Here is a 230,686-nt window from a genome sequence, read left to right as displayed (position 1 = left end):
GCTCACTGCGGAGGGCAAGCTGCCGATGCCGGAGACCACGCACTATCCGCTTGCCGACGCCGCCACCGCGATTCGGATGATGAGCGGCGCCCAGCACACCGGGAAGCTGATCCTGGACATTCCGCGTTCGGGGCAGAGCACCGTTGTGGTGCCGCCGGAGCAGGTTCCGGTGTTCCGCACCGACGGTTCCTACATCGTCACCGGCGGCTTGGGTGGCTTGGGTTTGTTCCTCGCCGAGAAGATGGCCTCGGGCGGTGCCGGTCGGATCGTGCTGTCGTCGCGTTCCCAGCCGGATGAGAAGACGCAGGAGACCATCGACATGATCCGCTCGATGGGCTCTGACGTGGTGGTGGAGTGCGGCGATATCGCCGAACCGGCGACGGCGGAGCGCTTGGTGTCGGTGGCGACGGACACGGGTCTTCCGCTGCGGGGCGTGCTGCACGCAGCCGCGGTGATCGAGGACGCCACCCTGGCCAACATCACCGACGAGCTGGTCGAAAGAGACTGGGCGCCAAAGGTGTACGGTGCCTGGAATCTGCACACCGCCACCGCCGACCAGCCGTTGGACTGGTTCTGTGCATTCTCCTCGGCGGCCGCACTGGTGGGCTCCCCGGGACAGGGCGCGTACGCGGCGGCCAACAGCTGGCTGGACGCTTTCACGTTGTGGCGGCGGGCTCGAGGTCTTCCGGCCACCGCGATCGCGTGGGGCGCCTGGGGCCAGATCGGGGCAGGCACGGCGCTGGCCGAGGGAATGGGTACGGCGATCACGCCCGACGAGGGTGCGTACGCGTTCGAAACGCTGTTGCGCCACGAGCGCGCCTACACCGGGTATGCGCCGATCACCGACGCGCCGTGGTTGGCGGCGTTCGCTGCGCAGAGCCCGTTCGCCGAGGCGTTCCGCGACACCGGCCAAAAAGGTTCGGGCACAAGCAAACTGCGCGCTGAGCTGGACGAGCTGCCTCTCGACGAGTGGCCGACCCGGCTGCGGCGTTTGATCTCCGATCAGGTGAGCCTGATCCTGCGTCGCAGCATCGACCCGGACCGTCCGCTCGCGGAGTACGGGATGGACTCACTGGGCGCGCTGGAGCTACGTACCCGCATCGAGACCGAGACGGGCGTGCGCATCAGTGCCACCGACATGTCGACGACGATTCGGGACTTGGCGGGGCAACTGTGCGAGAAGCTTGCGCCCGCGAAAACCGGGTGAGCAGATGCGGATTCTCGCCTGCGGCGAGATAACCGCCTGCTCAGTCCTTGGCCAGGCAGTACATGCGGTACGGGGTTTGGCCGGTCTTGAAGCCTTCGTAGATCTTGCGGTGCATTGAGTGGCTGATGGGGCGGACAAGCTTCGGCAGCCGCTTGTCGACGTCGTCCTGCGCCTGCTGCCAGTTTCGTTCCATGGCGCGCGCGACCTCGGTGCTGATATCTCGTTGCGAGACGATCCGCAGCGGCGCGGCCGCCAGGTCGGCCTCCCAAGTGGGAAGGCCTACGGGTCCGCGGGCATCGGTGTAGAGCAGGTGCCCACCGGGTTTCAGCACGCGGGCCACCTCGGCGAGAAAACGAGGGAAGTCGGGATAGTGCTGTGAGGATTCGATGTTGATGACCGCGTCGAACGATTCGTCGGGGAACGGCAGGTTCTGGGCGTCGCCCTGGACGAAGTCGAGGCCCTCGATTTGATGTTTCCGCCGACAGAACTCGATGCCGGCCGGATTCAGGTCGAGGCCCGTGTACGAGGCCGGGTGCAGGGTTCGCATGATGAACGAGGCGCCTCCCCCGTGGCCGCAACCGACCTCCAGCACCCGCTTGCCAGAGATGTCGACCTGCGTTGCCGTGGCGTAGTACATCTGGATCGCGTACCGGTTGCGCTCGTCGGCAGGATCGAGCGGCAGATTTATGGGCGGGTCTTCTTCGTACCCGTAGTTGATGAACAAGATGTCGTCTCCGGCGTACCGGCGGGTGACGATGGGATAGATGTACTTCTGGGTGCGGGTCATGCCCTTCTGAATCAATGTCACCGCCTTTTCCCGGAACTTTCCGGTCGATCGGCCAGCAACACGTGCATTTGCTGTCATACACGGGAGTATGGCAGGAGGAAACGATGGTTCGGTTAGTTTTGAACGTAATTTTTTGTACTACCGGCCATTCTTGGCGCCATTGGTTGGCAGGGCCTGTGTGGCTGTGTTCTCAACGGGGTGAACCGTGGCGATGGCCGACTGGTTTGCGAATGACACCCCCTGGTTCGGGTAGGTGTCGCAGCGGCTGCGTCGGCTCTCTGGCTCAACCTTCAGCAAAGGTCACTCACCACAGGGCGAGCGTTGACCTCTGCCTATTGCGAGGGGCGCACCTAAGCTAGTCCGTGCAGGGTACGACTCAATTGAGGCCGCAACAAGTGTTGTTGCCGCCTTTATGCCGCTCATGCCGCACACATGGCGCAGCCACACAGTGCTGATCGGTGTTACAGGTGTTCTAGCTGTGCCTTTGTACCAATTGGTCGAACAGCGTCTTTCATCGCGGCAGCGCTAAACGAACCCAACGACAGCACCCGCACCGGCTTGTGCGGTTCTGCGGGCGCCAATACGCTGCTCCAGCCCCGCGCTCACCATCTCCACGAACCGCCGCCGCTCCAGGCCGGGAACCGCCTGCCCGCCCCAAAACAGCAAAAGGGTTCCTCGGACACGGTAGGGTGCTAAACATGTGGGGTTCCGTGCTGGGGTTCGCATGCCTTGCCGCGCTCAATCCAGTACGACTCGGCCTGGTGCTCCTGATGATTTCTCGCCCGCGTCCTGTGCAGAACCTGCTCGCCTACTGGCTGGGCAGCATGACGGTCTGCCTGTTCGACTCGCTTGTACCACTGATGTTGCTGCATTTCATGCCGACATTTCGCTCGTTTGAGCAGTATTTGTCGAGTCCCGCTAAGGGCTCGATTGTGCCCCACATTCAGATCGGCCTGGGATCTGTGACGCTGGTGATCACCGCGCTGCTCATCGTGCGTTTCCTTGCCGCTCAGCGCACAACCGTACCGGCACATGCAGCCAACATTTCTACCCTGACTCTGGAATCGCACCGGCAGATTCCGATCCTGCGGATTCTTGGCCGCCCGCAAGACGAGACGCTGGACGGGGCATCTGCTATGCGGCGGTTGCTCGGCCGCGCCCGCAACGCCTGGGAGAACGGCTCTCTGTGGATTGCGTTCTTCATCGGCTTTTGGACCATGCCGTTGGACGGCACTCTCTTTGTCGTTGCGTTGATCGCCTCCTCCGGAGTTGCGATAGGCACACAGGTCGCCGGCGCAATCGCATTCGCTCTTGTGATGTATGCGGTTGCCGAACTGATCCTCGTCGGATACCTGATCGCACCGGTAAGAACAGAAGCAGTACTGCGCCGAGTACACGACTGGGTGCTGGCGAACCGTAGCCGCATTGTTCTTGGTATCTGCCTATTGGTCGGAGTGTCCCTAGTGCTTCAAGGCATCAGCAAGCTTTGACCACCGAAGCGTGAGTGCCGCTCCGGCAGCAGCCCGCTAGTACGCAAGACCCGACCCACCTATCGAGCGCCAATGCCTTCGCCCTTGTGGGTTGAGCTCGATCGCTAGGCCTCTAATGCGCGTTTGAGTTGTTCCCCGTACATCGTCAGCGTTGTGGGGCTGAGCAACTCGTAATGTGTGCAGTCGACAGAGTATGTCGTGATCTCGTCGGCAACATGCCGCCGCCACCTGTGCAGATGGGCACGCATCGCGAGTCTGGCTCGCAGCTCTGGGAACCTCGCACTCACCCTAGGGATGCGCGATGCGGAAAAGATCACGATGTCACCGTCGAACCGAGGCGGTCTGTGCCTGAGCAGATAGCGTTGATTCGCTTTCAGGTTGTTGACCATGAACTCCACCAAGTGACGGGGCGGAAGTGCGGATTCGAGTGCTGCCTGCTCCGAGAGTAGTTGCTGTGCTTTCTCGTAAGTGAGAGGTCGGACATCCTTCGGGATCGCGATGCCGTTACTTCGCAAGATGTGTTCCAGAATTCGACTCTGATCAACGGCTTGGTTCCCTGCCATGATCCGTTTGCCCGTGAAAGACGGGTCGAGCAGAACCAGACGTTCGACCGTGCATCCCCGGCGTTGCAGCTCAACGGCAAGTGCGTGCGCCACCACACCTCCGAACGACCACCCAAGAAGCTTGTATGCGGGCGAAGGGTGCACCGCTCGTAGCCTGTCCGCGTAGCGAGCCGCCATGGCGTTGATTGATCGTGGGTCAGCTTCGCCGTCACGATTGACCTGGTTGATCCCGATAATCGGGCAATTCAGATAACGCCCTAATGACGCATATGACCAGCTGAGCCCGAGACCGTCATGGATACAGCACAACGGAACACCCGTTCCGTCCTGAAAAAGCTCGACAGGAGCAATTGCCAGCGTGTTCTGGTCCCTGTTGAGCTGTTGGCTCAAGCCTCTAACGGACGGCGCTTCAAACAGGGTGCGGACGGCGACGTGGGCGCCGAGGGTTTTGTTGATTGCGGCGATCAAGCGCATGGCCGACAGTGAGTTTCCGCCGAGGTCGAAGAACGAGTCATCCACCCCGACGCGTTCGACACCGAGCACTTGGGCGTAGAGCTCGACCAGGATTTCCTCGGTGGGCGTGCTCGGGGCGCGGTAGGCGCTGGCGCCATCGTGGTATTCCGGGGCGGGCAACGCCCGCTTGTCGAGTTTGCCGTTGAGGGTCAGCGGCAGCTTCTCCAAGACGACGACCGCCGCGGGCACCATGTAGGCCGGCAGCCGCTCGCCCAACTGGGCGCGCACCGCGGCGGGATCTGCGGTGCCGGTGATGTAGCCGACCAGCCGCTTGTCGCCCGGGTGGTCTTCGCGCGCGACGACGACGGCTTGCTCCACTCCGTCGGCCTCGGCCAGGGCGGCCTGCACGTCGCCGAGCTCGATGCGATAGCCGCGAATCTTGACCTGCTCGTCGACGCGGCCCAAATACTGCAGCTGCCCATCAGCACCCCAGCGCACCAGATCCCCGGTCCGATACATCCGTTGGCCGGGCGCCCCGAACGGGCACGCCACAAACCGTCCCGCGGTCAACCCGGCACGGCGCACATAACCCACACCCACACCGTGCCCGGCCACATACAACTCACCCACCACACCCGTCGGCACCGGATGCAACCACTGATCCAGCACGAACAACGCCGCCTGCGGCACGGGCGCACCGATCGGCACCACACCAGACCCCGGCGAAAGCGGCGCACTCATCGCCGCATACACCGTGGCCTCCGTCGGGCCGTAAGCGTTGATCATCACCCGCCCGTCGGCCGCCCAGCGATCCACCAACTCGACGGGGCACGCCTCCCCGGCCACCACCAACGCCGTGGACTCCAAGCCCTCCGCCGAGAGCACCCCGACGGCCGAGGGAGTCTCACTGAGCACATCGACGCGTTCGCGAATCAGCAAGGCGCGGAACTCTTCCGGCGAGGCGGCCACCTCCTCGGGCACCACCACAAGCCGCCCGCCACCGAGCAACGCACCGAAGATGTCCCACACCGACACGTCGAAGGCCAACGAATGCCACTGCGTCCACACCCCATCACGCGGCAACCGCGAAGCCACCGACTCCACAAACCGCGTGGCGTTGTGATGAGTGATCGCCACACCCTTGGGCACTCCGGTGGTGCCGGAGGTGTAGATGATGTAGGCGATGTCATCGGCGACCGGACCCGCCAGTGCCGTGCCCGGATAGCTCTCGATGCGCGGATCGTCCACATCGACGACCACCACATCGCCATCAACCCGTTGCGCCAAATCAGCGGTGGTGATGACAGCGACCGGGCCGGCATCGGCGACTATCACCGCGATGCGCGCCTGGGGCACCGCCGAGTCGATCGGCAGATACGCCGCCCCGGTCTTGAGCACCGCCATAATCGACACCACCGCCTGCGCCGAGCGCGGCAACAACAGCGCCACAGATTTTCCGGGCCGCGCACCCAATTCAACGAGCGTGTGCGCCAAGCGATTCGACGCCTCATCCAACTCGCGATACGTCAGCGACCGGTCGCCACACGTGACCGCGGTCGCGTCGCCGACGCGGGCGACCTGAGCCGCGAACAACTCGGTGATCGTCGCCGCGGCCGGCGCCGGCCGGGTCAGAACCGCCCGGTTACCTAACTCATCCAGCCGGGCATATTCCTGCTCATCGAGCACATCGATCGTCGACAACCGCCGCGCCGGATCAGCGGTGATCGCCGCCAACACCCGCCGCAGTCGCTCGATCAACGCCTCGATGCTGGCCGCGTCGAACACGTCGGTGCGGAACTCCACCGACCCACCGATGCCCGCGGGCTCACCCGTAGCTCTCCAGCGCTCACCGAGGGAGAACCCCAAATCCATTCTCGCGGCACGGGTTTGCACCGGCAGCTGGCTTACCTGCACATCGCCCAATGCCAAGTCAGGCACCGCCGCGTTGCCCTGACCGGTGAAGTTCTGCCAGGCCAACAACACCTGGATCAGTGGGTGATGACTCAGGGATCGTGTCGGGTTGAGCCGCTCGACGAGTACTTCGAACGGCACGTCCTGGTGCTCGTAGGCGGCCAGGCTGCGCTGGCGTACCTGCTCGAGCACATGCGCGACGGTGGGGTCACCGTCGACCTCGACGCGCAGCACGAGGGTGTTGACGAAGAAGCCGACCAGATCGTCCAGCGCGGGATCGCGGCGCCCGGCAATCGAAAAGCCAACGGCTACATCGGAAGTGGCGCAGATCTTGGACAGCAGGACCACCAACGCCGCCTGCACCACCATGAAGGTGGTGGCATTGTGTTCGCGGGCCACCTCGGCGACCTGCTGCTGCAATTCGGCCGGCCAGTCCACCGCCACGCTGGCCCCGCGGTAATCGGCGACCGCCGGATACGGCCGGTCGGTAGGCAGTGCCAGCCGTTCCGGCAAGTTGACCAACGCGTCCTGCCAGAAGGCCAACTGCGCGTTGATGCGGCTGTCGGGATCGTCGAGATCGCCGAGCTGGGCCCGCTGCCACAACGTGAAATCGATGTACTGCACCGGCAACGGCGTCCACTGCGGTGCCCTTCCTTCGTGGCGGGCCAGGTATGCCTGTCCCAAGTCGTTGACCAGCGGGGTGATCGACCAGCCGTCGGCGGCGATGTGGTGCACCACCGCCACCAGCACATAGTCTTCGTCGGCAAGACGGAAAAGCGCTGCCCGCAAAGGGGTTTCGGTCCCGAGGTCGAACGTGTAGCGGACCTGCTGGCCGATGGCGTCCTCGAGCTGCTGGGCCGGCCAACCGACCGCATCGATGATCCGCCAACCGAAATCGGCCTGCTCGGCGGGCAGGACCACCTGCTGGGGCACACCGTCGGAGGCGACGAACACGGTGCGCAGCGTCTCGTGGCGGGCCACCACATCGGCCAGCGCCGCACCCAACGCCTCGACATCGAGCGCGCCGCGCAGCTGCAGCGCGACCGCCATGTTGTAGACCGGCGATGGGCCCTGCAACTGATCGAGAAACCACAACCGGTTCTGTGCGAATGACAACGGCACCACCGCCGGGCGCTGCACCGCCGTCAACGGCGCGAGCCCACCGGCGGATTGCGTGATACGCGGGGCCAACTCGGCGATGGTGGGCGCCTCGAACAATGCTCGCACCGACACGTCGGCGTCGAATGCGTTGTTGATCGCGGCGACCACCCGCATGGCCAGCAGCGAGTTGCCACCCAACTCGAAGAAGGAGTCGTCAACCCCGACCCGTTCGACACCGAGCACCTGGGCGTAGATGCCGGCCAGCATCTCCTCGGTGAGATTGCTCGGTGCACGGTAGAGGCCGCTCTGATACTCCGGTGCCGGCAACGCCCGCTTGTCGAGTTTGCCGTTGACGGTCAACGGCAGCGCCTCGAGCACCACGATCGCCGCGGGCACCATGTAGGCCGGCAGCCGCTCGCCCAGCTGGGCGCGCACCGCGGCGGGATCTGCGGTGCCGGTGATGTAGCCGACGAGGCGCTTGTCGCCGGGGCGGTCCTCGCGGGCGACGACCGCGGCCTGCTCCACCCCGTCGAGGCTTGCCAGCACGGCTTGCACATCGCCCAGTTCGATGCGATAGCCGCGGATCTTGACCTGCTCGTCAGCGCGGCCCAGATACTGCAACTGCCCGTCGGCACCCCAGCGCACCAAATCCCCGGTCCGATACATCCGCTGCCCGGACCCACCGAACGGGCACGCCACAAACCGCGATGCGGTCAACCCGGCACGGCGCACATAGCCGCTGGCCACGCCGTGGCCGGCCACATACAGCTCGCCGACCGTGCCGGTCGGTACCGGGCGCAACCAGCTGTCGAGCACAAAGAAGGCCGCTCCGGGTGCCGGCGTGCCGATCGGCACCACCGCGGTTCCCGGGCTCAGCGGCGCGCTGAACGACGTGTACCACGTCTCGGTGGGACCGTAGGCGTTGAGCATCAACCGCCCGGGCGCCCAGCGATCCACCAGCTCGGGCGGGCACGCCTCCCCGGCCACCACCAACGCCACCGACTCCAACCCCTGCGGCGACAGCGCCGCCGCAGCCGACGGTGTTTGGTTGAGCACCGTGACCTGCTCGCTCACCAACAGCGCGTGGAAGTCCTCGGGTGAGGCGGCCACTGCTTCGGGCACCACCACCAGCCGCCCACCGCCGAGCAGCGCGTTGAAGATCTCCCACACCGAAACGTCGAACGCCAAGGAATGCCACTGCGACCACACCCCATCACGCGGCAGCCCGACGTCCACCGACTCCAGCAGATGCGTCACGTTGCGGTGGGTCAGCGCCACACCCTTGGGTGTGCCGGTGGTGCCCGAGGTGTAGATCAGGTAGGCCAGATCATCGGCGGCCGGGGCCGGCAACGCGGTGCTCGGCTGAGTCTGGATGGCTGGATCCTCGACATCGACGATCGCCACGTCACCGCGGAGGCCGTCGAGCCCCGCCGCTACAGCGGCGGTGCTCACCACCGCGACCGGCTTGGCGTCGCCGAGGATCACCGCGATGCGCGCCTCGGGCACTGCCGGGTCGATCGGCAGATAGGCAGCCCCGGTTTTGAGCACCGCCAGAATTGACACGATGGCCTGCGCGGAGCGCGGCATCAGCAGCGCCACGCCCTGGCCCGGGCGGGCGCCGTAGCTGATGAGCTTGTGCGCCAACCGGTTCGAGGCTTCGTCGAGTTGGGCGTAGGTGAGTGATTGGCCTTGGTCGGTGACGGCGGTGGCGTGCGGGGCGCGGGTCACCTGCGCTGCGAAAAGCGTTGGGATGGAAGGGGTTTGGGGTGCGGGCCGGGTCAGTACCGCCCGGTTGCCGAGCTCGTGGAGGCGGGCCTGGTCGGCGGGGTCGAGCATATCGATGGTCGACAGCGGCTGGCCCGGGTCGGCGGTCATCGCCGCCAGCAGGTGCTGCAGGCGTGTCATCAGCGCCGCGACGGCGGGCTCATCGAAGACGTCTTTGTCGTATTCGAGGCGCAGCCCCAGCTCGCGGCCGGGCACCGCGACCACCGACAGCGGGTAGTGGGTGGATTCATGGTTGCTGATGTCGGTGACGGTCAGCCCGGCCGCCCCCGACAGCGCTTCGGTGTCGATCGGGTAGTTCTCGTAGACGAACAGCGTGTCGAACAGCTGGTCGACTCCGGTGAGGCGGTGGATGTCGTGCAGCGCCAGATGCTGATGTTCCAGCGTCTGGTGGTGCGCGGTCTTGAGCTGGTCGAGCAGATCGACGGTGCTGGTGTGCACACCGATGAGGGCGCGCACCGGCACGGTGTTGATCAACAACCCCACCATGGAGTCCGCGCCGGCCAACTCCGGTGGGCGCCCCGACACCGTGAGCCCGAACGCGATGTCGTGCTGGCCGGTCAGCGACGACAGCAGCAGCGCCCACGCGGCCTGCAGCACGGTGTTCGCGGTGGTGTGCTGGCTGCGCGCCAACTCCCCGACCGCAGCGGTGATGTCCTCGGGGATGGCGAACGTTTGTACGCCCCGCTCACCCACGGCCAACCGATCCCCGGGGGCCACCAGGGTCGGGGTGTCGAACCCGGCCAGCACCTGCGCCCATGCCGCACGCGCGGCATCCAGGTCACGCTCGGCCAGCCAGGTGACGAACCGCCGATACGGCACCGGCGCACCCAGCGGTTGCTCGTAGTAACTGGCGAAGATCTCCGCCAGCAGGATCGGCATCGACCAGCCGTCCATCACGATGTGGTGCACGGTCAGCACGAACCGGTGCCGATCGGCGCCGGTGCGCACCAAGGCGGCACGAAACGCCGGCGGATGGGCCAGATCGCACACCGCGACCCGCTCGGCGGCCACCAGCTGGCTGGTCTGCTGCTCGACATCGGGCGCCTCGGCCACATCGACGTAGCGCCATGCCGGCACCGGATCAGCGGGGATGATCTGCACCGGCTGCTCGAAGCGCTCGCAGAACCGCGCCGCCAGGTTCGGATGGCGCCCCACCACGACCTGCACTGCTTGGCGCAGCCGATCGGCATCCAACGGACCGGCCACCGTGAAATCGAGCTGCAACGTGTACAGGTCGGCCACCTCACCACCGGCCGCGGCGGTGCTGGCGTGAAACAGCAACCCCTGCTGCAGCGGGGTCAACGGCAAAATGTCGGCGATGCGGTACTGCTCGGCCAGCTCGTCGATCTGCCGCTGAGAAAGCCGAGCCGGCGCAATATCGGAAGGGGTCAACCCGCCGCCGCCGTGGCGCACGTGCGCGCAGATCCCGCGCAGCGCCTCAAACCACAACTCGCTCAACCGGCTGACCTGCGCCTCGCTGAGCACCGCAGGCGCCCACGTCCAAGTCGCGTTGAGGGTGGGGCCCGCTTCGGTGTCCACCGTGGCCGCATTGAGCTCCAGGGTGTGCGCCAACGGCATCGGCACCGCGGCCACCGCACCCGTCGCCGCCAACGCGTCCTGGCTGATCAACCACAAGTCCCCGGACAATTCCGCACCGGCGGCGCCCATCCGGCCCAGATAGTTGAACCCGACCGTCGGATCGGCCCCACCCAACTCGACCTCGCGGTTGAGGTAACGCAACAGCCCGTAGGTCAGCCCGTCGGGCAACCCACGCAGCTGCTCCTTGGCGTCTTTGACCACCGCACCCAACGCGGCGTCCCCGCCCACCACATGACTCCACGACACCCCGCCCGCACGCAGCGCCACCGGATACTTCGTGGTGAACCAACCCACCGTGCGCGACAGGTCCACGTCGTCGAACAATTCCTCGGCGCGGCCGTGGCCCTCCACGTCGATACCCACCGCCGCGCTGCCGGTGCCGAAGAACTCCGCCAACGCCAACCCGAACGCGATCAACAACACATCGTTGACCCCGGCGTGAAACGCCGCCGGCACCTCACCCAGCACCATCCGCGTCGTCTCAGCGTCCAGCGACACCGCCAACGACCCCGCGCTGGCATAGGTGTCGCGGTCGGCCACCACGGGCGCCACCACCGGCGCGGTGGCCGCAACCTGCCGCCACGCCTCGGCCTGCGCCACCACCTTCGGGTCATCGGCATACTCGGCCAAAAGCCTCGACCAGCGGGCAAACGAGGTACCCACCGCCGGCAACGCGATCGGCTGGCCACTGTGGTGCTGCGCCCACGCAATGTTCAAGTCTTCCAACAGGATTCGCCACGACACCCCGTCGACCGCCAGGTGATGAACCATCACCACCAACTGACGCACCGAAGCCACCCACAACGCGCTGAGCATCACCCCCGCTGCCGGGTTCAACCGCTGTCGCGTCGCCACCAACGCCTCATCTGAGATCACGTCCACGGTCTGCACGCACCCAGCCGCATCCACCGATCCCACCGGCGGCACCGACAGCGCCCACCCGCCGGCACCGTCGTCATCGACCCGCAGCCGCAGCGTGGCATGCCGATCCACCAACGCCTGCAACACCACCACCACGTCGGCTTCACCGACCCCGGCCGGGGCCTGCAGCACCACCGTCTGATTGAACTGATCGACCGGACCCTGCACCGTCTGCAACCAGCGAATGATCGGCGTCGCCAGCACCGCGCCGGTGCCCTCATCGGCCACCCCCGCCGCATCCGCGGTGCGCACCACCCGCGCCAGCTTGGCCACCGTCTGCTCGACGAACACATCCCGCGGCTTGCACACCACACCGGCCGCCCGCGCCCGCGACACCACCTGCATCGACAAGATGCTGTCGCCGCCCAACTCGAAAAACGAGTCGTCCACCCCGACCCGCTCCAACCCCAACACCTCGGCGAAGATGCGGGCCAACAACTCCTCGGTGGGCGTGCCCGGTGCCCGATACGCCCCACCGCCATCCACATACTCCGGCGCCGGCAACGCCCGCGTGTCGAGCTTGTTGTTGGCCGTCAACGGCAGCGACTCCAACACCACCACCGCCGCCGGCACCATATAGGTGGGCAGCCGCTCCGCCAGCTGCGCGCGCAGCGCCACCGCATCGACCGCCCCGCTGACCGTCTCGGTGACATAACCCACCAGACGCTTATCGCCCGGGCGGTCCTCCCGGGCGATCACCACTGCCTGCTTGACCCCGTCCAACGCCCCCAGCGCCGACTGCACCTCGCCCAGCTCGATGCGATACCCGCGGATCTTGACCTGCTCATCGGTGCGGCCCAGATACTGCAACTGCCCGTCACTACCCCACCGCACCCGATCCCCGGTGCGATACATCCGCGCCCCCGCACCGCCGAACGGGCACGCCACAAACCGCGACGCCGTCAACCCGGAGCGGCCCACATAACCGTTGGCCACCCCCGCACCGGCCACATACAACTCGCCGGCCACCCCCGCCGGCGCCGGCCGCAGCCACTTGTCCAGCACGAACAACGCCGCCTGCGGCACCGGCGAACCAATCGGCGGCGCGCCCGAACCCGGCCTCAGCGGCGCACTGATCGACACACACATCGTCGTCTCGGTCGGGCCGTAGGCGTTGACCATCACCCGGCCAGCCGCCCACGCATCCACCACCTCCGGCGGACAGGCCTCACCAGCCATCACCAACGCCACCGACTCCAAACCCTGCGGGTCCAAAGCTGAGACCGCCGACGGCGTCTGCGTCAACACGCTGACCTGCTCGGCCACCAGCACATCGTGGAAATCCTCCGGCGAGGCGGCCACCACCTCGGACACCACCACCAGCCGCCCACCACGCAGCAACGCCCCGAAGATCTCCCACACCGACACGTCGAAGGCCAACGAATGACACAACGCCCACACACCCGGCCTGGGCAGACCCGCGTCCAGCGACGCCAACAACTGCGTGACGTTGTGATGCGTCACCGCCACACCCTTGGGCACACCCGTCGTGCCCGACGTATAGATCAGATACGCCACATCATCAGGCGCCGCCAACGCCAACCCCGACACCGGCTCGGCATCGATGCGCGGGTCCTGCGCATCGATCACCGCAACTCCGAACCCATCCAGGCGCTGCGCCAACTCCGCGGTGCTGATCACCGCCACCGGAGCGGCATCACCCAACATGAACTCGATACGCGCATCCGGCACCACCGGATCGATCGGCACATACGCCGCCCCGGTCTTGAGCACCGCCAAAATCGACACCACCGCCCGCGCCGACCGCGACATCAACAACGCCACAGACCGACCAGGCCCAGCACCGCGACTGGCCAATAGATGCGCCAACCGGTTCGACGCCTCATCCAACTCGCGATACGTCAACGACACACCCCCGCCGCTGACCGCCACCGCCTCCGGGGCACGCGCCACCCACTCGGCGAACACCTCCGGAATCGACCGCGCCGGCGGCCCCGGACGAGTCAACACCGCACGATTAGCCCACTCATCCAGGCTCGCGTGCTCACCCTCATCCAGCAGATCAATCGACAACAAACGCCGCGAGGCGCCAGAAGTCATGAATTTCCCCCCAAGTCGGCGGTCATCGCCACCAGTACTCGTCGCAGCCGCTCGATCAGCGCTTCGACGGTTTCCTCTTCGAACACGTCAGTATCGAATTCGACCCGCAAAATCAATTCGCGGCCCGGGACGGCTTGCACCGTCAACGGGTAGTGGTTGTACTCCTGCGGCGTGATCTCGGTGACCGCCAGGTCCTCGGCACTCAACTGGGCACCGCTGTCGATCGGGTAGTTCTCGTACACGAAGGCGGTGTCGAAAAGTTGGTCGTGGCCGGCGATGCGATGGATTTCATGCAGCGCCAGATGCTGGTGCTCCAGCGTCTCCAGGTGGGCGGTCTGCAGCTGTTGGAGGAGGTCGCCGATGGTGGTGGACGCGGTGATCGTTGCGCGCACCGGAACGGTGTTGATCAGCAGCCCCACCATGGATTCGGAGCCTGGCAATTCCGGCGGCCGGCCCGACACTGTGGTGCCGAACACCACGTCGTTGTTTCCGGTCAGCCACATCAGCAGCTGGGCCCATGCGCCGTGCAGCACAGTGCTGACGGTGGTGTGTTCCGAGCGCGCCAGCTCGCCGATGGCGCGCGTGGTCTCCTCCGGCATCTGCAGAGACTTCACGCCGCGCCGCCCGAGGCCCATGCGGTTGGGCGGCGCCACAAGAGTGGGCGTGTCGAAGCCGGCAAGCACCTTGCGCCAGGCGGCGCGGGCGGCGTCGAGATCGCGTTCGGCCAGCCAGGTGACGAAGCTGCGGTACGACGGCGGCGCGGCTAGCCGCTGGCCCCAATAGCTGGCGAAGATCTCCTGCAGCAGGATCGGCATCGACCAGCCGTCCATGACGATGTGGTGGTTCGTCAGCACCAGGCGGTGGCGGTCGGGCGCGGTGCGGATCAAAGCGGCGCGGAAGGCCGGCGGGTCGGCGAGGTCGCAGACTGCGGCGCGTTCGTCGGCGCACAGCTGCTGCACCTGCCTGTCGACGCCGGTGCTGTCGAGCTGCACGTACTTCCACGGCACGACGGTTTCGGCGGGCAGGACCTGCACCGGCTCGTCGAACTGGTCGCAGAACCGGGCCGCCAGGTTCGGGTGGCGGTTCACCACGGTGTTCACGGCCTCGCGCAACCGGTCGGCGTCGATCGGACCGGTCACGGTGATGCTCAGCTGCACCGCGTAGAGGTCGTCATCGCTGCCGTGTGCGGTGCTGGCGTGGAAGAGCAGGCCCTGCTGCAGCGGGGTCAGCGGAAGGATGTCGGCGACGCGCTCCTGGGCCTGCAACTCGTCGATCTGCTGCTGGGTCAGGCGAGCCGGCGCGATGTCGGACGGCGTGAGGCCGCCGCCGCCTTGTTGGACGTGCGCGCAGATGCCGGTCAGCGCGTCGAGCCACAACTGGCTGAGCCGGTCGACCTGGGTCTGATCCAGCGCCGACGGTGCCCACGTCCATGCGGCGCGCAGGCTGGGGCCGGCGTCGGTGTCGACCGTTCCGGCGTTGAGTTCGACGGTGTGCGCCAAGGGCATCGGCAGCGCCGACGCAGCTGCGGTTTCCGACATTCCGTCCTGGCTCATCAGCCAGAGCTCACCGGACATCTCGGCGCCGCCGGCGCCCAGCCGGCCCAGATAGTTGAACCCGATAGCCGGATCGGAGCCGGGCAGGTCGACGTCGGCGTTGAGGTAGCGCAGCAGGCCGTGGGTGAGCCCATCCGGCAGCGCACGCAGCTGCTCTTTGGCGTTCTTGATCGCTGCACCCAGCGCCGCGTCGCCGGCGAGCACCTGCTCCCAGGACACGCCCCCGACCGTCAGCGCCACCGGGTACTTGGTGGTGAACCAGCCCACGGTGCGCGACAGGTCGACGTCGCCGAACAGTTCCTCGACGCGGCCGTGGCCTTCGACATCGATGGCGATCGGCGCGGCGCCGGTGCCCATGAACTCCGAGAGCGCCAACCCGAAGGCGATCAACAGGATGTCGTTGACCCCGGCGTGGAACGCGGCCGGCACTTCACCGAGCAGGCGCCGCGTCGTCTCGGGGTCCACCGACACCGACATCGAGCCTGCGGTGGCGTAGGTGTCCTTGTCCGGCTGCACGGCCGGCAACACCGCGGGCGTGGCCGTGACCTGCCGCCAGGCGTCGGCCTGCGCCGCCACCTTCGCGGAATGCGCATATTCGGCCAGCAGCGCCGACCAGCGGGCGAACGACGTGCCCGGCGCCGGCAGTTCGATCGGTCGACCGCTGTGGTGCTGGGCCCACGCAATGTTCAAGTCTTCCAACAGAATTCGCCACGACACCCCGTCCACGGCAAGGTGGTGGACGATTAGCACCAGCTGGCTGGTGTCCGTCACCCACAACGCGCTGACCATCGCGCCCGCGGCCAGGCTCAGCCGCTCACGGGCCGCCACCAGCGCCTCGTCCGTCAGGGTGTCGACCACCTGCACGCAACCGTGCGCGTCGACGGATCCGGCGTCGGGCACGGTCAGTGACCAACCGCCGTCGCCGTCGTCGTCCACGCGCAGCCGCAGCATCGCGTGCCGGTCCAGCAGAGCCTGCAACAGCACCACCGCATCGTCGGCGGTCGCCCCGGCCGGGGCCTGCACTACGACGGTCTGGTTGAACTGGTCGACGGGACCGCCGACGCTGTGCAGCCAGCGCATGATCGGGGTGGCAATCACCCGGCCGGTGCCCTCGTCGACCACACCGGGACCGTCGGCCACCCCGACGACGCGGGCCAGCTTCGCCACGGTCTGTTCGACGAACACGTCGCGCGGACGGCAGGTCAGACCGGCGGCCCGGGCCCGGGCCGCAACCTGCATGGACAGGATGCTGTCGCCGCCGAGTTCGAAGAACGAGTCGTCGACGCCGACGCGCTCGAGGCCGAGGACTTCGGCGTAGATGCCGGCCAGGATCTCTTCGACCGCGCTCGCCGGCGCCCGATAGCCGTCGACGTCCTGGTATTCCGGTGGCGGCAGCGCGCGGGTGTCGAGTTTGCCGTTGACGGTCAGCGGCAGCGCCTCGAGCACTACCACCGCGGCGGGCACCATGTATTCGGGCAGCCGCCCGCCCAGCTCGGCGCGCACCTTGACCGGGTCAGCGCTGCCGGTGATGTAGCCGACCAGGCGCTTGTCACCGGGGCGGTCCTCACGCGCGATCACCACCGCCTGATCCACGCCGTCCACACCGGCCAGCGCCGCCTGGATCTCACCGAGCTCGATGCGATAGCCGCGGATCTTGACCTGCTCATCGGCGCGACCCAGATACTGCAACTGCCCGTCAGCACCCCAGCGCACCAAATCCCCGGTGCGATACATCCGCTGGCCGGGCGCCCCGAACGGGCACGCCACAAACCGCGCCGCACTGAGCCCCGGCCGGCCCACATAGCCGTACGCCAACGCCGCCCCGGCCACATACAACTCACCGACCACACCAGCCGGCACCGCACGCAACCACCCATCAAGGACGAAAAACCCCAGATGCGCCAGCGGCACCCCGATCGGGCTGACGCTCACCTCGACGTCAGCCTCGACGATCTCGCGCAACGACGCATGCACCGTCGTCTCAGTGATGCCGTACATGTTGATCATCCGCGGCAACCCCGGATGACGCTCCAGCCACGACCGCATCCGCGCCGGCTCCAACGCCTCACCGCCAAACACCACCGTCTGCAACTTGAGCTGCTGGCCCAACTCGGGCTGCAACCCATCAGCGCTTTGCAACGCATAAAACGCCGACGGGGTCTGACTGAGCACACTGACCTGCTCAGCCACCAACAACGCGTGGAACTCCTCCGGTGAACGCGCCACCGAATCGGGCACCATCACCAGCCGCCCGCCACCCAGCAGCGCCCCCCAGATCTCCCACACCGAAAAATCGAACGCCAGCGAATGGAACTGGGTGAACACCTGCCCGTCGAGTTCAAGGCTTTCGTCCAACGTCTCCAACAACACCGCCACATTGCGATGCGCAATCGCCACACCCTTCGGCGTCCCGGTCGTGCCCGAGGTGTAGATGATGTAGGCGATGTCATCAGCGGCCGGCACCGCCAACGCAGTGGCCGGCTGAGCGTGAATGGCTGGATCGTCGATGTCGATCACCGCCACACCCGCACCCTCGAACCGCTCCGCCAACCCCGCCGTCGTCACCGCCGCCACCGGCGCCGCATCACCCAACATGAACTGCATCCGCGCCACCGGATGCGCAGGATCCATCGGCAAATACGCCGCCCCGGTCTTGAGCACCGCCAAAATCGACACGATCGCCTCAATCGAGCGCGGGAACAACACCGCCACCCGCTGCCCCGGTCCGGCACCATAACCAATCAGCAAGTGCGCCAACCGATTCGACGCCTCATCCAACTCGCCATAGGTCAACGACCGACCCTCACACGTCACCGCCACGGCCTCGGGTGCTCGCGCGGCTTGCACGGCGAACAGCGCCGGAATCGACGCGAACGCAGCCTCAGGCTCACTCAGCACCGCCCGGTTGCCGGCCTCGTCGAGGCGGGCGTGTTCACGCTCGTCGAGCACATCGACCGACGAGAGCCGTCGCGACGGATCGGTCGTCATCGCGACCAACACCCGCCGCAGCCGCTCGACCAGCGACTCGACGCTGGCGGCGTCGAACACCTCGGTGTCGAACTCCACGCGCAACGTCAGTTCCCGGCCCGGCACCGCTTGCACGGTCAGCGGGTAGTGGTTGTATTCGCGGCTGGCGAACTCCGCGATCGCCAACCCGTCGACGCCCAGCGGCACACCGGTGTCGATGGGATAGTTCTCGACCACGAACAGCGTGTCGAACAACTGGTCGTGTCCAGTGATGCGATGGATTTCGTGCAGCGCCAGATGCTCGTGTTCCAGTGTGTGATTGTGGGCGCGCTGAAGCTGGTCGAGCAGCTGGGCGCTGGTGGTGGTGGCGCTGAGCGTCGCCCGCACCGGCACGGTGTTGATCAGCAGACCGACCATGGAGTCCGCGCCGGGCAGCTCGACCGGCCGTCCTGACACCACGGCGCCGAAGGCCACGTCGTGCTGGCCGGTCAGCCACATCAGCAGCTGCGCCCACGCCGCTTGCAGCACCGTGTTGACGGTGGTGTGCTGCGAGCGCGCCAGCTCGCCGAGGGCCTGCGTGGTCGCTTCGGACACCTGGAGCGATTCGACGCCGCGTTTGCCCAGCCCGAGCCGATCCGCGGGACCCACCAGCGTGGGGGTGTCGAACCCGGCGAGCACGTCGGCCCAGGCGGCGCGGGCGGCATCCAGGTCACGATCGGCCAGCCAGCTCACATAGCTGCGGTACGGCGCCGCGGCGGGCAGCCGCTGCCCGTAGTAGCCGGCGAAGATCTCCCTCAGCAGGATGGGCAGCGACCAGCCGTCGAGCACGATGTGGTGGCTGGTCAGCACGAACCGGTGCCGATCGTCGGCGGTGCGGATCAGCGCCGTCCGGAAGACCGGCGGGTCCCCCAGGTTGCAGACCGCGGCGCGTTCGGCTGCGCACAGTTGCTCGATCTGCCCGTCGAGGTCTGCCGAATCGCCGTCGAGCTCGACATACCGGAACGCCGGCACGGGAGCGGCCGGGATGACCTGAACCGGCTGGTCGAACTGATCGCAGAACTGCGCCGCGAGGTTCGGGTGACGGTTGACCACCAGGTCCACTGCTTCGCGGAGTCGGTCGGCCTCGAGAGGACCGGTGACCGTGATGCTCAGCTGCAGGGCATAGACGTCGTCGTCGTTGCCTTCGGCGGCGCTGGCGTGGAAGAGCAGGCCCTGCTGCATCGGGGTGAGCGGCAGGATGTCGGCGACGCGCTGCCGGCCCTGCAGTTCGTCGATCTGCTGCTGGGTCAGGCGAGCCGGGAGGATGTCGGACGGGGTGAGGCCGCCTCCCCCGCGTTCGACGTGCGCGCTGATGCCGGCCAGGGCGTCGAACCACAACTGGCCGAGACGCCGGACCTGCGCGTCGTCGAGAGCTGACGGCGCCCACGTCCAGCTGGCCTCGAGATGCGGGCCGGTGTCGGTGTCGACGGTGCCCGCGTTGAGTTCCAGGGTGTGCGCCAGCGGTATCGGCACGGCGGCCGCCGCGGCGGTCAGCGATCCGGCGTCCTGGCTGGGCCGCCACAGATCTTCGGATGCTTGCGACGCGGCCGCACCCAACCGCCCGAGGTAGTTGAACCCGATGGTCGGATCCGGATGGGCCAACTCGACGTCGGCGTTCAGGTAGCGCAGCAGCCCATAAGTCAATCCGTCGGGCAGCGCGCGCAGTTGCTCCTTGGCGTGCTTGACCGCGGCACCCAGCGGGGCGTCGCCGGCCACCACGTGACCCCAGGAAAGGCCGCTCGGCGCCAGCGCGACCGGATATTTGGTGGTGAACCACCCGACGGTGCGGGACAGGTCGACGTCGCCGAACTGCTCCTCCGCGCGGCCGTGGCCCTCGACGTCGATGCCTATCGGCGCGGCGCCACTGCCCAGGAATTCCGACAATGCCAGCCCGAACGCGATCAGCAGGATGTCGTTCACCCCGGTGTGGAACGCGGCCGGCACCTCACCGAGCAGGCGTCGCGTGGTGTCGGCGTCGAGCCTCATCGACAGTGACCCGGCGGTGGCGTAGGTATCGACTTGGGGCTGCACCGTCGGCAACACGGCCGGCGTCGAGGCGACCTGGCGCCAGGCGTCAGCCTGCGCCACCACGTCGGCGGCATGAGCGCGCTCGGCCAGTAGCGCCGACCAGCGGGCGAACGACGTTCCGGGCGCGGGCAGTGCGATCGGCTGGCCGCTGTGATGCTGAGCCCACCCAATGTTGAGGTCTTCCAACAGAATTCGCCACGAAACGCCGTCGACGGCCAGGTGGTGCACGATCAGAGCCAGCTGGCCGGAGTCGGTAGCCCACAGCGCGCTGAGCATGGTCCCGGCGGACGGGTTCAGCCTTGCGCGGGCCGCTGTCACGGCGTCCTCGGACAGCACGTCGACGACCTGTAGGCATTCGCGTGCGTCGACACTGCCGGGTTCGGGCACGATCGGCGCCCAGCCGCCCGCGCCGTCGTCGTCGACCCGCAGTCGCAGCGCGGCGTGCCGGTCCAGCAGCGCCTGCAACAGCACCACGACGTCGTCCTCGGTCGCCCCGGTCGGCGCCTGCACCACGACGGTCTGGTTGAACTGGTCGACCGCGCCGTCGACGCTGTGCAGCCAGCGCATGATCGGGGTGGCCACCACGGGGCCGGTGCCCTCGTCCACCACACCGGACGCGCCGTCGGCCACGCCGACCACCTGGGCCAGCCGCGCCACGGTCTGCTCGACGAAGATGTCGCGTGGGCGGCAGGTCAGGCCGGCTGCCCGCGCCCGGGCCACCACCTGCATCGACAAGATGCTGTCGCCGCCAAGCTCGAAGAACGAGTCGTCGACGCCCACCCGCTCCAGGCCCAGCACCTGCGCGTAGATTCCGGCAAGGACCTCTTCGACCGCGCTGGACGGGGCGCGATACTCGCCTCCGGCATCTTGGTATTCCGGCGCGGGCAGAGCGCGCGTGTCGAGTTTGTTGTTCGGCGTCAGCGGCAGCGCGTCGAGCACCACCACCGCCGCGGGGACCATGTAGACCGGGAGGCGCTCGCTGAGTTCGCGCCGTACCGCGACCGGGTCCGCGGTTCCGGTGATGTAGCCGACGAGGCGCTTGTCGCCGGGGCGGTCTTCGCGGGCGATGACCGCCGCGTGCTCCACGCCGTCCAGCGCGGCCAGGGCCGCCTGCACCTCGCCGAGCTCGATGCGGTAGCCGCGGATCTTGACCTGCTCGTCGGCGCGGCCCAGGTACTGCAGCTGCCCGTCGGCACCCCAGCGGACCAGGTCACCGGTGCGGTACATCCGTGCCCCGGGTCCGCCGAACGGGCAGGCCACGAACCGCGCCGCGGTCAACCCGGCGCGACGGACATAGCCGACGCCCACGCCGCGCCCGGCGACGTATAACTCGCCGACCACGCCGGCCGGGACCGGCCGCAGCCACTGGTCCAGCACGAACAACGCAGCGCCGGTGACCGGCGAGCCGATCGGCACGGCCGCGCCCGGGCTCAGCGGCGCGCTGATGGCCACGCACATCGTGGTCTCGGTGGGGCCGTAGGCGTTGATCATCACCCGGCCCGGCGCCCAGCGGTCCACCACCTCGGCGGGGCACGCCTCACCGACCACCACCAAGGCCGCCGACTCCAGCCCTTCGGGCTCCAACATCCCGACCGCAGAGGGGGTTTGGGTCAGCACGCTCACCTGCTCGGTGACCAGCACGTCGTGGAAGTCCTCGGGCGAGCCGGCGACGACTTCGGGGACGACGACCAGCCGACCGCCGCGCAGCAGCGCGCCGAAGATCTCCCACACCGACACGTCGAAGGCCAGCGAATGGCACAGCGGCCACACGCCGTCACGCGGCAGACCCGCGTCCAGCGATTCGAGCAGCTGCGTGGCGTTGTGGTGGGTGATCGCCACGCCTTTGGGCACACCGGTGGTGCCCGAGGTGTAGATCAGGTAGGCGATGTCGTCGGGCGCCGGCGCCGGCAGCGCGGTGCTGGGTTGCGCGGCGATCCGCGGGTCGTCGAAATCGATGACGAGCAGTCCGGAGCCGTCGAGGCGCTCCGCCAGCGAAGCAGTGGTAACGGCGGCGACGGGCGCCGCGTCGGCCAGCATGAACTCGACGCGGGCATCGGGATGGGCGGGATCGATCGGCAGGTAGGCCGCGCCGGCCTTGAGCACCGCGAGGATCGACACGACGGCCTGCGCCGATCGCGGCATGAGAAGCGCCACGCACTGGCCCGGGCCGGCACCGTGCTCGACCAGCAGATGCGCCAGCCGGTTGGCGGCTTCGTCGAGCTCGCGGTAGGTGGTCGAGCGGCCCTCGAAGCTGATCGCGACAGCCTCTGGGTGGCGTGCCACATGTTCGGCAAACAGCTCGGGAATGGACACCGGCGTCGCGGGCTGGGTCAGCACAGCGCGGTTGCCCATCTCGTCGAGGCCGGCGTGTTCGCCCGCGTCGAGGAGGTCGATCGACGACAGCCGCTGCGTCGGGTCGGCGGTCATGGCCGTCAGCACCCGCTGAAGCCGGTCGACCAACGACTCGATGCTGGCGGCGTCGAACACGTCGGTGCGGAACTCGACCGCGCCGCCGATGCCTGCCGGCTCCCCGGCCTCGGTCCAGCGCTCGCCGAGTGAGAACGCCAGGTCCATGCGGGCGGTGTGAGTGTCCACCGGCAGCTGGCTGACGTCGACGTCGCCCAGCGAAAGGCCGGAGATCAGGTCATTGCCCTGTCCGGCGAAGTTCTGCCACGCCAACAACACCTGCACCAGCGGGTGATGGCTCAGGGATCGTGTCGGGTTGAGCCGCTCGACGAGCACCTCGAACGGCACGTCTTGATGCTCGAAGGCGGCCAGGCTGCGCTGGCGCACGTGTTCCAGCAGCTCGGCGACGGTTGGGTCGCCGGCGACCTCGACGCGCAGGACCAGGGTGTTGACGAAGAACCCGATCAGGTCGTCCAGCGCCGGATCGCGGCGCCCGGCGATCGGGAAGCCCATGGCCACATCGGAGCTCGCGCTGATCTTCGAGAGCAGCACGGCCAACGCGGCTTGCATCACCATGAAGCTGGTGGCGTTGTGCTGACGGGCCACCTCGGTGACGCGGTGCTGCAGTTGCGCCGGCCACTCCACCGCCACGCTGGCGCCGCGGTAGTCGGCCACGGCGGGGTACGGCCGATCCGTGGGCAGCTGCAGCCGTTCCGGCAGTCCGGCGAGGGTCTGCTGCCAGTAGGCCAACTGCGCGGCGATGCGGCTGTCGCCGTCGTCGAGATCGCCGAGTTGGGCACGCTGCCACAGCGTGTAGTCCACGTACTGCACCGGCAACGGCACCCAGTCCGGGGCCCGGCCGTGCTGACGCGCTTGGTAAGCCCGCGCCAGGTCAGCGACCAGCGGGGTGATCGACCAGCCGTCGGCGGCGATGTGGTGCACCACGCCCACCAGCACGTGCTCGTCATCGCTGGTCTTGAAAAGCGTTGTGCGCAAAGGGATTTCGCTGGTGAGCTCGAACGTGTAGCCGGCGGCCTTCTCGATGGCCTGATCTAGCTGTGCTGCCGACCAACCGGTGGCGTCGACGACGTCCCATCCGAACACGGCTTGCTCAGCGGGCACCACGTGCTGATGCGGGATCCCGTCAGACGCCGGAAACACGGTCCGCAGGCTCTCGTGACGGGCCACCACGTCGGCCAGCGCTGCGTGCAGCGCATCGGCATCCAGCGTGCCGCGCAACTGCAGTGCGACCGCCATGTTGTAGATCGGCGACGGTCCCTGCAGCTGATCGACGAACCACAACCGGTTCTGCGCGAACGACAACGGCACCACCGCCGGCCGCTCGACGGCCACCAGCGGCTCGAGCCCGTCGGCTTCCTCGCCGATCCGCGGCGCCAACTGCGCCACGGTGGGCGCCTCGAACAGGGCGCGCACCGCGACGTGGGCGTCGAGCGCTTTGTTGACCGCCGCCACCAGGCGCATCGCCGAAATGCTGTCGCCGCCGAGGTCGAAGAACGAGTCGTCGACGCCGACCCGCTCCAGGCCGAGCACCTGTGCGTAGATGCCGGCCAGGATTTCCTCGGTCGGCGTGCTCGGCGCGCGGTACGAATCGCCGTCGCGGTATTCCGGCGCGGGCAGCGCGCGCTTGTCGAGCTTGCCGTTGGCGGTCAGGGGCAGCGTGTCCAGCACCACTACCGCAGCGGGCACCATGTAGGCCGGCAGCCGCTCCGCCAGCGCCGCACGGGCAGCGGACGGGTCCACCGCGCCCGGCACCGACTCGGTGACATAGCCCACCAGTCGCTTGTCGCCCGGGCGGTCCTCGCGCGCGATGACCGCCGCCTGCTGCACGCCGTCGAGTGCCACCAGCGCGGCCTGGATCTCGCCGAGTTCCACGCGGTAGCCGCGGACCTTCACCTGCTCGTCGGCGCGGCCGAGGTACTGCAGCTGGCCGTCGGGGCCCCACCGCACCAGGTCGCCGGTGCGGTACATCCGCTCGCCGGGCTCGCCGAAGGGGCAGGCCATGAAGCGCGAGGCGGTCAGTCCGGGCCGCCGGATGTAGCCGCACGTCACGCCACGTCCGGCCACGTACAGTTCACCGACCACGCGGGGCGGGACCGGCCGCAGCCATTCGTCGAGCACGAACAACGCGGCGCCGGACACCGGCGAGCCGATCGGGACGGCCGACCCGGGTGACAGCGGCGCGCTGATCGCGACGCACACCGTGGTCTCCGTCGGGCCGTAGCCGTTGATCATCAGACGGCCGGGCGCCCATCGGTCCACCACCTCGGCGGGGCACGCCTCACCGGCCACCACCAGCGCCACGGATTCCAGCCCTTCCGGTGACAGCGCCCCGACCGCGGACGGGGTCTGCGTCAGCACGGTGACGTGCTCATTGATCAGCACGTCGTGGAAGTCTTGAGGTGAGCGCGCCACCGGTTCGGGGACCACCACCAGACGGCCACCGCCGATCAGCGCACCCCAGATCTCCCACACCGAGAAGTCGAACGCCAGCGAGTGGTACTGCGTCCACACCTGTCCCGGCGTCAAGCCCATGTCCGCGTGCAGCGACTTGAACAGTTCGGCCGCGTTGCGGTGGGCGACCGCCACGCCCTTGGGCACACCGGTGGTGCCGGACGTGTAGATGATGTAGGCGATGTTCTCGGGCGCCGGGGCAGGCAGGCCGGTAGCGGGGTAAGCCCCGATGCTCGGATCGTCGACGTCGACGACGAACAGGTTGCGGCCCTGCAGTCGCTCGGCGAAATTCGCGGTGGTGACGGCAGCGACGGGCGCGGCGTCCGCAAGCACGAACTCCATCCGCGCGGCCGGCAGCGCGGGATCGATGGGCAGATATGCCGCTCCGGTCTTGAGCACCGCGAGGATCGAGACGATCGCGGCAGCAGACCGTGGGAAGAGAACCGCCACGGAATCGCCCGGCCCGACGCCCCGGTCGACCAGCAGATGCGCCAGCCGATTGGCGGCCTCGTCGAGCTCACGGTAGGTCATCGAGTGACCTTGGAAGGTGATCGCCGTCGCCTCCGGCGAGCGCGCCACGTGCTCGGCGAACAACTCGGGTATCGACACCGGCGTAACTGGCTGGCCCAGCACCGCCCGGTTGCCCATCTGGTCGAGGGCAGCTAGCTCGTCGGCGTCGACGAGATCGATCGACGAGAGCCGCTGCGCCGGGTCGGCGGTCATGGCCGCCAGCACCCGCTGCAACCGCTCGATCAGCGCTTGGATGGTTCCGGTGTCGAAGACGTCGGTGCGGAACTCCACCGATCCGCCGATTCCAGCGGGCTCTCCCGCCTCGGTCCAGCGCTCCCCGAGCGAGAACGCCAGATCCATGCGGGCGGTGTGCGTTTCCACCGGCATCTGGGCGACCTCGACATCACCCAGGGACAGGCCAGAAACCAGGTCGCTGCCCTGCCCCGCGAAGTTCTGCCACGCCAACAGCACCTGCACCAGGGGGTGGTGGCTGCGGGACCGAACGGGATTGAGTCGCTCGACCAGCACCTCGAACGGCACGTCCTGATGCTCGAAGGCGGCCAGGCTGCGCTGGCGCACCTGCTCCAGCAACTCGGCGACCGTGAGATTCCCGGTGAGGTCGACGCGCAGGACCAGGGTGTTGACGAAGAACCCGATCAGATCGTCAAGCGCAGGATCGCGGCGCCCGGCGATCGGGAAGCCGACCGCCACATCCCTGCTGGCGCTGATCTTGGCCAGCAGCACCGCCAACGCGGCCTGCAGCACCATGAAGGCGGTCGCGTTGTGCTGACGAGCCACCTCGTTGACCCGCTGCTGCAGCTGCGCCGGCCACTCCACCGCCACGCTGGCGCCGCGGTAGTCGGCCACGGCGGGGTACGGCCGGTCAGTGGGCAATTCGAGCCGCTCAGGCAGTCCGGCCAGAGCCTGTTCCCAGTACGCCAGCTGCGAAGCGATACGGCTCTCGCTGTCGTCCAGGTCACCGAACTGCTCGCGTTGCCACAGCGTGTAGTCGACATACTGCACCGGCAACGGCGCCCACGCAGGCGCTTTGCCCTGCTGGCGGGCCTGGTACGCCTGGGCCAGATCAGCGACGAGCGGAGTGATCGACCAGCCGTCGGCGGCGATGTGGTGCACTACCCCCACCAGCACGTATTCGTCCGCCGTCCGCTTGAAAAGCGTTGCGCGCAAAGGAATTTCGTTCGCAAGCGCGAAGGTGTAGCTGCCTGCCTCCTGAATGGCCTCTTCGAGTCGGCTTGCCGACCACTCGGTGGCATCCACCACCTGCCAGCCGAATTCGGCTTGCTCAGCCGGCACGATCACCTGCTGGGGCACCCCGTCGGACGCCACGAACAGGGTGCGCAGGCTTTCGTGACGGGCCACCACGTCGGCCAGCGCGGCTTTCAGCGCGTCGACGTCGAGCGTGCCGCGCAGTTGCAGCGCGACACCCATGTTGTAGATCGGCGACGGCCCTTGCAGTTGGTCGAGGAACCACAACCGGTTCTGCGCGAACGACAGCGGCACCACCGCCGGCCGCTCGACGGGTCTCAGCGGGTCGAGCCCGTCGGCATCTTCGCCGATCCGCGGCGCCAACTGCGCCACCGTCGGCGCCTCGAACAGGGTGCGGACTGCGAGCGAGGTATTCAGGGCTTTATTGACGGCTGCGACCACTCGCATCGCCGAGATGCTGTCGCCGCCGAGGTCGAAGAAGGAGTCGTCGACGCCGACGCGCTCGAGGCCCAGGACGTTGGCGTAGATGGCGGCCAGGATTTCTTCGGTGGGGGTGGACGGGGCGCGGTAGCGCTGGGCGTCGTGGTAGTCCGGTGCCGGCAGCGCGCGGGTGTCGAGTTTGCCGTTGACGGTCAACGGCAGCTTGTCCAACACCACCACGGCGGCGGGCACTTCGTAGGCCGGCAACCGCTCGGCCAACTGGGCGCGGATGTGGGCGGGATCGGCGCTGCCGGTGATGTAGCCGACCAGCCGCTTGTCACCGGGACGGTCCTCACGCGCGATCACCGCCGCCTGAGCCACCCCCTCCAAGCCGGCCAACACGGCCTGGATCTCGCCCAGCTCGATGCGATGCCCGCGAATCTTGACCTGCTCATCCGCGCGCCCCAGGTAACGCAACTGCCCATCGGCACCCCAGCGCACCAAATCCCCGGTGCGATACATCCGCTGCCCGGGCGCCCCGAACGGGCACGCCACAAACCGCGACGCCGAGAGCCCCGGCCGGCCCACATAGCCGTAGGTCACCCCATGCCCGGCCACATACAACTCACCGACCACACCCGGGGCCACCGGCGCCAACCACTGATCCAGCACGAACAACGCCGCCGAGGCCACCGGCGACCCGATCGGCGGCTCCCCCGACCCCGCCTTCAGCGCAGCGCTGAGCATCACCACCATCGTCGTCTCAGTCGGCCCGTAGGCGTTGATCATCACCCGCCCCGGCGCCCACCGATCCACCACATCCGGCGGGCACGCCTCCCCGGCCACCACCAACGCCGCCCCGTCCAAACCCTGCTCAGACAGCGCCCCCACCGCCGAGGGCGTCTGAGTCAACATCCCCACACCCTCGGCCACCAACACCGCATGCAACTCCTGCGGCGAGCGCACCACCTCATCGGGCACCACCACCAGCCGCCCGCCATGCACCAGCGCCCCGAAGGTCTCCCACACCGAGGTGTCAAACCCATACGAATGACACTGCGACCACACCGCGGTCACCGGCACATACCGTCGAAGTTGCTCCAACAACTGCACAACATGGCGATGCGCCACCGCCACCCCCTTGGGCGTACCGGTGGTGCCCGACGTGTAGATCACATACGCCACATCATCGCCACCCGGCACCGCCAACGCGGTACCCGGATAACCGTCGATGCGCGGATCCTCGACATCGACCACCACCCCAACCCCCCGCAGCCGCCCCGCCAGCTGCGCAGTACTCACCGCAACCACCGGCGCCGCATCGGCAACCATGAACCCGATACGCGCATCCGGATGCGCCGGATCAATCGGCAAATACGCGGCACCCGTCTTGAGCACCGCCAACACCGACACCACCATCTCGATCGAGCGCGGCACCAACAACGCCACACACCGACCCGGGCCCGCACCCAGCTCAACCAGCAAATGCGCCAATCGGTTCGACGCCTCATCGAGCTCGCGATACGTCAACGACCGGCCGCCACACCTGACCGCGGTCGCCTCACCAACACGGGCGACCTGCGCGGCGAACATCTCCGGAATCGACACCCAGCCACGCTGCGGGGCACTCAACGCCGCCGCGTTGCCCCACTGCTCCAGCACCACCCGCTCACCAGTGTCAAGCACATCGACCCGCGACACCCGCCGCGCCGGGTCTGCGGTGATCGCCGCCAACACCCGCCGCAACCGGCCCACCAACGCCTCGATGCTGGCCGCATCAAACACATCGGTGCGAAACTCCACCACCCCACCGATGCCGACGAGCTCACCCGCGGCATCCCAGCGCTCACCCAGCGAGAACGCCAAATCCATTCGGGCCGTGCGGGTTTGCACCGGCATTTCGCTGACTTGGACCTCACCCAGCGTCAGCCCGGCAGCCGGATCGCCGTTGTCGTGCCCGGCGAAGTTCTGCCACGCCAACAGCACCTGTACCAGCGGGTGATGGGTTTGCGAGCGCACCGGGTTGAGCCGCTCGACGAGCACCTCGAACGGCACGTCCTGGTGCTCGAACGCCGCTAGGCTGCGTTGGCGCACCTGATCGACCAACTCGCCCACCGTGGGATCGCCGGCCACATTCACCCGTAACACCAATGTGTTGACGAAAAACCCGACCAAATCATCGAGTGCGGGGTCACGCCGACCGGCGATCGGAAACCCAAGGGCCACATCAGAACTCGCAGCGATCTTGGCCAACAACAACGCCAACGCCGCCTGCACGACCATAAAGCTGGTCGCGTTGTGCGCGTGGGCCACCTCACGCACCCGCTGCGCCAACTCTGCCGGCCAGTCCACCACCACGCTGGCCCCGCAATAATCGGCGACCGCCGGATACGGGCGATCGGTGGGCAACGCCAACCAGTCGGGCAGTCCGGCCAACGCCTGCTGCCAATAGGCCAGCTGCGCGTTGATGCGGCTGTCCGGATCGTCGAGCTCACCCAACTGCGCCCGCTGCCACAACGTGAAATCCACGTACTGCACCGGCAACGGCGCCCACCCCGGCGCGCGGCCCTCACGGCGCGCCAGATAAGCCTCACCCAAATCCCTGACCAACGGAGTGATCGACCAGCCGTCGGCGGCGATGTGGTGCACCACCCCCACCAACACGTGCTCGTCATCGCCGAGCTGGAAAAGCGTTGCCCGCAAAGGAATTTCGGCAGCAAGATCGAACGTGTAACCGCTCGCCTGCCCGACGGCATCCTCGAGCTGGTCCGCCGACCACGCCGTCGCATCGACCAACTCCCAGCCGAACTCGGCCTGTTCGGCCGGCACCACCACCTGCTGGGGCACCCCGTCGGACGCGACGAACACTGTGCGCAAACTCTCGTGGCGCGCCACCACATCACCCAGCGCGGCCTTCAGGGCTGCAGCATCAAGCGGGCCCCGCAGCTGCAACGCGACGGCCATGTTGTAGATCGCTGACGGTCCCTGCAGTTGATCGAGGAACCACAACCGGTTCTGCGCAAACGACAACGGAATCACGGCCGGCCGCTCGACGGCGACCAACGGCTCCAGTCCGCCGTCGTCCTCACCCACACGCAATGCGAGCTGCGCGACCGTGGGCGACTCGAACAACGCACGCACGGAGACGTGGGTGTCGAGGGCCTTGTTGATGGCGGCGACCAGACGCATGGCCAAAAGCGAATCGCCGCCGAGGTCGAAGAAGGAGTCGTCAGCCCCGACCCTCTCCACACCGAGCACTTGGGCATAGACGCCGGCCAGGATTTCTTCGGTAGCGGTCGCCGGGGCGCGGTAGGAATCGACGTCGAGGTATTCCGGTGCGGGCAACGCCCGCTTGTCGAGTTTGCCGTTCGGCGTCAGCGGCAGCCTGTCCACCACGACCACTGCAGAGGGCACTTCATAGGCCGGCAGCCGCTCGGCCAGCGCGGTGCGCGCCTTGACCGGATCAGCGGTGCCGGTGATGTAGCCGACCAGCCGCTTGTCACCGGGACGGTCCTCCCGGGCGATGACCGCGGCCTGCTCCACCCCGTCCACAGCGGCCAACGCCGCCTGAATCTCACCCAACTCGATACGGTGCCCGCGGATCTTGACCTGCTCGTCGACCCGGCCCAAATACTGCAACTGCCCGTCGGCACCCCAGCGCACCAAATCCCCGGTGCGATACATCCGTTGGCCTGGCCCACCGAACGGACACGCCACAAACCGCGACGCCGAGAGCCCCGACCGGCCCACATAGCCCACACCGACGCCGTAACCGGCCACATACAACTCGCCGACCACACCCGCCGGCACCGCACGCAACCACGAATCCAGCACGAACAACGCCGACCCCGGCAACGGCACCCCAATCGGCACCACCCTCGAACCGGGCGACAGCGGCGCACTGACCGCCACCCACATCGTGGTCTCCGTCGGGCCGTACTCGTTGATCATCACCCGACCCGGCGCCCACCGATCCACCAAATCCGGCGGGCAGGCCTCACCACCGACCAGCAACGCGTGCACCGACTCCAACCCCTGCGGCGACAGCATTCCCGCCGCCGACGGCGTCTGGCTGAGCACGCTGACCTTCTCCCGGATCAGCAACGCCCGCAGATCCTCCGGTGAGCGCGCCACCGACTCGGGCACCACCGCCAACTGCCCGCCACGCAGCAGCGCACCGAAGATCTCCCAGCCCGAAATGTCAAAGCTGTAGGAATGCCACTGCGACCACACCTGCCCCGCACCCGCCGGGAGACCCGCCGCATCCATCGACCCCACCAACTGGGTCACGTTGTCATGAGTGATCGCCACGCCCTTCGGCGTGCCGGTGGTCCCCGAGGTGTAAATCACATACGCCAGGTCATCAGCAGCCGGCACCGGCAGCGCCGTGCTCGGATAGCCCTCGATGCGCGCATCGGCCACATCGATCACCAACAGATCCCGGCCCTGCAACCGCCCCGCCAGCCCCGCAGTGCTCACCGCCGCGATCGGCGCCGCATCAGCGAGCATGAACTCGATGCGCGCATCCGGATGCGTCGGATCAATCGGCAGATACGCCGCACCGCTCTTGAGCACCGCCAACATCGACACGATCGCCTCAGCCGACCGGTTGAACAACAACGCCACCGTCCGACCCGGCCCGGCACCGAGCTCAACGAGCATGTGCGCCAACCGATTGGACGCCTCATCCAACTCCCGATAGGACAACGCCCGACCCTCGAACGTCACCGCCACCGCATCCGGCGCAGCGGCCACCCGAGCCGCGAACACCTCCGGAATCGACACCATCGCCGGCGCAGGCCCCGACAACACCGCCCGATTACCCAACTCATCAAGCCGCGCGCACTCGGCCTCATCGAGCACAGCCACCGTCGACAACCGCCGCGACGGATCAGCCGCCATCGCCACCAGCAGCTGTTCCAACCGTCGGGCGAGTTCGGCGGGCTCGAAGTTCGCGAAGGGCTGGGCGGCGCCCTCTGTGCTGAGGAACAGGTCGTCGCCCGAGTTGGCGAAGATGAATCCGAAGGCGCCGACCGGCCCGGGATTGGTGTAGGACGCGGTCGCCGTCGCGCCACCGAACGGGAATGTGAGGGCCGGCGGGAGGAAGTTGACGCTTACCCTGTCGGCCCGCTGCCGCGACCCGGACCTGCGCTCGAGAGCGTGTACCGGAAATCGCTGGTGCTGAACCGCTTCGCGGATCCGGGCGTCGACGTGCTTGCAGAAGTCTGCGACCGCGGACTCGGGTGAGGCGTTGAGCACCAATGGCACTACGCCGGCGACCATCCCGGGAAGCGTCCGCACCTCCGGACGCACACGCCTGTTCACCGGGAAGTCGAGCACGACCTCCGAACCTTCAACGCTCCAGCCGTGTACCAGCAGTGCGCACGCTGCGGTGATAACGGACGAGCGCGGCACGTTCCACGCTCGAGACAGATCGTCGACTCGGCGCAGCACCGCGGGGTCCAGGCGCACCGGCGGAGAAAGCCACGACGGATCTCGGTCGTCCTCTGCCGGAGGTAACTGGTAGTCCGAACCCGTTCCCGACGGAAGGTTCTGGCTCCAGTACGCCTGGTCGTCGAGATAGTCCTTGGACGCTTCGTACTCTGCTTCGAGATCGACCAATTCCTGCAGTGAGCCGAAAATAGACGGCGGAATGGCGGCGCCGGAAACAACTGCTGAATAAACCGATGCAATTCGCTGGCCCACCAGGCCGAGACCGAACCCATCAATGATGATGTGGTGGCAGCAGGCGAACAGATAGAATTCGTCGACCCGGGTCTGGAACAACGCGAATTTGAAGAGTGGCCCACTGAATGGCAGCGGTGTGCGTTGAATCGCCTCGGCGATTTGGTGAGCTTCTCCCACTGGATCGGTCGAATCGCGCAGATCGTGATACGCGAGTTCGACGTCCGGGTTGTCGATGACCTTTTGGACGACCTGGCCATCCTGTTCGAAGAAGGCGGCTCTGCCGGGTTCCACCTCTCGAACGACGCGGCGGATCGCCCACTCGAGGGAGTCACGCTGCACCAGCCCCTCAATCCGCACGAACAGGCCGAGCTGCCACTCCGTGCCGGAATCACCGGTTTCCTGCGCCAGCCAAATGTCGAGCTGGCCGCGCGTCAGTGGCAGCGCGCGGTCATCATGTTCCATGCGGCCCCCCAAACCACGGGACAAAAATCAAGAACCCGAACCCTTGGCGAGCCTGTCGCGAAGGCTCTTCGGGCGGATATCCGGCCAGTTCTGTTCGATGTACTCCAGGCAGGCGGCGCGGTCAGCCTCCCCATAGACCACCCGCCAGCCGGCTGGAACGTCGGCGAACGTCGGCCAGAGACTGTGTTGCTCTTCGTCGTTGACCAAGACGTAGAAAGTGCCGTTGTCGTCGTCAAACGGATTGATGCTCATCGTTCTCCAGACCGTCTAGTCGACATAGGTGGAATCCCCCAAACAATACTGAAGCCAAACAGGGTCAGCACCCTGTTTCGGCAAACTTCTTGAACTTGCACATGTCATCCCAGGTCGACACACGGGCGACGCTGGGGTTCCCCCTCAACGTGATCGAAAGTACGGCATCTAGCTGCACGAGCGTTCGGCGCCGCGGACTTCCGCCGGCTTTCGCCGGCTACCGCTGTTTAGCGCCAAACGCTCGTCAAATCATAGTGCTCAGCACATCATAGCGGTATCCGCGTCGCGCCCACCCGACCCCGCAGTGGGTCGCGGCCGTGTCGCTCGTCGAGGGTCCGCAGCGGCTGCGGTTCGCCGATGTCACGGTGTGCGGAGGCGCCACAGCTCCGCGCCCTACGGCTCTACGTAGGCGCTTCAGCAAAGCGACTTTTACGCTCAGCGTGGTTCGAAGCGGCCAAGTCCGAGCCAGCACAGTTGAATTCGCCAGCTGGCGGCGCACAATCAGTCCCCGGCGGACGCGACAACCCTCAAAACCTGGCACTGGCTAGTTCGCTGGGACGCTTGCGGCGGGCTGCGAACCTGGTCGGTCACCCACTGCTCTGCGTAGAGCGTACCGGCAGCGGCACGTTGAAAATGGGGTTTCCCCACCGACGCTCCCACTCCAACGCCCCACAACCTCGCGCCGGCGTCGGATCTCGCTGCGGCAAGACCGGCTCTGAGAAGCAATCGGCTCGGTATTCAAGCCGGCGTTGCCGGTGGTGCGCAGAAGCTCGCACAGATAACGCGTAGAATTCGGCACTCTTTTGAGCCAAGTAAAGCGTCCTGAGAAATGCTCCGATTGTGCGTCGGTATTCGATGAGAATGTCAGGCTGACGAGGGCGCCTGGTATGGCGTGCCGGGTGTGGCGTAGCGCGCCACCGCAATGTTCTCGAAAAATAGAACCGCCCCGCAGTCGGCCAGAGAATATGGCTAATTCACCGTTGCTTAGGGCGACCTGCGCGCACGACGCGTCGCATGTTGATGACGGCCGCCGAAAGCGTGACGGCCCCAGCAAAAACCCCACACGTACCCCGTGCAGTCGCCCGAGGCCATGTGGGGTTCTAGCCGAGAGTGCCCTGCCGGGCGCCCGCTCAGTAGTTGTTGCAGGTGTTGAAGACCTGCTGAAGCATCGGAATGATCGGTCGATTAGCCGGTGCGTTCATCATGTTCTCGGCCATCTTCTGCCGCTCATCCGGCGGTGCGGCCAGGAACTGGCGCAATCCCGACTGCAGCCGCGGCGACGAATTGAAGTACGCGGCAGCCGACTTGTCCTGAGCGTTGAGCGCAGCCACCCACTGACCGTAGGTGCATGTCGTGTTCACGACGGGGCCCAGGTCGGGGTCTGCTGACGCCACACCCGCACCAGCGGTGAACGCCAACGCCAGACCACTGACTCCGATAGCAAGTTTGCTCAAAGAACGTTTGATCATAGGTGATCCCTCCCTCTAGCTGATGACATTGACTCTAGTCGCTGTCTCTAAACCTCACGCCCCGATAGCCCACACCAGCCAGAACGCAACCGGTGCCGTGGATTGCGGCGCCAATGAGTCCATCGCCGCGCGGTGCTCAGGCGTTACACCGACCAGCGAACGGGTCTGCGCTGGGCCGACTTTCGCGTCTCCCACGCGATTTGCCGCTGCGCCTACCGATGTCAGACCGACGGCCTCGGAATCCGGTCGGTGACTGCGTCGTCGTCGTCGCGGCCTTCGTTCTTCAGCAGCAAAGACCGCACCAGCGGACGGGGTCCTTCCGACCTGAGCAGTGCACTGGCGGGACGTTGACGCACTCGCTGCGGCCACCAGAACCAGCGACCCAGCATGGCAGCAATGGACGGCGTCATGAACGAGCGCACGATCAACGTGTCGAACAACAGGCCCAATCCGATCGTGGTGCCGATCTGACCGATGATCCGCAAGTCGCTGACGGCCATCGAAGCCATGGTCGCGGCGAACACCAGGCCTGCCGAAGTGACGACCTTGCCGGTGCCTCCCATAGCGCGGATGATGCCGGTGTTGATGCCGGCGCCTATCTCCTCTTTCATGCGCGACACCAACAGCAGGTTGTAGTCGGAGCCGACCGCCAACAGGATGATCACCGACATCGCGAGGACCATCCAGTGCAGGTTGACACCTAAGATGTACTGCCACAGCAGCACTGAGAGGCCGAACGACGCACCCAGCGACAGCGCTACCGTTCCCACGATCACCAGCGCCGCGATGAAGCCTCGCGTGATGATCAACATGATGATGAAGACGAGGCAGAGCGCGGCAATAGCGGCGATCAACAGGTCGTAGGTAGAACCGTCTTGCCAGTCTTTCGCGGTGGCGGTAGTGCCGGCCAAGAAGACCTTGGCGTCGACGAGAGGTGTGCCCTTGAGTGCTTCCTCGGCCGCCGTTTGCAGCTGGTTGATGCGCTTGATGCCCTCAGGAGTCGCGGGGTCGCCGCTGTGAGAAATGATGAAGCGCGCTGATTTGCCATCCGGCGACAAAAACGACTTCATCGCACGCTGGAAGTCGGGATTCTGGAAGACCTCCGGCGGCAGATAGAACGAGTCGTCGTTCTTCGAAGCGTCGAACGCCTGCCCCATGGCGGCGGTGTCTTTGCTTGTTTCGTCCATTTCGGCGAACGTGCTCGACATCGTGCTGTGCATGGTCAGTACCGACATCCGCATGGATTCCAAAGTCGGGATCATCTCCGCGATGACCGGAAGCACCTGGGGCATCAGTGTGTCGAGGTCGTCCATGCTCTTGACAAGGTCTTGCAGCTTGTCGGTCAGGATGTCGATGCCGTCGATCGAATCGAAAATCGCTCTCAGCGACCAACAGATCGGGATGTCGTAGCAGTGCTGTTCCCAGTAGAAGTAATTGCGAATGGGCCGCCAGAAGTCGTCGAAATCGGCGATGTGATCGCGTAGTTCTACCGTCACATCTTGCAGATCATGAGTGGTTTCGACCATTCGATGAGTAGTACTGACCAACTGTTGAAGGATGGCGTATTGCTCGCGCATGATCTTGATCTGCTTGGCCAGATCGTCGGCCTGCTTGGTCATATCCTCGATACGTTTTCGCTGGAACTGCATGGCCTGTTGCTGGCCGGCGTTCTGCACGCTCAGCAAGAACGGGATCGAGGTGTGCTCGATAGGCGTGCCTTCCGGCCTTGTGATGCCCTGGACGCGAGAAATACCGTGCACCCGGAAAAGAGCCTTCGCCACCTTGTTCAGCACCAAGAAATCCGAGGGATTCCGTAGGTCGTGGTTGGCCTCGATCATCACAATGTCCGGCATCATGCGGGCCTGCGAGAAGTGCCGTTCCGCGGCGGCATAACCGAGATTCGCGGGGATATCGGCGGGTATGTAGAGCCGGTCGTTGTAGCTGGTCTTGTAGCCGGGCAAGGCAATGAGGCCGATCAAGGCGACTGCCAACGAAGCGGCCAGAATGGGCGCCGGCCAGCGAACGATGGCCGTGCCGACCCCACGCCAGCGGCGAACCCGCATCTTGCGCTTCGGATCCAGTAGTCCTGCAGCGCTGCCCAGCGCAATGCCTGCGGGCACGAGCGTTACCGCCACCGCGACGGCAACAAGCATTCCGATTGCGCACGGGACACCCATGGTCTGGAAGTAGGACAGCCGGGTGAAGCTCAGGCAGAAGATCGCCCCCGCGATGGTCAAGCCGGAAGCCAGCACGACGGGCGCGACGCCGCGATACGTGCTGTAGTACGCCGTTTCCCGGTCTTCGCCGGCTTGGCGTGCCTCTTGATAACGACCGAAGAAGAAGATTCCGTAGTCCGTCCCCGCCGCGATCGCGAGGAAGACCAGCATATTGACGGCAAAAGTGGACAGCACGAAAACGTCGTTATGCCCGAGAAATGCCACCACACCTCTGGCCGCCGCCAATTCGACGCCGACCATGACGAGCAGCAGGACAACGGTGAGGACGGAGCGGTACACAAGAAGCAGCATCGTGAAGATGATCACGACGGTCACCAGCGTGATTTTCAGAATGGATCTGTTGCCGCTGTGCTGCATATCGGAGACCAGCGGTGACGGGCCGGTGACAAACACGTTGATGCCGGGCGGCGGCGGCGTGCGGTTGACGATATTGCGGATACCGGCCACTGATTCTTCACCCGACGGCGTGCCTTGGTTGCCGACCAGATTCAGCTGCACATAGGCAGCCTTGCCGTCGGGACTTTGCACACTGGACGAGGTGAGCCGGTCGCCCCACAAATCCTGCACGTGTTGTACATGCTTGGTGTCGGCTCTGAGCTGCTGGACCAATCCGTCGTAATAGTGGTGGGCATCGTCGCCGAGTGGCTGCTGGCCCTCCAGCACGATCATCGCGAAGCTATCCGAGTCGGATTCTTTGAAATCTTGGCCGATTCGTGTCATGGCCCGAACCGAGGGCGCATCCGCAGGCATCAGCGACACCGAATGCTGTTCGCCGACCCGCTCGAGCGCCGGAATCGCGGATTTCCAATGCCAGCCGACCGAAGCCAATGTGGTGAACAACGTCACCGCTATCCAGAACAGGACAATGGGTAGCGAGAATCGCCGAATTATCCGCGCGACGAGGGGCGGCCGATTGCGTGGGGTGCTCATGCGGCCTTCGCTAGTCCCTCAGCAACAGGGCACGCACCAAAGGACGAGGACCGACCGGCCGAAGCATTGTGCTTGCGGGACGAGGCCGCACCCGCTGCGGCCACCAGAACCAGCGCCCCAGCAGTGCAGCGATCGACGGCGTCATGAATGCACGCACGATCAGGGTGTCGAACAACAATCCCATACCGATGGTGGTGCCCACTTGACTGATGCTGAGGAGGTCGCTGACCACCATGGACCCCATGGTGAACGCGAACACCAGACCCGCGGCCGTCACCACCTTGCCGGTACCTGCCATCGCCCGGACGATGCCGGTATTCAGGCCGGCGTGTAACTCCTCTTTCATTCGGGACACGAGCAGCAGGTTGTAGTCCGATCCCACCGCCAACAGCAGGATCACCGACATCGCGAGCACGACCCAGTGGATTTGAATTCCCAGAAGGTACTGCCAGACGAGCACAGACAACCCGAACGACGCGCCCAGCGATAGCGCCACAGTTCCCACGATGATCAGCGCGGCGACAAAGCTGCGGGTCACGATCATCATGATGATGAAGATGAGGCACAGAGCAGCGATGCCGGCGATCATCAAGTCGTAGCGGGAGCCGTCCACCAAGTCCTTGACCATCGCCGACGTGCCGGCGAGGTAGATCTTGGAGTCCTCCAGCGGAGTGCCCTTCAGCGCCTCTTCGGCGGCGGTCTTGATCGGGTCGACCCTCGAAATGCCCTCAGGGGTCGCCGGATCGCCCCGCTGCGTGATGAGCATGCGCGCTGCCTTGCCGTCCGGCGACAAAAAGACTTTGAGGATGCGCTGAAAGTCCTTGTTGTTCAATACATCCGGCGGCAGATAGAACGAGTCGTCGTTGTTGGCGGCGTCGAAGGCCTTGCCCATCGCCGTCGCGTCCTTCGTCGACTCGTCCATCTGGTCGAAGATCCCGGACATGGTGCTGTGCATCGTCAGGATCATGGTCCGCGAGCTCTGCATGATGTCGATCATCGGCGGGAACTGGGCGAGCATCTGAGGCAGCAGCCTGTCGAGTTCATCCAGGTTCTTGACGAGATCCTGCATTTTGTCGTTGATCTCGTCGACACCGTCGATCGAGTCGAAGATTGCCTTCAGCGACCAGCAGATGGGGATGTCGTAGCAGTGCTGTTCCCAATAGAAGTAATTGCGGATCGGCCGCCAGAAGTCGTCGAAGTCGGCAATGTGGTCGCGCAATTCCCCGGTGATTTCCTGCAGCTCGTGGGTCTGGCCCACCATCCGGTGCGTCGTGTCGTTCATCTGCTGCATCAAGGAATACATGCGCTGCATGACGCTGATGGTCGTCGACATCTCGTCGGCCTGCTTGAGCAGATCCTTCATGCGGCTCTTCTGGAACGGCAGATTCAACCGCTGGCTGGCCTGAGAAATGCTGAGCATGAACGGAATCGACGTGTGCGCGATCGGTGTGCCCTCCGGGCGGGTGATCGCCTGCACACTCGAAATACCCGGGACCGCGAAGACCGCCTTGGCTAATTTGTTCAGCACCAAGAAGTCGGTCGGATTCCGCATGTCGTGATCGCTCTCGATCAGCAAGATGTCCGGCGTCGACATCCGCGACTGCGGGAAATGACGCGCGGCTGCGGCAAGCCCGAGGTTGGCCGGGATGTCTTTCGGGATGAACTTCTGATCGCTGTAGCTCGGGTTGTATCCCGGCAGCGTCAACAGACCGATCAGCGCGACTGCCATCGTCGCTGCGAAAATAGGTCCCGGCCAGCGGACGATCGCCGTGCCGATGCGCCGCCATCCCCTGGTTTTGATCAGCCGCTTGGGGTCGAAGAGCCCGAAGCGGCTGCCCGCAGCCATGACTGCCGGAATCAACGTCAGAGCCACCGCAACCGCGACGAGCATGCCCACAGCGCCCGGCACACCCAGCGGCTGGAAATAAGGCAGGCGAGTGAAGCTGAGGCAGAAGATGGCTCCAGCGATGGTTAAACCAGAAGCGAGAACAACTTTCGCGACGCCACTGTAGGCGGTGTAGTAGGCGGTCTCCCGATCCTCACCGGCTTGCCGAGCCTCCTGATAGCGGCCGGCGAAGAAGATCCCATAGTCGGTTCCGGCCGCGATCCCGATGGACACCAAGAGATTGACGACGTATGTGGTGAGACCGACGATCTCGTGGTCGCCGAGGAAGGCGACTATTCCTCGGGCTACTTGAAGCTGAATGCCCACCATCAGCAGGAGCACGATCACCGAAAGGAATGACCGGAAGACGATGAGCAGCATGATGAAGATGACCGCGAACGTGACGGCCGTGATGAGAACGACAGTCCTGTTGCCGCTCTTGCCCATATCGGCCACCACGGGGGCGGGGCCGGTGACATAGGCCTTGAGGCCGGCCGGCGGCGGCGTGCTGTCGACGACGTGGCGGACGAATTCGACGGAATCGTTGCCCAGTGCCGAGCCCAAATTGCCGGCGAGGTTCAACTGGACGTAGGCCGCTTTACCGTCGGCACTTTGTGCCGCGCCTGCGGTGAGCGGATCCCCCCAGAAATCCTGGATGTGCTGCACGTGTTTCGGGTCGTCGCGCAGCTGACGAATCAAGTTGTTGTAGTACTGATGTGCTTCGTCGCCCAGCGGTTGGTCGCTTTCGAGAACCAGCACCGCGACGCTCTGCGAATTCGACTCCTGGAAGTCCTCGCCCATGCGCTTCATCGCCTTGTACGACGGCGCGTCTGAAGGACTCAGCGATACCGAATGCTCGCGTTCGACCTGCTCCAGAGGCGGGACGCCGACCGTCACGACGACGGCCACGCCCAGCCAGGCCAAGATGATCAGCAGCGAAAGCCGGTGGATGTTGCGCGCGAAGAACGGCCGCCGGATGGGCTCCGTGTTTCGATCTCTCATGCGGACTTCAACAGGCAGAAGGTGAGGGCGTTCACGTCGTTTGAGATCCTCTCGGCTTTGACCTCGCCGTCGACGACGATGCGGCAGCCGATGCTGTCGCTGTCGCCCTGGGCCACGAGACTTCCAGCCGCTGACGCTTTAGTGATCTCGAACTGCAACGACCATGGCAGAGGCACTCCCTGGATGTGTTGGGGTTCAGCCTCGGCGTCGAAGTAGCTGATGTCGGCCACCGTTCCCGGGGCGCCGAAAACCTCATACGTCAGCTTTTTGGGGTTGAACGGTTTGGTGTCGTTGATCTTGGTGTCTGCGTACGACGGGCGCTTCTCAGAGCCGAAGATTCCGTGCAGCCGGGACACCGTAAATCCGCCGGCGGCGATCACCACCAGCGCCAGCAGCGGAATCCACAGCCGCCTCAGTACCCGGAAAATCGTGACTCCCCTCCGCCCGTTCCAGCCACCCGGTGCAAAATCAGCCGCTCAACCATTTGTCACTCGCGTCGGCCGCGACAGCCGACGGCCGCACATGGTATGCGCTGGGCGTCGCCGGCTAGCCGTGCGGCGGCACCTCAGACCTGCGGCGCCTCGGGAGCGCAACCCGATCTTGAACAGTAAACCATGCCGCTTACCTCCATATTGGGCCGTTCCCAACGTGATATGGGATCGCAATACGCACCGCGTGCGTACAGGCACGGTACGGATCGGCGGCATCACCCGCAAATCACACGATGCTGTGGCTCGGGTGGCGGAAAAGTGTACAGTCCGGCCCCCCAGCCGGAACGAGATGACGCGGCAACTAATTCATGACAAACATGAACAAGCAGGTGAGAGGACGCGATGACGGCAGGGGCGGGGTTGCCGTGCGCAGCGCGCCACCATCACCGGTCACCGTGGAGGTGGTGGTCGGTTCGGGCGTGGGCGAGCGCATCCAGCGAACAGCTCCCGGCACACCCTCAGTGACGACGGCGTGGAACCGGCCGAATCCTGTTGCGACACCTGCCGATCACCTCTCGACGGCCCCCTGAAACCCGACCACGGCACTGGTTGGTTAACCGGCGTTTGCCGATCTTGATGCACCGCTTAGCTTCGATGGCTAGAGTCGATGCGGTCAGCTAGAGGGAGGGAGTTCCGAATGATCAAGCGTTCGCTGACTGGACTGGCTATCGGGGTGGGCAGTCTGGCAATCGCGCTCACCGGCGCGGCAGGGACCGCGTCCGCGGACCCGGATTTGGGTCCGGTGGTCAACACGACGTGCACGTATCCGCAATGGGTAGCGGCACTCAACGCGCAGGATGCCACTGCGGCTGCGTACTTCAACTCGTCGCGCAAGCTGCAGTCGGGTCTGCGGCAATTCCTGGCCGCGCCGCCGGATCAACGCCAGAAGATGGCTGAGAACATGATGAACGCGCCGGCGAACCGGCCGTACATCGGCATGCTGCAGCAGGTCTTCAATACCTGCAACAACTACTGAGCGACTCGCGCGAAGGCCTGGACCGACTGGCCACGAGAAAATCGGTCCAGGCCTTCAGCCGTTGACGAGGCGTCTAGCCCGCGACCGATTCCGACGGCTCGGTGTACGGCGCACCAAAATGTGGCACGGAGTGCGCACCGTGGCGGCGCGCAGCTTCTGCACCACGGCGCAGCACATTTCCCAGCGCCGCGAACGTCGCCTGGTCGAAAACCATGGGGGTAAGCAGCCGGTTGTGCACGAAACCAAACGACATCCCCGTGCTGGGATCTGCCCAGCCGATCGACCCACCGAGCCCGGCATGCCCGAAGCCCGGCAGCACACCGGGGATCGGCACGGAGTGGTAGCCCAGGTGCCAAGCGAGCGGCACAACGATGTTGAGATCGGGCCGCAGGCTCGGCCGGCCAGCCAGGCCGCGCACCACATCTGCTGACAGATAACGCATTCCGTCGATCCGTCCGCAGTTGGCGATCGCGCCGTACATCTTCGCCAGCCCCCGCGCGGTCGCTACCCCGTTGACAGAAGGGATTTCGCCGTCGAGGAATGGAATATCGCCCTGCACAAAGGATTTCGCGCCGGGGAAGTACATCGCCCCAAAGCCGCCGGAGAACCACAATGCGGCGTACTTGGGTGCGATCAAATTGAACAGTGGGTTGGCGCGCGTGCTCTGTGGCGCGAGGATCTGCGCAGTCCGGGTCGGCGAATGTGCGGGCGGCCGACCCAAATGCAACCCGTCGATGTTGAGGGGGCGGGCTACTTCGGACCGAATGAGTTCGCGCATGCCGACGCCGGTGACCGCGCGCGCCAGCCCGGAAACCAGCCAGCCGTAAGTGATTGCGTGATAGGCAGGATGGCCCAGGAGACGCGTCACATGCGCGGCCGCCATCCGTGCTTCCATCGCGACGTGGTCCAGCAGCTCGGTCTTGTTGACTCCGTTGAGGTGCGACAGACCGGCGCGGTGACCCATCAGGTCACGGACCGTGATCGCGTGCTTGCCGTTCACCCCGAATTCGGGCCAGTACGCCGCCACCGGCACGTCGTAGCTGAGCAGTCCCCTGTCGACGAGCCGGTGGATCACGGTCGCGGCCACGCCTTTGGTGGCCGAGAACACCATCGCACCGGTGTCGGCGGTCCACCGCTGCTTTCCGCGCCGGTCGGAGTACCCCGTCCATACGTCGACCACCGGTCGGCCGTCGAGATACACCGCCAGCGCGCCGCCACCGAACCGGCGGCCCGGAAACAGCTTCGAGAACAACCGGATCGCACACGCGAAGTGGGGATCGGCGGCGCCCTGCACCCCGTGGGGCAAGCCACTGTCGATCAGATGCAGCTGAGGGCGCGTCACAGGCCTAATAATGACCCTTTAGCTGCCCAAACAAACCCATTGTTATGGTTCCGTTAACCTACGGCTGCGAGGCGGTGTCCAGGATGCGCTGCGCACCCAGCGCGGCCGTCAACTCGCCGTCGCGGACCTGCCGCTCGACGTCGCCGCGAATGTCTTTCACCGCCGGGTTCGACAGCACTCTGTCCAGCACCGCGTCGCGCACCATCGACCACATCCAATCCACTTGCTGCTGGCGGCGTTTCGCCTCGAACTCGCCGGCCTCGGTCAGCACGTCGCGGTGTCGCAGCACCGTGTCCCACAGCTCGTGAAGACCGGTACCCTCCAGCGCGCTCATGGTCAGCACCGGTGGCCGCCACAGGGTGTCGCGCGGGTAGATCAACCGGATCGCCATCGTCAGTTCGCGAGCGGCCGCCTTCGCTTCGGTGGCATGCTCGCCGTCGGCCTTGTTCACCACCACGATGTCGGCGAGTTCCAGCACGCCTTTCTTGATGCCCTGCAGCTGATCTCCGGTGCGCGCCAGCGTCAGGAACACGAAGCAGTCCACCATGTTGGCCACCGCGACTTCGGACTGCCCGACGCCGACGGTTTCCACCAGGATCACGTCGAAACCGGCGGCCTCCAACAGCACGATGGTTTCGCGGGTGGCTTTCGCGACGCCGCCCAGCGTTCCCGACGTCGGCGACGGACGCACGTAAGCATCGGGATGCACTGCGAGGCGGGCCATCCGGGTCTTGTCGCCGAGGATCGAGCCTCCGGTGCGCGTCGACGACGGGTCGACCGCGAGCACGGCGACGCGGTGGCCTTGCTCGATCAGCATCATGCCGAGCGCTTCGATCGCCGTCGACTTGCCCACGCCCGGTACCCCGGTGATGCCGACGTGTAGCGCGCTTCCGGCGTGCGGTAACAGCGTCAGCAGCAATTGCTGGGCTTGCTCGCGGTGGTCGGGCCGCGTCGACTCGACAAGCGTGATCGCCCGGGACAGCTCGGTGCGGTCGCCGGCGCGGATCGCCTCGGCGAGCCGATCGGTCGTTTCGGCCATCAGTCCAGGCTGTAGCCGAGCCGCTCGGCGAGCTTGCGCAGCAGCCCGATCGCGGCGTCGGAGATCACGGTTCCCGGCGGGAATATCGCGGTCGCCCCGGCGGCATAGAGTGCGTCGAAATCGTCGGGCGGAATCACTCCGCCCACCACGATCATGATGTCGGGCCGGCCGACGTCGGCGAGCGCGTCGCGCAGCGCCGGAACCAATGTCAGGTGTCCGGCGGCCAGCGACGACACACCGATCACATGGACGTCGTTGTCTGCGGCCTGCCGCGCCACCTCCTCGGGCGTGGAGAACAACGAGCCGACATCCACGTCGAACCCGATGTCCGCGAACGCCGTTGCGATCACCTTCTGCCCGCGGTCGTGGCCGTCCTGGCCCATCTTGGCGACCAGGATGCGCGGTCGGCGGCCGTCGGCTTCGGCGAATTTCTCGACGAGCTCGGTGGCGGACGAAATAGCGGTCCCCTTTCCGATCTCGTCGCGGTAGACGCCCGAAATCGTACGAATCTCGGCCTGGTGGCGGCCATACACCTTCTCGAGCGCGTCGGAGATCTCGCCGACGGTGGCCTTGGCCCGGGCGGCGTTGATGGACAACTCCAGCAGATTGCCATCGTTTTCGGCGGCGGCCCGCGTCAACTCCGCGAGTGCGGCCTCGACGCGATCCTGGTCCCGCTCGGCGCGCAGCTGTTGCAGCTTGGCCAACTGCTCGGCGCGCACCTTGGTGTTGTCCACCTTGAGCACCTCGATCGCCGGATCTTCGTCGACCCGATACTTGTTCACGCCGATCACCGGCTGCTGCCCGGAGTCGATGCGGGCCTGCGTGCGGGCAGCGGCCTCCTCGATCCGCAGCTTGGGAATGCCGTCGCTGATCGCTTGGGCCATGCCGCCGTGCTCAGCCACCTCGCGCAGGTGCGCACGCGCCTGCTGCGCCAGTTGGTGGGTGAGCCACTCCACGAAATACGAACCGCCCCAAGGGTCTATCGGCCGCGTCGTCCCGGATTCCTGCTGCAGCAGCAGCTGAGTATTGCGTGCGATACGCGCGGAGAAATCGGTGGGCAGGGCCAGCGCTTCGTCGAGGGCGTTGGTGTGCAAGGACTGCGTGTGCCCCTGCGTAGCGGCCATCGCCTCGATGCAGGTGCGCGCGACGTTGTTGAACGGATCCTGCGCGGTCAACGACCAGCCGGAGGTTTGCGAATGTGTGCGCAGCGAAAGCGATTTCGGGTTCTTGGGATTGAACTCGGAGACCAGCTCGCTCCAGAGCAGCCGGCCGGCGCGCAGCTTGGCCACTTCCATGAAGAAGTTCATGCCGATGCCCCAGAAGAACGACAGCCGCGGCGCGAACTGGTCGATGTGGAGTCCGGCGTCCAGCCCTGCCTTGATGTACTCGACCCCGTCGGCCAGTGTGTACGCGAGCTCGAGATCGGCGGTGGCTCCGGCTTCTTGGATGTGGTAACCCGAAATCGAGATCGAGTTGAACTTCGGCATCTTCGCGCTGGTGTAGGCGAAGATGTCGGAGATGATCCGCATCGACGGCTTCGGCGGGTAGATGTAGGTGTTGCGGACCATGAACTCTTTGAGGATGTCGTTCTGGATGGTCCCGGCCAGCTTCTCCGGCGGCACCCCCTGCTCCTCGGCGGCCACCACGTAGAGCGCGAGAATCGGCAGCACGGCACCGTTCATGGTCATCGACACCGACACCGAAGCCAAGTCGATCCCGTCGAACAGCTGCCGCATGTCGAGGATGGAATCGATTGCGACACCGGCCATCCCGACATCGCCCTGCACCCGGGGGTGGTCGGAGTCGTAGCCGCGGTGGGTGGCCAGGTCGAAGGCGACCGACAGACCTTTCTGCCCGGCAGCCAGGTTGCGCCGGTAGAACGCGTTCGATTCCGCTGCGGTGGAGAACCCCGCATACTGGCGGATAGTCCACGGCTGGTTGACGTACATGGTCGGATACGGCCCCCGCAGGTACGGCGCTTCACCGGGAAAGCTGTTGAGCGGATAGCCTTCCGCGGATGCGGCGGCCCGGTCGGCGGCGGTGTAGACCGGTTTGATGACGATGCCTTCCGGCGTGTGCCAATGCAATTGGTCCGGGCTGTACCCGTGTGCGCTGGCCGCGGCGGCGACGTGTGCGGCCACGTCGGCTGCGGTCGGCGGAGTCGCCACCTCGTCGCCGTGCAGCGGGATGTCGGCGAAGCTGGCGATTACGGAGACGTCTGAAGTAGTCATCGGTCCTCACGCCCCCAATCGGCTGAGCAGGTTCGACAGGGCATCGACCGCATCGATCGTCGCGGTCAGATATGCGTCGGGCTGATGGGCCTGGTCCACATCCGCGACGGCCTTTTGCGGACCGGCCAGATAAACGGTCGTGATCCCGGCCGCGTGCGCCGCCTCCACCGCGCCGGCCACCTCGGAGCCGTACCGCTTGTCGGTGCCGCAGATGATCGCGATGTCAGGGCGGCCAGCCTGCTCGACGGCCGAGGGAATCGTGGCAGCATCCAGCGGGCCCGGGTTGACGGCCTCGATTCCGCCGGACGCCAACAGGTTGGTGGCGAAGGTGGCGCGGACGTTGTGTTCGGCCAGCGGCCCGAGCGGCAGCAACAGCACGCGCGGCCGGTGTCCTGTGCGCTGGAGATAAGCATCCGATCGGTCCCGCAACGCCTCGAAATCGGCGGCGTACCGGTGCAGTCCGGTGTCGGTGATTGCCCCGGCCTGCGGCAGCGGCGCCTCGGCAAGGTTGGGGTACTCGTTGACCCCGGTGATTTTGGCGCGTCGGTGCGCGACGTCGTCGGTGCGCTTTTTACGCAGCCGGTCGAGCTCGTCTGCGACGAAGTCGCGAGCTTCGGTGAAGCCGCCGCGCGCCTCGATCGCCTGGAAGTGGTCCCACGCCTGTTGCGCCAGTGCTTCAGTGAGGTCTTCGACGTACCAGGAGCCGCCCGCCGGATCGAGCACGCGTCCGATGTTGGATTCTTCGAGCAGCAACAGCTGGGTGTTGCGTGCGATGCGCCGCGAGAAGCCGGGACTCATCCCCGGCGCGCCGCCCGGGATCGCGACGTCGAACGGATGCACCAATACCGTGTCGGCGCCGCCGATTCCGGCCGCGAACGCCGCAACGGTGGTGCGCAGCATGTTCACCCAGGGGTCGCGCTGAGTCATCATCGGCAGCGAAGTGACGGCGTGCATGGTCGCCGCGCCGGCGCCCGGGGCGCCGACGACTTCGGCCACGCGAGCCCAAAGTTGGCGTGCTGCACGGAATTTCGCGATCGTCATGAACTGGTCGTCGTCCGCGGCGAACCGGAAGCTGATTTGGCGTAGAGCATGTGCGGCGGTGACCGACGACAGTGACCTCAGGTACGCCACGCCGGCGGCGATGCCGGCGCCCAGCTCCCACGACGCGCTGGCGCCGAGGTTGTGAAACGCAGGACCGTCGACCGTGACCGTCCGCACCGCTCCCCGATAGCCGCCCGCTCGAGAGGCGACCGCGACCACGTCGTCGAGGCTCGGCGCCGCGCGCCCACTCAGCGGCGCGGTCAGCGGGTCGGCACCCAGGTCGACCGACAGCATCGCGTACTTGTCCTCGTCCAGTTGCTCAGCCATCGCGAGCACCGCCTCGGCGGCACTGACAAAGTCGGCACCGGCGTCGAGCACGATTGGCACCAACTCGAGGAACACACCCTCCACAGCGTCGCCGAGCGAGCCCGGTGCGATGGCGCCGTCACCGACGCGCAGCACCAGCGCGCTGACCCCTTCGGTCAGCGACAGCAGCACCGCACCGTTGAGGTCGCTGACGCCGGTCTCCCCCGGCGGCGGGAAGGTCTCGGCGACCTTCCAGCCGGTGTTGACGTCACGCAGCGCGTCGGCGCCGCGAACGAACGGCCAGCGCCCCGGCAACGGATGCTCGGAGCGGGCGTCGAGCGCGGTGTAGAGCGCCCGGATGGAAAAGCCTTCGTACGTGGGCGTGTCGAGCAGGCGTTCCGGCTCGGGGGGCAGATCGGACTTGTGGGTTTTCGCCAGCACGTCGGCCACTGCCGAGCGCCAACGCTGACGAGCCTGCTCTACTTCGGAGGGGTCGACGCTGGCTTCGATAGACACGTGTTCAGGCTAAGCCAGCATCAACGACGTGTTCACCAAGGGGCCGTACTCTCGGTAGCCATGAAGATCGGCGGAGCGCTGCGTGACCTGCGCAGACTCAACTCCGCCATGGTCGCCGCGGCTCAGCAGGTGCCCCGCCGGCGCATCGTCGCGATGGCGGCCGCCGTTGTGATCTTGGTCGCACTGTGGTTCTTCACCCCGATGCCGACGGCCGTGCAGGTGCGCGACTGGGCGACCTCGGCCGGTGCCTGGGTTCCACTGGTGTTCTTCGCCACCCACGTGCTCGTCACGGTCTTGCCGTTTCCCCGAACCGCTTTCACGCTCGCAGCGGGTCTGCTGTTCGGCACCGCGCTGGGAGTCACCTTGGCGGTGCTGGCCAGCACCGCCAGCGCGGTGATCGCGTTGATTGTGGTGCGGGCGACGGGCTGGCGACTGGACCGCTTGGTCAGCCATCCGGCGATAGAGACTGTCGACGCGCGGCTGCGCGGCCGAGGCTGGCCGGTGGTGTTCTCGCTGCGGTTGATTCCCGCCGTTCCGTTCTCGGTGATCAACTACGCCGCGGGCATGTCGGCGGTGCGACTGCTGCCGTACACGCTGGCGACGCTGATCGGACTGATGCCCGGGACGCTCGCGATCGTCGTGCTGGGCGATGCCGTCACCGGGCGGGTCAACCCGGTGCTCGCCGTCGTGTCGGTGGTGACCGCGTGCGTCGGCATCGCCGGGCTGGCATACGAGGTGCGGGCACATCGGCGCAGAGCCGTCGACTCAGCCGCCTAGGGTCGGTCGGGACCTTTCACCGTCATCGCCGCGAACGTCACCAGGAACGTGGCCGCCGGAATCGCGTTGTAGAAGCGGTCGCGGGCGCGCACGTGCGCGCCGACGGCGAGGACGAAGTACAGCGTCAGCATCGCGGTGGTGAGCCTGGCGAGCCACGGAAACCGCAACACCGATGCCAGCCCAATCGCCGACGCAGCCTTCGCGACAGGCAGGACCCAGCGGATGCCTTCCGGAACGCCGAGCTGATCGAGGAGCTTCGCAATCGGCGGCAGCGGGATTGCGCACGCTACGGCGTCGCCGGCCTGGAACGCGGCGAGTGCGACGTAGGTCTTGGTCGAGGTGAGCGTGCTCATCAGCTGGTCAGCGACGGTGGAGTAGTGGGTCCGGCCACCGGTTTGCGCGCGTCGGCCTCGGCTGCGGCCACCGCCTGCGCGATCGCCGGGTCGGTTTCGGTGTTGAACCAGTCGGCGACTTCGGCCGAATCGTCATCGGGCGCGGCATGTTTGGCGTCGTCGTCCGGAGAGGGCTGATACCGGAACACCCCATCCTCGCCCGGCGCTCCCAGCAGTTTGGTGAATCCCTGTAGCGCAGATCCGAAGTCGCTGGGCACAATCCACACCTTGTTCGCCTCGCCCTTGGCCATCTGCGGCAGCGTCTGCAGGTACTGGTAGGCCAGCAGCTCGGGAGTGGGCCGGCCGGACTTGATCGCTGCGAACACCTTCTCGATCGCCTTGGCCTGGCCCTGAGCTTGCAGGTACTGTGCCGCGCGCTCGCCTTGCGCCCGCAACATCCGGGACTGCCGGTCAGCCTCGGCCGCGAGGATCGCCGCCTGCTTGGCCCCTTCGGCTGCCAGGATCTGCGCCTGCTTCTGTCCCTCCGCCTGCTTGATCGACGACTCGCGCACACCTTCGGCGTTGAGGATCATCGCGCGCTTCTCGCGGTCGGCGCGCATCTGCTTTTCCATCGAGTCCTGGATCGACGGCGGCGGGTCGATGCTGCGCAACTCGACGCGTGCGACTCGCAGTCCCCACCGGCCGGTGGCCTCGTCGAGCACCCCACGCAGCTGCGCGTTGATCTGGTCGCGCGACGTCAGCGTCTGCTCCAGCGTCATGCCGCCGACCACGTTGCGCAACGTGGTGGTGGTGAGCTGCTCGACGCCGACGATGTAGTTGCTGATCTGGTACACCGCAGCCTGCGGATTGGTCACCTGGAAGTAGACGACAGTGTCGATGTTGACGGTCAAGTTGTCTTCGGTGATCACCGGCTGCGGCGGAAAAGAGACCACGCGCTCGCGCAGGTCCACTCGCGCGCGGATCCGGTCGATGAACGGCAGCAGCAGCGTCAGCTGACCGGACACGGTCTTGCTGTAACGGCCCAGCCGTTCGATCACCGCGGCCTCAGCCTGCGGTATCAGCGCAACGGATTTCGCGACGATGATGATCGCCAGGATCACCAGCACGCCCAGCAGCACCAGCCCGGCGACGGCACCTTCCATGAGGGTTCCTTCCTGCTATTCCAGGTCTAGTCGATCTTGGAGACGACCGCGGTGGCTCCGTCGATGTGTACGACGGTCACGTGGTCACCCGGTTCGTAGACGTCGCTCTCGTTGAGCGGCCGGGCGGTCCACACCTGGCCGTCGAGCTTGACCTGACCCTCGTGCCGCGCCACGCGGTCGAGGACGAGGGCGCTTTTGCCCTCCAGCTCCTTCATGGGCTCCGGCAGCCCCTTGCCGGTGCTGAGGTGTCGGCGCAATGCGGGCCGGACACCGACGAGCAGCAGAACCGACACCACAAGGAACACGACGCCGTCGGCCCAGACCGGCCAGTCGAACACCGCACTGGCTCCTGCCGCCGCGAGCGCACCGCCGCCGAGCATCAACAAGAACAGATCGCCGGTCAAAGCCTCCGCGCCCGCCAGCGCCAGCGCGACGATCAGCCAGATCAGCGCCACAGGCATGACGCCAGCCTAACGCGAAACCAGCCCGCTCCGCGGCGAACTATTACACTCGGCGGTCATGTGGTGCCCGAGTGTCTCGCTGTCGGTGTGGGCCAATGCCTGGCTCGCCGGCTCGGCTGCGCCAGACGACGTTCTGGATGCGTTAAGCCTTTGGGCGCCAAGGCATTTGGTCGCTGCGTACGATTCGGTCACCGCCGGGCACACCGGGTTGCCGTGGCCGGATGTGGACGATGCCAGCGTGGTCACGTTGTTGCAGACGCTGCGCACGACCGCGCGTCGGACCGGCCCCTCCGAGGGGTCCATCCGCGTCGTGCTTCCCGTGCCCGGAGACGTGCGCGGGCTGACCGCCGGAACACAATTCCAGCGCGACGCGCTGGCCGCCGGGGAGGCCATCGTGGTGGCGGGCGAACCTGGCAGCGCCATCGGGCTCGTTCCGGAATTCGACTACGGCGACGACGGTTACGAGGCCGGTGACGACTGCCCGCGGGCTGTGCTGTGGACGGTCTACTGCCTGTCGGAGGTGCCGCCGGCGGAGCATCCAGATCTCGGCGAAGCCGAATACGCATTGCGTAACGCGGTGCGCTCGGCTGCCGAAGCGTTCGGCGCGATCCGGCCGGGTTACGCGGTCGCCGACCCCCGCGGCATGGTCGAGCAGCTGCTGGAATCCGCGCATGCGCACCGCGTGCCCGACGGCACGCCCTCGCGTGCGCTGCGTGTGCTGGAGAACGCCGCACGTGTCGATGCGATCCTTGCGGTGAGCTCCGAGGCGCAGATCGTCAGCGACGTGTTCACGCCGCTGTCTGCGGTGGTGCGGTCCGCGCGGTTGGCTGCGGTCAACGCGATCCTGCACTCGGCCTGGCGCCGCTGACCTCCCCTGCCTTCTTTCCGCGAGGGTGCGTGTCTGCGCACCGACACGCGGGGGGAACGCGGACAACTGCGCACGCTCGCCGAGCCGGAGGCCCGGGTCACGACGCTCACCCTTCACCGGTCAGGTGCACGCAGCGGTACAAGGAGCGCCGTTCACCGAAAATCCTTGCACCGCAGGCATATCGACGGCCGGCACGCGAGCTGGCTCTCGGCCACGGCGTAGCTCGTCGATCAAATCCACGGCGAGGCGGGCGAATCGGCGATCCGCATTCGGCGTGGTCGCGCGGGCGAATGCGATACCCAATGACTGGGCCTGCTCGCGTAATTCGTGGTCTAGGTCCCACACCACTTCGATGTGGTCGGCGACGAAACCGATCGGGCACACGATCACCGCCGCGGTGCCACGGGCAGCCAGTGCGCTCACATGGTCGGCAATATCGGGTTCCAGCCACGGCACCTGCGGCGGCCCGGAGCGTGATTGCCACACCTGGTCGTAGTCGTCGTATCCGGCGGCGGCTGCTACCAGTGCAGACGCATGTGCGACTTGACGTGCATACAGGTTCTCTCCGCATTTGTCTTGCGCCGCAAGGGGAATCGAATGCGCAGTGAACACCAGCCGCGCGCCGGCCGGCACAGTCTGCGCAGCGGCAGCGATTCCGTCGGCGAACATCTCCACCAGAAGCGGGTGGTCGTAGTAGTGGCGCAGCTTCACCAGTTCCGGGGCGTCGGCGCCGACGACGGCGCGTGCCCGCGCAATGTCCTCGAGATACTGCCGGCAGCTGGAGTACCCGCCCCAGGCAGACGTCGCGAACACCGCAGCGCGCCGCACGCCGTCGTCGCGCATCCTGGCGACGGTGTCCTCCACGAACGGCTGCCAGTTTCGGTTACCGAAATACACCGGCAGCCGCTCGCCGCGGTCGGCGAGCTCTGCGCGGATCTGCTCGATCAGCGCACGGTTGATCCCGTTGATCGGCGACACTCCACCGAAATGCAGGTAGTGCTGGACGACGGCGTCGAGCCGCTCGGGCGGCACACCACGGCCGCGGGTGACGTTCTCCAAGAACGGGCGCACCTGCTCCGGCCCTTCCGGGCCGCCGAACGACAGCAGAAGCAGAGCGTCGAAGTCGTTGTGGCTCAACTCAAAGCAACTGCGTGCTGGCGCCGCCGTCGGCGTAGATGACCGTCCCGGTGGTCGCGGGCAGCCAGTCGGACAGCACCGCGCACACCGTCTTGGCCACGGGCGTCGGGTCTTTCATGTCCCAGCCGATCGGGGCACGCTGGTCCCAGCCTTCTTCGAGCAGCTGCATCTGGGCACCGGCCTCTTCGCCGAGTGCACCACCGACGATCGCACTCATCGCCAACGTCCGAATTGGCCCTGCCGCAACGAGATTGGACCGTACGCCGTGCGGGCCGGCTTCGCGTGCGACGAAGCGGTTGACCGACTCAAGCGCGCTCTTGGCGACGGTCATCCAGTTGTAGGCGGGCATCGCCCGGCTGGGGTCGAAGTCCATGCCGACGATGGACCCGCCGTGATTCATGATCGGCAGCAGTGCTTTGGCAAGCGAGGCATACGAATACGCCGAGATGTGAATGCCTTTGGCGACGTCTTCGAACGGCGCGTCGAAGAACGGGTTGATGCCCATCCCGGATTGCGGCATGAAACCGATCGAGTGGACCACCCCGTCGAGCTTGTTGCCCGCGCCGATCACCTCAGTGACCCGGTCGGCGAGCGTGTCGAGGTGCTCGTTGTTCTGCACGTCGAGCTCCAGCAGCGGCGGCTTCTGAGGCAGCCGATCGAGGATGCGCTCGATGAGCCGCAACCGATCGAAGCCGGTGCACACCAGCTCGGCGCCGGCTTCCTGCGCCACCTTCGCAATGTGGAAGGCGATCGACGAGTCAGTGATGATCCCGGTGACCAGGATCCGTTTGCCTTCGAGCAGCGTCATATCCGTCCTCTCAGTGGCCCATGCCCATGCCGCCGTCGACCGGGATCACCGCGCCGGCGATGTAGCTGGCATCTTCGGACGCCAGGAAGCTGACCACGCCCGCCACCTCCTCGGCCGTGCCGACACGCTTGGCCGGGATGAAATCGAGCGCGCCCTGCTGAATCCGCTCATCGAGCGCTCGGGTCATCTCGGTGTCGATGTATCCCGGGGCGACGACATTCGCGGTGACGTTGGCTTTCGACAGCTCACGGGAGATCGACCGGGCCATCCCGATCAGGCCGGCCTTGGACGCCGCATAGTTGGCCTGGTTGCCGATGCCCCAAGTGCCCGAGACCGAGCCCATGAAGATCATCCGCCCGAACCGCTTGCGCTGCATGCTGCGCGAGGCCCGCTGGGCCACCCGAAACGCCCCGGTCAGATTGGCGTCGATCACCTTCTGGAACTTCTCGACCGTCATCCGCATGAGAAATGCATCCGCGGCGATGCCGGCGTTCGCGACGAGCACCTCGACGGCGCCCTGATGCTCTTCGACCTCTTTGAAGGCGCGGTCGACGGCGTCGTTGTCGGTGACGTCACATTCGACGGCGAACAGGTCCTCGTCGGGCACACCAGAGCCGCGGTGGGTGACGGCGACCTTGTGCCCGTCGGCGGCGAGCCGCCGCGCGACAGCCAACCCGATACCCCGGTTTCCGCCGGTCACCAGCACCGAGCGGGACACGAACGGCGGGCGCCCGCCGGTAGCAGCGGCCTCGTTGTCGGCAACAGCAGTGTCCGTCATGCCCGTCAACTTAACGTGTCGGCCGCTTCAGCCCGAAATCGCCGGTGCAAAGACGCCGAGACGGTAACTGCCGCGGGAAAGTTCGGGTGCGGGCCTCGCGGAATACCGTTTCGGCTCGCAGCGCGGGCGCGTGGCGAACGCACGTGGCGAGCGGGGCCGCTCAGGTGGGCAGCCGACGGTTGATCAGCAGAGCCGCGACCGCAGCACAGGCCAGAACCAGCGAGCCGAGCCGCAGCCACCCGGTGCTGGCGTCACCCTTGATGGTTTCGTAGCCGATCTGCTGCTGCAGCGTCGAGTACACGTTCTTCAGCTCCGACAGGCTGCCCGCGTTGTACGACTCGCCGCCGGACAATTCGGCGATCTTGCGCAGCGTCTCGTCGTCGACGGGCACGGGCTGGCGCTGGTCGTTGATCTCGACGTAGCCGTACGGGGTGCCGAACGAAATCGTGGAGATAGGCACACCCTGGTCCTTGGCTGTGCGGGCCGCGGTGTAGGCGCCTTTCGGGTTGTCCGGGTTGGACGGCACCGTTTCCTTGCCGTCGGACAGCAGCACGATCCGCGCCGGCGGTGGCGTGTCCCCGCCACCGATCACCGCGCCGACGGTGGCGATCGCTTGCAGCGCGGTGAAGATGCCTTCACCCGTGGCGGTGCGGTCGGCGAGCTGCAGCTTGTCGATCGCGCGTTTGGTGGAGTCGCGGTTGGTTGTCGGTGACACCAGCACCGTCGCGGTGCCGGCATAGGCGATCAGCCCGAGGTTGATGCCGGGGGTCAGCTCGTCGGCGAACTGCTTGGCGGCGTCCTGTGCGGCGGCCAGTCGACTGGGCGGAACGTCGGTGGCCCGCATGGACTGTGACACGTCGATCACCAGCATCACCACTGCGCGGTTGCGGGGGATGCGCACATCCTGGGTGGGTCCGGCCATCGCGATCGTGAACAGCAGCAGCGACGTGACCAACAGGATCGCCGGTAGGTGCCGCCACCGGTTAGGACGTTGGGGCGCAACACTTTCCAGGAGCTCCATGTTCGCGAAACGCAACACCCGGCGTTTGCGGGCCAACTGCGCCACGACGTAGAGCGCCACCAGCGCAACGACGACGAGCAGGAACAGAAACCACCACTTGTGCTCGAATCCGCTCAGCGTCATCGGACCTAGCAGCGGAACGTTCATGCGGATCCGCTTCTGGTCAATGCGCAGCGTGTCATTACACCGATGTCAGTACGCAGTGTCATTTCAGGTCTGTCATTTCAGCTGTGTCATTTCAGTCGTGTGGTTCGGTCGCGCTACGACCGTCCCGCCAGGGCACCCTTGCGCCGATTGGTGACGAACCGCACCACGTCGGCAATCCAGTCGCGGTCCGTGCGCAGCGACAGCAACGGCGCGCCGCAGCGGCGCAGCGTGCGGGCCACTTCGGCGCGGTGCGCCGCTGCGGCTTTCTCGAAGTCCTCGCGCAGCTTGGCGTCGATGGTGAATTCCCGTACCACGCCGGTTTCGGCATCCTGCAAGACCACGTCGCCGACGTCGGGCAGTTCGACGTCGCGGGGGTCGAGCACCTCGATGCCCAGCACTTCGTGGCGGCCGGCGATTGCGCGCAGCGGACGCATCCAGTTGATCGGCCCGAGGAAGTCGCTGATGATCACCGCCATCCCCCGGCGCCGTTCGGGGCGGCGCAGGTCGTCGATGGCGCCGGCGAGGTCGCCGCGCACCCCGACCGGGGCCTGCGGTGAGGTGGCGATCGCCCGCAGCAGTGTCTGCTCGTGCATCCGGCCCGAAAGCGCTGGCACCCGAATGATGTTCTGCCCGTTGGCAATCAGCGCGCCGAGCCGGTTACCGCCCCCGCTGTTGAGGAATGCGATCGCCGCGGCGGCGGCCACGGCCAGGTCACGCTTCTCGCATCCGGTGGTGCCGAAGTCCAAGCTGGCCGACATGTCGACGACCAGCCAGGTTTCCAGCTCGCGGTCGGCGATCATCTCGCGCACATGGGGCTGGGTGGTGCGGGCGGTCACCGACCAGTCCATCCGGCGTACGTCGTCGCCGGGCTGGTAGAGGCGCGACTCGCCCGGCTCGCTGCCAGGTCCCGGGATCAGGCCGAGGTGATCTCCGTGCAGCACGCCGTCGAGCTTTCGCCTAACGGTGAGCTCCAATTTGCGCAGCGCCGCCGACAGCTCGGGGTCACGAATCTGCCCGCGCTGCAAGGACGGCAGGTCGACGGTCCGACCGGCGGACGGACTCACCGACCGCTAGCCGCTGCCGCCGCGGCCGGCACCACCGGGTGCACTGAATGTCCTTGCTGCGGAACAGCATTCACCTGCGGCAGAGCGACCGTTTGCAGGATCCGGGTGATCACCGTCTCCGGGGAGATCTCGTCGGCAAGGGCGTCGTAGGTGAGCACCAGCCGGTGACGCAGCACGTCGGGAATGATCTCGATGACGTCTTGCGGGATCACGTAGTCGCGGCCACGCACCAACGCCAGCGCGCGGGCGCCGGCGATGATCCCCAGCGACGCGCGCGGCGAGGCACCATAGGCGATCCAGGCCTTGGCGTCGGGCATGCCGAACTGATCCGGGCGCCGGGTGGCGGTGACGACGCGCACGACGTAGTCGACGAGCGCGTGATGGACGAACGTGTTCGCCGCGACGTCCTGCAACCGCAGCAGATCACCAGGCGCCAGGATCTGCTTGGGCTCCGGCGGCTTGACGCCCATCCGGTAGATGATCTCGCGCTCTTCCTCGGGCGACGGGTAGTCGATGTTGATCTTGAACAGGAAGCGGTCCCGCTGCGCCTCGGGCAGCGCGTACACGCCTTCCTGCTCGATCGGGTTCTGGGTAGCCATGACCAGAAACGGGTTGGGCATGGGGAACGTCTTGCCGCCGATCGAGATCTTCCGCTCGGCCATCACCTCCAGCAGCGCGGACTGAACCTTGGCCGGGGCGCGGTTGATCTCGTCGGCCAGCAGGAAGTTCGCGACCACTGGGCCGAGCTCGATGTCGAACTCCTCCTTGCCCTGCCGGTAGATGCGGGTGCCGACGATGTCCGTGGGCACCAGGTCGGGAGTGAACTGAATACGGGCGAAGGTGCCGCCGACCACCCGGGCGAACGTCTCCACGGCCAGCGTCTTGGCGACGCCCGGCACACCTTCGAGCAACACGTGGCCTTTGGCCAGCAGGCCCACCAGCATCCGCTCGACGAGCTGGTCTTGGCCGACGATGATTCGCTTGACTTCGTAGACGGCCCGCTCCAGGGTGTGCACCTCCGAGGACAGCCCGCCGTTGCGCTCGGGCGGCGGTCCGCCGGCGGGAGGGGTCTGCGCACCCGGGTAGCCCGGTCCCGACGCACCCGGCCCGGAAAAGCTCCCGGCGCCCTGCGGCGGCCCACCTGGTGACGTCATCAAGATCCTCCCGAGCTGTCGATAGACCGATGTCCTCGTCAACTATTCCAGGCGTGCCGACATCCGTCGACGTAGGTTGCCTGCCAACCGGCTGGGTGTGTCAGCTCAGCTCTCGATGATTCGGGTGACAAACGGCGTCATGCCCGCTGTGCGCACCGGGCTGATCGTCACCTTGCCAGCCACCGATGACGCTTCGAGCATCTGGCCGTTGCCGAGGTACATCGTCACGTGCTGCGCACCGCCGGGCCCGTAGAAGATCAAATCACCACGCTTGGCCTGTGACGGCGGAATGTGCCGCCCGGCGTTGTACTGGTCCCCGGAGAATCGTGGAATCAACACGCCCACTCCCGCGAACGCGTAGCGCATCAGCCCGGAGCAGTCGAACCCGACGGTGCCCGCGCCGTCGTCGACCCCGGCGCTGGGTCCGGTGAGGCTGCCGCCACCCCACGAGTACGGCACTCCGATCTGCGAGCCGGCGCGCCTGATCACGTACTCGACAGCCTGCGGCCCGTACACGCGCCCGGATGGCGAGGTGGCGGCGGTCGGGTTGTTGGGCAGCAGTCCCAGGCTGCCGAGGAATTTGCGGCCGAGGTCCATGGTCGTCTGCGCGGCCTGGGCGCTGGCCTGCAGTGACGCGTTGGCGATCGCGACCGGGTCACCGGGTGCTCCGGCGCTGATTGCCTGCGGCAGCGTCGGATCCCAGGCGTCAGGTTCGGCGGCCGCCGGTGCTGCGAACGCAATCAGCAAGGGCGCCAGGATGACGCCGACGATCCGCAGCCGTCGTGTTGGACGCAAGAACTCTTCCCTCCTGGTCAGTATTCGATGTAGCGGACCACGTACGGCGTCATGCCGCTGGTGCGCACGGGCGAGACCTTGACCGGCACGCCGCTTTGCTGGGCTTCGAGCATCTGGCCGTTGCCCAGGTAGATGGTCACGTGCTGGCTGCCGCCCGGGCCGTAGAAGATGACGTCGCCGCGGCGCATCTGAGCCGCGGGGATCTTGCGGCCCATGTCGTATTGGGCGCCGGAGTAATGCGGCAATTTGATACCGACGCCGGCGAACGAGTACAAGACCAGTCCCGAGCAGTCGAAGCCTGTGATGTTCTCGTCGCCGTCGATGCCGGGGCTGGGTCCGGCCGCATTGCCTCCGCCCCACGAGTACGGCACCCCGATCTGCGACATGCCGCGGCGGATCACGTACTCGGAGGCCTGCTGGCCGTAGACCCGCGGAATTCGCCCATTGGTGATGCCGGGATCGGGCTGATTGGGCTTGATGATGCCCATCTTGATCAGGAAGTTCCGCCCTAGATTCGCCGTGACCTGCGACGACGTAGCCGAGATGCCGAGCACCGCGTTGATGATCGCGATCGGATCACCGCTGACGAACGCGCTCGGGATTGCGGGCAGCGTCGGATCCCACGCCGTTGCGTCCCAGTTACGCGTATTCGCTTGCGGCGCAGGGGCATTCGAGCCCGGCGCGTCCCAGCGATCCCTTGGGCCGGTTGGCGGCGCCGGGCCGGGAGCGGCCTGCGGAGGTTGCGGGGTCCGGCCGGCCGACGTTGACCACACGGCCCGGGCCGCGTCGAGCTTGGCCTGGGCGGCGTTGCGCTCGGCGGCCAGCTTGTCGACTTCGGCCTTCTGGGCGCCGAACTGCTTCTGCGCGTCGGTCAGCGCGGCCACTGCGTCGTCCTGGGCGCGCTTCGCGTCAGCAGCAGCCTGATCCGCCTTCTGCTGGGCCGCCCTTGCCGCCGATTCCTTGTTCACCTGCTCAGTGCGGGCACGCTGCAAATCGGTGAGGGTCTGCTTGGCGCTGATCGCGAGCGCCTCCCCCGCCGACGCGGTCGCGATGAAGTCCTCGGGGTTGGTCGCCGAGAAATACGACGACGACGGGCCGTTTACGTAAGCCGCGGCGGCGAACGTGTCGAAGCGCTGTTGGGCGGCCGCGATCGCGGTGTTCGCGTCCTCTATTGCGCGCTGGCTGCCCGCCACGTCGGCCTTCGCTGCGTCAGCCCGCTCGCGGGCGGTCTGCACATCGACGATCGCCTTGTTCACCGCCTCTTGGCGGCTCTGCACTGCCGCGCCGATGTCCTGAAGCTTCTGATTTGCGTCGGCCACCGCTGCGATCAGCGATGCCATTTCGTTGGGCGCAGCCGGGGCGGGATCCGCGGCCGCCAGCCCCGGAGTGGACACCAACAGCCCGACGACCACTGCTGTCGCGCATACCGAGTGGCGGATGCATGTCATGCGACTTCGGTCTCCTATGTCCGTGCCTCTTCGCGCAAGCGCTCGTCAGTGCCGAGTCGACACTCGAATCACTTCAATAACAGAAGTGGACATAGGAACCGTACGTCACATTTGACACTGAAGAAACTTTGGTCACAAACTACAAACTTGTAATTGAGAATGCTGTGACCAATTAGTTATCCGGGCAGCGGCCACTGCGGCCGACATTCGTCGAAAGCGCAGGTCAGCCGGTGGGCTCCGACGGCACCTCGGCACGCTGCGCTGCGCGCCTGCTACGCACCTGCAGTACCCGGGTGAGCACGGTCGCAACCGTCACCACGACCATCAGAACAATGGTCAGGGCAGTCCAGGAAAAGGTCGGCGTCTGCAGCTGGCTGACGAAATTCTTTGCGGCCTGTACCGGGTTTCCGGCTGTTTTGGCGACGTCTTGACCGGCTTCCAACGTCACCCGGTCATAGGTGGTGCTATACGTGCCGGCCCACCCCGGACTGATGACGAGGACCGTCGATCCGGGATAGGCATGGCCGACTTCGGTGGCAATGTCGCGAAGCGGAGTGTCGATCGGCGGGTTTTTCGGCACCCAGACGACTTTGAGGTCGATGCCCTTTTGCTTGGCATCGGTGACCACCTGGCGCAGGCCGGCGACGTCGACGTCCTTGGGCGCACTGACACCGTCGTCGCGGACATCGACCAGGACCTGGCTCAGGCACTCGCCGGGTGGTGTCGCCGGGGACGCTCCGACGGTCGCGCACACCTCTACCGGGATATAGAGAGGAATCTGCGGCATCGTCACGGTGATGACCGTACCGCGAGCGCTCGAGCGCTTGCGCGAAGAGCGGCCGACACCGATGAGCGCTTGCGCGAAGAGCGGAAGACACCGATGAGCGCTTGCGCGAAGAGCGACTTCCAAAGTGGGTACACCCTGCGGGTGCGGATTCGCCCGGGCGCACGGAAAATCGGCCCGCCGCCCCGGTGAAACAGGACAAGCGTACTGCTAGGATCGCAGGTGCCGGCGACAACAGCCCGCCGCCGGCCGACAACTTAACTGGGAGTGAATGTGAGCAGCGCAGAATCGGCCAACTCGTTTGATGCCCGCGACACCCTGAAGGTCGGCGACAAGAGTTACGACATCTATCGTCTTGACGCCGTCAAAGGAACCGAGAAACTCCCCTACAGCTTGAAGGTGTTGGCCGAGAACCTGCTTCGCAACGAAGACGGGTCGAACATCACCAAGGAGCACATCGAGGCCATCGCGAATTGGGATCCCAAGGCCGAGCCCAGCGTCGAGATCCAGTACACCCCCGCCCGGGTGATCATGCAGGACTTCACCGGCGTCCCGTGCATCGTCGACCTGGCAACCATGCGTGAGGCCATCGGCGAGTTGGGCGGTGATCCCGACAAGGTCAATCCGCTCGCGCCGGCCGATCTGGTCATCGACCACTCCGTGATCGCCGACCTCTTCGGGCGCGAAGACGCGTTCGAGCGCAACGTCGAGCTGGAATACGAGCGCAACGGCGAGCGCTACCAGTTCTTGCGTTGGGGCCAGGGCGCTTTCAGCGACTTCAAGGTGGTGCCGCCGGGCACCGGCATCGTGCACCAGGTCAACATCGAGTACCTGGCCCGGGTGGTGATGGAACGCGACGGCGTCGCCTATCCCGATACCTGCGTGGGCACCGACTCGCACACCACCATGGTCAACGGACTCGGCGTGCTGGGCTGGGGCGTCGGCGGCATCGAGGCCGAGGCCGCAATGCTGGGCCAGCCCGTGTCGATGCTGATTCCGCGGGTGGTTGGTTTCAAGCTGACCGGCGAAATCAAGCCCGGGGTCACCGCCACCGACGTCGTGCTCACCGTCACCCAGATGCTGCGCGAGCACGGCGTCGTGGGCAAGTTCGTCGAGTTCTACGGCGAGGGCGTGGCGGAAGTGCCGCTGGCCAACCGCGCCACCCTGGGCAACATGAGCCCCGAATTCGGTTCCACCGCAGCCATTTTCCCGGTCGACCAGGTGACCATCGACTACCTGAAGTTCACCGGGCGCAGCGACGAGCAGTGCGAGCTGGTCGAGGCGTACATGAAGGAACAGGGCATGTGGCACGAGCCCGACAAGGAGCCGGAGTTCTCCGAATACCTGGAGCTCGACCTCGCGTCGGTGGAGCCGTCGATCGCCGGGCCGAAGCGCCCCCAGGACCGGATCCCGCTGTCCAACGCAAAAGCCGCCTTCCGGCGCGACATCAAGAACTACGTCGGCGACGACCCCGAAAAGAAGGAGTACAGCAAGGTCGACGAGGCCGTCGACGAGACGTTCCCGGCCAGCGATCCGGCCGCGATCTGCTACTCGGACGACGGCGAGGCAGACCTTCGCTCGGCGGCCAACAAGTCGGAGGGTCGACCGTCCAACCCGGTCAAGGTGAACTCCGAGGACCGCGGCGAATTCATCCTCGACCACGGCGCGGTGGTGATCGCAGCGATCACCTCCTGCACAAACACCTCCAACCCCGAGGTGATGCTGGGCGCCGCCTTGCTGGCCAAGAACGCAGTGGACAAGGGCCTGACCTCCAAGCCGTGGGTGAAGACGTCACTGGCCCCCGGCTCGCAGGTGGTCACCGACTACTACGAAAAGGCCGGGCTGACACCGTATTTGGAGAAGTTGGGCTTCTACCTGGTGGGCTACGGCTGTACCACGTGCATCGGCAACTCGGGGCCGCTGCCCGACGAGGTCTCGCAGGCCGTCAACGACAACGACCTGGCGGTCACCGCGGTGCTGTCCGGCAACCGCAACTTCGAGGGCCGTATCAATCCCGACGTCAAGATGAATTACCTGGCGTCTCCCCCGCTGGTCATCGCCTACGCGCTCGCCGGCACCATGGATTTCGACTTCGAGAACGACTCGCTGGGCCTGGACAAGGACGGCAACGACGTGTTCTTGCGCGACATCTGGCCGGCGCGCGAGGACATCTACGCCGCCATCAACGATTCCATCAATCAGGAGATGTTCACCAAGAACTACGCGGACGTGTTCAAGGGCGACGAGCGGTGGCGCAACCTGCCGACGCCCGAAGGAAAGACGTTCGAGTGGGACCCGGAGTCGACGTATGTGCGCAAGCCGCCGTACTTCGACGGTATGCCGGCCGATCCGGAACCGGTCAGCGACATCAAGGGTGCGCGGGTGCTCGCGCTTCTCGGAGATTCGGTGACGACCGATCACATCTCGCCGGCCGGCAGCATCAAACCCGGCACCCCGGCGGCTCAGTACCTCGACGAGCACGGCGTGGAGAAGAAGGACTACAACTCCTACGGTTCGCGGCGCGGCAACCACGAGGTGATGATTCGCGGGACGTTCGCCAATATCCGGCTGCGCAATCTTCTGCTCGACGACGTGTCGGGCGGCTACACGCGCGACTTCACCAAGGGTGGCGAGCAGGCGTTCATCTACGATGCGGCGCAACACTATGCGGAGCAAGGCATTCCGCTGGTGGTGCTCGGCGGTAAGGAGTATGGGTCGGGGTCGTCGCGCGACTGGGCGGCCAAGGGCACGCGGCTGCTGGGCGTGCGCGCGGTGATCGCCGAGTCCTTCGAACGCATCCACCGCTCGAACTTGATCGGCATGGGCGTGATCCCGTTGCAGTTCCCCGAGGGCAAGTCGGCGAAGGATCTGGGTCTTGACGGCACCGAGACCTACGACATCACCGGGATCGAGGAACTCAACGACGGCAAGACGCCGAAGACCGTGCATGTCAAGGCATCCAAGGAAGGCGGCGACGACGTCGAATTCGACGCGGTGGTGCGCATCGACACGCCTGGTGAGGCCGACTACTACCGCAACGGCGGCATCCTGCAGTACGTCCTGCGCAGCATGCTGAGGTCCTGACCGGCCGCCACATGCCCCGAGTCAGCGAGGAGCACTTGGCGGCTCGTCGACGTCAGATCCTTGACGGTGCTCGACGTTGCTTCGCCCAATACGGCTATGACCGGGCGACCGTGCGTCGGCTCGAAGAGACGATCGGGATGTCGCGGGGGGCGATCTTCCATCACTTCAGGGACAAGGACGCGTTGTTCTTCGAACTGGCCCGCGAGGACGCCGAGCGGATGGCCGACGTCGCCTCACGCGAGGGCCTGATCCAGGTGATGCGCGACATGCTGGCCGCACCGGAGCAATTCGATTGGCTGGCAACGCGTTTGGAGATCGCCCGCAAGCTGCGCAACGATCCTGCGTTTCACCGCGGCTGGATGCAGCGGTCCGCGGAACTGTCGGCGGCTACGTCGGCGCGGCTACGTCGGCAGCGCAAAGCGGGGCGCCTGCGCGACGACGTACCCGGCGATGTGCTGCAGTGCTATCTGGATCTGGTGCTCGACGGACTTGTGGCGCGGCTGGCGTCAGGCGAGGATCCCAAACGGCTCTCCGCGGTCCTCGATCTCGTCGAGGAGTCAGTGCGCAGCCGCTAGCTGACGCGTCTGCGGGTGTGGTTTGGGCCGCCGCGCCCGCGCATCGTGGTGCCCGATTCACGCAGCATGCTGTGAATGGAACCGTATGAGCGGCCAGTCGATGCGACCAGCTTCCTGATGCTCGCCCCGTGTTCGTATTCGTTGCGAAGCTCGTGTAGCAACTCCATGCGTTGCTTGTCCGGCTTTCTCATCGCCATCTCCCCGCTGTGAAAGCATCCGCAGTTTGCAGGGTAGGGGCAACGACGCGGCGATGGAGGCGATTGACCGAAATCGGTTGGTGTTTCAGGCCAGCTCGATGAGATCGCGGTAGTCCTCCGACCAGAAGTCTTCAGTGCCGTCAGGCAGCAGCACCACCCGCTGCGGGTCGAGTGCCTCCGCGGCGCCGGGATCGTGGGTGACCAGAACCACCGCGCCGACGTAGCTGCGCAGCGCGTCGAGCACTTGCTCGCGCGAGGCAGGGTCCAGGTTGTTGGTGGGCTCGTCGAGCAAGAGCACGTTCGCGGTCGAGGCCACCAGCCCGGCCAGCGCAAGCCGCGTCTTCTCGCCACCGGACAGCGTGCCCGCGAGTTGTTCCAGCTGCGGGCCGCTGAACATGAACGCGCCCAACAGACCTCGCAGCTCCTGGTCGCCGGAGTCAGGTGCTGCGTGCCGGATGTTCTCCCACACCGTCGCTCCGTTGTCGAGCGTGTCGTGCTCTTGCGCGAAATATCCTATCTTGCAGCCGTGTCCGGGTTCGACGACGCCGGTGTCGGGGGTTTCGACGCCGGCCAGAAGCCGCAGCAGTGTGGTCTTGCCAGCGCCGTTGAGCCCGAGCACGACGACGCGCGAGCCGCGGTCGATCGCCAGGTCGACGCCGCTGAACACCTCCAGCGAGCCGTACGTCTTGGTCAGGCCCGTGGCTGTCAGCGGTGTCCGGCCGCACGGTGCGGGCGTCGGGAACTTGATGCGCGCCACCTTGTCGGCGATGCGTTCCTCGTCCAGGCCGGCCATCATCCGGTCGGCGCGACGCAGCATGTTCTGTGCGGCAACAGCTTTCGTGGCTTTGGCGCCGAGCTTCGCAGCTTGTGCCCGCAGGGCTGTCGCCTTTCGTTCGGCGTTGGCGCGTTCCCGGCGGCGGCGTTGCTCGTCGGTGGCCCGGGCGTCGAGGTACTTCTGCCAGCCCATGTTGTACACGTCGACCTCGCCGCGGACCGCGTCGAGGAACCAGACTTTGTTGACGACGTCGGCGAGCAGCTCGACGTTGTGGCTGATCACCACCAGACCGCCGCTGTGGTTCTGCAGGAAGTCGCGCAGCCAGCCAACCGAGTCGGCGTCGAGGTGGTTGGTGGGCTCGTCGAGCAGCAGCGTGGTGTCCGCGCCGGCACCGGTGTCGGAGGCGGCGAACAGAATACGGGCGAGCTCGACGCGGCGACGCTGTCCGCCGGACAGGGTGCGAAGTGGCTGCATCAGAACGCGATCGGGCAGGCCGAGGCTGGCGCAGATCCGTGCAGCCTCGCTTTCGGCGACGTATCCGCCGAGCGCGGCGAACCGCTCCTCGAGTTGCCCGTAGCGGCGGATGGCTTTGTCGCGTTCGGTTTCGTCGACAACCTCCGCCATGACGGCCTGCTGCTTTTCGAGCTCGGTCATGAGCGTGTCGAGGCCGCGGGCCGACAATACCCGGTCGCGGGCGACGACGTTGAGGTTGCCTTCCTTCGGATCTTGTGGCAGATAGCCGATCTCGCCTTTGCGTTGGATGGTGCCGGCGTAGGGCTCCGCCTCTCCGGCGAGGATCCGCATGGTGGTGGTCTTGCCGGCACCGTTGCGGCCGACCAGGCCGATGCGGTCGCCGGGCTGCACCCGCAGCGCCGAACCCGCCGCGGACAGCAAGATCCGCGCGCCGGCGCGGACCTCAAGGTCCGTTGCGGTGATCATGGCCGATGTCCCTTACTTGTCGTCGGTGAAGACCGGTGCGCGTTTTTCGGCACGCGCGGCGACGGCCTCTTCGAAGTTGGAAGTGAGCAGACGCACGAACAGCTGCCCGAGGCCTTCGGCCTGCATGTGTCCCTCCAGGGTACTGGCGTCAAGTCCAGTCCACAGCGTGCGCTTGGTCAACTCGATTCCGGGCCGGGAGAACGCGGCGATCCGATCGGCGATCTGATAGCACGTTTCGAGCAGTTCGTCGCCGGGCACGGTACGCGACACCAGACCGATGCGTTCGGCTTCGTCGGCGTGGATATCGCGGCCCGTCAGCATGACCTCGAAGGCGCGCGACGATCCGATCGCACGTGGCAGCAGGTAGCTCAAGCCCAGTTCGCTGGCGGTCAGGCCGTTGTTGATGCCGGCGGCCCTGAAATAGGCGGCTGTCGAGGCGATGCGGATGTCGGCGGCCAGGGCAAGGCACAGTCCCCCGCCGATCGCGGCACCGTTGACCGCGGCGATGACGGGTTGGTGCATGCGCCGCAGGCCGAGGATGACGTCGTCGAGAATCTCCATCGAGCGAAGCGCATAGGTGGGCCGGGTGAGGCCGGCGACGTTGGGCACGGATCCGGCGGACTTGTGGTCGGCGCCCGAGGAGAAGCCGCGGCCGGCGCCGGTGAGCACGACCACACGCACGTCGTTGTCGTAGGTAATGTCCTCGATCACCGCGCTGAGCGGAACCATCACGTCGAACGCCATGGAATTCATGCGCTCGGGCCGGTTCAGTGTGACGAGCGCGACGTGCGGGCGCGGACGGTCGACCAGGACGAAGTCGTTGTTCACGGATTGCACGCTATCGCGTGCGGGCGGTCAGACCTGTTCGCCGTCGTCTTGTGCGCGCTGTGCGGCGAGCGCGGCCTCCACGTCGAGCGCCTCAACCTTCTGGACCAGTTCCTCGAGCATGGCCGGGCTCAGCGCACCGGCCTGGTTGAACACCAGCGTGCCTTTCTTGAAGGCCATGAGCGTGGGAATGGCGCGGATTTGCGCCTGCGTTGCGAGTTCTTGTTCGGCTTCCGTGTCGACTTTCGCGTACACGATGTTCGGGTGCTTTTCGGACGACGCCTCGAACGTGGGCGCGAATTGCTTGCACGGGCCACACCACGACGCCCAGAAGTCGAGCAGCACGATCTCGTTGCTGTTGATCGTTTCGTTGAATTCTGCGGCGGTGAGGTTTCTGGTTGCCATGGTCAGCCCAACGTCCTCAGTTCGAGATATGTTCCGAAGTCACGCGACGCCGCTGACCAGCAAGCCGCAGAGCAAGACGACCACCCATGCCGCGAGGATCACCGGAATCACCCATTGTGAGGCGTCGCGGCTTTTCGGTTGCAGTTGCTGGGCTATCGCCGGCACAGCCATGATTTGCGCTCCTTCATTTCGTGGCTAACGGTTCGGGTAGCCACGTCGGGAATTCGGCAAACGTCGGTACCACAGGTAGAGCTCAGGACAGCGGCTCCGTCTTCATGGCCGCAGTGCTTTCGGATCACCTCGACGCAGCGCGGCCGTTGCCTCGTCGGTGGTGCCGATCATCAGCTCCATCAGCACCACATCGGGAACGATAATTCGCTCGTCCGCGCGTATTCGGTCGGCCAGCCAGCAGCTGGCGCGCGAGTTCGTGGTGTTGAGGTAATCGTTTTAGACGGACGTGTCGACGATCATCTACCGGTCAGCACCGGGATGGTTTCCTTCGGACGAGAACGACTCGATCTCATCGTTCGTGTAGTCAAACCCGCTACCCCGTCGCGCAAGAGCCTCGTCCAGACCCAGTGGCTCACCCACGAGCCTGCGCAACACGAGATCGACTGCGCTCTTTTGCTATCCAGCGGGTATATCCGCTGCGCGAGGTGTACACCACATGGACACGGCAGCAACCGGTTTCCGCCGTAGAGGAGGTTGGCGCGCGATTAGTTCGAGTGCGTGGAACTGACGTGCGATACGCGCTTCGCACTGCATTAAGTCGAGGAGGGCATGCCTGCATCGACTGGCCTCGCTTGGCTGCCTGCGCCGCGATGGCGTCGCAGACGTCCACGCGGATCTGCAGGGCAACGGTCATCGGGCCGCGCCGCCGGGGTAATCGATGTGCGCCTCAGACGGTGAAGCCCAAGGCGCGCAATTGTTCTCGGCCCTCGTCGGTGATCTTGTCCGGGCCCCACGGCGGGTTCCACACCCAGTTGATCTTGATCTCGTTGACCAGCCCTGCGCCGACGAGCGCTGTGCGCGACTGATCCTCGATGACATCGGTCAGCGGACACGCCGCGGAGGTCAGCGTCATGTCGATCAGCGCCACGGTGCCCTGTTCGCCGCGCTCGACGTTCAACCCGTAGACCAGCCCCAAATCGACGACGTTGATGCCCAGCTCAGGGTCGACGACGTCGTGCATCGCCTCTTCCACGTCGGCCAGCAGTTCGTCATCCGGCAATTGAGCGGCCGTTTCGCTCATCGTCCACCTCCACACGTTCGCTGGCCTGCGCCAGCGCTGCATCTGATGCGCTCGGCTGTGCGAGCGCGTCGTTTTCCGCGCTGGCTTGGGCCAGCGCATCTTTGAACGCCATCCACCCGAGCAGCGCGCACTTCACGCGTGCCGGATACTTCGCCACTCCGGCGAAGGCGATGCCGTCTCCGATCACGTCTTCGTCGCCCTCAACAGTCCCCCGCGACGACACCATCTCAGTGAACGCACCCACGATGTCGAGTGCCCGGTCGACGCTTCGGCCAATCACCTGGTCGGTGAGCACCGACGTTGCCGCCTGGCTGATCGAGCAGCCCAGCGCCTCATACGAAACATCCGCGACCCGGTCGCCCTCCAGCGCCACTCGCAGCGTGACCTCGTCCCCGCACGTCGGGTTCACGTGGTACACCTCGGCGTCGAACGGCTCCCGCAGCCCCCGATTATGCGGGTGCTTGTAGTGATCGAGGATCACTTCCTGGTAAATCTGCTCCAGCCGCACCTCACGCCCCGCCGAAGAAGTTCACCGCCCGACGGACGCCAGCCACGAGCCGGTCCACCTCGTCGAGCGTGTTGTACACCGCGAACGACGCACGCGCCGTCGCCGCGATCCCGAACCGGCGATGCAGCGGCCAGGCGCAGTGATGCCCGACCCGCACAGCCACGCCGTCGTCGTCGAGCACCTGCCCGACGTCGTGGGCGTGCACGCCGTCGACGACGAAAGACACAGGCGAGCCGCGATTCTCGAGCGACGTCGGACCGATGATCCGGACTCCGTCGATAGCCGACAGTCCCTTCAGCGCGGCGGCGACGAGTTCGCGTTCGTGCGCCTCCACGTTGTCCATGCCGATGGCCCGCAAATATCTTGCAGCCGCGGCCAATCCGACCACTTGCGAGGTCATCGGCGTGCCAGCCTCGAAACGCTGCGGGGCCGGCGCGTAGGTGGTGGCCTCCATCGTCACGGTTTCGATCATCGACCCGCCGGTGATGAACGGCGGCATCGCGTTCAGCAGCTCACGGCGGCCGTACAACACGCCGAGCCCGTTGGGGCCCAACATTTTGTGGCCGGAGAACGCCGCATAATCGACGCCGAGCTCATGGAAGTCGACCGGCTGGTGCGGTACCGACTGGCAGGCGTCCAGCACCGTCAACGCCCCGACATCCCGAGCCCGTGAGACCAACTCGGCAACAGGCGCCAACGCACCGGTCACGTTCGAATGATGGCTGAAGGTGACCACCTTCACGCGTTCGTCGAGTGCGAACGAATCGAGGTCGATCCGGCCGTCGTCCGTGACGCCGTACCAACGCAGCGTCGCACCTGTGCGAAGCGCCAGCTCCTGCCACGGGACCAGATTGGCGTGGTGCTCGAGCTCCGTGGTGACGATCACGTCGCCAGGTCCGACGGCATTGTCGAATCGCTTGTCGCCCAACACGTATGCGACGAGGTTCAGCGCTTCGGTGGCGTTCTTGGTGAACACAATCTCGTCGGCATCGGCGCCGACGAACGCCGCGATGTCTGCGCGGCCCTGTTCGTAGGCGTCGGTGGCCTCTTCCATCAACTGATGAGCACCGCGGTGTACGGCCCCATTCGACGTCGTCAGAAAGTCGCGTTCGGCGTCGAGCACCTGCACCGGCCGCTGCGACGTCGCGCCGGAATCGAGGTACGCCAACTGCTTTCCGCCGCGCATCACCCGCTTGAGGATGGGGAAATCGGCCCTGATCGCGTCGACATCCAACGACGTCGCCATGGTTATGCCCCCGTGGCGGCTTTCTCGGTGAACCGGATGTAGCCGTTGGCGTCCAGCTCGTCGGCCAGTTCCGGGCCGCCGGACTCGATGATGCGCCCGCCGACGAACACGTGCACGAACTGCGGCTGGATGTACCGCAGGATTCGGGTGTAGTGGGTGATCAGCAGGATCCCGCCGTGGGTTTTCTCCGCGTAGCGGTTGACGCCTTCGCTGACCACCCGCAGCGCGTCGACGTCCAAACCGGAATCGGTCTCGTCGAGGATCGCAATCTTCGGTTTGAGCAGGTCGAGCTGCAGGATCTCGTGACGCTTCTTCTCGCCGCCCGAAAAGCCTTCGTTGACACTGCGTTCGGAGAACGACGGGTCGATGTCGAGGTCGGCCATCGCGGCCTTGACCTCTTTGACCCAGTGCCGCAGCTTCGGCGCCTCGCCCCTGACAGCGGTCGCGGCGGTGCGCAGGAAGTTCGACATCGACACGCCCGGCACCTCGACGGGGTACTGCATCGCCAGGAAGAGCCCTGCGCGAGCGCGCTCGTCGACGGTCATCGCCAGTACGTCCTCGCCGTCGAGCGTGATCGACCCGGACGTCACCTTGTACTTGGGGTGGCCGGCGATCGCATACGACAGCGTCGATTTTCCGGACCCGTTAGGGCCCATCAGCGCATGCGTTTCGCCCGACTTCACGGTCAGGTCGACGCCTTTGAGGATGGGGATTTCCTCGTTCTCATTGGGGGTGACGCTGACGTGCAGATCCTTGATCTCGAGTGTGGTCATTGCGAGGCTCTCGATTCCGTGATCGCTAGTTCTTTTTCGATGGCTTCCGTGAGTCGCTCACGCACTGCACGCACGGCGATCTTGTTGATGATCTCGTTGAAGAAACCGCGGACGATGAGCCGGCGCGCTTGGTCCTCCGGGATGCCGCGCGCCTGCAGGTAGAACATCTGCTCGTCGTCGAATCGTCCTGTGGCACTTGCGTGCCCGGCACCGAGAATCTCGCCGGTCTCGATCTCGAGGTTGGGCACCGAGTCGGCGCGAGCACCGTCGGTCAGAATCAGATTGCGGTTGGTCTCGAACGTGTCAGTGCCTGTGGCGTTGGCGCGGATCAATACGTCGCCCACCCAGACGGTGTGGGCGTCCGGCTTGTGCGAGTGCGGATCGCCTTGGAGCGCACCCTTGTACAGCACATCGGAGCGGCAGTTCGGCTGAGCGTGGTCGACGAGCAGTCGCGACTCGAAATGCTGGCCGTCGTCGGCGAAATACGTGCCGAGCAATTGCGCGTTGCCGCCCGGTGCGCCGAAACGCACGTTCACAGTGGTGCGCACGACGTCGCCGCCGAGTGTCACATTGACGTGCCCGAGCACGGCGTCTTTGCCCAGCCGTGCGTGATGGGCGCTGACATGCACCATGTCGTCGGCCCAGTCGGCGATCCAGATCACGCCGAGCGCGGCCGAGTCGCCGACGATGATCTCGACGTTGTCGGCGTAGGTTCCGCTGCCCCGCAGGTCGACGACGACGATGGCGCGGGCGAGTTCCTCGACGCGGATCTGCAAGTGCCCGTAGGCCACCGCATCTTCGCCTGGTCCCGTGATGACGACCTCGATCGGCGTGGCCACCTCGGTGTCGCGCGCGACGGTGAGGATGGTTGCCTCGTCGAATGACGAAAACGCTTGCGCCGCCACACGATCCGCGGGCACACCGCCCTGTCCGAGGCGTTCGTCGCCGCGCCTGACGCGCTCGACGGTCACACCTGGCTGCTCGCTGACATCGACGGTGGCGGCGCCGGTGGCGGGTGCCGATCCGTCGTGCACGCCCCTGAGCCGCTTCAGCGGTGTGAACCGCCAGATCTCGTCGCGGCCGCTGGGCACCTCGAACAAGTCGACGTCGAAGGAGGTGAAGACCTCGCCTTTGTTGGCGGCAGTGAGGGCCGAACCCTCTACCGCCTCTGTCAGGTTCGTCATCTAGCCGACCGCACCTTCCATCTGCAGCTCGATCAGCCGGTTGAGCTCCAGCGCGTACTCCATGGGCAGCTCCTTGGCGATCGGCTCGACGAAGCCGCGCACCACCATCGCCATCGCCTCGTCCTCGGTCAGGCCGCGGCTCATCAGATAGAACAGCTGATCTTCGCTGACCTTCGAGACGGTGGCCTCATGACCCATCGTGACGTCGTCCTCGCGGATGTCGACGTACGGGTAGGTGTCGCTGCGGCTGACCGTATCGACAAGCAACGCATCGCATTTCACGCTTGACTTGCTGCCGTGCGCGCCCTTGTTGACCTGAACCAGGCCACGGTAGGACGCGCGGCCGCCGCCGCGAGCCACCGACTTGGACACGATGTTGCTCGACGTGTTCGGCGCCAGGTGAAGCATTTTCGCGCCGGTGTCCTGGTGCTGGCCTTCGCCGGCGAAAGCCACTGACAGCACTTCGCCCTTGGCATGCTCGCCGGTCATCCAGACCGCCGGGTACTTCATCGTCACCTTGGAGCCGATGTTGCCGTCGATCCACTCCATCGTCGCACCCGCTTCAGCGCGGGCACGCTTGGTGACCAGGTTGTAGACATTATTCGACCAGTTTTGAATGGTCGTATAACGAACGCGCGCATGCGGTTTGACGATGATCTCGACAACAGCGGAGTGAAGCGAATCCGACTTGTAGATCGGTGCCGTGCAGTTATGCACTGCGAACCCGTAAGCGAGGTAGCTGTCCGGTGCCGCGACATCGAGATTGAACACCGGCTCATGGGCCTCACGGACGGACCGCTTCTTGATCGGAACGAGGAAGTAATCACCGCAGTCCCGCGCCTGTTTCGGGCCGTGGCCATCTTCGGTCCACTGGACCTGATAAATGTCCTTGCGCATGATGTTCCGACCTTGAATGACGCCTGGCCCACCCGGTCGACGCAACTCCACAGTGGCGTAGTGGCCGAGACGAGCAAGGATCGATTGCAGTTGGAACGCCCAAATCCGGGACGTTGTGTGTACGCGCTTCCATTCCGCGCCACCACGCTTGGTAATGTTGCCGTCGCCGTTGACATAGGCGTCGACGAGCTCGCGCAGGAAGATCTCGTCCTGACGCATCAGCAGATCCGACAGTTTCTTGTTCGCAGATCCGACGCCGACGTTGTCCCGCATCGCCGCGTAGCCGGCCTTCGTGTAGACGGTGACGCGCGCGGAGTGCTTGTGTTCCTCAACCAGAACGGAGCCAGCCGTCTCGTAGAGCGATTTGCATGCCTGCCGCACTTCCTCGACGTAGTCGAACTCGTCGCTGTGGAACGAGAAGATCAGCGACTCGCAGCCGTTGGTGAGAGTGGCGTGTCCCTCCGCCAGGTAGTAACCGGCCAGCCGTGCGAACTCCAGAGGCAGCACCGTCTTGTGCGGCACAGGCTTCGGCTTCGGATAGACCAAGAAGTCACCTTCTGCCACGTCCTTGGCCGCGATCCACCGCGGCTCGGCGCACGCCAACTTCTTCGAGTCGACTTCCGGCTTCCAACCGTTACGCGGCTGACGTTTGACCAGAACCTCACTGCGCGGGACAGCAAGCACCGGATGCTCGGCCGTCACCTCGAAAGCATTCGCAGGCGACATGGGGGTGAACTTGAACAGCTCGCCGTTGAGATCGCGCATCTGCACCGCGGTCACACGATGAGCCCGACCGTCGTGGCCGAGAACGTAATCGCCGACCTTGATCTCTTCGATCTTCCGAAGATCACCGTCGGCCGTCGTGATGAGTTCGCCAGCCGGCAGGCATCCCTCCACATAGTGCACATAGGCACCCTCGTCGGCGATGATCAACGTCCGCTCGAACTGGCCCATGTTCTCGGTGTTGATCCGGAAGTAGGCCTGCAACGGGATGTCAACGTGCACGCCTGGCGGCACGTAGATGAACGACCCGCCGGACCACACTGCGGTGTTCAGAGCGGAGAACTTGTTGTCCCCGGCCGGAATCACGGTGCCGAAGTACTGCTTGAAGATGTCCTCGTGTTCCTTCAGACCCGTGTCGGTGTCGAGGAAGATGACGCCTTGCGCCTCGAGGTCTTCGCGGATCTGGTGGTAAACCACCTCCGAGTTGTGCACCACGAGGCCTTCGGCGACGAAGTTGTGCGGACCGTCGACCTCGATGTCGTACACCGGCTCAACCGCGTAGGGCTCGATCGACGTGACCCGCTCGAAACCGAGCCAGTCGTTGCAGTGCGCGCGGATCGTGGTGCCGTGCGCGCTGTTCGAGGAGTGGAAGTAGGCGCGTCGCCCGAAGCGGTCAGTTCGCTTGATGTTTCGGCACCCAAGGCGTTCGAAGTCGCCGGAAATGCCAAGCCGCCAGGCAGTCTGCATGCGCTCCGGAGCATGGCGGTATGGCTGCGTGAACGACCACGGCCCGCTTGCCCTCAACCCGGAGAGTTCGGCCAACTCCCGCGCTTGACGGATCAACGGCTCGTTGGCACACGTCAGTGAGATCGATCCGCTCTTATCGGGGCCGACGAACCCGTCGGCGTCGACCCAGCCACCAAGGAATGCGAGTCGCTGATCGACCGGCAGCCCGTACACCCAATCCGGAACGTGCTTGGTCAATGACAGGCCGGCAAAACCGATCTCAGTGATCCACTCCGTCAGCGCCTTCGAGTTCACGACAACGCGATATTCGTCGGCCTCGATGCACCGCAGACCAAACTGATCCTTGATCACGCGAGCCAGTTCAGCGCGCAACTCGACATCCGTAGCGGGAATCGCGAACTGGACCCGGTACGTCTTCGACGAAAGATGCAGGTTGCCGTCGCCGATGTAGAGGCCGAGCAGCCACATGAGATCGACATTGCTGGCGGCCGGAGTTGTGAGTCCCGCAACGGTGGGAAGCGCCGCCTCGACGCCGAATTCCGGAAGCTGCCGCGGCACCGCAATGAAGTCGCCCGGCTTGCACTCGCCCACCGTGACCCAACGCCGGTGATACCGAGCTCGCTGACGCCCCGGCTTACGCTCGTCGCGCAGCACCAGGATCGGGTGGTTGTCCGTGGCACGGACGCTGCGACGGGTGGTCTTGACTTCGTACGTCTGACGGGTGTCTGTCTGCGCTGCCGCTTTGACCGGCGCGACCACGAAGCGCTCAGCCGCTTCGTCGTAGGCGAAAACCCGGTCGCCGTAAGCGATCTCCTTGATCGGAACCTCGCCGCGGTTGGCTGTCCACACCAGCGTCTCGCCTGCCAAGCATTCGTACTGAGCCGCTACACCGGCGATCAGTCGCTGCTTTTCCGCCTCCGGAATGCCCAGCCTGTCGTAGGTGTTGCGGATGTCCTCTGGCAGATCGTCCCAAGAGGCCGCTTGCTTTTCGGTGGAGCGCACGAAGTACTTGATGTTGTCGAAGTCGATGCCCTCGAGGTTGGACCCCCACGTCGGCATCGGCTTGCGCTGGAAGATCCGCAGGGCCTTCAGCCGCTGCTGCAGCATCCATTCCGGCTCGTTCTTCTTGGCCGAGATGTCGCGCACCACGTCTTCGTCCAGCCCACGCCTGGCGCTGGCACCTGCGACGTCGGTGTCCACCCAGCCGTAGCCGTACCGGCTCAGCGAGGCGATGGCCTCCTCCTGGCTGAGCGGTTCGCCCACCTTGTGGGACGAGGTGTCCGGCGTCGCGGTCATATCGAAGCTCCTTCGAGGGTTGTGCGGCTTCGGCGCGGGCTGGCTCCCGCAGCGTCATTCAGTGGTACGTGAGTGGTGCAGGCGCAGTCGCCGTTGACGATCGTGGCGAGCCTTTGGACGTGCCTGCCGAGGATCTCCGCGAACGCGTCGCGCTCGGCCTGGCACAGCTCCGGAAACTCTTCGGCGACATGGGAGACGGGGCAGTGGTGCTGACAGATCTGGATGCCTTCGACCGCGCCGCGCACCCGCGTCGTGGTGGTCGCGTACCCGGCCTCGGTCAACGCCGCGGCGACGCGCTCCGCAGTGGCCTCCACGTCGTCAGGACCGTCGCTCACTCCAGCCAAGATCGTGTCGATGCGGCGCCGCGCAAACGTCTGAACCGCCTCTTCCCCGCCGATTTCACGCAGCTGGCGCATGGCCGCCGCGGCAAGATCGTCGTAGGTGTGGCCCAGCTTGGCCCTGCCGGCCGCGGTCAGCCGGTATCGCTTTGCGGGGCGCCCGCGGCCGTGCTGCTGCCACGACGCCGCCGGGCTGGCTTGCGCCTCCCCCGCTTCCAGCAACGCATCCAAGTGCCTGCGTACGCCCGCGGCGGAAATGCCGAGGCGCTCCCCGATCTCACCCGCGGTGATCGGTCCGGACTCCAGCAGCAGCTGGACGATCTCGCCACGCGTGTGACGGTCGATTGCCGGACGGATTTTCACAACACCATTGTGACGGAATTGCCCGACACATTCTACGAAGGGCACCCTAACCGCCACGGTGAGATGAGCCACTAGCCCAACTCGTTACGCTGCACAGATGGCAGTTCGCCGCCATGGCTCCCTGAGCTCGTCGATTGCCCGCTGGCACGGCGATGAGCGAACTGTCGGCTCGCCGCTCAACGATGCCGAAGTCGTAGCGCTACGGCGCACCCGCCTCTTCGGCGCCACCGGGACCGTCCTGATGGCCATCGGGTCGCTTGGGGCGGGCGCGCGGCCCGTCGTCCAGGATCCGACATTCGGCGTCCGGCTGCTCAACCTGCCGTCGCGCATCCAGACCGTCTCGTTGACGATGACCACCACCGGTGCCGTGATGATGGCGCTGGCGTGGCTCATGCTGGGCCGCTTCGCGCTCGGCGACCGCCGGATGTCACGAAGCCAGCTCGACCACACCCTGATGCTGTGGATGCTGCCGTTGCTCATCGCGCCGCCGATGTACAGCAAGGACGTCTACTCCTACCTGGCGCAGAGCCAGATCTCCGCGCTGGGCCTGGACCCCTACAAGGTCGGCCCGGCGCCGGCGCTCGGCCTCGACCACGTTTTCACGCTGTCGGTGCCGAGCCTCTGGCGGGACACACCAGCGCCCTATGGGCCGCTCTTTCTGTGGATCGGTCGGGGCATCTCGACGCTCACGGGCGAGAACATCGTCGCGGCGGTGCTGTGCCACCGGCTGGTCGTGCTGATCGGCGTCGGGATGATCGTCTGGGCGACGCCGCGGCTGGCCCGGCGCTGCGGCGTGGCAGAAGTCAGCGCGCTGTGGCTGGGGGCAGCCAACCCGCTGCTGCTCATGCACCTGGTCGCAGGCATCCACAACGAGGCTCTGATGCTCGGCTTGATGCTGACCGGCACCGAGTTCGCGTTGCGCGGCGTCGAGTCCGCTGAGCCGCTGACACCGCGGCCGCTGCGCTGGCCCCGCGAGCGCAGCGAATGGGCGCACTTCTCGCCGCTGGCCATGCTCGTGCTGGGCGCGGTGTTGATCACGCTGTCGTCGCAAGTGAAGCTTCCCTCCCTGCTTGCACTGGGTTTCGTGACGATGGCGCTGGCCCGCCGCTGGGGCGCCAACGTTCGCGCAGTGGTCGGCGCGGGTGGACTGCTCGGCATGCTGTCGCTGGCCGTGATGGCGGCGATCGGCTCGGCCAGCGGACTCGGCTTCGGCTGGGTGAACACGCTGGGAACAGCGAACGTGGTGCGCAGCTGGATGTCACCGCCGACGCTGCTGGCGCTGGGCACCGGTCAGGTGGGAATTCTGTTGGGCCTGGGCGACCACACCACCGCAGTGCTGTCGTTGACGCGCGGCATCGGCGTGTTGATCATCGCGGTCATCGTCTCCTGGCTGCTGATCGCCGTGCTGCGCGGACGTTTGCATCCGGTCGGCGGCCTCGGCGTGGCGTTGGGCGCGACGGTGCTGCTCTTCCCCGTCGTGCAGCCCTGGTATCTGCTGTGGGCGATCATCCCGTTGGCTGCCTGGGCCACCCGGCCGCGATTCCGGATCGCGACGATCCTGGTCACGCTCGTGGTCGGCATCTTCGGCCCGACGGCCAACGGTGACCGGTTCGCGTTGTTCCAGATCGTCGACGCGACCGTCGCCAGCACCGTGATCGTGCTGATTCTCATCGCGGCGACCTACTCGATGCTGCCCTGGCGCAGCGTGCCGCACCCCGTAGCCAGCAGCGAAGAAGCCAGCGAGCCGGCGCCAGCGCCACTCACCCCGGCGCCCGAACCGACCCCCGTGCCCGGCGCATACGCTGAGTCTCCGTGAACCCGACGCCACCGATCCCCGTGCGGATGCGCGGGGTGCGCAAACGGTACGGGTCCCTGACCGCCGTGTCGGACCTCGACCTGGACGTCCAACGCGCCGAAGTGTTCGCGCTGCTCGGCCCCAACGGCGCCGGCAAGACCACCACCGTCGAGATGTGCGAAGGGTTCGTGCGGCCCGACGCCGGCACCATCGAAGTGCTGGGCATGAATCCGGTCACCGACAACGCGCGCGTCCGGGAACGGATCGGGGTGATGCTGCAGGGCGGCGGCGGCTATCCCGCCGCTCGCGCCGCCGAGATGCTCAACCTTGTTGCGGCATACGCGGCGAACCCGCTCGACCCGAAATGGTTGATGGACACTCTCGGCCTGACCGACGTAGCACGCACGACGTACCGCCGGCTCTCCGGTGGGCAGCAACAACGGCTCGCACTGGCGTGCGCGCTCGTCGGGCGCCCGGAGTTGGTGTTCCTCGACGAACCGACCGCCGGCCTGGACGCCCACGCCCGGCTGGTGGTGTGGGAATTGATCGACGCGCTGCGCCGCGACGGCGTGACCGTGGTGTTGACGACGCATCAGCTCGCGGAGGCCGAGCAGTTGGCCGATCGCCTGGTGATCATCGACCACGGCAAGGCCGTCGCGGCCGGCACGCCGGCCGAGGTGATGCGCAGTGGCGCCCAGAACCAGTTGCGCTTCACCGCACCACCGATGCTCGATCTGTCGCTGCTGTCGGCGGCGCTGCCGCAGGGATACAGGGCGACCGAAGTGTCGGCGGGCCAGTATCTGGTCGAAGGAACGATCAACCCGCAGGTGGTCGCCACAGTGACGGCGTGGTGCGCGCGCCTGGACGTGCTGGCCACCGACATGCGCGTCGAGCAGCGCAGCCTCGAGGACGTGTTTTTGGAGCTCACCGGCAAGGAGGTGCGGCGATGAGCGAATCCCGTTTTGCGCCAGGCACTTTCGCACCCGATCCGCGCCCCAGCGGCATCCAGCGGATGCTCGCCGCGCAATACGGTTTGGAGCTCCGGCTGCTGCTCCGCAACGGCGAGCAACTGCTGCTGACGTTGTTCATTCCGGTGACTCTGCTGGTCGGGCTGACGCTGCTGCCGCTGGGTTCGTTCGGCGACAACCGCGCGGCCACCTTCGTGCCGGCGATCATGGCGCTCGCCGTGATCTCGACCGCGTTCACCGGCCAGGCCATCGCCGTGGCGTTCGACCGCCGCTACGGCGCCCTGAAACGACTCGGCGCCACACCGCTTCCGGTCTGGGGCATCATCGCAGGCAAGTCTCTGGCTGTGGTCACCGTGGTGATCTTGCAGTCGATCCTCTTGGGCGCCATAGGTTTCGGGCTCGGCTGGCGACCGTCGCCTACCGGCCTCGTGCTGGGCGCGGCGGTGATCGCATTGGGCACCGCCGCGTTCGCCGCACTCGGACTGCTGCTGGGCGGCACGCTGAAGGCCGAGGTCGTGCTGGCGCTGGCCAACCTGATGTGGTTCGCGTTCGCGGGGTTCGGCGCGCTGACGCTGGGCGGCGGACTGGTGCCGCACGGCGTCGAGTGGGTGGCGCGGCTGACCCCATCGGGAGCGCTCACTGAGGCGTTGACGCAGGCGATGACGGTGTCGGTGGACTGGTTTGGAGTATGTGTGCTTGCGGTGTGGGGCACGTTGTCCGGGCTGGCGGCGCTGCGGCTGTTTCGGTTCACGTGACGGCAGCCGTTCACCGTCAGGCCGCGTGGGCGGTGCCTACTACAGGCTGTAGTTAAGATTCGGCTATGGGTGTCGGACGGTTCTTGCTGCGACTGGTCGACCTGTTGCCGATGCCCAGCCTGCGCGTCCAACGCCTGATCGCCGCGGCAGTGGTGCTGACTCAGGGCGGTATTGCGGTGACCGGCGCGATCGTGCGGGTCACCGCATCCGGACTCGGCTGCCCCACCTGGCCGCAGTGTTTCCCGGGCAGCTTCACGCCGATCGCCGTGTCGGAAGTGCCCCGCGTGCACCAGGCGGTGGAGTTCGGCAACCGGATGGTGACGTTCCTCGTGGTGCTGACGGCCGCGCTGGCCGTGCTTGCCGTCACCCGCGCGCGCCGTCGTGCCGAGGTGCAGGTGTATGCGTGGCTGATGCCGGCGTCGACGGTGGCGCAAGCCGTCATCGGCGGCATCACCGTGCTGACCGGGCTCCTGTGGTGGACGGTCGCGCTGCACCTGCTCGCGTCGATGACCATGGTGTGGCTGGCGGTCCTTCTCTTCATGAAAGTCAGCGAGCCCGACGACGGGGTGCCGCAGCGGACGGTGCCAAAACCGTTGCGGGGCTTGGTGTTTCTGAGCGCGGTCGTACTCGCCGCCGTGCTCGTCACGGGCACTCTGGTGACTGCCGCCGGACCGCACGCCGGCGACACCAGCCCAACTCGAACGGTGCCGCGGCTCCAGATCGAGATCACCACACTCGTGCACGTCCATTCGACGCTGCTGATCGGCTACCTCGCATTGCTGGTGGGGCTGGGCTTCGGTCTGCTTGCCGTCGCTGCCCCGCGGGCCGTGCTTGTCCGGCTCGGCGTGCTGACCGCGCTGGTGGTAGCTCAGGGCGTGGTCGGAACGGTGCAGTACTTCACCGGTGTGCCCGCCGCGTTGGTGGCCGTTCACGTGGCGGGGGCTGCCGCCGTGACGGGCGGCACCGCGGCGCTATGGGCGGCGATGCGACAGCGGACCAAGGCCGAGCCGCTCCAAGGCTGAACCGACGCATCGCGCGAACTCGCGCTGTTGCAGATCGCGAGTCTGGTCGTCGAGCTGCATCCAACCCAGCGACGGCTCGATGAGCTCCAGTTCGAGTAGCCGCGGATCGTCGATTCCTCCGATGACGTCAACACGCGCGTAGAGGAAGTCCCGGATCGACGTGTTGAGCCGGCCTGCGGCGGCGTCGAGCGCCGCGAAGCCCAGGTCCCAGATCTCGAAGTCGGGGTCAGCCGACGTCAACGTCTCCACCGCGTACGTCCCGGTGGCATCCAGCGAGATGCGCTGACCTTGGGGCGGCAGCATCGCGGCCTTGCTGAACGCGTGCGACTGCTTGCCGCCGAGAAACACCAACGCGGTCTCCCCCGCGTGCTCCACCCGACGGTCATACGGCTGCACCACCACACTGCGACCGTGCGCTTGCAAGTCGGCGGCATGCGTCAGTGCCGCGGCAGGGTCTGTAAATCGTTGCGCGGCAAGCGATCCGGCGCCAGTCGACGGCTTGACCACGATTTCGTCGGCGCTGGGGAGTCGCACGTCGTCGGCGGCGCCGAAAACCTCCGTCGGCACAATCGGCACTCCTCTTGCCGCGAGGTCGAGCAGATAGCGCTTGTCGGCGTTCCAGGCAACCACCTCGGGTGCGTTGAGCAGATGCGGCACCGATGTCGTCCACTGCAGGAATTCGTCGAGCCGCTCGGCATAGTCCCACGTCGCCCGCAGGATGACGACGTCGGCACGCAGCGTGTCGCGGTCGTCCCACGGGCGCCATTTCGCGTGCAGGCCGCGGCGGCGCAGCGCTTCCACCAGGCCGGCGTCGTCGCCGTCACCGTCTGGCAGCGCCTGGCATCCGGCCAGCACGATCCGCGGATGGAACACGTTCGGCCGAGCAAGCTTCATTGCCGGGGATGATAGTGGGATGCACGCAATCGAAGTCGCCGAACACGGCGGTCCAGAGGTCCTGCGTTACGTCGAAAAACCACGGCCTACTCCTGGCCCTGGTCAGGTGCTGATCGAGGCCGAGGCGATTGGCGTCAACTACATCGATACCTACTTCCGCTCGGGCTCCTATCCCCGCGAGCTGCCGTTCATCGTGGGCCAGGAGGTCTGCGGCAGGATCGCAGCGCTGGGCGACGGCGTGGCGGCGCTGCGCGAGGGCGACCGCGTTGTCACGGTCGCAGCCAGCGGCGCGTACGCCGAATACAGCGTCGCCCCAGCCGATTTCGTCGCGTACGTGCCCGACGGGGTGGCACCGGAGGTGGCTGCCTCAGCGCTGCTGAAAGGCATGACGGCCCACTACCTGATCAAGTCGGTCTATCCCGTGCAACAGGGCGACACCGTACTGGTGCACGCGGGGGCCGGCGGTGTGGGGCTGCTGCTGACACAGTGGTTGACCAGCCTGCCCGCGAAGGTGATCACCACCGTGTCGACGCCCGAGAAGGCAGAGCTGTCCCGGCAAGCCGGCGCTGTGGAGGTGCTCGACTACCCCTCGGACCCCGGCGAGTTCGGCGCGCGTATTCGTGACCTGACCGACGGCAACGGGGTGGCCGCGGTGTACGACGGCGTGGGCAGAACCACGTTCGACGCGAGCCTGGCCAGCCTGGCCGTCCGCGGCACGCTGGCGTTGTTCGGCGCCGCGAGCGGTCCGGTGCCGCCAGTGGACCCGCAACGGCTCAATGCGGCCGGCTCGGTGTATCTGACCCGGCCGTCACTGGTGCACTTCACCCGCACCCCTGACGAATTCTCCTGGCGGGCAGGCGAAGTGCTCGATGCGATCGCCGCCGGGTCGATCACCGTGACGGTCAGTGAGCGCTACCCGCTGGCCGAAGCCGCTCGCGCGCACGCCGACCTGCAGGGCCGCAAGACGACAGGCTCGGTGGTTCTGGTGCCGTGAGCACATCGCCCTACAGCAGCGTCGGCAGCGCCAGCACGGAGTCGACGGCCAGCGCACAGAACACGACGGCCAGATAGTTGTTTGACTGCAGGAAAAGCCGCAGCGGCTTGACCGGCTCGCCGCGGCGCACTCCGGCGTACAGCTGATGTGCCATGGTCAAGAACCACGCCCCGGCCAACACCGCGACCACGGCGTACAACCAGCCCGCAGCCAGCGCAAGCACCAGCGTCGCAGCCACCGTCAGCCAGGTGTACACCAGGATCTGCTTGGTCACGTGGCGTTCACTTGCCACCGCGGGCAGCATCGGCACGCCGGCCGCCCGGTAGTCGTCCTTGTAGCGCATCGCCAAGGCCCAGGTGTGCGGCGGTGTCCAAAAGAAAATGATCGCGAACATCGCCAACGCCGGCCAGCTGATGGTGCCGGTGATCGCGGACCACCCGATCATCACCGGCATACATCCGGCCGCACCGCCCCACACCACGTTCTGCGACGTCCGCCGCTTGAGCAGCAACGTGTAGACGAACACGTAGAACCCGATGGTCGCGCCGGCAAGATGCGCCGACAGCAGGTTCGTCGTCCACCACAGCCAGAAGAACGACGCCACCGACAGGGCGACCCCAAATACCAGCGCATGGCTGGTGGGCACCGCCGCGCGGGCAAGCGGCCGCCGCGACGTGCGTTTCATCACTTTGTCGATATCGGCGTCGGCGACGCAGTTCAGCGTGTTGGCCCCAGCGGCCGCCAGCATGCCGCCGATCAAGGTATTGAGCATCAGCAGTGGCGCCACGGTTCCCCGATCCGCCAGCAGCATGGCGGGAATCGCGGTGACCACCAGCAACTCGATGACACGGGGCTTGGTGAGAGCGAGATAACCGAGCAGCGTGGTGCGGATGCGGTGGGACCACGACACGTGGACCCGCTCGCGAATGCTCACGCATGACTCCTCGGCGGGTGGGCTTCTACTACAGGCGATGGTAGACCGCAGGCCCACATGACCCATAGCGCAGGGTCGAACTGCCGGAGCAATCGACCATCCCGGCCCGGCCGCACTAGGGTTGACCTTGTACTTGACCGGCCGGGCTGCCTACCGACCCGAGGAGCGCGTTTGTGACCACGCTTGAGGAGCTCTCCGCCCTTACCCGCCCAAACCACCCCGACGACTGGACCGAGCTCGACTCGCAAGCCGTCGACACGATCCGGGTGCTCGCGGCGGATGCGGTCCAGAAGGTAGGCAACGGCCATCCCGGCACTGCGATGAGCCTGGCGCCGCTGGCCTACACGCTGTTTCAGCGCACCATGCGCCACGATCCCAGCGACACCCACTGGCTCGGCCGCGATCGGTTCATCCTGTCGGCCGGCCACAGCAGCCTGACCCTGTATCTGCAGCTGTTTCTCGGCGGCTTCGGCCTGGAGCTGTCGGACATCGAGTCGTTGCGCACCTGGGGCTCCAAGACTCCCGGCCACCCCGAGTTCCGCCACACCGAAGGCGTGGAGATCACCACCGGCCCGCTGGGTCAGGGACTCGCCTCCGCGGTCGGTATGGCCATGGCCGCACGCTACGAGCGAGGCCTGTTCGACCCCGACGCCGCGCCCGGCGCCAGCCCGTTCGACCACTACATCTACGTGATCGCCTCCGACGGCGACATCGAAGAAGGTGTGACGTCTGAGGCGTCCTCGCTCGCCGGCACCCAGCAGTTGGGCAACCTGATCGTCTTCTACGACAACAACCAGATCTCCATCGAGGACGACACGAAGATCGCGTTGTCCGAGGACACCCCGGCGCGTTATGCGGCCTACGGCTGGCACGTGCAGATCGTGGAGGGCGGCGAGAACGTCGTCGGCATCGAACAGGCGATTGCCGCGGCCAAGGCCGTCACCGACAAGCCGTCGTTCATCGCACTGCGGACCGTAATCGGTTATCCCGCACCGAATTTGATGAACACCGGGAAGGCGCACGGCGCCGCGCTGGGCGAGGAGGAAGTCGCAGAGGTCAAAAAGATCCTCGGCTTCGACCCAGACAAGAAGTTCGAGGTCCGCGACGAGGTGCTGGCACACACCCGCAAGCTGGTGGACCGCGGCCGCGAGGCGCACGAGAAGTGGCAGGCCGACTTCGACGCGTGGGCCGAACGCGAACCGGAGCGCAAGGCGCTGCTGGACCGGCTGATCGCCCAGGAGATGCCCGACGGGTGGGACGACGACCTGCCCTACTGGGAGCCGGGCTCCAAGGCGGTGGCCACCCGGGCGGCCTCCGGCGAGGTGCTCTCGGCGGTGGGGCCGAAGCTGCCTGAGCTTTGGGGCGGATCGGCCGACTTGGCCGGCAGCAACAACACCACGATCAAGGGCGCGGATTCGTTTGGGCCGCCGTCGATTTCGACCAAGGAGTACACCGCGCACTGGTACGGGCGCACGTTGCACTTCGGCGTCCGCGAGCACGCGATGGGTGCGATCCTGTCCGGCATCGTGCTGCACGGCCCCACCCGCGCGTACGGCGGAACGTTCCTGCAGTTCTCCGACTACATGCGCCCGGCCGTCCGGCTGGCCTCACTGATGGACATCGACACCATCTACGTCTGGACGCACGACTCGATCGGGCTGGGCGAGGACGGGCCGACCCACCAGCCGATCGAGCACCTCGCCGCACTGCGTGCGATCCCGCAGCTGTCGGTGGTGCGGCCCGCCGATCCCAACGAAACGGCTTACGCCTGGCACACCATCCTGTGTCGCGGCGCCGGCAGCGGTCCCGTCGGGTTGATCCTGACCCGCCAGGGTGTGCCGGTCTTGGAGGGCACCAGCCGCGACGGTGTCGCGCGCGGCGGTTACGTGCTCGGCGGAGGCAACCCGTCCGACGACGCCGACGTGATCATCATCGCCACCGGTTCGGAAGTACAGCTTGCGGTGGAGGCCAGAAAGCTGTTGGCGGAGCGCGACATCAACGCCTACGTCGTCTCGATGCCGTGCGTGGAATGGTTCGAGTCGCAGCCGCAGGAGTACCGCGACAGCGTGCTGCCGCCGGACGTGCCGGCACGCGTCGCAGTCGAAGCGGGGGTCGCCCAGAGCTGGTACAAGTTCGTCGGCGACACCGGGGAGATCGTGTCGATCGAGCACTACGGCGAGTCGGCCGACTACAAGACGCTGTTCCGCGAGTTCGGTTTCACCGCAGAAGCCGTCGTCGCCGCCGCGGAACGAGCAATCGACAACTGAAGCGAAAGGCTCTGCGATGACCCAGAATCCGAATCTCGCCGCGCTGTCGGCGGCCGGTGTATCGGTGTGGCTGGACGACCTGTCCCGGGACCGGCTGCGGACCGGCAATCTGCAGAACCTCATCGACACCCGATCCGTGGTGGGTGTCACCACCAACCCGACGATCTTCCAGACCGCGCTGTCCAAGGGGCAGGCCTACGACGAGCAGATCGCCGAACTGGCCGAGCGCGGCGCCGACGTGGACGCGGCGATCCGCACCGTCACCACCGACGACGTCCGGGAAGCCTGCGACGTGCTGCGCCCGCAGTGGGAGGGCTCCGACGGCGTCGACGGCCGGGTGTCCATCGAGGTGGACCCGCGGCTCGCCCATGACACCGACAAGACGGTCCAGCAGGCGATCGAACTGTGGAAGATCGTCGACCGGCCGAACCTGCTGATCAAGATTCCCGCCACCGACGCCGGCCTGCCGGCCATCACATCCACTTTGGCCGAAGGCATTTCAGTCAACGTGACGCTGATCTTCTCGGTCGAACGCCACCGCGCCGTGATGGACGCCTACCTCGCCGGACTGGAGTCCGCTAAGAAGGCCGGTCACGACATCTCCAAAATCCATTCCGTCGCATCGTTTTTCGTGTCCCGCGTCGACACGGAGATCGACAAGCGGCTGGAGAAGATCGGCAGCGACGAGGCGCTCGCGCTGCGCGGGCAGGCCGGTGTGGCCAACGCGCGCCTGGCCTACGCCGCGTACGAGGAAGTGTTCGTCGGCGGTGACCGCTACGAAGCGATGAAGGCCGACGGCGCCCGCGTGCAGCGGCCACTGTGGGCGTCGACGGGCGTGAAGAACCCGGAGTACTCCGACACCCTCTACGTCACCGAGCTCGTCGCCCCCAACACCGTCAACACCATGCCCGAAAAGACCATCGAGGCCGTCGCCGACCACGGTGTCATCACGGGCGACACCGTCACCGGCCGCGCCGGCGAGGCGCAGGAGGTGTTCGACAAACTCGACGCGTTGGGCGTCGACCTGCGCGACGTGTTCCTCGTGCTCGAAAACGAAGGCGTCGAGAAGTTCGAGAAATCCTGGCACGAGCTTCGGGACGCCACGCAGGAACAGCTCGACGCCGCCAAGAAATGACAGGGGCGGAGACCGGATCCGCGGCGGCTGCAGCGGAGTGGCGTAACCCGTTGCGCGACAAGCGCGACAAGCGCATGCCGCGCATCGCGGGGCCGTGCGGTGTGGTGATTTTCGGTGTCACCGGCGACCTTGCCCGCAAGAAGCTGATGCCCGCGATCTACGACCTGGCCAACCGCGGGCTGCTGCCACCGACGTTCGCGCTCGTCGGATTCGCCCGCCGCGACTGGGCCGACGAGGACTTCGGCAAGGTCGTCTACGACGCGGTCAAGCAGCACGCCCGCACTCCGTTCCGCAAGGAGGTATGGGACCGGCTCGCCGAGGGGTTCCGGTTCGTGCAGGGCACATTCGACGACGACGCCGCGTTCGCGCGGCTGGCCGAAACGCTGGACAAGCTCGACGCTGAGCGCGGCACCGGCGGCAATCACGCGTTCTACCTTGCGATCCCGCCCAAGGCGTTCCCGCTTGTCTGCGAGCAGCTGTCCAAATCGGGGCTGGCACGGCAGCAAGAGGGCAAGTGGAGCCGGGTGGTGATCGAGAAGCCGTTCGGCCATGACCTGCAGAGCGCACGCGAACTGAACGCCGTGGTGAACAGCGTTTTCCCGGAAGACACCGTGTTCCGGATCGACCACTACCTGGGTAAGGAGACGGTGCAGAACATCCTGGCACTGCGCTTCGCCAACGAACTGTTCGAACCGATCTGGAACAGCCACTACGTCGACAGCGTGCAGATCACGATGGCCGAGGACATCGGGCTGGGCGGACGAGCCGGCTACTACGACGGGATCGGCGCCGCCCGTGACGTGATCCAGAACCACCTGCTGCAACTGCTCGCGCTGACCGCGATGGAAGAGCCCATCAACTTCCACCCGCGCGAACTGAAAGAGGAGAAAGTCAAGGTCCTTTCGGCGGTACGGCTGGCCGAGCCGTTGTCGGAGACGACCTCGCGGGGACAGTACACAGCCGGCTGGCAGGGCAGCTCGAAGGTGGTCGGGCTGCTCGACGAAGAGGGCTTCTCCAAGGATTCCAAGACCGAAACGTTCGCGGCGATCACACTCGACATCGACACCCGCCGCTGGGCCGGCGTGCCGTTCTACCTGCGGACCGGAAAGCGGTTGGGCCGCAGGGTGACCGAGATCGCGATGATCTTCAAGCGGGCTCCCCATCTGCCGTTCGACCAGACGATGACCGAGGAGCTCGGCCAGAACGCGCTCGTCATCCGGGTGCAGCCGGACGAGGGCATCACCATGCGGTTTGGCTCCAAAGTCCCGGGCAGCGCCATGGAAGTTCGCGACGTCAACATGGATTTCTCGTACGGCGCAGCGTTCGCCGAGGATTCACCAGAGGCCTACGAGCGGCTGATCCTCGACGTGCTGCTGGGCGAGCCGTCGCTGTTTCCCGTCAACCAGGAAGTCGAACTCTCCTGGGAGATCCTCGATCCCGTCTTGGATTATTGGGCGACGCACGGCCGACCCGACCCGTACGAGGCCGGCACGTGGGGTCCTGAGTCGTCGTTCGAGATGCTGCGGCGCACCGGCCGGGAATGGCGGCGGCCGTGATCGTCGAGATGCCCGACACCACCACCAACGACATCGCCAAGCGGATCACGGCACTGCGCGAAGAGGGCGGTGCGATCACGCTGGGCCGCGTGCTGACACTTGTGATCGCGTTGGACATCGGCAATCTGAACGAAGACGCCATCGAGGCGGCCACGTCGGCCAGCCGTGAGCATCCTTGCCGGATCATCGCGGTGGTGCCCGACGAACCGTTCGCGGAGACACCGCGGTTGGACGCTCAGCTGCGCGTCGGCGGTGACGCCGGGGCCGGAGAAGTCGTGGTACTGCGCATCTCCGGTCCGCTGGCCGCGCACGCCCACAGCGTGGTGCTGCCGTTCCTACTGCCGGACACCCCGGTGGTGGCGTGGTGGCCAGGTGTCGCACCAGCCGTTCCCGCCCAGGATCAGTTGGGCCGGTTGGCGATTCGGCGGATCACCGATGCGACCGGCGCCGAGGATCCGCTCGAGGCGATCAAGAGCCGCCTGCCCGGCTATACGCCAGGCGACACCGATTTGGCGTGGAGCCGCATCACGTACTGGCGCGCGCTGCTGGCGTCGGCGCTCGATCAGCCGCCGTTCGAGCCGGTGAGCTCCGTGCTGGTGTCCGGGCTGAAGAACGAACCAGCGCTCGATATCTTGGCCGGCTGGCTGGCGTCGCGGATCGACGGTCCGGTGCGGCGCGCAGTCGGCGACCTCAAGGTCGAGCTGACCCGACCGACGGAAACGGTCACACTCAGTCGTCCACAAACCGGGTCGACGGCCACGCTCAGCCGCACAGCCCGGCCCGACGCTTTACTTCCCTTGGCGCGCAGGACGACTCGCGAATGCCTGGCCGAGGATTTGCGCCGACTCGACCCCGACCAGATCTACGAAGAAGCGCTCCGCGGAATCGACAAGGTGCAGTACGTATGAGTACATCGGTCCACACATACCCCGACAGCGCGACATTGGTGGCCGGCGTAGGCGAGCGGCTTGCCGAGGAGATCGCGTCGGTGGTGCGGTTTCGTGGCCGGGCGATGGTCGTGCTGACCGGCGGCGGCACCGGCATCGGAGTGTTGCAGCATCTCGGCGAGCACGGCGGTGGCATCGACTGGTCGCGGGTGCATCTGTTCTGGGGTGACGATCGGTTCGTGCCGGAGGACGACGACGAGCGCAACTTCCGCCAGGCCCGCGCCGCGCTGCTCGACAAGATCGACATCCCCGCCGAGAACGTGCATCCCATGGCCGCAAGTGACGGCGAATTCGGCGACGACATCGAGGCCGCGGCCCAGGCCTACGAACGCGAACTCGCCGCTCAGGCCGACCCCGGTCAGTCGGCTCCGCAATTCGACGTGCACCTGCTGGGCATGGGTCCGGAAGGCCATGTGAACTCGCTGTTTCCGCACTCCGCGGCGGTGCGAGAGAAGCAGCGCTTGGTAGTCAGCGTCGAGGATTCGCCCAAGCCGCCGCCGCGGCGAATCACGTTGACACTGCCGGCAATTCAACGATCGCGCGAGGTCTGGCTGATCGTCTCGGGTGCGGGCAAAGCGGATGCGGTGGCTGCGGCGGTAGACGGCGCAGACCCCGTGTCGGTGCCCGCGGCCGGCGCCGTCGGGCGAGACGCCACCGTCTGGTTCCTCGACAAGGCGGCAGCGGGAAAGCTCGGCGACGGGTCATAATGACCGGCATGACAGACAAGGGTGGCGCGCGCACCGGCCGGGAACGGATCAAGACCTTGGCTCAGGCAGCGCTCAATGCCGACCTCACCGTCGAGCAGGTCGACACAGTCCTGAACAACCTCATGAAATCCTTGTCGGCGCTCGACAAGTCGATCGAAGGCCTGGACGGGTCGCTGGTCACCTTCAACAGCAGCTTGGACTACCTCAACGACACGCTCAACCGTCTGGAGGGAATCGTCGACCGCGTCGAACGCATCGTCGGCATCGGTGAGGCCGCGGTCGCTCCGTTGGCAGCGACCGAAACCGCAGTCCGCCAGGTGGTGAAGAAGATTCGCGACCGCACGCACCTGTAGGCAATTATTCGCCGATCACCGGGGGTGCGACCAGCGGCAGTTCACCGACCAGTTCGTTGGTGTTGCCGGCCGACACCAGATATCGCGGCGAACGATGCTGCTGGGTGTCGTCGCGCCACAGCCCGCCGGGATAGGCCGTCCCGACCAACGGTGTGACCGACGACGTCGACCGGACCGGGTTCGGTGGGGTGCTCTGCCCGGCCGTGGGCACACCGGTCGGTGGCGGCGTCGCCGTGGCTGCCGGTTCGAAGGGTGCCGACGGTGCGCCGCTGAGCGATGGCGCCACCGCAGCGCTGCTTGGCGGCGAGTGCCACGCCGGCAGCGGATTGGTGACGCCAGCTGGATGCGTGGCACCTCTCACTGGATCGAAGGGCAGCGCGAGAGGCGGGGCAGGCCCGATATGAAACGGCGTCGCCCCGGGAACCGGACCGGTGGGCGACGTTCCCGGCGCCGGTATGGCCGGCAGCGGAATCGTGTCTTCGGTGCTGCCCAGCGGGAACGGCTCGGGTGGCGATGGAAGATCGGCGACCGCGTTGCCCGCCGCCACGGCGGGTCCGCTGTAGAGCTGGCGGACTTGCGACAGCGCCTCGTCGAGACGCTGTGCCGCCGAATCCCCTTCGTCCGGCGCGGTGATGCACGCCCGCAGATCACCGGCGGCGCGAGACAACTCCCCCAGGTGCACAGCCAGCGATCGGCACGAGGTCAAGCCGTCGAGGGAGCCGGTGATGTAGCGCCGCAACGCCTCTGCAGCCGCCTCGGCTCCTTGACCTCGCCATCCCTGCTCGAGTTGCCCGCAGACTCCGCGCAACAGAGCGGTCAGTACGTCACGAATGTCGTCGATCGCGGCGTGCCAGTCGTCGACGCGGCGCGAGATCCGAACCGGATCGAGTCTGGCCTGCATGTCCATCACCGCGGCGTGCGACCACACGCCGGGAGTCCAGTCGTCCGGCGTTAGAGCCACGACTTCCCTATCGCAGCGCGGTCGGCGTCACCATAACCGCTTGTGCTGCTGCGGAATTGGGCAGCAATGGCGGCGAGGTTCGCGGCGTGGGTGTCGAGCAGCCACCGCAGCGAGTTCGCACCCACCGCTTTGTCCTGCAGCAGCTGCGCCCATCCTCGGCCCTCTTCGCAGTCACCGAGCCAGCCGTCATGGACTCCGTCAGTGAATCGTTCAACCGAGCGGGCTTTCGCGGTGAGGTCTGCGGCGGCCGCGTCACACAGCGCTGCCGCGTCGGGTCCGCCTTGCGGGGTGAGGTACACGTCGGCCATGTTCCTACGACGCATCCGCGGCCGCGAACGGTTCCGTCACCCGCTGTTGCGCAGGGCCGACGCGAGGCCGTTCATGGTGAGAAGGATGCCGCGCTGCACGAGTTCGTCGTCGTCGCCGCCGCGGTACCGGCGAAGCAACTCCACCTGCAGGTGGTTCAGCGGCTCCAGATACGGGAAGCGGTTGAACACCGATCGGGCCAGCGCGGGATTGTCGGCCAGGAGGTCGTCTTGACCCGTGATCAGCTGGTGCATTCTGATGGTGCGCTGGTGTTCGGTGACGATCTTGTCGAACACGCGCCGCCGCAACGCCTCGTCGGGCACCAGTTCCGCATATCGGGCGGCTAGCCCCATGTCCGACTTCGCCAGCACCTGAGCCATGTTCGACAGCACGGTGGAGAAGAAGGGCCAGCGGTGGTACAGGTCCTGCAGCACCTCGAGGCCACCGTCGCGGTCGGCGAGCCATTGCTCGATGGCGCTGCCCGTCCCGTACCAGCCGGGCAGCATCACGCGCGACTGGCTCCACGCCAGCACCCACGGGATCGCCCGCAGATCAGAGATCGACGTGGTCTGCTTGCGCGAGGTCGGGCGGCTGCCGATATTGAGTGCGCCGATCTCACTGACCGGGGTGGAGGCGGTGAAGTAGTCGACGAAACCCGTTGTGCGGTGGACTAATTCGGCATATGCGCGGTGGGCAAGTTCGGCGAGTTCGTCGAGCACCCGATACGCCTGTTCGGCGTCGTCGCCGAGGCCTTCCGTGTCCAGCAGTGTGGCTTCCAGCGTGGCGGCAACCAACGTTTCGAGGTTGCGCCGGGCGACGCGCGGTTCGGCGTACTTGGCGGCGATCACCTCGCCCTGTTCGGTGAGACGCAGCGACCCGGACACCGCGCCGGGTGGTTGCGCGAGTATCGCGTCGTAGCTCGGACCGCCGCCGCGACCGACGGTGCCGCCGCGACCATGGAACAGCCGCAACCGAATACCGGCCTTGCGCGCGGTCTCGACCAGATCGAGTTCGGCGCGGTACAGCGCCCAGTTCGCGGCCAGGTAACCGCCGTCTTTGTTGGAGTCGGAATACCCGAGCATCACCTCTTGACTGTCGCCACGCGCGCGAACCAGTGTCCGGTACACCGGAAGGTCAAGTGCCGCTTGCAGAATCGAGGCGCCGCGCTGCAGGTCGTCGATCGTCTCGAACAGCGGGACGATGCCCACGGGCGAGCACGGTTCGTCGCCGGCGGCATCCAGCAGCCCGCCCTCGCGCAGCAGGATCGCCGCCTCGAGCATGTCCGACACCGAGCGGCACATCGACACGATGTAGGTAGGCACCGCTTCCGGACCCAACACCCGCACGGCCCGGGCCGCGGCAATCACGATGTCGACTTCCTTGCGCGCCAGCTCGGACAGTTGAGCGTTCTCGCGAGTCAGCGGCCGGCGAGTGGCCAGCTCTGAAGCCAGCAGCTCGACGCGTTCCGGCTCCGGCAGGGACCGGTAGTCGGAATGCACGCCGGCCCAGTCCAGCAGCTCGGCCACCACTTCCTCGTGCACGTCGGAGTTCTGCCGCATGTCGAGGCTGGAGAGGTGAAAACCGAAGACCCGCACAGATTCTCGTAAGTGGGCCAGCCGGTCGTCGGCCAGAAGATCGCTGCGGTGACCGCGCAGCGACGTGTCCACGACGTCGAGGTCGGCGAGCAGCTCGTCGGGCGACTGGTAGGGCGCCATGCCCAAGTCGAGTTGCGGGCCGGGCTGGCGGTCCAGCTTTTGCTGCGCGGTAGCGGTCAGCCGCGCCCGAATCACGCGCAGTGCCCGCCGATACGGCTCGTCGAGCCTGGCCTGTTCGTCGTTGCGGTCGGCCAGCGCCGCCAGCTCGTCGGTGACCTTCACCAGCCGCGCCGACATCGAAAGCTGTTCTTCCAGCGCGGCGAGCGCGGAAAGGTAGTGCTGGAACGCGGTGTGGGCAGCGCTGTCGGTCGCGTGCCGCACGACGTCGGCTGTCACGTTGGGATTGCCGTCGCGGTCACCGCCGATCCACGACCCCGGCCGCAGAATCGGCTCTTCGAGCAAGTGGGCACCGGGCCAGCGCGCGTGCAGCGCCTCGCGAACCTCCGCGTTGACCTCAGGGATCACCTGCAGAAACGAGGCTTGGAAATAACGCAGGCCGACTTGAATTTCGTCTTGAATCCTCAAGCGCTGCAATCTGATCAGCGCTGTCTGCCAGAGCCGCAGCACTTGACGGCGCAGCTCCGTTTCGATGTCGCGCCCGTCGGGCGTCTCGCGGTGGCCGTGTAGCCGCAACCTCATCAGTTCGGTGATGCGGTGCTGCGTCTCGAACACCGTGCGGCGTCGCGTCTCGGTCGGGTGGGCGGTGATCACCGGCGACACCAGCGCATCGCGGAGTGCTTCGGCGATCGTCGGCGAATCCAATTGAGCCGCATCAAGTTTGCGGTACGTGGCGGCCAGGCTGCTGTCTTGTGGCGGCTCACCCGCCGCGACGTGGATGGCGCGGCGCCGTTCCCGGTGGATGTCCTCGGCGACGTTTGCCAGCAGCGCGAAATGGCTGAAGGCGCGGATCACCGGGATCGCCTCGCGGACGTCGATGCCGTCGAACATCCGCGCCAGCTCCGTGCGGTCGATCTCCGAACGGCGGACCCGAAAGGACTCGACGCGGGCGCGTTCGACGAGGTCGAACACTTCCTCGCCGTTCTGCTCGCGGACGGTGTCGCCGAGGATGCCGCCGAGCAGCCGGATGTCTTCGCGCATCGGCTCGGTCGCCTCGCGTCCCAGCTGGGTGCGGTGCACCGCTCCGATGGGCGCCAGTGCGTCGGGAACCTCAGCCATGAGCCAAGTATCGGTGTGCTTCAGGCGCCCCGCACGGCGTGGCAGTTGTCAGCTGTATTTGATCATCAGACCGACGCCGATGATCGAGACCAGCCAGATCCCGACCACGAACAACGTCACCCGGTCGAGGTTCTTCTCCACCACCGTCGAGCCGGACAGACTCGACTGGACGCCGCCGCCGAACAGCGTCGACAGGCCGCCGCCCTTGGCGCGGTGCAGCAGCACGAGCAACACCACCAAGATGCTGGTGATCACCAGCAGGATCTGCAGGGCCATCTCCATGGCCGCTACCCTACCGTCTTCAACCGGGCAGGTCGGGCAGCGGGCCGCCGGCGGCGATGGCCGACATGATCGCGAACTGCTCGCCGTCCAGGGATGCACCGCCCACCAGCGCGCCGTCCACATCCGCCTGCGCAACGATGTCGCCGATGTTCTTGGCGTTCACCGACCCGCCATACAGCACCCGGATCGCGTCGGCGACCTGTGGGGACGTCAGCTTGGCCAGCTCGTCGCGGATCGCCTTGCACACCTCTTGGGCGTCGGCTGCGCTGGCCACCCGACCGGTGCCGATGGCCCACACCGGTTCGTAGGCGATCACCACCTGGGCGATCTGCTCCTGCGACAGCCCGGCGAGCGATCCGCGCAACTGCTCGACGTTGTGCGCGACGTGGTTGCCCGCCTCGCGGACCTCGAGGTGCTCGCCGATGCACACGATCGGGATCAGCTCGTGGCGGAACGCGGCGGCCGCCTTCGCGGCGACGAGCTCGTCGTCCTCGTTGTGGTAGGTGCGGCGCTCGGAGTGCCCGACCACAACGTAGGTGCAGCCCAGCTTGTTGAGGAACGCGCCGCTGATCTCTCCGGTGTAGGCGCCCTGGTCGTGCTGCGAAATGTCCTGGCCGCCGTACGTCAGCTTGAGCTTGTCACCGTCGACCAGCGTCTGCACCGAGCGCAAGTCGGTGAACGGCGGCAGCACGGCGACGTCGACCTTGTCGAAGTACTTCTCCGGCAGCGAGAACGCGATCTTCTGCACCAGCGCGATCGCTTCGAAGTGGTTGAGGTTCATTTTCCAATTGCCGGCGATCAGCGGCTTACGGCTCACGATTGCAGTACCTCTCACTCTTCTAGGACAGCGAGGCCCGGCAGTGTCTTGCCCTCAAGGTATTCCAGCGAGGCACCGCCGCCGGTGGAAATGTGCGAGAAGCCGTCTTCGGGCAATCCCAGCGCCCGCACGGCCGCGGCCGAGTCGCCACCGCCGACCACGCTGAAGGCGCCCTTGCGGGTGGCGCCGATGATCGCTTCAGCTACGCCCTTGGTGCCGGCGGCGAACGCCGGGAACTCGAAAACGCCCATCGGACCATTCCAGAACACGGTCTTGGCGTTCGAGAGCAGGGCCGTGAACCGCTTCACCGATTCCGGCCCGATGTCCAATCCCATCTTGTCGTCCGGGATCTGGCCTGCGCTGACAGTTTGTGAAGGCGAGTCGGCCTTGAATTCGTCGGCGACGACGATGTCGACCGGCAGGTGGATGACATCGGCATGGGTCTCGAGAAGTTCCTTGCAGGTGTCGATCATCTCGGGCTGTACCAGCGACTTGCCCACCGAAACCCCATGGGCGGCAAGGAAAGTGAAGCACATGCCGCCGCCGATCACCAGGCTGTCGGCCTTGGTGGCCAACTGCTCGATGACCGCGAGCTTGTCGGACACCTTGGACCCGCCCAGCACCACCGCATAGGGCCGCTCGGTGGAACTGGTGAGCTGGTGCAGCACATTGACTTCCGCCTCGACGAGCCTGCCGGCATAGTGCGGCAACAGCGTAGCGACGTCGTACACCGACGCCTGCTTGCGGTGCACCACCCCGAAGCCGTCGGACACGAAAGCACCGTCGGGCTCGACGAGTTCGGCGAGCTGACGAGCCAGCGCCATCCGTTCGGTGTCGTCCTTGCTGGTTTCCCGCGGGTCGAACCGGACGTTCTCGAGCAGCAGTACGTCGCCGTCCGTCAGGCCCTCGGCGCGGGCGAGAGCGTCCGCGCCGACGACGTCCCCGGCCAGTTGGACATGCCGGCCCAGCGCGTCACTGAGAGCCGCGGCAACCGGTTTCAGCGAGAACTTCGGGTCCGGACCGCTTTTGGGACGACCGAGGTGCGCGGTGATGACGACCTTCGCGCCGGCCTCGGCCAACGCCTTCAGCGTGGGCGCCGACGCGGTGATCCGGCCCGGATCGGTGATGCGGCCGTCGTCGTCGAGCGGGACGTTGAGGTCGGAGCGCACCAGCACTCCCCGTCCCGAAACTCCTTGTGCCAGAAGATCTTCGAGAGTAGGCAAGCCGGCCATGTCTACAGGGACTTGCCCACCAGCGCGACGAGGTCGACGAGCCGGTTGCTGTAGCCCCACTCGTTGTCGTACCAGGACACCACCTTGGCCTGGTTCTCGATGACCTTGGTCAGCCCGGAGTCGAAGATCGACGAGTGCGGGTCGGTGACGATGTCGCTGGACACGATCGGAGCGTCGTAGTACTTGAGGATGCCCTTGAGTTTGCCCTCGGCGGCGGCCTTGAACGCGGCGTTGATGTCCTCGACGCTGGCCGACTTGGAGATCTCGGCAGTCAGGTCGGTGACCGAGCCGGTAGGAATCGGCACGCGCAGCGCGTAGCCGTCGAGCTTGCCGTTCAGCTCGGGAAGCACCAGGCCGATGGCCTTGGCGGCACCGGTGGACGTCGGCACGATGTTCAGCGCGGCGGCCCGAGCGCGGCGCAGGTCCTTGTGCGGGCCGTCTTGCAGATTCTGGTCTTGCGTGTACGCGTGGATGGTGGTCATCAGACCGCGGACGATGCCGAACTCGTCGTGCAGCACTTTGGCAAGTGGCCCAAGGCAATTCGTGGTGCACGACGCGTTGCTGATGATGTTCTGGCTGCCGTCGTACTTGTCGTCGTTGACGCCGAGCACGACGGTGAGGTCTTCGCCCTTGGCGGGCGCGGAGATGATGACCTTCTTCGCGCCTGCTTCGAGGTGACCCTTGGCCTTGGCGGCGTCGGTGAACAAGCCGGTGGATTCGACGACGACGTCGACGCCGAGGTCACCCCACGGCAGCGCGGAGGGGCCTTCCTTGAGCTCGAGGGCCTTGATCTTGTTGGAGCCGACGACGATCGTGTCGTCGCCTTCGAGGCTGACGTCCTGCGGGAACCGGCCGAGAATCGAGTCGAATTTCAGCAGATGCGCCAAGGTGGCGTTGTCGGTGAGGTCGTTGACCGCCACGACCTCGAGGTCGGTGCTCTTGCCTTCGGCCTTCTGCGCTTCGAGGGCCCGGTAGAAGTTGCGTCCGATGCGACCGAAGCCGTTGATACCTATCCGGACCGTCACGTCTGTCTCCTTGGTCTGATGATTTCTCCCGGCCAGCCTAGTGGGAGGGCCTTTTCGCCGTGCGGCCGGTGGTGACGGCAGTGATCTGGTTAACGTGGTCGAGGTGCGCTACGAAGTGACCGACGACGACACCGCCGAGCGGGTCGGCAGCGGCGACGTTCCGGTGCTCGCGACGCCGCGGTTGATCGCATGGCTGGAAGCGGCGACGGTCCTGGCGGCCGCGCCGTTCACGGCGGCGGGCCAGACGACGGTCGGGACCGCGGTACGCGTCGAACATCGCCGGGCGACGAAGGTGGGCGGGATCGTCGAAGTCTCCGCCGAGCCGCCTGCGGCGCCTGACGGCCGGAGTCTGACATTCCGGGTTCGGGCCGTCGACGATTCGGGTCAGGTGGTTGCTGCCGGCGAAATCGACCGCGCGATCGTCGACCGGGAGAAGTTCTTGGCGCGCTTCGGCTGAGCCGTCGCCTGACGAGCCTCTAGATCGGGTGCGCCTCGAACCACTCCAGCAAGAGGTCGGCCGCTTTGTCGGGTTCTTGGTCGGGGATCCAATGCGAAACACCACGCAGCACTTCGAAGCGGTATTCGGCGCTGACGTATCGGGCCGTGTCACGGGCAGGCTTTTCCGTGAGCGCGATGTCGTCGTCGCTCCAGACGTACAGGGAGGGCACCGAGATCTTCTGGTTGGTCGTCCGGAAATCGTTCAGCGGAATCGCCCGGTACCAATTGAGCGCCGCCGTGAGCACACCAGGTTCGGCCATTCCCTTGGCATCTCGCTCGGCCGCCTGCGGGCTCTGGCCTGCCCTGCGCAGGAACCGGGCCATCAGTGCGGCTTTGCCCTTTCGTCCCAACAGCATCCGTTCGGGCAACCAGGGCAGCTGGAAGAAGAACATGTACCAGGATGCGAGACCCTGCCGGCTCGTGACGAAAGACTTGAGGAACGCCGCCGGGTGCGGGACCGAGAAGATCGACAGCGAGGCAAGACGTTCCGGGTACTCAGCGGCTGTCGCCCACGCCGCGAGAGCACCCCAGTCGTGCCCGACGAGGTGAACCCGGCTAGCGCCTACGGTGTCGATCAACGCGCGAACGTCCTCGACCAATTCCGGTGTGCGGTAGTCCCGCCGCCGCGGCGGCCGAGCGCCGGGCGAATAGCCACGCTGGTTCGGCGCGATGCACCGGTAGCCGCGCGGTGTCAGCCGCTCGATCACCCCGTTCCAGCTGCTGTTGAACTGCGGAAAGCCGTGCAGCAACACCACCACCGGACCGTCCGCCGGCCCTTCGTCGAGGTAGTCGAACGTCAGCTCGCCGCGGCGGTATTGCTTCACTATGCGTCCTCGAGAAGATCCGGGGTCACCGCCGACTCGGTGTCGGGGATGCCGTCCTGTTTGGCTTTTCTGTCGGCCATCGACAACAACCGCCGAATACGGCCTGCCACAGCGTCTTTCGTCATCGGCGGATCGGCGAGCCGGCCGAGTTCTTCCAACGACGCCTGTCGATGCTCCACTCGCAGCTTGCCCGCCGCAGCCAGATGGTCCGGCACCGTGTCGCCCAGAATCTCCAACGCCCGTTCCACCCGCGCCGCCGCCGCCACCGCCGCGCGTGCCGACCGCCGCAGGTTCGCATCGTCGAAATTGGCCAGCCGATTGGCGGTCGCCCGGACTTCGCGGCGCATGCGCCGCTCCTCCCATGTCAGCCTGCTGTCCTGCGCACCCATCCGCGTCAACAACGCCCCGATCGCCTCGCCGTCGCGCACCACGACGCGGTCACTGCCCCGCACCTCGCGCGCCTTGGCGCTGATTCCCAGCCGCCGCGCCGCACCGACGAGCGCCAGCGCCGCCTCCGGGCCGGGGCAGCTCACCTCCAGGGCCGACGAGCGTCCCGGCTCGGTCAACGAGCCGTGCGCCAAGAAGGCGCCGCGCCACGCGGCCTCCGCGTCCGCAACGCTGCCACCGACCACATGCGCCGGCAGCCCCCGCACCGGCCGGCCGCGCAGATCCAGCAGTCCGGTCTGGCGCGCCAGCGCCTCACCGTCTTTGGCCACTCGCACCACGTAACGGGTGTTCTTGCGAATCCCGCTGGCCGACAACACATGTACGACGGCGTTGTAGCCGTACAGGTCGAAGATGTCCTTCCGGAGCCGCCGCGCGATGATTCCGAGATCGACCTCGGCCTCGACGATCACTCGGCCGCCCACGATGTGCAGGCCGCCGGCGAAGCGCAGCAGCGCCGCAACTTCCGCCTTTCGCGCGCTCACCGAATTGACGACCAACCTGCTCAACTCGTCTTTGACCTCGGCGGTCATCGCCACGCGTCGTCACCTCCCGGTCCCTCTAACCGGCCGGCCGCAGGGGTCGGCACCGTGGGTGCCATCGGCATCGCTGATGCGCGGACCCGCACGCTGTCCAACACCGCAGCCAACTTCGCCGGATCGTGCAGGGACGTACCCGGCCGCGCTACGTCAGCAAACTTTACTTCCGCGTTGAGCAGCGTGGCCGTGCGCCGCAATTGGTCCCGCTCGCGGTCGCTGGGAACGCGTTCCGCGTCGACGATGATCTCGTCGACGCGGAAGCCGGGCGCGTGCTGTGACAGCACGTGAAGATGCCGTTCCGCAGAAAACCCGGCCGTCTCGCCCGGCTCGGCGGCCAGATTCAGCACCAGCGCCCGACGAGCCGACGTGGCTTGCAACGCCGCCGCGAGACCGGGGACCAGCACATGCGGAATCACGCTGGTGAACCACGAACCTGGGCCCAGCACAACGAGATCCGCAGCGAGGATCGCATCCACCGCCTGGCGGGTGGCCGGTGGATCGCCGGGCAGCAGCCGAACGCGTCGGACTTTTCCCGGCGTCGTCGCCACCGCGACCTGGCCGCGGATCACCCGGCTCATCCTCGGGTCGGACTCGAGCCCGGCGACGTCGGCCTCGATCTGCAGGGCGATCGGGCACATCGGCAGCACCCGGCCCTTGACACCCAAGATCCGCCCGAGTTCGTCGAGCGCGGCCACCGGGTCGGCCAGCACCTCGTTGAGCCCAGCAAGCAACAGATTGCCGATCGGATGACCGGCCAGCGCGCCGCTGCCGCCGAACCGGTGCTGCAGAATCGTGGCCCACAGTCGCCCGTACCGGCTGTCGGAAGCCAGAGCCGCCAACGCCATTCGAAGGTCACCCGGAGGTACGACGTCCAGCTCACTGCGCAGCCGGCCCGACGAACCGCCGTCGTCGGCGACGGTGACCACAGCGGTGACATGCGGGGTCAGCCGGCGCGCGGCGGACAGCGTCGCATACAACCCGTGCCCGCCGCCGAGCGCGACGATGCGGTGACTCATTCGCGGCCCAGATCCCGGTGCAGCACGCGCACCGACAGTTCGTCGTGCGGTTGCAACCGTTCGGCCAGCGCCTCAGCCATCGCGACACTCCGGTGTTTGCCGCCGGTGCAGCCGATGGCGACGGTCATGTAACGCTTCCCCTCCCGTCGGTATCCCTCGACGACGAGGGATAGCAGTCGATCGTAGGTGTCGAGGAACTCTTCGGCACCGGGTTGAGCCAACACGTATTCGCGCACCGCCGGGGCTTGCCCGGTTTGGGGGCGCAGTTCGTCGACCCAGTGCGGATTCGGCAGGAAACGGACATCCATCACCATGTCGGCGTCCATCGGCAACCCGTACTTGAATCCGAACGACTCAACCGTGACGCTGGTGTGCGCGACGGCCTCCCCACCGAACGCCCGCTCGATGCTCTCACGCAGCCCGCGCACCGACAGCGTGGAGGTGTCGATGATCAGGTCGGCTCCCTCCCGCAGCGGGGCCAGCATCCTGCGTTCGGCGGCGATGCCTTCAGCCAGCGTCTGGTCGCCCTGCAGCGGGTGGCTACGTCGCACCTGCTCGTAGCGGCGGACCAGGATGTCGTCGGACGCCTCCAAGAACAACACCTGGGGCCAGATGCCTCGGGCCGCCAAATCCTTACGCACCCATTCCAAATCGCCGGTGAATCCGCGTGAGCGCACGTCGAGCACCACCGCCAGCTGGGTGATCCGCGACCCGGCTGCCAGCCCGAGATCGACCATCTGCGCTATCAGCTCCGGCGGCAAATTGTCGGCGACGTACCACCCGAGGTCCTCGAGCACCTTGGCGGCGGTGCCACGTCCCGCACCCGACAGACCGGTCACCAGGACGACGTCGATCCCTGACTTCACCGCAGCCCCGTCGCCGGAGGTGTCTCGCAGCTCTTCGCCTGTGCCCTGGTCTGTCATCCGGATGCCCTGCTTCGATCATCGCCCATTGCGGCGGGCTCCGCGCCGGTTCCCGGCGAATCTGCGATTGCCGTCTCGTTCCTCGCGTCGTCGGCTCCGAGCGCATCGAGGACGGCACGCGCCGTCGCTAGCCCGATGCCGGGCACCGCGGTGATCTCCTCGACCGACGCCTGCTTGAGCCGGGCCACCGAACCGAAGTGCGCCACCAGCGCCTTGCGCCGCGCCTCCCCCAGCCCCCGCACCGAGTCCAGCGCCGACTCCGTCATCCGCTTCGACCGCTTGCTGCGGTGGTATGCGATTGCGAACCGGTGCGCCTCGTCGCGGACCCGCTGCAGCAGGAAAAGCCCCTCGCTGTTACGGGGCATGATCACCGGATCGGGTTCCGACGGCACCCACACCTCTTCGAGGCGCTTGGCCAGGCCGATCACGGCAACGTCGGTGATGCCCAGTTCGTCGAGCACCGCCTGGGCAGCGTTGACCTGGGGAGCGCCCCCGTCGACGACGAAAAGGTTTGGTGGATGAGCGAACCGGCGCGATGTGTCCGGGACGCGTGCCTCTGACAGATGGCGCCAGAACCGGCGCCGGGTGACCTCGGCGATCGACGCGACGTCGTCGGAGTGCCCGTCGCCGGCCGCCTCCCGGATCGCGAAGTGGCGGTAGTCCGATTTCTTCGGTAGCCCGTCCTCGAACACAACCAGCGAGGCAACCACGTCGGTGCCCTGCACATGGCTGACGTCCACGCACTCGATGCGCAACGGCGCCTCGGCCAGCCCGAGCGCATCCTGGATGCTCTGCAGCGCTTCGGATCTCGCGTTGAAGTCGCCGGCCCGCTTCAGCTTGTGCTGGGCCAGCGCCTCCTGCGCATTGCGCGCGACGGTTTCGGCCAGCGCGCGCTTGTCACCGCGCTGCGGCACCCGCAGCGACACCCGCGAACCGCGCAACGCCGACAACCACTCCGCCAGCTCGTCGGCATTGTCCGGCAGCACCGGCACCAGCACCTGGCGCGGCACGGGATTGGTGTATTCGTCTGCGGCGCCGTCTAATTCGGCCTGCTCTCCATAGAACTGCGTGAGGAATTGCTCTACCAGCACCTTGTGTGCCGATTCCTCTGGACCCGATGCCTTCTCGACGATCCAGCCGCGCTGCCCGCGCACCCGGCCACCGCGAACGTGGAACACCTGAACGGCGGCTTGGAGTTCGTCGTCGGCGAACGCGACCACGTCGGCGTCGGTGCCGTCACCAAACACCACCGCCTGTTTCTCCAGCGCCCGTTTGAGCGCGGAGACGTCGTCACGCAGCCGCGCGGCCCTTTCGAAGTCGAGCGCGGCCGCAGCCTCGTTCATCCGCTGCTCCATGTCGCGGATCATCCGGTCGGTCTTGCCCGACAAGAAGTCGCAGAAGTCCAGCACGATCTTGCGGTGCTCCTCGGCGCTGACCCGATACACGCACGGCGCCGAGCACTTGTCGATGTATCCGAGCAGGCACGGACGGTCAATCTGCCTGTGCCGCTTGAACACTCCCGCCGAGCAGGTACGGGCCGGGAACACGCGAGTGAGCAGATCGAGCGTCTCGCGGATCGCCCAGGCGTGCGAGTACGGGCCGAAGTAACGAACGCCTTTGCGGCGAGGCCCGCGGTACACCATCAGCCGGGGGTACTCCTCGTTGAGCGTGACCGCGAGCACCGGATACGACTTGTCGTCGCGGTAGCGGACGTTGAACCGAGGGTCGAACTCCTTGATCCAGTTGTACTCGAGCTGAAGCGCCTCCACCTCGGTGGTGACGACGGTCCACTCGACGCTGGCCGCGGTGGTGACCATCTGCCGGGTCCGAGGCGGCAGGCTGGTGATGTCGGCGAAGTAGGACGTCAGCCTGCTGCGCAGGCTTTTCGCCTTGCCGACGTAGATCACCCGGCCCTGGGTGTCCCGAAAGCGATAGACCCCGGGTTCGACGGGGATCGACCCGGGAGCGGGCCGGTACGTCGAGGGATCAGGCACCTGACCAGGTTAGTACCGGCGCCGCGACTGCCGTGAGCGCGGGAAAATGCGGGTGAGGACCGCGTGGAATACCGTTTCGGCGACTACTGCGTGGACCGGTACTTGGCGACGATCTCGCGCACCGCGTCCATCGCCGCGACCGCGCGCTCCTTGTCGACAGCCTGAATCGCCATCAGCGGTATGTACTCGTCGTCGGGCAGGTCGACGCGCGCCCAGCGCGCCCCGGGGGGAAACGACACGTCGACGACGTCGGCCCAGCCAATCAGCTTCTCGCCGAGCAGATTCCGCACGGCCAGTCCCGCCTCCCCCGCGCGCAGCCGCGGCCGCGCGAACAACAGCACGACCGCGGCGATCACCACGCCGAGCCCCGCGATCGCGACCTGGTCGGCGGTCTGGAACACCACCCCGGTCGAGCCGATCTTCAACAGCACGCCCACCGCTATGTGTGCCGCCAAGATCACGACCGCCCCGACGTAGGCGAACAACGGGGTCAGGTGCGGTCGCACCTGCAGGTCCCACTTCGCCGTCATGGCCTCAGCGCCGTCACGACCTCAGCTGCCGCAGCGTCAGCGCCGTCGACAGCGCCGCCGCTGTGGCCTGCGCTCCCTTGTCTTCGGCCGAGGACGGCAACCCGGCCCGATCCAGCGCCTGCTCCTCGGTGTCACAGGTCAACACGCCGTTGGCCACCGGCGTGCCCGCGTCCAGTGACACCCGCGTCAAGCCCTGGGTGACCGCGTCACATACGTAGTCGAAATGCGGTGTCTGCCCACGGATCACCACCCCGAGCGCGACGACGGCGTCGTGGTTGCGCGCCAACTCCTGTGCGACAACAGGGATTTCGATAGCGCCCAGCACTCTGACCACCGTCGGCTTGCGGACGCCGGCGTCCGCCGCCATGCGGCGTGCGCTGTCCAGCAACGCATCGCAGATCTTCTGATGCCAGGTGCTCGCGACAATGGCCAGCCGCATACCCGACGCATCGAGCGCCGGCATGTCCGGCACGCCGTGCGCCGGACTCACGCGGCGCTCACAGGGCTCCGCCGAATTCGCCTGGCAGCGCGTCGAAGTCGTCCAGCCCGGACAGGTCGTGGCCCATCCGGTCGCGCTTGGTGATCAGGTACCGGATGTTTTCCGCGTTCGCCCGCACCGGCAGTGGCACCCGCTCGATGATGTGCAGCCCGTACCCGTCGAGCCCCACCCGCTTGGCGGGGTTGTTGGTGAGCAGCCGCATCGAGCGCACACCGAGGTCGTAGAGGATCTGCGCACCCAGGCCGTAGTCGCGGGCGTCGGCGGGCAGGCCCAACTCGAGGTTCGCGTCCACGGTGTCGGCACCGGCGTCCTGTAACTGGTAGGCCTGCAGCTTGTGCATCAGCCCGATGCCGCGGCCCTCATGGCCACGCATGTACAACACCACGCCGCGGCCTTCTCGTGCGACCATCGCCATCGCCGCATCCAGTTGCGGGCCGCAGTCGCAGCGGCGCGAGCCGAACACGTCGCCGGTCAGGCACTCGGAGTGCACCCGCACCAGCACGTCCTCGCCGTCACCGATGTCGCCGCGCACCAGCGCGACGTGCTCGACGTCGTCGTAGATGCTCGTGTAGCCGACCGCCCGGAATTCGCCGTGTCGGGTGGGAATGCGTGCCTCGGCGATCAGCTCGACGTGCTTCTCGTGCTTACGCCGCCACTCGATCAGGTCGGCGATCGAAATGAGCGCCAAACCGTGGTCGTCGGCGAACACCCGCAGCTCCTCGGTCTGCGCCATCGCCCCTTCGTCCTTCTGGCTGACGATCTCGCAGATCGCGCCCGCGGGCTGCAACCCGGCCAGCTTGGCCAGATCGACTGCCGCCTCTGTGTGCCCGGGCCGCCGCAGCACCCCACCGTCCTTGGCGCGCAATGGCACCACATGCCCGGGGCGGGTGAAATCGCTTGCCACGCTTGACGGATCAGCCAGCAGACGCATCGTGGTGGCCCGGTCGGACGCCGAAATACCCGTTCCGACACCGTTTTTGGCGTCGACTGTCACAGTGTAGGCGGTGCCATGCTTGTCTTGGTTGACTGCGTACATCGGTAGCAAGCCGAGGCGGTCGCAGATCTCACCGGCCAGCGGCACGCATAGGTAACCGGACGTGTAGCGCACCATGAACGCGACCAGCTCCGGGGTGGCTTTCTCCGCCGCGAAGATCAGATCGCCTTCGTTCTCGCGGTCCTCGTCGTCGACGACGATCACCGCCTTGCCCGCTGCAATGTCCGCGACCGCGCGCTCGATGCTGTCCAACCTGGTCATGGTCGGTAACTCCTTCGGGCGGCGGCGCAGTGCCCCGCGCAGGCGCTGCTGCAGTCGAGTTTAGTGATTGGCGCCGGTCAGTTTCTCGACGTACTTCGCAATGACGTCGACTTCCAGGTTGACCTCGCCGCCGACCGCGACGCCTCCGAGCGTGGTCTGCGACAGCGTCGTCGGAATCAGCGACACTTCGAACCAGTCCTGACCTGCATCGTTACCCAACCCAGAGACCGTGAGGCTGACGCCGTCGACGGCGATCGACCCCTTCTCTACGACATAGCGGGCAAGCCCGGCGGGCAGCGCCATCCGTACTACCTCCCAGTGCTGGGAAGGAGTGCGCGAAATCACACGCCCGGTGCCGTCGACGTGGCCCTGGACGATGTGACCGCCCAGCCGCTTGTCCACGGTGACCGCCCGCTCGAGGTTCACCTCGGGGCGTTCGCCCACGTGCCGCAAAGTCGATCGGTTCAAAGTCTCGGCCATCACGTCGGTGGTGAACTCGCCGCCGGGCAACACCTGCACGACCGTCAGGCACACCCCGTTGACCGCAATCGAGTCGCCCGGCGAGGCGTCGCTGGTGACGACGGGACCGTGGATTCTGAGCCGGACGGCGTCCGAGAGGTCCGACTTCTCGACGACGCGCCCGACCTCTTCGACGATGCCGGTGAACACCAGCACAGGCTAGTGCGCAAACCCGAGTTGTCTGCGCGACCCTCTACGATGCAAGTCATGCCGTTCGGACGTCGAAGTATCGCAGCCCTGCTCGCCACCGTCGCCGTCACAACCTCACTTGTGGCGGGGTGCTCGAAGGACAAGGACGAAAACTCCGGCGCCCCGTTGCCGGACGCCACCACGCTGCTCAAGCAGTCCGCGCAGACCACCCGCGATCTGAAGAGCGCCCACCTGGAGATCGCGGTCAGCGGCAAGATCAAGGGATTGCCCATCAAGTCGCTCAGTGGTGACCTGACCAACTCGCCGGCCGTCGCAGCAAAGGGCAAGACCCGTCTCGTGGTGGCCGACAGCGAGGCCGAGGCCGACTTCGTGGTGTTCGACGGCACGCTCTACGCCGCCCTGGACCCCGGCCAGTGGAACGATTTCGGCGCCGCCGCGAACACCTACGACGTGTCGCTGATCCTCAATCCGGACACCGGGCTGGCGAACATCCTGTCGAACTTCAGCGACGCGAAGTCCGAGGGCCGGGAGACGATCAACGGGCTCCAGACCGTCAAGGTGACCGGCAAGGTCAGCCCGGACGCCGTCGACAAGCTCGCGCCGAAGGTCTCGTCGGAGCCGGTGCCGGGCACCGCGTGGATCCGCGAAGACGGCAACCATGACCTGGTCCAGGCGAAGCTGGAGCCGAGCCCGGGCAACAGCATCCAGATGACACTGTCCAAGTGGAACGAGCCGGTCACGGTCGAGAAGCCGCCGGTGTGATGAGCGCCGAAGCCCCGAACGCAAAAGTCCCAGAGCTGACCACGAAGACCTCCGCCGCTGCGCCACGGACCGGGCCGCACCGCGCGGTCGCAATCAGTGCTGGCAGCCTCGCGGTGCTGCTCGGCGCGCTCGACACCTACGTCGTCGTCACGATCATGCGCGACATCATGGGCGACGTCGGCATCGGCGTGAACGAGGTGCAGCGCGTCACCCCGATCATCACCTGGTACCTGCTCGGCTACATCGCAGCCATGCCGCTGCTCGGCCGGGCGTCCGACCGGTTCGGGCGCAAGCTGCTGCTGCAGCTCAGCCTGGTTGCCTTCGCGGCCGGCTCCGTGGTCACCGCCTTGTCCAGCGACCTGACGATGTTGGTGATCGGCCGGGTCATCCAGGGCACGGCCAGTGGTGCGCTGCTGCCGGTCACTTTCGCGCTCGCCGCCGACCTGTGGGCCCAGCGCAGCCGCGCGGCGGTGCTGGGCGGGATCGGCGCCGCTCAGGAACTGGGCAGCGTGCTCGGGCCGCTCTACGGCATCTTCATCGTCTGGCTGCTGAACAGCTGGCGCGACGTGTTCTGGATCAATGTGCCGCTCGTCGTGATCGCGATGGTGCTGATCCACTTCAACTTGCCTTCGCACGAACGTTCCGAAGGGCCGCCCGAACGTGTCGACGTGGTCGGCGGCGTGCTGCTGGCCATCGCGCTGGGTCTGGCTGTTCTAGGTCTGTACAACCCGCGACCCGACGGCAAGCAGGTGCTGCCCGACTGGGGTCTTCCCGTGCTGTGCGCGGCGCTGGTGGCGGCTCTGGCGTTCGCGGTTTGGGAGCGGTTCGCCCGCACCAGGTTGATCGAGCCCGCCGGCGTGCAGTTCCGGCCGTTCTTGTTCGCGCTCGGCGCGTCGGCATGCGCAGGGGCAGCGTTGATGGTGACGCTGGTGGACGTCGAGCTGTTCGGCCAGGGCGTGCTGTTCATGAGCCAGAACGAGGCCGCCATGCTGCTGCTGCGGTTCTTGATCGCGCTGCCCATCGGCGCGCTGCTGGGCGGGTGGTTGGCCACCCGCATAGGCGACCGGGTGATCGCGTTCGCCGGCCTGATGATCGCTGCGGGGGCGTACTGGCTGATCTCGTTCTGGAACGTCGACGTGTTGACCAAGCGCCACGACCTCGGACTGTTCACCCTGCCGACGTTCGACACCGACTTGGCGCTGGCTGGTTTGGGCCTTGGCTTGGTGATCGGACCGCTCACCTCGGCGGCGCTGCGCGTGGTGCCGCCGGCCCAGCACGGCATCGCGTCGTCGGCGGTGGTGGTGACCCGGATGATCGGCATGCTGGTGGGTGTCGCAGCGCTGTCGGCGTGGGGGCTGTACCGGTTCCAGCAGATCCTGCAGACCAAGCCGCGGTCGCACAGCAGGAACGCGCTGGACGTCGCCAACCAGATCGCCACCAACTACCGGGAGTCCTACGCCCAGGAGTACGGCGAAATCTTCACGGTCACCGCGATCGTCTGTGTGGTCGGCGCGGTGCTCGGGTTGTTCATCGCGGGCCGGGCCGCCCGCCCCGACGACGGCACAGCACCCGCGGCGCATGCCGAACCGCTCGCTTCCCGGCACTGAGCCGCGAGTTGAGGCATTTGCCTCATGTTTTTGCCGGTGAACCGGAGGAACCTTCCTGACGTGTACTAAGCGACCCAGGAGGCTCACGTGACCAACTCTGCGACAAAATCACACTCCCGGACCGCGGGAATCTTTGCTCTGGCCTACGGCGTCGCGGCATACGTTTTGTTCGTTGTCGTGTTCGTCTACGCGATCGCGTTCGTCGCCGACGCGGGATTTGTGCCCAAGACCATCAACCGTGGAGGACTCGGCGACGGCAGCCTCACCGCGACGGCGGTGCTCGTCGACGCCGGACTGCTGATGCTGTTCGCGGTTCAGCACAGCGGGATGGCGCGCGCCGGTTTCAAGCGGTGGATCACCCGCTTCGTGCCGCCCTCACTCGAGCGGTCGACATATGTATGGATGTCCAGCGTGTGCCTTGCGGCGCTGATCGTGTTCTGGTGGCCGATGACCCCGACGCTGTGGGACGTCACCACGCAGCCGTGGCGGGGCATCTTGATCGCAGCGGGTTTGTCGGGCTGGCTGATCGCCTTCACCAGCACCTTCTTGATCAACCACTTCGACCTGTTCGGTCTGCGGCAGGTGTTCATGCGGCTGAAGAACCGGCAACCGCAGCCGTATTCCTTTGTGACACCGGCCTTTTACCGCGTGATCCGCCACCCGCTGTACCTTGGGTTCCTGATCGCGTTCTGGGTGACTCCGACGATGACGCTGGGCCACCTGATCTTCGCGGTCGCCACCACCGGCTACATCCTGGTGGCCATCCAGTTCGAGGAGCGCGACCTGGTCCGCACGTTCGGCGAGCAGTACGCCGACTACCGCACCCGCGTGCCGATGCTCATTCCCGGCCTGCGGCACGGGTGATTGCTTCGATCTGCCGCTGATTGCCGCGACCCGTCATGGGTATCCGACGGTGGAAAATCTTTCGACGACGGAGGCAGATCATGAGTCTTGACGGTAAGAAGGTCGCGTTTCTGGTGGCGCCCGAAGGCGTCGAGCAAGTGGAGCTCACGGAGCCGTGGAAGGCAGTCAAAGAAGCCGGCGGCACCCCGGAGCTGGTGTCCACCGAAGTCGGCAAAGTGCAGGCGTTCAATCACCTCGACAAAGCCGACACGTTCGACGCCGACAAGGCCGCCGCTGACGTCAGCGTCGACGACTACGCCGGCCTGGTGCTACCGGGCGGAGTGGCCAATCCGGATTTCCTGCGTATGAATTCTGCCGCGGTCGAGTTCGTCAAAGGCTTCTTCGACGCGGGCAAGCCGGTGGCCGTCATCTGCCACGGCCCGTGGACGTTGGTCGAGGCGGACGTCGTGCGGGGCCGAACCATCACGTCGTGGCCGAGCCTGCAGACCGACATCCGCAACGCCGGCGGCAACTGGGTGGACGAGGAAGTGGTGGTGGACGACCGCCGCGGCAACACACTGATCTCCAGCCGCAAACCCGATGACCTGCCTGCGTTCTGCTCGAAATTGGTGGAGGCGTTTTCCCAATAGCACCGGCGGTGGGTAACGTCGCCACCATGCCGGGGATGGGCGGTGCGACGCCGTGTTGACGGCGGCGCTGCGCGACCTGCAATGGCGCAAGCGACGATTCGTCATCGCGATCGTGGGAACCGGATTGGTGTTCGCGATGACACTCGTTCTCACCGGACTTGCCAACGGATTTCGGGTCGAGGCATCCCGCACCGTCGACTCCCTGGGGCTCGACGGCTACCTGATCAAGTCGGGCGCGGCGGGGCCGTTCATCGGTTCGTCGCCGTTTCCGCCGGCGGAATTGCAGCGTGCGGCACGACTTCCGGGCGTCACGCTGGCGGTGCCGATGGTGTATGGCAGCACGACCGTCGCGGACGAGCGCAGCCCGCGCAACGTCAACGTGTTCGGCGCGCCCCAGGGCGGCCCCGGGATGCCGGCGGTCTCGGCCGGCCGGGTGCCCACGACGGCCGAAGAGATCGCGGTGTCGTCCACCATGGGTCGAGGTGTGGGCCAGGATCTCGAAATCGGCTCGCGCACAATGAGAATCGTGGGACTGGTCGACGACTCGACGGTGCTGGCGGGCCAGGCCAACGTGTTCTTGACAATGCAGGGCGCCCAACAGTTGCTGTTCTCCGGACAGCCGCTGATCTCGTCGATCGGCATTCGCGGCAACGGGATACGGCCGCCGGACGGCTACCGCTTCGTCGACCGTGCCGGAGCCATCGACGATCTGGTACGGCCGCTAAGCGGTGCGCGGCGGGCGATGACGCTGATGGCCGGGTTGCTGTGGGTGGTGGCGGCCATGATCGTCGGCTCGATGATCTACGTGTCGGTGCTCGAGCGGATCCGCGACTTCGCGGTGTTCAAGGCCGTCGGAGTGGCGACGCGGTCGATCATCGCGGGGCTGGCACTGCAGGCGGTGGTGGTCGCGGTGCTCGCGGCGCTGCTCGGTGGGGTGCTGTCCGTGCTGCTCGGGCCATTGTTTCCGATGCGAGTGGACATCCCGATCGCGGCGTTCGTGCTGCTTCCGGCGATCGCGGTGGTGATCGGCCTGCTGGCGAGCGTTGCGGGACTGCGGCGCGCCGTGACTGTCGACCCTGCGCTGGCGTTCGGGGGGCCCTGAGCCGTGGCAGATCTGCGGATCAAGGACCTGGTTGTCGAGTACGCCAGCGGCGAATATGCGGTGCGCCCGATCGACGGGCTGAACCTCGAGGTGAGCGCCGGCTCGTTGGCGATTCTGCTGGGGCCCAGCGGCTGCGGGAAGACGACGCTGCTGTCATGCCTCGGCGGCATCCTGAAACCGGCCGCGGGCCGGATCGAGTTCGGCGACATCGACTTGAGAAAGATCGACCGGCGAAGGCTGGCCGAGTACCGGCGTAACACCGTGGGCATCGTGTTCCAGGCGTTCAATCTGGTGCCGAGCCTGACCGCGCTGGAGAACGTGATGGTCCCGATGCGCGCGGCCGGCATGTCCCGGCACGCCGCCCGCCAGCGGGCCGGGGAACTGCTGACCCGCGTCGGGCTCTCCGAGCGGATGCGACACCGGCCCGGCGACATGTCCGGCGGCCAGCAGCAGCGGGTCGCGGTGGCGCGGGCCATCGCGTTGGACCCACCGCTGCTGCTGGCCGACGAGCCGACCGCCCATCTGGACTTCATCCAGGTGGAGGAGGTACTGCGGCTACTGCGGGAATTGGCGTCCGGCGATCGCGTCGTCGTGGTGGCCACCCATGACACCCGCATCCTGCCGCTGGCGGACCAAGTGGTGGAGCTGGTTCCGCACATGCCCCATTCGGACCATGCGCCGCAGACGGTGCGGCTGGAGCCGGGCGACGTGCTGTTCGAGCAGGGCACGATGGGCGACTGCATCTACGTGGTGTCCGAGGGCGAGGTCGAGATCCTCCGCGAATTGGCCAGCGGCGGTGAGGAAGTGCTGAAGGTCGCCGGGCCGGGCGACTACTTCGGCGAGATGGGCCCGCTGTTCGGGCTGCCCCGCTCGGCGACGGTCCGCGCCCGCAGTGACGCCGCGGTCATCGGCTACACGGTGCAGCAGTTCCGGGAACGCCTGGGCTCCACCGGTTTTCGCGACATCATCGAGCACAAGGAGCTCGGCGATTAGCTGGCGTTACCCGGGCACCAGACTCAGCAGCAGATCAGGGCCGATGCGTTCGACGCCGTCGTACTTCCACCGCAGCGCCTTGCCGATGGTCGCCACTCCCACGTCGTCGACCACGGTGACCGGCCCGCCCAGCAGGATGGGCGCTACGTAGGCAAGGATTCGGTCGACCAGTCCGGCCCGCAGGAACGCCCCGGCCAGCGTCGGACCGCCTTCCAGGATCACGTCGGTGCGGTCCGCCAGCGCCTTGATCACTTCACCAGGGTCACGCGTGCGGATCAGCATCGTCCGCGAGTCGTCATTGAGAACCCTTGCCTCGGGGGATATTTCGCGTTCACCTACCACGACGCGCAGCGGCTGGCGGGATGCCAGGCTGCCATCGGGCAGCCTGGCCGTGAGCGCCGGGTCGTCGGCGATCACCGTGCCGGTCCCCACCACGATCGCGTCGGCCACCGCGCGACGGCGATGCACGTCGGCTCGCGCCGCCTCACTGGTGATCCACTGGCTGGTTCCGTCGGCGGCCGCACTGCGCCCGTCGACACTGCCCGCGAATTTCCATGTGACATGCGGTGATCCACAGCGCTGCTTGTGCAGCCACTCCCGCAGCGTGCCGCGCGCGACGTCGTCGGCGAGAACCCCGCCGACCACTTCGACACCGCTGTCGCGCAGCCGCGCCCCTCCCCCGGCCGCCTGCGGGTTCGGGTCGGCCACCGCATACACCACCGTCGAAATGCCCGCGGTCACAAGCGCATCCACACACGGCGGCGTGCGACCGTGGTGATTGCACGGCTCGAGCGTCACCACGGCGGTGCCACCCTTCGCGAGCTGGCCGGCCCTGCGCAGCGCCACCACCTCAGCGTGCGGGCCGCCGGTGGGCTCGGTTCCGCCGACGCCGACGACCTCGCCGCCGGCGTCCAGGATCACCGCCCCGACAGGCGGATTCGGGTACGTCGCACCCTTCACCGACGCGGCGTGCTCGATCGCCAACCGCATCGCGTCGTCGTAAGCGGTCACAGTTTCAGGTGCTGTGACGCGTTGGCAGCCTGGCGGCGTAACGCTTCCACAGCGGCGGCGGGATCGTCGGCGCCGTACACCGCCGAGCCCGCGACAAAGCAGTCGACTCCGGCCAGCGCCGCCTCCTCGATCGTGTCCTCGTTGATGCCGCCGTCGATTTCGACCAGGATGGTCAGCTCTCCGGAGTCGACGAGCCGGCGTGCGGTGCCCACCTTGGCCAGCACCTCGGGAATGAACTGCTGGCCACCGAATCCCGGCTCCACGGACATGATCAGCAGCGTGTCGAACTCGCGAAGGATTTCCAGGTACGGCTCCAGCGGGGTGCCGGGCTTGACTGACAGTCCGGCCTTCGCCCCGGCGGCGCGGATGTCGCGCGCCACGGCGACGGGATTGTCGGTGGCCTCCGCATGGAAGGTGACGTTGTAGGCGCCGGCCTCGGCGTACGGCGGAGCCCAGCGTTCGGGGTTCTCGATCATCAGGTGGCAGTCCATCGGGATGTCGGTGACCGCCAGCAGGCTTTCGACGACGGGCAGACCGATGGTGAGGTTGGGCACGAAGTGGTTGTCCATCACGTCCACGTGCAGCCAGTCGGCGCCGGCGACAGCCGCGGCCTCGTCGGCGAGGCGGGCAAAGTCGGCGGCGAGGATCGACGGCGCGATCAGCGGTGCGGCCATGGCCTCAGCCTAATTTGCGCAGTGCAGCGGCGAACATCGCGTCGGTGCCGTGCCGGTGTGGCCACAGCTGTACATGTGGCCCGTCGCCCAGCCGGTCGGCCGGCGCGAACAACGGTCGGCTGTCCAGCGCCGTCACCGGGTGGCGGCGGAGCGCGTGGGCGACGACGCCGACGGTCTCGGCCAGGTGCGGCGAGCAGGTGGCGTAGACCACCACGCCGCCGGGGCGGGTCAGCTCGATCGCCGAGGCCAACAGTTCGCGCTGCAGCTTGGCCAGCTGCGGCACGTCTCCCGGGCCTCGTCGCCACCGGGCTTCCGGCCGCCGGCGCAATGCTCCCAGCCCGGTGCACGGCGCGTCGACGAGCACGCGGTCGAAACCCGTTGCCAATCCGGGGTTTCGGCCGTCGACACGTAGAACTTCGACGTCGAGGCCGCGAGTGTTCTGTTCGACCAGATCGGCCCGGCGCGGCGCGGGTTCCACCGCAGTGACCCGGGCACCGGATGACGCGCCCAGAGCCGCCAGCAGCGCGGTCTTGCCGCCGGGTCCCGCGCACAAATCCAGCCAGCGCCCGCCGTCGTCGCCGTCGAGCTCCGCGAGCGCAAGTGCCCGGGCCACCAGCTGGCTGCCTTCGTCCTGCACCAGCGCCTGGCCGTCGCGCACCGGCCTCAGCCGACCGGGATCCCCGCCGCTCAGGTACACCGCGTACGGCGAGTAGCGGCCGACCGTGCCGCCTACCGCGTCCGCGAGCCCGGCGGCAGTGATGACACCGGGGCGGGCTGCCAGGTGCACCGCCGGTCGGGCGTTGTCGCTGGCCAGCAGTGCGCCGAGTTCGGCGGCGTCGCGGCCCAACGCGTCGGCGAAGGCCTGAGCGATCCAGCGCGGGTGAGCGTGCACGAACGCAATGTGCCCGACCGGGTCGGTGGTGGCGTCCGGGGCCAGTTCGGCCACCCATGTCTGCTCGTCCTTGGCGGCGATGGCGCGGAGCACCGCGTTGACGAAACCCGCTCTGGCAGAATCGAACTCGATGCCGGCCTGCTCGACGGTGGTGGACACCGCGGCGTGGGTGTCGACGCGCGTGTGCAGTAGTTGGTACACGCCCAGCCGCAGCAGGTCGAGCAGGACGGGGTCGATGCGCTCGGGCGGCCGGTCGGCGGCCGTGGCGATGACCGCGTCCAGCAGACCCCGCATGCGGCACGCGCCGTAGGCCAGCTCGGTGGCGAAAGCGGCGTCGCGGCCGGTGATGCCGCGTTCGTTCAGAAGCGCCGGCAGCGCGAGGTTCGCGTACGCGTCCCGCTCGGACACTGCTCGCAGCACGTCGAATGCGGCGCGGCGAGCCGGATCCAGCGGTTTGCGGCGCGGCGTCGACGTGCGGCCCCGGCGCGGCGGCGGTTTACGGCGCGGCCCGGTCACGATGCGCGCGCCGAGTCGGGCAGACGTGCGCCGCGGGCCCAGTCGGCCGCGGGCATCGGCTTCTTGCCGGGCGGCTGCACCTGGCCGAGCAGGACCGGCACTGAGCCGGTGCCGACGCGCACACCATGGCGGCTCACCTGCAGCTGTCCCGGTGGCAGCGGATCGGCCTGCTCGTCCACGGTCACCGGGCCGATCTTCAGCCGGATGTCCGCGACGACGGTCCACGCGCCCGGATTCGGCGTGACCGCGCGGATTTTGCGCTCGACGGCCGGTGCGGGCAGCTCCCAACGAATGCGTGCGTCGTCGACGGTCACCTTGGGGGCGATGCTGACCCCGTCCGAAGGTTGCGGCACGGCGACCAGCGTGCCGTCGGCGATGCCGTCCAGCGTCGACTCCAACAGCGCCGCTCCGGATACCGAAAGGCGTTGCAGCAGTTCGCCTGCGGTGTCATGAGGCTTGATGGCTTCGGTGACCACGCCGTACACCGGCCCGCTGTCCAGCTCGCGCACGATGCGGAACGTCGTCGCACCGGTCACGGTGTCGCCGGCGGCGATCGCGGCCTGCACGGGCGCTGCACCCCGCCACGCCGGCAGCAGCGAGAAATGCAGATTCACCCAGCCGTGCGGGGGGATCGCCAGCAGCGCGTCGCCGAGCAGCGCACCGTACGCCACCACCGGGCAGCAGTCGGGCGCCAATGCGGCCAGCTCTTCGACGAATTCGTCGGAGTTCGGGCGCCGCGGCGTGAGCACCGGGATGCCCTGTTCGCGGGCCAGCCGGGCCACCGGCGATGGTGTGGGCTTGCCGCGCCGGCCGGAGACCGCGTCGGGCCGGGTCAGTACTGCGACCACGTCGTGGCGCGGCGACGCGATCAGCCGCCGCAGCGAGGGCAAGGCGGCTTCCGGGGTGCCGGCGAAGACCAGTCGCACTACCGTGAACCCTTCTCTTCGCGCAAGCGGCTCATCGCGGCACCTGGTAGTACTCGCGTTCGCGCACCCCGGCCACGCCCGCGACGAACATCCACGGGATCGTGGTCACCAGCCTGTTGTTGGTGGCGACCGCGTCGTTGTAGTACTGACGGGCGAAGGCCAGCTTGTCTTCTGTGTCGGCCAGATTCCGTTGCAAATCAAGGAAATTCGCCGACGAGCTGAGGTTCGGGTACAGCTGACCCAGCGCGAGCACCTGGCCGACCGCGGAATCCAGCTGCTGCTCGGCTGCGCTGCGCTGTGCCACCGACTTGCCGGTGGTGGCGCTGGTCAGCGCCGCCTGTGCGGCGGTCACGTTGTCCAGGATCGCGCGCTCGTGGGCCGCGAACGATTGCACGGTGTGCACCAGGCTCGGTATCAGCGACGCCCGGCGGGTCAATTGAACGTCGATGCCACCGAGGGCCTCCTCGACCCGGACGTCGGCGCCGCGAACCTTGTTGTAGCCGACCACGAACACGATCAGCACCGCGACGGCGAGCACCACCAGCAGGATCAGCAACCAGGTCACCAGGAACCGCCTCCTCCTCCACCACCGCCGAAGCCGCCGCCGCCACTGAAACCGCCACTGCTGCTCGACGAAGACGACGACGACTGCGACGCGGAGTACGCGCCGATCGACGATGACAATGTCGACTCGAAGCTGTCGAAATCCGGGCCGCTGGAGCTACCGACCGCGCCGTACACCCACGGCGTGCTGCTGTGATACCAATCCGGTTGCGGCGCAGGCGATCCCGTGGCCGCTTCATACTTCTTCGCCCACAGCGCCGCCGCGCCGGCCGCCACCGCGAACGGGACATAGGCGCTGTACAGGTCTCGGCGCGCGCCGAAGTCGAAGCGCGCCTCCGCGGAGTCGGTGGTCAGCACCCGGTGGAATCCGCCGACCCGAGACCACAATTCGCGGCCGGCGGCGGTGCGTCGAGTGCCGACGCCGTCGGCCCAGGACCGGGCGGTGGCCAGAAAGAACACCGCGAACGGCAGTCCCCACAGCGTGATGGTGAAGCCCCAGGTGATGAACCCGCACGCCGCGACGACGGCGGAGAGCAGGTTGGCGAAGCGCACCCACTGCTCCGATTTCTTGGCGACGATCAGGTTTTCGCTCTTGGCCCACTTCTTGACGGCTTCGGTCATGTCAGTCTTGGCCGCCGACAACCGCTTTCCGGACGTCACGGTCTTCTTGGCTTCGAACTCCTCGCCCACGTCGTCGATCTTCAGCGCTTGCCCGACCGCGCGGCTGACCGGATCGATCGACGCCCATGCGCTTTTTGCGGCGAGGCCGCGGACCGTCCAGTGCCTGTCGCCGCGCTGGGTCAGTGACACCAGACCACGCTCGGCCAGATAGAACAGCGTGGCGGTCAGCCCATTGCGCGGCACCGCTTCGGTGCGGATGTATTCACACTGCACCGGCCCGAGGCCGGGCGGGGGTGCGTACTGCAGTGGAAAGCCGGGCTTGCGCTCGACCGTGGTGCGCCACCAGGCATACCCGAGCGCCCCGGCGGCAACCGAGAGCCCGAGGATCACCAGCACCTTGGTGACCGACCGCCCCAGCATCCGGTCGAAGCGCCACGACCACGGCAGTTCGTCACGCGGCGGGGTGGCGATGTCGACGCCGGCGCGCACGGTGACCGGCGTGTGCGGCGCCATGTTGTACATCGTCATGTCGATGCGGTTCCCCCCGCGAACCGGGGCGGGGCAAGGATCGCCCCTGCCGAAGCCCACCGAGCACTGGACGCCTGTCACCGCGGACGGCAGCGTCACCGACACATCGGCACGGCGGATCGAATTGTTCCAGCTCTTCACCAGGAACCAATAGAAAACCGAAGGCGCATCGGAAGTTTCGCTAGTTGCACGCGTCGATGACGCGAATTCGAGGTGGTCTCCGACACGGGACGGCGCGAGACCGTTCGGGACGACGGAGCGGATGACGAACTCGTGGGCGCCCGTGGACAGGTACCGGCTGGGGTCGCCGATCTTCGCGGTGAGGAACCGGCGGCTGCTGTCCCACAGCAGCTCGTACGGCGCTGGCTGGCCGTCGACGGTCACCTCCGTCACGGTCGGGATCATCCGCACGTGCGGATCATGCGGGGCGGCGACGTCCCAGAACTCGAAGAAGCCGTGCTTGCCGCCCGGGAACTGGGCGTTGATGGTCTCGGCGACCTCGACACGACCGTCGGCCGTGACGACGTAGCGGGCCTGGTAATGGGAAAACCAGACCGGATCGAGTGTATTCGCGCCTTGCGACAGTCCCGTGAACACCACTGGCCAGAACAATCCGATGGCAATGAGCACCAACGAAATTCCCAGCGCAGCGACGCGGCGGCCCCAGCCCATCGGCGCCCCTTCCATCGCTTGCAGCCTGCGTCCGGACCTCACCCTATGTGTAGCGGATCGATCTGGACGCGAACCGGCTCGTGGTCATGGCGGGCCGAGGTCACCGCGACCGCGCGGCGAAGCGCCGCGGCCAGCGCCAAGCCGTCGTCACGGCTCACCCGGACCAGCATCCGCGTGACGGTGTCGCCGTCTGTCACGCTCGCGGGCCGGCGTGCGCCCACCGGTAGCTCGACCGGCCCGAGCAACTCTGCGCCCGACGGCAATTGGGCTTGGTCGAGCAGCGCGGCGACGCCCTGCGGCGACCCGTCGAGTGCCGCGATGTGCACACTCGGGGGCAAACCCACTTCGGAGCGGGCCCGCAACTCGGCGTCTGCGTGGCCGACCGGGTCCCACCTGACGAGCGCCTGCACGGTCGGGATCGCCGAATCGGCCACCACCGCGACCACCCCGCCGTCGCCGCGGCTGCGGACCAGAGCCGCCGCCGCCAGCCAGCGTCGCAAAGCGTCCTCGGCGGCCCGCAGATCTTGCCGGCCCAGCAGCGCCCAGCTGTCCAGCAACAGCGCCGCGCCATATCCGCCGCGGGCCAGGGGCTCGGCACCCGGAGTCGCGACGACGAGTGCGGGGCGTCCGTCGACCTCCCGGACCATGCTGTCGCCGCCCGAAGTGACCACCGGCGTGCCCGGAAACGCGCGCCCCAGCTCTTCGGCGGTGCGCCGAGCGCCCACGACCACCGCGCGCACCGCGCCGGCGCCGCAGCGCACGCATTTGAGCGTCGTGTCGATCCGGCCGCACCAGCGGCACACCGCGCCCGCGGCGTCGGCGCCCGGAAGCGACAGCGGGCCGGTGCAGTGCCGGCAGCGGGCGATGGTCCGGCACCGCGAGCAGGCCAGCGCAGGCACGTACCCGCGCCGCGGCACCTGAACCAGCACCGGCGCGCCGGCTTCCAGCGCCGTGCGCGCAGCCCGCAGGGCGATCGACGGCAGCCGCGCGGTGCGCGCGGCCGGGTCGCGGGCGTCCGCGTAACCGCTGTCGTCGAGCGCGACCACCCTCGGTGCCTGGGAGCGCACGACCGGCCGGGCGGCCACCAGATCGTGCGCCCAGCCGCTGCAGACCAGGGCCTGGGCCTCGGCCGTGCGGGCGTAGCCGCCGATCAGCGCTGCGCAGCGCAGCTGATGTGCGCGCAGCATCGCGACTTCCCGGGCATGCGGATACGGTGCCCGCGGTTCGGCCAGCGTGTCGTCGCCGTCGTCCCAGACGACCACCAAACCGAGGTCGGTCACCGGGGCGAACACGGCGCTTCGGGTGCCGATCACCACGCGGGCGGCACCGCGCAGAACAGCCAGCCAGCGGCGGTACCGCTCGGCGGGGCCCAGTCCCGCCGACAACGCGACCACCGAGCCGGCGTCGAGCAGCCGGACCGTGTGCGCCCACACGACGTCCACGTCGCGCTGGTCGGGCAGCACGACCAGCACGCCGCGCCCGACGGCGGCCACCACGGCCGCGGCCTCCGCCAGCCGCGCGGCCCACTGTTCGCCGGGCAGCGCCTGCCACACCGCACGGGCGGCGCGACCCTCCTCCAACGCTGCGAGAAACCGCTCGCCGCGCTGGTAGGCGGCCCAGCTCGCGACGTCGACCGGCTCGCGCGGGACCGGGATGCGCGGCTGCCGCGCTTCCCGCTCGACGCGCGCATGCCGCGGCGGCACCGCCAGCCGCAGCACGTCGGCGCGAGTGCCGGCATAGCGGGCCGCGACCGCGTCGGCGAGCCGGCGCACCTCCGGCGTCAGCACCGGCTCGGGCGACACGACCGAGTCCAGCCAGCCGAGCTCGCCGACATGGTCGGTGTCGGACCGCCGTTCCAGCACGAACGCGTCGACCAGCCTGCCGTGGAAGCGCACCCTGGCCCGTACCCCGGGCTGAGCGTCGTCGGACTGCTCGGCGGCCACCAGGTAGTCGAATTCGCGATCCAGGTGCGGCACCGACAGCATCGGCAGCACCCGCGCGATCGGTTCGTGAACGGCGGCCCGGCGATCGCCGGCCACTTTTCGGCTCGCTATGCGCAGCCCTTGGCCCGGCGCGGGTCGGCGTGATCGCAACGGTGGGTCAGCGACGTGTCCATGCTCGTCATGAGGTCTCCTCGACGTGTTGGTCGGATTCGTCCGGTTGAGCCTCACGGTAAGGGGACGCACCGACAGATCGGCCGAAGAACAAGCCCGCGGTGATCAGCAGCTGCGACATCGCGTACGCCCACCAGATCGGCACCGCCAGCACGTCGGACTGCAAGACGAACCGGTCGATGCCGATCATCGCGTCGGACACCGCGAAACAGACCGCGCCCAGCGCCGTCCACGGCGTCGGCAGCCGGGCCAGCAGCGCAGCGCACACCATTGCACAGAGCACCGCGATGTAGACGGTCACCGGCAACGTCAGCCGCTGCTGACCCAGCATCGGCCAGAACCACACCAGCAGCGCTGTGCACAACCCGATCATGACGACGACTGCGAGCAGCCGCCTGCGGGTGATCACTGCCAGCGGCGCCAGCGCGCCCAGGTAGCACAGATGCGCCAGCAGGAACGCCGCGAGGCCGCCGACGAACGACGGCGCCCACTCGGGCATCGCGAGCAAGAAGTCACCGACCGCCGACAACACCAGTGCCGGCATCAACCAGCGCCGCTCCCGCACGATCGGATGCGCGACCGCGGCCAGCGCCAGCAGCACCGCCATCAAAGCCTTGGCCACGGGCTGTCCGGCGAAAATGCCCGTGAGCGGCTCGCCAGGCGCCGAGCGCAATGCGATCAGCGTCAGGAACACCCCGTAGGCCACGCCGGCCCAGCCGGCGGCCACCCATGCTCCGGCCAGCATGCGCGGCGGTGTGACGTCGTCGGCCATCCTGCAGAAGCTACTCGACCGCTCAGTCAAGTCTGCTTAAGTGGAGCCATGCCCACTGCAGCGGCACCGGACTATCACACCGCGATCGTCGGCGCAGGTTTCTCCGGCATCGGCGCCGCCGTCAAACTCGACGAGGCGGCGCTGGGTGACTATGTGATCGTCGAAGCCGGCGACGCACCGGGCGGGACATGGTATTGGAACACGTATCCCGGTGTGGCCGTTGACATCCCGTCGTTCTCCTACCAGTTCTCGTTCGAGCAGACACCGGATTGGAGCCGCACCTACGCGCACGGGCACGAGCTACAGGCCTACGCCGAACGCTGCGCGGACAAGTACGGCATCCGCCCCAAGATCCGGTTCAACACCAAGGTGGTGCGCGCTGCGTTCGACGACGCGTGCAACCTATGGCGGCTGGATCTGGGCTCAGGAGAACAGCTCACCGCACGTTTTCTGGTCAACGCCGCGGGCGTGCTGACCACGCCGAAGCTCCCCGACATCGCGGGAGTGGACAGCTTCGACGGCATCACGATCCACACCGCGCGCTGGGACCACAGCCAGGACTTGACCGGTAAGCGCGTCGCGATCATCGGCACGGGCGCGTCAGCAGTGCAGGTCATTCCGGAGATCGCGCCGGTCGTCGAGCATCTGACCGTGTACCAGCGCACCCCGATCTGGTGTTTCCCGAAGCTCGACGTGCCGCTGCCCAAGGCAGCCCGCGCCGCGATGCGCCTGCCCGGCGGCATGGCCGTGCAGCGACTGCTGAGCCAGGTCTACGTGGAGTTGACTTTTCCGTTGTCGGCGCAGTACTTCACGGTGTTCCCGCTCGCCAAGCGAGCGGAGGCAGCCGGAAAAGCCTTCTTGCGCAAGGAAGTTCGTGACCCCGTGGTGCGGGACAAGCTGACACCGCGGTACGCGGTCGGCTGTAAGCGGCCCGGCTTCCACAACACCTACCTGTCGACGTACAACCGCGACAACGTGGAGTTGGTCACCGATCCGATCGACAAGATCACGCCGACGGGCGTGGCCACGGTCGAAGGCGACCTGCGGGAAGCCGACGTGCTGATCCTGGCGACCGGGTTCAAGGTGATGGACGTCGACAGCCTCACCTACGACATCGTCGGGCGCAACGGGTTGTCGATGAGCCAGTTCTGGACGGAGAACCGGCTCCAGGCCTATGAAGGCGTCAGCCTGCCGGGCTTCCCCAATTTCTTCACGGTCGCCGGACCGTACGGCTTCAACGGAGCGTCGTTCTTCGCTTACATCGAGACGCAGACCCATCACATCGTGCGGTGTCTGAAACACGCTCGGCGACAGGGTGCCTCGCGAGTGGAAGTGACCGAAGAAGCCAATGCGCGGTACTTCGCGGAGTGCATGCGCAAACGCCACACGCAGATCTTCTGGCAGGACAGCTGCACGCTGGCCAACAGCTACTACTTCGACAGCCACGGTGACGTGCCGCTGCGCCGGGCCACCACGCTCGGCACCATCTGGCGTAGCCGCCGCTTCCCCCTGTCGGACTACGCGTTCACCCCTCAGCGTTTCAGCCGGGTGCCCGACGTCACCACCTAGCGAGCAGACGCGTAATCGCACTACCAGATGCCGCTTTGTGCGATTTGGCGTCTGCTCGGCGGAAGAGTTAGATCGCGGACTTCAGGTCGTCGACCTTGTTCAGCTGCTCCCAGGGCAGCTCGATGTCGGTCCGGCCGAAGTGGCCGTAGGCCGCGGTCTGCGCGTAGATCGGCCGCAGCAGATCCAGGTCGCGGATGATGGCGCCCGGCCGCAGGTCGAACACCTCGAGAATGGCCTTCTCGATTTTGGCGGTGTCGACGGTTTCGGTGTTGAAGGTCTCGACGAACAGCCCGACCGGTGCGGCCTTGCCGATCGCGTAGGCAACCTGCACCTCGACCCTGTCCGCCAGACCGGCTGCGACCACGTTCTTTGCTACCCAGCGCATCGCGTACGCGGCTGACCGGTCCACTTTGGACGGATCCTTGCCCGAGAACGCGCCGCCGCCGTGGCGGGCCCATCCGCCGTAGGTGTCGACGATGATCTTGCGGCCGGTCAGCCCCGCGTCACCCATCGGGCCGCCGAGCACGAACTTGCCGGTCGGGTTCACCAGCAGCCGCACCGACGAGGTGTCCAGCGTCTCTTGGCCGAGGTCGTCGAGCACGGTGTTGAGCACCTTCTCGCGGATCTCCGGGGCCAGCGTGCTGTCGAGGTCGATGTCCGGGGCGTGCTGGGTGGAGATCACCACGGTGTCCAGGCGCACCGCCCGGTTGCCCTCGTACTCGATGGTGACCTGGGTCTTGCCGTCCGGGCGCAGGTAGGGCAGCACGCCGCCCTTGCGCACCTCGGTGAGCCGGCGGGCCAGCCGGTGGGCAAGTGCGATCGGCAGCGGCATCAACTCCGGCGTGTGGTTGATCGCGTACCCGAACATCAGGCCCTGGTCGCCGGCGCCCTGCGCGTCCAGCGGGTCTCCCGCGCCCTCGACGCGCGCCTCATGCGCGGTGTCCACGCCCTGCGCGATGTCCGGGGACTGCTTGCCGATCCCGATGTTGACGCCGCATGAGGCGCCGTCGAAGCCCTTGTCCGACGAGTCGTAGCCGATCTCCAGAATGCGGTTGCGAACCGTGTCGGTGATGTCTGCGAACGCCTCCTTGGCCGCCGTCGTGACCTCGCCGACGACGTGCACCTGGCCCGTCGTCACCAGAGCTTCCACCGCCACCCGCGAGCGCGGGTCCTGCTCCAGCAGCGCGTCGAGCACCGAGTCGCTGATCGCGTCGCAGATCTTGTCGGGATGACCTTCGGTCACCGACTCACTGGTGAACAGCCGGCCTGATTGGCTCACGGTGATGTCCTTTCCGACGCTTGAAACTTAGTTCATCAATATATCTGGGCGACGCTGCCGAGCCATGTGCACCTAAGCGTGCAGCGGCGGGGCCGCGCAAGTCCGGAGACGCGCCTAACAGGAGCGGCCGTGCAGGAACGTCACGATCGCGTCCACGATACGGCTGGCCATCAACGTCTTGCTGCCGTGCTCGAGTGCGGATTCGGTGCCGTCGGCGGCCAGCAGCCAGCCGTCGTTGCTGTCCACCTCGAACGCCCGGCCTTCGCCGACGGCGTTGACCACCAGCAGGTCACAGCCCTTGCGGCGCAGCTTGGCCCGCGCATGGTCGAGGACCGTGCCGTTGGCGTCGCCGGTTTCGGCGGCGAAGCCGACGATCGCGCGCATGTTCGGCAAAAGACCGTCGGCGCGGGCGCGGACCGCTCCCGCGAGCACGTCGTCATTGCGGACCAGATCGATCGTCGGGGCGTCGGCGCTGGCGTCCGGGCCCTTTTTGATCTTGCTGGTTGCAGGGCTGGCGGGACGGAAGTCGGCGACGGCCGCGGCCATCGCCAGCACGTGTGCGTCCGGGGCGTGTTTGGACACCGCGTCGGCCAGTTGCTGGGCGGAGCTGACGTGCACGACATGCACCCCGGCCGGATCGGCCAGCCCTGCGGTGTGCGCGGCGATCAGCGTGACGTCGGCGCCTCGTTGGGCCGCGACGCGGGCCAGCGCATAGCCCTGCTTGCCGGAACTGCGGTTGCCGATGAACCGCACGGGGTCGATCGGCTCGCGGGTGCCGCCGGCCGTCACCAGGACCTTGCAGCCGGCCATGTCGTAGGGCATCGCATCGCCGCGGGCCAGCAGTAGCTCGGCGAACGTGGTGATCTCCTCCGGCTCGGGAAGCCGGCCTGCGCCGGTGTCGGCGCCAGTGAGCCGGCCGGACGCCGGTTCGAGCACGACGGCCCCGCGCCGCCGAAGCGTGGCGACGTTCTCGACGGTGGCCGGATGCTGCCACATCTCGGTGTGCATCGCAGGCGCGAACAGCACCGGACACCGGGCTGTCAGCAGCGTCGCGGTCAGCAGGTCGTCAGCACGCCCGTGCACCGCGCGAGCGAGCAGGTCGGCGGTGGCCGGCGCGACCACCACGAGGTCGGCCTGCTTGCCGATCTGGACGTGCGGAACCTCGGGGACGGCGTGCCAGACGTCGGTGTGCACTGGTTCACCGGAGAGCGCCTCGAACGTGGCGGCTCCGACGAACCGCAACGCGGACTCGGTGGGGATGACGCGTACGCGGTGACCGGCTTCGGCGAGTTGGCGGACCACCGAACAGGCCTTGTAGGCGGCGATCCCTCCGGAGACGCCGACGATGATCCGCTTGCGGTCCACTAGCTGTTCCGCTACTCGCCCTCGGTGTGCTCGAGCAAGTCGGCGTGGATCTCGCGCAGCGCGATCGACAGCGGCTTTTCGTGTAGGCCGGGCTCGACGAGCGGCCCGACATACTCGAGGATGCCTTCGCCGAGCTGGTTGTAGTAGTCGTTGATCTGGCGGGCGCGCTTGGCGGCGTAGATCACCAGCGCGTACTTGCTCGACACTCGCTCCAGCAACTCGTCGATGGGCGGGTTGGTGAGGCCCTCCGGCGGGTCGTAGGCGCTGGTCTCCACCACGCGGTCAGGCACCCCGGCCAGCGTCGAGTTGTGCGAAATGGTCACGAAAGACTGTCTCCTGAAAGTGAGAAAACTAGGTTCTGCAGGTCGATCACGCCGTGTCCGGCGCGGTTACCCCAAGTAAGGCTACCAATTCTGCGCACGCCGACTCCAATTCGCTGTTGACTACCACCGCGTCGAAGTCGCTTTGAGCTGCCAATTCCTCCCGGGCCGTGGCCAGCCGGCGAGCCATCGCCTCGGGGGTTTCGGTGCCCCGGCCGGTGAGCCGGGCCTCTAAAGCCTCCCAGCTCGGCGGCGCGAGGAACACCGTGAACGCGTCGGGCATCGCCTGTTTGATCGCCCGGGCACCGGCCAGATCCACCTCAATCAGCACCGGCCGGCCGGCGCGGGCGGCGTCACGGACCGGCTGGGCCGGCGTCCCCGACCGGTGCAGGCCGCCGTGGATCTCAGCCCACTCGAGCAGCGCTCCCTCGTCGATCAGGCGCTGGAACTCCTCAGGGCTGACGAAATGGTAATCGACGCCGTCGACCTCGCCCGGCCGCGGCGCCCGCGTCGTCGCCGACACGCTGAAGTACAGGTCAGGCACCTGCTCGCGGAGGCAGCGAACGACCGTCGATTTGCCGACGGCCGAGGGACCGGACAACACGAGCACCCGCGCCGGGCGATGTTCTTTTCGCCCGAGAGGGTCGTCGCGCGTGCCCGGCCCCCCGCCGGACGTCACGCCGAGTTGAACTTTTCCAGCAGGGCCTTGCGCTGGCGATCACCCAGGCCGCGCAGCCGGCGGGTGGGTGCGATCTCCAGCTCGGTCATGATTTCCTGCGCCTTGACCTTGCCGACCTTGGGCAGCGCCTCGAGCAGCGCCGAAACCTTCATCTTGCCGAGGACCTCGTCGGTCTCGGCATCTTTGAGCACCTGCTTGAGGTTGGTGCCGCCTCGCTTGAGCCGATCTTTGAGCTCGGCCCGCGCCCGGCGAGCGGCAGCAGCCTTCTCCAACGCCGCCGCGCGCTGCTCGTCAGTCAACTGGGGAAGGGCCACGATTCCTCCGTCTCATCACCATCGATATTCCTCGCCGCCGGAGTTATCCAGCCAGCGACGACGACCGTACCCACGACATCCGACGATTGCGAACCCCACCCCCCGGTTTTCGACGCAAAATGCCAGCGTGTCGCGTCGCTGGCGCTGATTGTGAGATCTCCGCATGCCGGGGCCCGGGGTCGGCGGCGGCCATGCCCGCAACCCAAGCGGATGCTCGGACGGGCAGGTCACGACGGCTTTCGTCGTACTACAGCGACGGCCGGTCGGCCGCTGCCCCCGCGATCGACGGCGTTGATACTTGTTGCAGCCACAAAAGTGCAGGAAATTGCCAGTTTGTGGCGCGGCTGGGCGTGTCGCGACGGACTAGCGCAGGTAAGCCACCGCGTCGCGTATGCGGTCCGCGGCCGCCCGCAGTGCCCCGACGTCCGGCCCGGCGCGCAGCACCTCACGCGACACGGCCGGCAGCAGCTGGTCCCGCTGCGCGCCGCCCAAGTTCAGCAGCTGCTCCGCGCGGCCACCCTGGGCCCCGATGCCGGGCACCAGCACAGGGCCGCCCAGCCCGCTCAGATCCGGCAGAAAGGCAGCGGTTGCGCCGGCCACCACCCCGACGGACCCGGGTTCGGGCAGCGCCGAGCGGTTGGCCGCCGCGGCGGCGTCGACAATCGACTGCGCCACCGTGCGGCCGTTCGTCTGGGCGGTCTGCACGTCGGCACCCTCAGGGTTCGACGTCGCCGCAAGCACGAACACTCCGCGCCCACGCTCTTGGGCGGCCTCCAACAGCGGGCACAGTGATCCGAAACCGAGGTACGGCGATGCGGTGACGGCATCGGCGGCCAGTGGCGAATCACCGACCCAGGCCGTGGCGTAGGCGGCCATTGTCGAGCCGATGTCGCCGCGCTTGGCGTCAGCCAGCACCAGCACCCCGGCTCCACGCAAGGCAGCGATGGTGCGCTCCAGCGCGGCGTAGCCGGCCGACCCGTACGCCTCGAAGAACGCCACCTGCGGCTTGACCACGGCGAAGTCCCCGAACGCGGCCACGCAGGCGTCGCTGAAGCGCGCCAGCCCCTGCGAGTTGCGTGGCAGGCCCCACGCGTCGAGCAACTCCGGATGCGGATCGATACCCAGGCACAGCGGCCCGCGCTGCCGAGTGGCGTCGGCCAACCTGGCGCCGAACCCCGCCACGCTATCCGCCGTTGCTCAGCGTCTGGTGCAGTTCCTGCAGCGACACCACGTCGATGTCGCCGCGGATCCGGGCTTCGATGCCCTGCACGGCTGCCGACGCTCCCTGCACCGTGGTGACGCATGGGATGTTCTTCCCCACTGCGGCCGAGCGGATCTCGTAGCCGTCGATGCGTGGACCGTAGTTGCCGTAGGGAGTGTTGATCACCATGTCGACCTCCCCGGCCTTGATGGCGTCCACCGCCGACAACGCGGGTCGGCCTTCACTGGGCGGCTCGAAATGCTTACGCACCTCGTCGCACGGAATTCCGTTGCGGCGCAACATCTCTGCGGTTCCTTCGGTCGCCAGCACGCGGAAGCCCAGATCGGCGAGCCGCTTGACAGGGAACACCAGCGAGCGTTTGTCGCGGTTGGCCACCGACACGAAGACCGTGCCCTCGGCCGGCAGCGAGCCGTACGCGGCGGTCTGACTCTTGGCGAACGCGCTGCCGAAATCGCGGTCGATGCCCATCACCTCGCCGGTCGACTTCATCTCCGGTCCCAACAGCGAGTCGATCTGGGCGCCGTCGGCTTTGCGGAACCGGTGGAAAGGCAACACCGCTTCCTTGACCGCGATCGGGGCGGAAGGGGCGACGGTCGCACCATCGCCGGTGCGCGGCAGCATCCCCTCGTCGCGAAGCTCAGAGATACTGGCGCCGAGCATGATTCGCGCGCACGCCTTGGCCAGCGGAACCGCGGTGGCCTTGGACACGAACGGCACGGTGCGGCTGGCGCGCGGATTGGCCTCCAGCACGTAGAGGACGTCGTCTTTCAGCGCGTACTGGACGTTGAGCAGGCCGACCACGCCGATGCCGTGCGCGATCGCTTCGGTGGCGTGGCGGACCTTGTCGACGTCGCTGCGTCCCAACGTCACCGGCGGCAGCGCGCACGCCGAGTCACCGGAGTGAATGCCGGCTTCCTCGATGTGTTCCATGATCCCGCCGATGTAGACCTCTGTGCCGTCGCAGAGCGCGTCGACGTCGATCTCGATGGCGTCCTCGAGGAAGCGGTCCACCAGCACCGGGTGCTCGGGTGAGAGCTCGGTGGCACGCGTGATGTAGCCGTGCAGTGTCTCTTCGTCGTAGACGATCTCCATGCCGCGGCCACCGAGCACATACGAGGGACGCACCAGCACCGGATAGCCGATCTCCGCAGCGATCTTGCGGGCATGCTCGAAGCTCGTCGCGGTGCCGAACCGCGGCGCGGGCAGCCCGGCGTCGCTGAGCACTTCGCCGAACACGCCGCGGTCTTCGGCCGAATTGATCGCCCGCGGGCTGGTGCCGACGATCGGCACGCCGGCGTCCTCCAGGCGCTGAGCCAGGCCGAGCGGGGTCTGGCCGCCCAGCTGGACGATCACGCCGGTCACGCCCGGACCCCCTGCGCCGGAAAGTGATTCGGCGTAGAACACCTCGAGCACGTCTTCGAACGTCAGCGGCTCGAAGTAGAGCCGGTCGGCGGTGTCGTAGTCGGTGGAGACGGTTTCCGGGTTGCAGTTGACCATCACGGTCTCGAAACCCGCCTGGCTCAACGTGGTGGCCGCGTGCACACAGCTGTAGTCGAATTCGATGCCCTGCCCGATCCGATTCGGCCCGGACCCCAAGATCAGCACCTTGGGCTTGTCGGTCTGCGGCGCGACTTCGGTTTCGGCGGCCGGGTCGAGTTCATAGCTGCTGTAGTGGTACGGGGTCTTGGCCTCGAACTCCGCGGCGCAGGTGTCGACGGTCTTGAACACCGGGTGAATGCCGAGGCGCTGGCGCAATGCGCGAACGCCGACCTCGCCGGCCAATTCGGGTCGTAGCGCGGCGATCTGACGGTCCGACAAACCGCTGTGCTTGGCCCGGCGCAGCAGCTCGGCGTCGAGCACGGGCGCGTCGATCAGCTCGGCGCGCAGCTCGACCAGGCCCGCGATCTGCTCGACGAACCACGGGTCGACGCCGGAGACCTCCGACACCTTCTCCACCGGCGCGCCCAGCCGCAGCGCGAGTTCGATGTCGTAGAGCCGGCCCTCGCTGGGCGTCTTGAGCCGCTCGAGTGCGCCGTCGACGCCGCCGTCGGGATCCGGTCCCGTCCAGAAGCCTGCGCGCGTCGTCTCCAGCGAGCGCATCACCTTGCCGAGCGCTTCGATGAAGTTGCGCCCCAACGACATCGCTTCGCCCACCGACTTCATCGTGGTGGTCAACGTCGGGTCGGCACCCGGGAACTTCTCGAACGCGAACCGCGGCGCCTTGACCACCACGTAGTCCAGCGTGGGCTCGAAGCAGGCCGGGGTTTCCCTGGTGATGTCGTTGAGGATTTCGTCGAGGGTGTAGCCGATGGCGAGCTTCGCGGCGATCTTGGCGATCGGGAAGCCAGTGGCCTTGGACGCCAACGCGCTGGACCGGCTGACCCGGGGGTTCATCTCGATCACGATCAGCCGGCCGTCCTGCGGATTGACGGCGAACTGGATGTTGCAACCGCCGGTGTCGACGCCGACTTCGCGCAGGATCGCGATGCCGAGGTCGCGCATCCGTTGGTATTCGCGGTCGGTGAGGGTCATCGCGGGGGCGACGGTCACCGAGTCGCCGGTGTGCACGCCCATAGGGTCGACGTTCTCGATCGAGCAGACCACGACGACGTTGTCGTTGCCGTCGCGCATCAGCTCCAGCTCGAATTCCTTCCAGCCGTAGATGCTTTCTTCGATCAGCACGTTGGCGCTCGGTGACGCGGCGAGCCCGTCGCCGGCCATCCGGCGCACCTCCTCGACGCTGTGCGCCAGCCCGGATCCGAGGCCGCCCATGGTGAAGCTCGGCCGCACGACCACCGGCAGGCCCAGTTCCTCGACGGTTTCAGTGACCTCGTCCATCGTGAAACAGACTCTGCTGCGGGCAGATTCGCCGCCGACCTTGGCGACGATGTCCTTGAACCGTTGGCGGTCTTCACCACGCTGGATGGCGTCGAAGTCCGCGCCGATCAGCTCGACGCCGTACTTCTCCAGCACGCCGTTCTCCGACAGCGCGACCGCGGTGTTCAATGCGGTCTGACCGCCGAGCGTGGCCAGCAGTCCGTCGATCTTGTTGCCGCGCCTGGCCTGTTGGGCGATCACCTTCTCGACGAACGTCGGGGTGATGGGTTCGACGTACGTGTGGTCGGCGAACTCGGGGTCGGTCATGATCGTCGCCGGGTTCGAGTTGATCAAGGTCACCTGCAGACCCTCGGCCTTGAGCACTCGGCAGGCCTGTGTGCCGGAGTAGTCGAACTCGGCGGCTTGGCCGATGACGATCGGCCCCGAGCCGATGACCAGCACGTGGTTGAGGTCAGTGCGCCGCGGCATAGCTCTCCCGCCCCCACGCCCCGCGAGCGTGCACGGTTGTACGCCACGACCGGCGTGTCGACGTACAGACACGCACGCTCGCGAGACGACGAAGCGTCACTGCGCCTCCCCTGCCATCAGGTCGATGAATTGGTCGAACAGGTAGTTCGCGTCGTGCGGACCGGCCGCGGCCTCCGGGTGGTACTGCACCGAGAATGCCCGCCGGTCAACGAGTCTGATGCCTTCGACGACGCCGTCGTTGGCGCAGGTGTGGCTGATCTCGGCCTTGCCGAACGGGGTGTCGAACCGCTCCCCCGCCTCGCCCTCCAGCGCGAAGCCGTGGTTCTGCGCGGTCACCGCGACGCGTCCGGTGGCGTGGTCGATCACCGGGACGTTGATGCCGCGGTGCCCGAACGTCATCTTGTACGTGGAGCGCCCCAGCGCCCGGCCGAGGATCTGGTTGCCGAAACAGATGCCGAACAACGGGATTCCCGCGCCGATCACCTGCTGAGTGACGGCGACGACGTGGTCAGCCGTGGCGGGATCTCCGGGCCCGTTGGACAGGAATACCCCGTCAGGTTTGATGTCGGCGATCTGCTCGAACGTCGCCGACGACGGCAACACATGGCTGCGGATGCCCCGGCGGGCGAAGTTGCGCGGAGTGTTGGTCTTGATGCCGAGGTCAAGCGCCACCACGGTAAAACGTTGCGGCCCTTCAGGTTCCACGACATAGCCGCTGGGAGTGGTGACTTCGCCGGCGAGGTCGGCGCCGAGCATCGCCGGCTGCTCGCGCACGCGCTGCAGCAGAGTATCGATGTCGGCCAGCGCGTCACCCGAGAAGATGCCCGCCTTCATCGACCCTCGGGTGCGCAGATGGCGCACCACTGCCCGAGTGTCGATGCCGGCGATCCCGACGATGCCCTGGCGCACCAACTCCTCTTCGAGGGTGCGGGTGGCACGCCAGTTCGACGCCCGCGGCGACGGGTCGCGCACCGCGTACCCGGCGACCCAGATCTTGTCGCCGCGGCTTTCGGCGTCCTCGTCGTTCCAGCCGGTGTTGCCGATCTGCGGCGCGGTGGCGACGACGATCTGACGGTGGTAGCTCGGGTCGGTGAGCGTCTCCTGGTACCCGGACATGCCCGTCGAGAAGACGGCCTCGCCGAGCGTCTGGCCGACGGCGCCGAACGACGTGCCGGTGAACACACGGCCGTCTTCCAGCACCAAGACCGCTTTACTCACGTCGTTCTCCCGGGTTCTCGTAACCAGTCCGCATAGTTCCTGTGGTCGTCACCGCGAAACGCGGTGTCGAGTTGCGCTCCCGACGGTAGCCGCCACCGGATCGCCAGGATGTCGTCCGCCGCGGCGGCGTTGCCATGCAGCCGCTGGGTGCGAATCTCGTCGACCGACTCGTCGGGGATCCAGATAGGCCGCTCACCGCTGCGCTTGAGCATGATGCCCTCGGGATAGCGGGTCAGCACCGCCTTGGCATGTTCGCCCATGACCCCCGCACGCTCTCTGCGACCCGGCATCAGCGTGGTTCCGACGTACACGCCGGTCAACTCAGGACCGAGCGGCGCTCCGACCGTATCTGGCAACGGCGGCAGGCCGCCCATGACCGGCAGCTGGCCCTGTGCCCGTCGGAGCCAGTTGCGCATCCTGACCCAGAACGCCACGAACGCGGCCACTGCCAAGACCGCGGCGCTCAGCAGCAGAATGGTCGACAACTGGTGGCTCACGCGGGGCACTTCCCGTCGCGCGCAGTCACCCGGCCGCGCAACAGCGTTGCGGTCACGGCAGCGGGCAGGGTCATCGACTCGTACGGCGTGTTGTCGGACCGGCTGGCCAGGTCGGCGCCGCGCACCGTCCACGTGGCGTCCGGGTCGACGACAGTGAGGTTGGCCGGCTCGCCGACGTCGATCGGGCGGCCCTGGTCGGGCAACCCGACGATGCGCGCCGGGTTCTCGCTCATCACGCGAGCCACCTCACGCCAGCTCAGCAGCCCCGGCTGCACCATCGTCTGCACGACCACCGACAGCGCGGTCTGCAGGCCGAGCATCCCGGGGCGCGCATGGGCGAACTCGCAGACCTTCTCGTGCTCGGCGTGCGGCGCGTGGTCGGTGGCAACGCAGTCGATCACTCCGTCGGCCAGCGCCTGCCGCAGCGCTTGCGCGTCGGACGCCTCCCGCAGCGGTGGGTTGACTCGGTTGCGGCCGTCGTACGTCGCCAACCGGGAGTCGTCCAACGCCAGGTGATGCGGGGTTACCTCCGCGGTGATCGAAATGCCTTGTGCCTTAGCCCATTTCAGTATCTCGACAGTGCCTGCGGTGGAAGCGTGGCAGATGTGCACGCGGGCGCCGGCGTCACGGGCCAGCAATGCGTCACGCGCGACGATCGACTCCTCGGCGGCGCGTGGCCATCCCGACAGCCCGAGCAGCGCCGCATTCGGCCCTTCGTGCGCCACCGCGCCGGCCGTCAGGCGCGGCTCTTCGGCATGCTGGGCGATCAGCACGCCCAGGCCGGTCGCATACTCGAGGGCGCGGCGCATCACCAGCGGGTCGTGCACGCAGACGCCGTCGTCGGAGAACATCCGCACCTGAGCCGTTCCGGCGGCCATCAGGCCCATCTCCGTGAGCTGCGCGCCGGCCAGTCCGACGGTCACCGCGCCGACCGGATGTACGTCGACAAGTCCCACCTGCTGGCCGCGCGCCCAGACGTGGTCGGTGACGACGGGGCTGTCGGCGACCGGGTTGGTGTTGGCCATCGCGAACACCGCCGTGTAACCGCCCAAAGCCGCTGCCGCAGAGCCGGTCTCGATGTCCTCGGCGTACTCGCGGCCCGGCTCGCGCAGATGAGTGTGCAGGTCGACAAAGCCCGGCAGCAGAATCTGGCCGGTCGCGTCGATCACGTCGGCATCGGTAGGGATGTCCAGAGACGGGCCGATCGCCATGATCTGACCGTCGTCGACGAGCACGTCCACGGGATCGCCTTCCCCGTACGGCTGCACGCCGCGAATCAGCACGCTCATACGCCCACCGCCTGCTGCTGCTCAGCGCCGACGAGTAGGTGGAACAGCACCGCCATCCGAACGTGCACACCGTTCGAAACTTGTTGCAGCACAGCCGATTGAGTCGAGTCGGCAACCGAGAACGAGATCTCCATGCCGCGCAGCATCGGGCCGGGGTGCAGCACGACAGCGTGACCCGGCAGCATCGCTTGGCGCCGCTCCGACAGCCCGTAGAGCACCGAGTACTCCCGCGACGAGGGGAAGAAGCCGCCGGTCATCCGCTCGGCCTGCACGCGCAGCATCAGCACTGCGTCGGCCGCCGGCAGCTCGGCGTCGAGGTCGTGGGAGACGGTCACCGGCCAGCCATGGACGCCGACCGGCAGCAGCGTCGGCGGCGCGACGAGCACCACTTCGGCGCCAAGCGTATGCAGGAGAAGCACATTCGACCGCGCGACCCTGCTGTGGAGGATGTCGCCGACGATCACCACGCGCTTGCCCTCGATACCACCGAGCCGCTGCCGGATGGTCAGCGCGTCGAGCAGTGCCTGAGTGGGGTGCTCATGAGTCCCGTCGCCCGCGTTGATCACCGACGGCCCGTGGTGCTCGGTGGCTGTCCACTCGGCGAGCTGCCGGGCCGCCCCCGACGCCGAATGCCGGATGATCAGCGCGTCGGCGCCGGCCGCCCGCAGCGTCAGCGCGGTGTCTCGTAGCGACTCGCCCTTGCCCACCGACGACCCGCTGGCGCTGACGTTGATCACGTCGGCGCTCATCCACTTGCCGGCCACCTCGAACGACACCCGGGTGCGGGTCGAGTTCTCGTAGAACATCGTGATGATGGTCCGCCCGCGCAGCGTCGGCAGCTTCTTCACATCCCGGCCGATCAGCGCCTGCGCGAAGTGGTCGGCGTCGTCGAGGATCGCGGTCGCCTCGTCACGGGTCAGGTCGGCCGCGGACAACAGATGTCTGGTCACTTGCTGATCACCACCCCGTCGCGGCCGTCGTGCTCGGTCAACAGCACGTGCACGCTCTCGCTGCGCGAAGTGGGGACGTTCTTGCCGACGTAGTCGGCGCGCAGCGGCAGCTCGCGGTGCCCCCGGTCGACCAGCACCGCCAACTGCACCGCCCGCGGGCGGCCGAGGTCACGCAGCGCGTCGAGAGCCGACCGCACCGACCGCCCGGAATACAGCACGTCGTCGACGAGAATCACCAGGGCGTCGTCGACACCGCCTTCTGGAATCGACGTATCTTCAAGCGGCCGTGGAGGTTTCATCATCAAGTCGTCGCGATAGAGCGTGATGTCGAGTGCCCCGTGCGGAACCGCGATGCCGGCGAACTCACTGATCTTCGCCGCCAGCCGCGACGCGAGAATCACCCCGCGCGTAGGAATGCCGAGCAGTACGACGCGCGGCGCGTCCGGGCCGTCCAATGCGGTCTTTTCGATGATCTGATGGGCGATGCGCGAAATGGTGCGGCCGACGTCCGCGGCGGACATCAATTCCCGGTCGGTGGCTTTGTCGCTAGCCGAGCCCACGTGTGACCTGGACCTCCTTCTCCGCCTCGCTGGACGGATCGTTAAAGGACGTCAAACTGCGGCGAGCCTACCACCGCGCTTTTCGCCCCAGCGACATCAGCTCGCGCATAGTGTCCGCGGCGTGGTCCTTCGGCGGCACAGCCCGCTGCGCGGCCGACGGCTGCGACTCGACGAGGCGCTGCTCGAGCGCCTTGCAATGAGCCCCGCCGGCTACCGGTTCGTGCTGCATGTCGGCCCCTGCCGCCGGCTGACAGCGCGCCGGTACGCTCGGGCGGGTGCTGGACCGCAACGCAGAACCGCTCCGCGAAGTCGTCGACGCCGGACTGCTCTCAGGCGCGGTCACACTCGTGTGGCAACGCGGAAAAGTGTTGCAAGTCAACGAAGTGGGCTATCGCGACGTCGAAGCCGGTCTGCCGATGCAGCGCGACACGATCTTCCGGATCGCGTCGATGACCAAGCCGATCACCAGCGCGGCCGCGATGATCCTCGTCGACGAAGGCAAGCTGGCGCTCGACGACCCGATCACCCGGTGGCTGCCCGAGTTCGCCTCGATGCGAGTGCTCGACGATCCCACCGGCCCCCTGGAAAACACCGGCCCGGCGCGCCGGCCGATCACCGTGGACGACTTGCTGACCCACCGAAGCGGGCTGGCCTACGAGTTCTCGGTGACAGGGCCGCTGGCCCGCGCCTATCGGCGGTTGCGGGGAATCCACAATCCCGACGCATGGCTGGCGGAATTGGCCGCGCTGCCGCTGGCGCACCAGCCGGGCGAGCGGATGACGTACAGCCACGCGACCGATGTGCTGGGCATCATCCTGTCGCGCATCGAGGGCAAGACGTTGCAACAGGTCTGCACTGAGCGGATTTTCGAGCCGTTGGGCATGCGTGACACCGGGTTCTTCGTCACCTCCGAGAGCCGGTCGAGGGCGGCGACGATGTACAAGCTCGACGAGCACGACCGGCTGCGCCACGACGTGATGGGGCCGCCGGCGATCGAGCCGCCGGCCTTCTGTATGGGTGGTGTGGGACTTTGGTCGACCGCCGACGACTATCTCGCGTTCGCCCGGATGCTGCTCGGCGGCGGCGAGCTGGACGGGACACGGGTGATGTCCGCCGAAGCGGTGCGGCTGATGCGCACGAACCGGTTGACCGACGAGCAACGCCGACAGCCGTTCCTGGGTGCGCCGTACTGGGTGGGCCGCGGGTTCGGGCTGGGCCTGTCGGTGGTGACGGACCCGCAGCAGGCGAGACCGCTGTTCGGGCCGGGCGGCGCCGGCACGTTCGGGTGGCCGGGCGCGTACGGCACCTGGTGGCAGGCCGACCCGACGCTCGAGTTGATCCTGATCTATCTGGTGCAGAACCATCCGACGCTGTCAGCGGATGCGGCAGCAGCGGTGGGCGGCAACGCGTCACAGGTCAAGCTGATGGCCGCACGGCCGCGGTTCGTGTCGCGCACGTACAAGGCGCTGACCTGAAGCTGGTGCGGCGCAAGCGTTTCGGCCGGACGGCCCCTGGCTACGGGTCGTCCTCGTCCTCAGGCAAATAGCGCTCGGGGTGAAAGAAGTTGTTGATGCCGGGTTTTCGATTCAGATGCGGAGGCGCCAGCCATTCGACAACGCCGTTCTCGTTGAGACGGGCGCTCCAGCCTTCGTCGTCAAGCTTGTGATCGGTGTGGCAGCCGAAGCCTAAATTGTCGGGTTCGGTCAGGCCGCCGCGCGCCCATGCTGTCAAGTGCATGACTTCACACTCATAGCCGGGCTTGTCGCAACCGGGCGCCGTGCATCCGCCGTCGCGGGCGTGCAGCACAATGCGCTGGTCCGCGCTGGCGATACGGGTGCGACCTAGATACAGGGGCCGGTTCGAGTGCTTGTCGAACACGGCGAGATAGTGGTAGGCGGCACTGGCCATCTTGATGACGTCGCGCATGGGCAGCCAGCTGCCTCCGCCGGTGTCGGCTCTGCCCACGCCGGATTCCAGCTGCTCCAACGTGGTACGGACGATGATCGTTGCGGGCAGCCCGCGGTGCTGACCCAGCGTGCCGGACGCCAACACTGCGCGGCCCATCGCGGTCAGCGCATCGTGGGCACGCTGCGCTCGGGTGCGGGTATCACGGCGCACCGCGTCGTCGGGTGGTTCACCGTCCACGGTGGGCGTCGGGTCCTCCGGATTGCACATGCCGGGCGCGCCCAGCTTCGCGAACACCGCATCCATCGTCGCGCGCAGCTGCGGATCCGCGATGAGCGTGCCCTTGCTCATCCCGTCGGGTCCCTGTGGACCCCAGCGGAATCCGCGCTTGCGTGCCCGGTCCGCATCCGAGAACTGACCGTCGGGGTTGATCAGCGCCGCCATCCGCTCGGCGGCCTTCTCCAACTGATCCGGTCGCAAGCCGGCGGCCATCGCGCCCAACATCGCCTCATCACGGTCACGTGCCTCGGCCGGATACCCGGCCGGCAAGTGGTGGAAGAACTTCCGGACGACCGCCACGTGCTCGTGACCGATCTCCCCGCTGCGCAATTGGGTTGCGACAGTGGGCAAGAGCGGGTCCAGCCGCTCGCCGGTGATCGAGCGGCGGTGCCCCACCTGTCCGGCTTCGGCGATCATCTGCTGGGCAGCGGTTGGTCGGATCTTGAGCCGGTCAGCCAGCACACGCGGAAGCGGGCCGCCGATGTCGGACGGTACGGCGCGCTCCACGAGCTGATTCACCAACTCGTACTGGGACGCCGCGCACTTGCGGGCGATGGTCGTCAGCCGCTCCACCACCGCGACGCAATCGAGCTCCGACAACGCATCGAACGACAGCGCTGCGAACGCGTCGGCTCCCGCCTCCAGGCGTACCAGCGTGGTCCAAACGCTGCCCGAACACATGAGCGAATACTATCGCCTACCGCCGACAAGCAGTTCATTCGTCCACAGCCCAAAATGCCTGTGGATTACTGGGATTCGCGAACGGTAACTGTCAGTCCCGTGTGCTAAGCCGCCAACGCGCGACGAGCGTACGCACGCACGTCGGCGTCGCTGTCGTCGAGTGCCGCACCCAATGCCTCCCGTGCGGCGTGTTCGGTTGGAGCCCAACGGGTCAGACTCAGCACGGCAGCCTTACGGACGTCGAGATGCGGGTCCTTCAAGGCACGAGACAATGCAGCCACCGAGACACCGGCAGGCCCGGCCGCCAACGCCTTGGCCGCGGCCTCACGGATCTGCCACACCGACGAGTCCAGCGCCCGCTCGACCGTCGGGACGTCCTCGTCGTCGCAGCCGATCACGCCCAACGCGGTCAGCGCCGCCGCCTGCACCAGTGGATCGTGGTCGCGCATGAGGCGACGCACGGTGTCAGCGCCGGCACGCAGCGTCGCCAAGCCGTTGGCCACGGCGATCCGCACCTCCCGGTTCTCGTCCCCGGCGGCAGCTGCGACACCGTCAGCGTCGTCGATCGACACCAGCGCGCGAACGGCTTCGATCCGTACCCGATAATCGTTGTCCGACAGCGCGTTTCGGTACCCCTGCCGGTCGCCGACCCGCCGCGCACTCAACACGTACAGCGCGGTCGCTCGCACGACTCCGTCCCCGGACACTAAATGCGGTTCGATGTCGGCGGGGCGGGACAACACTTCGACCACCTCGCGGAAGCCGTCAGACGCGCACCGACGCACTTCGGCGTCACGATCTGCCAGCGCGCGCAGCAGCGCATCCTCGTATCCGTCCGGCAGGTTCTCGACCAGTGTGGCGACAGCTGTGCGCCGCACCCCGCTGTCGTCATCGGCGAGGTAGCCTGCCAGCTCGGAGAGGCTGGGCGACTCCAACGCGAGCACCGCGGCGATTCGCGGCGACGGCGGTTGGACCGCGGCTTTCGCCGGCAGACGGCCTTGTTCACTGCGCGGCGCCCGTCCTCCGGCGAGCGGCGGTTGCTCGACGAGCACCACCCGGTCGCTTGACGGCACGTGCTCGAGGCCGGGCACCGGCACGAGGTACGGCGCGACAGGGCGCTTGAGGAATTCCATCGATCCGTCACTGCGCTTGCGCAGATTCAGGTGATACCGCCACTGCTCGTCGTCACGGTTGGGAAGGTCGCTGCGTTCGTGGTACAAGCCCCAGCGTGATTCGGTGCGGGTCAGCGACGCACGTGCCGCCATCTCGGCGCAGTCGAGGATGAAGCTCACCTCTGCCGCGCGCATCAATTCATGCGGTGTGCGGGCGCCGATTTCAGCCACCTCGGCCTTCATCCGCTCGAACGTGCGCACTGCGATCGACAGCTTGGTGGCCGTCTTCGGCGGCGCCACATAGTCGTTGACGAATCTGCGCAGCTTGTACTCGACCTGTTGCTGCGGCGGCCCGTCCGGGTGGCGCAACGGCCGGTAGATCAACTCGTGCGCCTGCGCCAGCTGGTCTTCGGGCAGCGCGTCGGGCAGCGTCACCTGACCAAGGGTCGACGTCGCGTGCTCGCCGGCGAGATCGCCGTAGACGAATGCACCGATCATGTAGTTGTGCGGCACGCAGGCCATGTCACCCGCGGCATACAGCCCGGGCACGGTGGTGCGAGCATGCTCGTCGACCCACACTCCTGATGCGGAATGCCCACTGCACAAACCGATTTCAGAGATGTGCATTTCGATGTCGTGGGTGCGGTAGTCGTGCCCACGGTTGGCGTGGAACGTGCCGCGGGTGGGCCGCTCGGTGGTGTGCAGGATGTTCTCCAGCGCGGTCAGCGTCTCGTCAGGCAGGTGCGAAACTTTCAAGTAGATCGGCCCGCGCGCCGATTCGATCTCCCGCTTCACTTCGGCCATCATCTGACCCGACCAGTAGTCGGAGTCGACGAACCGCTCCCCCAGCGCGTTGACCTGGTAGCCACCGAACGGGTTGGCGACGTACGCGCACGCGGGGCCGTTGTAGTCCTTGATGAGCGGGTTCACCTGGAAGCATTCGATACCTGACAACTCCGCCCCGGCGTGGTAGGCCATCGCATAGCCGTCGCCGGCGTTCGTCGGGTTTTCGTAGGTACCGTAGAGGTAGCCGGAGGCGGGGAGACCGAGCCGACCGCATGCCCCGGTAGCGAGGATCACCGCTTTGGCCCGGACGGCGACGAATTCGCCTGTGCGGGTGTTGAATCCGGCAGCACCGACCGCTCGGCCGCCCACCGTCAGCACCCGCACCGGCATCACGCGGTTCTCGATGCGGATCTTCTCGCGCATCGCGCGCCGCCGCAGCACCCGGTAGAGCGCCTTCTTGACGTCTTTGCCCTCGGGCATCGGCAGCACGTAGGAGCCGGATCGATGCACCTGTCGCACCGCGTACTCGCCGTGCTCGTCCTTCTCGAATTTCACGCCGTAGCGTTCTAGCCGCTGCACCATCGCGAACCCGCGCGTCGCTGTCTGATAGACGGTGCGCTGGTTCACGATCCCGTCGTTGGCTCGCGTGATCTCCGCGACGTAGTCCTCGGGTTTGGCCTTGCCCGGGATCACCGCATTGTTGACGCCGTCCATACCCATCGCCAGCGCACCCGAGTGGCGCACGTGGGCCTTCTCCAGCAGCAGCACCTGCGCCCCACGCTCAGCGGCCGTCAGCGCCGCCATGGTGCCTGCGGTGCCGCCCCCGATCACCAGGACGTCGCAGTCGAGAGTGGTCCTGTCGGCCAGGTGAGGTATCTGCATCACGAGTATCCAAGCGCTGCAAGGGTTGCCGACTTCAGGACCTCACGGTCTGTGCTCAAATCGCTTCTGGGCTGGGGCACGTCGATCACCGCGGCAAGGCCACCGCTTCTGTCCATCACTGCAATCCGATCGCCCAGCACCAACGCCTCGTCCACGTCATGGGTGACGAACACGATCGTCGTCGGATGCGCCCGCCACGTGTCGATGAGCAGCCGCTGCATCGCCGTTCGGGTCTGGGCGTCCAACGCTCCGAACGGCTCGTCCATCAGCACCGCCCGGGGCGCGCCGGCGAGCCCGCGTGCCAGCTGCACCCGCTGGCGCATCCCACCCGAGAGGCTCTTCGGCAGGTAGTCCCCGAACCCGGCCAATCCGACCTCGGCGATCCAGCGGTCCGCGCGCTCCCGCCGGCCCGCCCGGGGTTCGCCGCGCAGTTTCAACGCCAACTCGATGTTGGACCGGACGCTGCGCCACGGCAACAGGGCGCTGTCCTGGAATACCATTCCGCGGTCGCGCGACGTCGTGACCACCTCCACATCGTCGGCGAGCACCCGCCCTGCGCTCGGCCGCAGCAGCCCTGCGAACGCGCGCAGGACCGTCGATTTGCCGCATCCGGACGGCCCGGTGAGCACCAGGATTTCTCCCGGCTCCACCACGAGATTCAGTCCGTCGACCACCGGAATTCCGTTGTAGCTCAACCGAACCCGGTCGAGCTGCAGACGCATCCCGCGCGTGAGCGTCGTGGTCATCGGGCGTTCTCCTGAGCGCGCGGGAGCCACCGGGTGGCGCGCCGCCCGATCAGCTCCACGGCCGCCGCGGTGGCGAAGCCGAGCACGCCGATCGTGATGATCCCGACGAACACCTCGGGGTAGGCCAGCACCGTGTAGGACTGCCAAGTTCGGTAACCGACGCCGAGCCGGCCGGAGATCATCTCCGCGGACACCACGCAGATCCACGCCACACCCATGCCCACCGACAGGCCGCCGAACAGCCCGGGAAGGATTCCGGGCAATACGACGTGGCGCAGGACGTCGAGCCGGCCGCCCCCGAGCGTGCGTACAGAGTCCTCCCAAAGCGTCGGCAGCGCGCGCACCGCGTGGCGGGTGCTCACCATGATCGGGAAGTACGCGGCCAAGAACGTGATGAATACGATGCCTGCTTCGTCGCTGGGAAACAGCAGGATGGCGACCGGCACGAGAGCGATTGCCGGGATCGGGCGAGCCAGCTCGGTGAGCGGTCCGAACGTGTCGGCGAAAAGCGTTGAGCGGCCGAGCATGACGCCGGTGACAAGACCGACGACCGCTGCCAGCACGAACCCGGTGAGGATCCTGATCAGCGACTGCCCCAGGTCCAGCCAGTACGCGTCAGTGCCCAGCCGCTTGACGAACACCCGGGCGATTTCGGTGACCGTGGGCAGTGTGTCGAAGCGAATCCACAGCCGGGCGTGGCTGGCCGTCAGCACTTGCCATAGCCCGATGGCGGCGGCAACCGAGGCGACCCGCAGCAGTCGGCGCCGCCATGGTGGGGCGGCCCGGTCCCGGACCGCAACCGGTTCGGCTACCGGCGCCGGCAGCAGACCGGCGATGCTTGCGTCGACGGCGGTCATACCGCACCTGCCAGTGCCTGCCGATAGTCGACGGTCGCAGTGCCGGGATGCGTTGCGACGTAACGCTTGGCCCCGGCCGTCGTCGAAAACGGCAGATAGTTCTGTCCGTCGCGGACCCATGTGACGCGATCGGCGAACCACCGCGTGCCCAGCTCGGTGTCGGGCACATATGCCGCCCGCACGGTCGCGCCTTTGCTCGTCGCCTCGCGGACGGCACGCAGCAGACACGTCGGATTGGCCGCCGGCTGGGTGGTGTCCGAACCGGTCAACCACAACTCACTGGCCTGCGAGGGATTGTTGACCGGCTGATTGCACACCGGGTCGGTGCCGCCGATCGCCGACGGATTGGCGGTGGCGGCGCGCGCGCTGTCGTAGTCGAGGTTGCGTGCCTTGAACGCCGCGCGCAGCGGGCCGTCCTGGACGAACTCGTCGATGTTGAAATCGGCGAAGTCGCCGATCGACTTCAGGTACGACACATCGCCTTTGAACGCATCGACCAGCTGTGGCTTGATCGTGGTATCGAACGACGACGTGCCACCCGGACCGTTGTAGAGGTAGACCACCTCCTGCGGCAGCCCACTGCCCTGCGCGACGATCTCAGCGGCTTTCAGCGGCTGTTGGTGCACGAAGTCGGTCGCATCGAGCTGCGCCTGCAGGAACGCGTCGAGGACCTCCGGGTGCTGCTGGGCGTACACGCGCCGGACCACGACGCCGTGGAACGTCGGCACGCCCAGTTCGGCGCCGTCGTAGAGCAGCCGCGCCTTGTTCTGGAACACCAGCAGGCCGGGCCACGCGACGAACTGTGAAAGGCCCTGCACCTGACCTGATTCCAGCGCAGATCCGCCGACTTGCGGCTGCTGGTTGAGCACCTCGACGCCGGTCGTGGGATCCACCCCGGCCCGCTGCAGGGCTTGCACCAGCATGCCGTGTCCGGCCGAACCGACGCTGGCCGAAACCTTCTGACCGGCAAGGTCACTCAGCGTGGCTGCCGACGAATCGGATTTGACGACCACGCCGTTCAGGCCACCCTTGAGGTTGTAGCCGGTGATGGAGACCAGCTCTGTCCGAGCCCGCTCGTTCGCCTGAGTTTTGGAACCGTTGATGAGTAACGGGTAATCGCCCATCGAGCCGATGTCGATCTTTTCGGCGACCATCTGCGCGGTGATCGGCGCGCCGGTGTCATAGTCCTGCCACTGGACGTTGTACTTCTTGCCGGTGCGCGCGGTCACGTCGGACAGTCGCCGTTCCAGATAGCCTTGCGCGCGCAGCAGCGCACCGGCGGTGGCGGTGTTGATGGTCTTGGACTGGTAGCCGACGACGACGTTGACGACGTCCGGCGAACTCTGTTGCGAGTCAAGGGAGCATCCTGCAGCGGTGACGACGACCGCGGCGGTGCCGGCGATGAGCCGGATCACGGAGACTTTCATCGAAGGTCCTTCGGGTACTGCGGTCCGTTAGCGGATCAGGTAGGGCATGTTGACGGTGACGGCTCCGGTGGGGCACCGGGCCGCGCACGGTCCGCAGTACCAACACTCGTCGACGTGCATGAACGCCTTACCGGTGTCGGGGTTGATGGCCAGTGCATCGAGTGGGCACACTTCGACACACAATGTGCAGCCGTCGACACACAGCGACTCGTCGATGGTCACAGGAACGTCGACACGTTGATTCACCAGCGTCATGTCTTGTCTTACTCCTGACGTCCACGGGACAGGTTGCCGCGTAGCGTTATTCGGTCGCCGCGCATGCGGATGTACTCGAGGTCGACGGGACGGCCGTCGTCGAGGTGGGTGAGCCGCTCGAGCATCAACAAGGCTGCCCCGTCGGGAAGTTGAAGCGTGGCGGCCGAATGAGCGTCTGCGGCAACGGCTTCCACGGCGAGCGCGGCAGAGCCGAGCCTCTGCCCTGTCACTTCCTCGATCAGCGTGAAGATGTCGTTGGTCTCCAGCGGATGGCGCAGGACGTCGGCGCCCACGTCCGGCACAAGATAGGTCAAGTCCAGGCTCAGCGGCAGGTCGCCGAGATAGCGCAACCGTTCGACGAATACCACCCGCTCACCGGGTGCCAGCGCCAGCCGGCGCGCGACCGACGGTGGTGCGGCGATCTCCAACGCGGCCCGCACCTCGTTGCGGACCTCGCCGTAGCCCTTGAACGTTTCCTTGAGTCCCAGCAACGCGTCGAGGCCGTGGTCGTATTTCCGGTGTGCGACCCGGGTGCCCACTTTGGGGCTGCGGTCGATCAGCCCCTCGGCCTTGAGTGCGGCGAGAGCGTCGCGAATCGTGTTGCGCGACACGAAGAACTCCGCTGCCAGCTGCTCGTCGGACGGCAACCCGTCTTCGTAGGCGCCGGCATAAATCTGGTGGCGCAGCACGTCGGCGACCTGCCTCGCGCGGTCGGCACGCGGCCGGCGAAGCGGAGTCGGATCGACAACTGGCATGCTGAAAACGTTAAGACGGCAGCGCTGGGCGGCCCGTGTCGCCGAGCACGGCCGGAAGTGGCCCAGCCCCATTGCGCCGGTAATTGGACGTCGCGACCAGCGCAAAGCGATCGGTCACGGGTTATTGCGCCACTTCACAAGCCAATTCGACATTGCAATCGCGTTGATCGAAATGCCCGGGCCCCTGGCCGCGGCCGCGGCTGCAACCGCGTCAGTGACCGGCACCCGGACCGCCGCGTCGAGCCGCTAGCGGAAGCGGGGCTCGCCGAGTGTGAATGTGGCCGAGTCGATGACCGCACCGATGTGACGGCCCGGTCGTAACCAGGTGGCGAGCGTGCCCGCGGAGCGGACGTCGACGGTCACGATCGCCGGCCGCACCTGACCGGTGAACGTCAGCAGCGAGTCGCCGATCCGGCCGTCGCTGAATTGCTGACGCGCCGTACCCCGGTACTTCAGCGGGATCGCCGGGCCGACGACTCGCGGCGTCGCGCTCACCGACCATGCGGCTCCGTCGCGGCCGGTGCCGGTGACGGTCCGGCCGGCGCCCGGTTCGCCGTCGAACTCGGCGAGGGTCTTCGGCATGGCCCAATTCGTCCGTCCGCCAACCAGACTGGACGGCGAATCCACCGACATGAACGCCACGTTGGCCCAGGGGCGCAAGCCAGTGCGGGACGCGATCATGCCCAGCACCTCGTCGTACGGGCCGACCGGCGTGTCGGTGTAGTGGACGAAGCCGCCGACCGTCGCCAGCGCCGGGCTGCCGGCCAGACGCGGCGGGAGCGCAGCGGCCGCCGCACGACCACCTCGGCCCAGCCACAGCAGCGCCGAGCATCGGCAGTCCCACGGCGCGGGCGCCGCGTTGGCCGGCAAACTGGCGATCAGCTCTTCACTGAGGGCAGTTTCGGGAACCCCCGGCAGACCGGACGATTCGGTATGCACGTTGGCGTCGCCCATGTCACTCACTTCCTTCCATTCGCGCCTGATAGCCGGCCCGCTTCTCCGCATCCAGCCCGGCGGGGTCGACCACCAAGAACCGCTCGAGTGTTCTCGGCGCTGACATCCCGGCGACCCGTTCGGTGCGCACGAATCCTGGGCCGAACGCCGAGATCTCGACACCGCGGCCGGTGACGGCGCCGATGAAGTTCAGCTCGACCGTACGACGGGTGAGCTTCGCGTCCTCGTCGAGAAATCGCCCGATCCCCTGCGCGCCGCCGGTGACCGCGACGCGCAAACCCGCGACTTGGACCACCCGGCAAGGATGTCACACCGTACCCTGAGAAGCCGTGGAGCTGCTGGTCGCGGTGAACCCGGACCCTCAGTCGCGGCTGCCTTTCCTCATCCGGGTTCCGGTGGGCGACGGTCTGGTATTCGCTACGTCGGGAACCTGGCCGCGCGCACAGGCGGTGTACTGCCATCCGTTGCCCGCCGAGAGCTGGCCCGCCGAGCCCGAGCTCGTCGAAACCGTCGAACTGCGCTCCTGCACCCGTCGAGGCGCCGCCATCGACGTCGTCGCCGCCCGGTCCAGAGAGAACCGCTCTCAGCTCGTCCAGACCATCGCACGCGGCCGCGACGTCGTGTTCTGGCAGAGCCCGCTCACCCGTAAGCAATCACGGCCTCGGGTGCGCACCCCGACCGCGCGGGCCGCCGGCATACCCGAGTTGTCCATTGCCGTCGACTCCCATGAGCGCTACGCGTACAGCTTCAGCGACAAGCCCGTCGTCACCATCCGCCAGCCGCTCGCCTGTGGGGACTACGGACTGCACATCGATGGCCGGCTCGTCGCGGCCGTCGAACGAAAGTCGTTGTCGGACTTTAGCTCCGGCCTGCTCAACGGCAAGCTCAGATACCAGCTCATCGAGTTGGCGGCGCTGCCGCGGGCGGCAGTGGTGGTGGAAGACCGGTACTCGGAGATCTTCGCGTCGACGTTCGTCAGGCCGGCCACTGTCGCCGATGCGCTCGCAGAACTACAAGTCGGCTTTCCGACGGTGCCGATCGTGTTCTGCCAGAACCGCAAGCTCGCTCAGGAGTACACCTACCGCTACTTTGGCGGCGGCGCAGCGGTGGTTCACCGAACAAGGCGACTGACCGGCCGGGCCACCAGGGCATCAGTCCGGCGTTCCCCGCACGGCGGCTGCCGCTGCCCGGATCTGCGGAGTGACGAGCATGATCTGGCCCAGCACGCCGTTGACGAAGCCTGGCGAATCGTCCGTCGACAACTTCTTCGCCAGCTCCACCGCCTCGTCGACCGCGACCGGCTCCGGAACATCGCTGGCGTGCAACAACTCCCACACCGCGACCCGCAGCACCGCGCGATCGACGGCCGGCAGCCGCTCCAACGTCCAGCCTTGTAGGTGAGCCGAGATCAGGTCGTCGATGTGCTCGCGGTGCGCAGTGACTCCGCGGGCGATCGTGACCGTGTACGGGTTCAGCGCAGACACGTCGGGCTGCTGCTGGGCCAGCGCCGTACGCGCGTCGGCCACCTCCGCGGGGGTCAGCCCACGTGCCTCGGCCTCGAATAGCACGTCCACCGCGCGCTTTCGTGCTTGATGGCGACCCCGGTCGGCTTTGCGCTCAGGCATTCACCCTTCCTAGGTAGCTGCCGTCGCGGCTGTCGACTTTGAGCTTGTCGCCGGTGTTGATGAACAGCGGCACGTTGATCTGCGCGCCGGTCTCCAGTGTTGCGGGCTTGGTGCCGGCATTGGAGCGGTCACCCTGCAGGCCGGGCTCGGTATGGGTGACTTCCAGCTCGACGGTCACCGGTAATTCGATGTAGAGCGGGTTGCCGTTGTGGAACGCCACCTGCACTGGCATGCCCTCGAGCAAGAACCGGGCCGCGTCGCCAACCAGCGACTCGGGCAGGTGGTGCTGCTCGTAGTCCTCGCTGTCCATGAACACGTACTCGGTGCCGTCGCGGTACAGATAAGTGGTGTCGCGGCGGTCGACGGTCGCGGTCTCCACCTTCACACCGGCGTTGTAAGTCTTGTCGACAACCTTGCCCGACAGCACGTTCTTGAGCTTGGTCCGCACGAAAGCGGGCCCTTTGCCGGGCTTGACGTGCTGGAACTCGATGATTTGCCAGAGCTGGCCGTCGATCTGAAGGACGAGCCCGTTCTTGAAGTCGGCAGTCGTTGCCACGGTCGGTTGTTCTCCTCGTTGTCAGTCACAGTCCATGGGGCCGTTCGGCGCTCGCCGGATCGGCCTGATCGGCGGCCGGGCCGAAGTTCGGGCCCCATTCTCTCATCCGCCGCCCAGCCGGTGACACGATCACCGCATCGGGCAGACGCCGTTGCGCGGCGTCGTCAGAGGACCGCGAGCTCTTTGGGGAATCGGGTGAGCAGTTCCGGCGCTTCGTCGCCGACGATCAGCGTGTCCTCGATGCGCACCCCGCCTCGGTCCGGCAGGTAGACGCCGGGCTCCACGGTCACCGCCGCGTCCGCATGCAGCGTCGCGGCCGAGGCGCCGCTGATCCCGGGTGCCTCGTGGATCTGCAGTCCGACGCCGTGGCCCAGTCCGTGGCTGAAGTTCTCGGCGTAACCGGCGTCGGCGATCACCTGGCGCGCCGCCGCGTCGACCTCGCTGCACGGCTTCCCGGGCGCCAGCGCCTCCCGACCGGCTTTCTGCGCGGTGGCCACCACCTGGTAGATCTCGTGCTGCCAATGGGCCGCTTGGCCCAGCACGAACGTCCGGGTCATGTCGGAGTGGTAGCCGGCGACGAGCGCGCCGAAGTCGATCTTGACGAAGTCACCGAAGGTCAGCTCGGCGTCGGTCGGCCGGTGATGCGGGATCGCAGAATGCGCACCGGTCGCGACGATCGTCTCGAACGACACCCCGTCGGCACCGTGGTCGAGCATCAGAGCCTCGAGGTCGCGGGCCACCTGCCGCTCGGTGCGCCCAGGTCGCAGGCCTCCTCGCTGAATCAGGTCGGTCAACGCAGCGTCGGCCGCCTCGCACGCCAACCGCAGCAGCGCTTTCTCGCCGTCGTCTTTGACCTCCCGCAACGCCTCGACGTTGCCGGACGCCCGCACCAGCTCGATGTCGCCGGCCGCCCGCGCCAACTGGTCGTAGCCGTCCACCGTGACGACGTGGCTCTCGAAGCCGAGCCGCCCCACGCCATGTTCGGCGGCCAGCCGCGCCAGGTGCGGCCCGCAGGAGCGCTCGATCTCCAGCCGCACGTCGGGCGACTGGCGCGCGGCCTGCGTACGGTAGCGACCGTCGGTCGCCAGCACCGCGGGAACGTCGTCGTCGGCAAACACCAGCAGGGCCGCGTTCGAGCCGGTGAACCCGGCCAGATAACGGACATTCACCAGGTCCGACACCAACATCGCGTCTACTCCGGCGGCGGATAGCCGGCGACACAAGTTGCGGCGGCGCTGGGAATATGTCACAGGTCTTGACGCTACCCGCTAGGCTCAGCGCCCATGAGGTCATGGTTGCTGCGCGGACTGGTCTTCGCGTTCCTGCAGACGGTGCTTCGCATCATTCAGACCGCGATGATCAACACGTGGGAGACGCAGGCCCCGATCATCAGCGTGTCGCTGCAGGTGATCTTGGCCGTGATCGCGCTGGCCTGGGGCTTCGTCGACGGCCGCCGTGACGCCAATGCGCAACCGGACCCCGACCGCCGCGCCGACCTCGCGATGACATGGCTGCTGGCGGGACTTGTCGCCGGTGTGCTGTCCGGTCTGGTGTCGTGGATCGTGTCGCTGTTCTATAAGGAAATGTATGTGATGGGCCTGCTGAACGAACTCACCGTGTTCGCGGCCTACACCGCTTTGCTGACATTCGTGATGGCGATGATCGGGGTCGCGGTGGGCCGCTTCCTGGTGGACCGCCGCTATGCCAAAGAGGGCTATCCGTCGTCCCGCCGCGGCGACGGCGCGGAAGGTGACCAAGGGCCCGACACCGATGTGTTCGCCGCGGTCGGCGGAGGCCGCCAGCGCGACGAAGGGCGTGACGAGGCGCCGACGCAAGAGGCGCGCCTGCACGAGCAGCGCACCCAGGAGGGGCCGACGCACCCGGAGGGCAGCGAGCGCACCGAGCGCACCGAGCGCAGCTAGTCCAGCCGCGCGTTCAGTCGAGGGTCAGCGCGCGAGCGTTTCCGCCAGATAACGCAGGGCGAGGAGATATCCCTGCACACCGAGGCCCGCGATCACGCCGGTGGCGACCGGGCTGATGTATGAGTGGTGCCGAAACTCCTCGCGCGCGTACACATTCGAGATGTGCACTTCCACGAGCGGTGACCGTAGTTCCGCGCAGGCGTCGCGCAATGCGACCGACGTGTGAGTCAGCCCGCCGGCGTTGAGGATGACCGGCTCGTCGGCGTCGGCAGCCCGGTGAATCAGATCGATCAGCTCGGCCTCGCTGTTGCTTTGCCGCACAAGGACTTTCAGGCCCAGCTCGGCAGCGGTCTTCTCGATCAGTGCGACCACTTCCTGATATGTGGTGGTGCCGTAGACCTGTGGCTCGCGCAGCCCCAACCGATCCAGATTCGGGCCGTTGAGCACGTTGACCGTTGTCACGCCGCCACCTCCGCGTATGCCGCCGCCAGCAGCGCCGGATCGGGCCCTTCCAGCCGGCCGGGTTTGGCCAGGCCATTTAGCACCACGAACCGCAGCACCCCGGCTCGCGTTTTCTTGTCACCGGCCATGATCTCGAGCAGCTGCGGCAGCGCGTCGGCGTCGTAGGTGACCGGCAGACCGAGTGACGTCAGGATGTCCCGATGGCGCCGGGCCGTCGCGTCGTCGAGCCGGCCCGCCAGCCGGGAGAGCTCCGCGGCGAAAACCAGGCCCACCGACACCGCGGCACCGTGCCGCCACCGGTAGTTCTCCCGGCGCTCGATCGCGTGTCCCAACGTGTGCCCGTAGTTGAGAATCTCGCGCAGCTGCGATTCCTTCTCGTCGGCGGCCACCACCTCGGCCTTGACCGCCACTGCGCGGCGGATCAGTTCGGGCAGCACGTCTGCCCCCGGGTCCAGCGCGGCCTGAGCATCGTTCTCGATCAGCTCCAGGATCGCGGGGTCCGCGATGAACCCGGCCTTCACCACCTCCGCCATTCCTGCCGCGAGCTCGTCGTGCGGCAGTGTCTTCAGTGTGTCCAGGTCGACCAGCACGGCGCGCGGCTGGTGGAACGCGCCGACCAGGTTCTTGCCGGCGTCGGTGTTGATGCCGGTCTTGCCGCCGACCGCCGCGTCCACCATCCCGAGCAATGTGGTGGGCACATGGACGACGGCCACGCCGCGCAGCCAGGTGGCAGCGGCGAATCCCGCGACGTCGGTGGCGGCACCGCCGCCGAGGCTGACGATCGCATCTTTGCGCCCAACACCGATGCGCCCCAACACTTCCCAGATGAAGCCGAGGACCCGCAGCTCCTTACCGGCCTCCGCGTCCGGGATCTCGACGCGGTGTGCATCGATTCCGTTGTCGCACAACGACGTTCGAGTGAGCTCAGCGGTCTCGGCCATGACCGGCTGGTGCAGGATCGCCACTTTGTGCGTGCCCTCAAGCAGTCGCGGCAGCTCGGCGCGGACACCGCTGCCGATGATCACCGGATACGGCGGGTCGACATGGACGTCGACGGTCACGGGCTCAGTCACGGTCCGTCCGTTCGGCTTTGCGGGCGGCCAGCGCGGCGGGGCTGGGCGGCGCGTGCGAGGCTTCGCTGGGGGTCAGCGAGATCGGCGAGCGCCGCCATACATGGCGGCGCTTACGCCTGGACGGCTGCGGGTTCTCCAACCGGGTCACGATATGGCGGACGACGGCCCCCGGGTTGCGGCGATTGGTGTTGACCCGCATGGTTGCCGCGCGGCGGTACAGCGGCACCCGGTCAGCCATCAGCGCGCGGTACCTCGCGGCGGCGTCGGGGCCGGCCAGCAGCGGGCGCGCGGTGCTGCCGCTGGTGCGGCGCACGCCTTCGGCCGCGTTGATTTCCAGGTAGACGACGGTGTGGCCGGCCAACGCATCGCGCACCCCCGGTGTGGTGATCGCGCCGCCGCCCAACGCCAGGACGCCGTCGTGTTCGGCAAGCGCATCGCAGATCACCTCTTCCTCGATGCGCCGGAACTCCTGCTCGCCGTCGGCGGCGAAGATGTCGGCGATGGTGCGGCCGGTCTTGGCTTCGATCGCCGCGTCGGTGTCCAGGAACGCCACGTCGAGCGCCCGGGCCAGGCGCCGCCCGATTGTCGACTTGCCGGACCCGGGCAGACCGATCAGAACGGCCTTGGGCGCCATCACGATCACCCCGACGCCCGAAGGTCGCGGCTGCGGGCGGCGATGCCCTCGAGATACGAGGCGATGTTGTTCTTGGTCTCGTTGATCGAGTCGCCGCCGAACTTCTCCAGCGCCGCGCGGGCCAACACCAGCGCGACCATCGCCTCGGCCACGACCCCGGCGGCTGGCACCGCGCACACGTCGGAACGCTGATGGATTGCCACGGCCTCCGCGCCGGTGGCCATGTCGACCGTGGCCAGCGCGCGCGGCACCGTCGAGATCGGCTTCATGGCCGCGCGCACCCGCAGCGGCTGACCGTTCGTCATGCCGCCCTCCAGGCCACCGGCGCGGTTGGTCGACCGCAGCACTCCAGCCGGTGCGGGATACATTTCGTCGTGGGCCACACTGCCGCGGCGGCGGGCCGTCTGGAAGCCGTCGCCGATCTCGACACCCTTGATGGCCTGGATGCCCATGATCGCGGCGGCCAGCTGGCTGTCGAGGCGGTTGTCGCCGCTGGTGAACGACCCCAAACCGACAGGCAGGTTCAGCGCGACGACCTCGACGACACCGCCGAGCGTGTCCCCGTCTTTCTTGGCCGCCTCGATCTCGTCGATCATCGACTGCTCGGCGGTCTTGTCGAAAGCGCGCACCGGGCTGGCGTCGATCGCGTCGAGGTCGGCCGGCTGCGGGGGCGGCCCGTCGTAGGGCTCCGACGCGCCGATCGAGATGACGTGGCTCAGCACGTCGACGCCCATGGCCTGCTTGAGGAACTGCTTCGCGACGGTTCCCGCGGCGACGCGGGCCGCGGTCTCCCGGGCGCTGGCCCGCTCCAGCACAGGACGGGCGTCGTCGAAGCCGTACTTGAGCATTCCCGCGTAGTCGGCGTGACCGGGCCGGGGTCTGGTGAGCGGCGCGTTGCGCGCGATGTCGGCGAGGTCCGCGGGATCGACCGGGTCGGTGGCCATCACGGTCTCCCATTTCGGCCACTCGCTGTTGGCGATCTCGATCGCGATCGGGCCACCGAGGGTCACCCCGTGGCGCACCCCTGCCAGCATCGTGACTTCATCGGCTTCGAACTTCATCCGCGCGCCGCGGCCGTAGCCGAGGCGTCGCCTGGCCAACTGGGTGCGGATGTCGGCGGACGTCACGTGCACGCCGGCGACCATGCCTTCGAGCATGCTCACCAGCGCTCGGCCGTGCGACTCGCCGGCTGTCGTCCATCGCAACACGCGTCCCATCTTCCCATGCGACCGCCGCTGGGCTTAATCGCGATTGGGCGTCAGAGGAGCGCCAGCGTGGCGGCGGCGGCCGTGGCGAAGCACATCGCCGGACCGTGCGGCACCGTGCGCGCGCCGCGGCGCAGCAGCTCCACCGCCGCCCACATCGCGGTCAGCAACGGCGCTGCCAGCGCGGCGAGCAGCCACACGTCCGCTCCGAAGTAGCCGCTGAGCGCGCCGACCCCGAGCGCCAGCTTCACGTCGCCCGCGCCCATCGCCGCCGGCGCGACAGCGTGCACCAGGAGGTAGAGCAGGCCCAGGCCGGCGGCGCCGGCCAAGGCGGGCACACCACGTCCGCAGGCCGTCGCCAATACCAGCACCACGACGGCGCCCGGCAGTGTCAACCAGTTCGGCAATCGGCGCTGCCGCAGGTCGTAGCCGCTCAACAACGCCAGCCACAGTAGCGCCGCCAAAAACTCCCCCAGCCCCACGGATGGAGGCTAACCCCGCTGGAGCGCAGCCCTCATCACTTCTTTTGGCGCCGGCCGTCCGGTGAACTGCTCGACCTGGGCGAACGCCTGGTGCAGCAGCATCTGCAGCCCGTCGATCACCGCGCCACCCGCCTCGGAAACCGCCGCCGCCAGCGGCGTGGGCCATGGATCGTAGACGGCGTCCAGCAGCACGGGCGCGCGCCGCAGCACCGCCAGATGCGCCGCGGCGGCGTCGGCCGGGATCGTGTTGACGACGGCACCGGCGCTCGCGACGTCGTCGGCCAGAGCAGGGTCGCTGAATGCGCGCCACGACGCCGCAAGACCGCAGTCACCGGCCAGCGCTAGCAGAGGCTGCGCCTTGGCAGCATCGCGGGCGACCACGATCACCCGGCGGGCATCAAGGTCGGCGGCCGCGACCACCACGGCGCGGGCAGTGCCCCCCGCGCCGAGCACGACCAGCACACCGTCGACGCTGCCGAGCGCTCCGACCACGCCGTCGACGTCGGTGTTGTCGGCGCGCCAGCCGCGTTCGGTGCGCACGAGGGTGTTCGCGGATCCCACCTGCTGCGCGCGTTCGGTGCGCTGGTCGGCGAAAGCCAGCGCGGCGAACTTGTTCGGCATCGTCACCGACAGCCCCACCCAGTCCGGGCCCAATCCGCTGACCAGCCTGGGCAATTGCTCGGCCGTGCACTCGATGCGTTCATAGGTCCAGTCGGCCAGTCCCAGCGCCCGGTAGGCGGCGAGATGCAGCTGCGGCGACTTCGAATGGGCGACCGGCGAACCCAGCACGCCCGCTCTCATCGTGCGCTGTCGAGGACACCGTTGCGCTTGGCCAGCTCGATGTTGGCCAGATGCTGCTGATAGTCGCGGGTGAACAGCGTGGTGCCCTGCATGTCCACCGTGACGAAGTACAGCCAATCCCCCGGTTCGGGTCGTTCCGCGGCGGCCAGCGCTTGATCCCCCGGCGAGCAGATCGGCGTCTTGGGCAGCCCCTCGCTCACGTAGGTGTTCCACGGGGTTTCGCGGCCGCGGTCGGCGTCGGTGGTGGCCACCTCCTGGCGGTCCAGCGGGTAGTTGACGGTGGAGTCGAACTCCAGTCGCTGGTGCACCTGCAGCCGGTTGTAGATGACGCGGGCGACCTTCGCGAAGTCCGCCGGCTTGGATTCCCGCTGCACCAGCGACGCCACGATCAGCGTCTGATAGGTGGACAGCGACTGCCCGTCGGGCGAAGTGCCCAGCCCGCGCTGCGAGTACAGGCCTGCGCTGTCACCGATCAGCTTCGCCAGGATCTCGTGCGCCGTCCATGCCGGGTTGATGTCCCACGTGCCGGGAGCGATCAGCCCCTCCAGCCGCCGGTGGTCGCCGCCCATCGCAGCCACCTGCTGAACCGCCCAGGACGGCACGTTCAACGCCGCCGGCGCGTCGCTGCCGGCCACCTCACGCAGCTCGGTGACCGGTACGCAGCGCCGATTACCGTCGAGCTGAACGCACGACGCGCGGGAGATCAGCGTCAGAATGCCCTCGGTGACCGCGTTGGTCTTGACGTCAGCCACGTCGTCGAGCTGCCGGCCCTCCGGGATCACCAGCTTGCCGACCCGGTTGTGCGGGTCGGTCAACCGGCGCACCGCGTCGGCGGACGAGATTTCGGTGCGCATCTGGTAGTAGCCCGGCTGGATCGACGACATCTGCGAGTTGCCGTGCGCCGCGTCGACGAAGCCGCGCACCGAGGCGACCACTTTGTTGTCGACGAGCGTCTGTGCGATGGCCGTGGTGGAGTCGCCGTTGTGCACCTGGATCACGACGTCGTTCTTGCCGCCGCCGGAGTAGTCGCTGAACCAGGAGTGCCACAGCCGGGATCCCAGGAAAACCGCCGCGATCACCACCACGACGAGCAGGGCCACAATCGCCATCCGAATGTTGTTGCGGCGCCGACGGATTCGCTCCCGCCGAATCCGCTCGGCACGTGAACTGCGCCGCGGCGAGTTGACCGCCACGGGCTCCGCCCGGCCCGACGCGCGCCCGTCAGCCACCGCCGCCCTTTCCGGCGTGCGCGCGGCGCTGATCCAGCCATCCCTGGAGGATGGCGACCGCGGCGGCCTGATCGATCTTGGACCGCTGGTCTTTCGCCGAGATTCCGGCCTCGCGCAGCGACCGCTGAGCGCTGACCGTGGTCAGCCGCTCGTCGGCCAGCCGCACCGGGACACCTGAGATCCGCTGGGCCAGCGCGTCGGCCACGCTGATCGCGTCCTCCGCAGCGGAGCCGGCGCGGTCGGCGAGAGTACGCGGCAAGCCGACCACCACCTCGACCACGTCGAGCTCGGCGACCAGTGCCGCCAGTCGCTTGAGGTGGCTGCCCGACCTGTTGCGCCGCACGGTTTCCACCGGTGTGGCCAGGATGCCGTCGGGGTCGCTGACGGCCACGCCGATACGGACGCTTCCCACGTCGACACCGAGCCGTCGGCCACGTCCGGGGTCGTCGAGGCCGGGCCGGTCCGGCACACGGTCCATACCGACAGCCAAGGTCACTAGCTCCGGGCGATCTCGGCTCGTAGCGCGGCGAGCGCCGCGTCGATCCCGGCCGCGTTCTTCCCCGAGCCCTGAGCCAGCTCCGGCTTTCCTCCGCCGCGGCCGTCGACCGCCTCGTTGAACCGCTTCACCAGCTCATTGGCCCGCAGGCCGAGGTCCACGGCCGCGGGATTGGCCGCCACCACGTATGGCACCGCACCGCCCTCGCCCTCGGCGATCAGTGCCACCACCGCCGGGTCGCTACCAAGCCGGCCACGGATGTCGCCAACGAGGTTCCGCAGATCCCCCGCCGTCTCCGCCGCCATTCGCTGAGCCACCACCCGGACCCTACCGATCTGCTCGGCTCCAGCGGCCGCATTCGCGGCGGCCGCGCGGGCAGAGGCCTGGCGCATCCGCTCGAGTTCCTTCTCCGCCGCTTTGAGCCGGTCGACCAGGGTGGCCACCCGGGCGGGCACTTCCTCAGACGGCACCTTCAGCGACGACGCCAGCCCGGCGAGCAGCGCGCGTTCCTTGGCCAGGTGCCGGAACGCGTCGAGTCCCACGTAAGCCTCGACCCGGCGCACACCCGAGGCGATCGACGATTCACCCAGGATGGTCACCGGGCCGACTTGCGCGGAGTTGTGCACATGCGTGCCGCCGCACAGCTCCAGCGAGAACGGGCCGCCGATCTCAACCACCCGGACCTGCTCCGGGTAGGTTTCGCCGAACAGCGCGATCGCGCCCATCGCCTTGGCTTTGTCGAGTTCGGTGGTGAACGTGTGCACCTCGAAGTCGGCCTCGACGGCCTCGTTGGTGACTTCTTCGATCTGCGTGCGCTGGTGTTCGGAAAGCGGTCCCTGCCAATTGAAGTCGAATCGCAGGTAACCGGGACGGTTCAATGAACCCGCCTGAACTGCGTTGGGGCCCAACACTTGTCGCAGTGCAGCATGCACCAAGTGGGTGCCCGAGTGCCCTTGGGTGGCGCCGTGGCGCCAGCGCGGATCCACAGCGGCCACCACGGTGTCACCCTCGACGAACTCGCCGGACTCCACGTTGACCCGGTGCGTCCACAGCGTTTTCGCGATCTTCTGCACGTCGGTGACGGCGGCCTTGGCGGTGGCGCCGGCGCCGGTGCCGGTGATGGTGCCTTCGTCGGCGATCTGGCCGCCCGACTCGGCGTAGAGGGGGGTGCGGTCGAGGATCAGCTCGACGCGCTGCGCGGCCTGCGTTTGGGGGGTGTGCGCGACCACCGGTACCCGCTTGCCGTCGACGAAAATGCCGAGAATCTTTGCCTCTGAGGTCAATTCGTCGAAGCCGGTGAACTCGGTCGGCCCGGCGTCCAGAAGTTCCCGGTACGCCGACAGGTCGGCGTGGGCATGCTTGCGCGCGGCGGCGTCGGCCTTGGCACGGTCGCGCTGCTCGGCCATCAGCCGCCGGAATCCGGCTTCGTCGACCGTGAGCCCAGCCTCGGCAGCCATCTCCAGGGTCAGATCGATGGGAAATCCGTACGTGTCGTGCAGCGTGAACGCATCGTCGCCGGACAGCACTGTCCTGCCCGCCGCCTTGGTAGCGCCGGCGGCCTGCTCGAACAGCCGCGACCCCGAGGCCAGCGTCCGGTTGAATGCCGCCTCCTCGGCTTCGGCGATGCGGCTGATCCGCGCGAAGTCGGTGACCAGTTCGGGATACGACGGGCCCATCGCGTCGCGCACCGTGGCCATGAGTTCACCGACGATGGGCCTGTCGATGTCCAGCAGCTTCGCCGCCCGCACGATGCGGCGCAGCAAGCGGCGCAACACATATCCGCGGCCGTCGTTGCCGGGGCTGACCCCGTCGCCGATGAGAATCGCGGCGGTGCGGCTGTGGTCGGCAATGATCCGGTAACGCACGTCGTCGTCATGATTGCCTGCGCCGTAGCCGCGGGGTGCGATCTCGGCGACCTTGTCGATCACCGGCCGCAGCAGGTCGGTCTCGTAGACGTTGTCGACACCCTGCAGCACACACGCGATTCGCTCGACGCCCATGCCGGTGTCAATGTTCTTGCGCGGCAACGGCCCCAGGATCTCGAAGTCGGTTTTCGAGGTACCCTCGCCGCGCAGGTTCTCCATGAACACGAGGTTCCAGATCTCGATGTAGCGGTCCTCGCTGGCGACCGGACCGCCCTCGGGGCCGTAGTGGGGGCCGCGGTCGTAATAGATCTCCGACGACGGGCCGCACGGCCCGGGAATTCCCATGGACCAGTAGTTGTCGGCCATGCCGCGGCGCTGAATCCGTTCTGGCGGCAGACCCGCCACTTGCTGCCACAGCTGCGCAGCCTCGTCGTCGTCCAAATAGACTGTCGCCCAGAGCCTTTCAGGATCCAGCCCGTAACCGCCGTCCTCGACCGGGTTGGTCAGCAAGGTCCACGCCAGCTCGATCGCGCGGCGCTTGAAGTAGTCGCCGAAGCTGAAGTTGCCGGCCATTTGGAAGAACGTGTTGTGGCGGGTGGTGACACCCACCTCATCGATGTCAGGGGTGCGGATGCACTTCTGGATGCTGGTGGCCGTGCGGTACGGCGGGGTGCGCTGACCGAGGAAGTACGGCACGAACTGCACCATGCCGGCGTTGACGAACAGCAAATTGGGGTCGTCGAGGATCACCGACGCGCTAGGCACCTCGGTGTGACCCGCTTTCACGAAGTGGTCGGTGAACCGCTTCCTGATGTCGTGAGTTCGCACTTTGCTGTCTGTCTTCTCTGTGAGCCGACGGTCTCGGCGCTCGGACCCGATTACCTTACCGGTCTGCCCTTCGTCAACGATTCGGGCGACGCGCTGGTGCCCGGCGCCGATCAGCCGTCGACGAAGCTCAATCGCACCGACCGCCGAGGGTTGTCGCGGTTGAGATCTACCAGCACGACGCTCTGCCAGGTGCCCAACAGCGGCTTGCCGTTCTCGACCGGCAACGTCACCGACGGCGCCACGAGCGCCGGCAACACGTGGTCGGCGCCGTGCCCGGGCGAACCGTGGGCGTGGCGGTAGCGGTCGTCGCGCGGCAGCAGGCGTTCCAGCGTGTCGACGAGGTCGTCGTCGCTGCCCGCACCGGTCTCGATCACCGCCACTCCGGCGGTCGCGTGCGGCACGAACACGTTGCACAGACCGTCGCCGTGTGACGCACAGAACGCACGGACCTCGTCAGTGAGATCGACGATGCGCCGGCGCGCGGTGTCGACGTCGAGAACGGCGCTATCCACATCTTCAGGGTACGGACGAAACCGCTGCCGCCCATTGCCAGGCCGCGGTCGAAGGAGCAAGGTAATCAGCGGACCGGTGGCGCCGCCGGGGCGCCGCCCCGACCCCAAGAGGGGGTGCGCCCATGCTGGCCAGTCACCCAGTCGCACGATCTACCACCATCGACGCGCGTCCAGACGCCATCGACGCCGGCATCGCGCTCGTCCGCGACGAGGTCATGCCGGCACTGGAAGCCATGGACGGCTGCGTCGGCGTGTCGCTGCTGGTCGACCGGGAAACCGGCCGGTGCATCGCGACCAGCGCGTGGGAGTCCGACGAGGCGATGCGCGCAAGCGCGGGAAGGACCGCGCCGCTTCGCGAGCGGGTTGCGGCGACGCTCGGCGGCACCCCTGCGGTGCAGGAGTGGGAGATCGCCGCACTGCACCGCGATCACCGCTCCGGGGCGGGCGCCTGCGTGCGGGCCACGTGGTTCAAGGTGGCGCGAGGCAGGCTCGACGCGGCGATCGAGTTCTACCGGGATTCGGTGCTGCCGGCCCTGGAAGCCCTCGAAGGGTTCTGCAGCGCGAGCCTGTTGGTGGATCGAGCGTCGGGCCGGGCCGTGTCGTCGGTCAGCTTCGACAGCCGCGACGCTATGGACCACAACCGGGAGCAGGCCAGGTCGTTGCGCACCGAGCGGCTGCGCGACCTGGGTGCAGACCAACTCGACGTCGGCGAGTTCGATCTCGCTGTCGCCCATCTCCGCGTCCCCGAGCTGGCTTAGCAGTTCGGCCGGCCCCGATCGGCCCGTGCGCCGACGGGATGTTGCACTTCGAAAGACGCTGACCGTCAGCCGGTTCGGCTCGGCTCGCGCCCGTCGACCTGCTCGGCAGACTGCCCGATCGCTTCATAGGTGGGCGCGCTGTCGCCAGGGGTCGCGATCCCGGCGTGGCTCAGCGCCTCGGCAACCAGGAGCCTCAACCGCCGGCCGACCTCGAACTGCTTGCCCGGCAGCGTCCGCGCCACCATGCGCACATTGACCGTGTCGACCTCGATGCTTTCCACGCCCATCATCGACGGCTCGTCGAGCAGCAGCTCCTTGAGCGTGTCGTCGCGCATGGCCTCCCCGGATACCCGGTGCAGCACATCGTTGACGCGGTTCAGGTCGGCACTGGCGGGCACCGGGATGTCGAGCACGGCCCGTGCCCAGTCCTTGGACAGGTTGACCGCCTTGACGATTTGACCGTTCGGGATGGTGACCATTTCGCCGTCGCTGTTGCGCAGCTTGGTGACGCGCAACGTCACGTCTTCGACGGTGCCGGCCGCGTCCTTGCTAGAGCCCGATGCGGTGAGTTGCACCAGATCGCCGAAGCCGTACTGCTTTTCGGTGATGATGAAGAACCCGCTGAGCAGGTCCTGGACCAGTCGCTGCGCCCCGAAGCCCAGTGCGGCGCCGAGCACCGCGGCGGGGGCCACCAGCGAGCCGACCGGCAGGTCGAGAATGCTGACGACCTCGAACGCGACCACCACGTAGAGGATCACGATCGCCACCCAGGAGATCACTCCCGCGACGGCCTTGCGGTGCTTGGTGGCTTCCGACCGGACCAGCGCGTCGCCTTCTCGGCGGTCGAGGCGGCGGGTGATCCGGTGCGCCGTCCAGCGGATCAGCCGGGCGGCGACCACTGAGGCGATCAGCAGCAGGACGATGTGCACCCCTTTGGTGACAAGCCATTCGGCGACGTCATGCCACATCCCGCGCCAGTCGGTGATCGACGCCGCGAGGTAGTCGGTTGTCATCGCTGTCTTCACCTGCCTTTCGGCGGGCACCCTCGGCAGCCCACTGTGGTTGTCAACGCTTATGTCACGGAGCGGCCCGTTGACCTTGTGGCCGCATGACACGTGCTGCACCCACCAATTACGGTGGCATGTACGGATTTACATAGATCGGCGCACGGTTCCGCGTGACGTGATCGTCCGCCAAACTGGTACCCGCTCGCCTGTGGCTGAAACAGCTCCGATCGGTCGCCGACCCCTTTCCCCCGCGTTTATCGGCCTCTGGCGCGGGTATGCCGCCTGCATCTTCATCGTTGGAGGCGACATGACAATTCACAGTGTGCTGGGCGCAATCGTCATCGGTCTGGTGATCGGCGCATTGGCGCGATTCGTGCTCCCGGGCAAGCAGGCGATTCCGATCTGGCTGACCATCCTCGTAGGCATCGTGTCGGCGTTCATCGGCACCGCGCTGGCCCGGGCGATGGGCATTCCGATCGACACACCTGGGATCGACTGGGGTGAGTTGCTGGTCCAGGTGATCGTGGCGGTGCTCGGCGTCGCCCTGGTGTCCGCAGGCTTGGGCCGCTCGTCGTTCGGGCGCAGCAGGTTCGGGCGTCCGCGCTCCGGCCTGACGCGGCGGTGGTAGCGGTCAGCTCCTGCGACGGATGATCGCCCGCAGCCGGTCGAGCCGCTTGGCGATCTCCCGCTCATGGCCGTGGTCGGTGGGGCGATAGTAGTCCACGCCAACCAGCTCGTCGGGCGGATACTGTTGCGGCACAACGCCGTCCGGGTCGTCATGCGAATACTTGTAGCCGATCGCGTTGCCGAGTGCGGCCGCCCCGGAGTAGTGGCCGTCGCGTAGATGCGCAGGCACCAGGCCGGCTTTGCCGGCTTTGATGTCGCTGGTCGCCGCTCCGATGGCGGCCACCACCGCGTTGGACTTCGGTGCGGTGGCCAGGTGGATGGTGGCGTGCGCGAGCGTCAGCTGAGCTTCCGGCATGCCGATCAGCTGGACGGTCTGGGCGGCCGCGACCGCAATCGGCAGCGCAGTGGGATCGGCCATGCCGATGTCCTCGCTGGCCAAGATCATCAGCCGCCGCGCCACGAACCGCGGATCCTCCCCCGCCACCAGCATGCGGGCCAGATAGTGCAGCGCCGCGTCGACATCCGAGCCGCGCACCGACTTGATGAACGCGCTGATCACGTCGTAGTGCTGATCGCCGTCGCGGTCGTAGCGCACGGCCGCTTTGTCCAGTGACTCCTCGATGGCCGCTACCGTCACCGGGCCGCCCTGGTCGGCGACCGTTTCGGCGGCGACCTCCAAGGCTGTCAGCGCCCGGCGCGCGTCGCCGGCGGACAACCGAACCAGCAGCTCGACGGCATCGGGTTCGACGGCCAGTCGCCCACCGAGCCCGCGGGGATCGTCGATCGCCCGTTGGATCAGCGTGCGGATGTCGTCGGCGCTCAGCGGCTTCAGCTGCAGAATCAGCGATCGCGACAGCAGAGGCGCCACCACGGAGAATGACGGGTTCTCGGTGGTGGCGGCCACCAGCAGCACGACCCGGTTCTCGACCGCGGCCAGCAGTGCGTCCTGCTGCGTCTTGGAGAACCGGTGCACCTCGTCGATGAACAGCACGGTCTGCTCGCCGTGCGCGGCGGCGCGGCGCGCAGTGTCGATGACGGCGCGCACCTCCTTCACGCCGGCCGACACGGCCGACAGCGCCTCGAACCGGCGGCCCGTGGCGTGCGAGATCAGCGACGCCAGCGTGGTCTTGCCCGTGCCGGGCGGCCCGTACAGGATCACCGACGCCGCGCCGGAGCCTTCGATCAGCCGGCGCAGCGGCGAGCGCGCAGAGAGCAGGTGCGACTGCCCGACGACCTCGTCGAGGGTGACCGGGCGCATCCGCACTGCCAGCGGCGCGGGCACGGCCTCGCCGCGGCCCTGCCAGTCGGCGGAGTCGCCGGCGCCCGCGAGATCGAAGAGGCCGTCTGAACCCATGGTCCGCTAGCTCGGGTGGGTCTTGATGTTGAAGACGACGTCGGAGCCGTCGACCTTCGTGACCGTCATCTCGGCGGTATAGGGCTTGCCCTCCGGGCCGGTGAAGTGGCACTGGAACTGCTCGCCCGCCTTGGCGGGCACTCCGTCCGGGCAGCTGACGTCGGTCGGTTTGAAGTGGGCCTTCTGGGACACCAGATCAGTCACCTGTTTCGCAGCGCCTTCGGGTTTGATGGTTTTGCCGCAGGCGGTCAGCTGCAGCATCAGCGCCCCGGTGAGGAGCGTCGCGCCGACGACAGTGGCACAACGTTGGGTCATGCCGCGCGATGGTGCTCGGAAATGGCCAGCCCGTCAAGCGTCATGGCGAGCTGGTCACCTCGTCGACGACCGTGTGGATGAACCGCATCTTGTCGAGCACGGGCACCGGCAGCACGAACGGATACAGGTCGTCGCGGCCCATGGACCGGTTCACCATGTTCAGCCCCCACGACAACGGCAGCCACATGTCGATGATCGTGTCAAAGCCGCTGGGCCCCAAGACTCTTCGCCCGTAAGTGGCGTTAGCCGGGGCGAAGCCGAATGCGGCTGCGGTGTCCAGCGTGTCGCGGATGTGAAGATAGTGGGCGAACGTCTCCGCCCAGTCTTCGGCGGCGTGCATGGTCGCGTAGGACGAAACGTAGTCCTCTTCCCAGCCGGCAGGCGGCCCGTCGCTGTAGTGCCGATCCAGCGCCTCTTGATAATCGGCGTCCGGGTCGCCGAACAGTTCGCGGAACCGCTTGGAGTACTCCGCCGATGGCGAGACGAGGCGGTAGAAGTAGTAGTGGCCGATCTCGTGGCGGAAGTGGCCCAGCAGCGTGCGGTACGGCTCGTCCATCTCGATGCGCAACTGCTCTCGGTGGACGTCGTCGCCTTCGGCCAGATCCAGGGTGATCACACCATTGTGGTGGCCGGTGAACACCTTCTCCTGCGCGCTGGACAGTAGATCGAACGCCAGCCCGAAGTCGGGGTCTTCGTCACGGCCGACGATCGGCAGGTTGAGCTCGTGGAGTTCGGCGATCAGCCGCCGTTTGGCCTTCTCGGCGTCGGCGAACGCCGCCAGCGCGGAGGTGTCCGCGTCGTTGGGCCGCGTCCGGGTAAGCCGGCACGACACGCACAGCCGCCGCACCGGCTCCTTGCGCACCAGCCAATTGCATTGCGCCAGGTGAAGATTCGCACACAACTCGTATTCGTCGGAGTCGACGAAACCCGGCTTGGCACTGTCGGGACTCGGTGCGATCACCAGCAGTGCCATGTCGTCGAGCGAGAACCCGAGGTGGCTCTCGCAGGACAGGCACACCGAATTCTCGAACGTCAGATGTTGTCCGCAGTTGGGGCAAACGAAATCACGCACGAACCACATCCCCTTCGAAAGGCGCCACGTCCACGGACACGTCGATCTCGCTGTGTTCGGAATCGGTGTAGATGATTCCGCGCAGCGGCGGGATGTCCGCGTAGTCGCGGCCCCACCCGACCAGAATGTATCGCTCGTCGACCATCTGGTCGTTGGTCGGGTCGAAACCCAGCCACTGGCCGCCGGGTGTCCACACCGCCGCCCACGCGTGGGTGGCGTCGATGCCGATCATGCGATCCTTGCCCGGCGGCGGATCGGTGGCCAGATATCCCGAGACATAGCTTGCCGCAAGGCCGTTGGCGCGCAGGCAGGCGACGGCCAGGCGCGCGAAGTCCTGACACACTCCTGCTCTTGCCGCCACCACGTCGGCGACTGACGTCGACACTGTGGTGAACCCGGAGCGGTACGTGAAGTCCGCATGGATCCTCGAGGAGAGATCGCGCACCGCATCGACCAGCGGACGACCCGGGGTGAAGCTGGGCGCCGCGTACTCGCGGACGGCGTCGGTGATCTCCGGCGGGCTCAGATCGAGGGCGAATTCGACGGCCAACGCACCTTCCGCGCCGGCCGGCCGAGCGTGCTCCCACGCGGCGGTCGCCGGTGAGACCGAATAGCGCTGCGAGGCAACGGCGTTAACCTCGACGACGGACGCGCTGGTGACCGACAGCTCGCGGTGCGGCGTCGTGACGTGAAAGTACGTGCTGATGTTGCCGTAGCCGTCGCGGCTGGTGGAGCGGTCTGCCGGTTCGGGATCGACGCGCAACTCGTGGTGCAGGCAGCGCTGGTGCGCCAAGTCTCGCGGAGTGAGAAACCCGCGCCCGTAGGAACTGGTGACCACGTCGGAATAGCGGTACTTGGTGCGGTGCAGGATTCGGTAGCGGCGGGTCATGGCATCGTCCGCCGCTGGTCTGGTCCCCACAGCGGCTGCATGCCGCCGGGCAAGGCGAGTTGGGTGCGGGTGATCACGTCGGACAGCTCCCGAAGCGAAGCGTGGATGCCGACGAGCAGCTCGGACAATTCGACGCGCTTGCCGTTGTCGTCGACGATCTCGAGGTCGTCGGGGTCCAGCCGGCGCAATCTGGTGCTCATCTCGTCGACCAACCGCTCCGGCCGCGACGACCCCGATGCGCCCGGTAGCGTCCTGAGGTTGGTGCGGATGCGCTCCAGCTGGAACACCAGAGAACGCGGGTTGGCGGCATCGAAGAGAAGCAGCTGCGCCACGGCAGCCACGCTGACCTTGCCTGGGTTGCGGCGCCGATAGATCACCGACGACTCGCACGCCACCAGCGTCGACTCGATGACCGTCTGTTCGGCGCCGGGGCTGCGGGTCTGCGTGATCGTGGCACTCAGCAATGCGGTCAGCCCGAGCCCACGCTCGATCCGCTTGCCGATGTCGGCCATCGTCCAACCGACGTCGTGCACCATCGACTCCGCGGCCACGCCTGACAGAGCGAGCATTCCGGCGAGCGTCTGTTGCTGTGCCGCGGCCAGCAGCGCGTCGCCTTCGGCCAGGGACTCAGGCGGTGAGTTCGATCGCCGCGCTACCGCGCGCTCGACCCCGGCCAGCACACCCCAGGTATCGGCGGACAACTGGTCGCGCACCGCACGTGCGGCCAGCCCAAGGCCCTCCACCGAATGAGCCAGGGATCCGTGGCGCGCACGATCCATAGTCAGCGACCACAACGTGGACGGCGCGACCGCGATGATTTCGTGGTCGTCGGCGTCAGCGCCGCTTTCGGCTCCGGTGATCTGCTCTAGTGCCGCGAAAAGTATTGGAACGCATTGGCTTTCATCAGCGCCTTGGCGGCGGCGGAATTCGTGATAACGCTCACGGGTGACGACGAGCAGCCGGGCCAAGGTTTCCGCGCGCTCCGCGTAGCGTCCCATCCAGAACAGATCGGACAGCACGCGCGGCGAGCTGACGCCCTGGGCTCCGGCGCCGGTGATCGTCGGCAGGTCCATCGACGGGATCGTCACGGTCTGGGCTCGGCCCCGCTCGGTGGGCCGGACCCAAACATCTTTGGCGGCAACGGTATCCAACCGGTAGGCCGCAATCCCGGGTGCCATCACGTATCCCAGTCCGCCGATCATCGGGGCGTATCCGCCACGTTGCGACACCGAGAACAACCGTATGCCGACACTGCCGGAGCTCAGCCCACTTCCGCGCAGTGCGATAGGCGCGGACGAGAATTGAGGCAGTTCCTGGCCCAACCACTGCCACGGCGCCGCTCTGATCCGGTCGGCCAGCCGGTCGCGTTCCCGCGCCGACAACGCCGGCCCGACGATCGTGTCGCCGCCGACCGTGGATCTGACCACGAGCGACAGCAGGCGCGCGACGAGGTGGCTGCATTCCGCGTCGATACCTCCCCAGAACACCGGCGCGCTGCCGAGCAGTAGCTCCTCGCCGAGCAATCGGCGGGCAAGATCGGGCAGAAATCGATGCAGCCCAGGGTTTTCCAGCACTCCGCTGCCCAGCGTGTTGACCACGGTGACGTTGCCGCGCCGCTGCACCTCCACGAGACCGACGACGCCGAGGCGCGAATCCGAGCGCAGGTCAAGCGGATCCGCGTAGTCGGCGTCCACGCGGCGCAGCACCACGTCGACGCGTTTGAGCGTGCCCAGTGACCGCATCCACAACTTGCCGTCGCGTACTACGAGGTCGGCGCTCTCGACGAGCGGAAAGCCGAGCACGGTCGCCAGGTAAGCCTGGTCGAAGGCGGTCTCGGAGTGGCTGCCGGGGCTCAGCACCACCACCACCGGGTCGTCCGCCGCGTCGGGGGCGGCGTCGATCAGCGCCAGCCGTAGCGCTTGGGCGAACGGCGACGTGGGCCGCGGCCCGATCTGCTCGTACAGGTCGGGCACAGCGTGCGCGACCACCCGGCGGTCGGCCAGCGCGTAGCCGGCACCCGACGGAGCCTGCGTCCAGTCGGCATTGACCCGAAATGTTGCGTCGGCGGCACGGCTTACGTCGCAGCCGTGCAGGAACAGCTGATGGCGGCCGGGGATGTCGATGCCGCGCACCGCGCGGATGTAGCCGCGATGGGCGAACACCAGCTGAGGCGGCACCAGACCGCCGGTGATCAAGCGCTGGGGTCCATAGAGATCGGTGAGGACTAAGTCCAGCAGGCGTGATCGCTGCAGCAGACCGGCCTCCAGCGTCTCCCAGTCGGCGGTCGAGACCAGCAGCGGCAGACCGTCGAGCTGCCACGGCACGGGCGCCGTCCCATAGGTGATGCCGTCATGGTCGACAAGTTCGCCGACGACGGACCGCAGCCGATCGAGTCCCGCTCGACCGCGCTCGCTGACCGCATCGGCCAGCTCCTTCCACGCCGGCCGGACGTGGCCTGCTGCGTCGACGAATTCGTCGTAACCGGCGTCAGGTCCGCCGCGCAGTTCGAACAACGCCTGCTGCGTGCGCGCGCTGCGATAGCCGGCGAGCAGCCGATCTGAGTCGCGCGCCGGCGCCGTCGAGGCGCCGCCGGTGAGCGTCATCGCCGCCGCGCCGACCGGTGATTCGAGCTGACCCGCAGATACACCCAGAGCACCAGCACGGCCGCCACCACGATGCCCGCGAGGTTGACCCCGAGTTGCGCCGCAGACTTGGCGGCTATTGCCCAGTCGCCGACCGTGGCCGCTACTACCGCGAACCCAGCGGCTGGCACGGTGGTCACCGAGATGAACACGCCCACCAGCGCCGACGACTTCGCCGACACAAGCGACAGCATTCCTGCAGCGCCGGCGAACAGCGCGACGACGAATGACATTGGCCCGACCTGGAAGATGAAGTCGACCTCACTGAGCTGGGCAGTCGTCGCGAGCTTGACCCACCCCGTGGCCTCCCACACCAGCACACCGATCGCCGTCACCACCATTGCCAGCGGGAAGCCGACCAGCAGTGCAAGTGCCGCACGCCGCGCGAGATAGCTCCGTCGACGCACTACAGCTACCGCCAGCGCGGCGAGCGGGCCGAACTCGGGGCCGACGACCATCGCGCCGACGACGGTGACCGGCGAATCGGTCACCACGCCGACCGCGGCGATCAGGCAGGCCAGCGACAAGAACGTCAGGTAGGTGACGTTGAGTGTCGACTCTTCCCGGGTTCGCGCGGCCAACTCGTCCCAGATGACGGCGTCGGCGGGATCTCCTTCGGCCTCCTTTTCGGCACGGTAGGCGGCCGTGGAGACCACAGTGTCCACCAGATCGAGCGTGATCGCACCGCGCCGTTTCAGGCCGAGGCCCTTCAGGTCGTCGATGACGTCGTTGGCGACCTCGCGGGCGATGTCGGCGGTGATTTCGTCACCGGGCGGGTCGAGTGCGGCGTTCGAGTGGACGACAAGGTGCGTCACACCCTTTTCCCGGTGCAGGATGTCGATCACTGAATCGCGCAGCTCCGTCGGCGCAATCACCCGCAAGTGCAACACTCACCGCACACTAGCGGGCGGACCGTCAGTGGTGGCCGCTGTGCTCCGGTGATTCGGCAGACGCGATGCCGGGGTTGGCGTCGTTGACTTCCATCTCGCTGGGCGCACCCATGTTAGGGATGACGGCGGGCGCGCAATTCAACGACGCGTTGCCCGGCTCGGTGCTGGTGGTGCACTCGTCGGGCTCGGCGAGGACCTGAGATGCAGCCGCCAGCGGTGCAACGCCGACGGCGGCGGCCACGCCGAGCGCGACGGCAGCGCGGCGTGCTGTGGAACGAAGTGATGCCATTGAGCAACTGTACTGCCGTAAGACTGCCGCGAGCCCCGATTCGACGTTCCGGCTACGGTCAGCAGCGAGTGAGCTCGAAGAGCGGAATCACCCGCTCGGTGTTGGCCTGATAGTCACCGAATCCCGGTGCGACAGCGACGATCTTCTCCCATGCGGCGTCGCGCTCGTCGCGTGGTAGCTCGCGGGCGACGACGTCGTAGGAGTCGGTGCCCACCTCGATGTGCGCTTGCGGGTGGGCGCGCAGGTTGTGCACCCAGGCGGGGTCGACGTCGGCGCCGCGGTACGAGCCGATGATCAGCATCTTGCCGTCGATGATCAGATATGCCAGCGGATTGGTGCGCGGCTGGCCCGACTTGGCGCCCGTCGTGGTCAGCAACAGCAGGTCGGCATTCTCGAACGGGCCGCCCACCTTTCCACCGTTGGCGCGAAACTCCTCGATGATCCTGGCGTTGAAGCCTTTCAGCTCTGAGGTGTCCGGCGTCTCACTCACGTGTCGTCCTTCCTCGAAACCACCGCGATACCAGCCTCTTTCAGTTGCTGCGCAGTGATGGGCGCAGGTGCGTCGGTCAACGGGTCAACGCCGCCGCCGGTCTTCGGGAACGCGATCACCTCGCGGATCGAATCCATGCCGGCCAGCAGCGCCGTGATGCGATCCCAGCCGAATGCGATGCCGCCATGCGGCGGGGCACCGAAGGTGAACGCGTTCAGCAAGAATCCGAACTTCTCGTCGGCTTCGGCTTTGTCGATGCCCATCACCGCGAAGACCCGTTCCTGAATATCGCGACGGTGGATACGGATTGAGCCGCCGCCGATCTCGTGGCCGTTGCAGACGATGTCGTATGCGTCGGCCAGCACACCGCCCGGGTCGTCGTCGAGGGCATCGACACACTCCGGCTTGGGTGCGGTGAAAGCGTGGTGCACGGCGGTCCACGCGCCCGAGCCGACGGCGACATCGCCGTGGGCTGCGGCTTCGTCGGCCGGTTCGAACAGCGGCGGGTCCACCACCCAGACGAAGGCCCACGCATCCGGGTCGATCAGGTTCTGCCGGCGGGCGATCTCGATGCGCGCCGCGCCGAGCAGTGCGCGCGACGACTTGGGCGGTCCGGCCGAAAAGAACACGCAGTCACCGGGATTCGCGCCGACGTGTGAGGCGAGGCCCTCCCGTTCGGCGTCGGAAAGGTTCTTGGCCACCGGCCCGCTCAGCGTCCCGTCGTCACCGACGAGCACATAAGCCAGCCCGCGGTGACCACGTTGCTTGGCCCACTCCTGCCAGCCGTCGAGCGTGCGGCGCGGCTGCGACGCACCGCCCGGCATCACGACTGCACCGACGTACGGCGCCTGAAAGACACGAAAAGGCGTATCGCGGAAAAACTCTGTGCACTCCACCAGCTCCAGCCCGAACCGCATGTCGGGTTTGTCGGAGCCGAATCGCCGCATCGCCTCGGCGTAGGTGATGCGCGGCAGCGGCCGGGGCAGTTGGTAGCCGACCAGCGCCCACAGCGCCGCCAGAATTTCTTCGGAGATCGCGATGACGTCCTCGGCGTCGACGAAGCTCATCTCCATGTCGAGCTGCGTGAATTCCGGTTGGCGGTCGGCGCGGAAGTCCTCGTCGCGGTAGCAGCGGGCGATCTGGTAGTAGCGTTCCATGCCGGCGACCATGAGCAGCTGCTTGAACAGCTGGGGGCTCTGCGGCAGCGCGTAGAAGGTGCCGGGCTGCAAACGCGCCGGCACCACGAAGTCACGGGCACCCTCAGGCGTGGACCGGGTCAGCGTCGGGGTCTCGATCTCGACGAAGTCATGGCGGGCCAGCACGTCACGGGCAGCGGCATTCACCTTGGAGCGCAACCGAATTGCGCCACCGGGGCCGTCCCGGCGCAGGTCGAGGTAGCGGTATTTCAGCCGCGCCTCCTCCCCCGCGGGCTCGTCGAGCTGAAACGGCAGGGGCGCACTTTCGCCCAGCACGGTCAGCATCGTGGCGTTGAGTTCGACGTCGCCAGTGGGAATGTCGGGGTTCGCGTTGCCTTCCGGGCGGATTTCGACGATGCCCTGCACGGCGACGCAGAATTCCGCGCGCAGCCGGTGCGCCTGGCCGAGCACCTGTCCCTCACGGAACACCACCTGCGTCACGCCCGACGCGTCGCGAAGGTCGATGAAGATCACGCCGCCGTGGTCGCGCCGGCGCGCCACCCAACCCGCCAAGGTCACCTTCTGCCCGGCGTCGTTGGCCCGCAGGGAACCCGCGGCGTGAGTGCGCAGCACAAAAGACTCCTGACGTGATCTCGGGATGACAGCCCAGTCTAAAGGCGGGCGCTGCGCCGGTAGCGTGGCGCAGGTGCTCGCGCGCATCGCGGTGGTAGGGCCCGGGGCGATCGGGGCGACAGTGGCGGCGCATCTGCACAACGCCGGATTCGCCGTCACGCTGTGCGGGAGGACGCCGCGCGACAGCCTCGAGGTCCGTCCCGACGGCGAGCCGGCCCTGGTGGTGCCGGGCCCGGTGCATACCGACCCAGGTTCGCTGACAGGGCCGGTCGACCTCGTTCTGCTGGCCGTCAAGGCCATTCAGTTGGAGGCGGCCGCGAACTGGCTTGCGGCGCTGTGCGACTCGCAGACCACAGTTTGCGTGATGCAGAACGGCGTCGAGCAGGTCGAGTCGGTGCAGCCGCTGTGCCCACAGTCCACGGTCGTGCCGGCGATTGTGTGGTTCGGCGCCGAAGTGCAACCCGAGGGATGGGTGCGGCTGCGTGGCGAACCGCGGCTGACCCTTCCAGCGTCCGCCACGCCGGTGATCGACGTGCTGCGTGCTGGCGGTTGCGTGGTGACCGCGGCCGCCGACTTCGCCACCGAGGCGTGGCGCAAGCTGCTGGTCAACGCGCTCGCCGGATTGATGGTGCTCACCGGCCGGCGGTCGGGAATGTTCCGGCGCGACGATGTCGCGGTGCTGGCTCGTGCCTATCTGGGTGAGTGCCTGGCGGTTGCCCGCGCCGAGGGAGCGCGACTGGGTGACGACGTGGTCGACGACATGATTGCGTTGTTCAGCGAGGCGCCGGAGGACCTCGGCACGTCGATGCTGTTCGACCGCGAGGCACGCCGGCCACTGGAGTGGAACGTGCGAAACGGCGTGGTGCTGCGCCGGGCCCGGGCGCATGGCCTGCCGACCCCGATCAGCGAGGTGGTTGTGCCGCTGTTGGCGGCGGCCAGTGACGGGCCGGGCTGATGGCCGTGTCCGCCTCGCAAGTCAGTACACCGTCGCCCAGGCTTCGCGGCGCTGCCGATCCGGATCGTCGACCACGACATCGCGTGTGGTCTTGATCAGCCAGGTCGAACGCCTTGGCACTTCGTAGCACGGCCAGTCGTCGTCCGGCGGATTGCCCGAAGCGAAGGCGACCCACGCGCGCTGCATCCGCCGGCCCACCGACGGCATGACCCGCCGGCCGATCGGATGGATCAGCCGCCCCATGGGCGAGCCGTAAGTGTGGTGAACGTGCACGATCTCGCTGCCGTGGGTGGCGCCCAAGCCCACTGCCCGCAGGCCGGCACTGACGTGGTCGAAGCGGTACAGGTACGTCGGGGCGATGGCGCTGTAAGCGTCGGCGAACGTCCAGACCGGTCCGCCGAACATGACGTCGGAGGCGACCGCGATCGCCGCCCGCCGGCGCGGATAGCCGGGGTATGCGGCCAGTACGCGCTCTTTGGCGTCCGGGCCGAGCCGCCGGAAGTAGTCGTCGATCAGCGCCGGCGTGGTGGGCAGCATCGGCTGCTTGTCCCACGCGAACATCGTGGCCTCGTGGCTGTTGGTGCCGACGATCAGCGGCACGCGGGCGATCTCGCCGCGACGGGCCGCCTCGATCGGATGCCGCGGCAGCAGCTCGACGCCGTGGGTGAGTCCGTGGGCGAGCGTGGGCGTGGTCGCCGCGCTGCGCTGCTGCAGCACACTCGCCGCGCGGCGCAGCTGCCGCTGCGGCAGGCCCTTGATCTCAGCGACGTCCACGCCCAGTTCGCGGACGAACGACCGGGCAAGACGGGCGCGATGTTGTTTGTCGGCGATCAGTGGCAACGCTGGACTTTGCGCGATCGCCCGGCCGAACAACCCGCTCGCGGCCGGACTAGCCAGCAACGCCAATACCGATGTGGCGCCAGCGGATTCACCGAACACCGTGACTCGATGCGAGTCGCCGCCGAACGCGGCGACGTTGTCGCGTATCCACTGCAGCGCGGCAATCTGATCGCGCAGCGCGAGGTTGTCGTCGAACGCTTCCCCGAGACTCGACAGATCCAGCCCGCCGAACACCCCGACGCGGTAGGTGACGTTGACGACGACGTTGCCGCTGCGGGCCAGCCGCGCGCCGTTGTAGAGGTCGAACTGCCCGGCGCCCGTCATGAACCCACCTCCGGGCAGCCACACCATCACCGGCAACGCCTCGGCATTGTCCGGCGACCACACCGTCAGCGTGAGGCAGGCTTCGTCACGCATCAGCGGAACCGCACCACGGCCAGCAGATGACTTGGGCTGCAACGGTATTGGACCGTGCTCGACGGCGTCACGCACGCCTGCCCACGGCACCACTGGCTGCGGTGCCCGGAATCGGCGCTCACCGACCGGCTGCTCGGCGTAGGGCACCCCGCGCCAAACGCGCACACCGGACTCGGTCGTGCCTCGTATAGCCCCGCACGGCGCATGGACGAGCATCGACACGTCCGCATCGTAGTTGTGGGAAGCTGAGCTATGACCTTCAACGAGGGCATGCAAATCGACACGAGCACCGCGTCGAGCAGCGGCGGCGGTCCGGGACGCGGATTGGCCATCGGCGGCGGGGTCGGCGGACTGGTGATCGTGGTGATCGCGCTGTTGCTCGGCGTGGACCCGGGCTCCGTCACATCGTCGCCGCAGCCCGGCCAGCAGCAGCGACAGGTCGGCGGCTTCGACATCAGCCAGTGCAAGACCGGCGCGGACGCCAACAGGATTCTGGGCTGCCGGATCATCGCAACGGGCAATTCGGTGGACGCAGTGTGGAGTGAGCAGCTGCGCGGATACACGCGGCCGAAGGTGCACCTGTTCTCCGGCTCTGTGCAGACCGGCTGCGGCGGCGCCACCACCGAAGTGGGTCCTTTCTACTGCCCGGTCGACCGGACCGCATACTTCGACACTGACTTCTTCAAGGTGCTGGAGGACCAATTCGGTTCCAGCGGAGGACCTTTCGCGCAGGAATATGTGGTCGCCCACGAGTACGGTCACCACGTGCAGAACCTGCTCGGCGACCTGGGCCGCGCACAGCAGTCCGGCGCCACCCAGGGCGCAGAAGGTGAAGGTGTGCGCACCGAGTTGCAGGCCGACTGCTACGCCGGCGTCTGGGCCCACTACGCGTCGACCGTGAAGCAGAAGAACGGCACGCCCTACTTGAACCCGTTGACCGACAAGGACATCAGCGACGCGCTGTCCGCGGCGCGGTCCGTCGGCGACGACTGGATCCAGAAGCGGTCCACCGGCAGGGTCAATCCGGAGTCGTTCACCCACGGCACCTCAGAACAGCGGCAACACTGGTTCACCGTCGGTTACCAGTTGGGCGATCCGAAGAAGTGTGACACGTTCGACGCGCCAGACCTCGGCTAGCCCGCGAAATGTGCCATTGACAAATGGCGGCATTAGCCGTTGTATTCATCCGTGGCCAACGACGACGTGCTGCCCAGTCGAGGTTCGCTGCGTTCTCGTGGCGCCGCGGTCGTCAGCGCGCTGACGTTGCGCCAGGTCAGTCTCTTCCTTCCGCCCGAGCGCGCGTGGGCGCTGTGGGTTTCGAGGCGCATCGTCGCGACGATCATGGAAGTGTTCGGGCCGTCACTGGCGGGCACCACCGTCGAGCAGGTCCGCACAGCCACTGCTGACTCGCGTCCGGTCGCCGGTGAATGGGTGCGGGGCCGCGGTGTGCGGCGCACCGACGCGGCGATCTACTTCATCCACGGCAGCGGCTTCGCGCTGTGCTCGCCCCGCACGCACCGGCGCTTGGTGGCGTGGCTGTCGCGGCTGACCGGACTGCCGGTGTTCTCGGTGGACTACCGCCTGGCTCCGCGGCACCGGTTCCCCGGTGCCGCCGAGGACGTCCACGCCGGCTGGGACTGGCTGCTGTCGACCACGGGGTTACCACCGAATCGTGTTGTGGTAGCGGGCGATTCGGCCGGCGGGCACTTGGCTGTCGATCTGATGCTGCACGGCGATCCCACGCCGCGGCAGGCGGCCGCGCTCGTGCTGTTCTCTCCGTTGGTCGATCTGACACTGGCCCTCGCAGCGGCGCAGGAGGCGCGTCGTCGCGATCCTGCGATCAGGTCCGCCGATGCGGCCCGGCTGGTCCAGTTGTATTGCCAGGGCATCGATCCGGCCCATCCGCGGCTGGCTCTGGACGTCACCCGCGGCCCCGTCCTACCGCCTACCTTGATCCAGGCCGGTGGCGCCGAAATGCTGTCGGCGGACGCCAGCCATCTCGCGCGCGACATCCGCGCCGCGGGCGGCTGCTGTCAACTGCAGATCTGGCCGGACCAAGTGCACGTGTTCCAGGCCTTGCCGCGGCTGACGCCCGAAGCAGCCAAAGCGATGCGCCACGTCGCGTCGTTCGTCGCCGACGCGTTGGGCAGCAGCGCTCAGGCCACCATCGAGCGGACGGGATGACGATGTTCGGAAGTTCACGCAAACGCAGCCGCAATGCGCGTGCTGTGGTCACCGGCGCCGGCAGCGGCATCGGTGCCGCGTTCGCGGTCGAGCTGGGCCGCCGCGGTGGCCGGGTGGTGTGCAGCGACATCGACGAGCTGGCTGCGCAGCGCACCGCTGTCGCCGTGACCGAGAAGGGTGGAGCGGCGATCGCGTTGGGTTGCGACGTGTCCCGCTGCGACGACGTGTCGCGGCTGGCCTCCGACGCGCAGGACTGGTTCGGCAGCGCACCGACACTCGTGGTGAACAACGCAGGGGTGGGCTGCGGCGGTCAGAGCGTGGGCGAGATGTCGCTCGACGACTGGTCATGGGTGCTCGGCATCAACCTGTGGGGCGCCATTCACGGCTGCCATGTGTTCACGCCGGTCCTGCGGGAAGCCGGCTACGGCGGCATCATCAACGTTGCCTCCGCCGCCGCGTTCGGCGCCGCACCGAACATGGCCGCCTACAACGTCAGCAAGGCCGGCGTGCTGTCACTGTCGGAGACGCTGGCTGCCGAGTTGTCCGGCACCGGCGTGACGGTCACGGTGTTATGTCCCACGTTCGTCAAGACCAACATCGTCGAATCCGGCCGCATCACACCGCAATCCAGCAATCTGGCCAACAACCTGATGAGGTGGACGGGGTTCTCGGCGGACCGGGTCGTGAAGACGTGCCTGGACACCCACGACCGCGGCGGCCTGTACTGCATGCCTCAACCCGACGCCCGAATCGGGTGGGGCATCAAGCGCTTTGCACCGGGCACCTACACGCGAGCGGCCGGATTGATCGCTCGTCTTCCAACCGTCACACCCTAGGAGGCAGTCATGGCCATCGACATGGACAAGATGCTCGACAAGATCAAGGACCGGCAATGGGCGCTGGCCGACATCGACTGGGATGCGCCGGGAGCCGAGACCATCAGCGACGAGTTCCGGCCGAAGCTCAAGGCATTCATGGCCGATCTCTGCTGGATCGAGAACATCGGCGCGCGCGGATTCGCCGCACTGGCCAAAAAGGCGCCGACGCCGACGATCGCCGAGATCTACCGGTACTTCCACGCCGAGGAGCAGCGCCACGCCAATGCCGAACTGGCGCTGATGAAACGGTGGGGCATGCTCGACGAGGGCGAGATGCCTGAACCGAACGTCAACATCAGGCTGGCCATCGATTGGCTGGACCGCTATGCCGACGACATGCCGTTGTCCGTGCTGGGCACCGTGATTCCGATGCTCGAGGTCGCGCTCGACGGGGCACTGCTGAAATTCTTGCTGGAAGAGGTGCACGATCCCGTGTGCCACCAGGTGTTCGAGAAGATCAACAACGACGAATCACGGCATCTGGTCGTCGATTTCGAAGTCCTCGACATGATCGGTCACGCCACCGCCCGTCGGCTGGCGATCCAGCTCGTCGGCAACGTCGCCACTCCTGGCCTGATCATCGGCCTGCTGATGTACGTCCCACTGCTCAACCGCGTGCGCAACGAAATCGTCGGCATGGGAATGGATCCAGAGCGGCTGTACAACGCGATGCTGCGGTTCAAGCAGCTCGGCGAGCGCAGCGAGCACACCTGGCGCGTGCCGACCTATCAGCTCCTCAAGCGACACGCGGCGATGGTCGTCAACCCCCGTCATCCGTATCACCTGCTGGCCAACTCGATGGTGTGGCTGTCCGACCGCTACCCCAGGGCGCTGTTGCGGCCGATTCCAAGCTGGTTCAAAGAACTCACCTACGAGCCGGCGGCCTGACCATGACAGACCACGTCTGCTCCACGCTGATCGTCGGCGCCGGCTTCAGCGGCCTGGGCGCGGCGATCAAGCTCACCGAAGCCGGCATCGACGATGTCGTCATCCTCGAACGTGCCGACCGTGTCGGCGGAACTTGGCGCGACAACACATATCCCGGCATTGCCTGCGACATCCCGTCACTGCTGTACTCGTTCTCGTTCGCCAAGAACCCGAACTGGTCCAGCGCGTATCCGTCCGGCGCTGAAATCTGCCAGCACATCGAGGAGCTGACCGACGATTTCGACTTGCGTCGGCGCATCCGGTTCAACACCGAGGTCACCGGCTTGTCGTTCGACGAAGACGCGGGTGTGTGGATCGTGAATACCAAGCAGCGCAAGCGCTTTCGCGCGCGCACCGTGGTGCTGGCGTCCGGTCCGCTCGCCGACGCGAGCCTGCCGGACATTCGCGGTATCGACAGTTACCGAGGCCACAAGATCCACAGCGCCCGTTGGGATCACGGCTACGACTTCACCGGCAAGCGCGTCGGCGTCATCGGCACCGGGGCGAGTGCCATCCAGATCGTGCCGGAGCTGGTCAAACGCGCCGAATTCGTCAAGGTGTTCCAGCGCACGCCCGGGTGGGTGCTGCCCCGTCTGAATCCCCCAATCCCCCCGGCGGTGCAGGCGCTGTTCGAAAAGCTGCCTGCCGCACAGCAACTGGCGCGCGAAGCGCTGTACTGGGGACACGAGGCGAGCGCACTTGCGCTGGTGTGGAATTCGCCGTTGACGTCCGTGGTGACCCAGTTGGGCAAGCTTCACCTCAGGGCCGCGGTGAAGGATCCGTGGCTGCGCCGTCAGCTCACACCCGGCTTCACGCCCGGCTGTAAGCGGATGCTGATCTCCAGCGACTACTATCCGGCGCTGCAGCGCGACAACTGCAAGCTGATCGACTGGCCGATCGCCACACTGAGCCCCGTCGGAGTGCGCACCAGCGACGGTGTCGAGCACCGTTTGGACTGCATCGTGTTCGCCACTGGTTACGACGTCCACCTGACGGGGCCGCCGTTCCCCGTGACCGGGCTCGGCGGCCGCTCGCTGGCCGCGGAGTGGGCCGGCGGCGCGCAGGCGTACAAGAGCATCAACGCTCACGGCTACCCCAACCTGTTCTTCATGACAGGCCCGAACTCCGGCCCGGGCCACAACTCGCTGCTGACGTACGTCGAGGGTCAGCTGGACTACGCGGTGGCCGCGATCACCACGATTTTGCGCAAGGACCTGCGCTACCTCGACGTGCGAGAGGACGTCCAGCGCCGCCACAACGCCGACATTCAGCGACGGCTGAAGGCCACCACCTGGATGTCGGGTTGCCGCAGCTGGTACCTCACCGAGGACGGGTTCAACGCCGCGATGTATCCAGGCTTCGCGACGCAGTATCTTCGGCAGATGCGCACTTTCCGGCTCGACCACTATCACGTCGTGGGCCGCGAGCTCGCAGCCTGCGCCGCCACCCGGTCACCGGCCTGACATGGCCACCGACCGCCCGGCTCCCAGTGGCATCACCGCGGTGCTGGCCAACCTGCGCCGCGCGCCGGCGCGGGTGCGGCGGCACTCCCGTGATCTCGTGGAAACCGTGGTGGCACAGCTTTTCGACGCCGCCACGCGGCAGCCCTACGGCAGCAGCCTGTCCGGGGAATACCGCATCGAGGATCTGGCCCGCATGGCGGGAACCACCACCCGCAACATCCGGGTGTATCGCGACCGCGGACTGCTGCCCCCGCCGCTGCGAGTGGGGCGGATCGCGTTGTACAACGACACGCACCTGACGAGGCTTCGGCTGATCACGTCGATGCTGGATCGCGGGTACACGCTGGCCCACGTTCACGAGATGCTCAGCGCGTGGGAGCAGGGCAAGGACCTGGGCGACGTGCTGGGGTTGGAGACCGCGCTGGTGGGTACCTGGGCGGCGGAGAAGCCGCAGACCCGCCGGCTCGCCGACGTGAAGCGGCTGATCGGCGATGACGATGCATTCGCCCGGCTGGTCGAGCTGAACCTCATCAAGGTCGACGGTGACAACGCAACCGTGTTGCGTCCCAAGCTGATTGAGGCTTTCAACGAGATTCGCGGCTATGGAATCGGCGTGGACAAGCTGATCGACCTGCACGAGAGGATCGCGCCGCTTGTCGACGAGATCAGCGGCATCCTGGTGCAGACCGGGGCCGAACACGTCGTCGGGTTGATCAAACCCGGCGAGGCGCTGCCGGAAGACACCGAGGTGGCCGAGCTGATCACGATGCTGGTCCGGTTCCGCACCCAGGCGGTGGCGTCGGTCGCCGGCACGTTGGCGTCCTCGATCGAGGCGCGGATCGAGACGCTGGCCGCGCAGCTGCTCGAGGACTACATCCAGGACAACCTCGGGCGCCAGGCCATCTGAGCGCCGCGAGCAGACACCAGATCGCATGAATCCCGGTGAAATGATGCGATTTGGTGTCTGCTCGCGGGTCCAAAGTCTAGAACAGCGTCGGCTGGATGACCGCAGCCACCGGTGCGGGCGGCGGCTGACGGAATTCTCTTGCGTCTCTTGCCAATCCGTGCTTGGCCACTAGCGGCGCAGCCCTGCGCTGCAGCATCTCACGGTAGTCGGCCGGCAAGTATGCGCCGCGGCGGAACAGCTCGCGGTATCGGCTGACCAGCTCAGGATGCGAGCGGGCCAGCCACGCCATGAACCAGCCGCGCGTCGAGCTTCGCAGGTGCAGGCCGAACACGGTGACCGACGTGGCACCCGCGTCGGCGATCTGGCCGAGCAGCGTGTCGAGATGCTCGGCCGAGTCGGTGAGATACGGCAGTACCGGCGCAACCATCACATGGCAGTCGAAACCGGCGTCGCGGATCGCGGAGATCAGCCCGAGCCGCGCGTGCGGTGACGGCGTCCCAGGCTCGACGTCGCGGTGCACATCCGGATCCGCGACCGCCAGTGAGATCGCAAGACTCACGGGCACCTGCTCGGCCGCCGCGGCGAGCAACCCCAGATCGCGGCGCAAAAGCGTGCCCTTGGTCAATATCGAAAACGGCGTAGCCGAATCTGCCAGTGCGCGAATGATTCCCGGCATCAACGCATAGCGGCCCTCGGCACGCTGGTACGGGTCGGTGTTGGTGCCCAGCGCGATCGTCTCGCGCTGCCACGACGGCCGGTGTAGCTCGCGGCGGAGCACCTCGGCGATATTGGTCTTGACGACGATCTGGGTGTCGAAGTCCTGGCCGGGGTCGAACTCCAGATACTCGTGGGTGGGCCGGGCGAAGCAGTAGCGGCAGGCATGCGAGCAGCCGCGGTAGCCGTTGACGGTGTACCTGAACGGCAGCATCGCCGAATCGGGAATCTTGTTGACCGCCGACTTGCACAGCACCTCGTGAAACGTGATGCCCTCGAACTGTGGCGTCCGCACGCTGCGCACGAACCCGATACGCGCAAGGCCGGGCAGTGCCCCGTCGTCCACCCGAACGCCTTGTCCATCCCATCGCACCCCCGTATTCGAACGCTCGTTCGATGCGCTGTCAAGCGGGCTCGCTGATGTAAGACTTCCGGCGTGACCGAATTGCTGTTCTCCTATGGCACACTGCGGCTGCGCGAGGTGCAGCTGGCAACGTTCGGCCGCGAGCTCGCCGGCCGCGACGACGCAATCGTCGGTTTCGAGCTCGACCACGTCACCATCACCGACCCGCACGTCATCGCTACCAGCGGCAGCGACCGGCACCCGATCTTGCGGCCGTCGTCGCATCCCGGTGCGGAAGTGCAGGGCACGGTGTTCTCGATCAGCGAAGAGGAGCTGGCCGCCGCCGACGAGTACGAGGTCGACGACTACAAGCGGATTCGAGTGCCCCTGCGCTCCGGCGACGAAGCGTGGGTGTACGTATTCGCCGGCTAGCTACCAGGCCTTGAGCGCGCAGGTGGCGGCGGTCTCACCGCTGTTCTGCGCCACCACGTTGCCGTCGACCGAAATCTCGCAGTGCGGATTCGGTGTTCCGTTGTAGCGCGCCGCGCCACCAGCCATGACGTAGGCCCAACTCTGGTCGGTCAACGTGGTTGAAAACGTCCAGGGCGCCCCCGGTGCAACAGTGACGCGCTCGTTGCGCAAATAGGCGCCGGAGTTGGCGTCCAACGCCGCCTTGCTCGGGGGGTCTGACACCAGGTAGTTGAGGCTGACAGTCGCCTCCTGGTCCGTGGTGATCGTGTAGACCACCTGATGGCCGCCCGGATCGGCGGTGGCGCTGGCAGGAATTGACAGGAGACCGGCGCCGGCGAGCGTCGCTGCGGCGAAACGGATGGCAGCTTTCTGCATGTACATCACATCGCCGGAGGCTACCGGATTGTTACGTGCGACCGAGTCGGGCGAGAACCTCGCCGACGACTGCATCGGCAGGGACGGTGACCTGCTCCCCCGTGGCGAGGTCCTTCACCTTGACGTCGGGATCGTGGTCTTTGATCAGCGCCAACGACGCCCCGGAACGGTCGGCGGCACGCATCGCGCCCTTGAGCCCGCGGTCGCCGTAGGAGACGTCCACCCGCAGGCCGGCCCGGCGCAGCGCCGCAGCGGTGACGGCGACGTCGAGCTTGGCGTCCTCGCCGATCGGAATGCAGAACACGTCGGCGCGCTTCGCGTCACCGACACTCTTGCCCTCGGCACGAAGCGCCAGGACCGTGCGGTCGACACCTAGCCCAAAACCGATGCCGGACAAGTCTTTTCCGCCGAGCTGGTGCATCAGTCCGTCGTAGCGGCCGCCTCCGCCGATTCCCGACTGCGCGCCGAGTCCGTCGTGCACGAACTCGAAGGTGGTCTTCGTGTAGTAATCCAGCCCGCGCACCAACTTCGGATTGATCGTGTAGGGCACGCCGAGCCGGTCCAGGTGTGCCAGCACGGTTTCGAAGTGCTGCTTGGCGCCGTCGGAGAGGTGGTCCAGCATCACCGGGGCCTCGGCCAGTTGCGCACGGACATAGTCCCGTTTGTCGTCGAGGACGCGCAGCGGGTTGAGCTGGGCGCGTCGGCGGGTGTCCTCGTCGAGGTCGAGGCCGAGGAGGAACTGCTGAAGCAACTCGCGGTACTGCGGCCGGCAGCTGTCGTCGCCCAGGGAGGTGATCTCCAAGCGGAACCCGTCGAGCCCCAGCGAGCGGAAGCCTTCGTCGGCGATCGCGATCACTTCGGCGTCCAGTGCGGGATCGTCGACGCCGATCGCCTCGATGCCCACCTGCTGCAGCTGACGGTAGCGGCCGGCTTGAGGGCGCTCGTACCGGAAGAACGGCCCGGCGTAGCACAGCTTGACCGGCAGCGGGCCGCGGTCTAGCCCGTGCTGGATCAGCGCGCGGATCACCCCCGCGGTGCCTTCCGGGCGCAGTGTGACCGATCGGTCCCCGCGGTCGGTGAACGTGTACATCTCCTTGCTGACGACGTCAGTCGACTCGCCGACGCCGCGGGCGAACAACGCGGTGTCCTCGAAGATCGGCAGTTCGATGTCGCCGTAGCCGGCTCGGCGGGCGGCGTCGAGCAACCCGTCGCGCACGGCGACGAACTGCGCCGACTCCGGCGGCAGATAGTCGGGGACGCCCTTGGGCGCCTGGAATTCGGTCACGAGCTCAGGCCTTTGAGGAACAGATTGTGGCGGCGTTCGGCTCCGATCGTGGTGGCTTCACCGTGTCCCGGCAGCACCACGGTGTCGTCGTCGAGCACCAGCAGTTTTGTCACGATCGAGCCCAACAGATCCCGGCCGCTCCCGCCGGGCAGGTCAGTGCGGCCGACGGACTGCTTGAACAGCGTGTCGCCGGAGAACACGATCTCATCCGGGCCGTCTGCGACCCGAAAGCAGACCGAGCCTCTCGTGTGTCCCGGGGTGTGGTCGACGGTCACAGTGATGCCGCCGAGGTCGATCTTGTCGCCATCGCGGTCGAGGTCGACCACCTGCCTGGGCTCGTGGAACAGCGCGCCGAACAGCAGCTGGGCGATTCGGGGCCCGAAATCCTTGATCGGATCGGTCAGCATGAATCGGTCTTCGGGGTGGATGTAGGCGGGGCAGCCGTAGGTGTCGGCCACCTTTTGCGCTGACCAGATGTGGTCGATGTGGCCGTGGGTGAGGAGCACCGCCGCAGGCGTGAGCCGGTGATCGTCGAGGATCCGGCGCAGCGGCGTCATCGCCCGCTGCCCAGGGTCGACGACGATGGCGTCGGACCCCGGTCGTGGGGCCAGCACGTAGCAGTTGCACTGCAGCATGCCGGCGGGGAATCCAGTCAGCAACACCCGTTTAGTTTCCCACGCAGCGAGCGTCGGTCTGGCACTGCCGGGCCGGCCGCCCAGCGTTGCATGGCACACTCGATGGCCAGAACCACGACCCCGTAACAGGAGGACAGCGGCGTGCCGACCGAAAAGCAGCGGCGTGCGACGGCCAAGCGCAAACTGGAGCGCCAGCTCGAGCGGCGCGCTCAGCAGGCGCGGCGTCGACGGATCCTGACCATCGCCGGGCTTGCGGCGGTGGTCGTCGTGGTAGCGGGCCTCGCGGTGTGGGGCGTGTTCTTCCGCAAGGGATCGAACGAGACGCCGACCGCGTCGAGCACGACGACGTCGGTGGCACCGACGCAGGACACCGCCGCGCCGCAGGCTGGGGTGCTGCCGCCGTTCAAGCCGCCGGCTGATCTGGGAGCGAACTGCCAGTACCCGGCCAGTCCGGAGCCGGCGGCCAAGAAGGTGGACCCGCCCAAATCGGGCAAGGTGCCGACCGATCCCGCCCAGATCAGCATGAGCATCGCGACCAACCAGGGGCCGATCGGCGTGCAACTGGACAACGCGAAGGCCCCCTGCACGGTCAACAGCTTCGCCAGCCTGGCCCAGAAGGGCTATTTCAACGACACGCATTGTCACCGGCTGACCACCGGCCCTGACCTTTTCGTGCTGCAATGCGGCGACCCCAAGGGGAACGGCTCTGGCGGTCCCGGCTACCAGTTCGCCGACGAGTATCCGTCGAACCAATATCTGCCCGACGATCCCGCCCGAAACCAGGCGATCGTCTATCCACGCGGCACGTTGGCGATGGCCAACGCGGGACCGAACACCAACGGCAGCCAGTTCTTCATCGTCTACAAGGATTCGCACCTGCCGCCTAACTACACGGTGTTCGGCAAGGTCGACGAGAAGGACATGGCGGTCTTGGACAAGATCGCCGCGGCGGGCACGGTCGACGGTTCGCCGGACGGCAAGCCCAAGACCGACGTGGTGATCACGTCGGCGCGGCTGGACTAGGTGTCTGGTCCGGTCAGCGCGGCGGGCGCAGGAACCGCATCGCGGCCCTCATAACGGGTTGCGGCACACGGTCTTTCATCGCGAGAGCGGTATCCGCGGCACGGCCGCGTAGCCGAGTGCCCCGGCCGAACACCTTGTTCAGCGGTCCGCCCGAGGGTTCGAGCTCGAAGTGCAGCGGGGGCTTGTCGCCCGCGGCGCCCAGAGCGTTGGAGATCACGATCCGCTGGATCTCGCTGGTGCCCTCGAAGATCGTGTACAGCTTGGCGTCGCGGTACCACTTCTCGACGGGGTGGTCGGTGATGTAGCCCCAGCCGCCCATCGTCTGAATTGCACGTTCGGTGGCCCGGACCGCGACCTCGCTGGCGGCCATCTTGGACATCGAGCCCTCACCGCGGTCGAATGCTATGCCGTTGGCGGCCATCCACGACGCGCGCCAGGTTAGTAACCGTGCCGCGTCGATCTGTGTGGCGATCTCGGCGATCGGGAAGGCGATGCCTTGATTGTCGATGATCGGGGCGCCGAACGCCTCCCGCTCCTTCGCGTAGGCCGTCATGTATTCCAGTGCGGCTCTTGCGATTCCGAGAGCCTGGGCAGCGACCATCGGGCGGGTCTGCTCGAAGGTGCCCAGCGTCGCGGAACCCGAGCGGCGACCGCCCTCGACCGCCTCGCGCGCCTTGGCGAGCTTGTGCTCGAGTTTGTCCTGGCCGCCCAGCAGGTGGTCCCCCGGCACGCGGACGCTGTTGAACTTCAATTCCGCGGTGTGTGACGCCCGGCAGCCGAGCTTGTCGAGCTTGCGCACCAACTCCAGTCCCGGTGTGCCGCCGGGCACCACGAACAGGCCCTGACCGCGGTGGCCGAGCTCCTGGTCCACCACCGCGTTGACCACGTGCACGTTGGCGATGCCGCCGTTGCCGATCCACATCTTGTGCCCGTCGATGATCCAGTCGTCGCCGTCACGAGTCGCGGTGGTGCGCAGGTTGCGTACGTCGCTGCCGCCCTCGGGTTCGGAGATCGCGAGCGCGGCGAGCTTGAGGTCTCCGGGTGTGCCGAAACATTCAGGCGCCCACTGAAGCATCTGCTCGGGCGTGGCGGCCTGACCGATGGCCGACAATGCGAGGGCCGGCATCACAATCGCCAGGCCGATGCCCGCGCAGCCCCAGAAGATCTCCTCCATGAACATCGGCAGCGACAGGCCGGTCGGGTCGCCGATGAGGTCGCGGTAGAAAAGGGGACTGTAGAAGCCTTGTTCGGCGGCTTCTTCCAGAATCGGCCACGGGAATTCCTGGCGCTTGTCGTATTCGGCGGCCACCGGGCGGATGCAGTCCTCGGCGAATTTGTGCGCACGTTGTGCCAGGTCGTGTTGCGCCTCGGTGGGCGTGAGGTCGAACGTCACGCTGTTCCGTTACCCGCGGTACCGCAAGCGAAACATCTGTTCACCATCGCCTGTTGACGACGGGCAGAGGGCGTCGACTTGTCGCTAAGAGGCGGGCACATCGGTAGTCGGCTGGCTGGGCGGTTTCTGGGGCGGACGTGGCCCATGTGGCCAGACGGTCACGCCGGGAACTCTGCGACCAACACGTGCCCGTGCCCGCCTCTTAGCGACAGGCCGACGGTGGCGGCCGCCACACTGTACGGGAGGCGCCGCTGATCGCCGAATCCGCAGTCAGTCAGAGGGGTGACGAATCGCCGGCTCTCAGGCCGCTGACGTCACGCGATAGACGTCGTACACGCCCTCCACATTGCGCACCACGTTGAGCACATGCCCTAGATGCTTGGGGTCACCCATCTCGAAGGTGAACCGGCTGATCGCCACCCGATCACCAGACGTCGTCACCGATGCGGACAGAATGTTGACCTTTTCATCAGCCAGCACGCGTGTCACGTCCGACAGCAGCCGATGCCGGTCGAGCGCCTCCACTTGGATGGCCACCAAAAACACCGACGACGGCGACGGCGCCCACTCGACGTCGATGATCCGCTCCGACTGCTGTTGCAGCGACGCGGCGTTGGTGCAGTCGGTGCGGTGCACGCTCACCCCTCCACCACGGGTGACGAAGCCCATGATGTTGTCCCCAGGCACCGGCGTGCAGCACTTGGCCAGCTTCGTCAACACTCCCGGCGCCCCCGGCACGGCCACCCCGGTATCCTCCGGATTGCGTTGGCGCACAGGCATTGTCGCTGGGGTCGACCGCTCCGCGAGCTCGTCTTCAGCGGCCTCGTCCCCGCCGAGCTGCGCCAGTAGCCGCTGGACCACGTGGCGCGCCGAGATGTGCCCCTCGCCCACCGCGGTGTAGAGCGCCGACACGTCCGCGTAACGCAACTCCCGAGCCAGTGAACTCATGGACTCGGCATTCATCAAGCGCTGCAACGGAAGTCCGCCGCGCCGCACCTCGCGCGCGATCGCGTCCTTGCCGGCCTCCAGCGCCTCCTCGCGACGCTCCTTGGCGAACCACTGCCGGATCTTGGCCTTCGCCCGCGGCGACACCACGAACTGCTGCCAGTCGCGTGACGGCCCGGCATTGGGCGCCTTCGAAGTGAAAATCTCCACCACTTCGCCGTTTTCGAGCTTGCGCTCCAGCGCCACCAGCCGGCCATTCACCCGGGCGCCGATACATCGGTGGCCGACCTCGGTGTGCACCGCGTAGGCGAAGTCCACCGGCGTGGATCCCGCCGGCAGGGTGATCACATCGCCCTTTGGGGTGAACACGAAAATCTCTTGTGCGGCAAGGTCGTAACGCAGCGACTCCAGGAACTCGCCGGGATCCGCCGCCTCCCGCTGCCAGTCGAGCAGCTGACGCATCCACGCCATGTCGTCGATCTCTGCGGCCGCATGCGGATGCGGAAGGTTGCGCCCCTTGGCCTCCTTGTAGCGCCAGTGCGCGGCGATCCCGTACTCGGCGGTTCGGTGCATGTCGCGGGTGCGGATCTGCACCTCCAGTGGCTTGCCCTCCGGCCCCACCACCGTGGTGTGCAGCGACTGGTACACGCCGAATCGTGGCTGGGCAATGTAGTCCTTGAACCGCCCCGCCATCGGCTGCCACAGTGAATGCACCACGCCCACAGCGGCATAGCAGTCGCGGATCTCGTCGCACAGGATGCGTACACCGACGAGGTCGTGGATGTCGTCGAAGTCGCGGCCCTTCACGATCATCTTCTGGTAGATCGACCAGTAATGCTTGGGCCGGCCCTCGACCACCGCGTTGATCTTCGCCGAGTCGAGCGCCGCGATGATCTCGCTGCGCACCTTGGCCAGATACGTGTCGCGCGACGGCGCCCGGTCAGCCACCAACCGCACGATCTCCTCGTAGCGCTTGGGGTGCAGGATCGCAAACGACAGGTCTTCGAGCTCCCACTTGACGGTTGCCATCCCGAGCCGATGGGCAAGCGGCGCAATGACTTCCAGCGTTTCACGGGCTTTGCGGGCCTGCTTCTCCGGCGGCAGGAACCGCATGGTGCGCATGTTGTGCAGCCGGTCGGCGACCTTGATCACCAGCACGCGCGGATCGCGGGCCATCGCGATCACCATCTTGCGGATCGTCTCGCCCTCCGCGGCTGTACCCAGCGCCACCTGGTCCAACTTGGTGACGCCATCCACCAAGTGGGCCACCTCTTCGCCGAAGTCGGCGGTGAGCGCCTCCATCGTGTAGCCGGTGTCTTCGACGGTGTCGTGCAGCAGCGCCGCAACCAGCGTCGTGGTGTCCATGCCGAGCTCGGCCAATATGTTGGCCACAGCCAGCGGATGGGTGATGTACGGGTCGCCCGAGCGGCGGAACTGCTCGGCATGCCGCTGCTCGGCCACCTCGTAGGCTCGCTGCAGCATGGTCAGGTCGGCCTTGGGATAGATCTCCTTGTGCACCGCGACCAGCGGTTCGAGCACCGGATTGACGGCACTGCGCTGCGCGGTCATCCGCCGCGCCAGCCGCGCCCGGACCCGCCGCGACGCACTGGAGGACTTCGGCGCCGCCGAAGCCGGCGTGGGAGCCGCTGCGGTAGCAGGCGTTTCCGGCGCAGGCGGTGTCTGCACGGCCTGGCCTACACCTGGGTCGTCAGCCGCCATCTGTGCACCTCCCGTACCGAGGATAAACGCTTCAGACCTGGTACAGGCTGGTGACAGGCAGTGGCGCCACCGCCTCACGACCGCCGAGCGCGGCGAGCTCCAACACCACCACCGCCCCGGTGACCGCCGCGCCGGCGTCGTCGAGCAACCGGGCCGCGGCCGCCAGCGTGCCGCCGGTGGCCAGCACGTCGTCGACGATCGCCACGCTGCGGCCGGTCAGCTCTACGCCCTCGGCTGGTATCTCCAGCGTGGCCGTCCCGTACTCAAGGGTGTAGGTCTCGCTGTGCACCGGCGGGGGCAGCTTGCCGCCCTTGCGGACGGCCAGCACCCCGGTGCCCAGCCGGGTCGCCACTGCCGCGCCGAGCAGAAAGCCGCGGGCGTCGATCCCGGCGATCAACTCCGCACCGGAGGCCGATTCAGCCAGCGCATCGGTGACTGCGGCAAGCCCGTCCGGATCGGCCAGCAGCGGCGTCAAGTCCTTGAACTGAATACCGGGCGACGGGAAGTCAGGGACATTGCGCATCAGCGAGACGATGACGTCGCGAACGTCACGACTCATTCCTTCAGCACCCAGCGGTCCATGTTCCAGCCGGCGCCCCAGCGGGTCGGGTTGGCCACCACCGCCGACATCTTCTTCGACCAGATCAGCGTGCGCTGCTGGCGATACAGCGGCAGCGTCGGCATGTCGTTCCACAGCACCCCGGCCCCGTCGGACAGCAGACCGGCCACCTCTTTCGGATCGGTGGTGGCGGCGAGCTTGTCGATGATGCCGTCCACCTGGGGGTTCGAGTAGCCCGACAGATTATTGCCGTTGCCGGTGTGCAACTGGTACGCGTCGATCGCCGACGATCCGCTCGAGCCGCTGCCCGTCGCTGCGCCGGTGCCGGCCACCAGCACGTCGAGCTGGTTCGCCTTCATGGTCTGCGGGCCGGTGTTCTCCGACGACACGTCTTGCACGGTGATGCCAGCCGGCGCGCATGCCTTGGTGATCGCGCCGACCGCCGCGTTGAGCCGGGCGTTGGGTGCCTGATAGCCAATCCGCACAGTCAGCGGGGTGGCGTTGACGGCGGCCTTGGCAGCGTCGGCGTTCGCCGCCACGTAGCGATTGTTGGCCGCAGCGCTTTCCGCGGCGTTGAACGCGTCGTCGCTGGCCGGGTTCAGCCGCGCGTTGGCGATCGGCACCTTCGCCTCGCCGGCGATCGTGTCGCGGGGCGTGCACAGTGCCAGTGCTCGGCGCGCAGCCGGCGCGGCCAGCGGACCCTGGCTGGAGAAGATCAGCTGCTCGATACCGGCCGACGCGCTGTCGGTGCGCTGATAGCCGTCGGGCACGGTCAAGCCGCCGATCGACCCGGTCGCCACGTCGACGACGTCGACGGAGTTGTTCTTCAGGCGCGCCTGCACGTCGGCGCCACGAGGCCACACCGTCACCCGCTGCGTGACAGGTTTGTTGGCCCACCACTTGTCGTTGGCGACGAGCACCACCGAGCCGTCTGATTTCACCGAGTCGAGCTTGTAGGGCCCCGATGACGGGAACCACCGCACGTTGACGCCCGGTTTGAGGTCCCAGATCGTGTTCCACGCGTCGGCAATCCGGGCCACCACCGGCGCGTCGTTGTTCTGCAGCGCGGCGGTGACGTCCACGCCGAGCAGATCGGCCAGGACGTGCGACGGCATCATCGACGTCGCCGTGAACAGCTGCGCGTAGTCGGTGAACGACCGGCCGCCGACGAACGTGACCCGGGCCTTCTTCTGTCCCGGCGTGCAATCGATGGACTCGACGTCGGCGTAGCCGGCGTGGCTGGCGGCGTCGAAACCTGCGAGCCGCCCCGACTGGGCGGCCCAGGCCAGCACCATGTCGTCGCACGTCACCGGCTTGCCGTCGGAGTACACCGCGGAGTCGGCGATCTGGTAGTCCAGCACCAGCGGCTCGCGGCCGACGACCGACACGGTCCCGAAGTCGTGGTCGGCGATGATCTGGCCGTCCGGGCCGTGGTAGCCGAACCCGGTCAGCACGCGGGCGAATGCCTGAGGCGCGGCCGATGCGGCTCCGGCGACGGTGTTCGGATTGTAGGTGGGCAGCGGCCCGTCGACGGAGTAGTCGAGCTGCTCGGCAGGGGTGTTCGAGCACGACGTCAACGCCATGGGCGCGACCAGCAGCGCGGCCGCGGCCAGCACAGCCGTCCAGTGCCGCACTAGCGCCGCCGTTTGCCCGACGGCCGACCGCTGCGGGCGGTCGGCCGGATCGGCCGGGCACCTGGAGCGGGCTTCGCGGCGAGCGCGACGGGTTCCCTCTCCTGCTCCGCGGGCACTTCTCGCGTGTCGGCCTCCGCAGTGGTTGCCGACGGCTCGGCACCCTCCGCTGCCTTGCGCCGACGCAGCACCCGGCGAGTGTGGGCACGCACGAGTTCCGTGCGCTCGCGCAATGTCACCAGGAGCGGGGTGGCGAAGAAGATCGACGAGTAGGTCCCGACGACGACGCCGACCAGCTGCACCAGCGCCAGGTCCTTCAGCGTGCCCACGCCCAGGAGCCACACCGCCACCACCATCAGCGACGCGATGGGAAGCACCGAGATCAGGCTGGTGTTGATCGACCGCATGAAGGTCTGGTTGACCGCGAGGTTGGCCTGCTCGGCGAACGTGCGACGAGTGGTGTGCTGGAAGCCGTGGGTGTTCTCCTCGACCTTGTCGAACACGATCACGGTGTCGTAGATCGAAAAGCCCAGAATGGTCAGCAGCCCGATGACCGTGGCGGGAGTGACCTCGAACCCGACGAGCGAGTACACGCCCGCGGTGGTGATGATGTCGAAGAACATGGTGGCCAGCGCCGAGACGGCCATGTAGCGCTCGTAGCGGATCGTGATGTAGAGGCTGACCAGCACCAGGAACACACCGAGTGCGATCAGCGCCTTCTTGGTGATCTGCCCGCCCCACGTCGACGACACCGCTGAGTCGCTGATCGCGTCCTTGGACGGCTTGCCGTCGACGCCTACCGGGTGGAACTTGGCGAACAGCGCGTCTTTGAGCTTGCCGGCCTGCTCGTTGGACAGCGTCTCAGAGCGGATCTGCACCGTGGCCGACGCGCCGTTGCCGACGACGACCACCTGCTCCGGGTCGGTGCCCAGCGTGGTCCGGAACACATCTTCGACCTGTTCGACGGTGGCGTCGCCACGCGGGAACGACACCTTCGTGCCGCCCTCGAAGTCGATACCGAAGTTGAACCAGCGGATAGCGATGCTGGCGACCGCGATCGCGACGATCAGCCCGCTGACCGCGAACCACAGCTTGCGGCGGCCGACGACCTCGAACGCGCCGGTGCCGGTGTAGAGCCGGACGAAGAACCCATGCCGCTGTGCCGTCGAGGTGTCGACCTTGTCTTCGATCGCGCCCGACTCGAGGGTTTCGGCGGTCGCGTCGTCGAGCTCGACGGCCGAGGTCGTCTCGTCCGAACCTCTCCCAGGAACTTCAGCCATACCTACCTCTGCCCCGCGTGCGCTGCCGCGCGGCGTTCACGGGCGATCTGCTGCACGGCGCCCAGCCCGTTGAACGACGGCTTGGCCATCATCGTCGACTTGGACGCCAGGTACACCAGCGGCCAGGTCACCAGGAACACCACCACGACGTCGAGGATCGTCGTCAATCCGAGCGTGAACGCGAAGCCCTTGACCTGCCCGATGGCCAGGAAGTACAGCACCGCCGCGGCCAGGAAGGTGACCGCGTTACCCGACACGATGGTCTTGCGGGCCCGCACCCAACCGCGAGGCACCGCGGAGCGGAACGAACGGCCTTCTCGTATCTCGTCTTTGATGCGTTCGAAGAACACGACGAACGAGTCGGCGGTGGTTCCGATGCCGATGATCAGACCCGCGATGCCGGCGAGGTCGAGCGTGTAGTTGATGTAACGGCCCAGCAGGATCAGGATCGCGTACACCATCGCGCCGGAGGCCACCAGCGACAGGGCGGTGAGCAGGCCCAGCACCCGGTAGTACAGCAGCGAGTACAGCAGCACCAGCGCGAAGCCGATCGCACCAGCGATCAAGCCTGCCTTCAGAGACGTCAGACCCAATGTGGCAGAGACTGTTTCGGCTTCAGAGGACTCGAAGGACAGCGGCAGCGATCCGTACTTGAGCACGGCGGCCAGGTCACGCGCTTTGCCCGCAGTGAAGTCGCCGGTGATCTGCGTGTTGCCGCCGGGAATCGCCTCGCGGATCGCCGGCGCGCTGACCACCTGCGAGTCGAGCACGAACGCGGTCTGCGTGCCGACGTGCGCGGCGGTGTAGTCAGCCCAGGTGTTGGCGGCCGCGGACTTGAACTTCAGGTTGACCACCCATTGAGGCGGCTGCTGATTGAACGACGCCGACGCGTTGTCGATCTGGTCGCCGCTGATGATCGACTTGTCCAGCAAGTAGATCTGCGTGCGGTCCTGCGAGCAGGTGACCAGGATCTGGTTGGGATCGTCGTTACCGGCGAGCGGATCGGGGCCCTGGCAGCGGCGCTGCAACAGCACGCCGAGCGCCACCTGTGACAGCGCCGGGTTCTGGCGCAGCTGCTTCTCGAAATTAATGCTGTCGGCCAGGTCTTTGCGCGGATCCGGTTGCGGCGGAACAGGATTGGGCGCTGCCGGCGCGGGGGCGGGCGTGGGCGGCGGGCTGGGTGGCGGCGGATCCTGCGGGTATGGCCGGGGCTGAGGAGCGGGCTGCCCGGAGGTCGGCTCCGCCGGCGGGGCCGGCTCTGGCCCAGGCGCCGGTTCGGCTCCCGGCCCCGGCGCCTCGGCAGGAAGCGGGCCGGGCACTGCGCCCGGAGGCGGCTGTGTTCCCGGGGAACCCGGTGTCGCGCCAGGCTGCTGGTTCTCCGGCGGAATTTGGATCGAGTCGATCACCGGTCGGATGAACAGCCGCGCGGTCTGGCCGAGGTTGCGGGCCTGGTTGCCGTCGCTGCCCGGCACCGTGATCACCAGTTGTTCGCCGTCGACGACGACCTCGGAACCGGACACGCCCAGTCCGTTGACGCGGGCACTGATGATCTGCTGGGCCTGGTCGAGCGCCTCGCGGGTGGGCCGCGACCCGTCCGGGGTGCGCGCCGTCAGCGTCACCCGGGTGCCGCCCTGCAGGTCGATGCCGAGTTTCGGCTTGGCCTGCTTGTCGCCGGTCAGGAACACCAGCAGGTACACGCCGACCAGAAGGATGAAGAACAGCGACAAGTACCGGAAAGGACGCACCGGCGACGACGGCGATGCCACGGTCCGTTGGTCTCCTCAGGTTCGGTTCGTCTGCAGGCCAAAGCGTACGTGCCGCCGACGCGCTTTCGGTCTCTGGTCAGTCTTTGGTGAGTCGGTCCGGCTCGTCAGCGACGTCGGTGTCGGTGATGTCGACGCTGTCGTCGTCCTCGTCGGGCTCGATGCGGTCGCGGATCGCCAGCTTCATCCAGGTGGTGACCACGCCCGGGGCGATCTCCAGGTCGACGGTGTCGTCGGTGATGCCGGCGATGGTGGCCTGCAGGCCAGACGTGGTGTGCACGCGGTCGCCGACGCGCAGTGAGTCATGCAGGTCGATCGTGGCCTGCAAGGCCTTCCTCTGGCGGCGTGAGGCCATGACCATGAATGCGCCCAAGATGATGAGCAGCGGTAAGAAGACGATCAGCTGTTCCATGAGGGCACGTTCTTTCGTTGAGTGCAGGTCGTTAGGCCCGGACAGGCAGTGGACAGGGCCTCGCAACAGACCAGTGTGCCATCTGCGACGGTCGCGCCCGTCGGCCCGTCGGTCCGTCGCGGTTTACAGCCGTGGTTTCGCGCTCGGGGCGGTCAGCCGGCGGTAGTGGTGGTTTCCCGGCGTCGGTTGAACAGCCCGCCGAAGCGACGACGCCGCGGCTGGTCTGCGGGAACCGGCGCGGTGACACGCTCGCCCTCTGGCGCGGTTGTCGCTGTCGTCTGGTCTGCGGGCCCCTCGGCCACGACGGGCGTCGGCTGAGTGATCGGCCGCTGCGCGTACTGGACGTCGCGCACCGAGCGAATAGACAAGCGGCCCAGCGCGAGCGCGCCGAGGAACACGATCAGCGCCCCTAGCCCGGTGAAGTACGTGAGGTCCAGCGCCGCGTACTTCGCGTTGGTCGTCGCCAAAGGGCGGCCCACATCGCCGATCCTGAACACGTCGGAGAGCGGACGCCCGACGACGAACCAGGCACCGGCCAGCACGGTGATCCAGCCGCCCAGCATTGCGGTGGCGCGGTTGCGCGAACTCAGCAGCAGTAGGCCACCGAGCACCGTCGCGGCGCCGGGCAGCACTTCGAGCCAGCCGCGAGGCGACGTCCACGTCCACTCCTGGTTCGTGCCCCACGCGAAGTCGAAATACGGCCCGATGAACGGAATCAGCGCGCCCCACGCGCCCAACAGAATCAGCAGAAATCCGCTTGCCGCGCCGCGGCTGCGCGGGATTCGCATCCTCGCTCCTCGCACCGGAGCGCCGGTGTCCGATTCGTTCATGACGTCTCCTTTGTCGTGATCCGCCATGAGTACCCCGATCTGGGCGGGGTGTAACCGTAACTTCGCAGGTCAGGCGACAGGTGAGGGCCGCTCGGGCGCCGGCGCGAAGAGCATCACGAGGCCGATCGCGAAAATCCACACGAGACTGGACAACGCCGCCAGCACCGGGATCCACAGATGCACCAGCGGCAGAATGCCCAACACCCCCAGCCAGGCCGCCCACTTCGGCAGCACAGCCGTCTGCCAGATCACCACCGAAGTCGCCACAATCATTGCGACAGCACCGATTTGGCAGTAGTGGTAAAGCCACGTCGACAACGTCAGAAGCGGCTCGTTGAATTCCGTGATCGTGGCATCCCCGAACCGCACCACCGCCGCCGGGTAAGCCACCTCAGCCGCGAACCCGCCCGCGGTGAGCGCGAAGAAGAACGCGCCGCCGGCCAGCGCGGTGTACGACGCGGCGCTGGGCCCTGATGCCTGGCGCAGCATCGCCACGAGCACACCCAGGAACGCCAGCCCGAACAAGATGTGCAGCAGCGGCACCACGCCGTTGGCGGCGACAAAGGTCGAACCGCTGTCGTAATAGTCGCGTGCCGCCTGCGGGGTGCGCGGACCGTCGGGCGATCCGACGATGTACGCCGGGACCATCGCCAGCGCGCAGATGACGCCGAACGCTCCACCGATCCTCACTGTCGTGCCGTCCACCGTCGCCTCCTCCCGTCAGGCCGGCTAGAGCGTGTCGAACAGCCCGGCCTGGCCCAAGCCGTGCACACCGCTGGGCGGGGTCATACCCAGATGCGTCCACGCCAACGCCGTCGCGACGCGTCCCCGCGGCGTGCGCGCGATCATCCCGGCCCGCACCAGAAACGGCTCGCACACCTCCTCGACCGTCGCCGCTTCCTCACCGACCGCCACGGCCAACGTGGACACCCCGACCGGGCCGCCGCCGAAGCTGCGGATGAGCGCCGTGAGCACCGCGCGGTCGAGCCGGTCCAGCCCGAGTTCGTCGACGTCGTAGACCTCTAGCGCCGCCTTGGCGACGTCGCGGGTCACCACCCCGTCGGCACGCACCTCGGCGTAGTCACGGACCCGGCGCAGCAGCCGGTTGGCGATGCGAGGCGTGCCCCGAGATCGCCGGGCGATCTCCGCGCCCGCGTCCGCGTCGAGGCTGATCCCGAGAATGCCCGCCGACCGCGCCAGCACCGCCTCCAGCTCGGGCGGCTCGTAGAAATCCATGTGCGCGGTGAACCCGAACCGGTCGCGCAGCGGGCCGGTGAGCGCGCCCGAGCGGGTAGTGGCACCGACGAGCGTGAACGGCGCGACTTCGAGAGGGATCGACGTGGCGCCGGGACCCTTGCCGACGACGACGTCGACACGGAAGTCCTCCATCGCGAGGTACAGCATCTCCTCGGCCGGCCGCGCGATGCGATGGATCTCGTCGATGAACAACACGTCGTGCTCGAGCAGGTTCGACAGCATCGCGGCAAGATCGCCGGCCCGTTCCAGCGCAGGCCCGGACGTCACCCGCAGCGAAGAGCCCAGCTCGGCGGCGATGATCATGGCCAGTGACGTCTTGCCGAGCCCGGGCGGTCCGGACAGCAGAATGTGATCCGGTGTGCCGCCGCGGTTCTTGGCGCCTTGGATGACCAGCTGAAGCTGCTCGCGCACCCGCGGCTGGCCGATGAACTCGTCGAGTGAGCGGGGGCGCAGGCTGGCGTCGATGTCGCCTTCACCGACGGTCAGCGCCGCCGAGACCTCACGCTCCTCGTCGTCGCCCGGCTCGAAGCGGCTCACTTACTTCTTCCTAACAAAGACAGTGCCGCCCGCAATGCGCTGGACGTGGTGGCGCCATCGCCACCGGCCAGCACCGCATCGGTGGCCTCCTCCGCCTGTTTGACCGCAAAGCCAAGGCCCACAAGGGCTTCCACCACTGGTGCGCGCACCGCATGACCGTTGGTGGCGGGGGCCCCTGCCGTCGCGACGGCACCGACCTTGTCACGCAGTTCGAGCACCATGCGTTCGGCGCTGCGCTTGCCGATGCCGGGGACGCGGGTGAGCGCGGTGACGTCGCCGTCGGCGAGCGCCTGCCGCAGCGCGGGTGCCTCGTGCACCGCCAGCGTCGCCATGGCCAGCCGGGGCCCGACGCCCGACACCGAGAGCAGGGTCTGAAACAGGTCGCGTGAATCGGTGTCGGCGAACCCGTAGAGCGTCATCGAGTCCTCGCGCACGATCATCGCCGTGGCGAGCCGGGCCTCGGTGCCGCGCCGCAACGTGGCCAAGGTCGACGGTGTGGCGTTCACCCGGTAGCCCACTCCGCACGCCTCGATCACGGCGTGGTCGAGGGCCACCTCGAGGACTTCCCCGCGGATCGATGCGATCATCTGGCCGCCTTCAGCTTGGCTTCGAACTTCTTGCGCTGCTCGGCTGCCCGTGCCTGCACCTCGGCCATCCGGGCCAGCATCGGTGCGCGCCAGCAGTGACAGATCGCCAGTGCGAGCGCGTCGGCGGCGTCAGCGGGTGTCGGCTTGGCTTGCAGCGCAAGGATTTTGGTGACCATCGCGGTAACCTGCGCCTTGCCCGCACCGCCGCTGCCGGTGACCGCCGCCTTGACCTCACTGGGCGTGTGGAAGTGCACGTCGATACCGCGGCGGGCGGCGGCCAGGGCGATCACTCCCCCGGCCTGCGCGGTGCCCATGACCGTCGCCACGTTCTGCTGGGAGAACACCCGCTCGACCGCCAGCACGTCGGGGTGGTGAGTGTCCATCCAATATTCCGCGGCGTCGCTGATCGCCAGCAGCCGCTGCGGCAGGGGCATGTCGGTGGGCGTGCGCACCACGTCGACATCGAGCGCGATCACCTGCTTGCCACCCGCGCTTTCGATCAGTGACAGCCCGCAGCGCGTCAGCCCCGGATCCACTCCCATGACGCGCACGCGCCGCCCTCCGTCGATGCCGAACAACTGTTCGACGAAACCTTAGCGGGTTGACCCGACAAGTCCGGGCAACGACACGTGTCCGTTCGCGCGGTTCAGATCAGCGGCGCGCTCCAGCGAACCTTGGTTCCGCCGTTCGGGCATGCGCTGATGTGGCAGCTGCCGGAGACTTGTTCGGCGCGCCGCTGCATGTTGTTCAGCCCACTGCGCCGGTCGATTTGGGCGGGTATGCCGTGCCCGTCGTCGGTGATCTCCAGGACGAGTTCGTCGGCCACCGTGATTTCGACCGTGACGCTGGCTGCCCCTGCGTGCCTGACGGTGTTGCTGACCGCCTCGGTGACCACCGCTTCGGCGTGGGCGGCCAGCTGCGGACCGATCGCAATCAACGGACCCACCACCCGCAGCGTGGTCGCCAGGTCGGTGTTCTCGGTCATCTTGGTGAGCGCCGACTGGATGCGCTGGCGCAGATCGCCGCTGATGTCTGCGGACGCCTGGAGGTTGAAGATCGCGGTGCGAATCTCGTCGATCACCGACTGCAGGGTGTCCACCGTGCGGTTGAGCCGGGCTGCGATCTCCGGTGATCGCGAAATCGCAAGTGTTCCTTGCAAATCCATACCGGCGGCGAAGAGTCGCTGGATGACGTGATCGTGTAGGTCGTGTGCGATGCGTTCGCGATCCGCCAAGATCGTGAGCTCGCGGCTGCGCTCATGGGCCTCGGCCAACGTCAACGCCATCGCAGCGTGGTCTGCGAAGTCGGCCATGAGACCCATGTGAACGGCGTCGAAGGCCGGCTGATGAGCGTTGCGGGCCACTGCGATGACGCCGGTCACGGTGTTCTGCACACGCAGCGGCATCACGATCGCCGGTCGCTGGCCCACGTCGGTGAACCCCGGAATGGGGTGACGCAGCGAGTCGGTGATCACTGGAGCACCCGAGCGATATACCGCGCCCGTGGTCGATTCGCTCACCGGGACGCGCTGGCCGATCACCTCAGACGAGTGCACGCCGACGGCCGTCGAGACCACGAGAGTGTCCACTTCGGCGGCAGGCTGATCGGGCGTTTCGGGAACCAGCACAATCGCCTGCTCGGAGTCGGTCAGTTCCCGGGCGTGCTCGGCGACGAGCCGGAGTGCGCGGACATGAGGGTCGGCTCCCGACAACAGCGCTGTCGTGATCTCGCGGCTGGCCCGCGTCCACTTCGCCGCCGCCCGTAAGCGTTCGAACAGCCGTGAGTTGTCGATCGCCACCCCGGCTGCCGACGCGAGCGCGCGGGCAGCGATCTCGTCCGATTCTTTGAACACATGGTCCGGCCGGTCGTCAGCCAGGTAAATGCTGCCAAAGATCTTGCCGCGGATGGTGATTGGTACTCCCATGAATGCCCGCATGTGCGGATGATGCTCAGGGAAGCCGACCGCGGCACCGTGGTGCGCCACCTCGTCGATACGCACGGTGTCGTTGCGGTACATCGGCAGCCCCAGCAACCCTTTGCCCACAGGGGCGTGGCCGATTCGCTTCACCAGCTCGTCGTCGATTCCGGCATGCAGGAACTCCGCTATCTTGCCGTCGGCGCTTCGGATCCCCAGACCGGCGTAGCGCGCGCCCGTCAGTCGCTGCGCGGCGGTCATCACCCGGCGCAAGGTGGAATGCAGGTTCAGGTCCGACCCGATTTCGACGACAGCCTCGAGCAGCATGTCCATCTGGTCACGGGCGTTCTGAAGCTCGTCGAGCTGCTGGCGGATACGGTCGAAGAGGCGATCGCGCGGCCGATCAGAGTCTGACGAAGTCCGCTTGCTCGTCACGACCCCACCTCTCAGGCGCGTCGTCGATCACGCTTACCTTAACTCACCTCGAATTCACGCAGCAGGCCTTCGACGCCATCGCAGGTTTGCGGCCGGACCGCTACGCCTCGTCGAGTTCGGCCATCACCTCGTCCGGGATGTCGGCGTTGGTGTAAACGTCTTGGACGTCGTCGCTGTCTTCGAGCGCGTCGACCAGCTTGAGCAGCTTGCGCGCGCCTTCGGTGTCCAGCGGCACCGTGACCGACGGCTGGAATCCGGCTTCGGCGGACTCGTAGTCGATGCCGGCCTCCTGCAAGGCGGTGCGCACGGCGACCAGATCGGACGGCTCGGTGATGATCTCGAAGCTGTCGCCGAGGTCGTTGACGTCCTCTGCGCCGGCGTCCAGGACGGCGGCCAGCACGTCGTCTTCGGTCAATCCGTCCTTGGGCAGCGTCACCACGCCCTTGCGGGAGAACAGGTAGGCCACCGATCCGGGGTCGGCCATGTTGCCGCCGTTGCGGGTCATCGCGACGCGCACCTCGCTGGCGGCGCGGTTGCGGTTGTCCGTCAGGCATTCGATCAGCACGGCGACGCCGTTGGGTCCGTAGCCCTCGTAGGTGATGGTCTGCCAGTCGGCGCCGCCGGCTTCCTCGCCGGCGCCGCGTTTGCGGGCCCGCTCGATGTTCTCGTTGGGCACCGAGCTCTTCTTGGCCTTCTGGATCGCGTCGTAGAGCGTCGGGTTGCCGGCGGGGTCACCGCCGCCGACGCGCGCGGCCACCTCGATGTTCTTGATCAGCCGGGCGAACATCTTGCCGCGGCGTGCGTCGACGACTGCCTTCTTGTGCTTGGTCGTGGCCCACTTCGAATGGCCGCTCATGTACTACCTCTCCAACTGCGGAAGCTCGGATTGCGAGTTTACGTGGGCGCGATTCCGGCGCCGCCCCGCTGTCGGTGCCCGCAGCGACTGTGCGTTGTCGTAGGGCCTGACCGGTGTGTCGCATGCGAAACCGCACGCTCGGCGCGGCGCTATGCCCGGCCGGTGACGATGTCGACGAACAGCCGGTGCACCCGCCGGTCCCCGGTGATCTCCGGATGGAACGCGGTGGCCAGCGTCCGGCCCTGCCGTACAGCGACTGGATGCCCCGCAGCCGAAGCCAGCACCTGCACGTCCGGCCCGACGCGTTCCACCCACGGCGCCCGGATGAACACCGCGTGCACCGGCCCGTCGAGCCCGTCGAACGGAATGTCTTCCTCGAAGGAGTCGACCTGACGCCCGAAAGCGTTGCGCCGCACTGTCATATCGATGCCCGACAGTGGCAGAGCACGGCGGCCGTCGGCGCCCGCGTCCACGATGTCGTTGGCAAGCAGGATCATTCCCGCGCACGACCCGTACACCGGCAACCCGGAAGCCACTCGCTGACGCAGCGGCTCCAGCAGCTCGAACTCCGCGAGTAGGTGACTCATCGTGGTGGACTCCCCGCCCGGGATCACCAGCGCGTCGACCGCGTCCAGTTCAGCCCGGCGGCGCACCGTCGTCGCCTCCGCCCCCGCTTCCCGCAATGCCGCCAGGTGCTCACGCGTATCGCCTTGCAGCGCAAGCACTCCGACGCGTGGATCGCTCACGGTTGGTAGTTGCGCGGGTAGCGGGTCAGCCCTTCCTGCATCACGGCCGCCACCATCTCGCCGTACTGGTTGAAGATCTTGCCCTGGGTCAGCGACCGCCCGCCGCACGCCGACGGCGACGACTGGTCGTAGAGCAGCCATTCGTCGGCGCGGAAGGTACGCATGAACCACATCGCGTGATCCAGCGACGCAACCTGCAGATGCTTGCGCTCGGCGCGGTGGTTGACCTGTGCCGACCCGAGCAGCGTGAGGTCGCTCATGTAGGCCAGAGCACAGATGTGCAGCACCGGGTCGTCCGGAAGCGGATCACGGTGCCGGAACCACACCTGCTGCTGAGATGCCTTGCCCGGCAACGTCTTTAGCTTGGCGCGCGGCACGATCCGCAGATCCCATTCACGGAACTGAGTCCAGCCGTCCGCGTCGATGTAGTCGGTTTCGTGCACCTCGTCGAGCTCGTCAGGTGCCGGCGCCACGGGCATGGCGTCCTGGTGCTCGATGCCGCTCTGGTCGGTCTGGAACGAGGCCGACATCGAAAAGATGGTCTCGCCGTGCTGGATCGCGTTGACCCGCCGGGTGCAAAACGAGCCGCCATCGCGCAGCCGCTCGACCAGAAAGACGGTGGGCGCCTTGGGGTCTCCGGGCCGAAGAAAGTAGCCGTGCAGGGAGTGCACCAGGAAATGCGGGTCGACAGTGCGCACCGCCGACACCAGCGATTGCCCGGCGACATGGCCGCCGAACGTGCGCGTGGGCACACCGGGGCCGACACCGGCCATGCGGCCGCGATAGATGTTGACCTCGAGCTGCTCCAGATCGAGGATCTCTTCGATTGCCATACCGCTGGGTTACCAGCCCCGCTGGGCGAGTCGGTGGGGCTGCGCGATCTCCTCGACGTTGATGCCGACCATCGGCTCTCCGAGCCCGCGCGACACCCGGGCCAATACGTCCGGGTCGTCGTAGAACGTGGTCGCTTTCACGATCGCGGCCGCCCGCTGGGCGGGGTCCCCTGACTTGAAGATGCCGGAGCCGACGAACACGCCCTCGGCGCCGAGCTGCATCATCATCGCCGCGTCGGCCGGGGTGGCGATGCCGCCGGCGGTAAACAGCGTGACCGGTAGCTTGCCCGCGCGGGCCACCTCGACCACCAGCTCGTAGGGGGCCTGCAGCTCTTTGGCGGCGACGTACAGTTCGTCGTCGGAAAGCGATGCGAGACGGCGGATTTCACCGCTGATCGCCCGCATGTGGGTGGTGGCGTTCGAGACGTCACCGGTGCCGGCTTCACCTTTGGACCGGATCATCGCGGCGCCCTCGTTGATCCGGCGCAGCGCCTCGCCGAGGTTGGTCGCGCCGCAGACGAACGGCACCGTGAACTTCCACTTGTCGATGTGGTGGGTGTAGTCGGCGGGGGTGAGCACCTCTGACTCGTCGATGTAGTCGACGCCGAGGCTCTGCAGGATCTGCGCCTCGACGAAGTGGCCGATGCGGACCTTGGCCATCACCGGGATGGTGACCGCGGCCATGATGCCTTCGATCATGTCCGGATCGCTCATCCGGGACACACCGCCCTGCGCGCGGATGTCGGCGGGCACGCGTTCCAGCGCCATCACCGCGACGGCGCCGGCGCCCTCGGCGATGCGGGCCTGCTCAGGCGTGACGACGTCCATGATCACGCCGCCCTTGAGCATCTCGGCCATGCCGCGCTTGACCCGCGCGGTCCCGGTCTGCCCGTGCTCCACTGCTGCTCTCCCGTCGGTAACCCGTGGTACCGCATCAGTCTAGTGGGTGGGCACCAGCGCTTTTCTCGCCGAGCAGACACGCAATCGCATCATCAAGGGCCACGGGATGCGATTGAGCGCCTGCTCGCGGAAAGACTCAGCGGATCGGCTGCGGCTCCCGCGCTTGCGTACCTGTGTCGGCGACGGCGTTGGCCTCGGCCAGCAGTTCGGCGAGCTGCTCCGGGTAGACCGCCTGTCCCGCGGCCACCAAAGCGGCGATGTCAGAAGCGTCACACCACCGATACCCGTGGATGTAGCGGCGCTCGAGCGCAGTGCGGCCGGTGGTCGACAGGTCGAACCGCTTGGTGCGGTACACAAAGAACAACTCGTGGCTGCGCACGACGGCATTGTTGAAATCCAGGATCGCGTCGCGCCGCCACACCGGGCCGATCATGTCCGCGGGGTCGGCCCGCAGCCCGGTCTCCTCGAACACCTCGCGTGCCGCCGCAGCGCGCAAGTCCTCTCCGGGGCGAATCTGACCTCCGACCGTGAACCACCAGGTGGGTGCGTCGCCGTCGCCGCGCGCCGGATCCGACCCGCAGAACAGCAGCACGCGCCCGTCCTCGTCGAGCAGCACCACTCGCGCGGACGTGCGCACGGTCACCGCACCGTCGTCGCCGTCGGCAACCTGCGCGCGCTCCGCGATCTCGAAATACGTTGGCAGCGGCGCCCTTCCGCCAAGCCGCAGCCACCGCACCGCACGCCGCTCGCGTAGCGCCAAGGTGTCGCGGACTGCGTCGTTGTGGAATCGGCGGGCCAGCAGCACGCGAGCCTCAGCGTCGGCGAGCTCCGCGATCAAGGCCGGCCGCAGGACCGCGGTGTCGACCATCGCGAGCTCGGCGGACAGCTCGTTCTCGGCGGTCTCGCGCGCGGCCCGTGGCGCGCGTTCGGCGGCGTCGGCCAGTGCGGTCAGCCGCCGCCCCCGCTCGCTGTTGCCGTATGCGTCCGCGGCCACCGCCCGCGCGACCACCGCACGGCGCGCCAGTGCGGCGTCCAGCGCCTGCCAGGACAGGTCGTAGCGCACGTGCAGGCGGTCCAGCCGGTTGGCGGTCTGGTACGCCCACACCGCGACGACGACGACCACCACCAGCAAGAGCGCCGCGGCCGCGACGAGCCAGACGGTCAACTGGCCACCTCGACTTTGGCGCCCGTCGCGGCGACGGTCTCGTACACGCGCATGATCTGTTGGGCCACCACAGACCAGTCGTAGCGGCGCACCGCGACCCGGCCAGCCGCGACGTAGCGCTCCCGCAGCGCGTCGTCGCTGAGCACCTCGATCAAGCCGGCGGCCAGCGCGTCGGCGTCATCCACCGCCACCAGCCGGCCCGCCTCGCCGTCGCGCAGCACCCGGCGGAACGCGTCGAGGTCGCTGGCCACCACCGCGGTGCCCGCGGCCATCGCCTCGACCAGCACGATCCCGAAGCTCTCACCGCCCGTGTTGGGGGCGCAGTACACGTCGGCGCTGCGCAGCGCGGAGGCCTTCTCCGCATCGTCGACCTGGCCGAGGAACCGCAGATGGCCGGCCAGCGGACCGGCCTCCTCGCAGAGTTCGTCGGCGTCGCCGCGGCCGACGACCAACACCTGTACGTCCGGGAACTTGTCCACCACCGCTGGCAGTGCACGCAGCAGCACGTCCATGCCTTTGCGGCGCTCGTCGAACCGGCCGAGGAACAGCACAGTCTTGCCCGGGCGTGGATAGCCTTTTAGCAGAGGGGCACTCGCGAACGACGCGACGTCGACGCCATTGGGGATCTCCACCGCATCGGAGCCCAGCGCCTCCATCTGCCACCGCCGCGCCAGGTCCGACACCGCGATGCGGCCCACGATCTTCTCGTGATACGGCCGCAGAATCCCTTGGAACACCGACAACGTCAGCGACTTGGTGGTGGACGTGTGGAAGGTGGCGACGATCGGGCCTTCGGCGGCCTGCAGCGCGAGCATCGACAGGCTGGGCGCGTTGGGCTCGTGCAGATGAAGCACGTCGAAGTTGCCCTCGGCCAGCCAGCGCTTGACCTTGCGGTGGGTGGCCGGGCCGAACCGTAGCCGCGCGACGGAGCCGTTGTACGGGATCGGCACGGCGCGGCCACCGGAGACGACGTAGTCGGGCAACTTGACGTGTGACGACGACGGCGCCAGCACGCTCACCTCGTGGCCGCGCGCGCGCATCACCTCGGCCAGCTGCAGGACGTGCGACTGCACGCCGCCCGGAACGTCGAACGAGTACGGGCACACCATCCCGATGCGCATCAGGAAGTGTCTCCCGGGGCAGCAAGCCGCGCCCGTCGCTCGTCGGACAGATCCGCGAGCCACAGCGGCTGCAGCATGTGCCAGTCCTCGGGGTGCGCAGCGATGGCGACGGCGAACTGGTCGGCCAGCGCCTGCGTGATTGCGCGGACGTCACCAGAGCTCACGTCGAGTTCCGGGTTCACGCGGATTCCCCAGCCGTCGCCCTCGAACCAGCAGTGCGCGGGAAACAGTGCCGCGCCCGTTTCGATGGCCAGCCGCGCGGGCCCGGCGGGCATGCGAGTGGGCTCACCGAAGAACTCCACCGGCACGCCGCTGCGGGTGAGGTCCCGGTCGGCCATCAGGCATACCACGCCGTTGGCGCGCAGTCGGTCGACCAGCACTTCGTAGGGCGGCCGCTGACCACCCGACAGCGGAAGGACTTCGAAGCCCAGGGTTTCCCGGTAGGCGATGAACCGGCGATACAGCGATTCGGGTTGCAGGCGTTCGGCGACCGTGGTGAAGGTCCCGCGGTTCTGCACCAGCCACACGCCGGCCATGTCCCAATTGCCGCTGTGTGGCAGCGCCGCCACCGCGCCGCGACCGGCGTCCAGCGCCGAGAACAGGTTCTCGATCCCCGGCACGGACAATTCCCGGCCGATTTTGGCGTGGTCCATCGACGGCAGCCGGAACACCTCACGCCAGTAACGTGCATACGACGCGAGCGAGGCACGCATCAGCGCGTCAGGCACCTCGGGCGGCGGCACACCGATCACCCTGGCCAGGTTCTTGCGCAGCTGATCGGGACCGCCGCCCAGGGAGGCGTAGAACGCCCCCGCGTCAAATGTGCTGCGGGCCAAGGCATCCGGCATCGCGCGGACCACCCGCCAGCCGGCGGCGAAGCCCCAGTCGGTGACCTGCTGGCTCAGCTTGAAGCGCCGGTTGGGGATGAGCCGAGGTCTGGCCGGCGTCGGAATCACGGCTCGCTTTTCTCCCGGTTCTCGATGGTGTCGGTCGCCCCCGCAGACGACCGCACGGTGTGCAGCCGCTGAGCCACGGTGATCAGGCTCGCCGCCGCCAGCACCCACATCGCGATCGGCAGCGCCCACGGCAGCGGGAAGAACGGCAAGTCCGACAGCCCGGCACCCGTCAGCACGATGATCAGCCGCTCCGGCCGTTCGATGAGCCCGCCGTCGCCGCGCAGTCCGGTGGCTTCGGCGCGGGCCTTGATGTAGGAGATCACCTGCGAGGTGACCAGGCAGATCAGCGTGGCGACTGCCAGCGACGGGCTCTCCAGGCCGAACGCCGCCCACCAGAGCAGGCCGCAGAACACCGCGCCGTCGGCGATCCGGTCGCAGGTCGCGTCGAGCACCGCCCCGAATCGGGTTCCGCCGCCACGTACCCGCGCCATTGCGCCGTCGAGCATGTCAGCGAGCACGAACAGCCAGACGGCGACGGCCCCCCACCACAGCTCGCCGATCGGGAAGAGGGTCAATGCGCCGATCACCGAGGCGGCGGTGCCGATGATCGTCACACTGTCGGGGGTCAGCCCAATCCGCAGCGCGGCCTTGGCCACCGGCGTCGAGAGCTTGACGTACGCCGCGCGTGTCATCAGGTAGAAATTGCTCACCGGTCCACCCCCCGTCGCTACGCCTTCTCGGACTGTTTCGCCCATTCGGTGGCCAGCAGCTTGCGGGTGTCGCGCAGCAGCTGCGGAATGGTCTTGGTGCCGCCGATGATCGTGATGAAGTTCGCGTCACCCACCCAGCGCGGTACCACATGCATGTGCAGATGCTCGGCCAGCGAGCCGCCCGACACCTTGCCCAGGTTCAGCCCGACGTTGAAACCCATTGGCCGAGACACCGCCTTGATCACCCGAATAGCCTTCTGCGTGAACGCCATCAGCTCCGCGCTCTCGGCCTCCGTGAGGTCTTCGAGCTCGGAGACCATCCGGTATGGCACCACCATCAGATGGCCCGGGTTGTACGGGTAGAGGTTGAGCACCGCGTACACATGCTCGCCGCGGGCCACCACCAGGCCCTCTTCGTCGGACAGCGTCGGGATGTCGGTGAACGGTCGCTCGGCCGCGTTGTCCCGCTTGACCGGCGCCTCGGCAATGTAGTTCATCCGGTACGGGGTCCACAGCCGCTGCAGGTGGTCCGGCTCTCCGGCACCGCGGTCGACGATAGTCTTGTCGCCTTCGGCCGCTTCGCTCACGGCTTCACCAGATCTGCTGTGGGAGAGGCATTTTCGCGCCGCTTCACCCAGTCGACGATCGCGTCGACCGCTTCGGCTGCCGGCACGCCGTTGAGCTGGCTGCGATCGCCGAACCGGAAACTCACTGCGCCGGCCTCCACGTCGCGATCGCCGGCCAGCAACATGAACGGCACCTTCTGGTTGGTGTGGTGCACGATCTTCTTGGCCATCCGGTCGTCGCTGGTATCCACCTCGGCCCGAATGCCGCGCGATTTCAGCTGCGCCACAACATCTTGCAGGTATTTCGCATGTTCGTCGGCAATCGGGATACCGACCACTTGCACCGGTGACAGCCACGCGGGGTACGCCCCGGCGTAATGCTCGGTGAGGATGGCGAAGAACCGCTCGATTGAGCCGAACAGCGCACGGTGGATCATCACCGGCCGCTGGCGCGTGCCGTCGGCGGCGGTGTATTCCAGCTCGAAGCGCTCGGGAAAGTTGAAGTCCAGCTGGATCGTCGACATCTGCCAGGACCGGCCCAATGCGTCGCGGGCCTGCACCGAGATCTTGGGCCCGTAGAACGCCGCGCCGCCCGGGTCGGGCACAAGCTCCAGGCCGGACGCCGTCGCGACGTCGGCCAGCGTCGACGTCGCTTCCTCCCATGCCTCGTCGGAGCCGACGAACTTGTCCGGATCCTTGGTGGAGAGCTCCAGGTAGAAGTCGGTGAGCCCGTAGTCGCCGAGCAGTTCCAGCACGAACCGCAGCAGTGAGGCCAGCTCGTCGCGCATCTGCTCACGCGTGGTGAAGATGTGCGCGTCGTCCATCGTGAACCCGCGCGCCCGGGTCAGGCCGTGCACCACGCCGGATTTTTCGTAGCGGTAGACGGTGCCGAACTCGAAGAGCCGCAACGGAAGTTCCCGATATGAGCGTCCGCGCGCGCGATAAATCAGGCAGTGCATGGGGCAGTTCATGGGCTTGAGGTAGTAGTCCTGGCCCGGTTTGCGCACAGTGCCGTCGTCGTTGAGTTCGGCGTCGAGGTGCATCGGAGGGAACATGCCGTCGGCGTACCAGTCGAGGTGGCCGGACGTATGAAACAGCTGCGCTTTGGTGATGTGCGGGGTGTTGACGAAGTCGTAGCCCGCCTCGATGTGTTTGCGCCGCGAATACTCCTCGAGTTCGCGGCGCACGATGCCGCCCTTGGGGTGGAAAACTACCAAGCCCGAACCGATTTCGTCGGGAAAACTGAACAGGTCCAACTCGGTGCCGAGCTTGCGGTGGTCACGCCGCTGTGCCTCTTCGATCAGCTGCAGGTGCCGCTCGAGCGCTTCCTGCGATTCCCACGCCGTGCCGTAGATGCGTTGCAGGCTGGCGTTGTTCTGGTCGCCGCGCCAGTAGGCCGCGGAGCTGCGGGTGAGCTTGAACGCCGGGATGTAGCGCGTGGTCGGGATGTGCGGGCCGCGGCAGAGATCGCTCCAAACCGCTTCGCGCGTACGGGGATTGAGGTTGTCGTAGGCGGTCAATTCGTCGCCTCCGACTTCCATCACCTCGGGGTCGCCGGACTTGTCGTCTACGAGCTCGAGCTTGTACGGCTCGTCGGCGAGTTCTTGGCGCGCCTGCTCTTTCGACTCGTACACGCGGCGGGAAAACAGCTGCCCCTCTTTGACGATCTGGCGCATGCGCTTTTCCAGCGCTTCCAGATCCTCGGGGGTGAACGGCTCGGCGACGTCGAAGTCGTAGTAGAAGCCGTCTGCGATCGGCGGCCCGATTCCGAGCTTGGCATCAGGGAACATGTCCTGCACCGCTTGGGCCAGCACGTGCGCCGCGGAGTGGCGGATGACGCTGCGACCCTCTTCGGTGTCGGCGGCGACGGGCACCACCTCGACGTCGGTGTCGGGTGTCCAGCTCAGATCGCGTAACCGGCCCTCGGCGTCGCGCACCACCACGATCGCGTTCGGCTCGCCCCGGCCGGGCAGCCCCGCGTCGCGCACCGCCGCCCCCGCGCTGGTCCCGGCAGGCACCCGAACCGGGGCTGCAGGGTTGACACGTGCGGCGGCAGTCATCGCGAAATCTCCAGTCTCGACAGTGTTCGATCGCGCACCATGCTATCCGTGGGCGCAGTTACGCCCCCACGCCGATCGGGCTGCGCAACAGCTCCGATTCGATGCCCAGCAGCGCCGCCGCCCAGCCGATTGCGCCGACAAGCCACAGCGTCGCCAGCACCACCGCGGTGGTGACGGCCACGCCGACGGCCCGCACCCACAGTCCTTGCCGGCGGAACCACTCCATCACGGTGTTGTAGCGGTCCCGCGCGAACGTCAGGACCCGCCGCGCCCACACGAATTCGGTGGCCAACACACCGAGACCCAGGAACACGATCGCCCAGCCCGGGCCGGGATAGGGAATCGCAAGCACCCCGACCGCGAGCACTGCCACGCCGACGACGGCGACGCCGCTCCGGTAGAGGAAGTCCGCGGCCGGGCGTTGCCGCAGTCTCTCGCGGCCGCGCGCGAGCTTGTGCTTCATGGCTGCCCCGGTCGCAGCCGAACGAACAGCGCCTCGCCGTCGGCGAGCACCGTGTCACCGTCGGTCAGCTGCCCTTCGACGAAAATCTTCCGTCCGTCGACCCGTTCGATTCCGGCGTCGACGTGCAGTTGCTTCTCCACGGGGACGATTCGGCGGTAGTTGACGTGCAAGAACGCGGTGCGCTGGTACGGGCTGCGGGTGAGCTTGGCGGCGGTGTAGCCCAGCAGCGAGTCGAACAGCATCGCGATCGCCCCGCCGTGGGCGGCGCCGTTGCGGCCCAGATGGAACCGGCGGAACCGTGCGGTGCCGCGCACGCGTCCGTCGTCGGTCTTCTCGAGTTCTGCCGGTATCTGCAGGACGTTGCCGCGGCTCGGCAGGTCGAGCCGACGGCCCGACGGCGACGACCATTCGTCGGCCCAGTACGGGGCCAGCAGTGCGTTGACGTTTTCGATCAGTTCGGCCGCGCGGGTGATGACGTCGTCGGGCGCGTCGGCCGCCTTCGCGTGGTCCTGGAGATCGCGGACGGCGTCGATGAACCGGCCGTAGTCCGGGCCGCCTTTGGTGGTGGGAACCGGCGGGTTGAACCCGCCGCCGGGGTGCTCGTCGACTCCAGTGGCCACGCGGTCACGCTACTATCCGAGCGTTGCAGGGCCCTGTCCGTCCGGGGGCCAGCTGCCCACGTCGTCTTCCAGCGGAACAGCGAGGCTCTGCAGGATCGAGGCGACCATGCGCCATGCCGCGATGGCCGTGACCAGTTCGACGAGCACCGCGGGATCACCGCCGAGCTCGCGTTCGCAGCCCGACCAGCTGTCCGCGCTGACCGCACCGTCGCGTACCACGTCGTCGACGGCTGCGAGCACCGCCCGCTCCACAGGCCCAAACCCCTTGTGCGACGCCCAGTTTCGTACACCGACGAGGTCGTCGGCCGAGACGCCGAGCCGCGAGGCGACGCGCCAGTGCTGCGTCCACTCGTAGTCGGACGCGGTGAGCCAGCCGATACGCATGATCGCCAGTTCGCGCAGCCGCGTGTCGAGGCAGCCGTGCCAGAGCATGGTGGCCAGCAGGTCGTTGAGGGTGCGGGCCAGCCGGGGATGGTTCAGCAGCACCTGGAAGATCGACAGCTCGGCCATGTAGTCCGGCACGCCGGCCTCATCGGCGGCGGCCTTGGCCTCCTCGACCGACAGGCGTGGTACTCGCGATTCGGTCACCGCGTCACACCCGTCAGTCAGCGATGCTGCTGAGCGCGTCGAATTCCTCGTCGCTCAACGTGATTCGGGCGGCGGCGACGTTCTCCTCGAGATGCGCGACCTTCGACGTGCCGGGGATGGGCAGCATCACCGGCGATCGTTTCAAAAGCCATGCCAGCGCCAGCTGTGAGGGGGTGGCGTGATGGTCGGCGGCGATGCGCTGCAGCGGCCCGTCGGTGGCGGCCAGCGGACCAGCGGCCAGCGGAAACCACGGGATGAAGCCCATGCCCTCGGCCTCGCAGACCTCCAGCACGGGTTCGGCGGTACGGGCGGTCAGGTTGTACATGTTCTGCACCGACACCACCGTCGCCACTCGCCGCGCCGCGTTGAGCTGCTCGACATCGACCTCGGAAAGGCCGATGTGGCGGACTTTCCCTTCCTGCTGCAGGGCGGCCAGTTCGCCGAGTTGCTCTTCGAGCGGGAACTTCGGGTCGATGCGATGCAGCTGGAACAGGTCGATGGTCTCCACGCCCAGCCGGCGCAGACTCGTCTCGCACTCCTGGCGCAGATATGCGGGGAAGCCGAGCGGACGCCAGTCGTCAGGCCCGGGGCGTACCAGACCCGCTTTGGTGGCGATGACCAGACCGTCGGGATACGGGTGCAAGGCCTCGCGGATCAGCTCCTCGGAGACGTGCGGACCGTACGAGTCGGCCGTGTCGATGAAGTTGACGCCCAGGTCGACCGCCCGGCGCAGCACCCTGATGCATTCGTCGCGGTCATCGGGCGGCCCCCATACGCCTTTGCCCGTCAGGCGCATGGCGCCGAAGCCGAGGCGGTTGACGGTCAGGTCGCCGCCGAGAGTGAACGTTCCAGATGCTTGAGCGACAGTGTCTGTGGTCACTTTCTCGACCGTACGCCCCTCGCGAAACGCCAGCGAAACCGATGATGGTAACCATGAAATTCGCGCTGCCGCTGCCCCACACGATCGAGCTCAAAGCGCTGACACAGCCGTGGGAGTACAGCGTCACGGGCGCGGATCAGGCCGCCGTGGCCCGGCGAGCCGAAGAACTCGGCTACGAGATGATCGTGGTCCCAGAGCATTTCGTGGTACCGCAGGCCCACGTCGAACTGTCGGGGCCGCACTACTTCCACTCGACGGTCGCTCAGGCATTCTTCGCCGGTGTCACGCGCCGCATCCAGATCGGTTCGGCCGTCACGCTGCTGCCACTGCAACATCCGATCGTCATGGCCAAAGCGCTGGCGACTGCCGACTGGCTCAGCGGCGGCCGGATCAGCGTCGCGTTCGGTGTGGGCTGGGACGCCGAGGAGTTCCGGATGCTCGGGGTGACGTTCCACGAACGCGGACGCATGGCAGACGAGTACCTCGCCGCGATCATCGAGTTGTGGACCAGCGATTCGCCGAGCTTCGAGGGCGAGTACGTCTCATTCAAAGAGGTCGCGTTCGCACCAAAGCCGTTGCAGCAGCCGCATATTCCGGTCTGGATCGGCGGTGACGCACCGGCCGCACTGCGCCGGGCAGCCCGTTTCGCCACCGGCTGGTTTCCCTTTCTGACCCCACCGGCGCAGATCCCCGCGAAGCTGCACTACCTCAAGTCGCAGCCGACCTTTTCCGGCGGACCGTTCGAGGTGGTGTACGGGCTGGGGACGTCTCTGGTCGGCGAGGGCCACGTCGTCGTCGACGACCCGACCCAGCAACCCGGCATGACCGCACCGGAGATCATCGACCGGCTCGGCTGGTTCGCGAGTCTGGGCGTCACGATGACGAGCGTGCCTATCCCACCAGTGCGCGACGTCGACGCCTACCTCGACTACGCGCAATGGGTGATCGAGGAGATCAAGCCTAAAGTTCCGTGAATGGACCTGGCCCGGCTGCGCGCGCTGCCCTTCACCTACCCCGATGTAGGCGCCACCCGCGGCCGACTGCCCGAGGGCTATCGGCACGTCAGCGAGTCCGCGCGGATCGGCACCGGCCGGCAGCGGTTCGAGGAGGCGGCGGCCAAGGTGATGCGGTGGGGGATGCTGCGCGGCGCCGGGGCGCGCGTGACGCCCAGCACCGAGATCGCTGACGTCGGTTCGGTGGTGGTGGTCCGGCTCGGACCCGTGCGAGCACCGTGCCGGGTGGTGTACGTGCTTGACGACGAGAACCGCCGCGGGTTCGCGTACGGGACGCTGGCCGGGCACCCCGAGTCAGGCGAGGAGCTGTTCGCGGTGCGATTCGATCCGACCGACGGTGCCGTGTACGCCGAGGTGGTGGCGTTCTCCCGGCACGCGACGTGGTGGAGCAAGGCAGCCGGACCGGTCACGTCACTTGTGCAGCGCATCGTCACCAAGCGCTACCTGGCGGCAGTGTGACGCAATGGCCTCCGGTGTTGCATCCCGCCGCGTACGGTTGACGCCGTGAGCGAGCCGCTCGAGGCCCACAGCGCGTACCGCCGCATCGCGGAAATCGTCCGTGCGCTCCACGACCGGCCCGAAGCCGACTCCGACACCGTGATCGCCGAGCTGGCCGAGCACGCGGCGGCAGAGATTCCCGGCGCAAAGTACGCCGGCGTCACCGTCACCACCAACCGCAAGCGGGTGGACACCCCGGCGGCCACCCACCGCTATGCCGTTGTGCTCGACCAGATCCAGCAGCGTCACCAGGAGGGGCCGTGTCTGGCCTCGGCCTGGGAGAAGCAGACGTTCCACATCGCCGATCTGCAGGAGGACTTCCGCTGGCCGCGCTACCGCAGGGACGCGCTGGCCGAGACTCCGATCCGGTCGATCATGGCGTTTCAGCTGTTCATCGCCGACCAGTCGATGGGCGCCCTGAACGTCTACGCGGAGGAACCTCACGCGTTCAAAGACGAAAGTGAAGAGGTGGGCCTGATCTTCGCCACGCACTCGGCCGTGGCGTGGAATTCGGCCCGCCGCGACGAGCAATTCCGCCAAGCCTTGGCCAGCCGGGACGTCATCGGGCAGGCCAAGGGCATGATCATGGAGCGCTACGGGATCGGACCGGTCCAGGCGTTCGAGATGTTGCGCAAGCTGTCGCAGGACTCCAATGTGCCGTTGGCCCGCATCGCCGTCGAACTCGTCGAGAAGTCACGCCCGACGGCAAGTTAGCGTGGATACCCTCGGGCGGTTTCACACGGGGGAAAGGCTTTGATGGCTCAGGGGCTGGTGGTGCTGTTCGCGCTCCTGGCCGCTATCTGCATGGCGATCGGAATCGTGGTCCGGCAGCGCGCCACGTTGGAGGTGCCTGACGACCAGGGCATCAGCACCACCATGGTCAAAACGCTGCTGCGCAAGCGGTTGTGGTGGATCGGCACCGCGGTGGCGGTGGCCGGCTATCTGTGCCAGGCGGCGGCACTGGCTCACGGTTCGCTTCTAGTGGTTCAGCCGCTGCTGGTGTCGTCGCTGTTGTTTGCGCTGCCGCTATCGGCTCGGCTGGCCGGCCGCCGCGTCACACCGACCGAATGGGCGTGGGCCGTGGTACTGACGGTGGCGCTGGCGCTGTTCGTGGTGATGGCCCGTCCGCGACCGGGTCTTTACCGCGGCCAGGAATTGGCGTGGTCGGTGGCCACCGCGGTGATCGCACCGATCGTCGTGCTGTGTGTGGTGGTGGGAGCGCGCTCGGCCGGGCGACGACGCGCCGTGCTGCTAGGGGTCGCGGTAGGTGCGCTGTTCGGCGTGATCGCGGTGCTGACCAAGCTGGTGATGTTCGAGCTGGCCGAAGACGGCCCACAGGCCCTGCTGAGGTTGCCGTCGTTGTATTTGCTTGTGACCCTTGGTGTTACGGCCATGCTGCTGCAGCAGTCGGCGTTTCACGCCGGCGCGCTGCAGCTGTCGGTGCCGACGATGCTGGTGCTGGAGCCGGTGGTCGCCGTGCTGCTGGGCGCGCTGGTGCTCAACGAGCACCTGAGCGTCTCGGGGTATGAAACCGTGGCGCTGCCGATCGCCGTCGGCGCGATGGCGGCGGCGACGATCGCGCTGGGCCGCGACGAAGGCGCTTATGAAGAGCAGCTGGAGGCCGAGCTGACGCATCGGGTGGGCTCGTCGTCGCGCCCCGCGTCGCGGTAACGATCTGCCATGATTTGCAGGTGAGCGGCACCGAGGAGTCGCGCGCAGGCACGCAATTCGGCCCGTACCGGCTGATCAGGCTGTTGGGCCGCGGCGGCATGGGTGAGGTGTACGAGGCCGAGGACACCGTTCGCGAACGCCGGGTGGCGTTGAAGCTGATGTCGAGGGCCTTTTCCGCTGATCCGGTGTTCCGCAAGCGGATGCAGCGCGAAGCCCGCATCGCGGGCCGGCTGCAGGAGCCGCATGTGGTGCCGATCCACGACTTCGGCGAAATCGACGGGCAGCTGTTCGTGGACATGCGTCTGATCGAAGGCACCGATCTGGGCTCGCTGCTGAGCCGGTTCGGCCCGCTGGCGCCGCCGCGTGCGGTGGCGATCATCCGCCAGATCGCCTCAGCGCTGGACGCAGCACACTCCGCCGGGGTGATGCATCGTGACGTCAAGCCCGCCAACATCCTGTTGACCGGCGACGACTTCGCGTACCTGGTCGACTTCGGCATTGCCAGTGCCACCACGGACGAGAAGCTCACCCAGCTGGGCGCCACGATCGGAACGTGGCTGTACATGGCACCCGAACGGTTCACGGCGGCCGACGTGACGCCGGGCGCCGACATCTACGCCCTGGCTTGCCTGCTGTACGAGTCGCTGGTCGGGTCGCCGCCGTATCCCGGCACGGGTCCTGCGCTGATGTCCGCACATCTCACCGCGCCCATTCCCCGGCCCAGCGCGGTACGGCCCGGGATTCCGTCGGGCCTGGACGACGTGATCGCTCGCGGCATGGCAAAAAATCCTGCCGATCGCTACTCCACAGCGAGCGACCTTGCGTTGGCCGCGCATCACGCTTTGAGTGCACCCGATCAAGACCGCGCGTCCGACATCTTGCAGCGCAGCCAGGTGACGACGCTGCCGCAGATTCCGCAAGGCACCGACAGGCTGACACCTCCGTCAAGCGCGTCCACGCCTCCCCCACAGGTCGCCACCCCGCCACCGCACTTCGCCACGCCTCCCCGGAACTTCGCCGCGCCGCCACCGCCGTATCCGGGCGCGCCGCCGTGGCCGGCCCAACCGCCTACGATGTGGGCCGGGCCGCAACCGGCTGTGCCGCAACAGTTTTGGGGGCAGCCGCCGGCCCCGCCACCGAGGCGCAGCCACACCAAGTGGGTGCTGGCGGCCGCGGCGGCAGTGATCGGTGTCGTGATACTGGTCGCGGGCCTGGTGCTGTGGCTGACGCGATCGCCCAACCTGCCCGCCAATGCCGTCGACCTGCAAGTGCTCGACGACAGTGTGTCCGTCGGCGCGCCTAACACGCCGAAGACGCTCGACGTCTTCAACGAACCGATCTGTCCCGCGTGCGGCGAGTTCGTCAGGTCATATGCGGACGACCTGCGGACCGCGATCGACGAGAAGAAGGTCACCGTGCACTATCACCTGCTGAACTTTCTCGACGACGCGTCGCCGAGTCGTGACTACTCCACCCGGGCGTTGGCAGCGTCGCTGTGCGTCGCATCGGCGAACGACCCGAAGCTCTACACCGACTTCTACGCCCGGTTGTTCGCCAGCGACTTCCAGCCGAAGGAGAACGGATCCACCGATCCGTCCGACTCGAAGCTCGCGCAGCTGGCCCAATCGCTGGGCGCGTCCGGAGATGTCAGCGATTGCATTACCTCCGGCCAGAACCTCGGTGCGGCAAAAGCCAAGGCCGACAACGCTTACGACACGCTTCAGAGGCTGATGTCAGAGCCGGGTACGCCGCAGGTCTTCGACGGTACGACCCGCCTGGACACCTCCGATTCGTCGTGGCTGGACAGTCTGGGTTAGCCGCTCAGTGCGCCGGGCGTCCGGGTGTGAGCAGCGGCAGGCCCGCCCCGATGGGCAGCGCCGAGTTGACGGTTGCCGGCCAGGCGGTGCCTTCACAGACGAGGTCGTGCGGCATCGCCAACTGCTGAGGCAACAGCTGCGGGAACGTCGGCAGGTTCGACAACGTCGACCAGTTCAGCTGTGGCGACGGCATGGCACCGGTCGTGCCCGGGATGGCGGAGGGTGTGGTGGCTGCCGTGGGCAGCAGCAGCCCTGCCACGCCGTTGGCCGGCGGCGCCGCCGCCGCGCCCGGGAACAACGGAGCAGCGGCCGGGAACAACGGGGCAGCGGCCGCCGCGGGCGGAGCCGCCTCCACCACACCAGCTTCCGGGGTGATCGCAGCCGCGGGGGCGCCGGGCCCGAGCTCCTGCGCGGCGGTCGCGACGGAGCTGACGGCGGTCCCCGGGATGCTGGCGAGTTGAGGCCCCGAGTCGTGCAGCGTCTGGAGAAGGGTCTCCGCCACGCTGGCCGGCGGCGCCACCGGCACCGCGTTGACCTGCGGTGGAAGCGCGTCCATGACGCTCGGGATCGGTGCCGCCGGAATTCCTGCGACCGCTGGCGGAACGTTCACCGCAGCCGGCGCGGGCGGGACCGCTGCGGCGGCGGGAACCGGCGGAGTGCCGGCAGCCGCGGGCACGGGCGGGACAGCCGCTGCGCCAGGCGGCGTGGCGGCGACCGCGCTGGCTGGCGGCACCGCCGCCGCGGCCGGGACCATCGGGGCGGCGACGGCCGCGGGAGCCCCTGGTGCGGCGGCCGCCACAGGCGGCGTCCCGGCGACGATCGGGACAGGCGGAGCGCCGGCCACGATCGGGATCGGCGGGGTGGTCACCGACGCGGGCAGGCCCGGTGCGGCGGCGGCCGCAGGAGGAGCGGGTGCGACGACGGCTGCCGGCGGAGTGGCGGCGGCCGCCGGGACAGGGGGTGTCGCGGCCGCGGCCGGTGCGCCCGGGACGGCAGCGGTCGCCGGTGGCGCTGGAACAGCCGCGGCGGCCGGAGGTGCGGGAACCGCAGCCTCGGCGGGAGGAACAGGTACCGCTGCCGCCGCGGGCGGAGCGGCCACCGGGACCGGCGGCGCCGGAACTGCAGCAGCGCCCGGCGGGGCGGGCAATGCCGCAGCGCCCGGAGGCGCGGGCAATGCCGCAGCTCCTGGCGGCGCCGGCAACCCCACTGGAGCCGGTGGAAGGGCCGCGGCGGCAGGGGTCAGCGGAGCGGCTGCCGGCGCGGGCGGACCGGCGTCGACGATTCCCGCGGGCGGGGCCGCAGCGGCCCCCTCCGCGGGCGGAGTAGCGGCAGCTGCTGCTCGTGACGCCTCCTCGCCCGCTGCTGACGCACCTTGACCAGCAGCACCCGGCGCCGCGCCGACACCCGGGCCACCTGCCGATGGCCCTTCGGTCGGCGCAGAAACGACGTCAGACTGCGGTGACACCGCGGCGGCATCGGCAGGAGGTGTCGCTGCGGCGGCTTCGGCAGGCGGAGCCGCCGCCGCGGCGGGTGCTAGTGGCGCGGCTTCTGCGGCCGGCGGCGCGGGCACCGCGGCCGCAGCTGGTGGAGCCGGGACAGCGGCCTCGGCCGGTGGTGCCGGCACAGCTGCAGCGGCGGGCGGAGTAGCCGCGACGGCTCCACCCGGTGGAACCGCAGCGGCGGCGGGAGGAGCCGGGACCGCGGCAGCAGCCGGCGGTGCGCTCTCGACGGCGGCCGCGGGTGGCGTGGCAGCAGCGGCCTCACCGGGCGGAACTGCCGCAGCGGCCGGCGTGACGGGCGCGGCAGCAGCAGCCGGCGGCGCCGGCACGGCCGCCGCTGCCGGAGGTACGGCGGCGGCGGCCTCGGCGGGCGGAACCGCCGCAGCGGCTGGAGTTACCGGCGCGGCGGCGGCCGCAGGAGCGCCCGGGATAGGAATTTCCATCGGCGGAATGGCACCGACGACACCTGCGGGCGGGACGGCCCCGACGGCCGGGACGCCGGGAGCAGCGGCTGCTGCCGGCGCTCCCGGAACGGCCGCAGCGGCCGGTGGTGCGGCCTCGAGCGCTGCCGCGGGCGGTGCGGTGACCGCAGCTTCGGCGGGTGGGGCCGCCGCTGCGGCGGGCGCACCCGGCACGGCAGCGGCAGCCGGGGGTGCACTGTCGACGACGGCCGCGGGTGGGGTGCTGACTGCGGCCTCGGCCGGCGGAGTCGCGGCAGCTGCCGGCGGCGCCGGGACGTTGGCCGCCGCGGGCGGTGCCGGAGCGGTGGCGGCCGCCGGTGGGACGTTGTTCACCACCGCGGCCGGCGGTGTCGCGGCGGCGGCTTCGGCCGGCGCACCGGGCACCGCCGCTGCGGCGGGGGGCGTGCCAGCGGCGGCTGGTGGCGTCGCCACCGCGGCTTGGCCCGGTGGCAAGCCTTCGACGAGGCCCGCTGGGGGCACGGCAGCCGCAGCCGGGGACAGCGGCGCGGCCGCCGGCACCGGCGGCAAGGGTGCCGCGGCCGGCGGCAGGACGTCCGCGGCGCTCGCCGCGAGAGGCGCGGTCGCAGGCGCGGCCGGTAGCCCCGCAGCTCCCGGCGCGGGTGCAGGGCTGAACACCCCCGGTATGGCCGGCGGCCCATTCTTGACCGCCTGCGGCAGGTTGGCCGGCGAGGCAGCAAGGTCTTGCAGCAATGCGACGCACGGCACGCCCGGAGTCGTAAACGTCATCGGGCTCGCCGTCGACTGAGGGCACAGGGCCAGAATCGCCCAATAAGCTCCCGTCGTCGCACAGGCGATCATCGCCATGCGATTTGTGGTCCGTGACATGTCTCCCCAGATTCCCTTGTCGCCGTCTTTGCTCGCGGCCGAACGTAACGCGGCGCCGCCCAATTAGCCGGAGCGACAATTGGTTTTATGGAAACGATGCGAAGGAGAGGCGCAACGGTGACCGCACGTGTCGGTCGCGCGGCAACCGTCGAGCGTCGGACCGTCAGCGTCAGCGCCTCCGTCGACGTGCTACCTGTCGAAAGTGCTTGAGGCACAACGCGTTTCGTGCGCGACAACAGTTCCGGTCACAACCCGTACTGGTCTTCGGTGATCCCTAGCCAGATCTGCGCGGCGTCGATTGCGACCTTTTCGCTGATGAACGCATGTTGAGTGCCGGTGTACATGTCGCGGAAGGCGCGCTCGAGGCGGCTGCCCTCGCGGATCGCTGTGGTGCCTGCGGCCAGATGAGCCCATTCCACACAGGCCCGCGCGGTGTCCGTCGCGTAAACGGCGGCGACCCGCATGTCGGCCCGCATCCGAGGCGTCAGCTCGCTACCGGCGGCAACCGCCGCCTCGGCTGCAGTAAACGCGTCGAAAACCAGCAGACGCGCGGCGCGCCACGCCGCAACGTGGTGCGCGAGCCCCTTCTGGAACGTCGGCCGACTAGCCAAGGTGGCCATGTCGCTCATCCGCACCTTGGTGGCCGCGAGTTCCTCGACGTCGTCGAGCATGCTCTTGGCCACGCCCAGCGCCCACGACGCGTGACCGGCGGCGGTGACCGACATCAGCCCCATCCGGCTGGCCGGGGCTGAGCCTCGGCACGGCTCCCGCGTGAACAACGGCATCGTCCTGTGCTCCGGCACGAAGACGTCCTGCGCGTTGTAGTCGTAGGAGCCGGTGCCTTTGAGGCCTTGCACGTGCCACCCGTCGGTGAAGGTGATCTCGTCGCGAGGCACATAGGCCACCAGAAGCTCGGGAACACCCTCGCTCGCCCATCGCGGCTGGCCGTCATCCATCGGAATGAAACCGGCGGCGATGTATGCCGAATGTCCGGTGCCGGATCCGAAGTTCCATGCGCCGCTGATGCGGTAGCCGCCGTCGACGACGATCCCCTGTCCGTTGGGAAAGAACTGGCCGCCAAGGGCGACGCGGTTTCCGTTGGCGGTGAACACCTCCGCGAAGCCGTCATCGGGGAGATAGGTCGCGGCGGCGAACGCAGACGGCAGGTTCGCTATGCCGATCCAGCCGAAAGACCCGTCCTGCCAAGCCATTTCGATCCACGTCTCGATCATCTCGGCGAAGGAAGGCTCGACACCGCCGGCCGGCGCGGGGTTGAAGGCAGTCAGCAGCCCACTGGACCACATCGCGTCGACGATCGCCGGGGACAGCGTGCGCAATCGCTCGGATTCGGCGGCCTCGGAAAGCACCAGCTCGCGCATCCCGCGGGCCAGATCAACCACACGCACGTCGTGCCCCTTCGTCTTCAATTGCTACGGCATCGGAATCGGGTCGAGCGGGTTTCCGGGCGCGATCGACGAGCAGTTCTGCGGCGCAGCCACACCGGCGAAGCGCTGCTTGAGCCAGCCGATCGCTCGCGGCAGCCACACCGGAACGCTCCAGATGTGACTGAGCGCGTCGTACTGCTCGTAGTGCACTGGAGTGCCCGCCGCGCAGTAGTGCAACGCCAGTGTCCGCACGTCTCCGGCGATCATCACGCCGTCACCAGGGCCGATGCCGGTTTTGTCGCCCGGTGTGCCCTCGAGATCACCGTTGGCGCCCTGGCCGATGAACAGTGGAATGGTCGGGGTGCCACCGGTGCCCATGATCAGCTTGTTCGCGTGCTCGACGTAAAGGGCCATGGTTTCGGGGGTCGGGAAGTCGTTGCTGACGAGGTCCGCCCAGGTGAGGCCCGGGTAGTGGCGCAGTACGTTGACGATCGACGCGGACTTCATCTCGTGGAACACCTTGACGCCGAATGGCGTGAGGTACGGCGTGAAATCGATGCCGAAGGCGCGCGCGATGCCGACAAGCGCCATCGGCATGACGCCGGCCCAGAAGCCGGTGCCTTCGACGTAGTGAAGATTGTGGGCCGGATGGACGAGGACACCGCCGATGGCGGCGCCGACCAGGCGGGCGTTGACGTCGGGCGCGTACGTCGGGGCCAGCTCGGCGGCCCACTCGGTTGCGATGGCGCCGCCGGAGTAGCCGATCATCCCGACGCGCGCGTCGGCGGGCAGGCCGACGGCCGGTGAGTTGAACGCGGCGCGAAGGGAATCCAGGGTGTTCATGCCGTACTCGGGGCCGGCGGCGAAGTCGGCGCGCTGACCTTCGGTGTCGGGGACGACGACGGTGTAGCCCTCGGCAAGGAGCGGGCCGAACACCGTGGCCTCGACGCTGGTCACCAGGCCGCCGAGGGTGAAGCCACCGGAGATCGCGTAGGAAGGCTCGTCGTTCTGGTTGAGGGAGTCGTAGGCGGACTGGTAAGAGATCACCCGCGTGTCGCTGAGCTGAATCAGCGGGCGGATGACCGATGTGACGTTGACGGTGGCAGTGCGGGTCTGGCTGGTGGAGCGGTAAAGCAGCTGCGTGGTTTCCAGCAGCGTCGGGAAGCCGAAGATGTGGTACGGGAAGCTGCGGGTTTTCAATACTGTGCCGGGGGCGATCTCCTCGAGCGGTTTGTCGCCCGTGTAGGAGTAGAACGGATCGTCCTTGGGTTGCGGCACGGCTAGGGCCGCTCGCGGAACGCCACTGGGTTGCCACAGTGGTGCAGACATCGGTTCTATGGTGCACCAAGCAGGGTGGTGTCTTGCTACGACTGGCGAAAGTGGTTGAAGCGGAAGGCTTTTCGGTGACCGCATATAGCCTGTTTGGGCTCGCCAACGATATTTGAACCGCTGAAGCCCTTTCGGCAAGCAAGAAACGCAAGTAGACCACCGGATTCGGACAGGCAGTGCAAGAACAACGTGATACGCGGGGACAAAACGCTGGCCAACCACCACGACGCACCAGCAACCAGGGCGGGTGACCCCCCACGCCGCGCACCAGCGCCCCCGTGGCATAGGCGCTGCCCTTGCGTACGCAGCGGCGCTGTTGGGGGTGCGTCGCGCGTTCAACGTTGGCTCGTTTGACCGTTATCGACGTTCGGTGCTGGCAGGAATTGGTTGTCGCAGCAGCGGCATTCTCGGCGGTTCGACGACCGGCCCCAAATCCAGGGTGCCGACGATGCAGCGCAATTCGTCGCTCGGATGGAGAAGCACGCACCGCACTGCGCGCCACCGTGGCTGGGCTGGTGAGAACGGCAAACGAACGCGTCGCGCCGATGGACAATCTCGGCAATCGGCGCCAACGTCGCATCGCACAGCGCCAGCTAGCCGCGTACCTTCGTGGTGACGACGACCAGATGCCCGAGGGTCGACCGGACGTCTAGGGCACTCTCCGCGGCCATCATCGCGGCTCGCATCTCGTCGTCGACGACCGCGCGGTGTACCGCTCCAAAACCGGGACGGCGACCGGGGCGCAAGCGGATGCATCACGAAGCCCGCGCCATCAACTTTGGCGCCTAGACGCTTTTCGGCGACCGCATTTTGGGCAGCCGTGCCCGCCCCCCGCTCGGCTGTACACATAGGCCGCCCAGCTGTGCCCGCAGGCGGGACAGATCCACCAAGCCCGCTCACCGCTACCTGCTGTCACGTCCTCAGGAGTCAGCGCGCCGTTCTTGTCTGGATCCCATTGCGCCGCAATATCGGGGTGCACGGTCGCGAGAGACTTGTCGACCCGTCGCCGCTTGATGTAGCTGGACGCCTCACTGCTGCCCCACGGTTGGTCGGTCGTGAGGTAGTTGTGGTACTCGGCCGCGTCGAAGCCGAGACTCTCGAGTTTCGTGAGGACTGCCTTCGCCCGCATGACTTCACTTGAGAAGAGTGGCACTACGACGTCGTGCTTGCCGATTGGCGGCAGGTCTTCGCGCACACGGATCACGGTCCAGTTCTGCTCGACAAGCATTCGCGTCTTGCGCTCGTCCTTCACGACGCTATCTGCCAGCTTGTGAAATCTGTTGCCATCAAACTCAATGACGACGCTCCAGGCTGAGCACACCATGTCGCATTGCAGCACCCGTGCAGATGCTTCGTGGATGACTTCCTGGGTAGGGTCGATAGGTACCCCGGCCGCGAGTAGTTCATGTCGAAGCCGTATTTCCTCAACGCTTGTTCCCCAGAGCGTGCACTTTGGGCATCCCCGAGCTTTGCGTCGGTTGTTGATCATGGCCTGCCACTCGTGACGTCGGTCGCAGAGCCACCAAACTGTCTGACCGCTGTTGGCCGTGACGTCCGAAGGGCGGAGCGCACCGTTTCGGGTGGGATGCCACTGCGCGGCGATACCGGGATCACGTTCGGCGAGGGACTGTCCCGGTTCTGCGGCGCCGAAGTAGATCGCTCGCTGTCGGTCGGCGCAGGCGCGGCATCCGTGACCGTTTGCGCGACTGTATATTCCGGCTTCCCACTCGTTGCCGCACGTCGAGCATTTCCACCAGGCCTTACGACGGCTCTTGGCTGCCACCTGCTCAGGCGTTAATGGTGCGTTGCGTGTCTGGTGCCATTCTGCGGCGAGGGCGGGGAACCTCTCGGCGAGTGAGCCTCCAAGCTTGGGCGTGGCATTCGCGCGCCCGGCTCGGCGCCGACCGCATCGCGGGCAACCGGCGCCGCCTCTGCCGCGACTTTGGATGATTGCGTCCCATTCGTGTCCGCATGTGCGGCATAGCCACCAGGCTCTGCGATTGCTTGCTCGTCCGACCCTGTCGGGAGTCAACTCGCCGTTGCGTGTCGGGTGCCATTCGGCAGCTGCCTCGGGAAAGCGGTCTGCGAATGAGTCACCGGGCCGCGGCAAGCCTGTCGTCGCCTTGCTTGGCGGCGGTGGTTTCACAGCGCCAGAAGTATGAGAGCGGCCGCGGAGCGCGCGACCGCGAGCGGCATACGAGCACGGCGGACACTGAGCCCCTGATGCGCGATTGCCGATAGACGCCTGCCACTCATGCCCGCAATTCGCACACAGCCACCACGCCTTATCCTTCCGGGAAAAGGCGACATCGGCTGGCGTTAGGCTGCCATTTCGTGTCGGATGCCACTCCGCGGCCACGGTGGGGTTTTTATCGGCGAGTGAGTTGCCTGGCTTGGGTACAGCCATAGCCCTGCTCGCACATTTCTTGCACGATGCACCGTTAGAGCGATTCGAAACCTGCACCTGCCACTCGTTCTGGCAGATGTGGCACAGCCACCACACCCTTTTATTGCTTGCGTAGCCGACGTCGGCTGGCGTCAAGTCTCCGTTCAATGTGGGGTGCCATGCTATCTCGGAAAGCTTCTCGGCTAAGGACTCGCCTGGGCGCGGGGCGCCCTTTGCCCTTCCTGCGGCGATGCGCCCGCAAGACGGGCAGCCATGACCGCCGCGCGTTCGACTGTTGACGCGCGCTTGCCACCTGTTGCCACACTTCCCGCAGACCCATGCAACCTTTCTTTTGCTGCCGGGGGTGATCATCGCCGCAGTCAGCGGCTCGTTCGGCCCTGGGTCCCATTCGCTCGCGACTTCAGGATATTGGGCGGCGAGCGAGTTATCGCCGCTCGTTTGCTCGGTTGTCATGCATTTTCTGACTTTGCTGCGGGGTCTAGTTGTTCACCACCAGTAGAACATCCGGACCGATCTCATCACGTCCAGAACGGTGGCCACGATGTTGACCGCTTGGGCGACGCCGGTCGGGTCGGCGCAGCGAGGGCCGCGGCCGCCGCGCACCGCGGCGGCTCGACGGCGCAGCGAACCGACCGGATCAGCCGCAGCGCGGACGTCGAACGACACCTGCCGGCGACCAGTCGAGCGTCCACCCACGCAAGGCCCGACAACGCGTTCTCGGCGTCAAGTTGGCCGGGCGAGGTCTGGAGCACGGCGCGAAACGCGGTGCTGCCGGTCGCGTCTTCCGCTGCCTGGACGAGAAGTTCGAGTGCGGCGGGTCGACCGGCGCGCTGCCGATAGCGGTCGTCATGCATCGAAAGTAAACCGATCGTAACGAATTACAAACGGCTGCAAGGCAGTTCGTACATATGTCGCGAGCTTCGCAAATGCCCGAATCAGGCATATGTCTGGATGGTGCAAAAGTCGCGCCCCCGACGGCATGCCGGATGCGGGTCCGCTCCGGCCAGCGGTCGCTGTCATGGCCGCCGCACAACATCTGGCACGCATCTGGCACGCATCCACCATCGAAGCCTTAAAGGGCGTTGACGGCTCTTCGGATTGCAGCGGGGTCTGGCGGGTTTTGCAGTCGGCGTTTCGTGATGTGGTTGGGAACGAAGGTGCCTCAGTCTTCGAAGCGTGACCATCAAATCCAAAAGCACCTTCGTTCGTTACGAGCCTAGTCAGATA

The 230,686-nt window shown here is 67.3% G+C and carries 186 protein-coding genes and 5 pseudogenes (1 of these 191 cut by a window edge); 45 read left to right on the top strand and 146 right to left on the bottom strand.

What is annotated here, in order from left to right; translation table 11 throughout:
- Positions 1–1,207: the 3' end of a sulfolipid-1 biosynthesis phthioceranic/hydroxyphthioceranic acid synthase gene (gene pks2 / locus AC5Y4N_RS16595; protein WP_499909889.1), read on the top strand. The gene continues 5,123 nt to the left of window position 1, outside the view; only the last 1,207 of its 6,330 coding nucleotides appear in the window; its start codon lies beyond the left edge, outside the window; it ends in the stop codon at positions 1,205–1,207.
- A 40-nt stretch (positions 1,208–1,247) separates the two neighbouring features.
- Here pks2 and AC5Y4N_RS16590 read toward each other — a convergent pair whose 3' ends face one another.
- Positions 1,248–1,994: a phthiotriol/phenolphthiotriol dimycocerosates methyltransferase gene (locus AC5Y4N_RS16590; protein WP_499910106.1), complete on the bottom strand. Its 747-nt coding sequence runs from the start codon at positions 1,992–1,994 to the stop codon at positions 1,248–1,250.
- Positions 1,995–2,692: 698 nt separating this feature from the next.
- On the opposite strand from AC5Y4N_RS16590, the gene AC5Y4N_RS16585 reads away from it, so the two are divergent.
- Entirely contained in the window at positions 2,693–3,484 is a 792-nt protein-coding gene (locus tag AC5Y4N_RS16585; protein ID WP_499909888.1) for a GAP family protein, read from the top strand.
- Positions 3,485–3,588: 104 nt separating this feature from the next.
- Here the strand turns inward: AC5Y4N_RS16585 and AC5Y4N_RS16580 are convergent, their stop codons facing one another.
- From AC5Y4N_RS16580 to AC5Y4N_RS16550, 7 genes are all read right to left on the bottom strand, one after another.
- Positions 3,589–13,851, bottom strand: coding sequence for an amino acid adenylation domain-containing protein (locus tag AC5Y4N_RS16580; RefSeq protein ID WP_499910104.1), 10,263 nt, complete (start codon positions 13,849–13,851; stop codon positions 3,589–3,591).
- 23 nt (positions 13,852–13,874) lie between these two features.
- Positions 13,875–33,650 (bottom strand): non-ribosomal peptide synthase/polyketide synthase, encoded by a 19,776-nt coding sequence (locus AC5Y4N_RS16575; protein WP_499909886.1) that lies wholly within the window; start codon positions 33,648–33,650, stop codon positions 13,875–13,877.
- Between the two features lie 27 nt (positions 33,651–33,677).
- Positions 33,678–33,902, bottom strand: coding sequence for an MbtH family protein (locus tag AC5Y4N_RS16570; RefSeq protein WP_499909885.1), 225 nt, complete (start codon positions 33,900–33,902; stop codon positions 33,678–33,680).
- A gap of 1,130 nt (positions 33,903–35,032) precedes the next feature.
- Positions 35,033–35,356, bottom strand: coding sequence for a hemophore-related protein (locus tag AC5Y4N_RS16565; protein WP_499909884.1), 324 nt, complete (start codon positions 35,354–35,356; stop codon positions 35,033–35,035).
- Positions 35,357–35,592: 236 nt separating this feature from the next.
- On the bottom strand, positions 35,593–38,538 hold the full coding sequence (locus tag AC5Y4N_RS16560) for an MMPL/RND family transporter (RefSeq protein WP_499909882.1): 2,946 nt from the start codon (positions 38,536–38,538) through the stop codon (positions 35,593–35,595).
- Positions 38,539–38,548: 10 nt separating this feature from the next.
- Positions 38,549–41,425 (bottom strand): MMPL/RND family transporter, encoded by a 2,877-nt coding sequence (locus AC5Y4N_RS16555; RefSeq protein WP_499909880.1) that lies wholly within the window; start codon positions 41,423–41,425, stop codon positions 38,549–38,551.
- Positions 41,422–41,841 carry an MmpS family transport accessory protein gene (locus AC5Y4N_RS16550; protein ID WP_499910101.1) on the bottom strand — a complete coding sequence of 140 codons (420 nt, stop codon included), beginning with the start codon at positions 41,839–41,841 and terminating at the stop codon, positions 41,422–41,424. Before AC5Y4N_RS16550 ends, AC5Y4N_RS16555 begins: the two co-directional genes overlap by 4 nt.
- A 712-nt stretch (positions 41,842–42,553) precedes the next feature.
- Here AC5Y4N_RS16550 and AC5Y4N_RS16545 point away from each other — a divergent pair.
- Positions 42,554–42,892, top strand: coding sequence for a hemophore-related protein (locus AC5Y4N_RS16545; RefSeq protein ID WP_499909878.1), 339 nt, complete (start codon positions 42,554–42,556; stop codon positions 42,890–42,892).
- Between the two features lie 73 nt (positions 42,893–42,965).
- Here AC5Y4N_RS16545 and lipL read toward each other — a convergent pair whose 3' ends face one another.
- The 4 genes from lipL to mutA are packed head-to-tail and all read right to left on the bottom strand — an operon-like array spanning position 42,966 to position 49,367.
- Positions 42,966–44,234: an esterase/beta-lactamase LipL gene (gene lipL / locus AC5Y4N_RS16540; RefSeq protein WP_499909876.1), complete on the bottom strand. Its 1,269-nt coding sequence runs from the start codon at positions 44,232–44,234 to the stop codon at positions 42,966–42,968.
- 58 nt (positions 44,235–44,292) lie between these two features.
- Positions 44,293–45,273: a methylmalonyl Co-A mutase-associated GTPase MeaB gene (gene meaB, locus AC5Y4N_RS16535; RefSeq protein ID WP_499909874.1), complete on the bottom strand. Its 981-nt coding sequence runs from the start codon at positions 45,271–45,273 to the stop codon at positions 44,293–44,295.
- Positions 45,273–47,504, bottom strand: coding sequence for a methylmalonyl-CoA mutase (gene scpA / locus AC5Y4N_RS16530; protein ID WP_499909873.1), 2,232 nt, complete (start codon positions 47,502–47,504; stop codon positions 45,273–45,275). The genes meaB and scpA overlap by 1 nt, the downstream gene beginning before the upstream one ends.
- Positions 47,505–47,510: 6 nt before the next feature.
- Positions 47,511–49,367 carry a methylmalonyl-CoA mutase small subunit gene (gene mutA / locus AC5Y4N_RS16525; RefSeq protein ID WP_499909871.1) on the bottom strand — a complete coding sequence of 619 codons (1,857 nt, stop codon included), beginning with the start codon at positions 49,365–49,367 and terminating at the stop codon, positions 47,511–47,513.
- Positions 49,368–49,427: 60 nt separating this feature from the next.
- On the opposite strand from mutA, the gene AC5Y4N_RS16520 reads away from it, so the two are divergent.
- A complete protein-coding gene (locus tag AC5Y4N_RS16520) occupies positions 49,428–50,144 on the top strand; it encodes a TVP38/TMEM64 family protein (protein WP_499909869.1) in 717 nt (238 codons plus the stop codon).
- Here AC5Y4N_RS16520 and AC5Y4N_RS16515 read toward each other — a convergent pair.
- The 3 genes from AC5Y4N_RS16515 to AC5Y4N_RS16505 are packed head-to-tail and all read right to left on the bottom strand — an operon-like array spanning position 50,141 to position 52,100.
- A complete protein-coding gene (locus AC5Y4N_RS16515) occupies positions 50,141–50,497 on the bottom strand; it encodes a DoxX family protein (RefSeq protein ID WP_499913869.1) in 357 nt (118 codons plus the stop codon). The genes AC5Y4N_RS16520 and AC5Y4N_RS16515 overlap by 4 nt on opposite strands.
- Entirely contained in the window at positions 50,497–51,639 is a 1,143-nt protein-coding gene (locus AC5Y4N_RS16510; RefSeq protein WP_499911981.1) for an SPFH domain-containing protein, read from the bottom strand. The genes AC5Y4N_RS16515 and AC5Y4N_RS16510 overlap by 1 nt, the downstream gene beginning before the upstream one ends.
- Positions 51,640–51,665: 26 nt before the next feature.
- Positions 51,666–52,100 carry an NfeD family protein gene (locus AC5Y4N_RS16505; protein WP_499911978.1) on the bottom strand — a complete coding sequence of 145 codons (435 nt, stop codon included), beginning with the start codon at positions 52,098–52,100 and terminating at the stop codon, positions 51,666–51,668.
- Positions 52,101–52,158: 58 nt separating this feature from the next.
- On the opposite strand from AC5Y4N_RS16505, the gene AC5Y4N_RS16500 reads away from it, so the two are divergent.
- The gene (locus tag AC5Y4N_RS16500) at positions 52,159–52,968 is read left to right on the top strand and encodes an Rv1486c family protein (protein ID WP_499911975.1); all 810 of its coding nucleotides are present in this window, start codon (positions 52,159–52,161) and stop codon (positions 52,966–52,968) included.
- Positions 52,969–53,088: 120 nt separating this feature from the next.
- Here AC5Y4N_RS16500 and AC5Y4N_RS16495 read toward each other — a convergent pair whose 3' ends face one another.
- From AC5Y4N_RS16495 to AC5Y4N_RS16455, 9 genes are all read right to left on the bottom strand, one after another.
- A complete protein-coding gene (locus tag AC5Y4N_RS16495) occupies positions 53,089–54,105 on the bottom strand; it encodes a ferrochelatase (protein ID WP_499911972.1) in 1,017 nt (338 codons plus the stop codon).
- A gap of 1 nt (position 54,106) precedes the next feature.
- Positions 54,107–54,913 carry an NADH-dependent enoyl-ACP reductase InhA gene (inhA, locus tag AC5Y4N_RS16490; RefSeq protein WP_499911969.1) on the bottom strand — a complete coding sequence of 269 codons (807 nt, stop codon included), beginning with the start codon at positions 54,911–54,913 and terminating at the stop codon, positions 54,107–54,109.
- Between the two features lie 10 nt (positions 54,914–54,923).
- Complete coding sequence (fabG1, locus tag AC5Y4N_RS16485; protein ID WP_499911967.1) at positions 54,924–55,691, bottom strand: 3-oxoacyl-ACP reductase FabG1; 768 nt, start codon at positions 55,689–55,691, stop codon at positions 54,924–54,926.
- Positions 55,692–55,851: 160 nt separating this feature from the next.
- Positions 55,852–56,859 carry a VWA domain-containing protein gene (locus AC5Y4N_RS16480; RefSeq protein ID WP_499911965.1) on the bottom strand — a complete coding sequence of 336 codons (1,008 nt, stop codon included), beginning with the start codon at positions 56,857–56,859 and terminating at the stop codon, positions 55,852–55,854.
- A gap of 113 nt (positions 56,860–56,972) precedes the next feature.
- A complete protein-coding gene (locus AC5Y4N_RS16475) occupies positions 56,973–57,923 on the bottom strand; it encodes a DUF58 domain-containing protein (protein WP_499911963.1) in 951 nt (316 codons plus the stop codon).
- Positions 57,920–59,077, bottom strand: a complete 1,158-nt coding sequence (moxR1, locus tag AC5Y4N_RS16470) for a chaperone MoxR1 (RefSeq protein ID WP_499911961.1) — start codon at positions 59,075–59,077, stop codon at positions 57,920–57,922. Before moxR1 ends, AC5Y4N_RS16475 begins: the two co-directional genes overlap by 4 nt.
- A 105-nt stretch (positions 59,078–59,182) precedes the next feature.
- Positions 59,183–59,854: an NlpC/P60 family peptidoglycan endopeptidase RipB gene (gene ripB, locus AC5Y4N_RS16465; RefSeq protein ID WP_499912010.1), complete on the bottom strand. Its 672-nt coding sequence runs from the start codon at positions 59,852–59,854 to the stop codon at positions 59,183–59,185.
- Positions 59,855–59,889: 35 nt separating this feature from the next.
- Positions 59,890–61,320: an NlpC/P60 family peptidoglycan endopeptidase RipA gene (gene ripA, locus AC5Y4N_RS16460; RefSeq protein ID WP_499911959.1), complete on the bottom strand. Its 1,431-nt coding sequence runs from the start codon at positions 61,318–61,320 to the stop codon at positions 59,890–59,892.
- 223 nt (positions 61,321–61,543) lie between these two features.
- Entirely contained in the window at positions 61,544–62,107 is a 564-nt protein-coding gene (locus AC5Y4N_RS16455) for an Rv1476 family membrane protein (RefSeq protein WP_499912008.1), read from the bottom strand.
- Between the two features lie 270 nt (positions 62,108–62,377).
- On the opposite strand from AC5Y4N_RS16455, the gene AC5Y4N_RS16450 reads away from it, so the two are divergent.
- Both AC5Y4N_RS16450 and AC5Y4N_RS16445 read left to right on the top strand, forming a co-directional pair.
- Positions 62,378–65,188 carry an aconitate hydratase gene (locus tag AC5Y4N_RS16450; protein WP_499911956.1) on the top strand — a complete coding sequence of 937 codons (2,811 nt, stop codon included), beginning with the start codon at positions 62,378–62,380 and terminating at the stop codon, positions 65,186–65,188.
- Positions 65,189–65,199: 11 nt separating this feature from the next.
- Positions 65,200–65,763, top strand: a complete 564-nt coding sequence (locus AC5Y4N_RS16445; protein WP_499911954.1) for a TetR/AcrR family transcriptional regulator — start codon at positions 65,200–65,202, stop codon at positions 65,761–65,763.
- Here AC5Y4N_RS16445 and AC5Y4N_RS16440 read toward each other — a convergent pair.
- The 13 genes and pseudogenes from AC5Y4N_RS16440 to AC5Y4N_RS16380 all read right to left on the bottom strand — a co-directional run bounded on the left by AC5Y4N_RS16440 (position 65,760) and on the right by AC5Y4N_RS16380 (position 78,231).
- Entirely contained in the window at positions 65,760–65,954 is a 195-nt protein-coding gene (locus tag AC5Y4N_RS16440; protein ID WP_499911952.1) for a helix-turn-helix domain-containing protein, read from the bottom strand. The two genes, AC5Y4N_RS16445 and AC5Y4N_RS16440, sit on opposite strands and share 4 nt — an antisense overlap.
- A 91-nt stretch (positions 65,955–66,045) precedes the next feature.
- On the bottom strand, positions 66,046–67,674 hold the full coding sequence (locus tag AC5Y4N_RS16435) for an ABC-F family ATP-binding cassette domain-containing protein (protein WP_499911948.1): 1,629 nt from the start codon (positions 67,672–67,674) through the stop codon (positions 66,046–66,048).
- Positions 67,675–67,686: 12 nt separating this feature from the next.
- A complete protein-coding gene (locus AC5Y4N_RS16430; protein ID WP_499911945.1) occupies positions 67,687–68,511 on the bottom strand; it encodes an enoyl-CoA hydratase in 825 nt (274 codons plus the stop codon).
- An 18-nt stretch (positions 68,512–68,529) separates the two neighbouring features.
- Complete coding sequence (gene trxA, locus AC5Y4N_RS16425) at positions 68,530–68,904, bottom strand: thioredoxin (protein ID WP_499911942.1); 375 nt, start codon at positions 68,902–68,904, stop codon at positions 68,530–68,532.
- A gap of 39 nt (positions 68,905–68,943) precedes the next feature.
- Positions 68,944–69,075, bottom strand: a complete 132-nt coding sequence (locus tag AC5Y4N_RS16420; RefSeq protein WP_499911938.1) for a hypothetical protein — start codon at positions 69,073–69,075, stop codon at positions 68,944–68,946.
- Positions 69,076–69,204: 129 nt separating this feature from the next.
- Positions 69,205–69,375 (bottom strand): annotated as a pseudogene (locus AC5Y4N_RS16415) (PIN domain-containing protein); the annotation flags it as partial.
- Positions 69,376–69,802: 427 nt separating this feature from the next.
- The gene (locus AC5Y4N_RS16410) at positions 69,803–70,156 is read right to left on the bottom strand and encodes a metal-sulfur cluster assembly factor (RefSeq protein WP_499911935.1); all 354 of its coding nucleotides are present in this window, start codon (positions 70,154–70,156) and stop codon (positions 69,803–69,805) included.
- Positions 70,125–70,664, bottom strand: a complete 540-nt coding sequence (gene sufU / locus AC5Y4N_RS16405; protein ID WP_499911933.1) for a Fe-S cluster assembly sulfur transfer protein SufU — start codon at positions 70,662–70,664, stop codon at positions 70,125–70,127. Before sufU ends, AC5Y4N_RS16410 begins: the two co-directional genes overlap by 32 nt.
- 1 nt (position 70,665) lies before the next feature.
- On the bottom strand, positions 70,666–71,910 hold the full coding sequence (locus tag AC5Y4N_RS16400) for a cysteine desulfurase (RefSeq protein WP_499911929.1): 1,245 nt from the start codon (positions 71,908–71,910) through the stop codon (positions 70,666–70,668).
- A 2-nt stretch (positions 71,911–71,912) separates the two neighbouring features.
- On the bottom strand, positions 71,913–72,683 hold the full coding sequence (gene sufC / locus AC5Y4N_RS16395; protein WP_499911927.1) for a Fe-S cluster assembly ATPase SufC: 771 nt from the start codon (positions 72,681–72,683) through the stop codon (positions 71,913–71,915).
- Positions 72,680–73,867: a Fe-S cluster assembly protein SufD gene (gene sufD / locus AC5Y4N_RS16390; protein WP_499911925.1), complete on the bottom strand. Its 1,188-nt coding sequence runs from the start codon at positions 73,865–73,867 to the stop codon at positions 72,680–72,682. Before sufD ends, sufC begins: the two co-directional genes overlap by 4 nt.
- Complete coding sequence (sufB, locus tag AC5Y4N_RS16385) at positions 73,868–77,530, bottom strand: Fe-S cluster assembly protein SufB (RefSeq protein ID WP_499911923.1); 3,663 nt, start codon at positions 77,528–77,530, stop codon at positions 73,868–73,870.
- Complete coding sequence (locus tag AC5Y4N_RS16380) at positions 77,527–78,231, bottom strand: helix-turn-helix transcriptional regulator (RefSeq protein WP_499911921.1); 705 nt, start codon at positions 78,229–78,231, stop codon at positions 77,527–77,529. The genes sufB and AC5Y4N_RS16380 overlap by 4 nt, the downstream gene beginning before the upstream one ends.
- A 97-nt stretch (positions 78,232–78,328) precedes the next feature.
- Between AC5Y4N_RS16380 and mptB the strand changes: the two genes are divergently transcribed.
- The 4 genes from mptB (at position 78,329) to AC5Y4N_RS16360 (ending at position 82,771) form a co-directional block, all read left to right on the top strand.
- Positions 78,329–80,047 (top strand): polyprenol phosphomannose-dependent alpha 1,6 mannosyltransferase MptB, encoded by a 1,719-nt coding sequence (gene mptB / locus AC5Y4N_RS16375; RefSeq protein ID WP_499911919.1) that lies wholly within the window; start codon positions 78,329–78,331, stop codon positions 80,045–80,047.
- A gap of 26 nt (positions 80,048–80,073) precedes the next feature.
- The gene (locus AC5Y4N_RS16370; protein ID WP_499912006.1) at positions 80,074–80,976 is read left to right on the top strand and encodes an ABC transporter ATP-binding protein; all 903 of its coding nucleotides are present in this window, start codon (positions 80,074–80,076) and stop codon (positions 80,974–80,976) included.
- Positions 80,973–81,749, top strand: a complete 777-nt coding sequence (locus AC5Y4N_RS16365) for an ABC transporter permease (protein WP_499911917.1) — start codon at positions 80,973–80,975, stop codon at positions 81,747–81,749. Before AC5Y4N_RS16370 ends, AC5Y4N_RS16365 begins: the two co-directional genes overlap by 4 nt.
- Positions 81,750–81,859: 110 nt before the next feature.
- Complete coding sequence (locus AC5Y4N_RS16360; protein ID WP_499912004.1) at positions 81,860–82,771, top strand: COX15/CtaA family protein; 912 nt, start codon at positions 81,860–81,862, stop codon at positions 82,769–82,771.
- On the opposite strand, the gene AC5Y4N_RS16355 is transcribed toward AC5Y4N_RS16360, so the two are convergent.
- Entirely contained in the window at positions 82,721–83,665 is a 945-nt protein-coding gene (locus tag AC5Y4N_RS16355) for an ATP-grasp domain-containing protein (protein WP_499911915.1), read from the bottom strand. The genes AC5Y4N_RS16360 and AC5Y4N_RS16355 overlap by 51 nt on opposite strands.
- A gap of 19 nt (positions 83,666–83,684) precedes the next feature.
- Between AC5Y4N_RS16355 and AC5Y4N_RS16350 the strand changes: the two genes are divergently transcribed.
- The gene (locus tag AC5Y4N_RS16350) at positions 83,685–84,659 is read left to right on the top strand and encodes a quinone oxidoreductase family protein (protein ID WP_499911913.1); all 975 of its coding nucleotides are present in this window, start codon (positions 83,685–83,687) and stop codon (positions 84,657–84,659) included.
- A gap of 10 nt (positions 84,660–84,669) precedes the next feature.
- On the opposite strand, the pseudogene AC5Y4N_RS16345 reads toward AC5Y4N_RS16350, so the two are convergent.
- A pseudogene (locus AC5Y4N_RS16345) lies at positions 84,670–85,597 on the bottom strand (heme o synthase).
- Positions 85,598–85,766: 169 nt separating this feature from the next.
- Between AC5Y4N_RS16345 and tkt the strand changes: the two are divergent.
- From tkt to AC5Y4N_RS16315, 6 genes are read left to right on the top strand one after another with little or no spacing between them, the layout of a single operon-like run.
- The gene (tkt, locus tag AC5Y4N_RS16340) at positions 85,767–87,860 is read left to right on the top strand and encodes a transketolase (protein ID WP_499911911.1); all 2,094 of its coding nucleotides are present in this window, start codon (positions 85,767–85,769) and stop codon (positions 87,858–87,860) included.
- A gap of 16 nt (positions 87,861–87,876) precedes the next feature.
- Positions 87,877–88,995, top strand: a complete 1,119-nt coding sequence (gene tal, locus AC5Y4N_RS16335) for a transaldolase (protein ID WP_499911910.1) — start codon at positions 87,877–87,879, stop codon at positions 88,993–88,995.
- On the top strand, positions 88,992–90,551 hold the full coding sequence (gene zwf / locus AC5Y4N_RS16330) for a glucose-6-phosphate dehydrogenase (protein ID WP_499911908.1): 1,560 nt from the start codon (positions 88,992–88,994) through the stop codon (positions 90,549–90,551). The genes tal and zwf overlap by 4 nt, the downstream gene beginning before the upstream one ends.
- Positions 90,548–91,459, top strand: a complete 912-nt coding sequence (gene opcA, locus AC5Y4N_RS16325; RefSeq protein WP_499912002.1) for a glucose-6-phosphate dehydrogenase assembly protein OpcA — start codon at positions 90,548–90,550, stop codon at positions 91,457–91,459. Before zwf ends, opcA begins: the two co-directional genes overlap by 4 nt.
- Positions 91,456–92,205 (top strand): 6-phosphogluconolactonase, encoded by a 750-nt coding sequence (gene pgl, locus AC5Y4N_RS16320; RefSeq protein ID WP_499911906.1) that lies wholly within the window; start codon positions 91,456–91,458, stop codon positions 92,203–92,205. Before opcA ends, pgl begins: the two co-directional genes overlap by 4 nt.
- An 8-nt stretch (positions 92,206–92,213) precedes the next feature.
- Positions 92,214–92,558, top strand: a complete 345-nt coding sequence (locus AC5Y4N_RS16315; protein ID WP_499911905.1) for an ATPase — start codon at positions 92,214–92,216, stop codon at positions 92,556–92,558.
- A gap of 4 nt (positions 92,559–92,562) precedes the next feature.
- Here AC5Y4N_RS16315 and AC5Y4N_RS16310 read toward each other — a convergent pair whose 3' ends face one another.
- Genes AC5Y4N_RS16310 through gap form a run of 7 tightly spaced genes read right to left on the bottom strand, consistent with a single transcriptional unit; the run spans position 92,563 to position 100,012 of the window.
- Complete coding sequence (locus AC5Y4N_RS16310; protein ID WP_499911904.1) at positions 92,563–93,519, bottom strand: hypothetical protein; 957 nt, start codon at positions 93,517–93,519, stop codon at positions 92,563–92,565.
- A complete protein-coding gene (locus tag AC5Y4N_RS16305; RefSeq protein ID WP_499911902.1) occupies positions 93,510–93,827 on the bottom strand; it encodes a hypothetical protein in 318 nt (105 codons plus the stop codon). The genes AC5Y4N_RS16310 and AC5Y4N_RS16305 overlap by 10 nt, the downstream gene beginning before the upstream one ends.
- A 36-nt stretch (positions 93,828–93,863) precedes the next feature.
- Positions 93,864–96,656 carry a phosphoenolpyruvate carboxylase gene (gene ppc, locus AC5Y4N_RS16300; RefSeq protein WP_499911899.1) on the bottom strand — a complete coding sequence of 931 codons (2,793 nt, stop codon included), beginning with the start codon at positions 96,654–96,656 and terminating at the stop codon, positions 93,864–93,866.
- A 48-nt stretch (positions 96,657–96,704) separates the two neighbouring features.
- Positions 96,705–96,938 carry a preprotein translocase subunit SecG gene (gene secG, locus AC5Y4N_RS16295; RefSeq protein ID WP_499911897.1) on the bottom strand — a complete coding sequence of 78 codons (234 nt, stop codon included), beginning with the start codon at positions 96,936–96,938 and terminating at the stop codon, positions 96,705–96,707.
- Between the two features lie 19 nt (positions 96,939–96,957).
- Complete coding sequence (gene tpiA / locus AC5Y4N_RS16290) at positions 96,958–97,755, bottom strand: triose-phosphate isomerase (protein ID WP_499911895.1); 798 nt, start codon at positions 97,753–97,755, stop codon at positions 96,958–96,960.
- Between the two features lie 14 nt (positions 97,756–97,769).
- Entirely contained in the window at positions 97,770–98,987 is a 1,218-nt protein-coding gene (locus AC5Y4N_RS16285; RefSeq protein WP_499911891.1) for a phosphoglycerate kinase, read from the bottom strand.
- 2 nt (positions 98,988–98,989) lie between these two features.
- Positions 98,990–100,012: a type I glyceraldehyde-3-phosphate dehydrogenase gene (gene gap, locus AC5Y4N_RS16280; RefSeq protein ID WP_499911886.1), complete on the bottom strand. Its 1,023-nt coding sequence runs from the start codon at positions 100,010–100,012 to the stop codon at positions 98,990–98,992.
- A 103-nt stretch (positions 100,013–100,115) separates the two neighbouring features.
- Here gap and AC5Y4N_RS16275 point away from each other — a divergent pair, with 103 nt between their 5' ends.
- On the top strand, positions 100,116–100,469 hold the full coding sequence (locus AC5Y4N_RS16275) for a thioesterase family protein (RefSeq protein ID WP_499911883.1): 354 nt from the start codon (positions 100,116–100,118) through the stop codon (positions 100,467–100,469).
- 19 nt (positions 100,470–100,488) lie between these two features.
- Here AC5Y4N_RS16275 and AC5Y4N_RS16270 read toward each other — a convergent pair whose 3' ends face one another.
- The 9 genes from AC5Y4N_RS16270 to AC5Y4N_RS16230 form a co-directional block, all read right to left on the bottom strand.
- Positions 100,489–101,334 carry an alpha/beta fold hydrolase gene (locus AC5Y4N_RS16270; protein WP_499911879.1) on the bottom strand — a complete coding sequence of 282 codons (846 nt, stop codon included), beginning with the start codon at positions 101,332–101,334 and terminating at the stop codon, positions 100,489–100,491.
- Entirely contained in the window at positions 101,334–102,311 is a 978-nt protein-coding gene (gene whiA / locus AC5Y4N_RS16265; RefSeq protein WP_499912000.1) for a DNA-binding protein WhiA, read from the bottom strand. The genes AC5Y4N_RS16270 and whiA overlap by 1 nt, the downstream gene beginning before the upstream one ends.
- Positions 102,308–103,333 carry a gluconeogenesis factor YvcK family protein gene (locus tag AC5Y4N_RS16260; RefSeq protein ID WP_499911876.1) on the bottom strand — a complete coding sequence of 342 codons (1,026 nt, stop codon included), beginning with the start codon at positions 103,331–103,333 and terminating at the stop codon, positions 102,308–102,310. The genes whiA and AC5Y4N_RS16260 overlap by 4 nt, the downstream gene beginning before the upstream one ends.
- The gene (rapZ, locus tag AC5Y4N_RS16255) at positions 103,330–104,256 is read right to left on the bottom strand and encodes an RNase adapter RapZ (protein ID WP_499911874.1); all 927 of its coding nucleotides are present in this window, start codon (positions 104,254–104,256) and stop codon (positions 103,330–103,332) included. Before rapZ ends, AC5Y4N_RS16260 begins: the two co-directional genes overlap by 4 nt.
- Entirely contained in the window at positions 104,253–106,250 is a 1,998-nt protein-coding gene (uvrC, locus tag AC5Y4N_RS16250; protein ID WP_499911872.1) for an excinuclease ABC subunit UvrC, read from the bottom strand. The genes rapZ and uvrC overlap by 4 nt, the downstream gene beginning before the upstream one ends.
- Positions 106,251–106,333: 83 nt before the next feature.
- Entirely contained in the window at positions 106,334–106,780 is a 447-nt protein-coding gene (locus AC5Y4N_RS16245; protein WP_499911870.1) for a PH domain-containing protein, read from the bottom strand.
- Positions 106,781–106,793: 13 nt separating this feature from the next.
- The gene (gene ribH / locus AC5Y4N_RS16240; protein WP_499911998.1) at positions 106,794–107,243 is read right to left on the bottom strand and encodes a 6,7-dimethyl-8-ribityllumazine synthase; all 450 of its coding nucleotides are present in this window, start codon (positions 107,241–107,243) and stop codon (positions 106,794–106,796) included.
- Between the two features lie 34 nt (positions 107,244–107,277).
- A complete protein-coding gene (locus AC5Y4N_RS16235) occupies positions 107,278–108,534 on the bottom strand; it encodes a bifunctional 3,4-dihydroxy-2-butanone-4-phosphate synthase/GTP cyclohydrolase II (protein ID WP_499911868.1) in 1,257 nt (418 codons plus the stop codon).
- Positions 108,535–108,594: 60 nt separating this feature from the next.
- On the bottom strand, positions 108,595–109,203 hold the full coding sequence (locus tag AC5Y4N_RS16230; protein WP_499911866.1) for a riboflavin synthase: 609 nt from the start codon (positions 109,201–109,203) through the stop codon (positions 108,595–108,597).
- 48 nt (positions 109,204–109,251) lie between these two features.
- Between AC5Y4N_RS16230 and AC5Y4N_RS16225 the strand changes: the two genes are divergently transcribed.
- From AC5Y4N_RS16225 to AC5Y4N_RS16200, 6 genes are all read left to right on the top strand, one after another.
- Positions 109,252–109,965 carry an LppX_LprAFG lipoprotein gene (locus tag AC5Y4N_RS16225; RefSeq protein WP_499911863.1) on the top strand — a complete coding sequence of 238 codons (714 nt, stop codon included), beginning with the start codon at positions 109,252–109,254 and terminating at the stop codon, positions 109,963–109,965.
- Positions 109,926–111,572 (top strand): MFS transporter, encoded by a 1,647-nt coding sequence (locus AC5Y4N_RS16220; RefSeq protein WP_499911861.1) that lies wholly within the window; start codon positions 109,926–109,928, stop codon positions 111,570–111,572. Before AC5Y4N_RS16225 ends, AC5Y4N_RS16220 begins: the two co-directional genes overlap by 40 nt.
- An 87-nt stretch (positions 111,573–111,659) precedes the next feature.
- On the top strand, positions 111,660–112,436 hold the full coding sequence (gene mddA / locus AC5Y4N_RS16215; protein WP_499911857.1) for a methanethiol S-methyltransferase: 777 nt from the start codon (positions 111,660–111,662) through the stop codon (positions 112,434–112,436).
- Positions 112,437–112,516: 80 nt separating this feature from the next.
- Entirely contained in the window at positions 112,517–113,065 is a 549-nt protein-coding gene (locus tag AC5Y4N_RS16210; protein ID WP_499911855.1) for a type 1 glutamine amidotransferase domain-containing protein, read from the top strand.
- 52 nt (positions 113,066–113,117) lie between these two features.
- Complete coding sequence (locus AC5Y4N_RS16205; RefSeq protein WP_499911853.1) at positions 113,118–114,167, top strand: ABC transporter permease; 1,050 nt, start codon at positions 113,118–113,120, stop codon at positions 114,165–114,167.
- Between the two features lie 3 nt (positions 114,168–114,170).
- Positions 114,171–115,160, top strand: coding sequence for an ABC transporter ATP-binding protein (locus AC5Y4N_RS16200; protein ID WP_499911851.1), 990 nt, complete (start codon positions 114,171–114,173; stop codon positions 115,158–115,160).
- A gap of 6 nt (positions 115,161–115,166) precedes the next feature.
- Here the strand turns inward: AC5Y4N_RS16200 and ribD are convergent, their stop codons facing one another.
- From ribD to AC5Y4N_RS16160, 8 genes are all read right to left on the bottom strand, one after another.
- Complete coding sequence (gene ribD / locus AC5Y4N_RS16195; RefSeq protein WP_499911996.1) at positions 115,167–116,150, bottom strand: bifunctional diaminohydroxyphosphoribosylaminopyrimidine deaminase/5-amino-6-(5-phosphoribosylamino)uracil reductase RibD; 984 nt, start codon at positions 116,148–116,150, stop codon at positions 115,167–115,169.
- Between the two features lie 17 nt (positions 116,151–116,167).
- The gene (gene rpe / locus AC5Y4N_RS16190; protein ID WP_499911849.1) at positions 116,168–116,845 is read right to left on the bottom strand and encodes a ribulose-phosphate 3-epimerase; all 678 of its coding nucleotides are present in this window, start codon (positions 116,843–116,845) and stop codon (positions 116,168–116,170) included.
- A gap of 4 nt (positions 116,846–116,849) precedes the next feature.
- A complete protein-coding gene (locus tag AC5Y4N_RS16185) occupies positions 116,850–118,253 on the bottom strand; it encodes an RsmB/NOP family class I SAM-dependent RNA methyltransferase (protein ID WP_499911847.1) in 1,404 nt (467 codons plus the stop codon).
- Positions 118,250–119,179 carry a methionyl-tRNA formyltransferase gene (fmt, locus tag AC5Y4N_RS16180; RefSeq protein ID WP_499911844.1) on the bottom strand — a complete coding sequence of 310 codons (930 nt, stop codon included), beginning with the start codon at positions 119,177–119,179 and terminating at the stop codon, positions 118,250–118,252. The genes AC5Y4N_RS16185 and fmt overlap by 4 nt, the downstream gene beginning before the upstream one ends.
- Before the next feature lie 31 nt (positions 119,180–119,210).
- Entirely contained in the window at positions 119,211–119,747 is a 537-nt protein-coding gene (locus AC5Y4N_RS16175) for a LemA family protein (RefSeq protein WP_499911994.1), read from the bottom strand.
- On the bottom strand, positions 119,741–121,579 hold the full coding sequence (locus AC5Y4N_RS16170; RefSeq protein WP_499911842.1) for a DUF2207 domain-containing protein: 1,839 nt from the start codon (positions 121,577–121,579) through the stop codon (positions 119,741–119,743). Before AC5Y4N_RS16170 ends, AC5Y4N_RS16175 begins: the two co-directional genes overlap by 7 nt.
- A gap of 23 nt (positions 121,580–121,602) precedes the next feature.
- Positions 121,603–123,549, bottom strand: coding sequence for a primosomal protein N' (locus AC5Y4N_RS16165; protein ID WP_499911992.1), 1,947 nt, complete (start codon positions 123,547–123,549; stop codon positions 121,603–121,605).
- A 136-nt stretch (positions 123,550–123,685) separates the two neighbouring features.
- Positions 123,686–124,450, bottom strand: coding sequence for a lysoplasmalogenase (locus AC5Y4N_RS16160; protein ID WP_499911839.1), 765 nt, complete (start codon positions 124,448–124,450; stop codon positions 123,686–123,688).
- A gap of 48 nt (positions 124,451–124,498) precedes the next feature.
- Between AC5Y4N_RS16160 and AC5Y4N_RS16155 the strand changes: the two genes are divergently transcribed.
- A complete protein-coding gene (locus AC5Y4N_RS16155) occupies positions 124,499–126,019 on the top strand; it encodes a flavin-containing monooxygenase (protein WP_499911837.1) in 1,521 nt (506 codons plus the stop codon).
- Between the two features lie 67 nt (positions 126,020–126,086).
- Here the strand turns inward: AC5Y4N_RS16155 and metK are convergent, their stop codons facing one another.
- From metK to AC5Y4N_RS16090, 13 genes are all read right to left on the bottom strand, one after another.
- The gene (gene metK / locus AC5Y4N_RS16150) at positions 126,087–127,298 is read right to left on the bottom strand and encodes a methionine adenosyltransferase (RefSeq protein ID WP_499911835.1); all 1,212 of its coding nucleotides are present in this window, start codon (positions 127,296–127,298) and stop codon (positions 126,087–126,089) included.
- Positions 127,299–127,412: 114 nt separating this feature from the next.
- Positions 127,413–128,663 (bottom strand): bifunctional phosphopantothenoylcysteine decarboxylase/phosphopantothenate--cysteine ligase CoaBC, encoded by a 1,251-nt coding sequence (gene coaBC, locus AC5Y4N_RS16145; protein WP_499911833.1) that lies wholly within the window; start codon positions 128,661–128,663, stop codon positions 127,413–127,415.
- Positions 128,664–128,674: 11 nt separating this feature from the next.
- Positions 128,675–128,986, bottom strand: a complete 312-nt coding sequence (gene rpoZ, locus AC5Y4N_RS16140; protein WP_499911831.1) for a DNA-directed RNA polymerase subunit omega — start codon at positions 128,984–128,986, stop codon at positions 128,675–128,677.
- 46 nt (positions 128,987–129,032) lie between these two features.
- Positions 129,033–129,593 carry a guanylate kinase gene (gene gmk, locus AC5Y4N_RS16135; protein ID WP_499911989.1) on the bottom strand — a complete coding sequence of 187 codons (561 nt, stop codon included), beginning with the start codon at positions 129,591–129,593 and terminating at the stop codon, positions 129,033–129,035.
- Positions 129,594–129,658: 65 nt separating this feature from the next.
- The gene (mihF, locus tag AC5Y4N_RS16130) at positions 129,659–129,976 is read right to left on the bottom strand and encodes an integration host factor, actinobacterial type (RefSeq protein WP_324936028.1); all 318 of its coding nucleotides are present in this window, start codon (positions 129,974–129,976) and stop codon (positions 129,659–129,661) included.
- 363 nt (positions 129,977–130,339) lie between these two features.
- The gene (pyrF, locus tag AC5Y4N_RS16125; RefSeq protein ID WP_499911828.1) at positions 130,340–131,158 is read right to left on the bottom strand and encodes an orotidine-5'-phosphate decarboxylase; all 819 of its coding nucleotides are present in this window, start codon (positions 131,156–131,158) and stop codon (positions 130,340–130,342) included.
- A gap of 1 nt (position 131,159) precedes the next feature.
- Entirely contained in the window at positions 131,160–134,504 is a 3,345-nt protein-coding gene (gene carB / locus AC5Y4N_RS16120) for a carbamoyl-phosphate synthase large subunit (RefSeq protein ID WP_499911823.1), read from the bottom strand.
- 96 nt (positions 134,505–134,600) lie between these two features.
- Positions 134,601–135,722 carry a glutamine-hydrolyzing carbamoyl-phosphate synthase small subunit gene (gene carA / locus AC5Y4N_RS16115; RefSeq protein ID WP_499911820.1) on the bottom strand — a complete coding sequence of 374 codons (1,122 nt, stop codon included), beginning with the start codon at positions 135,720–135,722 and terminating at the stop codon, positions 134,601–134,603.
- A complete protein-coding gene (locus AC5Y4N_RS16110; protein WP_499911817.1) occupies positions 135,719–136,219 on the bottom strand; it encodes a PH-like domain-containing protein in 501 nt (166 codons plus the stop codon). The genes carA and AC5Y4N_RS16110 overlap by 4 nt, the downstream gene beginning before the upstream one ends.
- On the bottom strand, positions 136,216–137,508 hold the full coding sequence (locus AC5Y4N_RS16105) for a dihydroorotase (RefSeq protein WP_499911815.1): 1,293 nt from the start codon (positions 137,506–137,508) through the stop codon (positions 136,216–136,218). The genes AC5Y4N_RS16110 and AC5Y4N_RS16105 overlap by 4 nt, the downstream gene beginning before the upstream one ends.
- Positions 137,505–138,458 carry an aspartate carbamoyltransferase catalytic subunit gene (locus AC5Y4N_RS16100; protein WP_499911814.1) on the bottom strand — a complete coding sequence of 318 codons (954 nt, stop codon included), beginning with the start codon at positions 138,456–138,458 and terminating at the stop codon, positions 137,505–137,507. The genes AC5Y4N_RS16105 and AC5Y4N_RS16100 overlap by 4 nt, the downstream gene beginning before the upstream one ends.
- Positions 138,455–139,018 (bottom strand): bifunctional pyr operon transcriptional regulator/uracil phosphoribosyltransferase PyrR, encoded by a 564-nt coding sequence (pyrR, locus tag AC5Y4N_RS16095; protein WP_499911812.1) that lies wholly within the window; start codon positions 139,016–139,018, stop codon positions 138,455–138,457. The genes AC5Y4N_RS16100 and pyrR overlap by 4 nt, the downstream gene beginning before the upstream one ends.
- A gap of 67 nt (positions 139,019–139,085) precedes the next feature.
- Entirely contained in the window at positions 139,086–139,247 is a 162-nt protein-coding gene (locus AC5Y4N_RS16090) for a hypothetical protein (RefSeq protein WP_499911810.1), read from the bottom strand.
- 46 nt (positions 139,248–139,293) lie between these two features.
- Here AC5Y4N_RS16090 and AC5Y4N_RS16085 point away from each other — a divergent pair, with 46 nt between their 5' ends.
- Positions 139,294–140,493 (top strand): serine hydrolase domain-containing protein, encoded by a 1,200-nt coding sequence (locus tag AC5Y4N_RS16085; protein ID WP_499911808.1) that lies wholly within the window; start codon positions 139,294–139,296, stop codon positions 140,491–140,493.
- A 40-nt stretch (positions 140,494–140,533) separates the two neighbouring features.
- Here the strand turns inward: AC5Y4N_RS16085 and AC5Y4N_RS16080 are convergent, their stop codons facing one another.
- The 9 genes from AC5Y4N_RS16080 to AC5Y4N_RS16040 form a co-directional block, all read right to left on the bottom strand.
- Positions 140,534–141,883 (bottom strand): HNH endonuclease signature motif containing protein, encoded by a 1,350-nt coding sequence (locus AC5Y4N_RS16080; protein WP_499911806.1) that lies wholly within the window; start codon positions 141,881–141,883, stop codon positions 140,534–140,536.
- A 104-nt stretch (positions 141,884–141,987) separates the two neighbouring features.
- Positions 141,988–144,663 (bottom strand): fumarate reductase/succinate dehydrogenase flavoprotein subunit, encoded by a 2,676-nt coding sequence (locus tag AC5Y4N_RS16075; protein ID WP_499911804.1) that lies wholly within the window; start codon positions 144,661–144,663, stop codon positions 141,988–141,990.
- Positions 144,663–145,409, bottom strand: a complete 747-nt coding sequence (locus AC5Y4N_RS16070; protein WP_499911802.1) for an ABC transporter ATP-binding protein — start codon at positions 145,407–145,409, stop codon at positions 144,663–144,665. Before AC5Y4N_RS16070 ends, AC5Y4N_RS16075 begins: the two co-directional genes overlap by 1 nt.
- Positions 145,406–146,266 (bottom strand): ABC transporter permease, encoded by an 861-nt coding sequence (locus tag AC5Y4N_RS16065; RefSeq protein WP_499911800.1) that lies wholly within the window; start codon positions 146,264–146,266, stop codon positions 145,406–145,408. Before AC5Y4N_RS16065 ends, AC5Y4N_RS16070 begins: the two co-directional genes overlap by 4 nt.
- Complete coding sequence (locus AC5Y4N_RS16060) at positions 146,263–147,693, bottom strand: ABC transporter substrate-binding protein (protein WP_499911799.1); 1,431 nt, start codon at positions 147,691–147,693, stop codon at positions 146,263–146,265. Before AC5Y4N_RS16060 ends, AC5Y4N_RS16065 begins: the two co-directional genes overlap by 4 nt.
- A gap of 27 nt (positions 147,694–147,720) precedes the next feature.
- Complete coding sequence (locus AC5Y4N_RS16055; RefSeq protein WP_499911797.1) at positions 147,721–147,948, bottom strand: 4Fe-4S dicluster domain-containing protein; 228 nt, start codon at positions 147,946–147,948, stop codon at positions 147,721–147,723.
- 8 nt (positions 147,949–147,956) lie between these two features.
- Positions 147,957–148,703, bottom strand: a complete 747-nt coding sequence (locus tag AC5Y4N_RS16050) for a GntR family transcriptional regulator (protein WP_499911795.1) — start codon at positions 148,701–148,703, stop codon at positions 147,957–147,959.
- Positions 148,704–148,949: 246 nt separating this feature from the next.
- The gene (locus tag AC5Y4N_RS16045; protein WP_499911793.1) at positions 148,950–149,657 is read right to left on the bottom strand and encodes an acetoacetate decarboxylase family protein; all 708 of its coding nucleotides are present in this window, start codon (positions 149,655–149,657) and stop codon (positions 148,950–148,952) included.
- A gap of 1 nt (position 149,658) precedes the next feature.
- Complete coding sequence (locus AC5Y4N_RS16040; RefSeq protein ID WP_499911792.1) at positions 149,659–149,952, bottom strand: hypothetical protein; 294 nt, start codon at positions 149,950–149,952, stop codon at positions 149,659–149,661.
- A gap of 34 nt (positions 149,953–149,986) precedes the next feature.
- Between AC5Y4N_RS16040 and AC5Y4N_RS16035 the strand changes: the two are divergent.
- Positions 149,987–150,785: pseudogene (locus AC5Y4N_RS16035) on the top strand (ERCC4 domain-containing protein); the annotation flags it as partial.
- A gap of 23 nt (positions 150,786–150,808) precedes the next feature.
- On the opposite strand, the gene nusB reads toward AC5Y4N_RS16035, so the two are convergent.
- From nusB to AC5Y4N_RS16020, 3 genes are all read right to left on the bottom strand, one after another.
- A complete protein-coding gene (gene nusB, locus AC5Y4N_RS16030; protein WP_499911790.1) occupies positions 150,809–151,282 on the bottom strand; it encodes a transcription antitermination factor NusB in 474 nt (157 codons plus the stop codon).
- The gene (gene efp / locus AC5Y4N_RS16025) at positions 151,275–151,838 is read right to left on the bottom strand and encodes an elongation factor P (RefSeq protein WP_499911787.1); all 564 of its coding nucleotides are present in this window, start codon (positions 151,836–151,838) and stop codon (positions 151,275–151,277) included. The genes nusB and efp overlap by 8 nt, the downstream gene beginning before the upstream one ends.
- A gap of 164 nt (positions 151,839–152,002) precedes the next feature.
- Positions 152,003–153,088 carry a M24 family metallopeptidase gene (locus AC5Y4N_RS16020; RefSeq protein WP_499911785.1) on the bottom strand — a complete coding sequence of 362 codons (1,086 nt, stop codon included), beginning with the start codon at positions 153,086–153,088 and terminating at the stop codon, positions 152,003–152,005.
- A gap of 33 nt (positions 153,089–153,121) precedes the next feature.
- Between AC5Y4N_RS16020 and AC5Y4N_RS16015 the strand changes: the two genes are divergently transcribed.
- Complete coding sequence (locus AC5Y4N_RS16015) at positions 153,122–153,760, top strand: B-4DMT family transporter (protein WP_499911783.1); 639 nt, start codon at positions 153,122–153,124, stop codon at positions 153,758–153,760.
- A gap of 24 nt (positions 153,761–153,784) precedes the next feature.
- On the opposite strand, the gene aroQ is transcribed toward AC5Y4N_RS16015, so the two are convergent.
- The 10 genes and pseudogenes from aroQ to AC5Y4N_RS15965 all read right to left on the bottom strand — a co-directional run bounded on the left by aroQ (position 153,785) and on the right by AC5Y4N_RS15965 (position 163,347).
- Entirely contained in the window at positions 153,785–154,222 is a 438-nt protein-coding gene (gene aroQ, locus AC5Y4N_RS16010) for a type II 3-dehydroquinate dehydratase (protein WP_499911781.1), read from the bottom strand.
- Entirely contained in the window at positions 154,219–155,295 is a 1,077-nt protein-coding gene (gene aroB / locus AC5Y4N_RS16005; protein ID WP_499911779.1) for a 3-dehydroquinate synthase, read from the bottom strand. The genes aroQ and aroB overlap by 4 nt, the downstream gene beginning before the upstream one ends.
- Before the next feature lie 118 nt (positions 155,296–155,413).
- Positions 155,414–155,929 (bottom strand): annotated as a pseudogene (locus tag AC5Y4N_RS16000) (shikimate kinase); the annotation flags it as partial.
- A gap of 5 nt (positions 155,930–155,934) precedes the next feature.
- Positions 155,935–157,137 (bottom strand): chorismate synthase, encoded by a 1,203-nt coding sequence (gene aroC / locus AC5Y4N_RS15995; RefSeq protein ID WP_499911987.1) that lies wholly within the window; start codon positions 157,135–157,137, stop codon positions 155,935–155,937.
- Positions 157,138–157,187: 50 nt separating this feature from the next.
- A complete protein-coding gene (locus AC5Y4N_RS15990; RefSeq protein WP_499911777.1) occupies positions 157,188–157,616 on the bottom strand; it encodes a prepilin peptidase in 429 nt (142 codons plus the stop codon).
- A gap of 9 nt (positions 157,617–157,625) precedes the next feature.
- Positions 157,626–158,417 carry a shikimate dehydrogenase gene (locus AC5Y4N_RS15985; protein WP_499911776.1) on the bottom strand — a complete coding sequence of 264 codons (792 nt, stop codon included), beginning with the start codon at positions 158,415–158,417 and terminating at the stop codon, positions 157,626–157,628.
- Positions 158,414–159,646, bottom strand: coding sequence for an endolytic transglycosylase MltG (locus AC5Y4N_RS15980; protein ID WP_499911774.1), 1,233 nt, complete (start codon positions 159,644–159,646; stop codon positions 158,414–158,416). The genes AC5Y4N_RS15985 and AC5Y4N_RS15980 overlap by 4 nt, the downstream gene beginning before the upstream one ends.
- Positions 159,639–160,124 carry a Holliday junction resolvase RuvX gene (ruvX, locus tag AC5Y4N_RS15975; protein WP_499911773.1) on the bottom strand — a complete coding sequence of 162 codons (486 nt, stop codon included), beginning with the start codon at positions 160,122–160,124 and terminating at the stop codon, positions 159,639–159,641. The genes AC5Y4N_RS15980 and ruvX overlap by 8 nt, the downstream gene beginning before the upstream one ends.
- A 17-nt stretch (positions 160,125–160,141) precedes the next feature.
- The gene (alaS, locus tag AC5Y4N_RS15970) at positions 160,142–162,835 is read right to left on the bottom strand and encodes an alanine--tRNA ligase (protein WP_499911772.1); all 2,694 of its coding nucleotides are present in this window, start codon (positions 162,833–162,835) and stop codon (positions 160,142–160,144) included.
- A 110-nt stretch (positions 162,836–162,945) separates the two neighbouring features.
- Positions 162,946–163,347: a secondary thiamine-phosphate synthase enzyme YjbQ gene (locus tag AC5Y4N_RS15965; protein WP_499911769.1), complete on the bottom strand. Its 402-nt coding sequence runs from the start codon at positions 163,345–163,347 to the stop codon at positions 162,946–162,948.
- A gap of 122 nt (positions 163,348–163,469) precedes the next feature.
- Here AC5Y4N_RS15965 and AC5Y4N_RS15960 point away from each other — a divergent pair, with 122 nt between their 5' ends.
- A complete protein-coding gene (locus tag AC5Y4N_RS15960) occupies positions 163,470–164,105 on the top strand; it encodes an antibiotic biosynthesis monooxygenase (protein WP_499911767.1) in 636 nt (211 codons plus the stop codon).
- Positions 164,106–164,170: 65 nt separating this feature from the next.
- Here AC5Y4N_RS15960 and AC5Y4N_RS15955 read toward each other — a convergent pair whose 3' ends face one another.
- Positions 164,171–165,118: a mechanosensitive ion channel family protein gene (locus AC5Y4N_RS15955; RefSeq protein WP_499911765.1), complete on the bottom strand. Its 948-nt coding sequence runs from the start codon at positions 165,116–165,118 to the stop codon at positions 164,171–164,173.
- A gap of 301 nt (positions 165,119–165,419) precedes the next feature.
- On the opposite strand from AC5Y4N_RS15955, the gene AC5Y4N_RS15950 reads away from it, so the two are divergent.
- Positions 165,420–165,740, top strand: coding sequence for a GlsB/YeaQ/YmgE family stress response membrane protein (locus tag AC5Y4N_RS15950; RefSeq protein WP_499911763.1), 321 nt, complete (start codon positions 165,420–165,422; stop codon positions 165,738–165,740).
- Between the two features lie 3 nt (positions 165,741–165,743).
- On the opposite strand, the gene AC5Y4N_RS15945 is transcribed toward AC5Y4N_RS15950, so the two are convergent.
- The 9 genes from AC5Y4N_RS15945 to aspS are packed head-to-tail and all read right to left on the bottom strand — an operon-like array spanning position 165,744 to position 175,476.
- Positions 165,744–167,093, bottom strand: coding sequence for a replication-associated recombination protein A (locus AC5Y4N_RS15945; RefSeq protein WP_499911761.1), 1,350 nt, complete (start codon positions 167,091–167,093; stop codon positions 165,744–165,746).
- A gap of 6 nt (positions 167,094–167,099) precedes the next feature.
- A complete protein-coding gene (locus AC5Y4N_RS15940) occupies positions 167,100–167,408 on the bottom strand; it encodes a DUF4333 domain-containing protein (RefSeq protein WP_499911757.1) in 309 nt (102 codons plus the stop codon).
- Between the two features lie 40 nt (positions 167,409–167,448).
- A complete protein-coding gene (locus tag AC5Y4N_RS15935; protein WP_499911755.1) occupies positions 167,449–168,480 on the bottom strand; it encodes a zinc-binding metallopeptidase family protein in 1,032 nt (343 codons plus the stop codon).
- The gene (locus tag AC5Y4N_RS15930; protein WP_499911751.1) at positions 168,473–169,369 is read right to left on the bottom strand and encodes a transglutaminase family protein; all 897 of its coding nucleotides are present in this window, start codon (positions 169,367–169,369) and stop codon (positions 168,473–168,475) included. Before AC5Y4N_RS15930 ends, AC5Y4N_RS15935 begins: the two co-directional genes overlap by 8 nt.
- Positions 169,366–171,972, bottom strand: coding sequence for a circularly permuted type 2 ATP-grasp protein (locus tag AC5Y4N_RS15925; RefSeq protein WP_499911748.1), 2,607 nt, complete (start codon positions 171,970–171,972; stop codon positions 169,366–169,368). Before AC5Y4N_RS15925 ends, AC5Y4N_RS15930 begins: the two co-directional genes overlap by 4 nt.
- Entirely contained in the window at positions 171,969–172,901 is a 933-nt protein-coding gene (locus AC5Y4N_RS15920) for a DUF389 domain-containing protein (protein WP_499911746.1), read from the bottom strand. The genes AC5Y4N_RS15925 and AC5Y4N_RS15920 overlap by 4 nt, the downstream gene beginning before the upstream one ends.
- A gap of 25 nt (positions 172,902–172,926) precedes the next feature.
- Positions 172,927–173,190 carry a hypothetical protein gene (locus AC5Y4N_RS15915; protein ID WP_499911744.1) on the bottom strand — a complete coding sequence of 88 codons (264 nt, stop codon included), beginning with the start codon at positions 173,188–173,190 and terminating at the stop codon, positions 172,927–172,929.
- A gap of 58 nt (positions 173,191–173,248) precedes the next feature.
- Positions 173,249–173,680, bottom strand: coding sequence for a nitroreductase family deazaflavin-dependent oxidoreductase (locus tag AC5Y4N_RS15910; protein ID WP_499911742.1), 432 nt, complete (start codon positions 173,678–173,680; stop codon positions 173,249–173,251).
- Complete coding sequence (gene aspS, locus AC5Y4N_RS15905) at positions 173,677–175,476, bottom strand: aspartate--tRNA ligase (protein ID WP_499911985.1); 1,800 nt, start codon at positions 175,474–175,476, stop codon at positions 173,677–173,679. The genes AC5Y4N_RS15910 and aspS overlap by 4 nt, the downstream gene beginning before the upstream one ends.
- A gap of 46 nt (positions 175,477–175,522) precedes the next feature.
- Between aspS and AC5Y4N_RS15900 the strand changes: the two genes are divergently transcribed.
- A complete protein-coding gene (locus AC5Y4N_RS15900; RefSeq protein WP_499940529.1) occupies positions 175,523–176,404 on the top strand; it encodes an oxidoreductase in 882 nt (293 codons plus the stop codon).
- Positions 176,405–176,425: 21 nt separating this feature from the next.
- On the opposite strand, the gene AC5Y4N_RS15895 is transcribed toward AC5Y4N_RS15900, so the two are convergent.
- The gene (locus tag AC5Y4N_RS15895) at positions 176,426–177,877 is read right to left on the bottom strand and encodes a carboxylesterase/lipase family protein (protein ID WP_499911983.1); all 1,452 of its coding nucleotides are present in this window, start codon (positions 177,875–177,877) and stop codon (positions 176,426–176,428) included.
- 36 nt (positions 177,878–177,913) lie between these two features.
- Here AC5Y4N_RS15895 and ypfJ point away from each other — a divergent pair, with 36 nt between their 5' ends.
- The 6 genes from ypfJ to AC5Y4N_RS15865 are packed head-to-tail and all read left to right on the top strand — an operon-like array spanning position 177,914 to position 184,020.
- On the top strand, positions 177,914–178,798 hold the full coding sequence (gene ypfJ / locus AC5Y4N_RS15890; protein WP_499911739.1) for a KPN_02809 family neutral zinc metallopeptidase: 885 nt from the start codon (positions 177,914–177,916) through the stop codon (positions 178,796–178,798).
- A gap of 51 nt (positions 178,799–178,849) precedes the next feature.
- Positions 178,850–179,845 carry an alpha/beta hydrolase gene (locus AC5Y4N_RS15885; protein ID WP_499913862.1) on the top strand — a complete coding sequence of 332 codons (996 nt, stop codon included), beginning with the start codon at positions 178,850–178,852 and terminating at the stop codon, positions 179,843–179,845.
- 2 nt (positions 179,846–179,847) lie between these two features.
- A complete protein-coding gene (locus AC5Y4N_RS15880) occupies positions 179,848–180,681 on the top strand; it encodes an SDR family NAD(P)-dependent oxidoreductase (RefSeq protein WP_499912433.1) in 834 nt (277 codons plus the stop codon).
- 9 nt (positions 180,682–180,690) lie between these two features.
- Positions 180,691–181,611, top strand: a complete 921-nt coding sequence (locus AC5Y4N_RS15875; protein WP_499912355.1) for a ferritin-like domain-containing protein — start codon at positions 180,691–180,693, stop codon at positions 181,609–181,611.
- Between the two features lie 2 nt (positions 181,612–181,613).
- Positions 181,614–183,113: a flavin-containing monooxygenase gene (locus AC5Y4N_RS15870; protein ID WP_499912357.1), complete on the top strand. Its 1,500-nt coding sequence runs from the start codon at positions 181,614–181,616 to the stop codon at positions 183,111–183,113.
- Between the two features lies 1 nt (position 183,114).
- Positions 183,115–184,020 (top strand): MerR family transcriptional regulator, encoded by a 906-nt coding sequence (locus AC5Y4N_RS15865; protein ID WP_499912359.1) that lies wholly within the window; start codon positions 183,115–183,117, stop codon positions 184,018–184,020.
- Positions 184,021–184,096: 76 nt separating this feature from the next.
- On the opposite strand, the gene AC5Y4N_RS15860 is transcribed toward AC5Y4N_RS15865, so the two are convergent.
- Positions 184,097–185,107, bottom strand: coding sequence for an Rv2578c family radical SAM protein (locus AC5Y4N_RS15860; RefSeq protein WP_499912361.1), 1,011 nt, complete (start codon positions 185,105–185,107; stop codon positions 184,097–184,099).
- Between the two features lie 63 nt (positions 185,108–185,170).
- Here AC5Y4N_RS15860 and AC5Y4N_RS15855 point away from each other — a divergent pair, with 63 nt between their 5' ends.
- On the top strand, positions 185,171–185,509 hold the full coding sequence (locus AC5Y4N_RS15855; protein WP_499912363.1) for a gamma-glutamylcyclotransferase family protein: 339 nt from the start codon (positions 185,171–185,173) through the stop codon (positions 185,507–185,509).
- On the opposite strand, the gene AC5Y4N_RS15850 is transcribed toward AC5Y4N_RS15855, so the two are convergent.
- Genes AC5Y4N_RS15850 through AC5Y4N_RS15840 form a run of 3 tightly spaced genes read right to left on the bottom strand, consistent with a single transcriptional unit; the run spans position 185,510 to position 187,870 of the window.
- Entirely contained in the window at positions 185,510–185,923 is a 414-nt protein-coding gene (locus AC5Y4N_RS15850) for an Rv2576c family protein (RefSeq protein WP_499912365.1), read from the bottom strand. It lies immediately after the preceding gene.
- A 31-nt stretch (positions 185,924–185,954) separates the two neighbouring features.
- The gene (gene hisS, locus AC5Y4N_RS15845) at positions 185,955–187,208 is read right to left on the bottom strand and encodes a histidine--tRNA ligase (protein WP_499912367.1); all 1,254 of its coding nucleotides are present in this window, start codon (positions 187,206–187,208) and stop codon (positions 185,955–185,957) included.
- Positions 187,205–187,870 carry an MBL fold metallo-hydrolase gene (locus AC5Y4N_RS15840; RefSeq protein ID WP_499912369.1) on the bottom strand — a complete coding sequence of 222 codons (666 nt, stop codon included), beginning with the start codon at positions 187,868–187,870 and terminating at the stop codon, positions 187,205–187,207. Before AC5Y4N_RS15840 ends, hisS begins: the two co-directional genes overlap by 4 nt.
- Before the next feature lie 114 nt (positions 187,871–187,984).
- Here AC5Y4N_RS15840 and AC5Y4N_RS15835 point away from each other — a divergent pair, with 114 nt between their 5' ends.
- Positions 187,985–188,866, top strand: a complete 882-nt coding sequence (locus AC5Y4N_RS15835) for a peptidylprolyl isomerase (RefSeq protein WP_499912370.1) — start codon at positions 187,985–187,987, stop codon at positions 188,864–188,866.
- 13 nt (positions 188,867–188,879) lie between these two features.
- Here AC5Y4N_RS15835 and AC5Y4N_RS15830 read toward each other — a convergent pair whose 3' ends face one another.
- From AC5Y4N_RS15830 to AC5Y4N_RS15700, 27 genes are all read right to left on the bottom strand, one after another.
- On the bottom strand, positions 188,880–190,259 hold the full coding sequence (locus AC5Y4N_RS15830; RefSeq protein WP_499912372.1) for an acyl-CoA dehydrogenase family protein: 1,380 nt from the start codon (positions 190,257–190,259) through the stop codon (positions 188,880–188,882).
- A 300-nt stretch (positions 190,260–190,559) separates the two neighbouring features.
- Complete coding sequence (locus AC5Y4N_RS15825; RefSeq protein ID WP_499912374.1) at positions 190,560–192,923, bottom strand: RelA/SpoT family protein; 2,364 nt, start codon at positions 192,921–192,923, stop codon at positions 190,560–190,562.
- Positions 192,924–192,954: 31 nt separating this feature from the next.
- Positions 192,955–193,482 (bottom strand): adenine phosphoribosyltransferase, encoded by a 528-nt coding sequence (locus AC5Y4N_RS15820; protein WP_499912376.1) that lies wholly within the window; start codon positions 193,480–193,482, stop codon positions 192,955–192,957.
- The gene (locus AC5Y4N_RS15815) at positions 193,479–195,065 is read right to left on the bottom strand and encodes an ABC transporter substrate-binding protein (RefSeq protein WP_499912435.1); all 1,587 of its coding nucleotides are present in this window, start codon (positions 195,063–195,065) and stop codon (positions 193,479–193,481) included. Before AC5Y4N_RS15815 ends, AC5Y4N_RS15820 begins: the two co-directional genes overlap by 4 nt.
- Before the next feature lie 50 nt (positions 195,066–195,115).
- Entirely contained in the window at positions 195,116–196,393 is a 1,278-nt protein-coding gene (gene secF / locus AC5Y4N_RS15810; protein ID WP_499912378.1) for a protein translocase subunit SecF, read from the bottom strand.
- 2 nt (positions 196,394–196,395) lie between these two features.
- On the bottom strand, positions 196,396–198,159 hold the full coding sequence (gene secD, locus AC5Y4N_RS15805; RefSeq protein WP_499912380.1) for a protein translocase subunit SecD: 1,764 nt from the start codon (positions 198,157–198,159) through the stop codon (positions 196,396–196,398).
- A 76-nt stretch (positions 198,160–198,235) separates the two neighbouring features.
- Positions 198,236–198,568 (bottom strand): preprotein translocase subunit YajC, encoded by a 333-nt coding sequence (yajC, locus tag AC5Y4N_RS15800; protein WP_499912383.1) that lies wholly within the window; start codon positions 198,566–198,568, stop codon positions 198,236–198,238.
- A 152-nt stretch (positions 198,569–198,720) separates the two neighbouring features.
- Entirely contained in the window at positions 198,721–199,398 is a 678-nt protein-coding gene (locus AC5Y4N_RS15795; RefSeq protein WP_499912385.1) for a hypothetical protein, read from the bottom strand.
- 69 nt (positions 199,399–199,467) lie between these two features.
- Positions 199,468–200,103, bottom strand: a complete 636-nt coding sequence (locus AC5Y4N_RS15790; protein WP_499912387.1) for a hypothetical protein — start codon at positions 200,101–200,103, stop codon at positions 199,468–199,470.
- A 24-nt stretch (positions 200,104–200,127) separates the two neighbouring features.
- A complete protein-coding gene (gene ruvB, locus AC5Y4N_RS15785; RefSeq protein ID WP_499912389.1) occupies positions 200,128–201,192 on the bottom strand; it encodes a Holliday junction branch migration DNA helicase RuvB in 1,065 nt (354 codons plus the stop codon).
- Positions 201,189–201,779: a Holliday junction branch migration protein RuvA gene (gene ruvA, locus AC5Y4N_RS15780; RefSeq protein ID WP_499912391.1), complete on the bottom strand. Its 591-nt coding sequence runs from the start codon at positions 201,777–201,779 to the stop codon at positions 201,189–201,191. Before ruvA ends, ruvB begins: the two co-directional genes overlap by 4 nt.
- The gene (gene ruvC, locus AC5Y4N_RS15775; protein ID WP_499912393.1) at positions 201,776–202,330 is read right to left on the bottom strand and encodes a crossover junction endodeoxyribonuclease RuvC; all 555 of its coding nucleotides are present in this window, start codon (positions 202,328–202,330) and stop codon (positions 201,776–201,778) included. Before ruvC ends, ruvA begins: the two co-directional genes overlap by 4 nt.
- Before the next feature lie 95 nt (positions 202,331–202,425).
- Positions 202,426–204,027, bottom strand: coding sequence for a GAF domain-containing sensor histidine kinase (locus tag AC5Y4N_RS15770; protein WP_499912437.1), 1,602 nt, complete (start codon positions 204,025–204,027; stop codon positions 202,426–202,428).
- Between the two features lie 202 nt (positions 204,028–204,229).
- Positions 204,230–204,985 carry a YebC/PmpR family DNA-binding transcriptional regulator gene (locus tag AC5Y4N_RS15765; RefSeq protein WP_499912395.1) on the bottom strand — a complete coding sequence of 252 codons (756 nt, stop codon included), beginning with the start codon at positions 204,983–204,985 and terminating at the stop codon, positions 204,230–204,232.
- Between the two features lie 149 nt (positions 204,986–205,134).
- On the bottom strand, positions 205,135–205,731 hold the full coding sequence (pdxT, locus tag AC5Y4N_RS15760) for a pyridoxal 5'-phosphate synthase glutaminase subunit PdxT (protein WP_499912396.1): 597 nt from the start codon (positions 205,729–205,731) through the stop codon (positions 205,135–205,137).
- Positions 205,728–206,564 carry an acyl-CoA thioesterase II gene (gene tesB / locus AC5Y4N_RS15755; protein ID WP_499912397.1) on the bottom strand — a complete coding sequence of 279 codons (837 nt, stop codon included), beginning with the start codon at positions 206,562–206,564 and terminating at the stop codon, positions 205,728–205,730. The genes pdxT and tesB overlap by 4 nt, the downstream gene beginning before the upstream one ends.
- 9 nt (positions 206,565–206,573) lie before the next feature.
- Positions 206,574–207,464, bottom strand: coding sequence for a pyridoxal 5'-phosphate synthase lyase subunit PdxS (gene pdxS, locus AC5Y4N_RS15750; RefSeq protein WP_499912399.1), 891 nt, complete (start codon positions 207,462–207,464; stop codon positions 206,574–206,576).
- 136 nt (positions 207,465–207,600) lie between these two features.
- Positions 207,601–208,629: an NUDIX hydrolase gene (locus AC5Y4N_RS15745; protein WP_499912401.1), complete on the bottom strand. Its 1,029-nt coding sequence runs from the start codon at positions 208,627–208,629 to the stop codon at positions 207,601–207,603.
- Complete coding sequence (locus tag AC5Y4N_RS15740; protein WP_499912403.1) at positions 208,626–209,750, bottom strand: glycosyltransferase family 4 protein; 1,125 nt, start codon at positions 209,748–209,750, stop codon at positions 208,626–208,628. Before AC5Y4N_RS15740 ends, AC5Y4N_RS15745 begins: the two co-directional genes overlap by 4 nt.
- The gene (locus AC5Y4N_RS15735) at positions 209,750–210,706 is read right to left on the bottom strand and encodes a phosphatidylinositol mannoside acyltransferase (RefSeq protein ID WP_499940527.1); all 957 of its coding nucleotides are present in this window, start codon (positions 210,704–210,706) and stop codon (positions 209,750–209,752) included. Before AC5Y4N_RS15735 ends, AC5Y4N_RS15740 begins: the two co-directional genes overlap by 1 nt.
- Complete coding sequence (gene pgsA, locus AC5Y4N_RS15730; RefSeq protein WP_499912407.1) at positions 210,703–211,356, bottom strand: phosphatidylinositol phosphate synthase; 654 nt, start codon at positions 211,354–211,356, stop codon at positions 210,703–210,705. Before pgsA ends, AC5Y4N_RS15735 begins: the two co-directional genes overlap by 4 nt.
- A gap of 17 nt (positions 211,357–211,373) precedes the next feature.
- Positions 211,374–211,943 carry an ATP adenylyltransferase gene (locus tag AC5Y4N_RS15725; RefSeq protein WP_499912408.1) on the bottom strand — a complete coding sequence of 190 codons (570 nt, stop codon included), beginning with the start codon at positions 211,941–211,943 and terminating at the stop codon, positions 211,374–211,376.
- Positions 211,940–213,982: a threonine--tRNA ligase gene (thrS, locus tag AC5Y4N_RS15720; RefSeq protein WP_499912410.1), complete on the bottom strand. Its 2,043-nt coding sequence runs from the start codon at positions 213,980–213,982 to the stop codon at positions 211,940–211,942. Before thrS ends, AC5Y4N_RS15725 begins: the two co-directional genes overlap by 4 nt.
- Positions 213,983–214,040: 58 nt before the next feature.
- Positions 214,041–214,445: a TIGR02611 family protein gene (locus AC5Y4N_RS15715; protein ID WP_499912412.1), complete on the bottom strand. Its 405-nt coding sequence runs from the start codon at positions 214,443–214,445 to the stop codon at positions 214,041–214,043.
- Positions 214,442–215,065, bottom strand: a complete 624-nt coding sequence (locus AC5Y4N_RS15710; RefSeq protein ID WP_499912414.1) for a PaaI family thioesterase — start codon at positions 215,063–215,065, stop codon at positions 214,442–214,444. The genes AC5Y4N_RS15715 and AC5Y4N_RS15710 overlap by 4 nt, the downstream gene beginning before the upstream one ends.
- Before the next feature lie 12 nt (positions 215,066–215,077).
- Positions 215,078–215,653 (bottom strand): carboxymuconolactone decarboxylase family protein, encoded by a 576-nt coding sequence (locus tag AC5Y4N_RS15705; protein WP_499912416.1) that lies wholly within the window; start codon positions 215,651–215,653, stop codon positions 215,078–215,080.
- Positions 215,654–215,666: 13 nt separating this feature from the next.
- Positions 215,667–216,533, bottom strand: coding sequence for an aldo/keto reductase (locus tag AC5Y4N_RS15700; RefSeq protein ID WP_499912418.1), 867 nt, complete (start codon positions 216,531–216,533; stop codon positions 215,667–215,669).
- A gap of 53 nt (positions 216,534–216,586) precedes the next feature.
- Between AC5Y4N_RS15700 and AC5Y4N_RS15695 the strand changes: the two genes are divergently transcribed.
- Genes AC5Y4N_RS15695 through AC5Y4N_RS15675 form a run of 5 tightly spaced genes read left to right on the top strand, consistent with a single transcriptional unit; the run spans position 216,587 to position 221,532 of the window.
- Complete coding sequence (locus AC5Y4N_RS15695) at positions 216,587–217,507, top strand: TIGR03619 family F420-dependent LLM class oxidoreductase (RefSeq protein ID WP_499912420.1); 921 nt, start codon at positions 216,587–216,589, stop codon at positions 217,505–217,507.
- Positions 217,508–218,005 (top strand): DUF1990 domain-containing protein, encoded by a 498-nt coding sequence (locus AC5Y4N_RS15690; RefSeq protein WP_499912421.1) that lies wholly within the window; start codon positions 217,508–217,510, stop codon positions 218,003–218,005.
- Between the two features lie 45 nt (positions 218,006–218,050).
- Entirely contained in the window at positions 218,051–218,758 is a 708-nt protein-coding gene (locus tag AC5Y4N_RS15685; protein ID WP_499912423.1) for a GAF and ANTAR domain-containing protein, read from the top strand.
- A 39-nt stretch (positions 218,759–218,797) separates the two neighbouring features.
- Entirely contained in the window at positions 218,798–219,715 is a 918-nt protein-coding gene (locus AC5Y4N_RS15680; protein WP_499912425.1) for a DMT family transporter, read from the top strand.
- 20 nt (positions 219,716–219,735) lie between these two features.
- Positions 219,736–221,532 (top strand): serine/threonine protein kinase PknE, encoded by a 1,797-nt coding sequence (locus tag AC5Y4N_RS15675; RefSeq protein WP_499912427.1) that lies wholly within the window; start codon positions 219,736–219,738, stop codon positions 221,530–221,532.
- Positions 221,533–221,536: 4 nt separating this feature from the next.
- On the opposite strand, the gene AC5Y4N_RS15670 is transcribed toward AC5Y4N_RS15675, so the two are convergent.
- From AC5Y4N_RS15670 to AC5Y4N_RS15645, 6 genes and pseudogenes are all read right to left on the bottom strand, one after another.
- On the bottom strand, positions 221,537–224,239 hold the full coding sequence (locus AC5Y4N_RS15670) for a hypothetical protein (RefSeq protein WP_499912428.1): 2,703 nt from the start codon (positions 224,237–224,239) through the stop codon (positions 221,537–221,539).
- Positions 224,240–224,583: 344 nt separating this feature from the next.
- Positions 224,584–225,717, bottom strand: a complete 1,134-nt coding sequence (locus tag AC5Y4N_RS15665; RefSeq protein WP_499912439.1) for an acyl-CoA dehydrogenase family protein — start codon at positions 225,715–225,717, stop codon at positions 224,584–224,586.
- 51 nt (positions 225,718–225,768) lie between these two features.
- Positions 225,769–227,052, bottom strand: a complete 1,284-nt coding sequence (locus AC5Y4N_RS15660; RefSeq protein ID WP_499912430.1) for a lipase family protein — start codon at positions 227,050–227,052, stop codon at positions 225,769–225,771.
- Positions 227,053–227,824: 772 nt separating this feature from the next.
- Entirely contained in the window at positions 227,825–228,391 is a 567-nt protein-coding gene (locus AC5Y4N_RS15655; protein WP_499912441.1) for a zinc-ribbon domain-containing protein, read from the bottom strand.
- Between the two features lie 117 nt (positions 228,392–228,508).
- Positions 228,509–229,912: pseudogene (locus tag AC5Y4N_RS15650) on the bottom strand (zinc-ribbon domain-containing protein); the annotation flags it as partial.
- 33 nt (positions 229,913–229,945) lie between these two features.
- Positions 229,946–230,125 (bottom strand): hypothetical protein, encoded by a 180-nt coding sequence (locus AC5Y4N_RS15645; RefSeq protein ID WP_499912432.1) that lies wholly within the window; start codon positions 230,123–230,125, stop codon positions 229,946–229,948.
- Positions 230,126–230,686: the final 561 nt, after the last annotated feature.

The organism is Mycobacterium sp. NGS19 (assembly GCF_059813155.1).
The sequence above is the reverse complement of the archived record's forward strand: the minus strand, read 5'-3'. Positions and strand labels throughout refer to the sequence as shown.

Excerpts from the sequence above, each read along its gene's own strand:
- AC5Y4N_RS16090 (WP_499911810.1), bottom strand. The coding sequence starts at position 139,247 with ATGCAGCACGAACCGGTAGCCGGCGGGGCTCATTGCAAGGCGCTCGAG.
- AC5Y4N_RS15740 (WP_499912403.1), bottom strand. The coding sequence starts at position 209,750 with ATGCGCATCGGGATGGTGTGCCCGTACTCGTTCGACGTTCCGGGCGGC.
- sufD (WP_499911925.1), bottom strand. The coding sequence starts at position 73,867 with ATGACGAACCTGACAGAGGCGGTAGAGGGTTCGGCCCTCACTGCCGCC.
- sufB (WP_499911923.1), bottom strand. The coding sequence starts at position 77,530 with ATGACCGCGACGCCGGACACCTCGTCCCACAAGGTGGGCGAACCGCTC.
- AC5Y4N_RS15815 (WP_499912435.1), bottom strand. The coding sequence starts at position 195,065 with ATGGCGTTGACGTCGTGCTCGAACACCCCTGCCGAGCAGCTCGACTAC.
- AC5Y4N_RS15660 (WP_499912430.1), bottom strand. The coding sequence starts at position 227,052 with ATGTCTGCACCACTGTGGCAACCCAGTGGCGTTCCGCGAGCGGCCCTA.
- AC5Y4N_RS16575 (WP_499909886.1), bottom strand. The coding sequence starts at position 33,650 with ATGGAACATGATGACCGCGCGCTGCCACTGACGCGCGGCCAGCTCGAC.
- AC5Y4N_RS16080 (WP_499911806.1), bottom strand. The coding sequence starts at position 141,883 with ATGTGTTCGGGCAGCGTTTGGACCACGCTGGTACGCCTGGAGGCGGGA.
- meaB (WP_499909874.1), bottom strand. The coding sequence starts at position 45,273 with ATGGCCGAAACGACCGATCGGCTCGCCGAGGCGATCCGCGCCGGCGAC.
- AC5Y4N_RS16045 (WP_499911793.1), bottom strand. The coding sequence starts at position 149,657 with ATGGGCGACGCCAACGTGCATACCGAATCGTCCGGTCTGCCGGGGGTT.
- AC5Y4N_RS16360 (WP_499912004.1), top strand. The coding sequence starts at position 81,860 with ATGCCCAGCCTGCGCGTCCAACGCCTGATCGCCGCGGCAGTGGTGCTG.
- AC5Y4N_RS15940 (WP_499911757.1), bottom strand. The coding sequence starts at position 167,408 with ATGACCCAACGTTGTGCCACTGTCGTCGGCGCGACGCTCCTCACCGGG.
- AC5Y4N_RS16515 (WP_499913869.1), bottom strand. The coding sequence starts at position 50,497 with ATGAGCACGCTCACCTCGACCAAGACCTACGTCGCACTCGCCGCGTTC.
- AC5Y4N_RS16160 (WP_499911839.1), bottom strand. The coding sequence starts at position 124,450 with ATGGCCGACGACGTCACACCGCCGCGCATGCTGGCCGGAGCATGGGTG.
- ppc (WP_499911899.1), bottom strand. The coding sequence starts at position 96,656 with ATGGCTGAGGTTCCCGACGCACTGGCGCCCATCGGAGCGGTGCACCGC.
- AC5Y4N_RS16445 (WP_499911954.1), top strand. The coding sequence starts at position 65,200 with ATGCCCCGAGTCAGCGAGGAGCACTTGGCGGCTCGTCGACGTCAGATC.
- AC5Y4N_RS16285 (WP_499911891.1), bottom strand. The coding sequence starts at position 98,987 with ATGGCCGGCTTGCCTACTCTCGAAGATCTTCTGGCACAAGGAGTTTCG.
- AC5Y4N_RS15865 (WP_499912359.1), top strand. The coding sequence starts at position 183,115 with ATGGCCACCGACCGCCCGGCTCCCAGTGGCATCACCGCGGTGCTGGCC.
- AC5Y4N_RS15955 (WP_499911765.1), bottom strand. The coding sequence starts at position 165,118 with ATGACAACCGACTACCTCGCGGCGTCGATCACCGACTGGCGCGGGATG.
- AC5Y4N_RS16505 (WP_499911978.1), bottom strand. The coding sequence starts at position 52,100 with ATGCCTGTGGCGCTGATCTGGCTGATCGTCGCGCTGGCGCTGGCGGGC.
- AC5Y4N_RS16500 (WP_499911975.1), top strand. The coding sequence starts at position 52,159 with ATGTGGTGCCCGAGTGTCTCGCTGTCGGTGTGGGCCAATGCCTGGCTC.
- AC5Y4N_RS15825 (WP_499912374.1), bottom strand. The coding sequence starts at position 192,923 with ATGGCGGCTGACGACCCAGGTGTAGGCCAGGCCGTGCAGACACCGCCT.
- AC5Y4N_RS16170 (WP_499911842.1), bottom strand. The coding sequence starts at position 121,579 with ATGGAAGGGGCGCCGATGGGCTGGGGCCGCCGCGTCGCTGCGCTGGGA.
- ripA (WP_499911959.1), bottom strand. The coding sequence starts at position 61,320 with ATGACATGCATCCGCCACTCGGTATGCGCGACAGCAGTGGTCGTCGGG.
- AC5Y4N_RS16520 (WP_499909869.1), top strand. The coding sequence starts at position 49,428 with ATGAAGATCGGCGGAGCGCTGCGTGACCTGCGCAGACTCAACTCCGCC.
- AC5Y4N_RS16105 (WP_499911815.1), bottom strand. The coding sequence starts at position 137,508 with ATGAGCGTGCTGATTCGCGGCGTGCAGCCGTACGGGGAAGGCGATCCC.
- AC5Y4N_RS15715 (WP_499912412.1), bottom strand. The coding sequence starts at position 214,445 with ATGAAGCACAAGCTCGCGCGCGGCCGCGAGAGACTGCGGCAACGCCCG.
- ruvA (WP_499912391.1), bottom strand. The coding sequence starts at position 201,779 with ATGATCGCATCGATCCGCGGGGAAGTCCTCGAGGTGGCCCTCGACCAC.
- AC5Y4N_RS15690 (WP_499912421.1), top strand. The coding sequence starts at position 217,508 with ATGGACCTGGCCCGGCTGCGCGCGCTGCCCTTCACCTACCCCGATGTA.
- AC5Y4N_RS15770 (WP_499912437.1), bottom strand. The coding sequence starts at position 204,027 with ATGGACATGCTGCTCGAGGCTGTCGTCGAAATCGGGTCGGACCTGAAC.
- AC5Y4N_RS16350 (WP_499911913.1), top strand. The coding sequence starts at position 83,685 with ATGCACGCAATCGAAGTCGCCGAACACGGCGGTCCAGAGGTCCTGCGT.
- AC5Y4N_RS16440 (WP_499911952.1), bottom strand. The coding sequence starts at position 65,954 with ATGAGAAAGCCGGACAAGCAACGCATGGAGTTGCTACACGAGCTTCGC.
- nusB (WP_499911790.1), bottom strand. The coding sequence starts at position 151,282 with ATGCCTGAGCGCAAAGCCGACCGGGGTCGCCATCAAGCACGAAAGCGC.
- AC5Y4N_RS15665 (WP_499912439.1), bottom strand. The coding sequence starts at position 225,717 with ATGCGCGAGCTGGTGCTTTCCGAGGCCGCCGAATCCGAGCGATTGCGC.
- ruvX (WP_499911773.1), bottom strand. The coding sequence starts at position 160,124 with ATGGACCGTGTGCCGGACCGGCCCGGCCTCGACGACCCCGGACGTGGC.
- AC5Y4N_RS16355 (WP_499911915.1), bottom strand. The coding sequence starts at position 83,665 with ATGAAGCTTGCTCGGCCGAACGTGTTCCATCCGCGGATCGTGCTGGCC.
- AC5Y4N_RS15945 (WP_499911761.1), bottom strand. The coding sequence starts at position 167,093 with ATGGGTTCAGACGGCCTCTTCGATCTCGCGGGCGCCGGCGACTCCGCC.
- AC5Y4N_RS16410 (WP_499911935.1), bottom strand. The coding sequence starts at position 70,156 with ATGAGCGAAACGGCCGCTCAATTGCCGGATGACGAACTGCTGGCCGAC.
- scpA (WP_499909873.1), bottom strand. The coding sequence starts at position 47,504 with ATGACTACTTCAGACGTCTCCGTAATCGCCAGCTTCGCCGACATCCCG.
- AC5Y4N_RS15765 (WP_499912395.1), bottom strand. The coding sequence starts at position 204,985 with ATGAGCGGCCATTCGAAGTGGGCCACGACCAAGCACAAGAAGGCAGTC.
- AC5Y4N_RS16305 (WP_499911902.1), bottom strand. The coding sequence starts at position 93,827 with ATGGCCGACGTGTACCTCACCCCGCAAGGCGGACCCGACGCGGCAGCG.
- AC5Y4N_RS15930 (WP_499911751.1), bottom strand. The coding sequence starts at position 169,369 with ATGACCCGCCGCTACCGAATCCTGCACCGCACCAAGTACCGCTATTCC.
- tesB (WP_499912397.1), bottom strand. The coding sequence starts at position 206,564 with ATGGCAATCGAAGAGATCCTCGATCTGGAGCAGCTCGAGGTCAACATC.
- whiA (WP_499912000.1), bottom strand. The coding sequence starts at position 102,311 with ATGACCGCCGAGGTCAAAGACGAGTTGAGCAGGTTGGTCGTCAATTCG.
- AC5Y4N_RS15870 (WP_499912357.1), top strand. The coding sequence starts at position 181,614 with ATGACAGACCACGTCTGCTCCACGCTGATCGTCGGCGCCGGCTTCAGC.
- AC5Y4N_RS16015 (WP_499911783.1), top strand. The coding sequence starts at position 153,122 with ATGAGGTCATGGTTGCTGCGCGGACTGGTCTTCGCGTTCCTGCAGACG.
- AC5Y4N_RS15875 (WP_499912355.1), top strand. The coding sequence starts at position 180,691 with ATGGCCATCGACATGGACAAGATGCTCGACAAGATCAAGGACCGGCAA.
- AC5Y4N_RS16560 (WP_499909882.1), bottom strand. The coding sequence starts at position 38,538 with ATGAGCACCCCACGCAATCGGCCGCCCCTCGTCGCGCGGATAATTCGG.
- AC5Y4N_RS15925 (WP_499911748.1), bottom strand. The coding sequence starts at position 171,972 with ATGACGCTCACCGGCGGCGCCTCGACGGCGCCGGCGCGCGACTCAGAT.
- AC5Y4N_RS16570 (WP_499909885.1), bottom strand. The coding sequence starts at position 33,902 with ATGAGCATCAATCCGTTTGACGACGACAACGGCACTTTCTACGTCTTG.
- trxA (WP_499911942.1), bottom strand. The coding sequence starts at position 68,904 with ATGGCAACCAGAAACCTCACCGCCGCAGAATTCAACGAAACGATCAAC.
- AC5Y4N_RS16545 (WP_499909878.1), top strand. The coding sequence starts at position 42,554 with ATGATCAAGCGTTCGCTGACTGGACTGGCTATCGGGGTGGGCAGTCTG.
- mptB (WP_499911919.1), top strand. The coding sequence starts at position 78,329 with ATGGCAGTTCGCCGCCATGGCTCCCTGAGCTCGTCGATTGCCCGCTGG.
- AC5Y4N_RS16400 (WP_499911929.1), bottom strand. The coding sequence starts at position 71,910 with ATGGCGACGTCGTTGGATGTCGACGCGATCAGGGCCGATTTCCCCATC.
- AC5Y4N_RS16235 (WP_499911868.1), bottom strand. The coding sequence starts at position 108,534 with ATGACCAGGTTGGACAGCATCGAGCGCGCGGTCGCGGACATTGCAGCG.
- AC5Y4N_RS16055 (WP_499911797.1), bottom strand. The coding sequence starts at position 147,948 with ATGACGCTGGTGAATCAACGTGTCGACGTTCCTGTGACCATCGACGAG.
- ribD (WP_499911996.1), bottom strand. The coding sequence starts at position 116,150 with ATGCGGTTGGCGATCGAGCACGCCGCGTCGGTGAAGGGTGCGACGTAC.
- AC5Y4N_RS16210 (WP_499911855.1), top strand. The coding sequence starts at position 112,517 with ATGAGTCTTGACGGTAAGAAGGTCGCGTTTCTGGTGGCGCCCGAAGGC.
- ypfJ (WP_499911739.1), top strand. The coding sequence starts at position 177,914 with ATGACCTTCAACGAGGGCATGCAAATCGACACGAGCACCGCGTCGAGC.
- AC5Y4N_RS16075 (WP_499911804.1), bottom strand. The coding sequence starts at position 144,663 with ATGCAGATACCTCACCTGGCCGACAGGACCACTCTCGACTGCGACGTC.
- rpe (WP_499911849.1), bottom strand. The coding sequence starts at position 116,845 with ATGGCCGCACCGCTGATCGCGCCGTCGATCCTCGCCGCCGACTTTGCC.
- AC5Y4N_RS15960 (WP_499911767.1), top strand. The coding sequence starts at position 163,470 with ATGCTGGCCAGTCACCCAGTCGCACGATCTACCACCATCGACGCGCGT.
- thrS (WP_499912410.1), bottom strand. The coding sequence starts at position 213,982 with ATGACTGCCGCCGCACGTGTCAACCCTGCAGCCCCGGTTCGGGTGCCT.
- AC5Y4N_RS15950 (WP_499911763.1), top strand. The coding sequence starts at position 165,420 with ATGACAATTCACAGTGTGCTGGGCGCAATCGTCATCGGTCTGGTGATC.
- yajC (WP_499912383.1), bottom strand. The coding sequence starts at position 198,568 with ATGGAACAGCTGATCGTCTTCTTACCGCTGCTCATCATCTTGGGCGCA.
- AC5Y4N_RS16510 (WP_499911981.1), bottom strand. The coding sequence starts at position 51,639 with ATGGAAGGTGCCGTCGCCGGGCTGGTGCTGCTGGGCGTGCTGGTGATC.
- secF (WP_499912378.1), bottom strand. The coding sequence starts at position 196,393 with ATGGCTGAAGTTCCTGGGAGAGGTTCGGACGAGACGACCTCGGCCGTC.
- tal (WP_499911910.1), top strand. The coding sequence starts at position 87,877 with ATGACCCAGAATCCGAATCTCGCCGCGCTGTCGGCGGCCGGTGTATCG.
- AC5Y4N_RS16225 (WP_499911863.1), top strand. The coding sequence starts at position 109,252 with ATGCAAGTCATGCCGTTCGGACGTCGAAGTATCGCAGCCCTGCTCGCC.
- secG (WP_499911897.1), bottom strand. The coding sequence starts at position 96,938 with ATGGAGATGGCCCTGCAGATCCTGCTGGTGATCACCAGCATCTTGGTG.
- zwf (WP_499911908.1), top strand. The coding sequence starts at position 88,992 with ATGACAGGGGCGGAGACCGGATCCGCGGCGGCTGCAGCGGAGTGGCGT.
- AC5Y4N_RS16065 (WP_499911800.1), bottom strand. The coding sequence starts at position 146,266 with ATGACCGCCGTCGACGCAAGCATCGCCGGTCTGCTGCCGGCGCCGGTA.
- AC5Y4N_RS15880 (WP_499912433.1), top strand. The coding sequence starts at position 179,848 with ATGTTCGGAAGTTCACGCAAACGCAGCCGCAATGCGCGTGCTGTGGTC.
- pgl (WP_499911906.1), top strand. The coding sequence starts at position 91,456 with ATGAGTACATCGGTCCACACATACCCCGACAGCGCGACATTGGTGGCC.
- rapZ (WP_499911874.1), bottom strand. The coding sequence starts at position 104,256 with ATGACAGACCAGGGCACAGGCGAAGAGCTGCGAGACACCTCCGGCGAC.
- AC5Y4N_RS16070 (WP_499911802.1), bottom strand. The coding sequence starts at position 145,409 with ATGACCACGACGCTCACGCGCGGGATGCGTCTGCAGCTCGACCGGGTT.
- moxR1 (WP_499911961.1), bottom strand. The coding sequence starts at position 59,077 with ATGACGTCACCAGGTGGGCCGCCGCAGGGCGCCGGGAGCTTTTCCGGG.
- AC5Y4N_RS16590 (WP_499910106.1), bottom strand. The coding sequence starts at position 1,994 with ATGACCCGCACCCAGAAGTACATCTATCCCATCGTCACCCGCCGGTAC.
- fabG1 (WP_499911967.1), bottom strand. The coding sequence starts at position 55,691 with ATGACGGACACTGCTGTTGCCGACAACGAGGCCGCTGCTACCGGCGGG.
- AC5Y4N_RS16370 (WP_499912006.1), top strand. The coding sequence starts at position 80,074 with ATGCGCGGGGTGCGCAAACGGTACGGGTCCCTGACCGCCGTGTCGGAC.
- sufC (WP_499911927.1), bottom strand. The coding sequence starts at position 72,683 with ATGACCACACTCGAGATCAAGGATCTGCACGTCAGCGTCACCCCCAAT.
- AC5Y4N_RS15795 (WP_499912385.1), bottom strand. The coding sequence starts at position 199,398 with ATGAACGAATCGGACACCGGCGCTCCGGTGCGAGGAGCGAGGATGCGA.
- AC5Y4N_RS15985 (WP_499911776.1), bottom strand. The coding sequence starts at position 158,417 with ATGAGAGCGGGCGTGCTGGGTTCGCCGGTCGCCCATTCGAAGTCGCCG.
- AC5Y4N_RS15915 (WP_499911744.1), bottom strand. The coding sequence starts at position 173,190 with ATGGCATCACTTCGTTCCACAGCACGCCGCGCTGCCGTCGCGCTCGGC.
- AC5Y4N_RS16315 (WP_499911905.1), top strand. The coding sequence starts at position 92,214 with ATGACAGACAAGGGTGGCGCGCGCACCGGCCGGGAACGGATCAAGACC.
- AC5Y4N_RS15895 (WP_499911983.1), bottom strand. The coding sequence starts at position 177,877 with ATGCTCGTCCATGCGCCGTGCGGGGCTATACGAGGCACGACCGAGTCC.
- AC5Y4N_RS16435 (WP_499911948.1), bottom strand. The coding sequence starts at position 67,674 with ATGATCACCGCAACGGACCTTGAGGTCCGCGCCGGCGCGCGGATCTTG.
- carB (WP_499911823.1), bottom strand. The coding sequence starts at position 134,504 with ATGCCGCGGCGCACTGACCTCAACCACGTGCTGGTCATCGGCTCGGGG.
- ribH (WP_499911998.1), bottom strand. The coding sequence starts at position 107,243 with ATGCCGGCGCTCGATGCGTCGGGTATGCGGCTGGCCATTGTCGCGAGC.
- AC5Y4N_RS16165 (WP_499911992.1), bottom strand. The coding sequence starts at position 123,549 with ATGCTGTCGGTGCCGCACCTGGATCGCGAATTCGACTACCTGGTGGCC.
- AC5Y4N_RS16480 (WP_499911965.1), bottom strand. The coding sequence starts at position 56,859 with ATGAACGTTCCGCTGCTAGGTCCGATGACGCTGAGCGGATTCGAGCAC.
- AC5Y4N_RS16060 (WP_499911799.1), bottom strand. The coding sequence starts at position 147,693 with ATGAAAGTCTCCGTGATCCGGCTCATCGCCGGCACCGCCGCGGTCGTC.
- AC5Y4N_RS15670 (WP_499912428.1), bottom strand. The coding sequence starts at position 224,239 with ATGACGTTTACGACTCCGGGCGTGCCGTGCGTCGCATTGCTGCAAGAC.
- AC5Y4N_RS16155 (WP_499911837.1), top strand. The coding sequence starts at position 124,499 with ATGCCCACTGCAGCGGCACCGGACTATCACACCGCGATCGTCGGCGCA.
- AC5Y4N_RS16365 (WP_499911917.1), top strand. The coding sequence starts at position 80,973 with ATGAGCGAATCCCGTTTTGCGCCAGGCACTTTCGCACCCGATCCGCGC.
- AC5Y4N_RS16555 (WP_499909880.1), bottom strand. The coding sequence starts at position 41,425 with ATGAGAGATCGAAACACGGAGCCCATCCGGCGGCCGTTCTTCGCGCGC.
- AC5Y4N_RS16245 (WP_499911870.1), bottom strand. The coding sequence starts at position 106,780 with ATGACGGCGAAGTGGGACCTGCAGGTGCGACCGCACCTGACCCCGTTG.
- AC5Y4N_RS16420 (WP_499911938.1), bottom strand. The coding sequence starts at position 69,075 with ATGGCTGTGCCGGCGATAGCCCAGCAACTGCAACCGAAAAGCCGCGAC.
- AC5Y4N_RS16050 (WP_499911795.1), bottom strand. The coding sequence starts at position 148,703 with ATGCCAGTTGTCGATCCGACTCCGCTTCGCCGGCCGCGTGCCGACCGC.
- AC5Y4N_RS16260 (WP_499911876.1), bottom strand. The coding sequence starts at position 103,333 with ATGAGTCACCGCATCGTCGCGCTCGGCGGCGGGCACGGGTTGTATGCG.
- AC5Y4N_RS16585 (WP_499909888.1), top strand. The coding sequence starts at position 2,693 with ATGTGGGGTTCCGTGCTGGGGTTCGCATGCCTTGCCGCGCTCAATCCA.
- AC5Y4N_RS16455 (WP_499912008.1), bottom strand. The coding sequence starts at position 62,107 with ATGCCGCAGATTCCTCTCTATATCCCGGTAGAGGTGTGCGCGACCGTC.
- inhA (WP_499911969.1), bottom strand. The coding sequence starts at position 54,913 with ATGACGCTGCTCGAAGGCAAACGGATCCTGGTCACCGGGATCATCACT.
- AC5Y4N_RS15695 (WP_499912420.1), top strand. The coding sequence starts at position 216,587 with ATGAAATTCGCGCTGCCGCTGCCCCACACGATCGAGCTCAAAGCGCTG.
- AC5Y4N_RS15820 (WP_499912376.1), bottom strand. The coding sequence starts at position 193,482 with ATGAGTCGTGACGTTCGCGACGTCATCGTCTCGCTGATGCGCAATGTC.
- AC5Y4N_RS15850 (WP_499912365.1), bottom strand. The coding sequence starts at position 185,923 with ATGCAGAAAGCTGCCATCCGTTTCGCCGCAGCGACGCTCGCCGGCGCC.